Origin of the sequence: Acuticoccus sediminis, assembly GCF_003258595.1 — a bacterium.
GTDB classification, from domain to species: domain Bacteria; phylum Pseudomonadota; class Alphaproteobacteria; order Rhizobiales; family Amorphaceae; genus Acuticoccus; species Acuticoccus sediminis.
Window position 1 is genome coordinate 393,949 of the sequence record NZ_QHHQ01000003.1, and the last position, 230,686, is coordinate 624,634.

The 230,686-nt window shown below is 69.5% G+C and carries 185 protein-coding genes, 3 tRNA genes and 1 pseudogene (2 of these 189 running past the window's edge); 58 read left to right on the top strand and 131 right to left on the bottom strand.

Annotation, left to right across the window (positions count from 1 at the left end; genetic code table 11):
* On the top strand, window positions 1-727 hold the 3' portion of the coding sequence (locus tag DLJ53_RS16115) for a phage terminase large subunit family protein (protein WP_244935085.1). It extends 143 nt beyond the left edge of the window; the window shows 727 of its 870 coding nt (coding positions 144-870); its start codon lies off the left edge, out of view; it ends in the stop codon at window positions 725-727.
* A 112-nt stretch (window positions 728-839) separates the two neighbouring features.
* On the opposite strand, the gene DLJ53_RS35220 is transcribed toward DLJ53_RS16115, so the two are convergent.
* The 3 genes from DLJ53_RS35220 to DLJ53_RS16130 all read right to left on the bottom strand — a co-directional run bounded on the left by DLJ53_RS35220 (window position 840) and on the right by DLJ53_RS16130 (window position 4,078).
* Window positions 840-1,163 (bottom strand): hypothetical protein, encoded by a 324-nt coding sequence (locus DLJ53_RS35220; RefSeq protein ID WP_162409265.1) that lies wholly within the window; start codon window positions 1,161-1,163, stop codon window positions 840-842.
* Window positions 1,164-1,409: 246 nt separating this feature from the next.
* Window positions 1,410-1,485, bottom strand: a tRNA-Lys gene (locus DLJ53_RS16125).
* Between the two features lie 292 nt (window positions 1,486-1,777).
* Complete coding sequence (locus tag DLJ53_RS16130) at window positions 1,778-4,078, bottom strand: NADP-dependent malic enzyme (protein WP_111347153.1); 2,301 nt, start codon at window positions 4,076-4,078, stop codon at window positions 1,778-1,780.
* 74 nt (window positions 4,079-4,152) lie between these two features.
* On the opposite strand from DLJ53_RS16130, the gene moaB reads away from it, so the two are divergent.
* Both moaB and DLJ53_RS16140 read left to right on the top strand, forming a co-directional pair.
* On the top strand, window positions 4,153-4,683 hold the full coding sequence (moaB, locus tag DLJ53_RS16135) for a molybdenum cofactor biosynthesis protein B (protein WP_111347155.1): 531 nt from the start codon (window positions 4,153-4,155) through the stop codon (window positions 4,681-4,683).
* 82 nt (window positions 4,684-4,765) lie between these two features.
* A complete protein-coding gene (locus DLJ53_RS16140; RefSeq protein ID WP_111347156.1) occupies window positions 4,766-5,875 on the top strand; it encodes a PA0069 family radical SAM protein in 1,110 nt (369 codons plus the stop codon).
* A 40-nt stretch (window positions 5,876-5,915) separates the two neighbouring features.
* On the opposite strand, the gene DLJ53_RS16145 is transcribed toward DLJ53_RS16140, so the two are convergent.
* The 7 genes from DLJ53_RS16145 to DLJ53_RS16175 form a co-directional block, all read right to left on the bottom strand.
* The gene (locus DLJ53_RS16145; protein WP_111347158.1) at window positions 5,916-6,527 is read right to left on the bottom strand and encodes a nicotinate-nucleotide adenylyltransferase; all 612 of its coding nucleotides are present in this window, start codon (window positions 6,525-6,527) and stop codon (window positions 5,916-5,918) included.
* A gap of 29 nt (window positions 6,528-6,556) precedes the next feature.
* Window positions 6,557-7,825, bottom strand: coding sequence for a glutamate-5-semialdehyde dehydrogenase (locus DLJ53_RS16150; protein ID WP_280525511.1), 1,269 nt, complete (start codon window positions 7,823-7,825; stop codon window positions 6,557-6,559).
* Between the two features lie 5 nt (window positions 7,826-7,830).
* Window positions 7,831-8,991, bottom strand: coding sequence for a glutamate 5-kinase (gene proB / locus DLJ53_RS16155; protein WP_111347159.1), 1,161 nt, complete (start codon window positions 8,989-8,991; stop codon window positions 7,831-7,833).
* Entirely contained in the window at window positions 8,979-10,001 is a 1,023-nt protein-coding gene (gene obgE, locus DLJ53_RS16160; protein WP_111347161.1) for a GTPase ObgE, read from the bottom strand. The genes proB and obgE overlap by 13 nt, the downstream gene beginning before the upstream one ends.
* Window positions 10,002-10,257: 256 nt before the next feature.
* The gene (gene rpmA, locus DLJ53_RS16165) at window positions 10,258-10,542 is read right to left on the bottom strand and encodes a 50S ribosomal protein L27 (RefSeq protein WP_111347163.1); all 285 of its coding nucleotides are present in this window, start codon (window positions 10,540-10,542) and stop codon (window positions 10,258-10,260) included.
* Window positions 10,543-10,618: 76 nt separating this feature from the next.
* Window positions 10,619-10,936: a 50S ribosomal protein L21 gene (gene rplU, locus DLJ53_RS16170; protein WP_111347164.1), complete on the bottom strand. Its 318-nt coding sequence runs from the start codon at window positions 10,934-10,936 to the stop codon at window positions 10,619-10,621.
* 191 nt (window positions 10,937-11,127) lie between these two features.
* Window positions 11,128-11,892, bottom strand: a complete 765-nt coding sequence (locus tag DLJ53_RS16175) for an aspartate dehydrogenase (protein WP_111347166.1) — start codon at window positions 11,890-11,892, stop codon at window positions 11,128-11,130.
* Between the two features lie 84 nt (window positions 11,893-11,976).
* Between DLJ53_RS16175 and DLJ53_RS16180 the strand changes: the two genes are divergently transcribed.
* Window positions 11,977-12,744 (top strand): ABC transporter substrate-binding protein, encoded by a 768-nt coding sequence (locus DLJ53_RS16180; RefSeq protein ID WP_111347168.1) that lies wholly within the window; start codon window positions 11,977-11,979, stop codon window positions 12,742-12,744.
* A gap of 21 nt (window positions 12,745-12,765) precedes the next feature.
* On the opposite strand, the gene DLJ53_RS16185 is transcribed toward DLJ53_RS16180, so the two are convergent.
* The 5 genes from DLJ53_RS16185 to DLJ53_RS16205 all read right to left on the bottom strand — a co-directional run bounded on the left by DLJ53_RS16185 (window position 12,766) and on the right by DLJ53_RS16205 (window position 17,352).
* On the bottom strand, window positions 12,766-14,067 hold the full coding sequence (locus DLJ53_RS16185; protein WP_111347169.1) for an AmpG family muropeptide MFS transporter: 1,302 nt from the start codon (window positions 14,065-14,067) through the stop codon (window positions 12,766-12,768).
* A 79-nt stretch (window positions 14,068-14,146) separates the two neighbouring features.
* Window positions 14,147-15,391, bottom strand: a complete 1,245-nt coding sequence (locus DLJ53_RS16190) for a molybdopterin-binding protein (RefSeq protein WP_111347171.1) — start codon at window positions 15,389-15,391, stop codon at window positions 14,147-14,149.
* A complete protein-coding gene (gene mobB, locus DLJ53_RS16195) occupies window positions 15,388-15,888 on the bottom strand; it encodes a molybdopterin-guanine dinucleotide biosynthesis protein B (protein ID WP_111347172.1) in 501 nt (166 codons plus the stop codon). Before mobB ends, DLJ53_RS16190 begins: the two co-directional genes overlap by 4 nt.
* Window positions 15,885-16,457: a molybdenum cofactor guanylyltransferase MobA gene (gene mobA, locus DLJ53_RS16200; protein ID WP_244935086.1), complete on the bottom strand. Its 573-nt coding sequence runs from the start codon at window positions 16,455-16,457 to the stop codon at window positions 15,885-15,887. Before mobA ends, mobB begins: the two co-directional genes overlap by 4 nt.
* A gap of 10 nt (window positions 16,458-16,467) precedes the next feature.
* Window positions 16,468-17,352, bottom strand: a complete 885-nt coding sequence (locus DLJ53_RS16205; RefSeq protein WP_244935087.1) for a formate dehydrogenase accessory sulfurtransferase FdhD — start codon at window positions 17,350-17,352, stop codon at window positions 16,468-16,470.
* A gap of 152 nt (window positions 17,353-17,504) precedes the next feature.
* Here DLJ53_RS16205 and DLJ53_RS16210 point away from each other — a divergent pair, with 152 nt between their 5' ends.
* Complete coding sequence (locus tag DLJ53_RS16210) at window positions 17,505-17,744, top strand: sulfurtransferase TusA family protein (RefSeq protein WP_111347177.1); 240 nt, start codon at window positions 17,505-17,507, stop codon at window positions 17,742-17,744.
* Between the two features lie 8 nt (window positions 17,745-17,752).
* On the opposite strand, the gene DLJ53_RS16215 is transcribed toward DLJ53_RS16210, so the two are convergent.
* From DLJ53_RS16215 to pcaD, 11 genes are all read right to left on the bottom strand, one after another.
* The gene (locus DLJ53_RS16215) at window positions 17,753-18,613 is read right to left on the bottom strand and encodes an EamA family transporter (RefSeq protein WP_111347178.1); all 861 of its coding nucleotides are present in this window, start codon (window positions 18,611-18,613) and stop codon (window positions 17,753-17,755) included.
* A gap of 1 nt (window position 18,614) precedes the next feature.
* On the bottom strand, window positions 18,615-19,361 hold the full coding sequence (locus DLJ53_RS16220) for a sulfite exporter TauE/SafE family protein (RefSeq protein ID WP_111347180.1): 747 nt from the start codon (window positions 19,359-19,361) through the stop codon (window positions 18,615-18,617).
* 240 nt (window positions 19,362-19,601) lie between these two features.
* Complete coding sequence (locus DLJ53_RS16225; protein WP_111347181.1) at window positions 19,602-20,723, bottom strand: 5-methyltetrahydropteroyltriglutamate--homocysteine S-methyltransferase; 1,122 nt, start codon at window positions 20,721-20,723, stop codon at window positions 19,602-19,604.
* An 11-nt stretch (window positions 20,724-20,734) separates the two neighbouring features.
* On the bottom strand, window positions 20,735-22,072 hold the full coding sequence (locus tag DLJ53_RS16230) for a TRAP transporter large permease (RefSeq protein ID WP_111347183.1): 1,338 nt from the start codon (window positions 22,070-22,072) through the stop codon (window positions 20,735-20,737).
* Window positions 22,072-22,650, bottom strand: coding sequence for a TRAP transporter small permease (locus tag DLJ53_RS16235; RefSeq protein ID WP_244935088.1), 579 nt, complete (start codon window positions 22,648-22,650; stop codon window positions 22,072-22,074). Before DLJ53_RS16235 ends, DLJ53_RS16230 begins: the two co-directional genes overlap by 1 nt.
* A gap of 7 nt (window positions 22,651-22,657) precedes the next feature.
* On the bottom strand, window positions 22,658-23,683 hold the full coding sequence (locus tag DLJ53_RS16240) for a TRAP transporter substrate-binding protein (RefSeq protein ID WP_111347185.1): 1,026 nt from the start codon (window positions 23,681-23,683) through the stop codon (window positions 22,658-22,660).
* Window positions 23,684-23,731: 48 nt separating this feature from the next.
* Window positions 23,732-24,817, bottom strand: a complete 1,086-nt coding sequence (locus DLJ53_RS16245) for a 3-carboxy-cis,cis-muconate cycloisomerase (RefSeq protein WP_111347186.1) — start codon at window positions 24,815-24,817, stop codon at window positions 23,732-23,734.
* On the bottom strand, window positions 24,818-25,423 hold the full coding sequence (gene pcaG, locus DLJ53_RS16250) for a protocatechuate 3,4-dioxygenase subunit alpha (RefSeq protein ID WP_111347188.1): 606 nt from the start codon (window positions 25,421-25,423) through the stop codon (window positions 24,818-24,820).
* On the bottom strand, window positions 25,423-26,163 hold the full coding sequence (gene pcaH, locus DLJ53_RS16255) for a protocatechuate 3,4-dioxygenase subunit beta (protein ID WP_111347189.1): 741 nt from the start codon (window positions 26,161-26,163) through the stop codon (window positions 25,423-25,425). The genes pcaG and pcaH overlap by 1 nt, the downstream gene beginning before the upstream one ends.
* Window positions 26,163-26,549 (bottom strand): 4-carboxymuconolactone decarboxylase, encoded by a 387-nt coding sequence (pcaC, locus tag DLJ53_RS16260; RefSeq protein WP_404801195.1) that lies wholly within the window; start codon window positions 26,547-26,549, stop codon window positions 26,163-26,165. Before pcaC ends, pcaH begins: the two co-directional genes overlap by 1 nt.
* Entirely contained in the window at window positions 26,536-27,336 is an 801-nt protein-coding gene (pcaD, locus tag DLJ53_RS16265; RefSeq protein ID WP_111347191.1) for a 3-oxoadipate enol-lactonase, read from the bottom strand. Before pcaD ends, pcaC begins: the two co-directional genes overlap by 14 nt.
* A gap of 86 nt (window positions 27,337-27,422) precedes the next feature.
* Between pcaD and pcaQ the strand changes: the two genes are divergently transcribed.
* The 7 genes from pcaQ (at window position 27,423) to DLJ53_RS16300 (ending at window position 32,702) form a co-directional block, all read left to right on the top strand.
* Window positions 27,423-28,358, top strand: a complete 936-nt coding sequence (pcaQ, locus tag DLJ53_RS16270; protein WP_111347192.1) for a pca operon transcription factor PcaQ — start codon at window positions 27,423-27,425, stop codon at window positions 28,356-28,358.
* A gap of 110 nt (window positions 28,359-28,468) precedes the next feature.
* A complete protein-coding gene (locus tag DLJ53_RS16275; RefSeq protein ID WP_111347194.1) occupies window positions 28,469-28,825 on the top strand; it encodes a BufA1 family periplasmic bufferin-type metallophore in 357 nt (118 codons plus the stop codon).
* Window positions 28,826-29,001: 176 nt separating this feature from the next.
* Window positions 29,002-29,865, top strand: coding sequence for an MNIO family bufferin maturase (gene bufB, locus DLJ53_RS16280; protein ID WP_111347195.1), 864 nt, complete (start codon window positions 29,002-29,004; stop codon window positions 29,863-29,865).
* The gene (locus tag DLJ53_RS16285) at window positions 29,855-30,628 is read left to right on the top strand and encodes an HvfC/BufC N-terminal domain-containing protein (RefSeq protein ID WP_111347197.1); all 774 of its coding nucleotides are present in this window, start codon (window positions 29,855-29,857) and stop codon (window positions 30,626-30,628) included. The genes bufB and DLJ53_RS16285 overlap by 11 nt, the downstream gene beginning before the upstream one ends.
* An 82-nt stretch (window positions 30,629-30,710) precedes the next feature.
* Entirely contained in the window at window positions 30,711-31,259 is a 549-nt protein-coding gene (locus DLJ53_RS16290) for a DoxX family protein (protein ID WP_111347198.1), read from the top strand.
* On the top strand, window positions 31,244-32,314 hold the full coding sequence (locus tag DLJ53_RS16295; protein ID WP_280525509.1) for a threonine aldolase family protein: 1,071 nt from the start codon (window positions 31,244-31,246) through the stop codon (window positions 32,312-32,314). The genes DLJ53_RS16290 and DLJ53_RS16295 overlap by 16 nt, the downstream gene beginning before the upstream one ends.
* Window positions 32,315-32,375: 61 nt before the next feature.
* The gene (locus DLJ53_RS16300; RefSeq protein WP_111347201.1) at window positions 32,376-32,702 is read left to right on the top strand and encodes an antibiotic biosynthesis monooxygenase family protein; all 327 of its coding nucleotides are present in this window, start codon (window positions 32,376-32,378) and stop codon (window positions 32,700-32,702) included.
* 79 nt (window positions 32,703-32,781) lie between these two features.
* Here DLJ53_RS16300 and DLJ53_RS16305 read toward each other — a convergent pair whose 3' ends face one another.
* On the bottom strand, window positions 32,782-33,240 hold the full coding sequence (locus DLJ53_RS16305) for an Hsp20 family protein (RefSeq protein ID WP_111347203.1): 459 nt from the start codon (window positions 33,238-33,240) through the stop codon (window positions 32,782-32,784).
* A gap of 197 nt (window positions 33,241-33,437) precedes the next feature.
* On the opposite strand from DLJ53_RS16305, the gene DLJ53_RS16310 reads away from it, so the two are divergent.
* The 4 genes from DLJ53_RS16310 to DLJ53_RS16325 all read left to right on the top strand — a co-directional run bounded on the left by DLJ53_RS16310 (window position 33,438) and on the right by DLJ53_RS16325 (window position 38,443).
* Window positions 33,438-36,770, top strand: a complete 3,333-nt coding sequence (locus DLJ53_RS16310; RefSeq protein WP_146619978.1) for an alpha/beta fold hydrolase — start codon at window positions 33,438-33,440, stop codon at window positions 36,768-36,770.
* A gap of 1 nt (window position 36,771) precedes the next feature.
* On the top strand, window positions 36,772-37,458 hold the full coding sequence (locus tag DLJ53_RS16315) for a J domain-containing protein (protein ID WP_111347206.1): 687 nt from the start codon (window positions 36,772-36,774) through the stop codon (window positions 37,456-37,458).
* Between the two features lie 5 nt (window positions 37,459-37,463).
* The gene (locus tag DLJ53_RS16320; protein WP_111347208.1) at window positions 37,464-38,276 is read left to right on the top strand and encodes an N-acetylmuramoyl-L-alanine amidase; all 813 of its coding nucleotides are present in this window, start codon (window positions 37,464-37,466) and stop codon (window positions 38,274-38,276) included.
* Between the two features lie 92 nt (window positions 38,277-38,368).
* Window positions 38,369-38,443, top strand: a tRNA-Glu gene (locus tag DLJ53_RS16325).
* A gap of 131 nt (window positions 38,444-38,574) precedes the next feature.
* Here the strand turns inward: DLJ53_RS16325 and DLJ53_RS16330 are convergent.
* From DLJ53_RS16330 to DLJ53_RS16355, 6 genes are all read right to left on the bottom strand, one after another.
* Entirely contained in the window at window positions 38,575-39,105 is a 531-nt protein-coding gene (locus DLJ53_RS16330; protein WP_146619979.1) for a hypothetical protein, read from the bottom strand.
* Window positions 39,106-39,617: 512 nt separating this feature from the next.
* Window positions 39,618-41,279 carry a N,N-dimethylformamidase beta subunit family domain-containing protein gene (locus DLJ53_RS16335; protein WP_111347211.1) on the bottom strand — a complete coding sequence of 554 codons (1,662 nt, stop codon included), beginning with the start codon at window positions 41,277-41,279 and terminating at the stop codon, window positions 39,618-39,620.
* Window positions 41,280-41,284: 5 nt separating this feature from the next.
* Window positions 41,285-42,316, bottom strand: coding sequence for a transketolase family protein (locus DLJ53_RS16340; RefSeq protein WP_111347213.1), 1,032 nt, complete (start codon window positions 42,314-42,316; stop codon window positions 41,285-41,287).
* Entirely contained in the window at window positions 42,313-43,206 is an 894-nt protein-coding gene (locus DLJ53_RS16345) for a transketolase (RefSeq protein WP_111347214.1), read from the bottom strand. Before DLJ53_RS16345 ends, DLJ53_RS16340 begins: the two co-directional genes overlap by 4 nt.
* Window positions 43,203-43,913, bottom strand: a complete 711-nt coding sequence (locus DLJ53_RS16350; RefSeq protein ID WP_202913191.1) for a GntR family transcriptional regulator — start codon at window positions 43,911-43,913, stop codon at window positions 43,203-43,205. The genes DLJ53_RS16345 and DLJ53_RS16350 overlap by 4 nt, the downstream gene beginning before the upstream one ends.
* Entirely contained in the window at window positions 43,906-45,159 is a 1,254-nt protein-coding gene (locus DLJ53_RS16355; RefSeq protein ID WP_111347216.1) for an aminotransferase class III-fold pyridoxal phosphate-dependent enzyme, read from the bottom strand. Before DLJ53_RS16355 ends, DLJ53_RS16350 begins: the two co-directional genes overlap by 8 nt.
* 404 nt (window positions 45,160-45,563) lie before the next feature.
* Between DLJ53_RS16355 and DLJ53_RS16360 the strand changes: the two genes are divergently transcribed.
* From DLJ53_RS16360 to DLJ53_RS16375, 4 genes are all read left to right on the top strand, one after another.
* Window positions 45,564-46,655 (top strand): ABC transporter ATP-binding protein, encoded by a 1,092-nt coding sequence (locus DLJ53_RS16360; protein ID WP_111347218.1) that lies wholly within the window; start codon window positions 45,564-45,566, stop codon window positions 46,653-46,655.
* Between the two features lie 110 nt (window positions 46,656-46,765).
* Window positions 46,766-47,569, top strand: a complete 804-nt coding sequence (locus DLJ53_RS16365; RefSeq protein ID WP_244935097.1) for an ABC transporter permease — start codon at window positions 46,766-46,768, stop codon at window positions 47,567-47,569.
* Window positions 47,566-48,366: an ABC transporter permease gene (locus DLJ53_RS16370; RefSeq protein ID WP_111347221.1), complete on the top strand. Its 801-nt coding sequence runs from the start codon at window positions 47,566-47,568 to the stop codon at window positions 48,364-48,366. The genes DLJ53_RS16365 and DLJ53_RS16370 overlap by 4 nt, the downstream gene beginning before the upstream one ends.
* Before the next feature lie 40 nt (window positions 48,367-48,406).
* Window positions 48,407-49,459 carry an extracellular solute-binding protein gene (locus tag DLJ53_RS16375; RefSeq protein ID WP_111347222.1) on the top strand — a complete coding sequence of 351 codons (1,053 nt, stop codon included), beginning with the start codon at window positions 48,407-48,409 and terminating at the stop codon, window positions 49,457-49,459.
* A 201-nt stretch (window positions 49,460-49,660) separates the two neighbouring features.
* On the opposite strand, the gene DLJ53_RS16380 is transcribed toward DLJ53_RS16375, so the two are convergent.
* The 4 genes from DLJ53_RS16380 to DLJ53_RS16395 all read right to left on the bottom strand — a co-directional run bounded on the left by DLJ53_RS16380 (window position 49,661) and on the right by DLJ53_RS16395 (window position 54,152).
* Window positions 49,661-50,308 (bottom strand): class II aldolase/adducin family protein, encoded by a 648-nt coding sequence (locus tag DLJ53_RS16380; RefSeq protein ID WP_111347224.1) that lies wholly within the window; start codon window positions 50,306-50,308, stop codon window positions 49,661-49,663.
* On the bottom strand, window positions 50,298-51,626 hold the full coding sequence (gene otnK / locus DLJ53_RS16385; protein ID WP_111347225.1) for a 3-oxo-tetronate kinase: 1,329 nt from the start codon (window positions 51,624-51,626) through the stop codon (window positions 50,298-50,300). The genes DLJ53_RS16380 and otnK overlap by 11 nt, the downstream gene beginning before the upstream one ends.
* Window positions 51,627-51,749: 123 nt before the next feature.
* Entirely contained in the window at window positions 51,750-52,415 is a 666-nt protein-coding gene (locus DLJ53_RS16390) for a TetR/AcrR family transcriptional regulator (protein ID WP_162409267.1), read from the bottom strand.
* A gap of 138 nt (window positions 52,416-52,553) precedes the next feature.
* Window positions 52,554-54,152, bottom strand: coding sequence for an FAD-binding oxidoreductase (locus DLJ53_RS16395; protein ID WP_111347228.1), 1,599 nt, complete (start codon window positions 54,150-54,152; stop codon window positions 52,554-52,556).
* Window positions 54,153-54,358: 206 nt separating this feature from the next.
* Here DLJ53_RS16395 and DLJ53_RS16400 point away from each other — a divergent pair, with 206 nt between their 5' ends.
* The 6 genes from DLJ53_RS16400 to DLJ53_RS16425 all read left to right on the top strand — a co-directional run bounded on the left by DLJ53_RS16400 (window position 54,359) and on the right by DLJ53_RS16425 (window position 59,850).
* Window positions 54,359-55,141: an IclR family transcriptional regulator gene (locus tag DLJ53_RS16400; protein ID WP_111347230.1), complete on the top strand. Its 783-nt coding sequence runs from the start codon at window positions 54,359-54,361 to the stop codon at window positions 55,139-55,141.
* A gap of 252 nt (window positions 55,142-55,393) precedes the next feature.
* Window positions 55,394-56,551, top strand: coding sequence for an ABC transporter substrate-binding protein (locus DLJ53_RS16405; protein ID WP_162409269.1), 1,158 nt, complete (start codon window positions 55,394-55,396; stop codon window positions 56,549-56,551).
* Window positions 56,552-57,439 carry a branched-chain amino acid ABC transporter permease gene (locus DLJ53_RS16410; RefSeq protein ID WP_111347233.1) on the top strand — a complete coding sequence of 296 codons (888 nt, stop codon included), beginning with the start codon at window positions 56,552-56,554 and terminating at the stop codon, window positions 57,437-57,439.
* Between the two features lie 3 nt (window positions 57,440-57,442).
* On the top strand, window positions 57,443-58,345 hold the full coding sequence (locus DLJ53_RS16415) for a branched-chain amino acid ABC transporter permease (RefSeq protein WP_111347235.1): 903 nt from the start codon (window positions 57,443-57,445) through the stop codon (window positions 58,343-58,345).
* A gap of 52 nt (window positions 58,346-58,397) precedes the next feature.
* Window positions 58,398-59,183 (top strand): ABC transporter ATP-binding protein, encoded by a 786-nt coding sequence (locus DLJ53_RS16420; RefSeq protein ID WP_111347834.1) that lies wholly within the window; start codon window positions 58,398-58,400, stop codon window positions 59,181-59,183.
* Entirely contained in the window at window positions 59,155-59,850 is a 696-nt protein-coding gene (locus tag DLJ53_RS16425) for an ABC transporter ATP-binding protein (protein WP_111347237.1), read from the top strand. The genes DLJ53_RS16420 and DLJ53_RS16425 overlap by 29 nt, the downstream gene beginning before the upstream one ends.
* 62 nt (window positions 59,851-59,912) lie before the next feature.
* Here DLJ53_RS16425 and DLJ53_RS16430 read toward each other — a convergent pair whose 3' ends face one another.
* From DLJ53_RS16430 to DLJ53_RS16470, 9 genes are all read right to left on the bottom strand, one after another.
* On the bottom strand, window positions 59,913-61,472 hold the full coding sequence (locus DLJ53_RS16430; protein WP_111347238.1) for an alpha/beta fold hydrolase: 1,560 nt from the start codon (window positions 61,470-61,472) through the stop codon (window positions 59,913-59,915).
* A gap of 4 nt (window positions 61,473-61,476) precedes the next feature.
* Window positions 61,477-62,370 (bottom strand): isocitrate lyase/PEP mutase family protein, encoded by an 894-nt coding sequence (locus DLJ53_RS16435; protein ID WP_111347240.1) that lies wholly within the window; start codon window positions 62,368-62,370, stop codon window positions 61,477-61,479.
* Between the two features lie 149 nt (window positions 62,371-62,519).
* Window positions 62,520-63,029 (bottom strand): 3-isopropylmalate dehydratase small subunit, encoded by a 510-nt coding sequence (locus DLJ53_RS16440; RefSeq protein WP_111347241.1) that lies wholly within the window; start codon window positions 63,027-63,029, stop codon window positions 62,520-62,522.
* A 9-nt stretch (window positions 63,030-63,038) separates the two neighbouring features.
* Window positions 63,039-64,295 carry a 3-isopropylmalate dehydratase large subunit gene (locus DLJ53_RS16445; RefSeq protein WP_111347243.1) on the bottom strand — a complete coding sequence of 419 codons (1,257 nt, stop codon included), beginning with the start codon at window positions 64,293-64,295 and terminating at the stop codon, window positions 63,039-63,041.
* 31 nt (window positions 64,296-64,326) lie between these two features.
* Window positions 64,327-65,220 carry an MBL fold metallo-hydrolase gene (locus DLJ53_RS16450; RefSeq protein WP_111347244.1) on the bottom strand — a complete coding sequence of 298 codons (894 nt, stop codon included), beginning with the start codon at window positions 65,218-65,220 and terminating at the stop codon, window positions 64,327-64,329.
* Between the two features lie 167 nt (window positions 65,221-65,387).
* A complete protein-coding gene (locus tag DLJ53_RS16455; RefSeq protein WP_244935089.1) occupies window positions 65,388-66,032 on the bottom strand; it encodes a nucleoside/nucleotide kinase family protein in 645 nt (214 codons plus the stop codon).
* 10 nt (window positions 66,033-66,042) lie between these two features.
* The gene (locus DLJ53_RS16460; RefSeq protein WP_111347246.1) at window positions 66,043-67,332 is read right to left on the bottom strand and encodes a TRAP transporter large permease; all 1,290 of its coding nucleotides are present in this window, start codon (window positions 67,330-67,332) and stop codon (window positions 66,043-66,045) included.
* A 4-nt stretch (window positions 67,333-67,336) separates the two neighbouring features.
* Entirely contained in the window at window positions 67,337-67,843 is a 507-nt protein-coding gene (locus DLJ53_RS16465; protein WP_111347247.1) for a TRAP transporter small permease, read from the bottom strand.
* A 28-nt stretch (window positions 67,844-67,871) separates the two neighbouring features.
* A complete protein-coding gene (locus DLJ53_RS16470) occupies window positions 67,872-68,849 on the bottom strand; it encodes a TRAP transporter substrate-binding protein (RefSeq protein ID WP_162409271.1) in 978 nt (325 codons plus the stop codon).
* A 102-nt stretch (window positions 68,850-68,951) separates the two neighbouring features.
* On the opposite strand from DLJ53_RS16470, the gene DLJ53_RS16475 reads away from it, so the two are divergent.
* Window positions 68,952-69,956: a Gfo/Idh/MocA family protein gene (locus tag DLJ53_RS16475; RefSeq protein WP_111347838.1), complete on the top strand. Its 1,005-nt coding sequence runs from the start codon at window positions 68,952-68,954 to the stop codon at window positions 69,954-69,956.
* Between the two features lie 12 nt (window positions 69,957-69,968).
* Here DLJ53_RS16475 and DLJ53_RS16480 read toward each other — a convergent pair whose 3' ends face one another.
* The 10 genes from DLJ53_RS16480 to DLJ53_RS16525 form a co-directional block, all read right to left on the bottom strand.
* Window positions 69,969-70,658, bottom strand: a complete 690-nt coding sequence (locus DLJ53_RS16480; RefSeq protein WP_111347251.1) for an HAD-IA family hydrolase — start codon at window positions 70,656-70,658, stop codon at window positions 69,969-69,971.
* The gene (locus DLJ53_RS16485; protein ID WP_111347252.1) at window positions 70,655-71,365 is read right to left on the bottom strand and encodes an HAD-IA family hydrolase; all 711 of its coding nucleotides are present in this window, start codon (window positions 71,363-71,365) and stop codon (window positions 70,655-70,657) included. The genes DLJ53_RS16480 and DLJ53_RS16485 overlap by 4 nt, the downstream gene beginning before the upstream one ends.
* Window positions 71,355-72,059 (bottom strand): ribulose-phosphate 3-epimerase, encoded by a 705-nt coding sequence (gene rpe, locus DLJ53_RS16490; RefSeq protein WP_111347254.1) that lies wholly within the window; start codon window positions 72,057-72,059, stop codon window positions 71,355-71,357. The genes DLJ53_RS16485 and rpe overlap by 11 nt, the downstream gene beginning before the upstream one ends.
* Window positions 72,056-72,967: a CbbX protein gene (cbbX, locus tag DLJ53_RS16495; RefSeq protein ID WP_111347256.1), complete on the bottom strand. Its 912-nt coding sequence runs from the start codon at window positions 72,965-72,967 to the stop codon at window positions 72,056-72,058. The genes rpe and cbbX overlap by 4 nt, the downstream gene beginning before the upstream one ends.
* Window positions 72,968-73,194: 227 nt before the next feature.
* Window positions 73,195-73,626: a ribulose bisphosphate carboxylase small subunit gene (locus DLJ53_RS16500; protein WP_111347258.1), complete on the bottom strand. Its 432-nt coding sequence runs from the start codon at window positions 73,624-73,626 to the stop codon at window positions 73,195-73,197.
* 11 nt (window positions 73,627-73,637) lie between these two features.
* Window positions 73,638-75,098 carry a form I ribulose bisphosphate carboxylase large subunit gene (locus DLJ53_RS16505; protein WP_111347259.1) on the bottom strand — a complete coding sequence of 487 codons (1,461 nt, stop codon included), beginning with the start codon at window positions 75,096-75,098 and terminating at the stop codon, window positions 73,638-73,640.
* A 163-nt stretch (window positions 75,099-75,261) separates the two neighbouring features.
* Window positions 75,262-76,338: a class II fructose-bisphosphate aldolase gene (gene fba / locus DLJ53_RS16510; RefSeq protein ID WP_111347261.1), complete on the bottom strand. Its 1,077-nt coding sequence runs from the start codon at window positions 76,336-76,338 to the stop codon at window positions 75,262-75,264.
* Window positions 76,338-78,332: a transketolase gene (gene tkt / locus DLJ53_RS16515; protein WP_111347263.1), complete on the bottom strand. Its 1,995-nt coding sequence runs from the start codon at window positions 78,330-78,332 to the stop codon at window positions 76,338-76,340. The genes fba and tkt overlap by 1 nt, the downstream gene beginning before the upstream one ends.
* A 3-nt stretch (window positions 78,333-78,335) precedes the next feature.
* Window positions 78,336-79,208, bottom strand: a complete 873-nt coding sequence (locus tag DLJ53_RS16520) for a phosphoribulokinase (protein ID WP_111347264.1) — start codon at window positions 79,206-79,208, stop codon at window positions 78,336-78,338.
* A complete protein-coding gene (locus DLJ53_RS16525) occupies window positions 79,205-80,224 on the bottom strand; it encodes a class 1 fructose-bisphosphatase (RefSeq protein WP_111347266.1) in 1,020 nt (339 codons plus the stop codon). The genes DLJ53_RS16520 and DLJ53_RS16525 overlap by 4 nt, the downstream gene beginning before the upstream one ends.
* 111 nt (window positions 80,225-80,335) lie before the next feature.
* Here DLJ53_RS16525 and DLJ53_RS16530 point away from each other — a divergent pair, with 111 nt between their 5' ends.
* Window positions 80,336-81,256 carry a LysR family transcriptional regulator gene (locus DLJ53_RS16530; RefSeq protein ID WP_202913193.1) on the top strand — a complete coding sequence of 307 codons (921 nt, stop codon included), beginning with the start codon at window positions 80,336-80,338 and terminating at the stop codon, window positions 81,254-81,256.
* A gap of 23 nt (window positions 81,257-81,279) precedes the next feature.
* Here DLJ53_RS16530 and DLJ53_RS16535 read toward each other — a convergent pair whose 3' ends face one another.
* The 15 genes from DLJ53_RS16535 to DLJ53_RS16605 all read right to left on the bottom strand — a co-directional run bounded on the left by DLJ53_RS16535 (window position 81,280) and on the right by DLJ53_RS16605 (window position 95,489).
* On the bottom strand, window positions 81,280-82,068 hold the full coding sequence (locus DLJ53_RS16535; RefSeq protein WP_111347267.1) for an HpcH/HpaI aldolase/citrate lyase family protein: 789 nt from the start codon (window positions 82,066-82,068) through the stop codon (window positions 81,280-81,282).
* Window positions 82,069-82,073: 5 nt separating this feature from the next.
* A complete protein-coding gene (locus DLJ53_RS16540) occupies window positions 82,074-82,931 on the bottom strand; it encodes an HTD2 family dehydratase (protein WP_111347269.1) in 858 nt (285 codons plus the stop codon).
* A 13-nt stretch (window positions 82,932-82,944) separates the two neighbouring features.
* Complete coding sequence (locus DLJ53_RS16545) at window positions 82,945-84,138, bottom strand: CaiB/BaiF CoA transferase family protein (RefSeq protein WP_111347271.1); 1,194 nt, start codon at window positions 84,136-84,138, stop codon at window positions 82,945-82,947.
* Window positions 84,135-85,307: a CaiB/BaiF CoA transferase family protein gene (locus DLJ53_RS16550; RefSeq protein WP_111347273.1), complete on the bottom strand. Its 1,173-nt coding sequence runs from the start codon at window positions 85,305-85,307 to the stop codon at window positions 84,135-84,137. The genes DLJ53_RS16545 and DLJ53_RS16550 overlap by 4 nt, the downstream gene beginning before the upstream one ends.
* A 14-nt stretch (window positions 85,308-85,321) precedes the next feature.
* Window positions 85,322-86,542 carry an FAS1-like dehydratase domain-containing protein gene (locus tag DLJ53_RS16555; protein WP_202913194.1) on the bottom strand — a complete coding sequence of 407 codons (1,221 nt, stop codon included), beginning with the start codon at window positions 86,540-86,542 and terminating at the stop codon, window positions 85,322-85,324.
* Between the two features lie 421 nt (window positions 86,543-86,963).
* Window positions 86,964-87,542, bottom strand: coding sequence for a cysteine hydrolase family protein (locus DLJ53_RS16560; RefSeq protein WP_111347275.1), 579 nt, complete (start codon window positions 87,540-87,542; stop codon window positions 86,964-86,966).
* Window positions 87,543-87,621: 79 nt separating this feature from the next.
* A complete protein-coding gene (locus DLJ53_RS16565; protein ID WP_202913195.1) occupies window positions 87,622-88,254 on the bottom strand; it encodes a GntR family transcriptional regulator in 633 nt (210 codons plus the stop codon).
* Between the two features lie 69 nt (window positions 88,255-88,323).
* Complete coding sequence (locus DLJ53_RS16570; protein WP_111347844.1) at window positions 88,324-89,148, bottom strand: N-acyl homoserine lactonase family protein; 825 nt, start codon at window positions 89,146-89,148, stop codon at window positions 88,324-88,326.
* 14 nt (window positions 89,149-89,162) lie between these two features.
* Window positions 89,163-89,897, bottom strand: coding sequence for an ABC transporter ATP-binding protein (locus DLJ53_RS16575; protein WP_111347279.1), 735 nt, complete (start codon window positions 89,895-89,897; stop codon window positions 89,163-89,165).
* Window positions 89,890-90,666 carry an ABC transporter ATP-binding protein gene (locus tag DLJ53_RS16580; protein ID WP_111347281.1) on the bottom strand — a complete coding sequence of 259 codons (777 nt, stop codon included), beginning with the start codon at window positions 90,664-90,666 and terminating at the stop codon, window positions 89,890-89,892. Before DLJ53_RS16580 ends, DLJ53_RS16575 begins: the two co-directional genes overlap by 8 nt.
* Window positions 90,666-91,649, bottom strand: coding sequence for a branched-chain amino acid ABC transporter permease (locus DLJ53_RS16585; RefSeq protein ID WP_202913196.1), 984 nt, complete (start codon window positions 91,647-91,649; stop codon window positions 90,666-90,668). The genes DLJ53_RS16580 and DLJ53_RS16585 overlap by 1 nt, the downstream gene beginning before the upstream one ends.
* Window positions 91,642-92,544, bottom strand: a complete 903-nt coding sequence (locus DLJ53_RS16590; RefSeq protein WP_111347284.1) for a branched-chain amino acid ABC transporter permease — start codon at window positions 92,542-92,544, stop codon at window positions 91,642-91,644. The genes DLJ53_RS16585 and DLJ53_RS16590 overlap by 8 nt, the downstream gene beginning before the upstream one ends.
* Window positions 92,541-93,470 (bottom strand): NAD(P)-dependent oxidoreductase, encoded by a 930-nt coding sequence (locus DLJ53_RS16595; protein WP_111347285.1) that lies wholly within the window; start codon window positions 93,468-93,470, stop codon window positions 92,541-92,543. The genes DLJ53_RS16590 and DLJ53_RS16595 overlap by 4 nt, the downstream gene beginning before the upstream one ends.
* 4 nt (window positions 93,471-93,474) lie before the next feature.
* Window positions 93,475-94,224, bottom strand: coding sequence for an SDR family NAD(P)-dependent oxidoreductase (locus tag DLJ53_RS16600; protein WP_111347287.1), 750 nt, complete (start codon window positions 94,222-94,224; stop codon window positions 93,475-93,477).
* 50 nt (window positions 94,225-94,274) lie between these two features.
* A complete protein-coding gene (locus tag DLJ53_RS16605) occupies window positions 94,275-95,489 on the bottom strand; it encodes an ABC transporter substrate-binding protein (protein WP_111347289.1) in 1,215 nt (404 codons plus the stop codon).
* A 318-nt stretch (window positions 95,490-95,807) separates the two neighbouring features.
* On the opposite strand from DLJ53_RS16605, the gene DLJ53_RS16610 reads away from it, so the two are divergent.
* The 3 genes from DLJ53_RS16610 (at window position 95,808) to DLJ53_RS16620 (ending at window position 100,020) form a co-directional block, all read left to right on the top strand.
* Entirely contained in the window at window positions 95,808-97,034 is a 1,227-nt protein-coding gene (locus DLJ53_RS16610) for a CaiB/BaiF CoA transferase family protein (RefSeq protein WP_111347290.1), read from the top strand.
* A 147-nt stretch (window positions 97,035-97,181) separates the two neighbouring features.
* Window positions 97,182-98,156: a TAXI family TRAP transporter solute-binding subunit gene (locus DLJ53_RS16615; RefSeq protein ID WP_111347292.1), complete on the top strand. Its 975-nt coding sequence runs from the start codon at window positions 97,182-97,184 to the stop codon at window positions 98,154-98,156.
* Window positions 98,157-98,160: 4 nt separating this feature from the next.
* On the top strand, window positions 98,161-100,020 hold the full coding sequence (locus tag DLJ53_RS16620; RefSeq protein ID WP_111347294.1) for a TRAP transporter permease: 1,860 nt from the start codon (window positions 98,161-98,163) through the stop codon (window positions 100,018-100,020).
* 39 nt (window positions 100,021-100,059) lie between these two features.
* Here the strand turns inward: DLJ53_RS16620 and DLJ53_RS16625 are convergent, their stop codons facing one another.
* The 7 genes from DLJ53_RS16625 to DLJ53_RS16655 all read right to left on the bottom strand — a co-directional run bounded on the left by DLJ53_RS16625 (window position 100,060) and on the right by DLJ53_RS16655 (window position 109,378).
* Window positions 100,060-102,057 carry an alpha/beta hydrolase domain-containing protein gene (locus DLJ53_RS16625; RefSeq protein WP_111347295.1) on the bottom strand — a complete coding sequence of 666 codons (1,998 nt, stop codon included), beginning with the start codon at window positions 102,055-102,057 and terminating at the stop codon, window positions 100,060-100,062.
* Window position 102,058: 1 nt separating this feature from the next.
* On the bottom strand, window positions 102,059-103,036 hold the full coding sequence (locus tag DLJ53_RS16630; protein ID WP_111347297.1) for an oligopeptide/dipeptide ABC transporter ATP-binding protein: 978 nt from the start codon (window positions 103,034-103,036) through the stop codon (window positions 102,059-102,061).
* Complete coding sequence (locus DLJ53_RS16635; RefSeq protein ID WP_202913197.1) at window positions 103,033-104,064, bottom strand: ABC transporter ATP-binding protein; 1,032 nt, start codon at window positions 104,062-104,064, stop codon at window positions 103,033-103,035. Before DLJ53_RS16635 ends, DLJ53_RS16630 begins: the two co-directional genes overlap by 4 nt.
* Window positions 104,061-104,957, bottom strand: coding sequence for an ABC transporter permease (locus DLJ53_RS16640; RefSeq protein ID WP_111347298.1), 897 nt, complete (start codon window positions 104,955-104,957; stop codon window positions 104,061-104,063). Before DLJ53_RS16640 ends, DLJ53_RS16635 begins: the two co-directional genes overlap by 4 nt.
* 5 nt (window positions 104,958-104,962) lie before the next feature.
* Window positions 104,963-105,880, bottom strand: a complete 918-nt coding sequence (locus DLJ53_RS16645; RefSeq protein WP_111347300.1) for an ABC transporter permease — start codon at window positions 105,878-105,880, stop codon at window positions 104,963-104,965.
* A 106-nt stretch (window positions 105,881-105,986) separates the two neighbouring features.
* Window positions 105,987-107,531 carry an ABC transporter substrate-binding protein gene (locus tag DLJ53_RS16650; RefSeq protein WP_111347302.1) on the bottom strand — a complete coding sequence of 515 codons (1,545 nt, stop codon included), beginning with the start codon at window positions 107,529-107,531 and terminating at the stop codon, window positions 105,987-105,989.
* A complete protein-coding gene (locus DLJ53_RS16655) occupies window positions 107,528-109,378 on the bottom strand; it encodes a CocE/NonD family hydrolase (RefSeq protein ID WP_111347848.1) in 1,851 nt (616 codons plus the stop codon). The genes DLJ53_RS16650 and DLJ53_RS16655 overlap by 4 nt, the downstream gene beginning before the upstream one ends.
* 106 nt (window positions 109,379-109,484) lie before the next feature.
* Here DLJ53_RS16655 and DLJ53_RS16660 point away from each other — a divergent pair, with 106 nt between their 5' ends.
* The 4 genes from DLJ53_RS16660 (at window position 109,485) to DLJ53_RS16675 (ending at window position 113,683) form a co-directional block, all read left to right on the top strand.
* Window positions 109,485-110,384 (top strand): LysR family transcriptional regulator, encoded by a 900-nt coding sequence (locus DLJ53_RS16660; protein WP_202913198.1) that lies wholly within the window; start codon window positions 109,485-109,487, stop codon window positions 110,382-110,384.
* 136 nt (window positions 110,385-110,520) lie between these two features.
* The gene (locus tag DLJ53_RS16665; RefSeq protein WP_111347304.1) at window positions 110,521-111,906 is read left to right on the top strand and encodes a M20 family metallopeptidase; all 1,386 of its coding nucleotides are present in this window, start codon (window positions 110,521-110,523) and stop codon (window positions 111,904-111,906) included.
* A gap of 155 nt (window positions 111,907-112,061) precedes the next feature.
* Window positions 112,062-113,072, top strand: a complete 1,011-nt coding sequence (gene dctP / locus DLJ53_RS16670; protein WP_111347305.1) for a TRAP transporter substrate-binding protein DctP — start codon at window positions 112,062-112,064, stop codon at window positions 113,070-113,072.
* 227 nt (window positions 113,073-113,299) lie between these two features.
* Entirely contained in the window at window positions 113,300-113,683 is a 384-nt protein-coding gene (locus DLJ53_RS16675; protein WP_226581392.1) for a DUF1622 domain-containing protein, read from the top strand.
* A 16-nt stretch (window positions 113,684-113,699) separates the two neighbouring features.
* Here the strand turns inward: DLJ53_RS16675 and DLJ53_RS16680 are convergent, their stop codons facing one another.
* The gene (locus tag DLJ53_RS16680; protein ID WP_111347308.1) at window positions 113,700-115,277 is read right to left on the bottom strand and encodes an amidohydrolase; all 1,578 of its coding nucleotides are present in this window, start codon (window positions 115,275-115,277) and stop codon (window positions 113,700-113,702) included.
* Window positions 115,278-115,779: 502 nt separating this feature from the next.
* On the opposite strand from DLJ53_RS16680, the gene DLJ53_RS16685 reads away from it, so the two are divergent.
* On the top strand, window positions 115,780-116,619 hold the full coding sequence (locus DLJ53_RS16685; RefSeq protein WP_111347310.1) for a glycosyltransferase family 2 protein: 840 nt from the start codon (window positions 115,780-115,782) through the stop codon (window positions 116,617-116,619).
* Window positions 116,620-116,715: 96 nt separating this feature from the next.
* Here the strand turns inward: DLJ53_RS16685 and DLJ53_RS16690 are convergent, their stop codons facing one another.
* Window positions 116,716-117,666 (bottom strand): SphA family protein, encoded by a 951-nt coding sequence (locus DLJ53_RS16690; RefSeq protein WP_111347311.1) that lies wholly within the window; start codon window positions 117,664-117,666, stop codon window positions 116,716-116,718.
* 164 nt (window positions 117,667-117,830) lie between these two features.
* On the bottom strand, window positions 117,831-118,526 hold the full coding sequence (locus DLJ53_RS16695) for a Crp/Fnr family transcriptional regulator (protein WP_162409273.1): 696 nt from the start codon (window positions 118,524-118,526) through the stop codon (window positions 117,831-117,833).
* Window positions 118,527-118,795: 269 nt separating this feature from the next.
* On the opposite strand from DLJ53_RS16695, the gene DLJ53_RS16700 reads away from it, so the two are divergent.
* Window positions 118,796-120,325: an arylsulfatase gene (locus DLJ53_RS16700; RefSeq protein WP_111347314.1), complete on the top strand. Its 1,530-nt coding sequence runs from the start codon at window positions 118,796-118,798 to the stop codon at window positions 120,323-120,325.
* A gap of 104 nt (window positions 120,326-120,429) precedes the next feature.
* Window positions 120,430-120,756 (top strand): glycine zipper family protein, encoded by a 327-nt coding sequence (locus DLJ53_RS16705; protein WP_146619982.1) that lies wholly within the window; start codon window positions 120,430-120,432, stop codon window positions 120,754-120,756.
* Between the two features lie 332 nt (window positions 120,757-121,088).
* On the opposite strand, the gene DLJ53_RS16710 is transcribed toward DLJ53_RS16705, so the two are convergent.
* The gene (locus DLJ53_RS16710) at window positions 121,089-123,437 is read right to left on the bottom strand and encodes an arylsulfatase (protein ID WP_111347316.1); all 2,349 of its coding nucleotides are present in this window, start codon (window positions 123,435-123,437) and stop codon (window positions 121,089-121,091) included.
* A 229-nt stretch (window positions 123,438-123,666) separates the two neighbouring features.
* A complete protein-coding gene (locus DLJ53_RS16715; RefSeq protein ID WP_111347317.1) occupies window positions 123,667-124,272 on the bottom strand; it encodes a TetR/AcrR family transcriptional regulator in 606 nt (201 codons plus the stop codon).
* A gap of 161 nt (window positions 124,273-124,433) precedes the next feature.
* Here DLJ53_RS16715 and DLJ53_RS16720 point away from each other — a divergent pair, with 161 nt between their 5' ends.
* Window positions 124,434-125,189, top strand: coding sequence for an SDR family oxidoreductase (locus DLJ53_RS16720; RefSeq protein WP_111347319.1), 756 nt, complete (start codon window positions 124,434-124,436; stop codon window positions 125,187-125,189).
* Between the two features lie 632 nt (window positions 125,190-125,821).
* The gene (locus DLJ53_RS16730) at window positions 125,822-126,748 is read left to right on the top strand and encodes a Hint domain-containing protein (RefSeq protein ID WP_162409275.1); all 927 of its coding nucleotides are present in this window, start codon (window positions 125,822-125,824) and stop codon (window positions 126,746-126,748) included.
* A 63-nt stretch (window positions 126,749-126,811) separates the two neighbouring features.
* Here DLJ53_RS16730 and DLJ53_RS16735 read toward each other — a convergent pair whose 3' ends face one another.
* Both DLJ53_RS16735 and DLJ53_RS36675 read right to left on the bottom strand, forming a co-directional pair.
* Window positions 126,812-128,701, bottom strand: coding sequence for a glycosyltransferase (locus tag DLJ53_RS16735; RefSeq protein ID WP_146619983.1), 1,890 nt, complete (start codon window positions 128,699-128,701; stop codon window positions 126,812-126,814).
* Between the two features lie 126 nt (window positions 128,702-128,827).
* Window positions 128,828-128,986, bottom strand: a pseudogene (locus tag DLJ53_RS36675) (hypothetical protein); the annotation flags it as partial.
* Between the two features lie 845 nt (window positions 128,987-129,831).
* Here DLJ53_RS36675 and DLJ53_RS34750 point away from each other — a divergent pair.
* Window positions 129,832-130,065 (top strand): hypothetical protein, encoded by a 234-nt coding sequence (locus DLJ53_RS34750; RefSeq protein ID WP_146619985.1) that lies wholly within the window; start codon window positions 129,832-129,834, stop codon window positions 130,063-130,065.
* A gap of 291 nt (window positions 130,066-130,356) precedes the next feature.
* Here DLJ53_RS34750 and DLJ53_RS16740 read toward each other — a convergent pair.
* Both DLJ53_RS16740 and DLJ53_RS16745 read right to left on the bottom strand, forming a co-directional pair.
* Window positions 130,357-130,433 (bottom strand) — tRNA-Pro (locus tag DLJ53_RS16740).
* Window positions 130,434-130,469: 36 nt separating this feature from the next.
* Window positions 130,470-130,889, bottom strand: coding sequence for a DUF3830 family protein (locus tag DLJ53_RS16745; protein ID WP_111347854.1), 420 nt, complete (start codon window positions 130,887-130,889; stop codon window positions 130,470-130,472).
* Window positions 130,890-131,537: 648 nt separating this feature from the next.
* Here DLJ53_RS16745 and DLJ53_RS16750 point away from each other — a divergent pair.
* Window positions 131,538-135,269 (top strand): vitamin B12-dependent ribonucleotide reductase, encoded by a 3,732-nt coding sequence (locus DLJ53_RS16750; protein ID WP_111347326.1) that lies wholly within the window; start codon window positions 131,538-131,540, stop codon window positions 135,267-135,269.
* Between the two features lie 164 nt (window positions 135,270-135,433).
* On the opposite strand, the gene DLJ53_RS16755 is transcribed toward DLJ53_RS16750, so the two are convergent.
* From DLJ53_RS16755 to aspS, 3 genes are all read right to left on the bottom strand, one after another.
* Window positions 135,434-136,258, bottom strand: coding sequence for a coiled-coil domain-containing protein (locus DLJ53_RS16755; protein ID WP_111347327.1), 825 nt, complete (start codon window positions 136,256-136,258; stop codon window positions 135,434-135,436).
* A 75-nt stretch (window positions 136,259-136,333) separates the two neighbouring features.
* A complete protein-coding gene (locus tag DLJ53_RS16760) occupies window positions 136,334-137,629 on the bottom strand; it encodes a cation:proton antiporter (RefSeq protein WP_162409277.1) in 1,296 nt (431 codons plus the stop codon).
* Between the two features lie 178 nt (window positions 137,630-137,807).
* Window positions 137,808-139,613: an aspartate--tRNA ligase gene (aspS, locus tag DLJ53_RS16765; RefSeq protein ID WP_111347330.1), complete on the bottom strand. Its 1,806-nt coding sequence runs from the start codon at window positions 139,611-139,613 to the stop codon at window positions 137,808-137,810.
* Between the two features lie 338 nt (window positions 139,614-139,951).
* Between aspS and DLJ53_RS16770 the strand changes: the two genes are divergently transcribed.
* The gene (locus DLJ53_RS16770) at window positions 139,952-140,467 is read left to right on the top strand and encodes a 2'-5' RNA ligase family protein (protein ID WP_111347332.1); all 516 of its coding nucleotides are present in this window, start codon (window positions 139,952-139,954) and stop codon (window positions 140,465-140,467) included.
* Between the two features lie 9 nt (window positions 140,468-140,476).
* On the opposite strand, the gene DLJ53_RS16775 is transcribed toward DLJ53_RS16770, so the two are convergent.
* Entirely contained in the window at window positions 140,477-140,977 is a 501-nt protein-coding gene (locus DLJ53_RS16775; RefSeq protein ID WP_111347333.1) for a DUF302 domain-containing protein, read from the bottom strand.
* 206 nt (window positions 140,978-141,183) lie between these two features.
* Between DLJ53_RS16775 and DLJ53_RS16780 the strand changes: the two genes are divergently transcribed.
* Window positions 141,184-141,885 carry a glutathione S-transferase N-terminal domain-containing protein gene (locus DLJ53_RS16780; RefSeq protein ID WP_111347335.1) on the top strand — a complete coding sequence of 234 codons (702 nt, stop codon included), beginning with the start codon at window positions 141,184-141,186 and terminating at the stop codon, window positions 141,883-141,885.
* 124 nt (window positions 141,886-142,009) lie between these two features.
* On the opposite strand, the gene DLJ53_RS16785 is transcribed toward DLJ53_RS16780, so the two are convergent.
* From DLJ53_RS16785 to DLJ53_RS16875, 19 genes are all read right to left on the bottom strand, one after another.
* On the bottom strand, window positions 142,010-142,468 hold the full coding sequence (locus DLJ53_RS16785) for a MaoC family dehydratase (protein WP_111347336.1): 459 nt from the start codon (window positions 142,466-142,468) through the stop codon (window positions 142,010-142,012).
* A 69-nt stretch (window positions 142,469-142,537) separates the two neighbouring features.
* Complete coding sequence (locus tag DLJ53_RS16790; protein WP_146619987.1) at window positions 142,538-144,526, bottom strand: D-apionate lactonase family protein; 1,989 nt, start codon at window positions 144,524-144,526, stop codon at window positions 142,538-142,540.
* A 76-nt stretch (window positions 144,527-144,602) separates the two neighbouring features.
* Entirely contained in the window at window positions 144,603-145,652 is a 1,050-nt protein-coding gene (locus DLJ53_RS16795) for an NAD(P)-dependent oxidoreductase (protein ID WP_111347340.1), read from the bottom strand.
* Window positions 145,652-146,428, bottom strand: coding sequence for an HpcH/HpaI aldolase family protein (locus DLJ53_RS16800; protein WP_111347341.1), 777 nt, complete (start codon window positions 146,426-146,428; stop codon window positions 145,652-145,654). Before DLJ53_RS16800 ends, DLJ53_RS16795 begins: the two co-directional genes overlap by 1 nt.
* A 110-nt stretch (window positions 146,429-146,538) precedes the next feature.
* A complete protein-coding gene (gene nanR, locus DLJ53_RS16805; RefSeq protein WP_226578089.1) occupies window positions 146,539-147,264 on the bottom strand; it encodes a transcriptional regulator NanR in 726 nt (241 codons plus the stop codon).
* Between the two features lie 38 nt (window positions 147,265-147,302).
* Window positions 147,303-148,685, bottom strand: a complete 1,383-nt coding sequence (locus DLJ53_RS16810) for a four-carbon acid sugar kinase family protein (RefSeq protein WP_111347345.1) — start codon at window positions 148,683-148,685, stop codon at window positions 147,303-147,305.
* Window positions 148,686-148,689: 4 nt separating this feature from the next.
* Window positions 148,690-149,871, bottom strand: coding sequence for a ribulose-bisphosphate carboxylase large subunit family protein (locus DLJ53_RS16815; RefSeq protein WP_111347856.1), 1,182 nt, complete (start codon window positions 149,869-149,871; stop codon window positions 148,690-148,692).
* A gap of 81 nt (window positions 149,872-149,952) precedes the next feature.
* The gene (locus DLJ53_RS16820; protein WP_111347346.1) at window positions 149,953-150,975 is read right to left on the bottom strand and encodes a Gfo/Idh/MocA family protein; all 1,023 of its coding nucleotides are present in this window, start codon (window positions 150,973-150,975) and stop codon (window positions 149,953-149,955) included.
* Window positions 150,975-152,039 carry an ABC transporter permease gene (locus DLJ53_RS16825; RefSeq protein WP_162409279.1) on the bottom strand — a complete coding sequence of 355 codons (1,065 nt, stop codon included), beginning with the start codon at window positions 152,037-152,039 and terminating at the stop codon, window positions 150,975-150,977. Before DLJ53_RS16825 ends, DLJ53_RS16820 begins: the two co-directional genes overlap by 1 nt.
* Window positions 152,036-153,586, bottom strand: a complete 1,551-nt coding sequence (locus DLJ53_RS16830) for a sugar ABC transporter ATP-binding protein (RefSeq protein WP_111347348.1) — start codon at window positions 153,584-153,586, stop codon at window positions 152,036-152,038. Before DLJ53_RS16830 ends, DLJ53_RS16825 begins: the two co-directional genes overlap by 4 nt.
* A complete protein-coding gene (locus tag DLJ53_RS16835) occupies window positions 153,583-154,221 on the bottom strand; it encodes a DUF2291 family protein (protein WP_162409281.1) in 639 nt (212 codons plus the stop codon). Before DLJ53_RS16835 ends, DLJ53_RS16830 begins: the two co-directional genes overlap by 4 nt.
* A gap of 101 nt (window positions 154,222-154,322) precedes the next feature.
* Complete coding sequence (locus DLJ53_RS16840) at window positions 154,323-155,264, bottom strand: D-ribose ABC transporter substrate-binding protein (protein ID WP_111347351.1); 942 nt, start codon at window positions 155,262-155,264, stop codon at window positions 154,323-154,325.
* 80 nt (window positions 155,265-155,344) lie between these two features.
* Window positions 155,345-156,169, bottom strand: coding sequence for a phosphogluconate dehydrogenase C-terminal domain-containing protein (locus DLJ53_RS16845; RefSeq protein ID WP_111347353.1), 825 nt, complete (start codon window positions 156,167-156,169; stop codon window positions 155,345-155,347).
* Between the two features lie 144 nt (window positions 156,170-156,313).
* The gene (locus tag DLJ53_RS16850; RefSeq protein ID WP_162409283.1) at window positions 156,314-157,123 is read right to left on the bottom strand and encodes an efflux RND transporter periplasmic adaptor subunit; all 810 of its coding nucleotides are present in this window, start codon (window positions 157,121-157,123) and stop codon (window positions 156,314-156,316) included.
* A gap of 14 nt (window positions 157,124-157,137) precedes the next feature.
* Window positions 157,138-159,108, bottom strand: a complete 1,971-nt coding sequence (locus DLJ53_RS16855) for a preprotein translocase subunit SecA (RefSeq protein ID WP_111347356.1) — start codon at window positions 159,106-159,108, stop codon at window positions 157,138-157,140.
* Window positions 159,101-159,865 (bottom strand): SapC family protein, encoded by a 765-nt coding sequence (locus DLJ53_RS16860; RefSeq protein ID WP_111347358.1) that lies wholly within the window; start codon window positions 159,863-159,865, stop codon window positions 159,101-159,103. Before DLJ53_RS16860 ends, DLJ53_RS16855 begins: the two co-directional genes overlap by 8 nt.
* 70 nt (window positions 159,866-159,935) lie before the next feature.
* Window positions 159,936-162,092 (bottom strand): PqqD family peptide modification chaperone, encoded by a 2,157-nt coding sequence (locus DLJ53_RS16865; RefSeq protein WP_111347359.1) that lies wholly within the window; start codon window positions 162,090-162,092, stop codon window positions 159,936-159,938.
* Between the two features lie 16 nt (window positions 162,093-162,108).
* Entirely contained in the window at window positions 162,109-163,971 is a 1,863-nt protein-coding gene (locus DLJ53_RS16870) for an efflux RND transporter periplasmic adaptor subunit (RefSeq protein ID WP_162409285.1), read from the bottom strand.
* Between the two features lie 54 nt (window positions 163,972-164,025).
* On the bottom strand, window positions 164,026-190,065 hold the full coding sequence (locus tag DLJ53_RS16875; RefSeq protein ID WP_111347363.1) for an LEPR-XLL domain-containing protein: 26,040 nt from the start codon (window positions 190,063-190,065) through the stop codon (window positions 164,026-164,028).
* Between the two features lie 633 nt (window positions 190,066-190,698).
* On the opposite strand from DLJ53_RS16875, the gene DLJ53_RS16880 reads away from it, so the two are divergent.
* The gene (locus DLJ53_RS16880; protein ID WP_162409287.1) at window positions 190,699-193,455 is read left to right on the top strand and encodes a cellulase family glycosylhydrolase; all 2,757 of its coding nucleotides are present in this window, start codon (window positions 190,699-190,701) and stop codon (window positions 193,453-193,455) included.
* A 59-nt stretch (window positions 193,456-193,514) separates the two neighbouring features.
* On the opposite strand, the gene xylA is transcribed toward DLJ53_RS16880, so the two are convergent.
* From xylA to xylF, 4 genes are all read right to left on the bottom strand, one after another.
* Entirely contained in the window at window positions 193,515-194,807 is a 1,293-nt protein-coding gene (xylA, locus tag DLJ53_RS16885) for a xylose isomerase (RefSeq protein WP_111347367.1), read from the bottom strand.
* 96 nt (window positions 194,808-194,903) lie between these two features.
* Entirely contained in the window at window positions 194,904-195,680 is a 777-nt protein-coding gene (locus DLJ53_RS16890; RefSeq protein WP_111347368.1) for an ATP-binding cassette domain-containing protein, read from the bottom strand.
* Window positions 195,680-196,978 (bottom strand): sugar ABC transporter permease, encoded by a 1,299-nt coding sequence (locus DLJ53_RS16895; protein WP_111347370.1) that lies wholly within the window; start codon window positions 196,976-196,978, stop codon window positions 195,680-195,682. Before DLJ53_RS16895 ends, DLJ53_RS16890 begins: the two co-directional genes overlap by 1 nt.
* Before the next feature lie 64 nt (window positions 196,979-197,042).
* Window positions 197,043-198,026 carry a D-xylose ABC transporter substrate-binding protein gene (gene xylF / locus DLJ53_RS16900; RefSeq protein WP_111347371.1) on the bottom strand — a complete coding sequence of 328 codons (984 nt, stop codon included), beginning with the start codon at window positions 198,024-198,026 and terminating at the stop codon, window positions 197,043-197,045.
* Between the two features lie 273 nt (window positions 198,027-198,299).
* Here xylF and DLJ53_RS16905 point away from each other — a divergent pair, with 273 nt between their 5' ends.
* Both DLJ53_RS16905 and DLJ53_RS16910 read left to right on the top strand, forming a co-directional pair.
* On the top strand, window positions 198,300-199,523 hold the full coding sequence (locus tag DLJ53_RS16905; protein ID WP_162409289.1) for an ROK family protein: 1,224 nt from the start codon (window positions 198,300-198,302) through the stop codon (window positions 199,521-199,523).
* A 395-nt stretch (window positions 199,524-199,918) separates the two neighbouring features.
* Entirely contained in the window at window positions 199,919-200,629 is a 711-nt protein-coding gene (locus DLJ53_RS16910; protein ID WP_211100609.1) for a GntR family transcriptional regulator, read from the top strand.
* A 22-nt stretch (window positions 200,630-200,651) separates the two neighbouring features.
* On the opposite strand, the gene DLJ53_RS16915 is transcribed toward DLJ53_RS16910, so the two are convergent.
* A complete protein-coding gene (locus tag DLJ53_RS16915; RefSeq protein ID WP_111347376.1) occupies window positions 200,652-201,203 on the bottom strand; it encodes a TetR/AcrR family transcriptional regulator in 552 nt (183 codons plus the stop codon).
* A gap of 258 nt (window positions 201,204-201,461) precedes the next feature.
* On the opposite strand from DLJ53_RS16915, the gene DLJ53_RS16920 reads away from it, so the two are divergent.
* From DLJ53_RS16920 to DLJ53_RS16935, 4 genes are read left to right on the top strand one after another with little or no spacing between them, the layout of a single operon-like run.
* On the top strand, window positions 201,462-202,640 hold the full coding sequence (locus DLJ53_RS16920; RefSeq protein WP_162409291.1) for an efflux RND transporter periplasmic adaptor subunit: 1,179 nt from the start codon (window positions 201,462-201,464) through the stop codon (window positions 202,638-202,640).
* Entirely contained in the window at window positions 202,637-203,707 is a 1,071-nt protein-coding gene (locus DLJ53_RS16925) for an efflux RND transporter periplasmic adaptor subunit (RefSeq protein ID WP_111347379.1), read from the top strand. The genes DLJ53_RS16920 and DLJ53_RS16925 overlap by 4 nt, the downstream gene beginning before the upstream one ends.
* Entirely contained in the window at window positions 203,704-206,883 is a 3,180-nt protein-coding gene (locus DLJ53_RS16930; RefSeq protein ID WP_111347381.1) for an efflux RND transporter permease subunit, read from the top strand. Before DLJ53_RS16925 ends, DLJ53_RS16930 begins: the two co-directional genes overlap by 4 nt.
* The gene (locus tag DLJ53_RS16935; RefSeq protein ID WP_111347382.1) at window positions 206,883-207,671 is read left to right on the top strand and encodes an SDR family NAD(P)-dependent oxidoreductase; all 789 of its coding nucleotides are present in this window, start codon (window positions 206,883-206,885) and stop codon (window positions 207,669-207,671) included. The genes DLJ53_RS16930 and DLJ53_RS16935 overlap by 1 nt, the downstream gene beginning before the upstream one ends.
* Here DLJ53_RS16935 and DLJ53_RS16940 read toward each other — a convergent pair.
* Window positions 207,668-209,377, bottom strand: a complete 1,710-nt coding sequence (locus tag DLJ53_RS16940; protein ID WP_111347384.1) for a thiamine pyrophosphate-requiring protein — start codon at window positions 209,375-209,377, stop codon at window positions 207,668-207,670. The genes DLJ53_RS16935 and DLJ53_RS16940 overlap by 4 nt on opposite strands.
* A gap of 280 nt (window positions 209,378-209,657) precedes the next feature.
* On the opposite strand from DLJ53_RS16940, the gene DLJ53_RS16945 reads away from it, so the two are divergent.
* Window positions 209,658-212,084 (top strand): hypothetical protein, encoded by a 2,427-nt coding sequence (locus DLJ53_RS16945; protein ID WP_146619988.1) that lies wholly within the window; start codon window positions 209,658-209,660, stop codon window positions 212,082-212,084.
* 77 nt (window positions 212,085-212,161) lie between these two features.
* On the opposite strand, the gene DLJ53_RS16950 is transcribed toward DLJ53_RS16945, so the two are convergent.
* From DLJ53_RS16950 to DLJ53_RS17005, 11 genes are all read right to left on the bottom strand, one after another.
* Window positions 212,162-212,578 (bottom strand): SufE family protein, encoded by a 417-nt coding sequence (locus DLJ53_RS16950; protein WP_111347387.1) that lies wholly within the window; start codon window positions 212,576-212,578, stop codon window positions 212,162-212,164.
* A gap of 58 nt (window positions 212,579-212,636) precedes the next feature.
* Window positions 212,637-213,407, bottom strand: a complete 771-nt coding sequence (locus tag DLJ53_RS16955; protein ID WP_202913201.1) for a DUF6456 domain-containing protein — start codon at window positions 213,405-213,407, stop codon at window positions 212,637-212,639.
* Entirely contained in the window at window positions 213,404-213,724 is a 321-nt protein-coding gene (locus DLJ53_RS16960) for a helix-turn-helix domain-containing protein (protein ID WP_202913202.1), read from the bottom strand. The genes DLJ53_RS16955 and DLJ53_RS16960 overlap by 4 nt, the downstream gene beginning before the upstream one ends.
* An 896-nt stretch (window positions 213,725-214,620) precedes the next feature.
* Window positions 214,621-215,064: a Ros/MucR family transcriptional regulator gene (locus DLJ53_RS16970; protein ID WP_111347392.1), complete on the bottom strand. Its 444-nt coding sequence runs from the start codon at window positions 215,062-215,064 to the stop codon at window positions 214,621-214,623.
* Window positions 215,065-215,309: 245 nt separating this feature from the next.
* Window positions 215,310-215,663, bottom strand: coding sequence for a monovalent cation/H(+) antiporter subunit G (gene mnhG, locus DLJ53_RS16975; protein WP_111347394.1), 354 nt, complete (start codon window positions 215,661-215,663; stop codon window positions 215,310-215,312).
* A complete protein-coding gene (locus DLJ53_RS16980; RefSeq protein ID WP_111347396.1) occupies window positions 215,663-215,983 on the bottom strand; it encodes a cation:proton antiporter in 321 nt (106 codons plus the stop codon). The genes mnhG and DLJ53_RS16980 overlap by 1 nt, the downstream gene beginning before the upstream one ends.
* A complete protein-coding gene (locus DLJ53_RS16985; RefSeq protein ID WP_111347397.1) occupies window positions 215,980-216,456 on the bottom strand; it encodes a Na+/H+ antiporter subunit E in 477 nt (158 codons plus the stop codon). Before DLJ53_RS16985 ends, DLJ53_RS16980 begins: the two co-directional genes overlap by 4 nt.
* Window position 216,457: 1 nt before the next feature.
* A complete protein-coding gene (locus tag DLJ53_RS16990) occupies window positions 216,458-218,065 on the bottom strand; it encodes a proton-conducting transporter transmembrane domain-containing protein (protein ID WP_162409293.1) in 1,608 nt (535 codons plus the stop codon).
* A 4-nt stretch (window positions 218,066-218,069) separates the two neighbouring features.
* On the bottom strand, window positions 218,070-218,636 hold the full coding sequence (locus tag DLJ53_RS16995) for an NADH-quinone oxidoreductase subunit K (protein ID WP_111347400.1): 567 nt from the start codon (window positions 218,634-218,636) through the stop codon (window positions 218,070-218,072).
* Window positions 218,636-219,049, bottom strand: a complete 414-nt coding sequence (locus DLJ53_RS17000; RefSeq protein WP_111347402.1) for a Na+/H+ antiporter subunit B — start codon at window positions 219,047-219,049, stop codon at window positions 218,636-218,638. Before DLJ53_RS17000 ends, DLJ53_RS16995 begins: the two co-directional genes overlap by 1 nt.
* Window positions 219,046-221,400, bottom strand: a complete 2,355-nt coding sequence (locus tag DLJ53_RS17005; RefSeq protein WP_111347403.1) for a putative monovalent cation/H+ antiporter subunit A — start codon at window positions 221,398-221,400, stop codon at window positions 219,046-219,048. The genes DLJ53_RS17000 and DLJ53_RS17005 overlap by 4 nt, the downstream gene beginning before the upstream one ends.
* A 141-nt stretch (window positions 221,401-221,541) precedes the next feature.
* Between DLJ53_RS17005 and msrB the strand changes: the two genes are divergently transcribed.
* From msrB to DLJ53_RS17025, 4 genes are all read left to right on the top strand, one after another.
* On the top strand, window positions 221,542-221,958 hold the full coding sequence (msrB, locus tag DLJ53_RS17010; RefSeq protein ID WP_111347405.1) for a peptide-methionine (R)-S-oxide reductase MsrB: 417 nt from the start codon (window positions 221,542-221,544) through the stop codon (window positions 221,956-221,958).
* A complete protein-coding gene (locus DLJ53_RS17015) occupies window positions 221,958-224,063 on the top strand; it encodes a S9 family peptidase (RefSeq protein WP_111347407.1) in 2,106 nt (701 codons plus the stop codon). Before msrB ends, DLJ53_RS17015 begins: the two co-directional genes overlap by 1 nt.
* 52 nt (window positions 224,064-224,115) lie before the next feature.
* Window positions 224,116-224,451 carry a hypothetical protein gene (locus DLJ53_RS17020; RefSeq protein ID WP_111347409.1) on the top strand — a complete coding sequence of 112 codons (336 nt, stop codon included), beginning with the start codon at window positions 224,116-224,118 and terminating at the stop codon, window positions 224,449-224,451.
* A gap of 175 nt (window positions 224,452-224,626) precedes the next feature.
* Complete coding sequence (locus tag DLJ53_RS17025) at window positions 224,627-224,911, top strand: hypothetical protein (protein ID WP_146619989.1); 285 nt, start codon at window positions 224,627-224,629, stop codon at window positions 224,909-224,911.
* Window positions 224,912-225,052: 141 nt separating this feature from the next.
* On the opposite strand, the gene DLJ53_RS17030 is transcribed toward DLJ53_RS17025, so the two are convergent.
* The 3 genes from DLJ53_RS17030 to DLJ53_RS17040 all read right to left on the bottom strand — a co-directional run bounded on the left by DLJ53_RS17030 (window position 225,053) and on the right by DLJ53_RS17040 (window position 227,278).
* Window positions 225,053-225,649 (bottom strand): superoxide dismutase, encoded by a 597-nt coding sequence (locus DLJ53_RS17030; RefSeq protein WP_111347412.1) that lies wholly within the window; start codon window positions 225,647-225,649, stop codon window positions 225,053-225,055.
* Window positions 225,650-225,961: 312 nt separating this feature from the next.
* Entirely contained in the window at window positions 225,962-226,291 is a 330-nt protein-coding gene (locus DLJ53_RS17035; protein ID WP_111347414.1) for a TM2 domain-containing protein, read from the bottom strand.
* 132 nt (window positions 226,292-226,423) lie between these two features.
* The gene (locus DLJ53_RS17040; RefSeq protein ID WP_111347416.1) at window positions 226,424-227,278 is read right to left on the bottom strand and encodes a branched-chain amino acid aminotransferase; all 855 of its coding nucleotides are present in this window, start codon (window positions 227,276-227,278) and stop codon (window positions 226,424-226,426) included.
* 262 nt (window positions 227,279-227,540) lie between these two features.
* Here DLJ53_RS17040 and DLJ53_RS17045 point away from each other — a divergent pair, with 262 nt between their 5' ends.
* On the top strand, window positions 227,541-228,200 hold the full coding sequence (locus tag DLJ53_RS17045) for a haloacid dehalogenase type II (RefSeq protein ID WP_111347418.1): 660 nt from the start codon (window positions 227,541-227,543) through the stop codon (window positions 228,198-228,200).
* On the opposite strand, the gene DLJ53_RS17050 is transcribed toward DLJ53_RS17045, so the two are convergent.
* Window positions 228,201-228,845 carry an HdeD family acid-resistance protein gene (locus tag DLJ53_RS17050; RefSeq protein ID WP_111347420.1) on the bottom strand — a complete coding sequence of 215 codons (645 nt, stop codon included), beginning with the start codon at window positions 228,843-228,845 and terminating at the stop codon, window positions 228,201-228,203. It lies immediately after the preceding gene.
* Window positions 228,846-229,043: 198 nt separating this feature from the next.
* Between DLJ53_RS17050 and DLJ53_RS17055 the strand changes: the two genes are divergently transcribed.
* On the top strand, window positions 229,044-230,686 hold the 5' portion of the coding sequence (locus DLJ53_RS17055; protein WP_111347422.1) for a hypothetical protein. Its footprint extends 382 nt past the window's final position; the window shows 1,643 of its 2,025 coding nt (coding positions 1-1,643); its start codon is at window positions 229,044-229,046; the stop codon falls past the right edge of the window.

The window sequence follows — 230,686 nt, forward strand, 5'->3', positions numbered from 1 at the left end:
CCGGACCCGCCTGCACATGGCGGCGAACGTCATCGCACCGCCGCCGCCGATCGACTATGAGGCATGGGCGATCGAGAACCTGACGTCCTCAGACCGCGAATCGCCCTTCGTCGGCCGGTACAATCCCGAGCTCTTCCCGTTCTTTGCCGGCATCTTCGAGGCGCTCTCCCCGGAGGACCCGTGCCGCACGGTGACCTGGGTGAAGAGCGCCCAGCTCGGCGGGACGGTGGTCGGGACGATTTTCACGCTCGACTCGATGGACATGGACCCGTGCGACTTCCTGTTCGTCCACCCGACCGAGGACAACGGCAAGCGCTGGTCGCGCCTGAAGCTGGCGCCGATGATGCGCTCGACCCCGGCGATTGATGCGGCGTTTCTACGGAACCGCCGAGGATGGCAGCCCGCGCACGCCCGCGGAAGCGTGCGGCCTGGCGATGCTCGGCGTCATCAATGGCTGGAAGGCGAGCGCTCTTCTGGAGGAGCGGGCCGAGGCCGAAGCGGCGACGCGTGCCACCGTGAACGACATCACCGTGACGGAGATCGGCACCGCCGAAGCGCGTGTTCCCTGACGACAATCCGTTGGCAGACCGGGCCGTCTTGTGATCCAAAGTATGAAACCGGATTATTCGTCGGGCATGTCCTCACCGTGTCGGTATTCCTCAGGATAATAACTGTCGGGAACGCCGATAGAAATCCAGTACACCGGGTTGTTCTCCAGCGGGGGTAGTAACTTGGATAGGCTGGCGAATGAGGCGCCATCTATATATCCCCACTCGAAAAGTGATGCGATATAGCCAGACCAAGCGATATTCACATGATCCTTATTCAGATTTTGGTCCTCAGCGTATTGCAGGTGCGCCTGAATACGCACGAGCAGCTCCTCTATGTTTTCCTGATTCATCATCGCTCTGAATAACCCTCATTAAAGGCGTGAAATCGATGGGCTCAGCGGGCACATCATTGGTCGCAAAAGGCAAGGAGATCTCGTGGAACAACTCCAGAAGATCATCAACGATCGCATCGCGTTCATGCTCGGGCAGCAGGCACTGCGCTCGATCATGCTCCAGTCCGAGAACGAGGCTCTCCGCGCCGAGGCGGACGCTCTGCGGGCCGAGGTTGAGCGACTGAGGCGGCCCGCAGAAGACCAGAAGGGGAGCCTCCATGGCCTCCGGAAGGCCGGGGCCCGGCAGTGGGCCGAGAGCGGGGCGACGGAGAACGAAGTAGCGTCTTTCCTTGCCCATCGCGGAACCAGAACCGCATCGACCTACACTCGAGAGGCGGACCGCCAACGGCTGTCCGATAGTGGGTGGGAGAAGGTCAAAGCGGCAACAAACCTTGCCCAACCATCCAAAAAGGTTGGGCGCACAGGCGGAGAAACACCTTAAATTTCAATTGCATGGAAGTTTGGATGGTACGCCCGCCGGGACTCGAACCCGGGACCTGCCGATTAAAAGTCGGATGCTCTACCAGCTGAGCTACAGGCGCGATGTGGTCGGGTTAATGGTTTCGGCCATGCGGTGCAAGCGGGAACCCGCCCGTGCGCCGCAATTCAACCAGCCGTCCACGCCCCATGGAACGGCCGGCCCGCCGCCGGGATCAGCGTCGCAACCCGTCCGTCGCCACCGCAATGATATCGGTCCGCGCAACCCGTATGTCCAGTGTGGGCGATGGCGACCGTCGTCCGGTTCCCACTCCGCCCGGATTTCGCGGGCACCTCGCCGCCGATCTCCGAGGGAAGAGAACCGGCGGCGAGATTCGTGCTTCGCGCTTCCGTGACTCAGGCGTCGCCCGGCTTGCCGACCCGGCCGCGGCTCTGCGCGTCGACGACCGCGACGGCCGTCATGTTGAGCACACCGCGCGCCGTCGCCGACTGGGTGACGATATGCGCCGGCAGCGCCGTCCCCAGCATCATCGGCCCGACATGGAGGGCGTTCGTGACCTCCTTCAGCAGCGTCATCGAGATGTGGGCGGAATCGATGTTCGGAAAGACCAGCAGGTTCGCCTCGCCATCCAGCGTGCTGTTCGGCATCGCGCGCTGGCGCACGACCTCGTTGAGCGCGTCCTCGCCGGTCATCTCGCCGTCCACCATCAGGCCGGGAGCGATCGAGTTCAGCCGGTGCAGGGCGCTGCGCATCCGCCGCGCGGACTCGGTGTCGCGCGAGCCGAAGCGCGAGGCCGACAGCAGCGCGACGCGGGGCGTGATGCCGAATGCCGAGATCTGGTCGGCCGCAAGGACGGTCATCTCGGCGATCTGGTCCGGCGACGGTTCGACACATACCTGCGTGTCGAGAAGGAAGAGCGTCGACCGGTCCCCCAGCAGCAGCGACATCGCGGCGAGCTCGCTGACCCCCTCCGCAGTGCCGATCACGTCCCGTACCGCCTTGACGTGCGTCGCGAACGGGCTCTCAACGCCGCAGAGCATGGCGTCCGCCTCCCCGCGCCTGACCGCCAGCGCGGCGATCACGGTCGCGTTGGTGCGCACCACCGTCCGCGCCGCCTCCGGCGAGATGCCGCGGCGGCCGACCAGCCCGAAATAGGTGTCGACGTATTCACGGTAGCGGGGATCGTCCTCCGGATCGATCACCTCCACCGCGTCGGGGACCCGCTTGAGTCCCGCCCGCTTCGCGCGATGCTCCACCACGCGGCGCCGGCCGATGAGGATGGGCGAGCACAACCCCTCCTCCAGCGCGATCTCGGCGGCACGCAGCACGCGCTCGTCCTCGCCCTCCGCGTAGACGACGCGGCACTGCGAACCGGCGGCCTTCGCGAAGATCGGCTTCATGATCGAGCCGGACCGGAACACGAAGCGGTTCAGCTGGTCGACGTACGCCTCCATGTCCGCGATGGGGCGCCGCGCCAGCCCGGCCTTCTCCGCGGCGCGTGCCACAGCAGGTGCGATCCGCAGGATCAGCCGCGGATCGAACGGCGCCGGGATCAGATAGTCCGGGCCGAACGTCTTGACCGTGCCGCCGTAGGCGCGGGCGACCTCCTCGCTGGGCCGCTCGCGCGCGAGGCCGGCGATCGCCTCCACCGCGGCCTTCTTCATCGACTCGTCGATCCCTGTCGCGCCGGCGTCGAGGGCGCCGCGGAAGAGGTACGGGAAGCAGAGGACGTTGTTGACCTGGTTCGGATAGTCGGAGCGCCCGGTGCACATAAGCGCGTCGGGCCGCACCTCGGCGACGACCTCCGGCATGATCTCCGGATTGGGGTTGGCGAGCGCCAGCACCATCGGGTTCGGCGCCATCTTCGACACCATCTGCGGCTTGAGGACCCCTGCGGCCGAGAGGCCGAGGAAGATGTCCGCACCGTCGATCGCATCGTCGAGCGTGCGCATCGTGGTGGCGCGCGCGAACTTCGCCTTCCACGGGTCCATCCCCGTGTCGCGCCCCTCGTAGACGACGCCGTCGATGTCGGTCACGATGATGTTCTCGAGTCTCGCGCCGAGCTCGAGGAGAAGATTGAGGCATGAGAGCGCCGCAGCGCCCGCCCCGGCCGTCACGATCTTCACATCCGAGAGGGACTTCTCCTGGATGAGGAGGCCGTTGCGGATGGCGGCCGAGACGATGATCGCCGTCCCGTGCTGGTCGTCGTGGAAGACGGGGATGCCCATCCGGGCCTTCAGCTTCTCCTCGATCTCGAAGCAGTCCGGGCCCCGAATGTCCTCGAGGTTGATCCCGCCGAAGGTCGGCTCCAGCGCCGCCACGACCTCGACGAACTTGTCGATGTTGGTCTCGTCGACCTCGATGTCGATGCCGTCGATGTTGGCGAACTTCTTGAAGAGGACGGCCTTGCCCTCCATGACCGGCTTCGAGGCGAGTGCGCCGATCGCCCCGAGTCCGAGGACCGCCGTGCCGTTGGTGACCACGGCGACGACGTTGCCGCGGGCCGTATAGTCGAATGCCGTCAGCGGGTCCTTGGCGATCCGCAGGCACGGCACCGCGACGCCGGGCGAATAGGCAAGCGACAGATCGCGCTGCGTCGACAGCGGTTTCGTCGCGCGGATCTCGAGCTTTCCAGGGGGATTGAGCTTGTGGTAGGCGAGTGCTGCGTCTTCGCCGGCAGTCGGTTCGTCGGTCATGGGCCCTCCGTCGCCCTTGGATTAAGCCCAGTGGATGACGCCAGCAACACACGAACGACCTTCCGGAACCATTCATGCCGAAGATCGACGATAGCATCCCCTTCGAGCCGGCGGGCTTTGCGGTCATCATCGTGTCCGACACGCGCGACGCGTCGACCGACAAATCCGGCGATCTGCTCGCGAGCCGCATCGGCGAGGCCGGCCACCGCCTCGTCACCCGGACCATCGTCAAGGACGACCGCTCGGCCATTCGCGCAGCCGTCGAGGCTGCCGTTGCGAACTCCGAGGTCGACGCCGTCATCACCTCGGGTGGCACCGGGTTCACGGGACGGGACGTGACACCGGAGGCCATCGAGCCTCTGTTCGACAAGAGGATGGACGGCTTCTCCGCCGTATTCCACCGCCTCTCGTATGACGTCATCGGCACGTCGACCGTCCAGTCCCGTTGCACTGCGGGCCTGATCGGGACGACATTCGTCTTCGTTCTCCCAGGGTCGCCGGGTGCCTGCCGGGACGCGTGGGACAAGATCCTCAAAGACCAGTTCGACATCCGCTTCCGCCCCTGCAATTTCGTCGAGATCATGCCGCGGCTGTCGGAACGCTAGTCGAACAACAAGACCGTATCAAGAACAAATTGCGATTGATGAGGTTCCGGGAACGCGCTACCTTCTGTTCCGCAGAAGGGCGATGTTCATGTCTGAGACGCTTTATGTTCCACGAAAGCAGGCCGACGGGCAACGCATGCCCAAGCGAAGCCGTGGAACGGCGATCAATCCGCATCCCCGCTTCGAGGCCGAGGTTCGCGAAGCCGTCGACGACGGGTGGGAACAGGGCGAGGCCGCACGTCCCCGCACGACGGTAACCGACGAAACCGCGAAGACGATCATCACGCGGAACGCCTCGCCCGACATCGGGTTCGACCGATCGATCAATGCCTACCGCGGGTGCGAGCACGGCTGTGTCTACTGTTTCGCGCGCCCGACCCACGCCTACCTGGGCCTCTCCCCCGGGCTGGATTTCGAGACACGGCTGTACGCGAAGCCCGGCGCGGCCGCCTTGCTTCGCAAGGAGCTGTCGTCACCCTCCTATCGCTGCCGGTCGATCGCGATCGGCACGAACACCGACCCCTATCAGCCGATCGAGCGGACGCGCCGGATCACCCGTGAAATCCTGGAGGTTCTGTCGGAGACGCGGCACCCGGTCGGGATCGTGACGAAGTCCGACCTCGTCGTACGGGATATCGACATTCTGTCCGAGATGGCCGCGCACAACCTCACGAAGGTCGGCCTGTCGGTGACGACGCTCAATCCGGAGCTCGCGCGGACGATGGAGCCACGCGCGGCCCATCCGCAAAAGAGGCTCGCCGCAATCGAGGCCCTCGCTAAGGCGGGGGTGCCGGTCGCCGCGCTCGTCGCGCCGATCGTCCCGTCGATCAACGATCACGAAATCGAGGCGATCATAGAGGAGGTTGCGAAACGCGGGGCGACGCACGTGAACTTCGTGCTCCTGCGTCTCCCCAACGAGGTGAAGGAGGTCGTCCGTGACTGGCTCGCCCGCTATTTCCCGGATCGGGCCAGGCGGGTGATGTCCATCATGCAGGCCATGCGTGGCGGAAAGGACTACGACGCGACCTGGGGGCTGCGCCAGCGCGGCGAGGGTCCGTTCGCGAAGGCGATCGCCGAGCGGTTCGCGCTGGCGGCGAAGCGGCACGGCATGGCCATCGGGACGATCCGGCTTCGGACAGATCTTTTCCGATCACCCGGCGCGCACTCGCCGCAACTCGACCTGTTCGGATAGTCCCGTGAGGCCGCGGAGCAGCGCACGGCTCGACAGCTGGTCAGCGACCGAGGGCCCTCAGCGCAGTGGAGGATGCGGAATTGAGCGGGGCATGCAGGAACACCCACGCCGGGGGCGTCGCGCGGGCGAGCGCGCCGGCCTGGGATTCGGGGCGCCGGGCCGACGCGAACGCTCTCGCCGCGGTGGACGATATTGCGGCCAGGGAGGCGCCCGGCCGGTCGACGACGGCCACCGGGACGGAACGCATGATGAGCTTCCATTCCTGCCAGCGGTGAAGCGTGGCGAGGTTGTCCGCCCCCATGAGCCAGATGAAGCGAACGGCCGGAAAGCGCCGTTTCAGATAAAGGATCGCGTCGGCGGAGTAGCGGATCCCGGCGGCCGCCTCGAACGCCGTGACCGTCATGCGGGGGTGATCGGCGATCGCCTCGGTCAGCCGGATGCGCTCCGCGAGCGGCAGCAGCTCCTTGGTGGACTTCAGCGGGTTGCCGGGCGTCACCATCCACCAGACCCGATCGACGCCGAGGCGGCGCAGCGCGGCGTCGGCCACGGCGCGGTGCCCCCCGTGCGGAGGATTGAATGACCCACCGAAGAGCGCGATGCGCTGGGCGAAGCCCACCCTCGGAGGGCGCAGGTAGAATGGCGCGACGGACATGTCCGCCGGCCTTATCGACGGAGGGCAATTCACGGGCGGGTCTGGCCGGCTCCGCGGACCTGGTACTTGAACGTCGTCAGCTGCTCCACCCCCACAGGGCCGCGCGCGTGCATCCGCCCTGTGGCGATGCCGATCTCGGCGCCCATGCCGAATTCGCCTCCATCGGCGAACTGGGTCGAGGCATTGACCATGACGATCGCCGAGTCGACCTCGGCGAGGAAGCGCTCGGCCACGGAGGCGTCCTCGGTGACGATCGCATCTGTGTGGTGGGAGGAGTAGCGCGCGATGTGAGCGAGCGCGCCCTCCAGCCCGTCGACGACGGCGATGGAGATCACCGGAGCGAGATATTCGGTGGCGAAGTCCTCCTCCGTGGCGGCCGCCATCGGTGCGATCGCCTGCGCGCGGGCGTCGCCGCGAAGCTCGCAGCCGGCGTCGTCGAGGGCCGCGGCAAGGACCGGGAGGTGTGTCGCCGCACAGGCAGAGTCGACCAGCAGCGTTTCCGCCGCGCCGCAGATGCCGGTTCGACGCATCTTCGCGTTGACGACGATGTCCCTCGCCATCTGAAGGTTCGCCGCGGCGTGGATGAAGACGTGGCAGAGCCCCTCAAGGTGGGCGAAAACCGGCACGCGCGCCTCGGACTGGACGCGCTCCACGAGGGAACGCCCACCGCGCGGGACGATCACGTCGATGCCGCCGTGCGCGCCTGCCAGCATTGCCCCGACGGCGGAGCGATCCTTCGTCGGGATCAGTTGAACCGCATCCTGCGGCAGACCCGCGGCTGCCAGTCCACGGCGCAGGCAGTCGGCGACCGCGGTCGCCGAGCGGAGCGTCTCGGAACCGGACCGCAGGATCACGGCGTTGCCTGCCATCACGCACAGGGACGCGGCGTCCGCGGTGACGTTCGGGCGGCTCTCGTAGATGACGCCGACGACGCCGAGCGGGGTCGCGACGCGGTCGATCCGGAGGCCGTTGGGCCGCTCCCACGACGCGAGCACCCGGCCGACAGGGTCCGGCAGGTCCGCGACCGCCTCGATGGCGGCGGCCATGGCCTCGATCCTGTCGGCGCTCAGCATGGCGCGGTCGCGGAACGCGCTCGCCGCGTCCATGTCGATAAGGTCCGCGGCGTTCGCCTGAAGGATCGCCTCCACCGAGCGTCGCACCTCCGTCGCCATCGCCGCCAGCGCGGCGCGCTTGGACCCGGACGGCGTCACGGCGAGCGTGGACTGCGCCGCCCTTGCCTTTCGTCCCATCTCGGCGACGAGAGCGTCGGTGTCGAGCGTGTCGCGCGTAAGAGGAATGACGGTCACAATGCCTCCGGTGGCGCCGCGTCCAGCGCCATGTCGTCCCGATGAACCATGGTTCGGCGCATGCGTGGACCCACGCGCTCGGCGATAGTTCGCGTTTTCTGCCCTGCGATCAAGCGCGCATCCTGGGCGTCGTACGCCACCAGGCCGCGGCCGAACTCGCGGCCGCTGGCGTCGAGGAGCCGCACCGCGTCCCCCCGCGCGAAGTCCCCTTCGACGGCGATTACGCCGGCTGGAAGGAGACTGCGCCCGGCCCGCACCGCGGCGACCGCGCCCTCGTCGAGTTGCAGGGACCCGGTCGTCTGGAGCGACCCGGCGATCCAGACCTTGCGGGCCGTCCTGGGGTCGGATCGCGGCCGGAACCATGTCGCGCGGCCGCCGTCGTCGACGCTCGCGAGGGGGTGGTTCACCCGGCCGGAGGCGATGACCATCGTCACGCCGGCCTCGGTCGCGATCCGCGCGGCGTCGATCTTGGTCTTCATGCCGCCGCGCGACAGCGCCGAGCCGGCATCGCCCGCCATCGCCCAGATCTCGTCCGTGAGGTGCGGCACCTCGGGGATGAAGCTCGCCGCCGGGTCCGTCGCGGGCGGCGCGGTGTAGAGACCGTCCACGTCGGACAGGAGGACGAGACAGTCGGCGGAGATCATCGTCGCGACGCGCGCCGCGAGGCGGTCGTTGTCGCCATAGCGGATCTCGCTGGTCGCGATGGTGTCGTTCTCGTTGATCACCGGCACGACGCGGGCGCGGATGAGCTCGGCAATCGTCGAGCGGGCGTTGAGGTAGGAGCGCCGCTCCTCTGTGTCGCGCAGGGTCAGAAGGACCTGGGCCGCGCGCATGCCCTCTGCGGCCAGCGCCGCCGACCATTCCGCCGCCAGTGCGATCTGTCCGACGGCGGCGGCGGCCTGGTTTTCCTCGAGGCGGAGCGGGCGAAGGCCATAGCCGATCGGTCCGCGGCCCAGCGCGATCGCGCCGGAGGAGACGACGACGACCTCGGAATGGGCGTGCAGCTTGGCAAGGTCCGCAGCGAGCGTCGCCAGCCAATCGCGGCGCACGCCGTTCTCGCCGACGATGAGCGCCGAGCCCAGCTTGACGACGATGCGTCGTGCCGACGACAGGCGGCCCCGGTTGACCGCCTCGGCGGGAGCGCTCAGGGCTGCCATGTCGGCTCCTCGGGCGTGTCGTCCGTCCGCTCGTTGCGGATGACGCGGGCGAGAGCGCGCAGGACGTCGGTCACCCCCTGCCCCGTCGCGGCGGAGATCAGCATCACCTCGTGGCCGCACGCCTCGGCGAGCGCGGCGCGCTTGTCCTCGGCGTCCAACGTCGCATCCGCCTTGGAAAGAGCGACCACGCGCGGCTTGTCGACGAGGTCGGCCCCGTAGAGCTCCAGCTCGCGGTCGACGGTCTGGAAGTCGCCGACGACGTCGTCCGACGTGCCGTCGACGAGGTGCAGGAGGACCGCGCAGCGCTCGATGTGGCCGAGGAAGCGGTCGCCGATGCCGATCCCCTCGCTCGCCCCCTCGATGAGGCCCGGGATGTCGGCGATCACGATGCGGCGCGTGTCGACGGTCGCGATGCCGAGGTGGGGATGCAGCGTCGTGAACGGATAGTCCGCGACTTTGGGCTTCGCGGCCGAAACGGCCGAAAGGAAGGTCGACTTGCCGGCGTTGGGAAGGCCGACCAGACCGGCGTCGGCGATCAGCTTGAGGCGCAGCCAGATGGCCAGCTCCTCGCCCTGGAGGCCAGGGTTGGCGTGCCGGGGGGCCTGATTGGTCGACGACTTGAAGCGCTGGTTGCCGAAGCCGCCGTTGCCGCCCTTCAGAAGGCGCACGCGCTGGCCCGCCGCGGTCATGTCGGCGAGCACGCGCTCCTTGTCCTCGGACAGGACGACGGTACCGACCGGCACACGCAGCACCGCGTCCTTGCCGTCGGCACCCGTGCGGTTGCGGCCGGAGCCGCCGTCGCCGGCGCCGGCCCGGAAATGCTGCTGGTAGCGGAAGTCGATGAGGGTGTTCAGGCCTTCGACGGCCTCGACCCACACGTCGCCGCCCCGCCCGCCGTCGCCGCCGTCGGGACCGCCGTGCTCGATGAACTTCTCCCGCCGGAACGACACAGCGCCGTTGCCGCCGTTCCCGGAGCGCACGTAGATTTTGGCTTGATCGAGAAATTTCATAGTCGTCGACCCGCTTGCCGCGCCAACGACTTCTCGCGCAGACGTTGCCCTCTGGAAAGGGGGCAGCCGTCGTCCGCGTTGAACTGCAGGGGCCGGATCACCCGCGCTGCATGTCCAGTGCGGCCGTTGTGGCCGGCCTGAGTTACGGTCCGATCAGCGGGACACCGGAGTGCCCCGACGCCGGACCAGGGGCGACGCGCGGCCCGATGGACACGCCGCGCCGACCTGGTTGTGATGTGGTTTGGTCCGTCGACGCTTACTCGGCCGCAGCCGGGACGTCGCCGGTCGCGCGCTGCGTGGTCACGGACACGAAGGTCCGGCCGAGGCGCTTGCGGAACGCGACGTAGCCTTCGGTCAGGGCGAACAGGGTGTGATCCTTGCCCATTCCGACGTTATCGCCAGCGTGCCAGCGCGTGCCACGCTGACGAACAATGATGTTGCCGGGTTCAACGGCTTCACCGCCGAACTTCTTGAACCCGAGGCGTCGGCCCGCTGTATCACGACCGTTGCGTGAGGAGCCGCCAGCCTTCTTATGAGCCATGTCGATCTCTTGAACTAATTCGGGGCATCCGCCCCAGGACAACGAACGGAGCTCAAAACTCCGAACAATTTACGACTCAGGCGCTCGCCTGGATGTCGGTGATACGCACCAGCGTCAGAGGCTGCCGATGGCCGTTGCGACGGCGCGAATTCTGCCGGCGGCGCTTCTTGAAGATGATGATCTTGCGGGCGCGCACATGGTCGACGATCTCCGCCTTCACCGACGCGCCCGAGACATGCGGTGCGCCGACGGAAAGACTGTCGCCGTCACCGACCATGAGGACGTCGTCGAACGAGATCGAGTCACCGGCCGAACCATCGACGGTTTCGACCTTCAGCTCGTCCCCAGGCGACACTTTGTACTGCTTGCCGCCGGTCTTGATTACCGCGAACATATTCCCTCTCGTTCGGCCCACGCCACGCGCAATTGCCCGCCCTGCTCTGCGTCGATTCTCGAGGCGCAGCGCATGCGGGAACTGGACTTAGGACGCGTGCATGTACGGCCTCGTCGCCCTTGCGTCAAGCGGCGTGGGCTTATGATGGAGAAGTTTTGAAACCTCTCTATTCACTTTGTGTGACATTGCGATCAAACGATGCGAACGCACGCGACCTCGCTCTCGAGCGCACGCAGAAGGCTCATCGCCGCGAGGCCGGACGAGCGGGGATTGCCGGGGAGCGGCGCTGCCTCGAACGTCGCCGAGAAGCGGCCGAACGCCCCTTCCGCCTCGAGAGTGTGGGTGTTGGCGGCGACGCCGGGGTCGGCGATCAGGCGCACCGTCGTCGCCTCGAAGCCGATTCCGGCGAGGGCCACTGTCGCCGCCACGTTGGCGTTCTTGGGGTAGGCGAGCGCCGCGTCCCGGGCGTTGCCCTCGAAATGGACGAGCGGCTCGGTGAGCGACTTGAGGCCGAATCGCTCCGCCGGCGTTCCCGCCCAACCTGCCGGAGGCTTGCGGCCGGTGTAGCGGACGGCGGTCAGCCCACCGACCTTCGCGGCCGACAGGGTGTCGATGGCGCCGATCGCGCCGGCGGCGAGGATGATTCGCCCCCCGCCCCGCTCGGCCGCCGCGACGAGCGATTCGGCGAGCGCGGCGTCGGCGAAGGCCGCGGCCGACAGCGTGAACACCCGGTGGCCGGCCTCGAGCAGCGCGGGGCCGTGGGCGCGCAGGCCGTCCATCCCGGCGCAGTCGGCGACGACGTCGGCGTCGACGTCGCGCGCGTCGCTCACCGCCGGGACATCGAGGGGGGCTTCCGCGCCGGGGCGCAGCAGCATCTGCGCCAGCGCGAGCGGCGGTTTCAGGTGTTCGGCGATATACTGCGCGATGGGCCCGCGGCCGATGATCGCCACCCTCACGACACGGCCCTCCGGGGGTTGTCATGCAGCTTGCATGAAACCGTCCAACCGCCATGATGCGGCATAAGTTGGAGGAGAGAACGCATGAAACGTATCCTTATCGCGATGACGGCCCTGGTGCTCGCGGGTCCCGTCGCCGCGCAGGACAAGATGCAGTTGAAGATCGGTACGGAAGGCGCCTACCCCCCGTTTAACTACTACGATTCAGACCGCAACCTCATCGGCTTCGACGTCGATATCGCCAAGGCCCTCTGCGAGGAGATGAACGCCGAGTGCACGTTCGTCGCCCAGGACTGGGACGGCATCATTCCGGCCCTGCGCGCCGGCAAGTTCGACGCGATCATCGCCTCCATGTCGATCACGCCGGAGCGTGACGAGGTCGTCGACTTCACCAACAAGTACTACAACACGCCGCCGGCGATCGCCGTGCCGAAGGACTCGGACCTGACCGAGGCGACCCCCGAGGCGCTCGCCGACGTCATCATGGGTGCCCAGTCCTCCACCACCCACGCGAACTACGCCGCGAAGTACTTCCCCGACACGGAGCTCCGCCGCTACGGCACGCCCGAGGAGTACAAGCTCGACCTCGCCTCCGGCCGCATCGACGCCGCCATCGACGACGTGGTCGTCCTCTCCGACTGGCTGAAGAGCGAGGACGGCGACTGCTGCAAGATCCTCGCGACCCTGACGCCGGATCCGGAGATCAACGGTCAGGGCGCCGGCATCGCCGTGCGCGAGGGCGAGACCGAGCTCGTCGACAAGTTCAACAAGGCGATCACCGCCATCCGGGAGAACGGCAAGTACGCCGAGATCCAGGCGAAGTACTTCGACTTCGACGTCTACGGCGACTGATGCCGCCCGCGTCCGCCGCGCTCAGCCGGCGGGCGCCTCCTTCGGGACCGGCGGGGCGTAGATCCGCGACAGGAACCACAGCAGCACCAGCGCCGGGATCGCGAACAGCGCCGTCGCGGTGAAGAAGCCCGACCAGCCGAGCGATTCGGCCAGCCAGCCCGACGAGGCGGCGAGCATCGTCCGCCCGAACGCCATCAGCGACGTCAGCAGCGCGTACTGCGTCGCCGTGAAGGCGAGGTTGCAGAGCGAGGAGAGGTACGCGACGAACGCGGCCGATCCCAACCCCCCGGTGAAATTATCTGCCCCGACCGCGACGGCGAGCGCCGTCATGTCGTGGCCGCGCGTCGCGAGCCAGGCGAAGGTGAGGTTCGTCGCAGCCTGCAGGACGCCGCCGACGGCAAGCGCCGGGAGGATCCCGATGCGCGCCACCAGCGCCCCGCCGACGAAGACGCCGACCATCGTCATGACGACGCCGAACACCTTGGTGACGCTGGCGATCTCCACCCCGCTGAAGCCGAGGTCCACGTAGAACGGGTTCGCCATCGCGCCAGCGACCGAGTCGCCGTACTTGTAGAGCAGCACGAAGGCGAGGATCAGCACCCAGCCCTTGCGCGTCGCGAAGTCCTTCAGCGGGTCGAGCGTGGCGTGGCGCAGGAAGGCGAGCGGCTTGTCGGGCGGCGGCGGACGGCGGTTCAGCGGCTCGTCGGCGATCAGCGTGCCGGCGATGCCGACGAGGATCAGCCCCGCCATGATGGCGTAGACCCCGTCCCAGGTCATGAAGTCGGCGAGCGCCAGCGCGCCCGCGCCGGAGGCGAGCATGCCGACGCGGTAGCCAGCCTGTGTCATCGCCGCGCCGGCGCCCTGCTCGCTCTCGTCGAGGATCTCGATGCGGTAGGCGTCGACGACGATGTCCTGTGTCGCGGAAAGGAAGGCCATCACCAGCGCCGCCATGGCGAGGAAGCCAAGGCCCTCGGGCGGCGCGGCCTGCCCCACCACCACGATGGAGACCATCAGGAGAAGCTGCACCACCAGGAGCCACCCGCGCCGCAGGCCCAGCCAGCCGGTCACGTACGGCAGGCGTACATGGTCGAGGAGCGGCGCCCACAGGAACTTGAGGCTGTAGGGCGTGGCGACCGTCAGCAGCCCGCCGATGGCCGCGAGGCTGACGTCCGCCTCCCGCAGCCAGAAGGAGAGCGTCGAGAAGCCGAGCAGCAGCGGCAGCCCGCTGGAGAAGCCCATCAGGAAGATGACGAGCTGGCGGCGGCTCGTATAGACGGCGAGCGCGCTCCTCCAGCCGTCGCGGTGTGTCTCAGCGTCGGTCATGCTCGCATGCTTCTACGTCCCGGGTTCCGGCCGCCAGCCGTCAGGCGCGCTCGTCCACCGTCCGCTGACCGGTCCGGTCTCAGGGGGCGAACGCGGTGTAGGGGATGAAGCGGACCGGCGTGCCGGGGGTGATCGAGACGCCGTCGTCCGGCAGCTCGACGAGCCCGTCTGACCAGGTGAGCCCGGTGACGAGGCCCGAACCCTCCGAGCGGAAAACCTCCGCCGCGCCGTCCGCGTCGATGCGGGCGCGCAGGTACTCCCGCCGCCCGCGCTTCTTGTTCTTGGCGAAGGCCGCCGGGACCATCCACCCGGCGGGAAGCCGCCAGTCGCCGCCCGCGAGGCGCCGGAACGCGGGCGCGGCGAAGACCAGAGTGCAGACGAAGGCCGCCACGGGATTGCCCGGCAGTCCGAACACCGGGACGCCGCGCCACATCGCCATCGCCAGCGGACGGCCCGGTTTCACCGCGATCCGCCATTCCGCGAAGCTGCCCTCGCGCGTCAGTAGCGCGGACACGTGGTCCTCGTCCCCCGTCGAGGCGCCGCCGGAGGTGAGTATGACGTCCGCCTCCGCCGCGCCGGCGTCGAGCCGGGCGCGAACCTCGTCCGGATCGTCGGCGGCGTGGCCGAGGTCGACCGGCACGAAACCCCACGCGGCGATCTGGGCGAGCAGCATCGGCCGGTTGGCGTCGTAGACCTGATGCGGCTCGGCGGGCGCGCCGGGCGGCAGGATCTCGTCCCCGGTGGACAGCACGGCCACCCGCAGCCGCTCGCGCACCGCCACCTCGCCGTGGCCGGCGGCGGCGAGGAGGGCGACGTCCTGCGGCCGGAGGCGGTGTCCGGCGGAGAGGATCGTCTGACCCGGCGTCATGTCCTCCCCGGCCCGGCGCGTATTGGCGCCCGCCTTCGGGAGGGCGACGAGTGTGACCGTCCCCTCACCCACCGTTGCGTCCTCCTGCATCACGACCGTGTCCACCCCCTCCGGGAGCGCGGCACCGGTCAGGATGCGCACCGCGGCGCCCGGCGGAACCACCCCGGCGAAGGGCTCGCCCGCGGCGGCGCGTCCGGCGAGGAGCCGCATCGTGCCGCTCGCCCCTTCTCGCGCGAAGCCGTAGCCGTCCACGGCGGAGTTGCTGGCGGCCGGGTTGGCGCGGCGCGCGGCGACGTCCTCGGCCAGAAAGCGCCCCGCTGCCGACGCGAGGTCCACCCGCTCGACGCCCGTCACCGGGGCGAGCCGTTCGCCCAGACGCGCCAAAGCCTCGTCCACCGGCGTCCAGTCGACACCGGGCGGCAGCGCGAAGCAGTCGTTGGGGAGGCGGCCGGTCAACGTCCGAGCCCCGTCTCGGCGAGGATGAGGTCGGCGATCCCCGCGACGTCGTCGAGCGACAGGACCGGGCGGCCCAGGTCGGGCAGCGCCGTGTCGGTGGCGATGGCACGCACGGTGGCGTCCTCGCGGGCGAGCAGCGTCCCGCCGCTCTCGGCGCGGTGCACCTCGAGCTTGTCGTGCCGGCTCCGCTTGAACCCCTCGACGATGACGAGGTCCACCGGCGTCATCCTTGCGAGGAGGCCGTCGAGCGGCGGCTCCTCCTCGTCCCCGAGCTCGTGCATCAGCGCCCAGCGGGTGGAGGACGCGAGCATCACTTCCCTGGCGCCCGCCGCGCGGTGACGCCAGGAATCGGTGCCCTCCTGGTCGACATCGACCCGGTGGTGGGCCCGCTTGATGGTCGAGACCGTCAGGCCGCGCGCGGTGATCTCCGTGACCAGGCGCTCGACCAGGGTCGTCTTGCCGGAGTTCTTCCAGCCCACAACGCCGAACACCTTCACGCGACCATCGCCTCCGCCCTCGCCAGGTCCTCCGGGGTGTTGAGATTGAAGAACGGATCGCCGTCGAACATGGCGCTGACGGCGCCGTGCGCGTCGGTCCACAGGACGATCTTGCGCGTCCCGGCGGCAAGCGCCTCCCCGAGGTCCGCGGCGAGCGCCACCGACCAGAGGCCGAACGTCGGGTGACGCCGTCCGTCCTCGCGGGTGGCGGCGAGGACGATGGGCGCACCCGTCGCATCCGCCTCGGCCGCGAGCCGGACGACAAGGTCCTCCGGGAAGAAGGGCGTATCCGCCGCGACGGTGACGACGTGGGAGGCGCCCTGCCCCGCCGCCCACTCCATCGCGGCGAGGATCCCGGCCAGCGGTCCCGGCCGGTCCGGCACGGTGTCGGCGATGACGGGGAGGTCCGTCGCGACACCGTCCGGGATGTCGTTCGCGTTGAGCGCCATGGCGCTGACCTGCGGGGCGAGACGCTCGACCACGTGGGACAGCACCGGGCGACCGCCGAGCGGCAGCAGCCACTTGTTGCCCCCGCCCATGCGGCGCGACAGCCCGCCGGCAAGGATCACTCCTGGGACGTTAATCGCGGCCCCCCTTGCGGCGGTGCCGCGGATCTTCGGTCGCCACCTGGCGGATGTCGGCGTCCCGCGTCAGGCGATGCTCGCCGGAGACGCACATGAACCGCTCGCCCCGCATCCGGCCGATCAGCGTCAGCCCGACGTCCCGCGCGATCTCGACACCCCAGGCGGTGAAGCCGGAGCGAGAGGCGAGCACCGGGATCCCCATCAGCGCCGTCTTGATGACCATCTCCGAGGTGAGGCGGCCGGTGGTGTAGAGGATCTTGTCCGCCGCGCCCTCGCTCTTCGCCAGCATGTAGCCGGCGATCTTGTCCACCGCGTTGTGGCGGCCGACATCCTCCATGTAGACGAGCGGCACGTCCTGCCGGCACAGCACCGTGCCGTGGATGGCGCCCGCCTCGAGGTAAAGGCTCGGCATCGTGTTGATGGTCCTGGCGAGCGCGTAGAGCCAGGAGGTGCGCACCTCGGTGTCCGGCAGGGTGAGGTTCTCCAGCCCCTCCATCATGTCGCCGAACACCGTGCCGACGGCGCAGCCGGACGTGCGCGTCTTCTTCGCCAGCTTGTCCTCGTAGTCGGTCGGCGAATCGGTGCGCACGACGACGGTCTCGAGCTCCTCGTCGAAATCGACGCCCGTCACCGTCTCGCCGGCGCGCAGCATCCCCTGGTTCCTGAGGAAGCCGAGGGCGAGGTACTCGGGATAGTCTCCGATCGTCATCGTGGTGACGATCTCGCGGCTGTTGAGGAAGATGGTGAGCGGCCGCTCCTCTACGACGCGGATCTCCTGCCGCGCGCCGGTCTGGTCCGTCGCCTCGATGGTGCGGGTCAGGCGCGTGTCGGCGGGGTCCGGCGCGATGACGAGGCCGGGCGCGGCGATCGTCTCGCTCACCGGTCCACCCGGTCCGGCCTCGCCCACGGGCGAAGGCGTGCATCCAAAGCCATGACGTGCTCCCTTCCGGATTGAGATATGAAGCGAACGCCCCCCGGGTGGCAACCGCCCCCACCGCCGCCGGGAGCGATGGTCGCAGGGAGATTGACGCGATGGCCGAAACGCCCGCATTCGACGAGGACTGCGACACGCGCGGCCAACGCTGCCCGCTGCCGGTGCTGAAGGCCCGAAAGCGGCTGAAGCCGATGGCGTCCGGCACCGTCCTGCGTCTCGTCAGCGACGACCCGCTCGCGCGGATCGACGTTCCCAACTTCTGCCGGGAGGACGGGCATACCCTGATCGCCACCTCCGAGGCCGAAGGCACCCTCACCTTCTTCATCGCCAAGCCCTGACGGGCCGCCTAGGTGGCGAGGACGACGATAATCCCGCAGACGGAGATCGCGACGCCGGCGGCGGTCATCACCGTCACCCGCCGCGAGCGGTGGATGATCCGGTCGAGCGCGAGGGTGAAGATCGGATAGGTCGCGACGATTGGCGCGACGACGGTGACCGGCCCCCGCGACAGGGCGTTGTAGAGGAGGAGGACCGCGACGCCGTTGGCGACGCCGACGACCATGTACCACCCCGCCGCCCGACCGAGCGTCACTCGCCGCGGCGCGAAGGCGAGGCGCACCGTGAGGAGCACCAGCGCCGAGACGCAGTAGCCGATGGTGACCGCCGCCATCGGGTCGGGCCAGCTCTCCATGCCGAACTTGATCGCCGGCTGGGTCGCCCCGCGCACCATCGCCGAGAGGATCGGCAGCGCCATGAAGATCAGCGCGGCGCGCGGCACGTTGCGCCACCGCTCCACCGCCAGCAGCGACAGCCCGCCGAAGATCGCGCAGACACCCACCATCTGCGACAGGCGCGGCACGTCGCCGAACACGATCGCGGCGATCAGGATGGCGAAGAGTGGCGTCAGGTTCCCGAGCGCGCCGGTGAGGTTCGGGCCGTTGTGCCGGTTGCTGGCGAACGACAGCAGCGTCACCGCCGCCGGGAACAGCGCGCCCGTCGCGGCGAATACGGCCGCCCCCGGCATCGCCCAGGCGGACCAGTCCACCGTCAGCGGCGAGATGAGGAGGAAGAGCGCGGCGGACGTCGGCACGCTGATCGCCCCGCCGACCAGCGGTCCCGCGCCCCGCAGCGCGTAGGGGGCGAGCACCAGCGCGAGCGCGAACGAGAACGCCGCCGCGACGGCGAGGAGCGCCAGAACCGGTTCCACCCTACGCGAGCCCCTTCAGGATGAGCGCGGCCCCGGCCACCGTCAGCACCACGAGGATGCCCCGGCGGAAGGTGCGTTCCGGCAGCCGGTGGCGCACCCTCGCGCCGAGCCGGACCCCGCCGACCGACAGCGCCACGCCCGCGAGCGACACCACCGCCGCCGGCACGGTCATCAGGCCGATGCGGGTGAGCGCCGTCGCCATCGCCGCGCTGGAGATCGTGAAGGAGAGGTTCATCACCTGGATCAGCATCGCCGGCGTCAGCTCCAGCGCCATCACGAACGGCGCGAGCGGCATGACCTGACTGCCGGTGAGCCCGTTCACCAGGCCCGTCGACAATCCGACTCCGGGGGCTAGCGGCCGCTCAAGGTGGGGCGGCAGACGCCAGTCGAGGCGGCGGAACGAGAAGGCGCACCAGGCGATCAGCGCGACGCCGAGCGCCGCCCCCGCCGTCGCCCCGTCCACCGACCCCAGCAGCGCCGCGCCGAGGAAGACGCCGACGGGCGCCAGGACGAGCATCAGCCAGAAGCGACGGATGGTCGGCAGGATCGGCCCGGTGCTGACGAGGAGCGTGAAGTTCGACGCCACCGATGGCGCGAGCACCAGCGGCAGCGCCGACTTGATGCCGATGACGAGCGCCAGCATCGGAATGCAGGAGGTGGCGTAGCCCAGTCCCGTCGCACCCTTGATGATGCCCGAGACGAAGAACGCGAGGCCGACGTAGGCGAGCGTCGGCGCATCGTAGTCCATACCGGCCCTTTCTGGTGTCCCGTCGCGGCCGGGGGCGCGTGTCCCTGAGGGGTGCCGCGATGGCTTCGGGCCGTGGTCGAGCCCCGACACGCAGCTGCGCGTCGGGAGCCATTGGCGCCGCCGGGCCCGGCGCCGTCAAGGCCGGCGCGGCCTCTCGTGCGACATGATCGCGCGGAGTCGCGCCCAGCGAGACGATCGCGCCGCCGGACGGCGCGCCGGGCCCCCCGGAGGGGTCGCGGCTCAGGCCGTGACGCCGCCCCAGACCGCGTCGGCGGTCTTCACCACCAGCTCCAGCTTGGCGCGCTGCTCGGCCTCGGTGATGTTGTTGCCCTCCTCCGTGGAGGAGAAGCCGCACTGCGGGGCGATGCCGAGCTGGTCGATGTCGGCGTACTTCGAGGCTTCCTCGAACTTGGCCTTCAGCCAGTCGAGATCCTCCAGCTTGCCGGTCTTGGTGGTGATGAAGCCCGGCATCACGCGCTGCTTGCCCTTCGGCAGGAGGCGCAGCGGCGCGAGCCCGCCGGCCCGCTCGGTGTCGTATTCCATGAAGAAGATGTCGACGCCGGTCTTGTTGAAGATCGCGTCCGCGGCCGGGTCGTAGCCGCCCTCGGCGACGTGGGTGGATTTGAAGTTGCCGCGGCACATGTGCATGCCGATGACGAGGTCCGCCGGGCGGTCCTTGATCGCCTCGTGCATCATCCACGCGTACTTCTCGATCAGCATGTCCGGGTCCTGGCCCATGTCGGCGCGGACCTGTCGCTGCTTCGGATCGCACAGGTAGGCGAAGAAGATGTCGTCCATCTGCAGGTAGCGGCAACCGGCCTTGTAGAAGGCGTCGACGGCCTTCCTGTAGGTCTTCGCGATGTCCGCGCAGAAGGCGTCGACATCCTGATACTGCGCCGGCCCGATGTCCTTCGGGTTGGTCCGGAAATGGACGCAGGACGGGCCGGGGATCGAGATCTTCGGGGTCACCGAGGTGTTCGCCGCGACGAACTTGAAGTGCTCGAGGTGCGGGTGATCCTCGGGAAAGTCGAGCGTTCCGGTGATCGTCGGCCGCACGGCCTTGGTCTGCACCCCGGCGAACTGGATCCCCTCGTCGGAGGAGACCATGTCGAGCCCGGTCAGCTCGCCCATGAAGTCGAAGTGCCAGAAGGAGCGGCGGCACTCGCCGTCGGTGACGGCCTTGAGGCCGACCTCCTCCTGCATCCCGATGAGGTCCTTGATGGCGACGTCCTCGGCCGCGCGGAGGTCGGCCTTGGCCTCGGTGCTGCCGGGGTTCTCGGCGACCCGCTTGCGGGCATCCTGGACCGCCTTCGGGCGGAGGAGACTGCCGACGTGGTCGGCGCGATAGGGAGGCGTGGTCATAGCACTCTCTGCTAGTTCGATAGGAGATGCGGCAGGAGCAGCGTGATCGCCGGGAACGCGACCAGCAGCACCACCCGCACGATCTCCATGGCGAAGAAGGGCATGACGCCGGCGAAGGTCTGCCGCATCGGCACATCCTTCGCCAACTGGTTGATGATAAAGACGTTTAGTCCGACAGGCGGTGTGATCAACCCCAGCTCGACGACGATCAGGATGACGATGCCGAACCAGATCTTGGTGTCGTAGGGCGTGAGGCCGAAGTCGAGGCCGGCGATCACCGGCCAGAAGAACGGGATCGCCAGGATCACCATCGACAGCGAGTCCATCAGGCAGCCGAAGATCAGGAAGGCGATGATCACCAGCGCGAGGATCTCGTACGCGCCGAGGCCGCTCGACATCAGGTAGTTGGCCGCCGCCTGCGGCACGCCCGCCCGCGCCATGAAGATCTTCAAGAGCTCGGCCCCGAACAGGATCAGGTAGATCATGCCCGTGGTGCGTGCCGTCTCCAGCAGCGCGTCGATGAACGCGCGCCAGGTGAGGCCGGCATGGACGACGCCGTAGAGCGCCACCAGCACGACGCCGATCGCCGCCGCCGGCGTCGGATTGTAGATGCCGGCGTAGATGCCGCCGATGACGATGCCGAAGATCACCGCCACCGGGATGACGCCGAGGGTGGCTGCGACGACCTCGTGGCGCGGCACGCGCTCCCCTTCCGGGCCCGAGCCCGGCACGAGGCGCACGTAGATCGCGACCGTCACCATGAAGAGGAAGAGCGCGAGGATGCCCGGAATGAGCGCCGCGGCGAACATCGTGACGATGTTGGCCTCCACGATGATCGCGTAGACGATGAGGACCACCGACGGCGGGATCAGGATGCCGAGGGTCCCGCCCGCGGCGACGGTGCCGGTGGCGAGCGAGTTGGAGAACTTGTAGCGCTTCAGCTCCGGCAGGGCGACCTGGCCCATGGTCGAGGCGGTCGCCGTCGACGAGCCGCACAGCGCGCCGAACCCCGCGCAGCCGACGAGGGCCGCCATCGCGACGCCGCCGCGCATCCGCCCCAGCCACGCGTTCGCCGCCCGGAAGAGCGCGCGCGACAGCCCAGTGCGCGAGGCGAGCCCGCCCATGAGGATGAACATCGGCAGGACGGAGAGGTCGTAGTTGGAGAACTGCGCGTAGCCGAGGTCCTTGAGCTGGTTGAAGACGATCCGCAGGCCGAGCTCGGTCTTCGGCATCGCCATCACCGTGCCGGGAAGGCCGACGACGATCATCGAGTAGGCGATCGGCACGCGGATCGCGATGAGGAGGAAGAGGACGCCGAGACCGCCGAAGCCAAGGGCGAGATTGTCCATCAGGCCCCCTCCTCCTCGGCCGCCGCCGGGCCGAACCAGGATGGGCGGCCGCGCATGGCGCGGATGGCGTCGGCGAAGGTGAGGCAGGCGGCGATGAACAGCAGCGCCAGCGAGACCAGGATCGGCGGGAACGCGGTCCACAGCGGCAGCTTCAGCACCGGCGTGATCTCGACGTACTGGCGGTAGTCGATGAGCCCGAGATACATCTGCCGCAGGAGCAGGAGCGAGAAGGCGATGGCGAGGAGGGACGCGAAGGCCGCCATCAGAGCCTTCGCCGTGTCGCCCATCCCCTCGGTGAAGATGTCGACGGTCACGTTGGCGCCGGCGAGCTGGCAGTACGGCAGGAACATGAAGATGACGATGGCGACGAAGTGCTTGATCAGCTCGTGATCGGCCGCGAACGGCGCGGAGAACAGAAGGTTCGAGACCGCGCTCGCCGCCGTCATGAGCGCGAGCGCGGTCGCGGTGAGGCCGCCGAGGATCGCCCAGAAGCGCACCACCGAGGCGGCCACGCGGGCGAAGCGCCCGGCCCCGCTGGTCGGGCGACGCTCGCCCGACCCTGAAAAGTTGATCCGCAAGGGACGCCTACGAGCCCGAGGCGTGCTTGGCGATGGCGGCGCGGGCCGCGTCGACGAGACCCTTGGCGTCGAAGTCCGGATGCGCGTCGACCCACTTCTGGACGACCGGCTCCATCACGGTGTTGAACTTGTCCATCTCCTCCGCCGTGAGGACGATGTGCTCGTTGCCGCTCTCGACCGCGACGTCGATGGCGCGCTTGTCCGCCGCGATCCAGACGTCGGCGACCTCGCCGAGCCACTCCGGACCGGTGTTGTCGTTGATGATCTGCTTCAGGTCGTCAGGGAGCGAGTCCCAGCGGTCCTTGTTCATCGAGACCTGGAAGACGGTGGTGCCGAAGCGCTCCATCTCCGGGCCCTCGATCTGGTACTTGGTGACGTCCTGCAGGTGTAGCGGCAGGATGATCTCCCACGGAATCAGCGCCCCGTCGACCGCGCCGGTCGCGAGCGCCTGCGGCAGGTCCGGCACGGGCATGTTGACCGGCGTGGCGCCCAGCGCCTCCACCACGTTGGTCCCCGTCGGTCCCGGCACGCGCAGCTTCAGGCCCGCGGTGTCGTCCGGCGAGCGGACCAGCTTGTCGCGCATCTGCAGCGCCTGGCCGGCGTGGACGTGGTTCCAGAGGACGTGGATGCCCTCGTAGTCCTGCGACAGCCACTCGTCGAAGAGGTCGCGCATGGCAAGGTTGGTCGCCTTCACGTTGTTGGTGAAGACGGTCGGCAGCTCGAACACCTCCGAGCGCGGGAAGAGGCCCGGGGTGTAGCCGTTGACGGTCCAGATGATGTCGACCACGCCGTCACGCACCTGGCGGATGAGCTGGGGCGGCGTGCCGCCGAGACTCATGGCCGGGTAGATCTCGATCTTGATCCGCCCGCTCGAGGCCTTCTCGATCCGCTCCGCCCAGGGGACGAGCATGTCGGTGTGCGCCGGCGCCTTGGGGCCGAGGAGGTGGTGCAGCGTGAGCGTCACCTCCTGCGCGGCCGCGGGCGTGGCGAGGGCCACGCCGACCAGGGCGGCCATCAGGTGTTTCAGTTTCATGTGTCTCCTCCCTCTTTTCTCGTTATCCGGTCCGAGTGTTGTCTGGTCTCAGGTGGCGCCGTCGAGCGCCGTCCCCTCCGGCGCGCCCATCTGCTCGATCGCCGACAGCAGCCTGACGCCGGTCAGCAGAGACGCTCCGGTTGCCGCGCACATCTGCGGCAGGATCATCCACTCCAGCGCCCAGGAGACACCCGAGCGCTCCTGCTCGTGCATCAGGGACTGCGCGAAGCCGCCGAGCTGGGCGGCGTTGAAGCGGGCGAGCGTCACGAGGAGCTCGCCGTCGATGGGGTTCTTCTTGTGCGCCATCGCCGAGGACGAGCCGCCGCCGGCGAGGCGGATCTCGCCGATTCCCTGCTGCGCCATCAGGAACACGTCCTCGCCGATCTTGCCGAGGGCGGCCGAGATCTGCGTCAGCCAGCCGACGTAGACGCCGAGCCCGTCGCGCGCCGTATGCCATGCGGCGCCCGGGTCGGAGAGGCCGAGGGAGCCGGCCATGTGCGTCGCAATCTCGTTGCCATGGCCGTTCCAGCCACGCCGCGTGCCCACGGGTCCGCCGAACTGGACGAGCTCGATCCGCGGGCGCAGCCGCACGAGGCGCTCGCGCTGCCGCTCGAGCGGCAGCGACCACTCGCGCAGCCGGTCCGCGACGGTGATCGACAGCGCCGCCTGCATGCGCGTGCGGCCCATCATCGAGCGCTGCCCGTGGGCCTGGCCGAGCGCGCTCAGCTTGGCCAGGATCTCGACGAGCCGCTGGTCGAAGGCGTTGTTGATCTCCATCAGCGTCAGCGCTAGCGCGGTGTCCATGATGTCCTGGCTGGTAGAGCCGAGGTGGACGTAGCGCGCATTGTCGCCGGCGGCGGCCTTGATCTGTGCGGCGTAGCGCGGCAGCGGGATCCCGTCCCTGACGGTCCCTGCGGCAAGGTCCGCCATGTCCGGCACGAAGCGGTCCAGCATCTGCGCGATCGCGTCGGCGGCGGCGGTCGGGACGAGGCCGACGGCTTCGGCGCCGCGCGTCAGGGCGATCTCGACCTGGTTGTAGCGCTGGATGGTTCGCTCGGCGTCGAACGCGTCGGCGACCAGCGGGTCGCCGAACAGGCCCTTCAGCAGCGGATCCTGGAAGACGCTGATCGACATCTAGACGTCCAGGAACACGGTTTCGTCATTCCCCTGAAGGTGAATGTCGAAGAGGTAGACGCCGTTCTTCTCCTCGGCGAGCAGCGTCTCGCGGCGCACCTTCTGCTCGATGCGGCTCAGCAGGGGGTCGTTGGCGTTCGCGTCCAGCTCCTCGGGAAAGTACATCCGGGTGTGGAGGCCGATATTGATGCCTCGCGCGACGATCCAGAGCGCGATGTGCGGCGCCTGCATCCGCCCGTCGTGCCACGGGACGCGGCCGGGCTTGATGGTCTCGAAGGTGAAGACGCCGTCCGTCCCCATGGTGGCGGAGCGGCCCCAGCCCCTGAACTTCGGGTCCGACGGCCCGCGCGGCTCGAGCGGTGAGTTGTAGATCCCGTCCGCGTCCGCCTGCCACGCCTCCACGACGCCGTCGAGGAGCGGCGTGCCGGACCCGTCGAAGATGTGCCCCTTGATGGTGATCCTCTCGCCCTTCACCCCCTCCTCGTACATCGGGCCGGAGCCGAGGTCCTCGGGGTAGACGCCCTTGAGGCCGGCGAAGGTCGGGACCGCGCCGATGTGGACGTAGGGGCCCGCCGTCTGCGACGGCGTCTCGCGGAGCCGGCCCATCAGTTGCCCTCCAGCTTGTTCTCGAACGGGGTCGAGCGGCGGCCGCGCAGGACGATGTCGAACCGGTAGGCGCGGGCGTCGAAGGGGATGGTGTTGTCCATGTCGAGCCTGGCGGTCAGCAGGTCGGCCGCCTCGGGATCGGGAAGAGTTCCGACGATGGGGCACAGCCCGATCATCGGGTCGCCCTCGAAGTAGAGCTGGGAGATCAGCCGCTGCGCGAAGCCCGAGCCGAAGACGGAGAAGTGGATGTGTGCCGGGCGCCAGTCGTTGGCCCGGTTCGGCCACGGGTAGGCGCCGGGGCGAACGGTGCGGTACCAGTAGTAGCCGTTCTCGTCGGTGATGACGCGCCCGCAGCCGCCGAAGTTGGGGTCGAGCGGCGCGAGGTAGCCGTCGCGGATGTGCCGGTAGCGCCCGCCGGAGTTGGCCTGCCACACCTCGAGCAGCGCGCCGGGCACCCCCTTGCCGTGCGCGTCGGTGACATAGCCGTGCACGATGATGCGCTCGCCGATCGCGCTCTCGCCGGGCTCGGCGTAGTTCACCGTGAGGTCGTGGTCGTTGGGGCCGAGCAGGTCGTGGCCGAACACCGGACCCGTCGCCTCGGTCAGCGAATTGGTGAAGGAGACGAGCGACAGGCGCGGCGAGCGCAGCACGCTCGTCTTGTAGCCCGGCGCATAGGAGGGCGGGTGAAGGTCGAGATCGCGCGGGATGAACGGATGGACGTCGTTGTAGTTTCTCATCATCACGCCTCGCTGTTCGCGGCCAAGGTCGCCTTGGCGAGCTTGATCGCGTGATTGGCCGCCGGAACGCCGGCGTAAACGGCAACGTGCATCAGAACTTCGGCGATGTCCTTCTCGCTCGCCCCGGTGTTGCGGGTGGCGCGAAGGTGCATCTGGAACTCCTCCCAGTGTCCGAGCGCGGCGAGCAGCGCCAGCGTGATCATCGATCGCTCGCGCAGCGTCAGCGCGTCCGACGACCAGGTCCGGCCCCACGCCGCCTCGGTGATCATCCGCTGGAAGGTGGCGTCGAACTCGGTGATCCCCTGCGAGGCACGGTCGACGTGCGCCTCGCCCAGCACCTTGCGGCGGGTCGCCATGCCGACGTCGTAGATGTCCTCAGCCACGGCCAATGCCTCTGTCTTTCAGGAAGTGGGCGATGGTGCCGCCGACCTTCGCCGGATCCTCGACGCACGGGATGTGGGCGAGCCCCTCGAACACCACGCTGGTCCCGTTCCGCACGGCGGCTGCGGTCTCCTTCAGGAGGTCGGGCGGCGTCGCCTGGTCGAGACCGCCGGCGATCGCGAGCGTCGGCACCTCGATGGCGGAAATGTCGCCCGTGAGGTCGGTGTCGCGCAGGAGCGCGCACAGGGCGGCGTAGCCGGCGGCCGACTGGCGCTCCAGCATGGTGCGCATGCCGTCGATCACCTCCGGCGCGTCGGAACGGAACTTCGGCGAGAACCAGCGCTCCATCGTCGCCTCGGCCAGCACCCCGACGCCCTGCGAGCGTACGGTCGCGATGCGGGCCTCCCAGTCGTGGCGGCTGCCGATCCTGGCGCCGGTGCAGCACAGGACGAGCGCGGCGACGCGGTCCGGGTAGTCGAGCGTCGCCTTGAGCGCGATCAGCCCGCCGATGGACAGGCCGCACGGCACGATCTTCCCGACGCCGAACGCGTCGGCGAGGCCGATCATGTCGGCGGCGTTCGCGCCGACGGATTCGGAGGGCGCCAGCGGCGACAGGCCCTGGCCGCGGGTGTCGTAGCGCAACACGCCCCATCCGGCGGGCAGTTGGTCGACCACACCGTCCCAGATGCGGAAGTCCGTCCCGAGCGAGTTCGAGAAGGCGATCGTCGGCGCGCCGGCCTGTGCGGGCCGGTGGTCGACGTGTAGCGTTGCGCCGTTGGTTTTTATGAAGCGCATGTTTCCTCCCAACGCGTTGGCGACATTGCCACGACAATCCGCAGATATGAAATGACAATCTGGGGCAGATCCATAACAATTATGGTATGAATTCCACGAGCCGGCTTCGCCTTCGCCATCTGGAAGTGTTCGTCGAGACCGCGCGCCTCGGCAGCGTCAGCCGTGCCGCGGAGTGGCTCAATCTCACCCAGCCCGCGGTCAGCCGCACCCTGCGCGAGCTCGAGGCGTCGTGCGGGGCGACGCTGGTCGAGCGGCACGGGCGCGGAATCCGGCTCACCGCCGGCGGCGAGGTCTTCCTGCGGCACGCCATCGCCGGGCTCGACGCCATGCGCGGCGGCGTCGCGGCGATCGCCGGCGAGGCCGACGCCGCGCCGGTGCGGGTCGGCGCCCTGCCGACCGTCGCCACCGCGCTGATGCCTGACGCGGCCGCCCACTACCTGCGCCTCCAGCCCAAGGGGCGGCTCGCGGTCGCGTCGGGAGAGCAGGACATGCTGATCGACCGCCTCCGCCGCGGCGGTCTCGACCTCGTCGTCGGCCGCCTGCCGGCGCCGGAGGAGATGGTCAGCCTCGCCTTCGAGCCGCTCGCGCACGACTCGGTGGTCTTCGTCGTGGCCGCGCGCCACGCCGACGCGGTGACCGCCGCCCCGCGCGAGGCGCTCGCCAACGTCACCACCCTGCTGCCTCCGGCCAACAGCATCATCCGCCCGATCGTCGACCGCCTCTTCGTGGAACTCGGCCTGCCACGGCCTCTTCACGTGATCGAGACCGTTTCGGACTCGTTCGGGCGAGCATTCGTGCGACGCTTTCCGGCAGTATGGGTCATCTCCAGCAACGTCGTGGCGCCGGAGCTTGCCGCCGGAGAATTCACCACCCTGCCCTTCGACACCGCGTCGACGCTGGGCCCCATCGGCCTGACCACCCGCGCCGGGGACACGCTTTCGCCCGACGCCGCCGCGTTCGCCGAGAGCCTTCGCCATACGGCAAGGCTGCAAAAGGGCAATTCCGCGGATGACGCGCGATAGCGAAGTCATCGCATGTTGTTTATTGTCGCGTGAGCGGTTTGATTTTTATCTGTCCGGGACGGCGCCCCGGAACAGCACACGACACGCGCCGATGCTAGGAGAGAGATCGCATGAGCAGATCATTGCCCCTTGCTGCCCTGGCCGGTGCCGTCGCCGCGGCTGCGTCGATGGCCGCCCTCCCCGCCCACGCCCAGGCCAAGGAGAAGTGCTACGGCGTCTCCCTGGCGGGCGACAACGATTGCGCGGCCGGCCCCGGCACGACCTGCGCCGGCACCTCGACGGTGGACTACCAGGGCAACGCCTGGACCCTCGTCCCGGCCGGCACCTGCGCGACCATGGACCTTCCCGGCGGCCGCGAGGGCGCCACGGCAGACATGCTCAAGGCGGAAGGCTATGACGGCCTCGACCGCGACCTTCCGCAGGGCGCCGACACGTCCAAGCTGAAGCCGGTCGAAAAGCCGGCCTGACCGGCGCCGCCGCAACGCGCCGACCTCCGGCGCGCCGCGCGACGCGGCCGCCGGCGACCGCCAGTGGCGGACATGAGGCGTTGCCAGCAGGCGCGCCGCGCGTCCGGCGCCGGCGAACGCGGACAGTTTGGACAATGGAAGGAGCGGCGCTCCCGCGAGACGTCGAGGTTGCGAGCATGTACACGACACCTGCCCCGATCCCCGCCCGCTCCGGCGTCGGCTTCAAGCTCGCGCACGCCGATGCCATCCTCGAGGACCCGGCGCGGATCGGCTTCGTCGAGATCCATGCCGAGAACTTCATGGGCGACGGTGGCCTGCCCCACCGCGCCCTCTCGGCGGTCCGCGAGCGGATGCCGGTCTCGCTCCACGGCGTCGGCCTGTCGATCGGCGGCGAGGGACCGCTCGACCGGGCGCATCTGGCGCGTCTCGCCGCCGTCGCCCGGCGCTACGAGCCGGGCCTCGTCTCCGAACATCTCGCCTGGTCCACCCACGAAGGCGCCTACTTCAACGACCTGCTGCCAGTGCCCTATACCGAGGCGACGCTCGCCCGCGTGGTCGCGCATATCGACGAGGTGCAGAGCGCGCTCGGCCGCACCATGCTGCTGGAAAACCCGTCGAGCTACGCCGCGTTCGAGGCCTCGACGATGGACGAGGAGACCTTCATCCGCCGCATCGTCGCCGCGACCGGCTGCGGCCTCATCCTCGACGTCAACAACGTCGTCGTGTCGGCGACGAACCTCGGGGCGAGCCCCCTCGCCTATATCGACGCCTTCCCGCTGGAGGCCGTCGGCGAGATCCACCTCGCCGGCCATGCCGAGGACGCGGACGCTGCCGGCGCACCGCTTCTGATCGACGCGCACGACCGGGCGGTCCCCCCGTCCGTCTGGTCGCTCTACAAGACGGTGATCGCGCGCATCGGCCGGCCGGTCCCGACCCTCATCGAGTGGGACAACGACGTGCCGGACTTCGCGACCCTCGCCGCCGAAGCCGAGAAGGCGGACGCCGCGATGGCCGCTGCGCTCTCCGCCCGTGCCGCCTGAGGAGGAGGCCCCCTCGGCCCCGGCGGCCCCGGCGTCAGGCGGTGCCGAGGCCCGGCGTCCCCGCGACGCGGCGCTGGCGGCGGGCTTCGCCGAGGCGCTGAACCGGCGCGGCACCCCGGTCGAAGGGCTGACGGACGGGCGGGGCCGCGACGCCGCCGACCGCTTCCGCGTCTACCGCAACACCGTCGTCCACTCCCTGTCGGAGGCTCTCGCGACCACGTTTCCGGCGACGCGCCGCCTGATGGGCGCGGACGACTTCAAGGGCGCCGCCGTCGCCTATGCGGAGGCAGTGAAGCCGGCGAGCCCCGTCCTCTTCCGCTACGGCGAGACCTTCCCCGAATTCCTTATGGCACCCGGCCACCTGCCCCGGCACGTGGGCGAGTGCGCGCGGATCGAGTACGGACGCGTCCAGGCCTTCCATGCCGCGGACCGGGCGCCCCTCGCGCCGGACCGGCTCACGCTTCCACCGCCGCGGCTCGCCCGCGCAAGGTTCGTCGCCCATCCTGCGACACGCTTTCTCGCGACGCCGCACGGCGGCTACGGCGCGTGGCACGACGGCGTGCCGTGCTCGACGGCGGCGGTCGCCGTCACCCGGCCGGAGTTCGACGTCCTCGTCCTCCCGCTCGCCGCGCCGGCGGCCGAGTTCGCCGCGCGCCTCGCGGACGGCACGCCGCTCGGCGAGGCGGCGTCCGTCGAGGGGCTCGACCTAACCGCGGCGCTGGCCGCGCTCCTCTCGGCAGGTGCGTTCGCGGACCTGTCATGACGACACGCCTAGCAACCGTCCGCCTCACCTTTCCGCGGCGGCCGGTGCCGCCCTCAACCGCTCGACCCCCGGGGATTGCGCCATGCTGGTCAGACTGCACAACTTCGTCTTCCACTCCGTCCAGCGCCTGCTGGGCACCTGGTTCCTCGGTACGCTCGGCCGCGTCATCTTCGCGGGCGTCTTCCTGGTCTATTTCCTCAACAGCGCGGCGACGAAGCTCGGCAGCGGCGTCATGGGCCTCTTCACGCTCAGCGACGGCGCCTTCGTGCAGATCCTGCCGAAGACCTTCGAGGCGGCCGGCTACGACCGGTCGGGCCTCTCCGCCCTCGACGTGGTCATCGTCTACGCCGGCACCTACGCCGAGATCGTCCTGCCGATCCTCATCGTGGCCGGGCTCTTCACCCGTCTCGCCGCGCTGGGGATGATCGGCTTCGTCGCGGTGATGACGTACGTCGACATCGTCGGGCACGGCGTCGATGCGGCCACGATCGGCTCATGGTTCGACAATGTCGCGAACTCTGCTATCGCTGACCAGCGTTCCCTCTGGGCCTACCTGCTGGTCACGCTGGTGCTGACCGGACCCGGCCCGATCTCCCTCGACTATCTCTTCGGACGGTGGTTCCAGCGTTGATATCATTCGGTTCTGACAATTGGGCTGGCGCCTCCGACAAGGTGATGGCCCTCCTCGGCGAGGCCAATGTCGGCCCCGCTCCGGCCTACGGCAACGACGTCTGGACGGACCGCGCGAAGGCGGCGCTCAACGCGCTGTTCGAGCGTGAGGTCACGGTCTTCTTCGTCGCGACCGGGAGCGGCGCCAACTCGCTGGCGATCGCCGCGTACAGCCGCCCGGGCGGCATCACCCTCTGCCACCGCGATTCGCACATCGCGCGGGACGAGGCCGGTGCGCCGCTCCAGTTCGCGCCCCAGCTCATCGACGGGCTGGACGGTGCCGCCGGGCGCATCGACCCGGCGATCCTGGAGGAGCGGCTGGCGAGCTACCGTCGCGGCAACCTCAACGACGGGCGGCCGACCGTGGTCTCCCTCACCAACGTCAACGAATTCGGCCAGTGCTATTCGGCCGCGCAGGTGGCCGAGCTCGCCCGGCTGGCGAAGACGCGGGACTGTACCGTCCACATGGACGGGGCGCGGTTCTTCAATGCGCTCGCCTATCTCGGCGCCTCCGCGGCAGACCTCACCTGGCGCGCAGGCGTCGACGTCCTGTCGCTGGGACTGACCAAGGTCGGCGGCTGGTGCGCGGAAATGGTCGTCCAGTTCGACGGCGCGCTGGCGGAGGACACCGCCTACCGCCACAAGCAGGCGGCGATGCTCCTCTCGAAGAACCGCTTCGCTTCGGCGCAGGTCTGCGCGCTTCTTGAGGAGGGACACGCGATGGACCTCGCCCTTCACGCCAACCGGATGGCCGAGCGCCTCGGCGAGACGCTGGCGGCCGCGGGCGCGCCGCCTGCCCTCGCGCCGCAGTCGAACGAGGTCTTCGCGTGGCTGACGCCGGACCGGGTCGCCCGCCTCAAGGCGGCGAGCGTGACGTTCGCGCCGTGGCTCGACATGCGCTCCGACTTCGGACCGACGCCGCCGGCAGGCCTCGCCGACGCCGTTCTCCACCGCTTCGTCGCGAGCTTCCGCACGACGGACGAGGACATCGAGGCGGTCGCCGCGGCGCTCGCCTGAGGTTGTCGTCGCCTGAACCATTGCGGGGCATCGCCGTTCGTTTCCCTAAAGGAGACGTACGATGCATGTTACGCCGACGATCGCCCGCATCTGGCGCGGGCGAACCCGTCCCGAGCACGCCGACATCTACGAGGCGTACAATTACGAGATCGGCATCAGGCCGCTGATCGCGAAGTCGCTCGGGGTACGCACGTTTCGCGAGGACCGGCCGGACGAGACCTGGTTCGTCACCATGTCCTGGTGGGCCGACATGGAATCGATGGCCGCCTTCACCGGCTCGGACCCGACGGCGGTGCACCATCTGCCACGCGACGGAGAGTTCCTGATCGAGCTGCCGGAGCGGATCGAGGTGCTTCACCTGCGCCACAGCTACGGGACCAGCGGATGACGGGAGGATGCCGGCGCCGGACGCAAAAAAGCGCCCCGGAAACTCCGGGGCGCCCCAACTTCGACAATCGTTCCGCCTGTTAGACGGCCTGAGCGTCGATCGCCTTCGGCTGCTTGCCGTTCTCGATCGCGATGGTGCGGGGCTTCTTGGCCTCCGGGACCTCGCGCTTCAGGGAGACGTGGAGCAGGCCGTGATCCATCGACGCGCCCGTCACGTGGACGTGATCGGCGAGCTGGAAACGGCGCTCGAACGCACGCGCAGCGATACCGCGGTACAGGAACTTGTCGTTGTCGCTCTCGGCCTCGGTCTTCTGGCCGGTGACCGTGAGGGAGTTCTCCTTCACCTCGACGGTAAGCTCGTCCTCGGTGAACCCGGCGACGGCCATGGTGATCCGGTACTCGTCATCGGCGGTGCGCTCGATGTTGTACGGCGGATAGGTCTGGGTCTGGTTCCCGCTCGCGGCGTTGTCGAGCATCGAGAACAGACGGTCGAAACCGACGGTGGAGCGATAGAGGGGGGTGAGATCGAATTGACGCATTGTGTCCTCCGTGAGAAGCAACGTTTGCGACACTGCCGACTGGCCAGTGTCAGGGTCTTCGGCGCGGCCCCGCATTCGGCGACCGCAACGCAGATCTGGGGACCCTCTGGGACCTCTTCAAGTGGTTTTCGTGCGGAGTGACCGTGGCAGCATCAGGGACATGGGGATCCGTCGATCTCGGCGGCACCATTGGAACTTTGCACGCTCGTGCACGGCTTCGACTCGCCTACTGGAAGGGTGCCGAAAAGGCGCCCGGAACCGTCATCCTCGTTCAGGGGCGCGGCGAGTATCTTGAAGTCTATGGCGAAACCGTCGCCGATTTTTGCCAGCGCGGCTTTGCCGTCATGGCGTACGACCATCGCGACCAGGGCGGATCCCAGCGCCGCCTCCGCCGCGGCGGACATGTAGGCAGCTACAAGTCCTACGCGGAGGACCTCGTCAGCGTGGTCCGCTTCGCCGGCCAGCTCGACCTGCCGCGCCCGTTCTACATCGTCGCACATTCGATGGGCGGGCTCGTCGCGCTGACCGCCGCGCCGCAGCTCGTCGACGACGTGGCGCGGATGGTGCTGCTGGCCCCTGCGCTGGGGCTCGAGCGCCTGCCCATGCCGTCCGGTCTGGTGGAGGCGCTGACCTCGCTCTCCGGCGTCCTCGGCCTCGACCGGACGCGGGTCGGCAAGCCGGTGGTGCCGGCGACACCGTTCGCCGACAACCGCATCAGCAGCGATCCCGCCCGCTACAGGACGCTGACCGGCCTTGCCGCAGCGAACCCGGACCTCACCGTCGGGGCGCCGACGCTCGGCTGGGTGCGCGCGACGCTGACGGCGGCCCGCCGGGTGCGGCGCGACATCGGACTGCCGCTGGCGATCCCCTCGCTGTTCATCGCCTCCGGGCGGGACGAGATCGTGTCGACGCCGGTGATCGACCGTTTCGCCCGCTCGGCGCCGGGCGGCGGGGCCGTCCTGATCCCCGGCGCGCGGCATCAGGTCCTGCTGGAACGGGACGAGCTGCGCGACCTCGCCTTCGCCGCGCTCGACGCGTTCATCTTCGACACCGAGGCGGCACAGCCTGCGCCGCGCCGTCAGGGCGCGGCACGCCGTGCGCTGCGTTTCGACGCCTCGCCGACGTCCACCGGCAGGCCGCCGCACATCATGCCGCGCGCCCGAATGCCGAAGCCCCGGCACAAGGTCGAACCGGTTGCCGCGGTCGAGACAGCGCGCGTCGCCGCGAGGCCCGCGCCGAAGGTGGAGCCGAAGCCCGTCCCGGCGGCGGCGAGGATCGAGCCCGGGATCACGCCGAGGGTGGCGCCGGCGCCGCAGGCGGGCGAGGTCGCCCCCGCGACGGCCGAGCCGACGCCGGCGGTCACGCCGAAGGTCGCAAAGGCAGCGCCCGCCGCCGCGACGTCCGCTCCGGCGACGTCCGAGCCCGGCACCGCCCCGGCCACCCGGCCAGCGGAGCCTGTGACGAAGGTCGTTGAGCCCGTGGCGAAGGTGGATACCAGCCCCACCGCGACGCCCGCAGAACCGGTCACTGCGACCGCCGATGCGGCAGCAGCGCCCGCCAACTCGGCCGCGCCGTCGGAACAGCCGGCCGATGCGACCCCCGCGTCGGTCGGCGAGGATGCCAGCCTGGGCGAGACCGTTCAGGCCGGGTCGCAACGGCTTCGCCGTCGTATCCTCGCGCGCCGCGGCATTCGAACCGGCACGCCGGCCACGCCCGCGGAGGAGCCTCCTCCCACAGAAAATTCGGTCGGCAAGACCGGGGAGCCGGCGCCCGAGAAGACGCACGAGCCGGCCCCCTCGCCCGAGGCGATCGTAACCGCCGCGCAGCGAGCCGTCGCCGAGACCGCGAAGGAAGCCGCCACCCCCGTCCACACGCCATCGCCCGCTGCGGCGGCAGAGCCAGCCGGCACGGCAGCCGCACCCGCGCCGAAGGCCGAACCTCGTCCAACGCGGGCACCTCAGACGGGTGCCGTCCGAACGGCAGCGCCGGGGGCACCCTCCGCTCCGGAGTCCGGGCCGGACGGCGAGGCGGAACCGAAACCCGTCCCGCCGCGCACCCGGGTCTGGGCCCGCGCCCCACGTCCGGCGCCCCGCGCCGCGTCGCCGCGCTCCGCCCCGGTGGGTGGGACGCAGGGCGAAGCGCATGCGGCGAAGGTCGTGCCGGCGGAACAGCCTGCGCCGGCGCGGAGCCAGCCGCTGCCGCCCCCTGCGACCGGCGTGCCCTATACCCCGCATGCGCCGCGCCCGCATCACGACCGTCTCAGCACCCCGCCGGAGCCGCCCGCCCCGCCTGCGGTGGAGCCCGAGGTGGAAGTCCGGCGGAACTGGCGCACCGAGCCGCCGGTGGAACCAACACGCCCGTCAGACAGTGCCTCGCCGCACGACCCGTCGACGGTGATCCCGCCTGCCGGGACGGCCCCGCATGCCGCCGCCGGCGGCCCGGAGGACCCCGCCATGGAGCGGCGCCGCGCGATCGCGCGGGCCCGCCGCCGCCTCGCAACCGGTGGTCGGGACGCCGGCAACGGCAAGGACGGCACCGCGGCCTCACCCTCCGCCGCCCCGGTCGCCCACAAGACCGCCCCGGTCGCCCACAAGGCGCCTGCCGCCGGTGGCGACAAGCCCACCTCACCCGGCACCCCTGCGTCCCCCGGACGCCCTGCGCCCGCGGCCGCACCCGGGCCGAAGGCCCCCGCGACGACTCCCGCGAGCGCCCGCGCTGCGGTCGGTCCCGCACGGACCGCGCCGTCCGCTCCGAAGGCCCCGGCGTCCGCGCCGGCTGCGAAAGGCCCCGCCAAAGGCACCGCTCCGTCGGCGCCCGCGAGCGCGCCGACGCGCGCTCCCGCCGCGAAACCGGAGGGGCCGGCGGCCGGACCCGCGCGGACGCAGCCTGCCGCCGCAAAGCCGTCCGCGCCCGAGCCCGCGCGGGCCGCCGCCCGGCCGCAAGGAGCGCTGGACAAGCCGGTGGCGAACCGGCCCGCCAGACCGGCGACGCCGGCGGCCGATCCGGCCGTCACCTCGGTCGAGGGGACGGTCGACGCGGGCCGCGTCCGGGCTCCCGGCGAGGCCGCGGGCGCGCCCGCCGCACACGCCTCGACCGCCAACGCACCCCTCGGCGACGCGACCGTGGGCACCGCGGCGGAAGGTGCCGTGCCCCTCGCCGGGGGTGAGATCGCGTCCGACCGGCTGCCCATCGAGATCGGCGACGTGTCCGGCGAGCACGGCCTCTTCGCGACCGACTGGCTGAACACGCAGCGGCAGGCCGCCGCCGGGACCGAGCCGGTGAACGGAGCGTCCACCATGTGGGTGCCGGTCCCGCCGCGCACCGAGGCCGAGGAGATCGAATGGGCCGCCCAGCATCCGGGCGCCAACGTCTTCTCGCCCGACGACAGCCCCTCACCGCTCGGCGACGATGGGGCGGATGACGACGGCCCGCCGCCCGACGACGACCCCGCCCCGCCCGCGGGACGCGGCCCGATCCGTCCCGGGCGCCGCCTGATGCCCGCCCGCCAGCGTCTGATGCGGCGGCGCTGACGTGGCGGTCTGGGACGTGCTCGGTCAGGCGGTCCAGTCGGTCGGCGCCGTTGGGGCCGACGTGTTCGACCGTCTGCGCGGGCTCACCGGGTCGGGCACGCAGGGCCGCCAGGCCGCCTTCTCCATGGCCGTCGTCGCCCTCGCCGCGAAGATGGCCAAGGCCGACGGCGTCGTCACCATGAGCGAGCAGACCAGCTTCTGGAACCGCTTCGACGTGCCCGAGTCGGCCCAGCGGCCGATCCGCCGCCTGTTCGACTTCGCCCAGCAGGACGTCGCCGGCTTCGAAGCCTATGCGCGCAAGATCGCCCGCATGTTCCCCGGCGACGAGGAGGTGCAGGAGGACATCCTCGACATCCTCTTCACCATCGCCGCCGCCGACGGCGTCATCCACGAGAACGAGCTCGACTTCCTCGACAGGGTGGCCGAGATCTTCGACCTCGACGCAGTGAAGTGGAGCCGCATCAAGGCGCGGCACATGCAGCCGGACAGCGATCCGTTCGTGGTTCTCGGCCTGCAGCGCGGCGCGACGCGGACCGAGATCACCAAGCGCTACCGCGAGCTGGTGCGCGAGCATCACCCGGACCGCCTGATCGCGCGTGGCGTGCCTGAGGAGTTCGTGCGCATCGCGACCGACCGTCTTGCCGCGATCAACAGCGCCTACGCCACGGCGCTGGCCCGCACATCGTGAGCGGCATGGCGGAGCGCATGCTCAGCGACGGCACGCCGGTGCGCTGGGTCCCCTCGCCCAATCACGACCCGCGCGAGGGCGTGGCCGGCGGGCCGGACATGGTGGTGATCCACTACACCGACATGCTGAGCGCGGATGGCGCGGTCGCGCGGCTGTGCGACCCGGTGGCGCGCGTCTCGGCGCATTACCTGATCACCGCCGGCGGCGACGTCGTGCAGATGGTGGAGGAGGACCGCCGCGCCTGGCACGCCGGCATCAGCGCGTGGTTCGGCGTGCGCGACAACAACGCCCGCTCGATCGGGATCGAGCTCGACAGTCCCGGTCACCGTCCGGACGCTCCGGAATTTCCCGGCGTGCAGATCGACGCCCTCCTGGTGCTCCTCGGCGACATCCGGTCGCGCTGGGCGGTCCCGCCCTGGAACGTCGTCGCCCACTCCGACATCGCCCCTTTCCGCAAGATCGACCCGGGCGAGCGGTTCCCCTGGGGCCGCCTCGCCGCCGCCGGTCACGTCCTCTCCGTCGCCCCGCCGCCGGTCCAGCCCGCTCCGGGCGACGTCCTGCCGGCCGTGCGGGTGGCGCTGGCGGAGTGCGGCTACGTGTTTGATCCGGACACCGATCCGGTCCCGGTGATCGACGCCTTCCACCGCCGCCACCTCCCCGACCGTGTCGGCGCCCCCGCCGACGCCCGGACGCTCGCGGCCGCGCTGGCCCTCGCCGAGGCCGTCCGCAACGCGATGGCGGCCACCCGCCGCGAAGCTGTGGACAAGCTGGCGAGCAACGACGCGGCGCCCCCCGTGGCGGCCGGGAAAACGGGCTGATCGCGGCCTATTTTTGTCGGCGGGTCAGCCGCCGTCCCCTTGCGTCACCCGCGCCGGATCCCTATAAGGCCCGAACCGGCCAGTCCGGTGCTGCGCCCTTCGTCTATCGGTTAGGACGCCAGATTTTCATTCTGGAAAGAGGGGTTCGACTCCCCTAGGGCGTGCCAGCAAAATCAAACGCTTAAGTCCGCACCCGCAGCAATCTCCCGCATGACCCTGGCGCCGCGTCAGGTGTCGCTCCGTTCCGGCAGAGTTCAACTGCGTCGGACTTGTCGGGGCGCGACGGTCGTGTCCCCGGTTACCCCTCCTGGTCAGAGATGATCATGTGCGCCATGCGCTGCACGTCAGCGACGATTGTGCCGGCGGTAACCGAGGCCTCCTCCAGCACGCTGAGATGCAGGCCGTCGGGCAAAGGCAACCCGCAGCAATCTCGCTCCGGCCTGAATCGCGTGTAGACGATGAGGGGATCCGGACCGTCGTAGCAATCAATCGGTACGCCGTGCGCGAGGATGTTCCGCAACTTGTTCAACTGCGCTGCGCCCCCGCAGACGTACGCGATCGCGTCACGGTACGGGACGAGCCGCTTAAGCTTCTTCGCAGCCTTCTTCAGATCGCGCAGCTTGTCATTGAAACGACCCGGGTGCCGCTCGCAGATACCCGCGGCGATGGCTTCGTCCAGAATCGAGCAGATGGCAAAGTCCAGCGCCTGCTCCGCGAAGGCGTGGTGCAGGATGATGTCGCCCACTGGCGTGCGCATCCGCTCGAAAACGTGCTCCGGTATCACGCGCTCTTCTTCCGCTCTCAACGGCGGCTGCACATGTCGTGTCATCGTTCCGTCCCACTGGTTTCGATCAACCAGAGCGTTTGCGCGATCGCACGCGCAGTAAACCTTACGGTGTCCAGCCATCCACCGACGCGTTCGGGATTCGTAGATTTTCCACGACCGATGCGCTTCCGTGGAGACGCCGAGTGCGGGCGTTCGCCGGCTACCCGAGTCTCTACCCCGCCCCCGCCGACTCCAGCGCCCGCGGCAAAAACCGATCGGTTGCGCGCTTGGCGGTTGGTTCGCGGTCGCAGATCGGGCCCCCGGCGCATGTGGCGAGACGCAAACTCGCCGGTCGAGCTACGTCTAGGGCCGAATTATAAGCGGAATATCATAGATTTACGCACTTTACGGGCGGTGGGTGCGGCGGCGTCCGCAATGCGCTCTCGCCCGGCCGGCACGTCCTGCGGCGAGCGTTCTTCACCGCGTGATGCCGGCTGGTCCACCCGGCAGTCGGCGTCCCGGCCTGCACCGGGCGGTGGGCCGGCAAACCCGTCGGGGTTTGCCGGCCGTTCGCGCTACTCCGCGGTGAAGCGGTCCAGGACGTTGCGGGTGATCGTCTCGGTGAAGATGTCGTGGCGCGTCAGACCCATCACCCACTCGCATGAGCCGGCGGTGATCACCTCGCCCCGGCCGCGCTTCATGCCGACGACCATGCCGGAGCCGTGCTGGTAGCGCTTGCGGGCCTCGTCGCCCTCCTCCGGCGCGAGCCCCATCAGGCCGACGAGGTCGCTGTCGTAGAGGTAGTAGCGCAGGCCCGGACCCTGGTGCTCGTACTCGTAGAGCATCGCCGGGCTCATCGCGAGGATCTCGATGTTGTCCGGCACGCCCGGCTCGGCCACCGCATAGGGCAGGCCCTGGTGGAAGGTGTAGTTGAGGCCGTCCACCTCGTAGCCGAAGATCTGCGCCTCATGGCCGAAGATGTCGGCATAGCGCAGGTTCGTGCCCCCGAAGATCCAGTGCTCGGGCCGGTAGACGGTGAAGCCGCGGGTGCCACGCGGGCTGAAGCCGCCCCAGCTGGCGTACATGCCGTGGCAGCCGTTGACGCCCACGGTCGACGCGCCCGGCCATGCCACCTCCCTGGACTCCCAGCTCGCGGTCAGCTTGTGCTTCTCCGGGCCGTCCCGGTACGGGTCCTGGGTGGGCGCCTTGAACTTCCAGCAGACCTGGCTCGACCCCTCTTCCTCCAGGCGGATCTGCCAGAGGTAGTTGCCGCCGAAGCGGGCGAAGCCGCCGCCTTTCTCGACGAAATCCTCGACGGTCTTGCGCATCTCCCACGACCAGTACTCGTCGTGGCCGGAGGTGGCGAGGCAGGTGTAGCGGTCGAGAATCTCGGGGCGGTAGTGGAGGTCCGTCTGGGTGATGATGTCGACCTTGAAACCCTGCGCCTCGGCCCAGACGACGAAGTGCCGGTCGAACTGGGCCCAGCCGGCGGCCGCGTAGTACTGACCCCAGCCGCCCGAGTAGCCCCACTCCTTGGAGGGGTAGCGCGGGGCGTCGCCCATGTCCGGCCAGCGGTCGACGGTGATGCGCGCCGCGCCCTTCGGCAGCCACAGCATGCCGCGCGTCCAGGGCCGCTTCAGCGACAGGATGGGCGAGCCGTCGTTCTTCTCCGGCCCCCAGGTGCCGAAATAGTGGTTGGCGCCGCCCCAGTCGTTGTACGCGGTCCAGGTGCCGGTCGCGAGCATCACGAGGAGCCGGCCCTGCTGCGTCTCGGCGGTCGGGCGCACCACGAAGAAGTGGTGCTGCACGAACCGCTCGCCGTCCTTGCGCAGGCACGTCGACACGACGCGGTAGAAGCCGGAGCGCGTACCCTCGGGGATCGTCCAGCGCGTCAGCACCGGCCAGTCGCAGCCGTCCATGTAGGCGGTGCTGGACGTCGCGGTGAACTCGCCGGGGAGGCCCGTCGCCTCGTGCATCATCTCCGGCGCGGCGCCGTCCCGGTAGATCGAGATGGTCCAGCTCTGCGCGTTGCACGAGCCATGGAACTCGACCGTCTCGCCGGGGTCGTAGGACATTTTCTCGGTGTAGACGAAGACCTCGGCGAACTCGGGGTCCTCGCGCGGCGCCTGGAAGCGGTAGTCGCTGAGGAAATGCTCGTCTGCGTATCCGGGGCGCACGCGGCGCGGCTGGATCGCGTGCGGACCCGTCTCGGGGAATTGGAACGGCTTTTTCGTCATCTCGCTCAGCCTTTGCGCGCCAGAAGCTCGCGGGCGACGCCGGCGATGCCCGGCGCGTCCAGTTGGTAGTGGGCGTAGAGCGCCGCGGGCGGACCGACCTCGACGAACCGGTCGGGAACGCCATGGCGCTTGAAGGGAATGCGGGGCAGGTCGACGAGGACCTCGGCCACCGCGCTGCCGAGCCCGCCGGTGAGGTTGTGCTCCTCGACCGTGAGGATCGCGCCGGTCTCGCCGGCGGCCGCCTCGATGGCGGCGACATCCAGCGGGGCGATGGTCCACATGTCGACGACACGGACCGTGACGCCGTCCGCCGCCAGCGCCTCCGCCGCGTCGAGGCTCGCGCGCACGGTGGAGCCGGTGGCGAGGATCGTCAGGTCGCGCCCCTCGCGCAGCGTGACGGCGCGGCCGAAGGCGAGGTCCGGCACGGCGTCGTAGACCTTCGGGTCCCGGCCCCGGCCGAGGCGGATGTACATGGCGCCCGGCTGGTCGACGGCGATCCTGAGGAGGCCGCGCAGGTGGTCGGCGTCGGTCGCGCAGGCGACGGTCAGGTCGGCGACCGCACGCATCATGCCGAGGTCCTCGAGGCTGTGGTGGGAGGAGCCGTAGAAGCCCATGGACATGCCGGAGTGCGTGCCGACCACGCGAACCTTCTGGCGCGGGTAGGCACAGTCGGTCTTGATCTGCTCGGCGCCCAGGATCGCGGCGAAGCTGGCGAACGTCGCGACGAACGGGACGAGGCCGGACGACGCCATCCCGGCGGCCGCGGTGATCATGTTGCGCTCGGCGATGCCGAAGTTGAAGAAGCGGTCCGGATGGCGCGCGCGGAAGTCGTTGGTTCGGTTGGCGCTCGCGAGGTCGGCGGTCGCGACCACGATGCGGGGGTCCGTGTCGGCGAGCGCGGCGAGCTCCTCGCCGAGGACGAAGGCCGGCATGCCGGTCTTCGGCGTGCCGCGGACCGAGCGGCGGTCCTTGAGCCGCGTCTCGCCGAGCGTGGTGCCGCGGAAGATCTCCGCCTCGTTCTGCATTTCGGTGGTCATTGCGCCGGCTCCGGCTCGTAGGGAACGTAGGGCTGGAGGCCGGCTTCGAGCTCCGCCATCACGTCGTCGTAGTCCTCGCCGACGAGGTTGCCGACGTGCCAGTCGAGGCTCATCTCCATGCGCCGCACGCCGCGCCCCTTGATGGTGTCGGCGATGATCGCCTGCGGACGGCCCTTGCCGGGTGGCGGCAGCGCCTCGAGCGTCTCGATCAGGGCCGGGATGTCGTGGCCGTCGATGCGCGTCACGTCCCATCCGAAGGCGGCGAAGCGCTCGTGGACGGGTTCGATCGCCATTACGTCCTCGGTGTGACCGTCGATGCAGAGCCCGTTGCGGTCGACGATCGCGACGAGGCCCTGCAGGCCGAAGTGTGCCGCCGCCGAGGCCGCCTCCCAGACCTGCCCCTCCGAGAGCTCGCCGTCGCCCAGCAGCACGTAGGTGCGGTGGGTGAGCGCCTTCACGCGGGCGGCGAGGGCGATGCCGATGGCGACCGACAGGCCGTGGCCGAGCGAGCCGGCGGAGAAGTCGAGCCCCCTCACCTTCTTCATGTCGGGATGGTCGCCGTAGCGGGAGCCGAGGCGGGTGTAGGTCTCGAGCTCGGCCGGATCGAAGTAGCCGAGGTCGGCGAGCACCGGGTAGAGGCCGATGGCCGCGTGCCCCTTCGACATGACGAACCGGTCGCGGCCCTCCCAGTCGGGGTCCGACGGGTCGATGGCGAGGATCCGGTAGTAGAGCGCCGCCAGGATCTCGGCGCAGGAGAAGGTGGAGGAGTAGTGCCCCGCGCCGGCGATGCGGGTCAGGCGTAGCGTCTCGGTGCGGATGAACTTCGCCCGGTCGGCGATGGTCTCCGCGCCGGTGTTGGCGCGCGGGTCGGGATGGAGTCGCTCGGTCATCGGGGCGGTCGGGTCTCCAGTTGCGCAAGGTGCTGACGCAGGCGCGCGCCGCCTTCCAGCAGGTCCATGCGGATGGCGTCGCGCAGCGTGTAGGCCTCCCGCCGCCGCAGCGCGTCGAGCACGTTGAGGTGCTGGTGGCGCACGGCGTAGGTGGGCTTGGCGTCGGGGTAGAGTTCGGACAGGAGCGGGCCGACGCGGATCCACAGCCCCTCCAGAACCTCGATGATCACCGGCCGGCGGCTGCGGTAGTAGAGGCCGAAGTGAAAGTCGAAGTTGGCCTGAAGCGCGGTGGCCCAGTCGCCCGATGCCTCCGCCGCGACGAGGCGCTCGTGCACGGCGGCGAGTTCGTCGATGTCGGCGTTCGTGAGGAGCGGCAGCGCACGCTCGGCCGCCATCGGCTCGAGGGTCATGCGGATGTCGCGGATCTCGTCGTACTCGGCCAGGCTGAGCCGGCGCACGCGGATGTAGTAGCGCGGCTTGATCTCCATCGCCCCTTCCCGCGAAAGCTGGAACAGCGCCTCGCGCACCGGCGTCTCGGAGGTCCCCATGCGCTGGGCGAGCTCGCGGACCTTGAAGCGCTGGTGCGGCACCATCTCGCCGCGCATCAGGGCATTGCGCAGCCGGGCGAGGACGGCGCCGGAGAGGCTCTCGCCGCCGTCGTCCCCCTTCGGATCGGATGCAGCGGGGGCGCGGCCGGTGTCAGCCACGGCGCGTCCGGGCGGCCACCGCGGCGAACGCGCCGTCCGTCGCCTCGAGGGCGCGGTCGATCTCCGCGTCGGTATGCGCGCAGCTCAGGAACATGTTGTGGCGGTGGTGCATGTAGACGCCGCGGGCGAGCGCTTCCCGGCAGAAGGCCTCGCCGGTCGCGGCCTCCGGCGTGTCGCCCACGAACTGGACGAGCGGCATCGCGGGCGGGCCGGACTGGACGATCTCGATGCCGTGCCGTTCGGCCTGCCAGGCGAGGCCGGCGCGCAGGCGGAGCCCCGCGGCCTCGATCCGCGCCGGTCCGTCGATGCGGGAAAGCTCGGTGATGGTGGTGACGGCGGCGGCCATCGCGGCACCGCCGGTCCAGAACGATCCGGTGAAGAAGGCGCGCGAGGCCGCGTCGCGGAAGCGCTCCGTACCCGTCACCGCGGCGAGGGCGTGGCCGTTGGCGATGGCCTTCGAGTAGGCGGCGAGGTCCGGCCGCACGCCCACTGTCTCCCAGCTCCCGCCGAGATCGAGGCGAAACCCGGCGCGCACGTCGTCGAGGATGAGGGCCGCGCCGGTCGCGTCACAGATCTCGCGCGCCGCCCGGGCGAAGGCGGGATCCGGCAACTCCTGGCGCTTGCCGAGGTCGTGTTTCAGCGCCGAGACGATGATGGCGGCGATGTCGCCCCCGGCCTCCTCCGCCGCGGCCCGGAGGCTCTCGGCATCGTTGTAGGCGTAGGTTCGGATATGCGCTCGGTCCTCCGCCGTGACGCCCACGAGCGAGGGCGAGCACCACGGCACGGCGCCATGATAGGCGCCCTGGGCGACCAGGATCCTGCGCCGCCCCGTCCCGGCGCGGGCGATGGTGACGCAGGCGGTGGTAGCGTCGGTGCCGTTCTTCTGGAACAGCGCCCATTCGGCATGGGGGATTGTCTCCACGAGCAGCTCGGCGAGGATGACGGCATGCTCGGTCGGCCCGTCGAGGCAATCGCCGAGGTCCCACTGCGCGCGTGCCGCAGCATCCACCGCGGGGTGGCGGTGGCCGAGGATGATCGGCCCCCAGCTGCACATGAAGTCGATGTACGTGTTGCCGTCGACATCGGTGACGCGCGCGCCCTCGCCGGCACGGAAGAACTGCGGGTAACCGGCGGGAACCGCCGCCGCGCGCTGATGGCCCCACATCCCGCCCGGAATCACCGTGGCGGCGCGCTGGCGCAAGCTGCGGTCGCGCGTCGATTCGGTGGGTCGGGCAAGATGATCCATTCGGGGGGTCCTCGAAGCGTCGATGGCGGTCATCGGACGGCCATTTGATATATCATGTCTGCGCCCGACACCGGAGGCTGTCAACGATCGCCCGACGAAATCGGCATCTTTATTGATGATAAATTTTGCCGCAATTGGAGCGAGTCTCGGCACATCGCTCGGGCAATCGATGGAAAACGCTAGAGATACCCAGAATTCGGCGCAACGATACGCTCCAGGCCATGCTCAAAACCCATGCAACCTGATCCCGCAAGCTATCACAAAACCAAATTTTTTTCGATTAAGCTCAAAAGGCTCTTTCGCGATTTTGATATAGCAAATACGCTCTCCGGACGCCGGGACGCGACCGCCCTCAACACCCCGGCGACCGACGAAAGAGGCCTATGCACGGACCGGGAGTGCCGATGACCGACAGGACGACCACCGGAGCTGCAATCTCCATCCAGAGCTTGCGAAAGGTGTTCGACTCCACCGTGGCCGTGGACGACGTTTCGCTCGACATCGAGGCGGGCGAGTTCGTCGCCCTCCTCGGCCCCTCCGGCTCCGGCAAGTCGACCGTCTTGACGAGCATTGCCGGCTTCGAGTTCCCCTCCGCCGGCCGCATCGACATCGGCGGCGTCGACTGCACCCGCGTGCCGCCCTTCCGGCGCAACATCGGCATGGTGTTCCAGCACTACACGCTGTTCCCGCACCTCTCGGTGATCGACAACGTCGCCTTCCCGCTGAAGATGCGCCGCGTGCCCCTCAGGGAACGCCGCCGCCGCGCCGCCGAGGCCCTCGCCACGGTACGGCTCGACGGCTACGGGGAGCGCATGCCGGGCCAGCTCTCCGGCGGGCAGCAGCAGCGCGTCGCCCTCGCCCGCGCCATCGTCTACCAGCCCCGCGTCCTCCTGATGGACGAGCCGCTCTCCGCGCTCGACAAGAACCTGCGCGAGGAGATGCAGCTCGAGATCAAGCGGCTGCACCACCAGCTCGGCATGACCGTCGTCTTCGTCACCCACGACCAGGGCGAGGCGCTCACGATGGCCGACCGCGTCGCCATCCTGCGCGACGGACGGGTGCAGCAGGTCGCCCCCGCGCGCGAGCTCTACGAGCGGCCCGCCAACCTCTTCGCCGCCGGCTTCATCGGCGAGATGAACTTCATCCCGGTCACCTACGAGGCCGGGGCCGTCTCGCTTCCCGGCGGCGCCCGCTGGGCGCTCCCCGCCGACGCGTGCGTGGCACCCGTCGCGCCGGGCCCGGCGACGCTCGCCATCCGCCCGGAACGCCTCTCGCCCACCGCCGTCGAAGGCGGCGAGCGCACGCTGGAGGCACGCGTCGAGGAGGTCGTCTACGCCGGCGCCGGGACCCTCGTCATCGCCCGCCTGCCGGACGGCACCGAGGTGCGAGCCCGCATGGCGAGCGCCACCATCGGCGCCATCGAGGAGGGCCAGCCGATCACGCTTCACGCCCCCGAGAACGCGCTCCTCGTCTATCCGCGGGACGACGCGGAATGAGCGCCACCGCGGACACGGCGACGGCCGTCCCCGCCGAGGGCGGGGGCTACCTCTCCGGCCTCTTCCGCGCGGAGGGGCGGCACCTCTCCAGAGGGGGCGTGCTGCTCCTCATGGCGCCGTTCTTCGTCCTGCTGGTGGCCGCCTTCCTCTGGCCGCTGGTCAACCTCCTCTCGATCTCCTTCCTGGAGCCGCACCCGACGCTCGAGCACTACGAGCGCGTCGTCTCCAACCCGGTCTATGCCCGCGTTCTTTGGCGCACCTTCGCCATCGCGCTCACCGTGACCGCGCTGTGCCTCGCGCTCGCCTTTCCCGTCGCGCTGCTGATGGCGCGGTCCAGGGGGCCGATGGCGATCTTCATCACCGCCTGCGTCGTGCTGCCGTTCTGGTCCTCGGTGCTGGTGCGCACGGCCGCCTGGGCGGTTCTGCTGCAGCGTCACGGCCTCATCAACGAGGGCCTGCAGGCGGTCGGGGTCACCAGCGAGCCGATCCAGCTCCTCTATACGCGTGGCGCCGTCGTCGTCGCGATGGCGCACGTCCTCCTTCCGTTCATGGTGCTGCCGATCTACGGCGCCCTCCGGAACATCCCGCAGGACCTCTCGCGCGCCGCCGCCATCCTCGGCGCGGGGCCGCTGAAGACCTTCCGCGAGGTGATCCTGCCGCTCGCCCTGCCCGGCGTCATCTCCGGCACGCTCCTCGTGTTCCTGACGGCGCTCGGCTACTTCATCACCCCGGCCCTCCTCGGCTCGCCGCAGGAGATGATGATCGCGACCCTCATCTCCCAGCAGATCCGCGAGATGCTGGACTGGCCCTTCGCGGCCGCGCTCGTCGGCGTCCTCACGCTCTTCGTCACCGCCATCACGCTCATCTTCTCCCGCGTGATGCGCTTCGACCGGCTGATGGGGGGCGGGGCATGAACGCGCGCTCGCTGATGCTCAACGCCTACGTCTACGCGGTGCTCGCCTTCATCATCGTGCCGATCCTCGTGATCCTGCCGATGGCCTTCTCCGAGCCCGCCTACCTCACCTTCCCGCCGGAGGGCTTCACCCTGAACTGGTTCGCCGAGTTCTTCGGCAACCGGCGCTGGATGCGCGCGGCGCAGTTCTCCCTCACCATCGCGCTCTTCGTCTCGCTGACGACGTCGGTCATAGGCACCATGGCGACCTACGCGCTGGTGCGCGGCGCGGGCGGCATAGGCGCGCTGTTCCAGGCGCTGCTGATCGGGCCGATCGTCGTGCCGCACATCGCGCTCGCCGTGGCGCTCTACCTGTTCTTCGGCCAGGTCGGTCTCTCGGGGACCACCATCGGCTACGTGATGGCCCATTCGGTTATCGCGATGCCCTTCACCGTCTTCACCGTCGCCGCCGCGCTGACGCGAGTGGACCCGGCGCTCGAGGACGCGGCGATGAGCTGCGGCGCGACACGCTTCACCGCCTTCCGCCTCGTCACGCTGCCGATGATCCTGCCGAACGTGCTGTCGGGCGCCCTCTTCGCCTTCATCATCTCGTTCGACGAGCCGGTGATCTCGTTCTTCCTTGCCGGCATCCGCGACAAGACGCTGCCGCGCATGATGTTCGACAACATCGAGCAGAACCTCACCCCCGTCATTCCTGCCATCGCCGTGCTGCTGACGCTCCTGTCGGTCGCCGTGCTGCTCCTCGCCGCCTTGCTGCGGCGCTGGTCGGCCCACGCGGCGGCAGCGCGTGCCGAGTAACGACCCCCGAAAACACCTTCTCAACGAGGAGAGCCGATCGATGGATCTGAACGCGACGAAACGGGCCGGCGTCATCGCCGCGGCCCTCATCATGGGCGGCGTTGGGACCGCCTCGGCGCAGGAGCTGGTGATCGCCACCACCGGCGGCCTGATGCGCAACATGATGGAAGAGCACATGTACGAGCCCTTCTATGACGATACGGGCATCGAAGTGATCCCCTTCGACATCGAGGTGCCCGACCAATGGGCCCGCGCCGAAGGCATGATGCGCACCGGCAACGTCGAGTTCGACATCGTCACCGCGACGGGACCGGACCTCATCGACAAGCGCGACATGCTCGAGAAGATCCCGTGCGACGAGATGGAGAACATCGTCGAGTACGCGCTCCCCGGCGCGTGCGAGGAGTACGGCGTCGCCCGCACCACCGGCGGCATGCTGCTCGCCTACGACAAGGAGGTCTACGGCGACAAGGCGCCCGAGAGCTGGGCCGACTTCTGGGACGTCGAGGCCTTCCCCGGGCCGCGTGGGCTGCCCGACACCGGCGACCGCGACTGGTGGGTGCCGCTGGTGGCCCTCCTCGCCGACGGCGTGAAGCCGGAGGAGCTCTTCCCGTTCGACATGGACCGCGCCTACGCCAAGCTCGACGAGATCAAGCCGCACATCAATGTCTGGTGGAAGACCGGCAACCAGGTGCAGCAGATCATGCGCGACAAGGAAGTCGCGATGACGATGGCCTACTCCGGCCGCGCCCTCGCCACCATCAAGGAAGGCGCGCCCTGGGGGATGGTCTGGAACGGAGCCCCGCGCGACACCGGCTACTTCGCGGTCCTGAAGAACGCGCCCGACACCGACGCCGCCTTCAAGTTCATCGACTTCTTCTACGGCAACGCCAAGGGCCATCCCGAGTTCATGCGTGCCGTGAACTACGCCACCTCCTCCACCGCCGGCCTCGCCCAGCTCCCGGAGGACGAGCAGAAGCTCTTTGCCACCTACCCGGCGAACTACGAGCTGCTGGTGAAGCCGGACTTCGAGTGGATCGGCAAGAACCGCGACATGCTGCGCGAACGCTGGAACGCCTGGATCACGCAGTAAGTCCCCTGCGGACCCGCGTATCCCGAAGGGCCGCTCGCGGCCCTTTTTCGTTGCCGCGGGTCGCGGCGGGGCCGTTCCCCTCGCGCTCCGCCGTAACCTTGGACATCGGTCTACCGGATCGCGGGACACCCCCGTCCGGCGATGGCGGCAGGCCGTGTCCGGACGACCCCGGGAGCGTCCGGCGATGGCGGGAGGCGTCTCCTACCGCGGCATCGCGGCGACGCCGTAGACCTTGTACCGCTCGGCAACCTCCGCCATGTCGTCGGCCGACAGGACGACCGGCGCCCCGCCCTGGCAGCTCAGCAGGTACTGCCGCGCCAGCGTCTCGAGCTTCACCGTCAAGGACAACGCGTGACTGAGGTCGCGGCCGAAGGCGATCATGCCGTGGTTGGCGAGGAGGCAGGCGTAACGCCCCTCCAGCGCCCTCAGCGCCGCCGCCGCCAACGCATCCGAACCGAACACGCGGTAGTCGGCGCAACGCACGTCCGTCCCGCCGAAGCTCGCCACCATGTAGTGGAAGGCCGGCAGCGGGCGCCGCAGGCACGAGAGCGCCACGCACGCGTCCGCGTGAGTATGGACGACGGCCCCGGCCTCGGGCCGATGGCGCAGGATCTCGGTGTGGAAGCGCCACTCGCTGGAGGGGATGCCGGCACCGATCACGCCGCCGTCGAGATCGACGTGCACCACCTCCTCGGGCGTCAGCGAGGCGCCGGCACCCGTCGGCGTGATGAGGGCCCCGTCCTGCCACCGGACGCTGACGTTGCCGGAGCTGCCGTGGTTGAGGCCTGTCGCCTCCAGGCGCTGGACGGCGGCGACGATGGCGGCGCGGGCCTCGGCCTCAGTGCGCATCGGTCAGGGCCTCCCGCGTGGTGCCGGATGTCGCCGTGCCGTCGCCGCCCATCGCGTCGAGCGCCTCGACGAACATGCCGACGTCGCCGAGCTTGCCCGACTTGAGGACCAGCGAGAGCGCCGGTTCGGTCGAAACCGCACGCCCCATGCCCGGCACCGTGAAGGCGCCGACGGCGAGGCGTTTCAGCCCCAGCGTCTCCACCACGACGCCGGAGCTCTCCCCACCGGCGACGAGGATGCGGCGGACGCCGCCCGCGGCGACACGGCGCGCGATGCCCGACAGGATCGTCTCGGCGAGCTGCGACGCGCCTTCGCGCCCGAGCGCCGACTGGAGCCGCGCCACCTCGTCCGGGCCCGCGGACGTCGCGACGGCGGACGGGACCGGCTGCGCGAGGACCCAGCGCGCGGCCCGCTCGGCGACGGTGTCCGCGTTGTCGGCGGGCGACAGCGCGAGGCGCAGCACCGGGTGCCCGGCGGCCTCGAACGCGGCGAGCTGCTCGATCGTGCGTTCCGCGCAGCTTCCGGCGAGGACGACGCCGGGACCGTCGATTGCCGGCAGGGCATCGCCGGCCGCCCCCTCGGCGAGCCAGCCGCGCCGGCGCCATGCCGCCGGCAGGTATTCCGCGACGGAGGAGTTGCCCGTCAGGAAGGGCATGTCGGCGGCCGCCTCGGCGATCACGGCGAGGTCCTCCGGGAGGATCGCGTCGACAACGAGATGCCGCGCGCCCTCGGCCACCGCCCGCGCCGTCGCCGAGCGGATCGCGTCGGCGCCCTGGCGCACGGCAGGATAGTGCACGGCACCCACCGGGCGCGCGGACTGGCGGGCGAGGACGCGGGCGATGTCCGGGTCGGTCATCGGCGTCAGCGGGTCGTAGCGCTTGGGCGACTCGGAGAGGAGCTGGGTGCCGACGAAGAGATGGTTGAGGTAGACCGTCCGGCCGACCTCCGGGAAGGACGGCACGAAGTAGACCGCTTCCGCGCCGGTCATCTCCGCCAGCCGGTCGGCGACGGGGCCGATGTTGCCGCGGTCGGTGGAGTCGAACGTGGCGCAGTACTTGTAGAAGAGCTGCCGGCAGCCGAGGGCCATCAGGGCGCCGGCGGCGGTCACCGCGTCGGCGATGGCCCGCTCCGCCGGGACGACGCGGATCTTGAGGGCGACGACGACGGCGTCGAGCGCGTCCGCCTCCGCCGCCAGGGCGGCGACCTCGCCCGGGGCTGTCACGAACGCGACACGCGCTCCCTGCCCGACCAGCATGCCCGCAAGCTCTAGCCCGCCCGTCAGGTCGTCAGCGATCGCGCCAAAAATCGGCCCCGCCATTCCCGTGTACTCCCGTCATCCGTCCGCACGATAGCCATGGAAGATTTGGCATACAATCGCGATTTCATCATGATTGGCACCGATATCCCGCCGCGAAGCCGAATATTTTGATGGAATTTTCGACTAACGGGTGTCCTGCGGGTGCCGCGCCAGGACTTCGGGCAGGTAGGTCCTGAGGTAGGCCACCGCCGCCGCGCCGCTCTCGGCGAGGCATTCGTCCGTCACGCGGCGATGCTCGGCCCAGGAGATTGCCCAGATCCCGTCGGTGAGGCCGATGGTGATCGCCATCCAATCGTCGAGCCGCGGCAGGGCGCTGCAGTCGAACCAACGGCGGAACTCGTCGGCGCGCACCCTGGCGAGGGAGGCGTTGCCCCTAAGGTCGAGGGTGCGCACGTCGACGCTGACGCCCGCGCCCATGAAGAGCCGCAGCGCCGCCGGATGACCGTTCAGCCAGTCCGCCCCGATCCGCTGGCGGCGCAGGATGATGTCCTGCCACCGCTGCGGCGGCGGATCGAGCGGCCGGTGCGCGTTCTCGCCGAGCCGCTCGATGAAGCGCTCGGCAAGCGCGACGAGGAGCGCGTTGCGGTTCGGGAAGAAGTGGTAGAGCGACGGCAGCGGCACATCCGCCTCCTCCGCCACCATGGCGAGCGAAACGTCGCGATCCTCCGGCACCGCGAGCAGACGCTCGGCCGCGTCGAGGAGCTGCTCGAACCGCGCCTGGCCGCGCCGGCGCTGGGGGCGCCGACCCTTGGCGGCGGCGCCAGCGTCGTCTTCCTCACCGTGCGACACGGCGCTCCTTCCTCTCCCATGGGAGCGGCCGGATCGCCCCCGATGGGCGGCTATCGCCCGAAGGATCGCCATCTTGCAAGGCCGGCGGCTCGCATGACCGCCAACCGCCGACCTTGACCGGACTTCGGCGCGCCGGCGTCAGGACGCCGCGAGGCCGAGCGAGCCGGGGTTCATCCGCCCGTCCGGGTCGACCGCGCGCTTGATGTCGCTCAGCAGCGACCACGTCTCCGGCGTGAGGACCTCACGGAACGGGTAGTCGCGCGCCACCTGCCAGCTCACACCGCCGAGGCTCGCATAGAGCTCCTGGGTGCCGCGGCGCAGGCGCACCACCGCCTCACGCGCGGCCGGGTTCGCCGGCCGGTCGCGCCAGGGCTTCACCGTCTCCGCGCCGACGCTCTTCTCGTGCAGCGGGGTGATCTCGTCGGGCCAGTAGAAGGCCGGCTCCAGGAAGAACTCGTTGCCGACCGTCATCGACATCACCGAGTAGGTGATCCGGTGCTCCTCCATCATCGGGCGCTGGCTCTCGAAGTAGTCCGCGTTGGCCCGCACCACCTCGGCCGCGCTCGACAGCGGGAAGACCGCGTGGATCGGCACCCAGCGCTCGCCGTTGAGGCCCAGCATGCCGCGCACCGGGCCGAACGGCTTGGCCCGCATCACCCGCGGCACGGAGTTGTCGATTTCCACCCCGTGGTGGTTGCCGATCGCGCGTACGGTGGCGAGCGAGGCGTCGAGCGCGGCGCGCGTGTCCGCCTCCAGGACCAGGTGGAGCGTGAAGTTGTGCGCCTTGATGAACGAGGTGCCGGCGGTCGCGACCTTCGCGGCGTCCTTCAGGCCGCCCAGCAGCGTCTTGCCCGAGGCGGCGACGTTGCCGAGCGAGCGAAGCCCGTCGGAGATGCGGTTCACGCTGGCCGAGTGCTCGGCCTTGTTGCGGTCGATCCCGAAGCCTTCGCATACCGCACCGGTGCGGGCGATCTCCACCTGCGCGGCCGCCATCGCGTCCATGGTCTTGAAGCCGAACGACAGGAAGTCGACCTCCGCCGGCCGAGGGAAGAGCGCGAGTGTCGCCGCGAGCTTCACGCCGAACGCGCCATTGTCGCCCATGAAGAGGCCCGTGAGGTCCGGTCCGCCGTAGCGTGTGAACGGCCTGGTGCCGACGCGTCCGCCCGAGCCTGTGGTGACGACCCGCCCGTCCGCCAGCGCCACGGTGACGCCGAGCACGCTGTCGGCGACGGTCCCGTGCCGCGCGGAGCCGAAGAAGGCGCTGTTCTGGGAGAGCGCGCCGCCGACCGTGGCGTTGACGCCCGACAGCGGTCCCCAGTACCGCGTCCGCAGGCCCGTCCCTTCCAGCGCGGCGTTCACCTGCTCCCAGGTGCAGCCCGATTCCACAGTGATGTAGCGGTCGTCGACGTTCACCTCGACGACCTGCTTCAACCCCCGGCAGTCGATCACGACGCTCCCCGGAGCGGACGGCAGGTAGCCTTTGGTGTAGCTCATCCCGCCGCCGCGCGGGACGATGTCGAGCCCTGCCTCCGCCGCCGCGCGCACGGCCGCGACGGCCTCCTCGCGCGTGGTCGGGAGGATGACCGCGGTCGGCTCGATCCCGGGCTGCCAGAAGACGTCGTTGGCGTAGTAGGCGCGCGTCGGCGCATCCGAGAGGACCTTGTCGGCGCCGATGGTGCCGGCGAGGGCGTCGAGCGCGGGCGGTCGCGCCTCGGTTGTCGGTTGCGCAAGCGCCATGGTTTCCTCCCGAGTTTTATGGTTTTCGAGGCCGTCCTGTCGCCCGCGCTGGGCAAACGGCCGGGTTGCGGCTCAGCCGATATTGACTGATCGCCGCGCGCATCGGATCATTCCGTGACAGGCGCGTCAATAGACGACACGCTGTATCGCCTACCACTCGGTGTCTTTGCTATGCGAAAAGGGCGGCGCCGCTCACAGGTCCAGGTATGACGGAACCGTCGAAACAGAACATTCGTGCCGTATCGCGCGCCCTCGCCGTGCTGAACTCCTTCACCCAGAAGCGCAGCCAGACGCTCGCTGACGTCACCAATGCGACGGGGCTCGACAAGGGTACCACGCGGCGTCTTCTCATCACGCTGATGGACAACGGCTACGTCGCGCAGGATCCGACCACGCAGCAGTACCGGATCGGCCGGGCCCTGCGCCTGCTGGCGGCCGACGTGCCGGACGGGTTCGACCTGCGCGCCGTGGCGAGCCCCGTCCTCACCCAGCTCGCGTCGGAGTTTCCCGTCACCGCCTTCGTGTCGGTGTACGACGACGGGGACGTCGTGTGCCTCGACCGCATCCACGACATGAAGGGCATCGAGGTGCACTGGTGGGCGGTCGGCGGGACACTGCCCTACAACTGCGGCGGCGCGCCCAAGCTGCTCCTGGCCTTCCAGCCGGTCGAGGAGATCGAGCGTGTCCTGACGCGCGAGCCGACGGCGATGACCCGCGCCTCGATCACCGATCGCGGCGCCCTGCGCGATCGCTTCGCCCAGATCCGCCAGCAGGACTACGAGTTCGCGGTCGACGACGTGACGCTCGGGCTGACCGCGCTCGCCGTCCCGGTCCGCACGCCGGACGGGTCCATCGCCGGCGCCATCAGCATCGCCGGCCTCACCCCGCAGCTCTGCAACGAGGACGGTCCCGACCCGCTCCACCTCGGCCAGCTGCGCGAGGCGGCGCGCCAGATCGAGCGGCGGATCCAGATGGCGGGCGCGGCCTGACCCACGCAGGAGCGCCCGCTTCATAAGCTCGCGCTGCGTTCGTGTCATAGTATGACACTCGTTTTGCTAGTTGACCTGCTGCGGCGGATCAATTAGCCTTGGTCAAAATAAGAACGAGTTGTCCGGGACGAACGCCCGCACCTTTCCGGTGCCCTCGCGCATGCCAGGCCGGCAGCGCGTCTCCCGACAATTCTGAAGTACGCGCCCTCGCGGGACGATGTCGCGCGCAATGAAGAACAGGGAGGACGAGACGTGAACCACGTGACCATCCGCAGCCTTGCTGCGGCGGGATTGCTTGCCGGTGCCATCGCCGCACCGACGCTGGCTGCGGCCCAGTCGCTCGACAAGGGCGTCTACGAGGTCGGCTTCATCACCGAAAAGACCGGGCCGCTGGCCGCCGCCGGCATCTCCTACTGGCACGGCGCCGAGCTCGCCCTGGAGGAGATCAACTCCGCCTCGCTCCTCGGCGACGGCATCGCGCTGGAGCTGGTCGAGAAGGAGTCCGGCTCCGACGCCGCGCGCGCCGTCCAGGCACTGACGCAGTTCGCCGCCGACCGCGACATCAAGGTCGCCACCTGCTGCATCCTCTCGCCGGTCGCCGGCGCGCTGAAGCCGGTCGCCAAGTCGATGGGCATCCCGCTCATCATCTACGGCGCGACGCGGCCGGGGCTGCCCGAGCTTCCCTACGTGTCGTCGGTCGTCGCCCTCCCCGGCCCGGCCGAAGTGAAGATGACGCAGACCCTCGCCGACACGCTGAAGCCGAAGAAGGTGACCTACTTCGTCAACGCCGACAACGACGCCTTCCAGGCCCGCTTCAAGGCCGCGCAGAAGGTGATGGAGGACAACGGCATCGAGACCGGCGAAGTGATCTCGATCCTCGCCAACGACACCGACTTCACCGGACCGGCCACCCAGGCGATGGCGACCAACCCGGACCTCATCATGGTCTGGACCACACAGACGCCGGCCGTCGGCATCGTCTCCGCCCTGCGTCAGCGCGGCTACGAGGGCGACATCTCCTCGTCCGACGTGATCTCGCCCGTCGCCGTCTTCGAGAAGGCCGGCCAGGCGATCGAGGGCGTGCCGTTCCCGATCCTGTTCTCGCCCTCGCTCTCCAAGGACCCGCGCGCGCAGGCCTTCATCGACGCCTACAACAAGAAGTACGGCCAGCAGCCCGACACCTACTCCGCCCAGGGCTACACGGTGATGTACTACCTCGCCCAGGCCCTCGGCACCCTGAGCGGCAACCCGAGCCGCGAGGAGATCGCCGAGGCGCTCGCCGCGGTGAAGGAGATCAAGGACAACATCTACGGCGGGCTGCCGATGATCGATGGACAGGCCACGGTCGAGAACTCGCTCATCGTCAACTGGAGCGGCGACGGCACACTCGTTCCGTGGGAAGCGAAGTAAGTGCAGCTGTTCTTTGAACAACTGGTCAATGGCTGGGCGTTGGGGTCACTCTACGCCCTCTTCGGGATCGGCTTCGGGCTCGTCTTCGCGACGCTCGGCATCCTGAACGCGGCCCACGGCGCTTACGCCAGCTGGGCCGCCATCATCGGCTACTATGCCGTGACCTCGCTCGGCCTTCCCCTGCCGCTCGCGCTTCTCGCGGGCGTCCTGGGCGGCGGGGCGATCGCCATCATCGTCGATCAGGTGGCCTTCCAGCCGCTGCGGGCGGTGGGCGCGGGCATGCTCGGCGCCCTCATCACCTCGATCGCCTTCTGGATCATCCTCGACAGCCTCGCGGGCTTCGCCACAAAGCAGCAGAGCCTCGCCTTCCCGCCGTCGAGCTACCCCTACAACATGGTCGACTTCGGCGTGATCCGCGTCCCGGCGATGCAGATCATCACGATCATCACGCTGATCCTGGTCACCACCGGCATGTGGATCCTGATCGCCAGGACGCGCGTCGGCGCGGCGATGCGGGCGGTCGGCTGGAACGCGACGGCGGCCGGCCTCGGCGGCGTCAATGCGCGCATGGTCATCCTGCTGACGGCCTTCCTCGCGGGCGCAACCTCGGGCCTCGCGGGCGTCCTCGGCGGCATCGCCACCAACAACGTCTCCTACACGCTCGGCGAGGCGCTGCTCCTCAAGGGGTTCGCGGCGGTGGTCGTCGGCGGCTACGACGACGTGCGCGGGACGGCGATCGCCGGCATCTGCCTGGGCATCATCGAGGTCTTCGTGGCGCAGTACATCTCCACCAGCTTCCGCGACGGCTTCACCTACATCCTGCTGCTCACCTTCCTGGTGGCCCGTCCGCGCGGCCTCTTCGGATCGATCAGCGTACAGAGGGCCTGACCGATGGACATGCTCCTCGACTTCTGGGCGGGCTACGGCTCCACCGTCGTGTTCGCGATGGTCAACTCCTTCTTCGCGCTGTCGTGCTACGCGGTGCTGTCGGCGGGCGTGCTGTCGTTCACGACGGTGGTCTTCGCGGCCATCGGCGGCTTCCTGGCCGCCCAGCTCGTCGCCAAGTTCGGCGTCTCCTACTATCTGACGCTGCCGGTGGCCGCCGTTGCCGGCGGGCTGGGGGCGGCGGTCGTCGCCGCGCTCTTCCTGCGCCTGCAGAGCCACTGGATGGCTCTCGCCTCGCTCGCCCTCGTCCTCATCACGCGCATCGTCGCGCTCAACGCGCCGGGGCTGACGGGCGGGGTCAACGGGCTCTTCGTGCCGGCGCGGATCGCCTGGTGGGAGCTCGCCATCATGCTGGCGCTCGTCACCTTCGTCTTCTACCGCCTCTACCACTCGTGGTTCGGCCTCGCCTCGCTCGCGGTGCGCGAGGACCCGGCCGTGGCGGCGACGATGGGCATCAAGCCGCGGCGCATCCAGTTCATCGCCTTCATCATCTCCGGGCTCGTCGGCGGCCTGGGCGGCGCGGCGCTCGCGTTCACCCTGCAATTCATCTCGCCCGAGACGTACTTCATCGGCATCGCCTTCACGATGATCGCGTCGACGGTGCTGGGCGGATCGTTCCACTGGATCGGCCCGGTGGTCGGCGCGGCCGTCTTCACCGCGCTGCCGGTGACGATGCAGGCCGTGGCGCCGGCCATCGAGGATGTGGCCAAGGGCGTCGTCCTCCTCCTCATCATGATCTTCCTGCCGCGCGGCCTCGTCGATCCGCGGGCGATCCGTCTGCGCCGCGCGAGACGCTCGCGCCGGTCGGCCGACGACAGCGCCTCGGAGGCTGCCCATGTCCGCGCATAGTGGGACGTCCGGACCCGAGGCGACGACAAGGGCCACAGGGCCCGAGGGCGACATGCTTCTCTCGCTGGAGGGGCTCGAGAAGCGCTTCGGCGGGGTGACGGCGGTCTCCGACCTCTCGATGCATGTCAGGCGCGGGTCGATCCACGGACTGATCGGCCCGAACGGGGCGGGCAAGACGACGATCATCAACCTCCTGACCGGCCTCTACACCGCCGACGGCGGCGCGATCACCTTCGACGGCACTTCGCTGGTGGGCCTCGCCCCGCCGGACATCGCCGCCCTCGGGATCGCGCGGACGTACCAGAACGTGCGCCTCTTCAAGGGCATGACCGCGCTGGAGCAGGTCGTGACCGGCTGCTGGCTGCGTCGCGGGGTGAGCCTCTGGGCTTCCTTCATCGGTCTTGCCGAGGCACGGCGGGCGAAGAAGGCGACCGAGGCGCACGCCATGGCGCTTCTGGAACGCGTCGGGATGGCCGGGCGCGCGCACGAGCTCGCCGAGACCCTCTCCTACGGCGAACAACGGCGCATCGAGCTCGCCCGGGCGCTGGGCTCCGACCCCAAGCTCCTGCTGCTCGACGAGCCGACGGCGGGCATGAACGCCTCCGAGGCGTCGGCGATCGGCCATCTGATCCGCGAGCTGCGGGGCCAGGGCCTCACCGTCCTGCTGGTGGAGCACAACATGGGCCTCGTCACCGAGTTCTGCGACACGTGCACCGTCATCAACTTCGGCCGTCTGCTGGCCGAGGGCGATCCCCACACATGCCTCTCCGCGCCGGACGTGCAGGAGGCCTACTTCGGACGACGCCACGATGCTGACCGTATCCAATCTCTGCGCTAGCTACGGCGCCATCCGCGCCGTCCGCGACGTCTCGCTTCAGGTGGGCGCCGGCTCGCTATCGGTCGTCCTCGGTGCCAACGGGGCGGGAAAGTCGACCACGCTGCGCGCCATCGCGGGGCTGCACCGCCCCGTCACCGGCGAGATCCTGCTGGAGGAGCGGCCGATCCAGCGGATGCCGCTCCACTCGGTGGTCCGCAACGGGCTCGCCTTCGTTCCGGAGGGCCGCATGGTGGTGGCGCCGCTGACGGTGGAGGAGAACCTCAGCCTCTCCCGCTTCGCCGGCGCGCCCAACGCCAGCGAGATCGAGGACCGCGTCTACGCGCTGTTCCCGCGCCTCGCCGAGCGGCGCAAGCAGCCGGCGGGGCTGATGTCCGGCGGCGAGCAGCAGATGCTGGCCATCGGCCGCGCGCTGATGACGGCACCGAAGGTGCTGGTCCTGGACGAGCCGTCGATGGGCCTCGCGCCTGCGATCGTCGACCTCGTGTTCGAGGCGATCGTCGCGCTCCACAAGGACGGCCAGTCGATCCTGCTGGTGGAGCAGAACGCGGCCATCGCGCTGTCGGTCGCGGACTACGGGTACGTCATGCGGCGCGGACAGATCGTCATCGAGGGCGATCCGGCCTCGCTGAAGGAGAACCCCGAGGTGCTGGAGGCCTACCTCTCCTAGGCCCGCCGTCGCAGCGGATCGTCGATGTGCCCGGCTGGGTCCCCCAGCCGGGCGCTTTCGTGTCAGTCCCTGCCGTCGAGGAAGGCGATATAGAGGGCCATCGTCCCGGCCGCCGCCTCCGGCTCCGGGTCGGGCCACCAGACCGTGGTGGGCGTGGTGCGCACCGTCACGCCCGGGACGGCGAGCTTCTCGGTTTCGGCGAGACCTTCGATGAGCATGTCGTTGGGGCCGGCGCAGACCAGCGCGGGCCGGGTCAGCTTCGGCATGCGGCCGCGAGTGTCGTAGCGGAAGGCGGTGCGGTAGGCCGCGTCGTAGGTGGTGCCGCTCTCCATGATGCCGATGGCGTAGAGGTGCAGGTCCTCCGCCGACGGCAGGCCGATGGCGCGGGCGGCCCCGCGCTCCACCCTGTACCAGGGCCAGAAGAAGAAGGCGTCCCGCCGCCAGTTCCAGATCAGCGCCAGGTGGCGCCCCCACGCGTCGGGCGTGAAGTCGGGGAAATAGTGCGCCAGCAGGTCGTCCTGGAAGTCGGCGGAGATGAAGACCGGCCCCTCCATGACGAGCCGCCTTACCCGCTCCGGCGCGAGGACCGCCATCTCCAGCGCGACGAGTGACCCGGTATGCGAGCCCCAGACGTCGACGCTCCCGTGGCCGAGGGCGTCGAGGAGCGCCAGCATGTCGGCGGCCAGCGTCTCGGTCGCAACCGGGCCCCGGGGCGCGTCCGAGAGGCCGTTGCCGAAGTAGTCGACGGCGAACGCCGCCCGCCCCGCCGCCGCGAGGCCGAGGACGACGGGCGCGAACTGGGCCGATGAGCCGCCCCCCGTGGGGATCACCAACGTCGGAGGCCCCGAGGCGCCGGCGCACCTGAGGTGGAGCCTGCCGCGCGCCGTCTCGACATAGCGGTGCCAGATGCCCTCCCGTGGGGCGGTCGGCGGCAGAGGCGCCGTCGCCGACGGGCCGTCGGCAGCGCCGAGCGTGCCGGCGAGGTCGGCGAAGGTCGCCGCGGACGGCATGTCCGGAAGCGCCGCGGTGGTCAGGGTCGCCCAGAGCGTGGCGAACCTCTCCGGCTCGACGGCGGCGGCGGTGATCGTCCGGTCGAGCGCCTCGGCCGTAGGCAGCGGATCGCCGGTACGGGCGGGCTGCGTGGCATCGTCGGGACCGAGGATGTGGCGGTCGCGGATGAACGACCACAGCGCCGTGAGGTGGGTCCCGTCCTGGCGGGGGGCAATGTCCGGCAGGCGCTGCGCGGTGCCGGCCCAGCCGGCGACACGGTCGAGCCCGACGGCGACCGCGCGCCGCCCTATGCCCGCGGCATGTGCGAGGACGGCTCCGTGCTCGATGCCGAGGACCGCCGCACCATCGAGCCCGCAGGCGCCGGCGAGGGCCCGCACCGCTTCGGCGAGTGTCGCAAGGTCCGGCGCCGGGTACGCCGAGGAGCCACCGACGCCGGGGAGCTCCACGGCCGTGACGCGCCAGCCGGGGGCGTGGCGCGCAACGAGGGCGGCCTCGTCCTCCGCCGCCCGCGTGAGCCCGGCGAGGACGAGGAGATCCGGCCCCTCCCCGCATCGCCAGACCCGGATCTGCCCACCGGGCAGCGTGACGTAGTGCGGGACGGGGTCGCTCACGCGGTTACTCGGCCGCCATGCCGGTCGGTTGCGGGTCGGGCAGGTACTTCAGCTGCAGCCGCTCCACCTCGGCGAACCCGATCTTCTCCACGAAGGGGTCGTGCTGGGCGACCGGGCGCGGCAGGTTCCTGGACGACTTCGCGGCGACGAGCGCGGCGAGGTTCTCCTCCAGCGCCTTCGCCACCGTCATCAGCGGCACCAGCGCGAAGGTCGCCATGCCGGCAACGCTCTCGATCTCCTGGGGCGAGAGGTCCCGCTCCAGCCAGCCGAGCACCTGGAGCGACAGCGGCACACCGGCCGCCTGACGCATCGCCTTCAGCCCCTCGATCGACTTGAACGTCTTCGAGATCGGCTGGATGATGTCGGCGCCGGCGGCGACATAGCGCCTGGCGCGGGCCATCGCCTCGTCCTCGGTGGCGGCGTCCGTGCGCGCGATGATCACCATGTTCGGGTTCTGCCGCGCCTCGACGGCGGCGGCGATCTTGCCCTCCGCCTCCTCGACGGAGATCGTCTCGACGCCGCCGACGCAGATCGGGCACCGCTTCGGCGCGACCTGGTCCTCGATGATGACCGCGGCGACCCCGGCCCGCTCGAACTCGCGGACCGTGCGCATCACGTTGATGGCGTTGCCGTAGGCGGTGTCGATGTCGGCGATGATGGGGAGCGAGGTCGCCATCACGACGTTGCGCACCACGTTGAGGTTTTCCGTCATCGTGTAGAGCTCGGCGTCGGGCATGCCGAGGTGGGAGGCCGATACGCCGAAGCCCGACGTCATGCAGGCGTCGAAGCCGGCCGCCTCGATGTAGCGGGCGGAGAGCGCGTCGTAGGCGCCGGCGGACCAGATGGTCTTGCCGCCGGTGATGCGCGCGTGGAACTCCTCGAACTTGTCGTAGGGCATGGGGGCACCTCATCGTTGGCCGCCTGGGCGGCATGTCTTGGCGCGGCGCTCCGGCCGCGAAGGATCGGGCGGCGGCCCGGCGGGTCGCGCGCTGAGGCGGCTGGACGCCGCGCAGGATCGGGTCGCGGGCGCCGCCGGAGCGGCGCGGGTCAGGCGGCGGTGGGCCGCTTCAGGTAGCCGACGAGGCCGCCCGCCTCGAGCATCGAACGGTCCGCGAAGGAGAGCGGCTCCATGGGCAGGGAGCCGCCCCTGGTGAGGTTGCGCACCTCGGCCGCGTCCCAGTCGACCTCGATCTCGTCCCACCGTTCCACCAGGCCGAGGATCCCGGGGCAGCTCGCCTGCGGGAAGCCCATGGAGATCTCGCCGCGCCAGTAGCCGGGCGAGAAGCTCTCGGCGACGACGCCGGCGATGCCGAGATGGCGCATCGCCTTCATCGGCGGATAGTGCGGGTGGCCGTAGCCGAAGTTGCCGGCACCGACGAGGATGTCGCCGGGCCGCACCTTGTCACGGAAGGCCGGGTCGTAGGCCTGCATCGCAGCGGCCGCGAGCTCGTCGATGTCCTGGATCTTGATGTTCTTCACGCCGACGATCTGGTCGACGTCGAAGTCGACCTCCTCGAAGATGAAGGCGACGCGTCCCTTGAGGTTTTCGAGCGCCATGGCCTCCTCCTACAGGTAGGGCCGCGGGTCGGCGATCTTGCCTTCCACGGCGGTCGCGGCGACGGTTGCGGCGTTGCAGAGGTAGATCTCGGAGTCCGGGCTCCCCATCCGCCCGCGCACGTTGAGCGTGCCGGTGGAGACGGCGCGCTGACCGGCCGTCATCGTCCCCATACGGCCGAAGCAGTAGTCGCAGGAGGGGGAGCTGACGAAGGCACCGGCCTCGGCGAGGGTCGAGAGGTAGCCGGCCCGGCCGGCGGCGGCCATGATCTCCTGGCTCGTCGGCACGACGTTGAGCTGGAAGCCCGGCGCGACCTGTCGGCCCTTGAGGATCTCGGCCGCGACCTTGATGTCCTCCAGCCGCCCGGAGGCGCAGGAGCCGAGGTACCCGGTGTTGATCTCGATGCCGATATAGTCCGACAGGTTGCGGCTGTTGGCCGGCGTCGGCGGAATGACGACGATGGGTTCGAGGTCGGTGAGGTCGATCTCGTGGACGGCGGCATATTCGGCGTCGTCGTCGCTCCAGACCGGCTCGATGTCCTTCTTGGCGCGCGCCTGGGCGTACTCCAGCCGCGCCTTGTCCGGGTTGACGATGGCGGTGACGGCACCGGTGAACATCGCGAGGCCGGTGATCGTCTGCAGCCCTTCGGTGGAGATCTGCTCGATCGCCGGGCCGCCGACCTCCAGCACCTGGAAGCGGCAGGAGGCGGGGCCGAGCGTCCTCACCAGATGGTGGAACACGTCGCGGGCATAGACGCCCTTCTGCAGCGTGCCCGTGAGGTTCACGCGCACCGTCGCCGGCACCTTGATGGAGACGCGCTCGCGCACGAACGCCTCCAGCAGGTTGCGGCGGATACCCATGGCGAGGGTGCCGAAGGTGCCGAGCTGGCTGATGTGCCCGTCGAAGTGGACCACGAAGGCGCCCGGCACCGCGTAGCCGACCTCGGCCGCGACCTGGTGGCCGATGCCGCGGCGCTCGTAGAGCGCGACGCCGTTCTCGCGGCACCAGTCGCGGGTGATGATGTGGAGCTCTTCCTCCTTCGGCGTCGCGGCCGGGACCATATGGTCGATGAAGATGGCGTACCGATCCGGGTCCGGCACCTTGTCGATGCCGAAGTCTTCCTTCATCTGCCGGAAGATCACGTCCGTATAGCCTGGGAAGTCATAGGCGATGACGAAGTCCGGCTTGGCCATGACCTCGTCGCCCGCCTTGACGGCGTCCTTGTTCGAGACGCGGGCCAGGATCTTTTCGGCGATTGTGTAGCCCAAAGGTCTCTTCCTTTCTTGGATCGGGGTCCGCTCAGCGCGGATCGACGGGCTTGAAGGCGTAACCGTCGCCGCTGCGCACGACGTATCCGGCGTGCGGCGGGCCGAAGTGCATGGGAAGCAGCAACGCGCCGGTGTCGGCGCAGTGCGCGAGGAGGCGATGGCGCGTCTCCACGGCGCGCTCCGGCGCCTCGCAGAAGCAGGAGGACAGCTCCGGCGCGTACACCTGGATCGGCTGGTGAAGGCAGTCCGCCGAGCAGACGAAGCCGTTCCCCGCGCCGTCGTCGTAGCGCAGGATCAGCTGCGTGATCGTATGGCCCGGCGCGGCCTCGACGGTGAGGCCCGGCGCGATCTCGTCGCCCGGCTCCACGAGGTCGACGCGGCCCGCCTCGAGGACCGGGAGCACGCTGTCCTCGATGACGGCGACGTTCTCCGGGAAGACGCGAGGCCCCTCGCCCGTCGTCCAGTGCGCGAGTTCGGCCTTGCCGAAGACGTACTTGGCGTTCGGGAAGGTGGGCACCCAGCGGTCCCCCTCGGCGCGCGTGTTCCAGCCGACGTGGTCGATGTGGAGGTGGGTGCAGAAGACGATGTCGACGTCCTCCGGCGCCACGCCGGCGGCGGCGAGATTGTCGAGGTAGGGAAAGTCCAGCATGTGGAAACGCTGGAAGAGCGGGAGCGCCCGCGCCTTGCCGTTGCCCGAGCAGGTGTCGACGAGGATCGTCAGCCCGTCGAGCCGGATCAGCCAGGAGTGGATGCTGGAGCGAACCCGTCCGGTCTCGGCGTCGAGAAAGTTCGGCGAGGTGAGGATGGTGTCGCGGGAGAGCACCTCCTCCTCGAAGCCGGGCAGCAGGAAGGACGGCGCAAAGCCGACCTCGAGCACCTCCTCGATACGCGTGACGGATGCTGACCCGACCTTGAAGGTCTTCACGGGCGTCCTCCAGCATTTTTCTAAGTTGTTATTTGCCTACCCTTAGCACGCGACTCGCGCCCCTGCCAAACAGTAAAACGAATGTCATCCAGTGACACGTTCGGGCAGGACGTTGAGATGGTTGACGGTGCGGCGCTCCACAGCGCGGCGGAGTGCGGCGAACGGGCCTACCGTTCGCCGGGTTCGGGCGTGACGGTGAAGTCGACGGGGCGGCTTCGGTGCAGCACGAGCCGCATGTTGGGAAAGTCGTTGCCTTCCAGCTTCTCGGTCAGCGCGTCGCCGGAGAGGCTCGCCCAGCGCTCGGCGAGGCGGCGGCGCAGGGTGGCCTCCGCCACGGCGATCATCACGGTGAAGTCGAACATCGGCGCGAGCGGCCGCCACGCGGGATCGTCGAGCAGCAGGTAGTTGCCCTCGAGGAGGACGAGGCGGACGCCGGGCTCGATGATCGCGGCACCCGCGCGGGCGATCTCGATGCCGCGGTCGAAGACGGGGACGGCGACGGGGCGACCGTCATCGGCGGCGATGCGGGCGAGCATCGCCGCGAGACCGTCGACGTCGAAGGTGTGCGGGGCGCCCTTGCGGGGGCGGTCGCCGCGCGCCAGGAGCACACGGTCGTCGAAGTGGAAGCCGTCCATCCCCATGACGGCGACGCGGCCGCGGTGCGCCGCGTCGATGCGGGCGGCGAGCCAGTCGGCGAGGGTCGACTTGCCCGCGCCCGGCGGGCCGGCGATGGCGACGATGCGGCGCGGGCCGTCCGCGGCGATCTCCCCCGCCAGACGGTCCGCGAGCGCGTTCGCGGAGAGGGCCGTCACCGGCCCTCCCCTACGGCACGAAACCGAACAGGCGGGGCGCCCACATGAAGGTCTCGGGGAAGTAGGTGACGATGCCGAGCGCCACCAGCATGATCGCGAGCATCGGGATGAGGGGCGGGATCAGCTCCACCATCGAGATCTTCGCGATGCGGCAGCCGACGAAGAGCGCCGTTCCCACCGGCGGCGTGATCAGCCCGAAGGTCAGGTTCACCACCATGATGACGCCGAGGTGGATGAGGTCGAGCCCCATCGCCTGGGCGAGTGGCAGCAGGATCGGCACCAGCATGATGAGCGCCGGCGTGAGGTCGATGAACAGCCCCGTCACCAACAGCAGGATGTTGATGATGAGAAGCAGCAGGACCTTGTCGTCCGTCAGGCTGAGGATGTTCTGCGAGATCCACTGCGGCACGTTCTCATAGGTGAGGATGAACGTGAAGATGGACGTGGTCGCGATCAGGAACAGCACGACTGCGGTGGTGACGATGCTCTCCCACATCAGCGCCGGGAGCTGGCGGACCTTCACCTCGCGGTAGATCACCATCGTCAGGAAGAGCGCGTAGACCGAGGCGATGGCGCCCGCCTCCGTCGCCGTGAAGACGCCCGACGTGATCCCGCCCAGGATGATGACGAGGGTCATCATGCCGAGCCCGCCATCGACCACGCGGGCGAGCTTCTCGCGCCCGGTCAGCTTCGGCGTGCGGGTGTTGTGGTAGAGCCGACCGTGGATCCACGCGACGAGCAGCAGGCCGCCGCCGATCAGCAGGCCCGGTGTCAGCCCTGCGAGGAGCAGCCCGCCGACGGAGACCGAGCCGGCAATGTAGGCGTAGAGGATCATCGAGATCGACGGGGGAATGATCGGCCCCATGGTGGCCGACGCCAGCGTCAGCGCGGTGGCGAAGCGCTTGGTGTAGCCGTCCTTCTCCATCGCCTCGATCATCATGCGGCCGATCGACGAGACGTCTGCCACCGCCGAGCCCGAGACGCCGCCGAAGAGCATCGACGACATCACGTTGATCTGCGCCAGCCCGCCCGGCAGGCGCCCGACGATGACCTCGGCGAGGCGCACCAGCCGGCCCGCGACGCCCCCGTTCGCCATCACCACCCCGGTGAAGACGAAGAAGATGACGGCGAGCAGCGGGAACGAGTTGATCCCGAAGATCATGCGCCGGACGATCGTCATGTTGGTCATGACGTCCATCGACATCGCCGCGATCGCCGAGGAGATGCCGATGGCGAAGGCGATCGGCATGCCCACGAGGAGAAGGACCACGAAGGTCACGAAGAGGATCAGAACCGTCATGGCGTCACTCGTAGAGCGGCGTGTCGGCGGGCCCGCGCTCGATGCCGGCCCAGGCGTTCAGTTCGTTGCGCACGGCAAAGAGGATCATCAGCGCGCCCGAGACGGGGGCGGCGGAGTAGAACCACACATTGGTGTAGGGAAGCGACGTCATGTAGTCGCCGCCGAACCGCTCGGTGAGCTCGATCCCGTAGACGAGGAGCACCACGCCGAAGGCGATGATGCCGACATCCAGGAAGGTCGACAGAATGCGGTGCGGCAGGCCCTTCAGGCTGTCCTGCAGGAGGGTGAAGGCGACGTGGTCCTTGGCGTCCACGCCGGCCGCGGCGCCGAGGAAGCCCACCCAGATCATCAGGTAGCGCGGCACCTCCTCCGACCAGGAGAAGACGTTGTTGAAGACGTAGCGCATCACCACCGTGACGATGACGATGAGGAAGAGCGCCGTCGCCTGGCACAGTGCGACCACGCGCACCAGCCAGACGACGGCGTCCACCAGCTTGTTGAAAAGCGCCATCACGAGGCGGCGTCCCGAAGGGCGCGGGTCAGAACTTCGACCCGCTTTCCAGGAGGTAGTTGACCTCGTCCGCGACGCCGAGCGCCTCGCCCTGCTCTTTCAGGAGCGGCGTCACCGCGTCGATGAACGGCTGCTTCTCCGGCTCGATGATCTCGGTGAAGAGCGGGCGGAGCTGCTCCAGCGACATCTGCTCGGAGGCGGCCCAGGCGCCGCGCATGTAGGCCTCGGCCTCGTCGGCAGCCTTCTCGACGGCGGCCTGCTCCTCCTCGGTGAGGCTGTCGTAGACGTCCTGGGACATGATCAGCATGTCCGGGATGCGGGCGTGCTCGTCGAGGGTGTAGTAGTCGGACACCTCGTAGAACTTCATCGTGAAGACGGAGGGGTGGTTGTTCTCCGCCCCGTCGACGACGCCCGTCTGCAGCGCGTTGTAGAGGTCGCCCCAGGCGATCGGCACGCCGGTGCCGCCCATCGCCTCGACCATCTTGATCTGCACCGGGGACGCCATCACGCGGATCTTCTGCCCGGCGAGGTCGGCGGGGGTGCGGATCGGCTTGTCGGCGAAGAAGTTGCGCGCCCCCGAATCGATGAAGGCGAGCACGTGGATGCCGCGGTCCTCGAGCGGCTTGACGAACTCAGCCGCCCGGTCGGACGTCAAGTATGTCCAATAGTGGTCAGCGCTTTTGAACAGGAAGGGCAATGAAAACATGTCCATCCGCCTGTCGATCTGCGACAGGTTCGAGGCGGACACGGTGACGAAGCCGAGCGTGCCGTCCCGCAGGCTTTCCACCGATTCCACGGCGTCCCCGAGGGCGCGCGCATGGTTGACGTCAATCTTGACCGACCCGTTGGTCAGCTGTTCCACCCGGTCCGCAAAGAATTCGTGGGTCATCGACACGGGGTGAGACGGCGGTTGAACGCCGTTCAGCTTCAATGTCTTCTCGGCATGGGCGCTGGATACGGACGCGAGCAGCAATGCGGCCAACGCGGCCGTGCGCATGATTTGCATGCAATATTCCTCCCAATGTGTTGTAGCCTCGCTCTTCGGCGCGGTCTGGTGAGACACACCATCAGATTTCGAGGGCCTCGCCAAGAATGAAATGAGGGATCTATGTTTCGATTCAGCGTGGTTGGTCTGGGCATGGCCGTCACACCCCATGCCAGCGCTTTGGCTGATCTTGCCCATCGCGTTGAAATCATTCAGGCCGCCACCCGCGCACCGGACCGCGCGGCAGCGTTTACCGCCGCCACCGGCGTTCCCGCCGACACCGACGTCCACGCCGCGCTGACCCATCCGGACGCCGACGCCGTCCTCCTCCTGACGCCGCCCGACACGCACTTCGCGTTGGGGCAGGTCGCGCTCGACGCCGGCAAGCACCTCCTCGTCGAGAAGCCGCTCGACCGCACGCTGGCAAGCGCCGAGGCGCTGGTGGCCCACGCGGCGGAGCGCGGGCGCACGCTGGGCGTCGTCCTGCAGCACCGCTTCCGTGACGCGGCGCTGCGGCTGGCGGGAATCGTCGCGGATGGCGGGCTCGGGCAGCTCACCATGGCAAGCGTCAGCGTCCCCTGGTGGCGCCCGCAGAGCTACTACGACCAGCCGGGCCGGGGCACCCTCGCCCGCGACGGCGGCGGCGTCCTGCTGACCCAGGCGATCCACGTGGTGGACCTCTTCCGCGCCCTCACCGGCCCCGTCGAAGTGGTCGCCGCCGAGGCCACCACGACGCCGACCCACGACATGGAGACCGAGGACTACGCCTCGGCGCTGCTGCGCCTCGACGGTGGTGCGCCGGGGGTCCTGATGACGACAACCGCCTGCTACCCCGGCCTCCCGGAGCGGATCGAGATCGCCGGCACCAAGGGGAGCGCGACGCTGGTGGGCGACGCGCTCGAGGTGCGGTGGCTCACGGGCGAGACGGAGAGCCTCGCGGCGGGCGACTCGGGCGGCACCGGTGCGGACCCGATGGCCTTCTCCAGCGAGCCCCACCGGCGTCTCATCGCCGACTTCGTCGACGCGGTGGAGACCGGCCGCGCGCCACGGGCCTCCGGCGACGAGGCGCTCGCGACCCACCGGCTGATCAACGAGATCCTCGGCCTCACCGAGGTTCCCGTCGCCTGACGGCGTGGGCCGTCAGCCCGTCGCGGCCAACGCGTGGCGGCGGGCGAACGCGGCGAAGTCCGACCAGTCGTTGAAGCGGGTGACGGGGCGGATCCCGTCCCTCTCGCGGGCGTAGCCGGCCTCGTGGAACGCGAAGTCGACGCCGGCCGCGACCGCCGTGCGCGCGTCGACCTCGCTGTCGCCCACGAAGAGCGCCTCCCCCGTCGCGCCGCCGAGTTCGGCGATGGCGTGGAGAAGCGGTCCCGGATGCGGCTTCGTCTCCGGCAATGTGTCGCCGGTGACGACGGCACCGAAGATCGGGGCGAGGCCGAGCGCGTCGAGGACAATGCGCGTCGGCCGCTCCGGCTTGTTGGTGCAGAGCGCCATGGCGATGCCGGCCTCCGCCAGCGTGGCCAGCGCTTCCCCGGCATTCGGGAACAGGCGGTTGTCGTGGGGCGAGCCGGCGGCGTAGTCGCCCTGAAAGGCCGCATAGCGCTGCTCGAAGTCGTCGGCGGCGTCGAGGTCGCGCGCGGCCAGCATGCGCCGGAAGAAGACGCGCGACCCGTCGCCGATGAACGCCTTCGTCTGCTCCAGCGACAGCGGCTCGCGGTCGTGCCGGGCGAGGAACGTTGCGGCGATCGCCTGCAGGGCGGGTGCGGAGTCGATGATCGTCCCGTCGAGATCGAAGACGAACGCGCGGTAGCTCTGCCCGGCCGCCCTCACGCGTGCACCGCCGTGCCGTGTGCGGACGCGGCGAGCGCCATGACGTCGGACGGACCGAGCCCCTCGAGGCTCTCGATAACCGCAGCGCCGGTGAAGTCGTCGCCGGTGGTGTAGACGCCGGGCGTCGCGACACAGGCGATCCCGGCGGCCCGGGCGGCACGCACTCCGTTCGCCGAGTCCTCCAGTGCCGCCGTCGCGCCCGCCGGCACGCCGAGCCGCTCGAGCGCGAGGCGGTACACCGCCGGGTCGGGCTTCTTCAGCGGCACCTCGTCGCCGGCGGCGATGACCTCGAAGACCGCCGTACTCGGTTCGCCGAAGGCCGCCTCGATCAGCGCGTCGACGTTGGGCCGGCTCGTCGTGGTGGCGATCGCGAGGCGGACCCCCTCGGCGCGGGCCGTCTCGACGAGCGTCCGCACGCCGGGACGCAGCGCGACCGCGCCGCCTGCCACGAGCCGGCTGTAGCGCACCGTCTTGTCGGCGTGGAGCGCGCGGATCACCGGATCGTCCACCTCCACGCCGATGCTGCGGCACCAGTGGGCGATGCGCTCCTTGCCGCCGGTCACGGCGAGGAGCGCGGTGTAGCGCGCGCGTCCCCAGTGCCAGTCGAGCCCGGCGGCGGCGAATGCCGCGTTGAAGGCGACGCGATGCGCCTCCTCGGTCTCCGCGAGGGTCCCGTCCACGTCGAAGATAAGCGCCTCAGGCTGCATGGGAGCGACACGCGGCCGTCGCCGCCTCCCGGATGGCGCGGATGTTGGCGCCGTAGGGCCCGGGCCGGCCGACCGACCCGCCCTTGAAGACGGCCGAACCGGCGACGAGCACGTCCGCCCCCGCAGCGACGACGAGCGGCGCGGTCTCCGGCGTCACGCCGCCATCGATCTCGATGTGGATCGGCCGGTCGCCGATCATCTCGCGCAGGCGAGCGACCTTCGGGACCATCGCCGGAATGAAGCTCTGCCCGCCGAAGCCGGGGTTCACCGTCATCACGCACACGAGGTCGATACGGTCCATGACGTGGGCGATCGCTTCCGCCGGGGTCGCGGGGTTGAGCGCGACGCCCGCCTTGCAGCCCGCGGCCCGGATCGCCTGGAGGGTCCGGTCGAGGTGCGGGCCGGCCTCGGCGTGAGCGGTGATGACGTCGGCGCCCGCGTCGGCGAAGGCGCCGATGTAGGGGTCGACCGGCGCGATCATCAGGTGGACATCCATGACCGTCCTGATGTGGCGGCGGATCGCCCTCACCAGCGGCGGGCCGAAGGTGATGTTGGGCACGAAGTGACCGTCCATCACGTCCACATGGACCCAGTCGGCGCCCTCGGCCTCGATCGCCTCGCACTCGCGCCCGAAGTCGGCGAACTCCGCGGAGAGGATCGACGGGGCGATCTTCGGCAAGCGGTCGAACGTCATGTCGTGTCCCTTTGTGCGTCGAGCCCGCCGGAGAAGACGCGGCTGGCACGGATGTCCTCCGCCTCGATCGTGGAGAGCTCGGCGGCGCCGAGCGGGCCGGCGGCGGCGTCGAACAGGCGGTTCGCCTGGCGCAGGCGCGCCCGGTCGAGCGCGTTGCGGATCGAGCGTGCGTTGGCGAAGTGGCGCTGGCCGCGGCGCAGCGGAATGTACTCGGCCATCGCCTGCCGGGCGCCTTCGCTGAGCGTGTAGTTCTGCGCCGCCAGCATCTGCTCGGCGATGTGGAGGAGCTCGTCGTTCTCGTAGTCGGGGAACTCGATGTGGTGGGCGATGCGCGAGCGGAAACCGGGGTTGGAGCTGAAGAACCTCTCCATCCGGTCCGCGTAGCCGGCTAGGATCACGACGAGGTCGTCGCGGTTGTTCTCCATCACCTGGAGCAGGATCTCGATCGCCTCCTGCCCGTAGTCGCGCTCGTTCTCGGGGCGGTAGAGGTAGTACGCCTCGTCGATGAAGAGGACGCCGCCCATCGCCTTCTTCAGCACCTCCTTCGTCTTCGGCGCCGTGTGGCCGATGTACTGGCCGACGAGGTCGTCGCGGGTGACCGAGACGAGGTGGCCCTTGCGCACGTAGCCGAGGCGGTGCAGCAGGTCGGCCATCTTGAGCGCGACCGTCGTCTTCCCGGTGCCGGGGTTGCCTGTGAAGCTCATGTGCAGCGTCGGCGTCTCCTGGGCGAGGCCGAGCCGCTTGCGCGCCCGGTCGACCAGCAGGAGCGCGGCCGTCTCGCGGATGCGCTGCTTGACGGGCGCGAGGCCGATCAGCTCGCGGTCGAGGTCGTCGAGCACGGCACGGACGCCGGAGGTCTCGAAGTCGGCGCGAAGGTCCACCGGCTCGGTGTCTCCGCCCTGCTCCATGTCCTGCGTTGCCGTTGCCTCCGGTTCGCTCGGCGGCGCCGGGGGTTCGGCGGACGGGGCGGGTTGCGCCGGCTCGTCGGCCGGCTCGCCGGGGAGTCGGAAGCGCCGTCGTGTGTCGGGTGCGGACGCGTCGGCCATGGTCGTCAGTCCTCGGGTTCGGCGAAAAAGAAGGCGCGGGCGGCGGAAGGACCGCCCGCGAGTTGGGGGCCCGCAAGCCCCGGGGAGGATCAGGTCGCGGCGGAGTAGCGCTCGCCTTCAGGCGCGCGCACCGTCACGTAGGATTCGATCGTGTAGTGGATCTTCCGCCCCTCGCCCTCCTGCCGCACGAGGCGGAAACCGGGCTCCTTCGCGGGACGGTTGACGATGAAGGCGAGCCGCACCGACTCCCAGCCGGGCGAGGAGTCGAAGGCGACGACGCGGATGTAGTCCCCGCCGTGGGCCTTGCGGCACTCGTTGACCTCGAAGACCACGGCCGCCGCGTCCGGATTGTCGAACATCGGGTGGCCCCACATCTCCCAGTAGACGTTGCGGGGGTGCGGGTCGTCGGTCCACTCGACCGAGACGGCCCAGCCATTGTCGATGCAGTATTGCGCCTGGGTGTGAATGTCCTCGTCCGTCAGGTCGGGGAGGAACGAGAAAGCGCCTTGGGTGACACGCATGGGAAGCCTCCTTACGCGGTGACGGATTCGAGCGGGGTGAAGTCGGGCGCGTCGGTCGACTGGTAGTTGAACGTCACGTCCTTCCAGGTATCGAGCGCCTGGCGCAGCGGCGTGCAGGTCCGGGCGGCGCGGGCGAGGATCTCCGGCCCGTCCTTGACGTAGTCGGCGCCGGCGTTGCGGGCGAAGATCATCGCCTCCAGCGCCACGCGGTTGGCCTGCGCGCCCGCCGCGATGCCGTCCGGGTGGCCGATCGTGCCGCCGCCGAACTGGAGCACCACGTCCTCGCCCAGGTGCTGGATGAGCTGGTGCATCTGCCCGGCGTGGATGCCGCCCGAGGCGACCGGCATCAGCCGGTTCAGCGAGGCCCAGTCCTGGTCGAAGAACACGCCGTGCTCGAGGCACTTCTGGTTATATTCCTCGCGGCAGATGTCGTAGTAGCCGCGTGTCGTCGCCGGATCGCCTTCCAGCTTGCCGACGACCGTGCCGGCATGGATGTGGTCGACGCCCGCGAGGCGCATCCACTTGGCGATCACGCGGAACGACACGCCGTGCGACCTCTGCCGCGTGTAGGTGGAGTGGCCCGCCCGGTGGAGATGCAGGATCATGTTGTTCCGGCGCGCCCACTTGGCCATCGACTGGATCGCCGTGTAGCCGATGACGAGGTCGATCATCACGATGACGGACCCGAGCTCCTTGGCGAACTCGGCGCGCTCGTACATGTCCTCCATCGTCGCCGCGGTGACGTTGAGGTAGGTGCCCTTCACCTCCCCGGTCGCGGCGGACGCGCGGGCGACGGCCTCCATGCAGTAGAGGAAGCGGTCCCTCCAGTGCATGAAGGGCTGCGAGTTGATGTTCTCGTCGTCCTTGGTGAAGTCGAGCCCGCCCTTCAGCGCCTCGTAGACGACGCGCCCGTAGTTGCGCCCGGAGAGGCCGAGCTTCGGCTTCACGGTCGCGCCGAGCAGCGGACGGCCCCAGCACTGCAGCCGCTCGCGCTCCACGACGATGCCGGTCGCCGGCCCCTGGAAGGTCTTCACGTAGGCCGTCGGCAGGCGCATGTCCTCGAGGCGCAGGGCCTTCAGCGGCTTGAAGCCGAAGACGTTGCCGATGATCGAGGCCGTCAGGTTCGCGATCGAGCCCTCTTCGAAGAGATCGAGCTCGTAGGCGATGTAGGCGAACCAGACGCCGGGCTGGTTGGGCACCGGATCGACGCGGTACGCCTTGGCGCGGTACTTCTCGCAGTTGGTCAGGCGGTCGGTCCACACCACCGTCCACGTGGCGGTGGAGCTTTCGCCGGCGACCGCGGCGGCCGCCTCCTCGGGGTCGACGCCGTCCTGCGGCGTGATGCGGAAGAGCGCGATGACGTCTGTGTCCTTCGGCTCGTAGTCGGGCTGCCAGTAGCCCATCTGGGCGTACTTCATGACGCCCGCCGCGTAGCGCTTCGCCGCCGTGAGGGGCTGGGCTCTCTCGTTCATGTTCCTCTCCTTGTGTCTCGGGCGTCCGGCGCCCCGCGAGGCGGGTCCGCCGTTCGGCGATCGGGAGGCGGTGGGCCAGCCGCCATCGTTTACGGGCGCGGGCGCGTCCGAAGGGCCGTGCGTGTCGTGTCAGGGCGGCGCGCCGTCGGGGGGCGCGCCGGGGTCAGGCGGCTCGGGCCATGGGGACTGGGCCGAGCGCGCCGGTGGCGTATCGTTCCGCCATTTCGGACATCGGGATCACCTTGATCCGGGAGGCCTGTCCGGCCGTGCCGAAGGCCTCGAAGCGCTCGCGGCACACCTCCGTCATCGCCTCGGTGGCGGACTTCAGGAACTTGCGCGGGTCGAACTGCGCGGTGTCCGTGGCGGCGACCCGGCGGATCGCGGCGGTGGCCGCGAGGCGCAGGTCCGTGTCGATGTTCACCTTGCGCACGCCATGCCGGATGCCGCGCACGATCTCGTCGACGGGGACGCCGTAGGTCTCGCGCATCTCGCCGCCGTAGGCGTTGAAGATGTCCTGCCACTTCTGCGGCACGGACGAGGAGCCGTGCATCACGATGTGCGTGTTCGGCAGCCGGGCGTGGATCTTCTCGATCACGTCCATGGCGAGAACGTCGCCGGTCGGCTTCCTGCTGAACTTGTAGGCGCCGTGGGAGGTGCCGATGGCGACCGCCAGAGCGTCGACCCCGGTCTCGGCAACGAACGCCGCGGCCTCGTCCGGATCGGTGAGGAGCTGCTCGCGCGAGAGCGTGCCGACGGCGCCGTGGCCGTCCTCCTGGTCGCCCTCCCCGGTCTCCAGCGAGCCGAGGCAGCCCAGCTCGCCTTCGACCGACGCGCCCACCATGTGGGCGAGCTCGGCCACCCAACGGGTGATCGACACGTTGTACTCGTAGTCCGCCGGGGTCTTGCCGTCGGCCTTCAGCGAGCCGTCCATCATGACCGAGGTGAAGCCGTTCTGGATCGCCGACAGGCAGGTCCTGACGCTCTCGCCGTGGTCCTGGTGCAGGCAGATCGGCAGGCCCGGATAGGACGCGGCCAGCGCCTCGATCATCGCCCGCAGCATGTTGTCGCCGGCATAGGACCTCGCGCCACGGCTGGCCTGGATGATGACGGGGGAGTCGGTGGCCTTCGCCGCCTCCATGATGGCGATGCCCTGCTCCATGTTGTTGATGTTGAAGGCCGGCACGCCGTAGCCGTGCTCGGCGGCATGGTCGAGGAGCTGGCGCAGTGTGATGAGGCCCATCAGTTCGTCCCCTTGATGACGGCCCGCGCGGCCTCGGCGACGGCGGCGGGCGTGATTCCGAAGTGTTCGTAGAGGTCCGCTGCGGGGCCGGAGGCGCCGAAGCCGCTCATGCCGACGAAGGCGCCGGCGTCGCCGGTCCAGCGCTCCCATCCGAGTTCAACCGCCGCCTCGACGGCGACGCGCGGGGCCTCGCCGAGCACCGCGGCCCGGTAGTCGCCGTCCTGCCGGCGGAAGAGCTCCAGGCACGGCGCCGAGACGACGGCGGCCCCGATCCCCTCCTCCGCGAGGCGGTCGGCCGCGGCGAGCGCGATCTCCACCTCCGACCCGGTTGCGATCAGCGTGACGTCACGGCGGTCCGGCGAACGCAGGACATAGGCGCCGCGGGCCGTGCGGTTGTCGTCGGTGTGCCGGGTGCGCACCGTCGGCAGTCCCTGCCGGGACAGCGCGATGACGCTCGGCGTGCGCGGCGACAGGACGGCGATCTCCCAGGCCTCGGCGGTCTCCACCGCATCGGCGGGCCGGAAGACCATCAGGTTCGGGATGGCCCGAAGCGCCGCGAGGTGCTCCACCGGCTGGTGCGTCGGCCCATCCTCGCCGAGGCCGATGGAGTCGTGCGTCATCACGTGGACGACCGGCAGACCCATGAGCGCCGACAGGCGGATGGCGGGCCGCGAGTAGTCGGCGAAGCACAGGAAGGTGCCGCCGTAGGGGACGAAGCCGCCATGGAGGGCGATCCCGTTCATCATCGCCGCCATCGCGTGCTCGCGGATGCCGTAGTGGACGTAGTCGCCGGAGGCATCCCCGGGGGCGACCGATGTCATCCCGGTCGTCCTGGTGTTGTTGGAACCCGTCAGGTCGGCCGAGCCGCCGAGCATGTTCGGGAGCGTCCGGTTCACCACCTCGAGCGCCTTCTGGGAGGCGACGCGGGTCGCAAGCTTCGGCGCGTCGGCGGACAGGGTGCGTTTGTACCCGGCGATCGCGGTGCGCAGTCTCGCCGCGTCCGGGGCGGCCCGTGCCGTCCGGAAGGTGCCGGCACGGGAGCTCGCGGCGAGGCGGGCCTCCCAGGCCGCGCGCGCCGTCCGGCCGCGCTCGGCGACGGCGAGCCAGGGGCGGCGCGCTTCCTGCGGCACCTCGAACGGGCCGGCCGTCCACCCCAGAGCCGCGCGGGTCGCCGCGATCTCCTCCGCGCCCAGCGGCGCCCCGTGGACCTTGTGGGATCCCGCCATCGTCGGCGCGCCGAAGCCGATCACCGTGCGGCATGCGATCATCGACGGCCGCTCGTCCTCCCGCGCCGCCTCGATGGCCGCGGCGACCGCCTCGCGGTCGTGGCCGTCGACATTGGCGACATGCCAGCCCGACGCCTCGAAGCGCGCGCACTGGTCGGTCGAGGTGGAGAGGCTCGTCGGCCCGTCGATGGTGATCCGGTTGTCGTCCCACAGGACGATGAGCTTGCCGAGCTTCAAATGGCCGGCGATGTCGATCGCCTCGTGGCTGATCCCCTCCATCAGGCACCCGTCGCCGCAGACGACGTAGGTGAAGTGGTCGACGAGATCGGGGAAGCGCGCCGCCTCGAGCCGCTCGGCGAGTGCCATGCCGACGGCGTTGGCAATCCCCTGCCCAAGCGGCCCGGTCGTCGTCTCGATCCCGTCGGCGTGGCCGTACTCGGGGTGGCCGGCGGTGCGGCTGCCGAGCTGGCGGAAGTTCTCGAGCTCGGCCCGCGTCATGTCCTCGAACCCGAGGAGATGATGGATCGCGTAGACCAGCATGGAGCCGTGCCCGGCCGAGTAGACCACGCGGTCCCGGTCCGGCCAGCCAGGCATCGACGGGTCGACGGAGACGAACCGCTCGTAGAGGACGGAGACGGCGTCGGCCATCCCCATCGGCAGGCCCGGATGGCCCGAGTTGGCCTTCTCGACCGCGTCCATCGTCAGGACGCGGATGGCGTTGGCCATGGGCGTGGTGTGCGCCGCGGACGGCTGGACGAATTGCTGCATCTGTCAGGCTTTCTTGCTCTGCTCGACGAGGCGCAGGATCATCGGCGTCAGGATCAACTGCATGGCCAGGTCGAGCTTGGGGCCCGGGATCACGATCGAGTTGGCCCGGGTCATCCAGGAATCGTGGAGCATCGAGACGAGGTACGAGAAGTCGATCCCGCGCGGGTTGGCGAAGCGGATCACGACGAGGCTCTCGTCCGGCGTCGGGATCCAGCGCGCGATGAACGGGTCGGACGTGTCGACCACCGGCACGCGCTGGAAGTTGATGTCCGTCTGGATGAACTGCGGACAGATCGTGTGCACGTAGGCGTGCATGCGGCGCAGGATGACGTCGGTGACGGCCTCCGTGGTGTAGCCGCGGGTCGCCTTGTCGCGATGGATCTTCTGGATCCATTCGAGGTTGATGACGGGCACGACGCCGATCTTGAGGTCCGCGTGGCCGGCGATGTCGATCGTGTCGGTCTTCACCGCGCCGTGCAGGCCCTCGTAGAAGAGGACGTCGGAGCCCGGCGAGAATTCGCGCCAGTCCGTGAAGTGGCCGGGGGGCACGCCGTAGCGCTCGGCCTCCTCGTCGTCGTGGACGTAGTGGCGCGTCTTGCCGCCGCCGGTCTCGCCGTAGGTGCGGAAGACGTTCTCCAGCTCGTCGAGGACGTTGGCCTCCACCGAGAAGTGGGAGAACGTCGCGTCCCCCTCGTCGAGCCGCTTCTGCAGCTCGGCCTTCATGTCGGCGCGGTTGAAGCGGTGGAACGCGTCTCCCTCGATGGTGACGGCGGAGATCTTCTCGCGGCGGAAGATCTGGTCGAACGTGTGCTTGATCGTCGTCGTGCCGGCGCCGGACGATCCGGTGACGGAGATGACGGGGTGCTTGCGGCTCATGACGCGGCTCCCTTGAACAGTCCGCGCTGGCCGAACAGCGGCGCGATCTCGGCCGCGGGCAGCGAGTGATAGGCGGCGACGCGGGCGACCTTGTCGCGCGAGCCGAAGACGAAGGGCGTGCGGGCGTGCAGCGACCTCGGCGTCATGTCGAGCATGCGCGTCTCGCCGTCGGTGGCCGCCCCGCCGGCCTGTTCGACGAGGAACGCCAGCGGCGCGCACTCGTAGACGAGGCGCAGGCGCCCCTCCTCGTATCCGGGGCGTGCGTCGGCCGGGTAGAGGAAGATGCCGCCACGCGAGAGGATCCGGTGCGTCTCCGCCACCAGCGAGGCGATCCAGCGCATGTTGAAGTTGCGCCCGGCGGGACCGTCGGTCCCGGCCAGACAGTCGTCGATGTAGGCCTTGATGGGCGGGGCCCAGTGGCGGTAGTTCGAAGCGTTGATGGCGAACTCGGTCGCCTCCGCCGGGATGGTGTAGAGCTGGCCGGCGCGCAGGAACTCGCCATGCGCCCGGTCGAGCACGAACATCGAGACGCCCGCCCCCGTCGTCAGCATCATCGCCGTCTGCGGGCCGTAGATCACGTAGAGCGCGGCGGCCTGTTCGCGGCCGGGGCGCAGGAAGCTCTCGTCCCCGTCCGGCAGCGCGTCGTAGATCGAGACGATGGTGCCGATGGAGACGTTGGCGTCGATGTTGGAGGAGCCGTCCAGCGGGTCGATCGCGACCGCGAGGCTTCCCTCCCAGTTGAGCATGGCGACGGTCTCGCGCTCCTCCGAGAGGTACCAGAGGACCGGTCCGTCCTGCAGCGCGCCGGCGAAGGCCTCGTCGGCGAGGACGTCGAGCCTCGTCTGCCGGTCGCCGTCCGTGTTGCGGCCGACGGCCTGCGACATGGACCCCCGCAACGGGCCGAGAGATATCGCGGCGGACAGTTGAGCGGCCACCTCGGCGACCGCGATCACGACCTTGGCGATGTCCTCGCGCTGCCCGTCCAGATGGCGGGCAAGTGTGGGGGGCTCGTTCATCGGACGTTTCCTTGTTGCGTTCTTTGAGCGACGCTTTTGGGAAGATTGCCTCAGCACCGCGTTCGTGAGAATTTAAAAGTTATTCGGTGACGTTCAGGAATCTTGAATGCCGTGCAGACCGACGCCCTGACCCTCAAGCAGCTCCGCGCGCTCGTCGCGGTCTCCGAATGCGCCGGCGTGACGGCCGCGGCCGACAAGTTGCGCCTGACGGCGCCGGCCGTGTCGATGCAACTTAAGTCGCTGGAGACCCTTCTCGGGGTGGAGCTGTTCGACCGTCCGGCGTGGGCGCCGAACGCGTTCGGGCGCGAGCTGATCGCCGCCGCGCGCCGGGTGGACTGGGAGCTGCAGGGGGCGTGCGCGCGCATCGCCGCGCTCCAGTCGGGCAAGGCCGGACGGGTGGTATTCGGTGTCACCAGCACTGGGAAGTATTTCACACCCGGCTTGATGGCGCGGGTGAATTCCGCGATGCCCGAGCTCGACCTGTCGCTCGTCGTGGGCAACCGCGAGGCGATCATGGCCGGGCTCGCGGAGGGGCGGATCGACTTCGCGATCTGCGGCCGGCCGCCCCGAGTGCCGATCGTCGACGCCGCCGTGCTAGGAGATCATCCGCACGTGTGGATCACGCCGCCGTCCCATCCCCTGGCGCGACTTAAGACCATCGTACCGGCCCAGCTCATGGACGAGGTGTTCCTGATCCGCGAGCCGGGCTCGGGGACGCGCATGCTGATGGAGCGTCTTCTCGCACGGGCCGGGGACACCCTTCCCGCCCGGACCATCGAGTTCGATTCGAACGAGACGATCAAGCAGGCGGTCATCGCGGGGCTCGGGATCGCGTTCCTGTCCGCGCACACGATTACCGCCGAGCTGGACGCGCGGCGGCTGACGGTGCTGCCGGTGGCCGGCACGCCGGTCGTGCGCCAGTGGTTCCTGATCCGCCCCGTCGACCGGCCACCGTCCGGCGCGCTTGCCCGGGTGATCGAGTTCGTGGTCGGACTGAACGGCGCCTTCCTGCCGGCCTACCCACGCGAGTGACGACGTCGGTCCGGCGCGGCGCCTCAGGCCATGTCGAGGATCGAGCGTGCGCGGGCGAGGACCGGTGCGTCGACCATCTTCCCGTCGACCTCGGCGACGCCCTCCGACTCGGAGACTGCGGCGAGGACGCGCCGCGCCCACTCGATCTCCTCGGCGCGGGGTGACAGGCCGACGTTCACGACCGCCACCTGCTTCGGATGGATGCACAGCTTCGCGGTGAAGCCGAGCGCGCGCGTGCGGGCGACGTCGGCCTCCAGCCTGGCCATGTCGCCGATCTCCGGGGTCACGCCGTCGATGGGAGGGGCGAGGTTCGCGTGGCGGGAGGCGATCACGATGGCGAAGCGGGCCGGGTCCAGCACGCTCCCCTCGCCGGGGATGCGCGCGTCGACGCCGAAGTCGAGGTTGCCGAACGCCAGTCGCACGACCCCTGCCGAGCCGGCGACCTCATGCGCCGCAACCAGCCCCGCCACCGTTTCGACCAGCGCGATCAGCGGGCGGCCCTGGAGCCGGCCGGCGACCTCGGCCAGCCCCGCGGGGTTCGCCTTGGGGACCATGACGGTGGCACCCGGCGCTTCGGCGAGCATGGCGAGGTCGGCGTCGGCGAACTCGGTGTCGAGGCCGTTGATGCGCACGACGCCACGCCCGCCCCCCGCGAACCAGGCGGCGACGTTGCGCCGCGCACCGGCCTTGGCCGTCGCGGCGACGGCGTCCTCGAGGTCGATGATGATCTCGTCCGCTCCGGACGCGGCTGCCTTGGCGAACCGCTCCGGCCGGTCGCCGGGAACGAAAAGATAGCTGCGCGGCTCGCCCATTCGTCTCAGTCCCGGAAGGTTGCGTCGGCCTGCATGGCGAGACCGCCCTGCGGTCCGCGGGCCCAGAGTGCCATGACCTCGCCGTCGAGTCGCGCCTCGATGTGGAAGCGCGCGCCGCAGAAGAGCGGCGACATGCCCCGGAAGGCGAACGTCGCCAGCGTGCGCGACGGCTGGCTGCGGACGGCGAGTCCCTGCAGGAGCGTGGCCGTCAGCGGGCCGTGAACGACGAGCCCGGGATAGCCCTCCTCCTCGATGGCGTAGGGCCGGTCGTAGTGGATCCGGTGCCCGTTCGCCGTGAGCGCCGAGTAGCGGAACAGGAGGACCGTGTCGGGATCGACCGGCTCCGACCATGCGGCGTCGTCCGGAGCGGGCTTCGCAGGCGGCGGGGTGGACGGGCCGGACTGGGCCTCGCGGTAGACGATGTCCTGCTGTTCCTCGATGCACAGCACGCCGGCATGCGAGATCCGGTGCGCCACGGTGACGAACACCAGACGCCCGCTTCGGCCGTTCTTCTCGGAGACGTCGAGGATGGTGCTCTCGCGCACCGCGTCAGCGCCGACGGGGAGCGGTGCATGGTAGGTCAGTCGACCGCCGGCCCACATCCGGCGCGGCAGTCCGACGTCCGGCAGGAAGCCGCCACGCTTCGGGTGGCCGTCGACGCCGAGTTCGCTGCGGCGCACGAAGGGATTGAAGAACATCCAGTGCCAGCCCGGCGGCAGCGCCCCGCCAAGCGACGGCTCCGGGGAGAGGTCGAGGGTCGCGGCGAGCGCCTCGACGGCCTCCGGCGCGATCCGTGCGGTGCGCTGCTCGGCGCGGCCGATGGCGGAGGCATGGTCCTCGCCGGCGAGGGTGGTGTCGGTCATGTCGGCGGTCCGTTCAGTGGATGACGTTGCGATCGATGAGGTCGTCGATCGCGGCGCGGCCGAGGCCGAGGAGCTCGCCGAACACGTACTCCTCGTGCTCGCCGAGCCGGGGCGTGCCGCGCTCGAACGCCGGCTCGTCGCAGGCCGAGAAGCGCGCCGGGCGGCCGATGGCGGCACGCACCGCCCCGCCGGACTCGGTCACGTCGACGATGGCGCCGCGCCCGCGAAGGTGCGCGTCCGCGGCGATATCCTCCGTGCTCCAGGAGATGTGCGCGGGCACGCCGGCCTCCTGAAGACGACGCACGGCCGTATCGGCGTCCTGGTGCGCGGACCAGGCGGCGACGATCCTGGCGAGCGCCTCGCGGTTGGCATGGCGGTCGGCCTCGGTCTCGAACTGCGGCGCGGCTGCGAGGTCGCGGCGGTCCATCACGGTGAGCAGCCCCCGCCACTGCGCCTGCGAGCCGACCGACAGGCTGAGCCAGCGGTCCTCGACGTCGGTCGGGAACAGGCCGTGCGGGGCGCGGCGATGGTCGTCGTTGCCGATCCGCTCGACGTAGCCGCCCGCGGCGGCCACCATCATCGTGTCGCCGACGATCGACGAGGCGACCTCGCGCGCGGCGACGTCGACGTGCGCGCCGCGCCCGGTACGGCGGCGCTGATGCAGCGCGGCGACGGTCGCGGCGGCCGCATTCATCCCGACCGAGTGGTCCATGACGTGGCGCATCTCCACCGGCGGCCCGTCCGGGTAGCCCGTCAGGTAGCCGAGGCCGCCCCATGCGCCGAAGAGCGGCGCGTAGCCCGCGAAGTGGGAGTCCGGCCCGGTCTGGCCCGAGGACGAGATCGAGACCATCACGATGTCGGGTTTCACCCCCGCGAGCACGTCGTAGCCGAGGCCGAGGCGGGCCATGACGCCGGCGCGGAAGCTCTCCGCGGCGACGTCGGAGACCGCGACGAGGCGCTTGGCGAGCTCACGGCCCTCGGCGTCCTTGAGGTTGAGGCGGATGGAGAGCTTGTTGGACGCCACCTGGTCGAACGTGGCGGCGCCCGCGCGGCCGTAGACGGTGTGCGGCTTGCGGAAGATGTCCGGCCGCAACGCGGTCTCGATCTTGATGCATTCCGCGCCCATCAGCGAGAGCATGTGGGTGCAGAACGGCCCGGCCGCGTGGACGGTGAAGTCGGCGATCCGGATGCCTTCGAGGGGTCTCATGCGTTCACCTTGCGCGCCTCGCGGGGGCGCGAGCGCTCGAGGATCGCCTGGTCGGCGCCGAGCGCCGGAGGGGCGCGCCTCACCGCGAGGGGATCGGCGCCGAAGCGGAACGGCGCGGTCTGGATCGGCACCGGCCCGACGCCGGCAATGTCCACCTCGCCGAACAGGCGGCGCGCCTCCTCGTGCGGGTCGGAGAGGACGTCGGCCGGCGTGTTGTACGGGGCCATCGGCACGCCGAGGCGCTGGGCGCGCGCGACCAGCTCGGCGACCGGGTGCTCGCGTGCCCATGCCCGGATCCGCGCGTTGATGTCGGGTCCCCGGGCGCTGCGCGCCGCGGGATCGTCCATCCCGGGGCCACAGGCCCATTCGGGGCTGTCCATCAGCTCGACGAGGCCCTGCCACTGCCGCTCCTCGAGGGTGAGCAGCTCGACGAACCCGTCGCGGCACTCGATGACGCCGCCGTAGCGGAAGTTGCGCTCGTGGCGATGCTCGACCGACCCGTCGCCGAGGCGCTGGATGGCGAAGGCGCCGATGGCGACGTTCGCGTCCTGCACCGAGACGTCGACCGTCTGCCCCTCCCCCGACCAGAGCGCGGCGAGCGTCGCGAACAGCGCCGTCACGCCGCCCTGCATCTCGGCGAAGCGGCCGGCGATCTTGAGCGGCGGGCGGTCCGGGAAGAGGTCGACGGAGAGCCCGTTGGGAAGGAGATAGCCCTCCCCGCTGGCATGGATGAGGTTGATCTCCTCCCCCTGCCAGCCGGCCTTGGGGCCGAACGCCCCGAACGGCAGCACCGACGCGACGACGAGGTGCGGGTGCCCGCGGCGGAGCGCAGCCTCGTCGAGACCCAGCGCCGGGCGGGCGTCGACGGGCGTGTCGAACAGGAAGATGTCGGCGTCCGTGAGGAGCGCGGCGAGGTCGCGGCGGCCTTCGGGAGTGGCAAGGTCGAGGACGACGCTGCGCTTGTCCGCGCCGAGGTAGGAGAACAGCGCGCTCTGCAGCCCGTCGCCGTCGAGGTATGGGGGCTCGCGCCGGAGCGCGCACCCCTCGGGCGGTTCGATCATGGCGACCTCGGCGCCCATCGTGGCAAGGAGGCGTCCGGCATAGCCGGCGGCCACGCCCTGGGCGCACTCCACCACCTTGATCCCGGCCAGCGGCCCGTCGGTCGACATGAAAGGGTCCTCCGTCAGCGCACGACGGGCAGTTCGAGATCGAGGCCGGCGCCGTCGAAGTGAACCGGGATGTTGGGATCGCGCGAGGGCAGGACGACCGTCGCAAGGCCCGGCGTCGTGATCTCGCCGCGCTGGTTCTCGCCCCAGATCTCGATGTCGACGAGGGCGTGGCGGTCCTTCATGTACTTCCGGGCGACCTTACCCTTGCACCAGGTGGAGTCGCCCATGGTGTTGAAGCGGCGCATCTCCGTGCGGACGCGCTTCAGGAAGGCGGCATCGCCCATCCAGTTGGTGACGAGCGAAGCCATCCAGGCCGAGCGCTGCGGGCCGTAGTCGTAGACGCCCGGGACGCCGACTTCCTTGGCGGTCGATTCGCGGTGGTGTCCGATGCCGGTGTACTCGATACCGCCGCCCGCCTCCGGGTTCCGGAAGAAATGGCCCGGGTGCTTCATCGCCGCCTTGAACACGACGCCGTGGGTATGGCCGCGGCCGCAGCCGACGAGGAAGCCCATCGTGTCCATCAGCGACAGCGGCCCGCGCACGATCGGCTCGAGCTCCTCGCCCTCGGTGACGTCCTCGAAGTACCGCACGTTGGCGCCGCGGATGTTGGCGTCCTCGCGCATGATCGCGTCGTCGAGCTTCTCGTACTCCTCCGGCGTGTACTCGTGGGTCTTGATGTCTTTGTACTTGCCGGCGTCGCGGGCGGCCTTGCGCTCGTGGCGGGTGCAGGTGCCGAGGGCGCGGGCGACGAGCTCGCCGCGCTGGTTGGTGTAGGTCGCCTCGACGTACTGGAGCACCAGGCGGCCGGAGAACTTCGACTGCTTCTCCTCGACGCCGACGACGCGCTCGATCGCGCTGATGCGGTCACCGGGGCGGATGTGGCGGAACAGCTCCCAGTCGTTGCCGGCGTAGAAGCCGTGCACGCCCGGCAAGCCCCAGCGCGTCCGGCCGACCCAGCCGAAGGCCATGGGGAACATCGGGTGCGCGACCTGACCGCCGTAGCGGGTCTGGCGGCCGTATTCGAGCTCGCGGTACAGCGGATTGAGGTCGCCGATCCCGTTGCACCAGTTGCGCAGCGTGTCGGTGGTGGCGTCCTGCAGGTAGGGGCCTTCCGGGCGGAGCTGCAGGCCGATCATGTCGCGCGCCTTGGCGATGGCCTCGTCGGTGATCTTGCCTTCGGCGGGGGCCGAGCCGACGTCGTGCTTGGGCTTTTCGGCCATGTCGAGCGTGGTCAAGGCGCTGTCCTCTTCATTCGGATGCTGATTGTTGCGGTGGGGGTCGTCGGGCGCGCTCGGCTCACCGGCGCCGCGGCCGATCGTGGCCCCTCGATGATTATAGAATGCATTATGCATCAGACGTGTCAATGCATTATTTTCGAAAGCCTGCCGCTTCCTCGCCATCAGACTTATGGAATTCTGCGGAGATCCACGGACTCCACACACCGACACCAAAAGAAAGAATGCATTCTTTTTGGGGATGTGAGCCCAGCATGGTGATGCTGGCCGACTCATCGGTGGTGGAAGGTGGCGAATGCCCCGCCGGTGACGCCATTCGGGCCCGGGCGGGACCCCTTTCCGGCCGCCCGCTCCACCCGGACGGGACGCCGCCGGCCGGTGGGCCGTACCGGCAGGACGCCCCCGCCGGCACCGCCCGGGATCAGGTCTCGAAGTCGGCGGAGGTGGTGATCGCCGCGTAGCGCCTGAGGCCCGCGAGCGCGAACTCGTGCTCCTCGGTCGTCGCGCCGGCGCAGCAGTCCTCGAGGACCACGCAGGCATAGTCCCGGTCGTGCCCCTCGCGTACCGCCGCCGAGACGACGCCGTTGGTCGACACGCCCGTCAGGATCAGCCGCCCGATCCCCTGAGCCCGCAAAAGCGGCTCCAGCTTGGTGGCGTAGAAGGGACTGACACGGTGCTTGACGATGTCCGGGTCACCGTCCTTCGGGGCGAAGTCCTGGAAGACCTCCGTGCCCCAGGTGCCGAGCGTGAACACCTTGTTGTCGCGCGCCTTGGAGAATACCGGCGACTTCGGCGGGCACTCCGCGTAGCTCGGCGAGAAGCCGACGCGCACGTAGCCCACCATCATCCCCGCGGCCCTCGCCCGGTCGATCGCCCGCACGGTGTTGGCGTAGACGCCCCGCTCCCGGCACTGCACCACGTAGGTCGAGGCGCCCATCCCGTCCGGGTGGACGAGGTCGTTCATCATGTCCATGACGAGCAGGATCGCGTTCGTCGTCATCGAAGGCTCCAATGTTCGCGGAAAGTCGGCCGGCCCGCAGGCCGGAGTGCGCGCAGGGAGCCTTGCAGCGGGCCCGCCCCTAGGGGGCGTAGCTCGACTTGAACTCCTCCCAGCCCGCACGGATGTGCGTGCGAAGGGCCGCGATCATCGCGGCCTCGTCGCGCGAGATGATCGCGCTCAGCATCTCCCGGTGCTCGTCCGACGCGCGGTCGATCCGGTTCTCCACCTTGTTGATCAGGTCGAACGGGTAGCGCGCCCAGAGCGTGCGCACGAACCGCAGCGTCAGCGGCAGGTCCGCCGCCATGTAGATGAGCTCGTGGAAGCGGTAGTTGATGAGGCGCACCGCGTCCCGGTCGCCCCGTTCCGTCGCCGCCTCGATGTCCTTCTGCAGCGAGACCAGCTCGTCGATGTGGCTCTGCTCCAGCTTGCCGAGCGCCTTCAGCGCCAACTTGCACTCGAGCGTCACGCGCAGGTCGACGATCTCCTCGGTCGAGTTGATGTCGAACTCGGCCACCACCGCGCCCTTGTGCGAGGAGGCGTGGACGAAGCCCTCCGCGTCGAGCAGCTTGATCGCCTCGCGTACCGGCGTGATGCTGGTCCCCAGGGTCGCTGCGATCTCGGCCTGCTTCAGCTTCGAGCCGCGCGGCAGGCGACCGGAGATGATGCCTTCGCGCAGATAGTCCGCGACCCATTCCTCCTTCGTACGATGCATCGTGCGTTCGTTTCCCTCGTGACGAACGCTCCTCATAACCCGAACTCCGCTCCAAGGTGCAGTCCATCGTCATGCACGTCCCCCTCCGCCTTGCGTGACGGGGGCGAGGTCGACGCGCACGACCTTCCCCTGAAGGTCGGGCCGGGACGCCGGATAGCGGGTGACGACGAGGGGGTCGTGCGCCGGCACGACGTGGTCGTCGCTCGGCGCCAGCGCGCGGATCGTGTCGTGCGAGGCGATCATGTCGGTCGAGTTGAAGACGACCGAGAACGGCACCCCGCGTTCGTACTCCTCGTAGTAATGCAGTGCATCGGAGGCGAGGACGACTGTGCCGCGCGCGGTCCGGACGCAGACGATCTCCTGCCCCGCCGCATGTCCGCCCACCCAGTGGACGGTCACGCCGTCGGCGATGGTCCGCTCGCGGCCGTGGAGCGTGAGGCGCCCCGCATGGAGGAGCTGTACCAGGGCGACGATCTCGTCCACCTCGTAGGCGCGGCGGAACCAGCGCTTTTCCATGTACGGCCCGGTGATCGCGGCCATCTCCTCGGCCTGCATGTGGAAGTGCGCATTGGCAAACGCGGCGAGGTGGCCGAGGTGGTCGTAGTGGGCGTGGGTGAGCACGACCGTCTCCACCCGCTCCGGGTCGACGCCGAGCCCGCGCAGCGCCTCCACCGGATCGAGCAGCATCGTGTGGCCGTGATGGCGGGCCTTCTCGGGGTTCATGCCGGTGTCGACGACGATCGGCCCATCCGGCCCGATCAGGACCCAGCAGTAGAAGTCCATCGGCAGGATGTCGGTGGGACGGGCCTCCAGGATGAAGCTCTGCCCGCGCGTGCGCGTCTCGTTGACGGCGTAGCGGATGGCGTGGATCTCGTAGGTGGCGGGGGCGGTCATCGGTTCGGTATCCGTCATTCGGCGGCCGCGGCGCCGAGGTAGGCGTCGACGGCGTCCTGGCGCGCGGTCTCGTCCTTGAGGTCCTCGGCCCGCTTGTGGCCGATCAGGCGGCCGCCGCGCAGGAAGTGGATCTCGTCGGCGAGGCGCATGGTCATGCGAAGGTTCTGCTCGACGAGGAGGATCGCGAGCTCGCTCTCGCCGCGGATCGTGCCGAGGCGGTCGAACACGCGCCGGACGAGGAGCGGCGCGAGGCCCAGCGAGGGCTCGTCGAGGAGGAGGAGCCGGGGACCGGCCATCAGCCCGCGCCCGATCGCCAGCATCTGCTGCTCGCCGCCCGACAGGCGCCAGGCGCCGCCGTTCGCCTTGCCGGCGATCTCGGGGAAGAGCTCCAGCACCATCTCGAGCCGGGTGCGGCGCGTGGCGGCGGGGACGTTGTAGCCGCCGAGGACGAGGTTCTCGCGCACCGTGAGGTCGCCGACGATCTCGCGCCCCTCCGGCACGTAGACGATGCCTCTGGCGACCCGCTCGCGGGCCGGAAGTCCGTCGATCCGCTCGCCGTCGAAGGTGAGCGCACCGGTCCCGCGCACGAGGCCGGCGACGGCCTTCATGATCGAGGACTTGCCCGCTCCGTTGGCGCCCAGGAGCGCCACCACCGAGCCGGACGGTACCGCGAAGGACACCCCCTCCACCGCCTGCTGGTTGGCGCCGTAGAAGACCGAGAGGGAGGCGACGGAGAGAAGCTCAGTCATCGTCGGTCCCCAGGTAGATGCGCTGGACATCCGGATCCTGTCGGATGACATCCGGAGGACCGCACGCGACGAACTCGCCGAAGTTGAGGACGTAGATCCGGTCGCAGATGGACATGACGAGGTCCATGTCGTGCTCGACCACGACCATCACGAGGTTCGGCGCCGCAAGGCTCCTGAGGGCCCGCGTAAGGTCGCGCGTCTCGGCGTTGTTGAGCCCCGCGGCGGGCTCGTCGAGGAGGAGGACGGACGGCTTGCCGGCGATGGCACGGGCGATCTCGACCAGGCGCTGGGTGCCGGGCGGAACCTCCGTGGGATAGCGCTCGGCGACGCCGTCGAGGCCGAGCTCGGCGAGCGCTGCCATCGCCCTGAGGCGCATGTCGGCGCACTCCCGCCGACCGCGGGGCAGCGGCAGGAAGGCCGAGAGCCAGCCGGCGTGATAGTCGCGGGCGAGGCCCAGCATGACGTTCTCGACCACCGTGAGGTCGGGACAGAGGGCGACCGTCTGGAACGAGCGCACGACGCCCTTCTCAGCCCGCCGCGCGGGCGGCAGCCCGTCGAGCGGATCGCCGGCGTAGCGGATCGAGCCCTGTGTCGGCCGGTAGGCCCCGGTGAGACAGTTGAAGAGGCTCGTCTTGCCGGCGCCGTTGGGCCCGATCAGGCCGGTGATCTCACCGGGCCGGAACTCGACGTCGAGGCCCTTCAAGACCTTGATGCCGCCGAAGGAGAGCGACACGCCCTCCCCGACCAGCGCATGGTTCGTCGCGTCCATCAGACGCCTCCCGGACGGCGCCGCACCAGCGCGCCGAGGCGCGGCGCGAAGTGAGCGGCGAGAATGACGGCGAGCAGCGCCACCCCGTACATCACCGGGATCCACGCTCCGGACGCTGAGAGGAGCTGCGGCACGATGGTGAGGAAGGCGCCGCCGATGAGAGCGCGCGGCAGGGTGAGTCCGTAGACGCTCACCACCGAGCCGACGAGCAGGAAGATCGACGTCCACAAGGTGTAGCCGCTCGGCGAGACGGTGGAGCTGGCGAAGGCGAGGACGGATCCCGCGAGCGCCGCGATACCGCAGCTCACCCCCATGACGGCGATCCGGGCCCAGACGCGTCGCGTTCCGAAGGCGTCGGCCGCCGCGGGGTGCGTGCGGGCGAGCAGCATCGCCATCCCCTGCCGCGACCGGCGCAGCTGGGACAGCGCGTAGGCGACCGCCACCAGCGCCACCAGCGGCACGTAGTAGCGCTGCAGTCCCATGTCGGCGCCGGGGATCACCGGCTTGGCGACGTAGAGCCCCTGGTAGCCGCCGGTGAAGTCGGACGCGTTGTTGATCAGCTCCGGCAGCGCCAGCGCCAGCGCCATCGTCGAGACGGCGAGGTAGATGCCGGAGATGTTGCGCGAGGGAAAGGCGAAGGCGATCCCGAGGAGCACCCCGAGCGCGACGCCCACGGGCAGCGACAGGACGACCGAGACGCCGAGCCGCTGTTCGAGAATCGCGACCGAATAGGCGCCGACCGCGGCGAAGAAGCCGTGCCCGATCGAGACCTCGCCGCCGTAGCGCACCAGGACGCTGACCGAGAGCACCGCGATGGAATTCGCGAAGGTGACGCCGAGCGCGTAGGTCCACGAGCCCTTCAGTACGAACGGGACAGCCGCGAGCGCGAGGACGAGGACCACCGTCCCCGCCCGCATCGCGAGCGCACCCGCGGGCATCGGCAGCGGGCTCCCGGCGGAGGTGGGGGCGAGCGCGTCAGACACGGGACCCGCTCACGGTCGCGAGGATCCCGTTCGGGAAGACGTTCAGCGCCGCGAGGATGACGACGAGCAGGAAGGTGCTCGAGTATTCCGGCGAGACGTAGAAGGTGAAGAGGTTCATGAGGATCCCGATCATGATGCCGCCGATGAGGCTGCCGGGGAGACTCGCGAAGCCGCCCACCACGGCCGCCGCGAAGGCCTGCAGCATGAAGGCGGCGACGGTTGTGGCGCTGAGGAAGGTCGTCGGCACGATGAGAAGCGCGCCCACCACGCCGAGCCCTGCCGCGACGACCCACGCGAAGACGTGGACCCGGCGCAGGTTCAGCCCGCACACCTCCGCCGCGAACGGGTTGGAGGAGATCGCCCTGAAGGCGATGCCGAGCTTGGTGTGGTCGATCACGAAGAACAGCGTGCCGATGGTGACGACCGCGACCGACAGCACGGTAAGGTCGTAGCCGGTGATCCTGAGGCCGAGGAGCGAGGTGGAGAAGCGCGGGACCGGGAGGTCGAGGCTGACGATGTCCGCGCCGAAGACGAGCAGCGTGGCGCCCTGGATGATGAGGCCGACGCCGAGTGTCGCGATGGTGGCCGTGAGGTCGGATTCGGCGATCAGCGGCGAGATCAGCGCGTAGGTGAGGAAGGCGATCGCCACGACGCAGACGACCGCGAGCAGCACCGCCGTCCCCCACGAGAGCGACATCAGCGCCCCCGACGAGAAGCCGTAGACCAGGAAGGCGGCGAACCCGGCGACGTTGCCGTGCGAGAAGTTCACGACGCGCGAGCACTTGAAGATCATCACGAGCCCCAGAGCGCCGAGCGCGTAGAGGCATCCGGTGACGATCCCCGACCAGACCAGCGGGAAGAGGTCGTAGGCGAGGCTGTCGAGGAAGCCGCTCACTCCGCCGCCTCCGACGCGCCCGTCCCGGCGCCCTCCTCGTCCGCGAACGCGCCCTCCTCCACAAGGCGGATGACGCCCGGGAAGTAGCGGCCGGACAGATCGGTGCCGACCGCGCGCTCGTAGTACTTGCGGACGGTCTCGGCCGCGCGGATCGGCACACCCGTCTCGCGCGCCAGCTCGAAGACGTAGTCCATGTCCTTGAGGACGTACTCGGGCGGGAAGGACCTGTCCGGGAACTGGCGCGGCAACATCGCCTTGCGGCCGTGGTTGCGCAGCACGAAGCTGTCGCCGGAGCCCTTGGAGACGGCCTCGAGCATCGTCTCGCCGGAGACGCCCGCCCGCTCGGCGAGCACCATCATCTCGGCGAGCGTCACGACGTTCTCGAACACGAGCATGTTGTTGACGAGCTTCAGGACCTGGCCCGCGCCGACGTCGCCGCCATGAGTGATGTCCGTCGCCATGTAGGCGAGCAGCGGCTCGATGCGGGCGAAGACGTCCGGCGCCGCGCCCACCATGATGGAGAGCGCCCCTTTCTGTGCCGCCTCGCGGGTGCGGGCGACCGGCGCGTCGGCAAAGCCGATGGCCTTCTCGCCGAGCGCGGCACCCACCTTGCGGGCGACCGCAACGGGGGTGGTGGAGAGGTCGACCACCGTCGTGCCGGCGCGGGCGGCGCCCGCGACTGGGCCGAGCGCCACCGCCTCCACCTGCGGCCCGCCCGGCAGCGACATGAAGACGACGTCGGCCCGGGCGGCGAGGTCCTCGACGCTGCCGACCGGCTCGGCCTTGGTGTCCGATAGGGCGGCGACGGCCTCGGCGGAGAGGTCGAAGGCGAGGACATCGCCGGCATGCTTCGTCGCGACGTTGCGGCACATGGGGCCGCCCATGACGCCGAGGCCGATGAAACCGATGGTGGGGTTGGCGCTCATCGTGTCAGTCCATCAACATTCCGCCGTTCACATCGAGAACGGTGCCGGTGATCCAGTTGGATTGGGGCGAGCAGAGGAAGAGGATCGCCTGGGCGATGTCTTCCGGCTGGCCGTAGCGGCCGAGGGGGACGCTGCCGTTGGGTGACGGGGCGGCGCGCTGCGTCACCGTCTGCCACATCGGGGTCTCCACCGGGCCGGGCGCGACGATGCTGGCGTAGACGCCCCTGGCCGCGCCCGCCTTCGCCACCCACTTCATCAGCCCGTGGACGGCCGACTTCGCGGCGACGTAGGACGGGCCGGACGCGACGCCGCCGATCTTGGCCGCGATCGAGCCGAGGGCGACGATCTTGCCGTAGCCCTGCTCGCACATCACTGGAAACAGCGCGCGGACCGGGTGGACGACACCCATCAGGTTGACGTCGAGGATCGCCTTCCACTCCTCGTCCGTGCTCTCGGCGAGCGGACGGTGGCTGATCGTCCCGGCGCACAGGATGAGGACGTCGATCCTGCCGTGTTCCTCGGCGATCCCTTTGACCAACGCATCGGTCTCGGCGATCGAGGTCACGTCGTAGCGGCGGTAGTGGACGCCGCTGTGCCCGAAGTCGACGGCGTCGGTGATGTCGGTCCCGATCACCGTGGCGCCGGCTTCGGCGAGCGCGAGGCAGGTGGCCTTGCCGATCCCTCCGGCTGCGCCCGTGACGAGGGCGATCTGTCCATCGAGGCGCGGCGGCGCGCTCAGGGGGTGGAGCGTCATGGAGTTCTCCGGTTGAGGCGGCGTCCCGGGCGGGGGACGCCGCCGACGTGTCAGTTGGCTGGGAGTTCGAAGACGACGTCCGGGTAGGGCCGGAATTCCTTGACGAGGACGAACTTGCCGTCCTGCGCCTGGATGATGCCCTCCTGGCGCGTGCCCCGGTGGTCGCCCGGCTTGAACGTCACGCTCTGGGCCCCGCCCACGGTGGCGCCGTCGAGCGTCTCGAGCGCGGCGAGGAGATTCTCGCGGGTGAGCTCGTTGCCGCTGTCGAGAAGGGCCTTGAAGCCGGCCGCGAAGACCGCCGCGTTGCTCCAGCCGTTGAGGCCGAAGACGCCGACCGGGTCGTCCGGGTAGTATTCCTGGATCGCGTCGCGGTAGTCGGCGACGCCGGGCTCGTCGGCCGACACCGGAAGCAGCCAGGACGAGAAGTAGACGCCGTTGAGGAGGTCGCCCGCGAGCTTGAAGGTCGACGGGTCGGCCGCGAAGAACGGCGCGAACCACTTGACGTCGAGGCCCTGGAGATCGGCTGCCTTCAGCGCCGCGGCGAGGTTGGCGTTGGAGCCGAAGAGGATCACCGCCTCCGCGCCGGAGTTGGCGATGCGGCGGATGTGCGGGGAGAAGTTGGTCGTCTTGACGTCGAAGGAGACCGACTCGGCGGGCTCAAGCTTCAGCTCTTCCATGTAGCGGTCGAAGCCGCGCTTGGCGGAGCGGCCGAGCTCGTCGTTCTCCCACAGGAGGGCGACCTTGGAGAGGCCGAGGTCGTGGACCGCGTAGTCCACGTTGGAGGCCGCCGACCAGCCGTATTCGGGCAGCAGCGGAAAGATGTTCGGCTCGACGAAGAAGGCGCTGGCGCCGCCGATGGGGCTGACCATCGGCAGGCCCACTTCCTTCGCGTACGGGATCACGGCGACGTTGGTGGCGGTGCCGACGGCGGCGGACAGGGCGAAGATGCCGTCGTCGTCGACCATCTGGCGGGTGACGGCGACGCTGCGCGCCGGGTCGTAGCCGTCGTCGGCGGTGACGTATTTCACCGTCCAGCCGTCGATGCCGCCGGCTTCGTTCAGGTGCCGGTAGTAGGCGTCGGCGGCGTGGGTCAGGATGGCGTAGAACGGTACCGGGCCGGTGATCGGCGTGAAGGCGCCGATGGTGACCGTCTTGCTCGCCTCGTCGATGCCGGGGTCCTGTGCGGTGGCGATGGTGACGCCGGCGAGGAGCGCGGCGACGGTCGCGGCCGGCAAGGCCCACTGCTTGGCTGTACGAAGTCGCACCCCAAGTCCTCCCAATGTTTTGTTATCTGCCGGGAGGGTATGGGCAGGCGGTTTTCTCCGTCAAGAGAATAATGCATTATGCATTGAGTTAGCGACCGCCGGATTCAGCCGCAGCGCCCGGAAGAGCGCGAAAAACCGCCTGATCGGTCGGTAGTTCGGCCTACAATGCATTTCATGAGCGGCACATACGGCGGATATCTGCGGATATTCGCCAACATCACCTGCAATGAAGTGAAATGGCATTCGCCTGTTGAGCTTGAAAATGGATTGTGCATTTTATGAGGACGAACGCACATGCCATCATTGAAGGACTGACACATGGTGCCTGGGATCCTCGCCGGCCGCACCGTGCTCGAGCTCGGCAGTATGATTGCCGCCCCGTTCGCGGCCCATATCCTCAGCCAGCTCGGCGCGGAGGTGATCAAGATCGAGCCGCCGTCCGGTGACACCACGCGCAAGCTCGTCCGCGGCGGTCCCAGCGGCACCTACATCGCCTACAGCCGCGGCAAGAAGAGCATCTGCCTCGACCTGCGCTCGCCAGAGGGCCAGACGATCCTCGACACCCTCATCGCCGGTGCCGACATCGTCGTCCACAACCTCTCGCCCGGTGCCGCCCGCCGGCTCGGCATGACCTACGAGCGCTGCGCCGCCCAAACACCCGGCATCGTCTACTGCCACATCAAGGGCTACGGCCCGGGGCCGCTCGCCGAGGAGGTCGCCTCCAATCCCATCGCAGAGGCCGCGACCGGGGTCATGTACTCCAACCGGGTGGACGGTCGTCCGTCCCGCCTCGGCCCCTCCTACCACGACCAGTTCGCCGGCTCGTATGCGGTGATCGCCATCCTTGGCGCGCTCCTTGCGGGCGAGGACCAGCCCGAGCGCCGCAACCTTGAGCTCGGCCTCTACGAGACCGGGCTGCACGTCGCCGCCCGCGATCTCGTCGGGGTCCAGCTGAAGTCCCAGCTCCTCGGCCGGCCCGAGCAGGAGCCCTCCCCCGAGTTCTCCATTCCCGGCTACGGCGCCTACGAGACGGCGGACGGGCGCTGGATCTACCTCGTCATGCTGACGGACGAGCACTGGAACCGCTTCTGCCGCGCCGCCGGTCTCCCGTCGGACCCGGCGCTGGCGACGCTGCGCCAGCGCCGCCGCGAGCGCGACGCCGTTGAGGCGAGCGTGCGCGAGGCGGTCGGCGCCGTCACCTACGACGATCTCGCCGCCCGGCTGAGCGCGGCAGGCGTCGGCCACACCGAGGTCCTCTCCGCGGACCGCGTCCTCGACGCGCCCCAGGCGAAGGACCCGAAGAAGTACGCCGAGTTCGCCTTCGCCGGATACCACTTCGCCTCGCCCGATCTGCCGCTCCCGGCGTCCACGGGCGAGGCCGAGCCGCTCCTCCCGCCGCCGCTCCTGGGCGAGCACACCGAGGAGCTGCTGGCCCGGCGCGGCTACGGCGCGGCCGAGATCGCCGCCCTCGTCGCCTCCGGCGCCGCCCACGTGAGCGACCCGGCCGACGAACTCTGGGCTCGCCCCGCCAAGGCCGCGGAGTGAACCCCGCGACCGCCCACGACCGCCCGCGACCCAAACGGACGTATGAAATCAGCTTTCTAGGCGAAGAAATGATGCAGTCGCCCTAGCAGCCGCACCGCAAGAGGCTGCATCATCACCCCAAAACAAGAACACTGGGAGGACCACACCATGAAGACCCTCATCGCGACCGTCGCCGCGACGGCGATCGCCGCCGGCATCGGAACCGCAGGCGTCGCGCACGCCGACACCGATCTCCTGTTCGGCTCCACCTCCGCCTCGTCGAGCCACTACGGCTACATCGTCGCCGTCGGCCAGATCCTGAACGAGAAGGTCGACGGGGTCCGCGCCAACGTCGTCGAGACCGGCGCCGCGCTCGACAACATCCGCCGCATGGAACGCGGCCAGATGGACCTCGGCATCATCACCACCAACGTCGCCCAGCACGCCGTCGCGGGGACGGACGAGTTCGAGGGCCGGCCGCAGGACCTGCGCCTCCTATGGGTCTACACCGGCGCGCCGCAGAATGTCGTCGTGCGCAAGGATTCCGGCATCACCTCGCTGGAGGACCTCAAGGGCGCGCGTTTCAACCCGGGCATCCGCGGCTCGGCGACCGAATCGACCACCGAGGCGGTCTTCGACACGCTCGGCCTCACCGCTGACTACGTGCGCGGCTCGACCACGGACATGGCCGACGCCATCAAGGACAACCGAGTCGCCGGCTACGTGAAGTCCGGCAACGGCAACAAGATCGACGCGTCCACCATGGACATCGCCACCTTCACCGACATCGCCATCCTCGGCCTCGACGCGGCCCAGGCCGAAAAGCTGCGCGCCGAGATGCCGGACGTGTCGATCATCGACGTGCCCGCGGGCGCGGCGGACGGCGTACCGGCCTACACGACCTGGAGCTTCGGCGTCGGCGTCGGCACCACGGCGGGGATGTCGGACGAGGTCGCCTACCAGATCGTCAAGGCGGTGATGGAGAACAAGGACGCCCAGGCGAACGCCATGGCCTCCATCAAGGAGAGCGACCTCGCCGAGCTGACGATGCAATACGGCACGATCCCGCTCCACCCGGGCGCCGCGCGCTACTTCAAGGAGAAGGGCGTCGCCATCCCTGAAAAGCTCCTGCCGACCGAGTAGACCGATGACGCTCGAGCGCCTTCAAAGCGCCGTCGCCCTCGTCCTCGGCGGTTTCGTCTTCGCCACGGCGGCGTTCGGCTCCTACGAGGGCATGGTCCAGCGCGCCCTCTTCCTCGCCCTCGTGATCTCGCTCGGCGCCACGCTCTATCCGCTCTGGCGCGGGACGCGGTGGCGCCCGGCGGGGATCGCGATCGACCTCGCCCTCGTCGGCGTGACGCTGGCGGCGTGCGGCTACATCGTCTGGAACTACGAGGACATCATGGCCGCCCTCCCCTGGGCGACCACGGTGGACAAGGTCCTGACCCTCGGCCTCGTCGTCGCCATCCTGGAGTTCGGGCGGCGCACGGTCGGGGTCATCTTCCCGGCCATGGTCCTCGTCGGCCTCGCCTATGCGCTGTTCGGCCACCTCCTGCCGGGCGGGCTCAGCCATCGCGGGTTCGACACCGCGTTCGTGACGGAGACGCTCTTCCTCGGCGACCTCGGCGTCTGGGGGATGCTGACCGGCGTCGCGGCGACGGTGGTGGCGACGTTCGTGCTGTTCGGGGCCCTCCTCCTTCACAGCGGCGGCGGGCAGACCTTCATGGACCTCGCGATGCGCCTCGGCGGCCGGCAGGTCGGCGGGGCGGCGAAGATCGCCACCATCGCCAGCGGTCTCTTCGGCATGATCTCGGGCTCGGCCGTCGCCAACGTCGCGACGACGGGCAATTTCACCATCCCGATGATGATCCGCCTCGGCTATCCGCGCCCGTTCGCCGCGGCGGTCGAGGCGGTCGCCTCCACCGGCGGGCAGATCGCCCCGCCGATCATGGGCGCCGCCGCCTTCGTCATGGCCGAGATCCTGGGGGTCTCGTACGTCACGATCATCCTCGCCGCCGCGCTCCCGGCGCTCCTCTTCTACCTCTCGGTGTTCGTGACGGTGCACGTCGTCTCGCTGCGGCGGGGCCTCGCTCTCGTCCCGGCGGAGGAGCTTCCGCCCTGGGCCGACATCGTCGCGCCCCGCCGGGTGCTCCCCATCGTCGCCGCGCTGGGAGGACTGTGCGCGGGGATCCTGATGGGCCGCTCGATCACCACGGCGGCGTTCTACGGCATCGCCGGTCTGCTCGTCGCCTACGTCGCGACCCAGGCCGGGCGGCTGCCGCCGCGCGAACTCTTCGGTCGGATCGTCGCCGGGTTCGAGGACGCCGGAAAGGGCCTCGTCATCATCGGCGTCCTGCTCGCCGGCGCGCAGATCCTGGTCTCGATGATCAACCTCACCGGCATCGGCGTCACGCTGTCGTCGATGATCGTCTCGCTCGCGGGCGATTCGGCGGCGCTGGTCGCCGTCATCGTCGCGCTGGTGTGCCTGGTGATGGGGATGGGGCTGCCGACGACCGCGGCCTACGTCCTCGTCGCTGCGGTGCTGGCACCGGCGATGATCGGCGTCGGGATCGACCCGCTCGCGGCGCACCTCTTCGTCTTCTATTTCGCGACGATCTCGGTGATCACGCCGCCGGTGTGCGTCGCGGTGTTCGTCGGCGCGGGGATCGCCCGGACGAACTGGCTGCCCGCCGCGTTCGAGGCGGTACGGCTCGGCGCCGTGACCTACGTCGTCCCCTTCATGCTGCTCCTCTACCCCGGCATGACGATGCGCGGCGGACCGCTCGCCATCATGGAAGCGGCGGTCTCGGGCGTCGTCCTGGTGCTGGCCATTCCGGGGCTTCTGTCGGGCGCGCGGCTCACCGGGGCGAAGATCGCCGACGGCGGCGTCTTCCTGGTCGCGATCGCGCTTGCGATCTGGCCGCACGACGTGGCGCCGTTCGCGGCCCTGGCGCTCCTCGTCGGGGCGCGGGTCCTCGGCACCCGCCGGGGCGAGGTGCTGGCCTGATCGTCCGGCGGAGCCTCGCGGCTCCGCCGGACCGTTCCGTCACATGCGGATGTCGTGACGGGGGCTGTTCCAGTCCGACGCCGCGGCGACCGTGCGCTCCACGTCCTCCTCCAGCATCAGCCGCTCGGCGACCAGCACTTCGGCGGCCGCGCGGATCGCCGCGACGTAGCCGTCGGGCGAGCCGTAGCGGGAGAGGATCGACGGGCGCGGGTCGCGGGTCTGCGTCCGCACGTCCTCGTCCTCGGGGAACTGGAAGGTCGAGCCGGTGATCCCCAGCATCGCGCCGTAGCCCGCACCGCGGTGCCGCACGGACCAGCCGGTGTAGGTGGCGAGCGGGGCGACGACCATCGGCGCCCGGACGCCCGGCACCTCGTTCCCGTCCTCGTCGACCGACGGGATGCGGACCGGATAGGCCTCGCCCTCGATGATGACCGGCGGCTCGTTGGCGATGATGCCGCGGTCGATGTCCGGCCCGAAGTCGAGCCGCTCCAGCGTCGACGGCCCGCGCGGGGTCATCGCGCCGGGGATCGCCGGGAACGCCGCGCGCCACTCCTCGACATCGACGAGAGTTCCGGCGGCGCGGGTCGGGTAGCGGCTCGCCGGCGGCGGGGTCCCGTCCGACACCCACGCGTCGAGCGCCTCGAGGACGGCGCGGAAGAAGGCGGACGTCGCCACCACGTTGATGACCTCGACGGCGAGGCCCTTCGCCGGCGTCACCGCGGGCGCCGCGAAGTGCTGCGAGGAAGCCCACAGGTAGACGCGCACGTTCTCCGGCGGCGGCAGGTCGTTGCCCTGCGAATCCGTCACCACCAGCGAGGCGCGGCGGTGCCAGTACTCCGACGAGGTGTCGGTGTGCATCACCTTCGGGTCGGTGTCGGGCCGCTTGCAGATGCCGTCGCTGACGCCGGTGAAGTGGTCGGTGGAGACCGCGTAGTTGAACGGGAAGCGGTCGGCCGGGGTGAAGTGGTTCTCGTGCTCCTGGCCCGGAAGCAGGACGACGTTGGCGAAGCGGTGGTTCATCCACATCTTGCCCGCCCCGGCGACGTGCGGCATCACGCCGTCGAAGACGCGCGCGCCGCCCTTGTCGTTGAAGCCCAGGTGCAGGAAGTCGCGGATGCAGCGGCCCGTCTGCGAACGGCCCCAGGCATAGGCGGTACCGACCTTCACCGGGTTCGGGTTACCGGCGGCGTCCGCCTCGCCGCTCTTCAGGTAGCTGACGAAGTCGCGCACGGCGACATGGGCGAGGCCCAGCAGGCGCGGATCCTTCGCCTCGTAGACAAGCTCGTAGATCCACCCCGGCTCGAAGCCCTCCGGCAGGTAGATGTGGCTGTCGGACGGGATGACCGCGTTCTCCATCCCCTGGTTGTCGACGCCGCCGCCCCGGTCGAGCCGTGCGAAGAACCACCGGTCCGGGCCGATCTCCTGCCGCGCGCTCGCGGCGTACCGGCGGCGGGTCAGGCGCGCTTTGGAGGTGTCGAGCGAGGCGGCCGCGTTGGATCGGGTCGAGACCAGCGTCGACAGCGGGAACACCTTCGTGTCCGGAGCGACGGCGATGTACTCGGCCCGGGCGATGCCGGTGAGTGTCTTTCCACCGTCGGTCGCCACCGGCACGTCGAGCAGCATCCGCCCATCGCCCGGCAGCAGGTCGCCCTGCCAGCCGAGCCATGCGACCGTGTAGCCCCTGCGCATCAGGAAGCCGTTGCCGGCGTCCTTCAGCGTGTGCGGGTCGTTCGACGGCGGCGCGTCGTTGAAGAACTGCAGCGCGCGCTTGTTGCCGCGGTTGCCGTAGTCGAAGAACAGCTTGCCGCTGCCCTTTTCGGGATCGACCGGCCGCAGGATCGAGAAGTCGGCCCAGAAGGCGACGAGCCCGTCCGCGCCCGTCGGCGCGAAGGCGATGTCGGTGACGGCGGCCTGCTCTGGCGCCTTCGGATCGACACGGAAGTCGACCCGGCCGGTGATGCGCTCGTAGGCGCCGGCATCGGCGAAGGGCGTCCCGTCCGCGAACGGGACCTTATCGGTAATGGTGATCGTCAGCATGTCAGTCTGCGGCTTCGGCCGCTTTGGCGGGGGCATGGTCGGGGTTGTGGCAGCGGTAGGTGTGACCGGTGCCGGACCGCTCCGGGCTGATGCGGGTGCAAATGTCCGTCGCGTTGGCGCAGCGCGGGTGGAAGGCGCAGCCCGAGGGCGGGTTGACCGGGCTCGGGAACTCCGCCTCCAGCGCGAGGTCCGGCAGGCGTGAGCCGGGCCGCGGCGGCAGCACCGCCTTGAGGAGAACGCTGGTGTACGGGTGGTGCGCGCGGGCGAAGATGGCGTCCGCGGGGCCGCGCTCGACGATCTGGCCGAGGTACATCACCGCCACATCGTCGGCGAGGTGGTGCACCACCGCCAGATTGTGGCTGATGAGGATCATGGTGAGGTTCAGCTCCGCCTTCAGCCGGTGGAGAAGGTTGAGGATCTGACTTTGCACCGACACGTCGAGCGCGGAGGTCGGCTCGTCGCAGATGAGGATCTCCGGCTCGCCGATCAGCGCCCGCGCGATCGCGACGCGCTGGCGCTGCCCGCCCGAGAGCTGGCTCGGATAGGCGTCCACAAGGTGGCGCGGCAGGCCCACCTCCGCGGCGAGCTCGTCGACGCGGCGGCGGCGGGACGCACCATTGCCGATCCCCCTCACCTCCAGCGGCGCGGCGATGATCGACGACACGGTCTGGCGCGGGTTGAGCGAGGAATAGGGATCCTGGAACACCGGCTGGACGAGCTGTGCGCGCTCGAGGCGGCCGTACTCGTCGACGGACTTGCCGCCGACCAGAACCTCGCCCGACGTCGCCGGCTCGACGCCGAGCAGAACCTTGGCGAGAGTGGACTTGCCGCAGCCCGACTCGCCGACGAGGCCGAGCGTCGTCCCCTTGGCGACCGTGAGGTCGATGCCGCGCAGCGCCCGGAGCGTCTTCTTGCGGCTGAAGGGGCCGCCGACGGCGTAGTCGCGCGTCACGCCCTTCATTACGAGTGCGTCGGTCATGAGGCCTCCGTGGCGCGGACCCAGGCGGACGGGTCGCGGCCCGACCCGTCGAGGGGCAGGACGCAGCGCATCTGGCGCCCTTCGGCCTCGCGCATGGCGACCGGGCCGGTGGCGCAGGCGGCGTGGGCGTAGGGACAGCGGCCGTAGAAGCCGCACTGTGTGAGGTCGCCCACCTGCCGCGGCACGACGCCCGGGATGAAGCCGAGCGTCTCGCCCCGCCGGGTCTCCCCCGGCACCGGGATCGAGCGGATGAGACCTTCGGTGTAGGGGTGGAGCGGCTTGGCGAGAATGTCGTCGCAGACCCCCGTCTCCACGACTTCGCCGCCGTACATGACGACGATGCGGTCGGCCATGCCGGCCACCACGCCGAGGTCGTGGGTGATGAGGACGAGACCGATGCCGGTGTCGCGCTGGATGTCGCGCAGGAGACGCAGGATCTGCGCCTGAATGGTAACGTCGAGCGCGGTCGTCGGCTCGTCCGCGATGATGAGCTCCGGCTCGCACAGGAGCGCCATCGCGATCATCACGCGCTGCCTGAGCCCGCCGGAGAGCTGATGCGGGTACTGCGTCAGCCGGTCCTCGGGGGACGGGATGCCGACCTTGCGCAGCAGCTCCAGCGATCGTTCGCGCGCCTCCCCGTTCGACACCTTGCGGTGCGTCTGCAGGATCTCGCGCATCTGGTCGCCGATCCGGTAGCACGGGTCGAGCGCGGTCATCGGATCCTGGAAGATCATCGCGATCCGGTCGCCCCGGAGCGCGCGCCAGCGCCGGCGGGAGGCGGTCGTGAGATCCTCCCCGGCAAGCTCGATCCGTTCGGACGTCGGCCTGGCGCGGCGCGGCAGGAGGTTCATGATGGCGAGCGCGGTGAGGCTCTTGCCGCAGCCGGATTCGCCGACCACCGCGACGGTCTCGCCGCGGCCGACCGTGAGGTCCACCCGGCGCACCGGACGAAGGGTCGCGCCGGTCACCGGGATCTCGACCCGAAGGCCCTTCACGTCGAGGACCGGGGTGTCGGGAGCGATGCTCATGCCTTGCCCTCCGGCGTGGTGACGTCGCGGATGGCGTCACCCACGAGGTTGATGGCGAAGATCAGCAGCACCAGCGCGACGCCCGGCACGGCGATCATCCAGGGCCGGAAGAGGAGCTGGTTCTTCGCCTCCGCCACCATGAGGCCCCACGACACGCTCGGCGGCTGCACGCCGAGGCCGAGGAAGGAGAGCGCGGCCTCCAGCAGGATCGCGTGCGCCAGCTCGATCGAGGCGACCACGATGAGCGGTCCCGTGATGTTGGGCAGGATCTCCTTGACCAGGATGCGCCAGGTGGACGAGCCGATCGTCTGCGCGCTGGTGATGTACTCGCGCTGGGCGAGCTGCTGCGTCGCCGAGCGCACGACGATGGCGAACCGGTCCCACAGGAGGAGCCCGATCACCACGATGAGGAGCCACAGCGAGGAGCCGATCAGCGCCACGACGACGAGCGCGACGAGGACGACCGGCATGGTCAGGCGGATGGTGATGACGAAGTTGACGATGAGGTCGACGGTCCCGCCGAAGTAGCCGGCGGCGACGCCCATCACGGTGCCGATCGTGCCGGAGATGATCACCGTCAGGAAGCCGAGCATCAGCGAAATGCGCGCGCCGTAGAGGAGCCGGGCGAGCACGTCGCGGCCGAGGCCGTCGGTGCCGAGGAGGTGCTCGGTGGAGCCCTTCGCATCCCAGAACGGCGGCACGTAGCGCGCCGAGAGGTCCTGCGCGCCGGGATCGTAGGACGTCAGCAGCGGCGCGAAGATCGCCGCCAGCACGATCGCCAGGATGATGAGGCCGCCGACCCAGAACGAGCCGTGGCGCAGCGCGCGGTGAAGGGTGACGCGGCCCGGGGAACGGGCGACCTCGGTGGGGACGTTTTGCGAAACTGTACTCATGGCGCTCAGGAGATCCGGATGCGCGGGTCGAGCGCGGCGTTGAGGAGGTCGGCGAGGAGCGTCAGCAGCGCATACACGGTGGCGATGACGAGGAGGATCGCCTGGATCACCTCGATGTCGGCGCGCTGGATCGACTCCCATGCCAGGTAGCCGATCCCCTTCAGCGAGAAGATCGACTCGATGACGATGGAGCCGCCGAGCATGAAACCGAGCTGCACCGCCGCGAGCGACACCACCGGGATGATCGCATGGCGCAGCCCGTGGCGGACCACGACGCGCCAGGGCGACAGGCCGTACGCCCGCGCGGTGCGCACGTGGTCGGACTGCAGCACGTCCATCATGCCGGAGCGCGTCAGGCGCATGATCGCGGGCGTCGCGTAGTAGCCGAGGGCGACGGCGGGCATGATGTAGTGCGCCCAGGTCGACCCGCCGGAGATCGGCAGGATCCGGAAATAGACGCCGAAGAGGTAGATGAGCCCCAGCGCGAACAGGAAGGACGGCAGTGCCTGTCCAGCCACCGCGAGCCACAGGGCGAAGCGGTCGATCAGCGTGTTGGGCCGCAGGGCCGCCGCGACGCCGAGGGGGATCGACAGGAGGAGCGCGAAGGCGAGCGCCGCGACGCCGAGGCGCGCGGTCACCGGCATGTACTGGGCGAGGACGTCGGACACGTCCATTCGCAGGTAGTACGAGCGGCCGAAGTCGCCGGACATGATGCGTCCGATCCAGTCGAAATACTGCAGCGGCAGCGGTCGGTTGAAGCCGAACGTCTCGGCGACGGCGGCGACGTCTTCGGGGCTCGCCCCTTCGCCGGCCATGGCCGCGGCGGGATCGCCGGACAGGTGCACGAGCATGAACGCGACGATGGATGTCACCACGATCACGAGCGCCGTCACGGCGAGACGCTTCAGGATGTAGAGGGCCATCGGATCTCCGGTTGGGGCCTCAAGCAGTGATGCCGCGTCCCGTCAGGGCGCGGCACCGATGACGCCCGACCGCGAGGGTCGGGCGCGGCGATGATCGTGGTCGAGCTTACTTCCACTTGCCGAGATAGAAGTGCGCCATCTCGTCGTCCGTGATCGGGTACTCGAACTCGGAGTTGAAGGCGTACGTGCGGCCGTAGACGAAGAGCGGGATGTAGTAGGCCTCGTCCGCGATCTTCTTCAGCGCCTTGGAGTAGAGCTCGTTGCGCTTGGCGGTGTCGGTCTCGGTCTCGGCGGCCTTCAGCCACTCCATCACCTCGGCGTCGCGCGCGTAGTCGTCGGACGAGCCCTGGAAGTAGTAGCCGGTGGAGGCAGAGGCATCGAGCATGCCGTTCGAGCCGAAGGTGAGGTGCGCGATCGGCGTCTTGTCGTCGACGATCAGCGGGCGGAGCGCACGCCACTGCAGGAAGTTGAGGTCGCCCTTGATGCCGACGTCACGCAGGTAGTTGAGGACGGCCTCGGAGTACGGGCGGTCGCGGTAGGCGAAGAACGGGGTCTCGAAGCCGTCCGGGTAGCCCGCCTCGGCGAGGAGTTCGCGCGCCTTGTCCGGGTCGAAGTCGTACTGCGTCACGTCGGTGGTGCAGCCGGCCTGGACCGGAACGCACATCGACTCCTGCACCGCGGCGCCCGGGCCGACGAGGCTCTCGGCGATCGCCTGCCGGTCGATGGCGTGGGCGACGGCCTGACGCACGCGCTTGTCGGTGAAGGGGTTGCCCTCGCCGGTGCGGCCGGCCGCGTCGAGCGACAGGAACGACATGCGCATCGTCGCCGCGCTCTCCACCGTGATGTTGTCCATCGTGGACAGCATGTCGGCATTCTCGGGCGGCACGCCCCAGATCCAGTCGACGCCGCCGGTGACAAGTTCGGCCATCTGCGTCTCGGGGTCCTTGATCGTGCGGTACACGAGCTTGCCGACGCTCGGCTTACCCTTCGGGCTGCCCTCGAAGTAGTCGTCGTTCTTCTCGAGCGTCAGCGACTGGCCGGGCTGGTAGTCGGTGAGCTTGTAGGGGCCGGTGCAGACCGGCAGGACCGCGCCCCAGTCGCGCCGCGTGGTGCCGTCCGCGCCCGGCACTTCCGGCGCGTCGTCGTAGTGGCCCGAGGGGAAGATCGGCGACGTGCCGGTGAGGTACTCGAAGGCGGCCGGCGTCGGCGCCTTGGCGTGGATCCTGACCGTGTGGGGGTCGACCACCTCGACGTTGTCGATCCAGTCGACGATGACGCGGATCTTCATGTCCGAGTCGGGCGCGGCGACGTGGTTCAGCGTGTAGGCCACGTCCTCGGCGTCGAAGTCGGTGCCGTCGTGGAACTTCACGCCCTCACGCAGCTTCATCTCCAGCGTGGTCGGGTCCGTCCACTCCCACGAGGTGGCCAGCAGCGGCTGGTACTCGTTGGTTTCCGGGTTGCGGTAGATGAGGCTGTCGCACTGCGCGTAGGTGTTGATCAGGGCTTCGCGCTGGTTGCCGTAGTAGATGTCCGGCGTGTCCATCTCGCTGGAGGTGGTCCAGGTGAAGGTGTCGTCCGCCTTGCCGGCGAGCGCCGGCGTTGCGGCGAGCACGGCGAGGCTCGCGGCCGATAGGAGGGTCTTGAGGGTCATCGTGCTTCCTTTTCGTGGGCAGCGTCGGGCGAGGTGGTGGCGCTGACGGGCAGTTCGAGCCGAGAACCGGCCTCGGTGCCATAGTGGACGGTGATTTTCGGCGGACGTCCATGCGGCAGCTGGACGTAGTGGTCCATATCCGCGCCTGCGAACGACAGGCGGATGCGGCTGCCGGCCGAGAAGACCCAGGACGTCGGAAGAAGCGCGAAGCGCAGCGTGGCGGGCTCGCCTGGCCTCAGCGGCTCGGCGTTGGCGGCGGAGTAGTCGCGGAACGGCCACGACCAGACCTGACGCGGGTCGGGATCGGCCATCTTGCGGTGAAGCGCACGCAGGTGCCCCTCGGTGACGTAGCGCACCGACCCGTCCGCCTCGATCTCCGAGAGGTAGGCGAAGAGCACCGCATCGCCCTGGTCGGCGGTGAGCTGCACCTCGACGACCGGATGGCCGCTCACCTCGAGCGGCGCGTCGAGCGGCGCGGTCGTGTACGACGCGAGCCCGTCGATCCGGTCCTGCCAGTCGGCGTAGTAGGTGGTGGTGTTGATCGCCGCGAGGCGCTCGTGGCGCGTGTTGAGGCCGGTGCCGCGATTGAAGTCGGCCTTCCAGGTATCGCTGCCGCTGCCGTTCGGCGCGCCGAGGGCGCCGTCCGCCGCGAGATGCAGCGTCTGCGCGCCCGTGACCGGCGGCCATGCCCCGGCCGCACGCCACTCTTCCCCGTGCAGCGAGAAATAGTGCACCGGCGCCTCGTCCTCGAGGCCGGTGTCGAGGCCCATCAGGTAGGTGTCGAAGAAGCGCAGGATCTCGGCGTAGAGCGGGAAGTCAGACAGCTGGCCCTTGCGCCACGGCGAGACGTTGGTGCGCGCGCCGTGGTCCCACGGGCCGAGCAGCAGGTGCTGCGGGTTGGGCAGCGACAGGTGCCGCGCGATGGCGCCGTTGGCGAACCCCGCCCCGTCCATCCAGCCGGAGATGTTGTAGATCGCGCAGTCCGGCCTGAACCCTTCCGCGTAGTGGTACGGGCTGAAGGAGAAGGCACCGAACGTCTCGTCGTACGGAAGGCGCGAGTCGGCGAACGGAAATTCGCCGATGAAGTCCGGCATGTGGAAGTTGTTGCGGTGCTCGGCGACCGCCTCGGCGACCAGCGTGCCGTCGTCCCCGTCGACCGGAGCCGGGCCGCGGTAGTCCGGATGGCCGAAGTAGGCCGTCTCGGCGAGGATGTCCCGGCGGTCGTGGTCGAGGCCGATCATCAGCCGGTCGTAGCTCGCCGGCAGCGTGTTCATGCGAACGCCGCCCGGGTACTGGTGATCGACCCAGGTGTTCCACACCGCGAACAGCGGCGCGATCGCCTTCACCGCCGGATGCCCGGTCGAGGCGAGGAAGCAGGACGCGGCGCCGAGATAGGAGATGCCGGTCGAGCCGAGGACGCCGTTGCACCACGGCTCGTTGGCGACGAACTCGGCGATCTCGAAGAAGTCGTCGCGCTCGGTGGGCGAGCGGAAGCTGTCGCGGGTGCCGAAGCTCGCGCCGCTGCCGCGCACGTCGACCACGACGAGCGCGTAGCCGTACGGCACGAACTCGTCGCGGTAGCGCGCCGCGTTGGGCGTCGGCTCGGCGCTCGACCCCTCCGCCGTGGCGAAGCGGCGGTAGTACGGGGTGAGGATCAGGATCGCGGGGACACCGTCGGCGGGGCGCTCGCCCTCCGGCAGGTAGACGTCGAGCGCGATGCGGCAGCCGTCCCGCATCGTGATGTAGCGCGAGGTCGGCGGCGCGATGGTGTAGGTGGCGGTGCGGTTGGCAAGGTAGCGTCTCGGAGAGACGGACCAAGCGGTCGCGGCGGCGTCGCTGTCAGACATCGTGCCCATGTTGAGATTTTGGTCATGGCACGATAAGCGGCACTTCGCATGCGTCAATTTCCAAATTCGCAGCAGTTCATGCATGTTTCGCATGAAAGGAAATGCCGTGAATCTGAAGGGTCTCGAAGCTCTGCGCGCCTTCATGGAAGGCGGTTCGCTACAGGAGGCGGCCGGGCGCCTCCACCGAACGCAACCGCAGGTAAGCCGGCTGCTCGCAGGGCTCGAGGCCGAGGTCGGCTTCCCGCTCTTCAACCGCGAGAAGCGCCGCCTGATCCCCACCGAGGAGGCGCGCGCCTTCTATTCCCGCGTGCAACATGCACTTTATAGTCTAGATGAGGCGCGTGACGAGGCCCGTCGGCTGCGCGACCGCCAGCACAACCACGTGAAGATCCTCACCGCGCCCCACGTGCTCGACGCCCTGCTCGCCGATCCGCTGTCGATCCTCGGCCGCGAAGTGCCCGATTTCACCGCCACGATCGACAGCCGCTCGCGTCTCGACATCGAGCTCTGGCTCGGCAAGGAGGCGTTCGACGTCGGCATCAGCGTCCTGCCGATCGAGAACCCGGCCATGGTGATCGAGCCGCTCGTCTCCGTGAACGCCGTCGCGGTGATGCGCGACGACCACCCCCTCGCCTCACGCGACGTGGTCCACATCACCGACCTCGTCGGCATACCGCTGATCGCCAACAGTCCGCGCACCGTGATGCGCCAGACCCTGGAGGCGGCCTTCCGCCGCATCCGCGCCGAGCCCAACATCCGCTTCGAGACGCCGAACGGGCTGATCGCGTGCGAGCTCGCAGGCCGTGGGCCGGGGCTCGCGGTCGCGGACTGGTTCGTCGCCCGGTCCAGCATCAGGCCCGGCACGGTGGTCCGGCCGTTCGAGCCGACCATCGAGCTCGGCTACGTCCTCATGTTCCCCAAGTTCCAGAAGCGCACGCCGACGGTGGACCGTCTCGCCGCCCTGATCCGCGAATCCGCCCAGAGCAAGGCGAACCCGTTCGGCTGACGTTGCGTGATGCGCAAGCGTTCATGCGCGTTACGAAATTGACGGGCCGGCCCGGAGTGAGGATGCTTCGCCCCCCGCGCCGCCAGGGCGCCGCATTCCCGCGCGCCGCGCGCGATCCCCCGACAGGAGCCCACTCGTGAGCCGCGAAGCCGCCGTCAGACGCGCCACAGACCATTTCGACCAGGGAACGTTCCGCGAGGTCCTCGCCCGTCGCGTCGCTATGCCGACCGAGAGCCAGAACCCCGATCGCGCGGACAGCCTCGGCGCCTACCTCGAAGAGGAGATGGTGCCGGAGCTGACCGCCCTCGGCTTCACCACCGAGATCATGACGCACGAGAAGGCGAACGGCCCCTTCCTCGTCGCCGAGCGGATCGAGGACCCGGCGCTGCCGACGATCCTCGGCTACGGCCACGGCGACGTCATCCGCGGCCTCGACGACATGTGGGACGAGGGTCTCTCCCCCTGGCGCCTGACCGAGAAGGACGGGCTCTGGTACGGGCGCGGCGTCGTCGACAACAAGGGCCAGCACTCGATCAACCTCGCCGCGCTGAAGGCGGTGCTCGACGAGCGCGGCTCGCTCGGCTTCAACGCCAAATACCTCATCGAGATGGGTGAGGAGGTCGGCTCCCCCGGCCTTCGCGAATTCTGCCGCGACCACGCCGAGCGGCTGAAGGCGGACGCGCTGATCGGCTCGGACGGTCCGCGCCTCTCGGCCGGGCGCCCCACCCTCTTCCTCGGCTCGCGCGGCGGCGTGAACTTCGACATGTGGATCGACGCGCGCGAGGGCGGCCGCCATTCCGGCAACTGGGGCGGGCTGCTCTCCAATCCGGCCATCCAGCTCGCGCATGCGATTTCCATCCTCGTCGGCCCGACCGGGCAGATCCGCGTCCCCGAGATGGTGCCGCCCGAGCTCCCCGCCTCGGTGCGCCGCGTCCTCAAGGACGCCGACATCATGGAGGGCCCGGAGGGCGAGGAGATCGAGACCTGGTGGGGCGAGCCGGGCCTGACGCCGAGCGAGCGCGTCTTCGGCTGGTCATCGCTGGAGGTGCTGGCCTACGAGGCGGGCACGCCCAAGACCCCGGTCAACGCGATCCCGCCGCGGGCCTGGGCCCGGCTGCAGCTGCGCTTCGTGGTCGACGTCGACCCGTTCGCGGTGCTGCCGGCCATCCGCCGTCACCTCGACCGGCACGGCCTCACCAACGTCAGGCTGGAGTTGACGCGCGAGGCGATCTTCCAGGCGACACGTCTCGACCCGGACGACCCGTGGGTCGGCTACACGTCCGCCTCGATGGCGAAGACGACCGGCAAGCCGACGGCGATCCTGCCGAACCTCGGCGGCTCTCTCCCCAACGACGCGTTCTCCGAGATCCTGGGGATGCGCACGATCTGGGTGCCGCATTCCTACCCCGGCTGCTCGCAGCACGCGCCGAACGAGCACCTGCCGCCGGCGATCGCGCGCGAGGGGCTCGCCCTCATGGCCGGGCTCTACTACGACCTCGGCGAGAACCCGCCGGCCCGCTGACCGAAGGATGCCGGCGCGACGCGCGTCGGCGTCCCCCTCCCGAGAGGAACCATCGTCGGCTGTGCCGGCGAGTTGATGCTATCCTAAGGCGTGTGACAGACTGTCCCGCGGACGCACAGAACGATCCAAAAACCGCGTCCGTACGGGAGGATATTTTGCGACACGCATTGACGATTGCGGCGGCGCTCGCCTTGTCGACGACGCTCGCCCACGCGCAGGATTTCACGCTGCGCCTGCAGACGTTCCACTCCGCCGACTCGCCGGTCGGCGAAGGCGCCGCCGCCTTCATCGACGACGTTGAGACGATGTCGGACGGCCGCATCAAGATCGAGCCGTTCTTTTCGTCCGCCGTGGTCAAGTCGGTCGAGACGTTCGACGCGGCGGTCAACGGCATCCTCGACGTCGACATGACGGCGGGCAGCTACCAGGTCGGAAAGGACAGCGCGTTCCAGTTCGTCGGCGACCCGATGGGCGGCTACGACGACCCGTGGCAGCTCTACGCCTTCGTCTACAACGGCGGCGGCCTGGAGGCGGCGCGCGAGCTCTACGCATCCTACGGGATGTACCTGGTCGGCTTCCACATCCAGGCGCCGGAGTCGCTCGCCTCCTCCAAGCCGCTGCGGACCGTGGCGGACCTCAAGAACTTCAAGTTCCGCTCCCCGCCGGGCATGGAGACGATGATCTTCGCCAACCTCGGCGCGACACCGGTCGTGATGGACTTCACCGAGGTGTTCACCGCCCTGGAATCGGGAGTGATCGACGGTGCGGACGCGGCGAACCTCGCCGTCAACAAGTCCCTCGGCCTCTATGACGTGGTCAAGCACGCCACCTACCCCGGCTTCCACTCGACGCCCGCCAACCACCTCGCCGTCCGCAAGGACATGTGGGACTCGATGCCGGCGGACCTGCAGCGGATCTTCGAGGTGGCATACGAGAAGTTCGCCTTCCGCCTGACGCTCGCCTCGGCGGTGGAGACGCGCCGCGCGGCCTCCGAACTGGCCGCGCAGGGCGTCGAGATGCACGACTGGTCGATGGAGGACCGGAAGCTCTTCCGCGACGCCGCGCTGAGCGCCTGGGACGAGTTCGCGGACACCGAACGCGCCAAGCAGATCGTCAAACTCCACAAGGACTTCCAGAGCCTGATCGGCCTGCGCGAAGCGGACTGACCCCACCGACGCCTGGCGGGCCGGATTGCGCCCGCCAGACGCACCATCGGGCCCGGAACGCGCCGTTCCGGGCTCGCCCCGACCACTGCTCGTCCGTTATGGTCCGGTCGTTGCAGGAGGCTGCGGCGCTCCGTCGGCGGCCGCCTGTCCCGGTGACGCATCGGGGAACATCGAGCGGGTTGTCGCGTCCCTCGCGGCATCGACCGGGCGCGGATCGGGAGACGCCATTGCTGCGAGAGATTTTCCACCTGATCGGCTCGGTGATCGAGCTTCTCGGCGTACTGGCGATCATCGTCGGGGTGGTCTCGGGGGCGTGGATCTTCACCCGCCGCGATCCCGCGTCCGGCGGATGGTCCGGGGCGATCCAGCGCTACAGGGTCAGCCTCGGCCGCGCCATCCTGCTCGGTCTCGAGCTGCTGGTGGCGGCCGACATCATCGGCACGGTGCTGATCGAGCCGACGCTGACGAACCTGATGGTCCTCGGCATCATCGTCCTGATCCGCACCTTCCTCAGCTTCGCCCTCCAGATCGAGCTCGAGGGTCGCCTGCCCTGGCGAGGTCCGTCCAGCGCCAGGGAGCGCGCCGCGCCGTCCGACGGGGACGCGGCGTAGCGCGACCGGGGGCCGGTCAGGTCACGACGTCGGCGAAGAGCTCGTCCGTGCCGGTCTTGATGAAGCGCGGGTCGAGGCCGAGCGGCTGCCTGCGATCGGGTGGCAGCGGCGAGACGAACGGGGCGCCGCCGCGACGCTCCCGGAAGTCCTCGGCGGCCGCCTCGCGCAGCGCCGCGTCGGTCATCAGGTCGTAACCGCAGGCCGCCAGGATCCTCGCGGTGTTGAGGGAGCCCTTGTCGCCGATCGACATTCCCCCGCACGCGGTCACCGGCCACGTATGGAGTCCGATGTGCAGCGGGAAGGTCGGCCATGCGAAGACCCCGGTCGGCACCTGGTGGCTGACGTCGCCGACGTCGGTCGACGCGCCCGCAGAGATATCGACGAGGAACGGCAGTGCTGTCGTCGCGAGCCCGTGCTCCGGCACGCCCATCTCGCGCTGGCAGCCGCGGGCGAACTCCTGTTCGGCCTCGGTGAATTCGATCGGCACTGCGAGGATGTGGCGGTAGAGCTGGCGGGCGAGCGGCTCGTTCGGCAGGAGGTCGTGGGAGCCGAAGAAGTGGATGAAGTCGGCGCGGGTCTGGGTCGCGATGGCGGCGCCTTCGGCCACCTCGGAGAGCCACGCGGTCAGGCCGGTGAGGCTCCCCCGGTCGGCCTCCCGCGCGATCACCCAGACCTGTGCGAAGTCGGGGATGACGTTCGGCGCCTCGCCGGCGGCCTGGTAGGTGTAGTGGATCCGCGAGCTGGGCGGCAGGTGCTCGCGCATCATCTGCACGCCGATGCCGAACATCTCCGCGGCCTTCAGCGCGCTTCGCCCCTCCCACGGGGCGCTCCCGGCGTGAGCCGTGCGGCCGTGGAACTCCACCCGGATCTGGTCGAAGGCATTGAGGCGGACGAGGCCCGCACCGGCGAACGGCGCGGAATGCCACGCGAGCGCTGCGTCGAGATCGGCAAAGAGGTTGTCGCGCGCCATGTAGACCTTGGCGCCCTCCGTCTCCTCGGCCGCGCAGCCGTAGACGCGGACCGTGCCGGCGGTCCCGCTCTCCTCCATCATGCGCTTGAGCGCGATTGCGCCCCCGGTGCAGCCGGCGCCCAGCATGTTGTGGCCGCAGCCGTGCCCGACCTCGGCGCCTGTCGGGCCCGGCGTGCGGGTCGGCTCGGCGGCGTTGCCCAGTCCGGGCAGCGCGTCATATTCCGGAAGGTAGCCGATCACCGGCCCGCCGGTCCCCTGCGACCACTCTGAGACGAACGCGGTCGGGATGCCGGACGTGCCGCGACTGACGGTGGCAAACCCCGCGGCCTCCAGTTCGCGGAGGTGGATCTCGTGGGACTTGAACTCCGACAGCGAGAGCTCCGGCGTCGCCCAGACCTCCCGCGAAATTCGGAGGATGGCATCACGGACCGCGTCGGTGTGACGGGCGGCGAGCGCGGACGATTGCGGCGGCCCCTGGTTGGTCTCCGTTGACGGCGAAGGCGCGGCCGTTCCCGACTGTGCGAACAGGCGGGACGGCGCGCCGGTCGCGGCGACCGTGCCCCCGACGCCGACGCCCTGCAGGAAGCGGCGGCGGTCCACTCCCGCCGATTTCGGGTTGCTCATGCGTATCCTCCCGGTGCGAACCGCGCGTTTCTCGGCTTGTTATGTCCGCTCGAACGGCCGGCAATGGCGGCGGTCACGCCGCACAGTGCCAGGACGAACGACGTCGCGCCGGCCATGATGAGAGGGTCCACCCGGCCCATCAGCCGGGGGAGCAGTCCACCGGGAATACGGAGCAGGAACCGGACCCCACCGCGGCAGAGTAGTCTCGCAACGGCGACGGCCGCAACCGCGAGGTCGTGGACGGATGTCGCGGCGCTCGGGACGCCGTGGCGCGTGTCGCCGCGAAGCGGGCCGCGTCGCGACGGAGTTTACAATCGCGCGGCCGGCGTGGAGAAGTGGATTGGATCGCCCGGCCGATTCCCACATGGACCGGCTGCGGTGCGCAGCCCTGCGGAGAAGGAGCGTTTGGTGACGTCGGGACGTGGTGCCGCTCCTGAGGTCGAACCGCTGAACGAGCCGAGGCCAGCACCACCCCCATTCCAAGCTCGAACGAAGGTATACGATGCGGATCTGCGTCTGGACGATGGTCTACAATGAAAGCTTCAACCTGCCGATCTGGCTGCGCTATTACGGGCGCCAGTTCGGTGAGGAGAACCTCTTCGTTGTCGATCATGGAAGCGATGACGGCTCGACCGACAATATCGGCGCCGCCAATCGCATTCGCCTGCCCAGGTCCGAGGTCACGGTCGCTCGAACGCAGCATTTCATGACCGAAATGTGCACCCAGATGCTGAAGTTCTACGACTACTTCATCTACACGGACTGCGACGAGCTGCTGGTCGTCGATCCGAAGACGCACGGGTCGCTCCGTGACTATATCAACATGTCGCGGATCGGTTACCTGACCGGGATCGGCCTCAACGTGGTGCAGAATATCAAGACCGAGCAGGAGATCGACCCCGAGAAGCCGATCCTGCAGCAGCGGCAGTACGCGCAGTTCGTGGAACCCATGTGCAAGACGCTGGTGACGCGGGTTCCGATCTCCTGGGACGGCGGCTACCACTTCTGCGACAAGACCCCGGTCTTCGGCGCGGTGTACAACCTTCACATCAAGCGCGTGGACGTCGGCGTCACCCTCCGGCGCGCGGCGTTGATCCGCACGGTGCCGCGCAGCGACGGCGGCGGCGTGCACCAGCGCCTGCCCGACGAAGAGCTGAAGGCGGGGTTCGAGCATTTCTCGAAGCGGGAACTGAGCGAGTCCTTCGACTTCTCCAACGAGACCAGGCAGTTCTCCGCGAAGCTCGGCCCGGTCGGCCGGTATATCGGCTATCGGCAGGACCAGAAGCGGCAGGACGGCAAGGCGATGCACCGCATCCCCGAGTCCTTCAGGGACCTCTTCTGACACCATAGGCTGACCGGGCGGACACCGACGTCGCGCCCTGCCCCTTGCGGGCCGCAATGCCGGCTCGCAGCGGCCTCCCACTTGCGGCCGGCGGGCTCAGAATTGCCAGACGCCCTTGACCCAGAAATAGTCGCCCTCGAGCCGGTTGCGTGTGTCGAACTCGTGGAGCCAGCGGGCCTCGATCGATGCGGTCGAGCCCTTGACGGGCAGGACGTAGTCGATGACCGGACCCAGGCCGACCGAACGGCCCCGCAGCGGGCCGACGTTGGCGCCGGGGCCGCTGTCGTCCGTGATCTGCTCGTAGAGGAAGGCGTTGGCGCCGAGGCCGAGGAACCCGGGACCAACCGGCAGAAGCTGCTGGACGCTCCCCTCCAGGTGAAGGACGGATCCGCTCTGGTAGTCCGTCGCCTGGTTCTCGGTGTTGAAGGTGATGCCCCCGAAGACGGCCGCGTTGAAACCGTTCGTCGCGCCATTGTAGGTCAGCGCGAGAGTCGGATCGATCGTCCAGTAGTTGAGGCCGGGGTTGGCGAGGTGGCCGACCTTGAACGAGCCCGTGGGCGCGAACACCGGCGTCGCCACGCTGACCTGAAAGTCGCCGATCTCCCACGCCATCATGGCCGGGATCAGGGTGACGTCGCCGACGCCGGTGACCCGGTCCGTCAGCGAAACCGATCGTCCGTCGGGCGCGGTGACGGTGGCGGTGACGTCCTTGTCGATGACCGGAAGGTAGGCGCCGAAGGAGTAGTAGGCGCCGAGGATCTTCTGCTCGAACGTGTAGAGCCCGCCGACCGTGACGGCGTTCACCGTCGCGTCGAGACCGGCCGTCAGCCGTCCGGCGACCGGAAGCTCGGCGGACGCCCTGACGCTGCCGGTATAGCCAAGATAAAGGAGCTGCAGCAGCAGGCCGGGATCGGTGGGGGGATTGTCCATGAGCGTCGCGAAGGCGCCCGGGATGTAGTGTCCTGAGCCCCCCTCCTCCGCATGGGCGGGGTGGGCCGCCACGGCACACAGGGCAAGGATCGCCCCAACGGAAACGCGCTTCCTCATGAGAACTCTCGTCTTTGTTAAGACGTACAACCCCCTCGGGGCCATCGCCGAAGGTTTCAACCGGAAGTAAAACAGAAAAATCGCGATAAATATGCTCGAAATCGGACAATCCGTCGGCAGAGTTGCCCGCTGTTGCTCGACGGACACAGGCTCCGCTCGCGCCGCTACTCGCCCAGCCTGGCGAGAAGCGCCGCGGCGTCGCGGATCGCGATCCCCCGGTAGGAACAGGTGATGAAGCCCTCGCCTTCGAGGTCGCGCAGGATCGTCGACAGATGGGAGCGGGACAGGTTGGCGATCTGGCCGAGCTCGTCCTGCGTGAGGGCCACGCTGCTCGCCTTGAAGCCCGGCTCGGCGCACCGGTAGCCCGCCAGACGCAACAGGAGCGCGATCGTCCGGCGGCGGGAGGAGCGGATCATCATGTCGTCGATGACGCCGAGCGAGATGCTGAGGCTCCAGAGCAGGCATTGCGCGGCCCAGCGCCAGGCGAACGGATCGGCCGCCGCGAGGGCCGCGTAGTCGTGCTGCGAGATATGCAGGACGGTCGCCTGGCCCGAGGCCTTGATCCCGGCGAGGCGCGCCGTGTTGGCCACGACCGGTCCGAAACCGCCCCAGAAGCCCGCACCGGCGAAGTGGATCACGGACGGTCCGCGCTCATTGGTCGCCACTTCGATCCGGACCCCGCCGGACGCCACGCCGTAGATGCCGCCGGTCGGCTCCTCGATCCGGTAGATCGGCTCGTCGTGATGGACGTGCTTGACGCTGCTGCGTGCCAGCAGCGCCTGACGAAAATCCTCCGGTGCGCCCGCGAGCCAGCCGACGGTGGACACGACGTCGATGGCGTCGGCATGTGTCAAATGCACGAAATTTCCAATTTCAGACAATCGACGCTTTCAAACAATGTAAGATTATCTATGCTTTCAAGCGCCGTATAGAGAGGGGCGCAGGACCAAGTGTGCACATAGACGGCCCGACCTGAATGACATGAACGAAATAAAGCTCAGTGTTTTATTTCGAATGAATGCCATCGAGCCGACGCCGGTGCACCAGCGAGGCGCTTTTCGACGTACCGGATCCGTGTCTGGCCGGGTCACGAATTCTGACATCGGCCCCCTGAGATAACGAGAGGACTATGGTCAGAAGGCTCCCTGTCGCCGCGGCGATCCTTTTTGCGGCAACGTGCCCGGGCTGGGCGCAGGACGCTCCGCGCCCCAACATCCTCATCTTCTGGGGCGATGACGTCGGGATGTGGAACATCAGCGCGTATCACCGCGGGATGATGTGCTGCGAGACACCGAACATCGACCGGATCGCCGATACCGGCATGCTGTTCATGGACCACTACGCGCAGGCGTCCTGTACCGCCGGGCGCGCCGCGTTCATCACCGGCCAGTATCCGCTGCGCGTCGGTCTCAGCACCGTCGGCCTGCCCGGCTCGCCGATCGGCCTGCAGAAGGAGGACCCGACCCTCGCCGAGATGTTGAAGCCGCTCGGCTACCGGACCGGGCAGTTCGGCAAGAACCACCTCGGCGACCGCGACGAGCACCTGCCGACCGCGCACGGCTTCGACGAGTTCTTCGGCATCCTCTACCACCTCAACGCCGGAGAGTACCCCGAGCAGGTCGACTATCCCACCGAGGCCGTGGAGGCGGCGGGCCTGCAGCAGCGCGGTATCATCTATTCCCACGCAACCGGGGGCGGCGGTCAGGAGATCGAGGACCTCGGCGGCTTCGGCGCGGAACGGCAGAGGAACCTCGACCAGGAGGTCCTCGAGGAGTCTATGCGCTTCATCCGGGACGCGGTGGAGGCAGGCGAGCCGTTCTTCGTCTGGCATAACACGACGCGGATGCACTACCGCACCAACCTCAACGACCACTACGACGGCATCACCGGCACCGGGAACGTCTACGCCGACGGCATGACCGAGATGGACGACGACGTCGGCGCGATGCTCGACCTCATCGACGAGCTCGGCATCGCCGACAATACGCTGGTGATGTTCTCGACCGACAACGGTGCCGCCTCCAACAGCTGGCCCGACGGCGGCAACCAGCCGTTCCGCGGCGAGAAAGGGGTCGGCGGCTACGAGGGCGGCTTCAAGGTGCCGATGGCGGTCCGCTGGCCGGGTGTCATTCCCCCCGGCACCACGACCGGCGAGCTGATGTCGATGGAGGACTGGATCCCGACCATCATGTCCCAGCTCGGTCAGCCGGAGCTCAAGGAGCAGCTCCTCGAGGGGCATGAGATCGGCGACACCACGTACCGCGTCCACCTCGACGGCTACGACCAGTCGCCGATGCTGACCCAGACGGGCCCCAGCAACCGCAAGGAATTCTTCTTCTTCACCGAGACGACCTTCCATGGGGTCCGATTCGGCGAGTGGAAGTTCCTCTTCACCAAGCAGGACAAGTGGTTCAACGGCGTGCAGGAGGAGCTGACGTCGCCGCTGATCACGCGGCTCGACCTCGACCCGTTCGAGCGCTTCGAGGAGGCGCGCGGGTTCGACGAGTGGCAGGAAAACCGGTCCTGGTCGATCTCGCCGGCCCTGTCGGTGGTGCAGAAGTTCATCGCCTCGTTCGAGGACTACCCGGCGCGTCAGGCGAGCTTCTCGCCGAGCACGTCCGGCATGGTCGAAAAGATGATGTCGCCGAACGCGCGGTAGCATCGACCGGCGGCCCGGGCGGGACCCGGACCGCCTCCCCGGCCTCGGGGCGGATCCGCACCCGAAGGCTCAATAACGGACAGTCCAACGGAGGAAACAGTTCGATGAAGGTGATCACGTCATTGCATGTGGCGGCTTTCGCTGCCTCGGTTTGTCTTGCCGCAACCCTGGCCACGCCCTCGGTTGCCGAGGACGGCAAGGCGGTGAAGGGCGCGGCCACAGGCGCCGCGATCGGCGCCGTCACGGGCGTCGGCGCCGGCAAGGGCGCGGCTGTCGGCGCGGTCGTCGGCGGCACGAAGAACGAGGACGCCGAGAGCAGCGCCGCGAAGGGCGCGGTAAAGGGCGCGGCGATCGGCGCCGTCACCGGCGTCGGTGCCGGAACGGGCGCCGCAGTCGGCGCGACCGCGGGCGCCATCAAGAAGAACAACTGACGGCCTTCCCCGCACACACGAGACCGGCAGCCCCAACGGGCCGCCGGTCCCTTTGTCGTGCGCGCGCCACGGCGCCAGGACGACCGCGACAGGAGACAGTGCCCCGCTCCCTCAGCCGGCGGATGCGGCTCGGCGGGGCATCCTCCCGCGCCGGAGGCGGCGCCGAGACGGCGAATGCGCCCGGGCCTTTCGGGTTACCGGCAGGCCGAGGTCGGTGAAGCCGCACATTCGAACGGTCGATCTGTCCGCCGGTCCCGAGACGGTCAACATCACCGTGCCCGGCGGGCGGCGGCTCGCCAACTCTGGCGGCGGGCCGCCGATGGGCACCGCCCTCACTCGAGGTCGACGACGACCTCGTCGATCTTGCCCGTGAAACGGTAGGGCGGCAGGTACTCGGTGGACACCGGCGCACCGCTGTCCTCGCCGACGCCGAACGTGTCAATGCCGAAGCGGGCAGCCACCGTGCGGTCGATCTCGACCGACCCGACGGGCTCGTCGTCGATGAAGAGCGTCGCGGTGCCTCCCTTCCCCAATTCTCCCTCAGCGCCGGCGTAGACGAACTCCATCCGCACGTCGGACGGGCCGGCCGGCAGCGGCTTCGAGGACACGACCTGCGGCCGGTACTCGTCGAACCAGTTGTAGTGATAGACGAGCCTGCCGTCCTTCACGTAGAGCGCGAACCCCGCCGAGCTGCCGCCCGCGGCCAGGATCACGCCCTCGCCGCCGCTCTCCGGCATCTCGATCCGCGCCGAGATCGTATGGGACTTGTTCTTGGTGTTCGGTGCCGCCGTCTCAGGCAGGCGCGTCGCGCCCGGGTAGAACACGAAGTGCCTGCGCGCGGGGTCCGAAGGGGTCGGCTTCGGAACGGCGAGACGCCCGGTGCCGCGGTCGTCCAGCGGGTAGACGTGGTTCTTCTCCGCCTCATCGTCGAAGATCGCCTTCATTGCGGCGAGCTTGTCCGGCATCTCGGATGCGAGGTCGCGGGCCTCCGAATAGTCCTCGGACAGGTGGTAGAGCTCCCAGCGGTCGTTCTCCCAGTTGCCGGGCGCGAGATCCTGCCGCCACGGCAGGGTATGCTGTGCGTTCGCCTTCCACCCGTCGGCGTAGATCGAGCGGTTGGAGAACACCTCGAAATATTGCCGCGTGCGGACCTCCGGCGCTGCGGAGTCGTCGAAGACGCCGAGGAAGGACGTGCCGTCCATCGGCTTCTGCGCGATCCCGTCGACGGTGGTCGGCGCGGGGATGTTCGCCGCCTCGAGGATCGTCGGCAGGACGTCGATGAGGTGGGTGAACTGGGTCCGCACACCGCCCTTCTCGTGGATGCGTGCCGGCCAGGTGATCACCATCGGATTGCGCGCTCCGCCGAGGTGCGAGGCGACCTGCTTGACCCACTGGAACGGCGCGTTGCCGGCCCAGGCCCACTCGACCGGATAGTGCGGCTCGGTGTCGGGTCCGCCCAGATCGTCAAGCCGCGCCTCCACCTCGTCGAGGTCAGTGGGGAACCCGCTGAGGCTCTTCACCTCGTTGATGGTGCCGTCGAAGCCTCCTTCGGAGCTCGCCCCGTTGTCGCCGACGATATAGATCACCATCGTGTTCTCGGCGTCGGGAAGCGCGCGGATCGCGTCGAGCAGCCGGCCGATCTCGTGGTCGGTGAAGGCGAGGTAGCCGGCGAAATTCTCCATCAGCTTGGAGTAGACGTGGCGCTGCTGGTCATCGAGGCTCGCCCAGTTGCGCGCCCACTCGGGCCGGGCCGTCAGCTCGGCGTCGGCCGGGATGACGCCGATCTCCTTCTGCCGCGCGAAGGTGTGCTCGCGGATCGCGTCCCACCCGTCGTCGAAGGTGCCCGCGAAGCGGTCGCGCCATTCCTTCGGCGGCTGATGCGGCGCGTGGGCGGCGCCCGGCGCGAAGTACATCAGGAACGGCTTCTGCGGCGCGACGGACTTGGTGTAGCGCATCCAGTCGATGGCCTTGTCCGTCATGTCGGTCATGAAGTGATACCCCTCGGCCGGGCTCTGGCCGGGCTCCACCGGCGACGTGTTTTCGAACAGGACCGGGTAGTACTGGTGCGTCTCGCCGCCGATGAAGCCATAGAAATAATCGAACCCCATCCCGGTCGGCCACCGGTCGAAGGGGCCGGCGACGCTGCTTTCCCAATCTGGGGTGTTGTGGTTCTTGCCGAACCAGGAGGTGGCGTAGCCGTTGTACTTGAGGATAGCCCCCATCGTCGCCGTGCTGCGCGGGATCATGTTGTCGTAGCTCGGGAAGCCCGTCGCCCACTCCGCGAGGAAGCCCGAGCCTGCGTTGTGGTGGTTCCGCCCGGTGATCAGCGCGGCGCGCGACGGGCCGCAAATGGCCGTGGTGTGGAAGCGGGTGAACCGCAGTCCCTCGTCGGCGAGCGCGTCGAGGGCCGGCGTCGGCACCGGGCCGCCGAAGGTCGACGTCTGCCCGTAGCCGACATCGTCGAGGAGGATCACGACCACGTTCGGTGCGCCGTCCGGCGGCGTCGGCAGCTTGGGCCAGTCCTCGACCGACTCCTTGTAGGTTCGGCCGATCACGCCCTCGAATGGTGGAAACGGCATCGGCAGGACGGTCCTGTCGGGCTCGACCGCCGTCTGTGCGGAGGCCGGCGCGACGGTCGCGAAGGTCAGCGCGACCATCGTCAGGTGACGAACATACCGCATCGATTCCCCCCGGCTGTCTTGCGGAGGCTCCATGCGCCTCCGCAACCTATTTTCCTCAGTGTAACACGGGAGGCTGGACCTCCGGCGCAAGAGATCCGCGCATTTTCCGGGCGCTTTCGAGGAATTCTCGCCTCGGAGAGATTTGCGTTGCCTGCGCGCCGTGGGCGAATACCGGCGTGGTACGGAATTTCCCGCGCGCCGGGCCATACGCCTCCCGGTCGCGTCGCGACTACCCCCGAGCGGTGTCGGACCGGCCCGTGGGCCATGTGGAGAGGGCCTGCCCGACGACCGCCTCGAGCTTCGCGCGGCTGAAGCCGGCCTTGGCCTGCACCGCCATCCCGTGGAGGACCGCCATGACGAAGGCCGCGAGGGCTTCGGGACTGGCCGTCTCCGGCAGATCGCCCTCCGCCTTCGCGCGCTCGAAGCGGTCACGGATCCGCGCCTCCCCGTCCGCACGCGCATCGATCAGCGCCCGGCGCACCGGCTCCGCACCGTCGGAGGCCGCCAGCGCCCCGTTGATGGCGAGGCACCCGGTATGGTCCGGATAGCGTGTGTTGAGGTCGACGGCGCTGTACAGGATGTGCGCCGCAACCTCGCGGGCCGTGGGGCGCTCAAGCGCTTCGGGGATGTAGCCCAGGTACCGCTCCTCGTAGCGCTCAAGGGCCCGGCGGAAGAGCGCTTCCTTGTTGCCGAAGGCCGAGTAGAGAGCCGGCCGCTCGACACCGGCCGCGGCCGTCAGGTCGGCGTAGGACGCGCCCTCGTAGCCCTTGCGCCAGAAGACACACAGCACGGCGTCCAGCGCCTTCTCCACGTCAAACTCGCGATGGCGCCCCATCAGCCACCCCGGCCGTTTTCCATACCGGTCGTTACTAAACCGCTTGACATGGCCTGTCCACTTTTCATACCGATCATTACTGTAACACTCGTTACGAAACATCAGTGACGCTTCGTCCCAGGACGGCGGCGGCACCGGATCGCGGACAGAAAGGGTTCTCGATGTCGATGGAATTCAAGGGCAAGGTGGCGCTGGTCACGGGCGGATCCCGGGGTCTCGGCGCCACGACGGCCGCCGCGCTGGCCGCACGGGGCGCGGATATCGCGATCAGCTACGTCGCCTCGGCCGACAAGGCGGAAGCCGTCGTGCGGACGCTGGAGGAGACGGGCGTGCGTGCCATCGCGATCCGGAGCGACCAGGCCGACCCGTCGGCGGCCCGGCCCCTCGTCGATGCCGTCGTCTCGCACTTCGGCAGGCTGGACATTCTCGTCAACAACGCAGCGATCGCCGTCCAGGGCCAGACCGTCGACGATCCGGCCCTCCGCGACGAGGAGCTCGACCGGCAGTGGCGCATCAACGTGCTCGGGGCCGTCGCGACCACACGCGCGGCGGCCCGGGCGCTCTCGGACGGCGGACGCATCGTCTTCGTCGGATCGGGATTGGGCAGCCGGATCCCCTTCCCCGGGGTCGCGGACTACGCCGGCACCAAGGCGGCGATCGTCGGCTACGCGAAGGGCGTCGCGCGGGATCTCGGCCCCCGCAACATCACGGTGAACGTCGTGCAGCCCGGCATCATGCCGACCGACATGGCGGCGGCCGTCGCCGATAACCTCCCCGAGGCGGTCATGGACCTCCACGCGATCCGCCGCATCGCCACGCTCGACGAGGTCGCGGCGGCGGTGTGCTTCCTCGCAGGTCCCACCGCCGACTACATCACCGGCGGCGTTCTCGACGTGGCCGGCGGGTTCCAGATCTGAGCGACCCCAACCCGGTCGACGCCGACGGATGAGCACGGCACCGGCGATCGTGGCGGGGTCGCCGAGCCATGGGAACGGCATGACCCGCCTCCGTCCACTCCAGTCCAAAGTGCACCCGGACCGGCCGGCGAAATGAGCTTCGGCGTGACCTCCGTGGCCACGCCGAAAGCGTCGATGGAAGGCTCGGCATGCTCCCCATGGACGTCAGGCTCGGGTCGACGGTGGCGGGCGCGGGCGCGTCCCGGGGGGGCTCCACCCGAGACCTCCGCAGACCGCCGGCATCATCCGCAGTCGATTGTTTCGACCTCTCGTCCCGGCGAGGGACCAGTCAGGACTCCTCCGAGCGGTTTCGAATTCTCGGCACGCTGAGTCAAACAGATCAGCCACGTCAGTCAAACGTGAGCCCCAAAACATTGAACACGGCATGCCCCTTGATAAGCCGACAATCAACGCTTGAATGCCATCGCGGAATTGCTTCTTGGCAAATCGCGCCCCAACAATAACAACGAAGCTTGGACACTATTCAGACACAATAAATATATATGAACGACCTAGTACAGTTAATGAAATAATCTCGCTAGATGCGCCCGCAGCTGTTTTGCGTCCAGGGCATTACCGCAACGGAGAGCACAGTGGCAGATTGGGCCTATCAGTCGTATATCCTGTATTCCGAAGCTGGAAACAGCATCAATTACACCTCTGGTGATGGTGTCGACGAACCCGGGACTCTGACCGATAACACCGGGGATACCGAATTCGATATCGGCGAAGAGTTGTTCGTCGGCGAGACCAGCGTCGGAACCTACTACGGATCCTATACAGACGGCGATTCGAATGTTTACCTGATTGTTGCAACCGGGGAAAACGTGGGAATCATCTACAGTACGCTCGACGCCACAACGACCGAAAGCGAACTCCCCAACAACATCTCAACGGACGACGTCAACGATACAGATCCAATCCCGGTCTGCTTCCTCCCGGGCACGCTGATCGCGACGCCCGACGGTGATGTCAGGATCGAAACGCTGCAGATCGGCGACGTGATCAACAGTCATCAGGGGCCGCCGATCCCCATTCGATGGATCGGCCGGCAGACGGTTCAGATGACCCTCGGCCCTGCGGAGCGTATGCTCCCCGTGCGTGTGCGAGCCGGTGCGCTGGACCGCTGCGTGCCCCACACGGACCTCGACCTCACGCCCGACCATGGCCTGATGCTGGACGGGCTGCTGTGCAACGCCGGCGCGCTGGTGAACGGCACGACGATCCATCCGATCCCGAAAGCCGAGCTCGGCGAACGCTACGTCGTCTACCACATCGAGGTCGAGGACCATCAGCTGATCATCGCCAACGGCGTCCCTGCCGAAACCTTCCTCGACAACGCCACGCGCCGGACCTTCGACAACTATTGCGAATACGTCGAGCGGTTCGGGGAGACCGAAGGCATGCAGATGCTGGCCGCGCCCCGGGTCCTCAGCCGGCAGCGACTCCCGGCCCGGCTGAGGGACCGGCTCGACCAGCGCGCCCTCGCCCTTGCGGCTCCTGCCGACGCCGCGGCGTAGGCGCTCGGCTTCCTCCACCACAATGCGATGGCGGACGCCCTTGCCGCCATCGCGCCGTCCGTCCTACTCCGCCGCCTGCATCCGGTAGTCGCCGTCGCGTCTGGCGCGACTGCTCAGGAGCCGTTGCAGCTCGGGAAAATGTGGCGCCCGCGCGTGAGCCATCGGCCGGCCGATCGCAAGGTGCCGCATGACGCAGTGCCTCGCCCAGATCCGCGTCTCGACGCTGCACGACGACGCCGGCTGCCGGGCGAGATGCTGCGCGACGGTGCGTGCCAGACGGCCCGGGCCGATCAGGAGCCACGGGAACTCGGCGCTCCCCGTGCAGATCTCTGCGGCCGCCTCGTCGAGGCACTGCCGGATGATCGGATGGTCCGGCGCGCACGCGATGAACGCGTTGCCGACCGCCCCGGACTCGTCCTGAAAGGCAACGAAGGACGAGGTGCCGTGAACGAGCGGCGCCATTGACCCGCGCCCCCAGCAGTCGACGTCGACGAAGACCCCACCGAATTGCGCCAGCAGCGCCAGCCGCACGAGATCCGTGCGCACAGACGGACTGCGCGCCGCGGCGAAGGCGCGACCGACAACGGGATCGAACGTCTCGCGTAGCAGCGCCTTGACCTCCCGCCGCCTCCAGAGGCGATGGTCGCAATCGGGGTGCAAATCCGACAGACGGGCCGTGAACGCTTCGACATCGCCCGGCAGGACCGCCTCCCCCCAGTATTGGTGGACGACCTTCGGAATGCGGGGGGACCAGTCCGATGCCGATGACGGTATGGCGTCGCGGAATCGCCCGTCGCGCCGCAGAGCCGTCAGCATGGCGATGGCGATGCCGGTCGCCCCGCCGGTCTCCCGAACGATTTCAGTCAGCGCTTCGACCGCATCTGCGGGACGGCTGGACAGCGCGTCGGCCGCCCGCGCGCATTCGGCGCGGCCGATCATCATGTCGTTGACCAGCCCTCCGACGAAGGAGAAGAGCGCCCGCTGGGGCACATGCGACGTCGCCTCGGGATCCTGTGACGGATCGGCGGACCGGATCAGGCTCTCCCGCGCCTCCTCCGGACGGCACAGTCCGGTCAGACATCGCTGCTCAAGGTCGCGGATGGACGGGCTGTCCGGCGCCGCCGCCAGACCCAGACGGCAGTGCCCCAGCGCGCCGGCGAGGTCGAAGCCGGCTAGATCGAGCAGGGCCGAGGCTTCATGCCGCGCGGCTGGACCAGCGGCGCCGCCCCCGGTCCAATGGCCGATGACCGTCCTGGCCGCCGCGAACCGCCCCGTCGCCACCAGGAACCGGACCAGCGCCAGATTGTGCGCGGCCGGCCGGGTCGCCGAGCCGTCCGGCGGACCGAGAACTCCGATCGCCGCTTCGAACTCGCCGAGATCCCACCAGGCGGTTGCCGTGGCGAGGCGGATGTCGGCCGCCGCCGACCTTGGCGGCCCCAGCGTGGCGAGCGCCGCTCGTGCGTCGTCGAGCCGCCCCACGTCGAAGAGTGCTCTCGACCTGCGAAGCACGGCATAGGGGCTGTCCGGCACCCGCTCGAGCAGGGCCTCGGCGGTCTCGAGCGCCTCCGCGGCCAGCCCCGCCATGACCTGAAGCACATAGAGCTGCTTGAGGCACGGAGCGGTCGCCGGCAACGTCCGGAGGCGTGCAATGCCCGTCGCGGCGGCACCGGGTACAGCGAGGCGAACCTCGCACCTGGCGAGCGCGCCAATCGTGTCCGGATCGGACGGATCCGCCTCATGAAGCCGCTGGCAGGCCCTCCGTGCGCCCGGCCAGTCCCCTCTCGCCACCAGGTCGGCGGCCTCACGCGTGTCGGCGAGCCGCGCCCCGTCGGTTTCGGCCGGGACACGCGCTGCGAGCGCCTTGCGGATCTCGCCCCGCAGTCCGGGCAGGACGTCCTGCGCGCCGAGCTGGTCGAGCGCGGCATGGACGGCATCATGCGGCCCGTCGTTCACCAACGCTCGGAGCGAGAGGCTCAGCGGGTAGGCGTAGCGTGCGAGATGGACCGGATCGGCGAGGAGGGTCCGCACCGCGTCGTCCGGCCGACCATCGCGATACAGGCACAAGGCGAGGCACCGGCGGACCATGACCGGTTCCGGATGGCTCGACACGACGTGCGTATAGAGGGCCGCCGCATCGCCGAACCGCCCGTCGAGTTCGGCGATATGCGCCCGGATACGCCACGTCTCCGGCCGCGCCGGGTCGATTGCCTCCATCCGCGCCAGGGCCTCCGCAGCCATGGCGAGATCATGCTGCTCCAGCCAGAACCGGGCGCGAAGGCCTGGAACGAATAGTTCCGGTCCAGCGCGACCGGCGCCTCGCGGATGGCGGCCTTGGCGCCGGCGAGGTCGTCCGGCTTCAGCAGCCGCACGAATTCGATCCGAGCAGCAAGATCTTGCGGGTCGGCCTCCATCCGCGCTCTCGCGATGTCGAGGTCAGACCTCGTCATTCGACATCACCGCATCACACTCGAGAATTCAGCCCCCAAGTTTCAACATCATAGTATAAGTAAAACGACTGCAATACTCGCAAGTTGCAATGGCCTACTGATCGCGCCCCGCCTTGCCGCCCGATCGAGCCTGACGCGATGCCGCCTTTTTCAGGTTCGAGCGGTTCAGCGTGAACAGTGGCGCCCGGCATAGACTTGCCGACATGCTGACGGACTGAGCGCGTTCGAAAAGTCCGGACCCGAACTCCCGTTGCGCCGGCCGGGTGCGACGGCCGATGCGTCATGGCGGCAAAATGGCCCCACCGCCTCGACCGGCATCAGGCCCCCACCGGGCTTGTTCGGGCATCGGCCGGGCCTGTTCACGCCCGCCCGGAGCGGCATCGACGCCTCGTTTGCCGCGATCGAGAACGGGATGGGGCAATCGCGGAGATTGTTGGAACGCTAATGGTTGAGAGAGTGTCGAGCGCTCGATCAGGCGGCGATCAAAGTCGCAGTGAGAGGATTGGGTTTTCGAAAGTAGGGTATCCGCCCCTATAATACGTAAGACGTTATGGGGATGGGTGACGCTGGCGGTTGGATGACATGATGACGGCGCGAACGAACGTCGATCGGCAACGCTGACCTGAGGAGCAATCCGTGAATCGAAATACCCTGCTCCCGGCAGACACACCGCTGCGCCGCGCCGACGACGATAGCCTCGGAGAGCGTGGCCTGATGGCGGACGGCCCTCCCGCGGTCGCGGACACGATGCACGTCGGTATGGCCAAGCCCGGCGTGTTCCGGACGTGGGTGAGGTACCTGAGCCTGTTTGCAGCAGGAACCGCGATGTGGGCGGTCCTGATCGCCGGCGCCCTGTGGGTGTTCGGATAGGCAACGGCTGAGCGCCTGCGTCCGACATCCCCGGCGGCCAATTGAAGGCGCCCGCTCGACACATGGGAGCCTACGCGCCGCGCCAATGAAGGAGCAGACGCGCGGCGGCGTCGGACGCTGCCGGTTCCCCGTGATGACCGAGGAAACGCTGGAAACCATCTGCCGACATCGCCACGGCGAATTGCAGGAGCCGGTCCGCCACGCACTCGGGCGCAGGGCCCGCGCAGGCTGAAACCGTCCCCGAAGCCGTACCCCGGTGTCGTATTCCGCCAGCTATGTCATGGAGAATGCTGGTCGGAGTGGCAGGATTTGAACCTGCGACCCCCTCGTCCCGAACGAGGTGCGCTACCAGGCTGCGCTACACTCCGTAAGCCAACGCCACATAGCGGTGATTGGCGTTCAGCTCAAGCCTCGGCGAGCGTTATTTTCAACGCTTGTGCACCGTGCCAGAGGCACTGTGTTCCGAGCTCGTGGAGCTTCTCTAGCTGAGAAGTGATCGTAAGGAAATGGTTGCCGGCCAATTGTCCCATTTTTGAAGCAAAATGGACGCCGCCGTACGCGAGGAGGATCTCCGTCTCCGAGATTCCGCCCGGGTACAGGATCATCTGGCCGGGCGCCGGGTAGCTCGTGTGGTTCTCGTAGGTCACGCCGAAGTCCCGCTCGCCGAGCGGCACCCACACTCCCTCGCCGCTCCAGCGCACGTGCACGAAGTGGCTCTCGAACGGCAGCGCCGCCTTGATGGCCGCGCACGTCCGGGGGGCCTTCGCCTCCTCCAGAACCGCGTCGAACACGAACGGACCCGCCTCGACCTTCACCTTCGTCATCTCGACCTCGCATGCCTCGTGCGCCGGCGCCGGACGCGCCGCCGGCCTCTCCGCGTCACCGGGCGCCCCGCCGGCGCCCGTCCCGACGCACCCCGCATTCAATCCGTCGAAAAGGTCAATGGCCATAGCGCCCTCGCGGCGGACCTGTTGATGGCTGGCGGAGCGGGCCGAGCCTTCGAGGCGTGTCGAATCGCGGTCCACCCCCGTTCCTGCGGGCCGAGGCAAGCGGCGAAGCGCTCGTTTGTTGATAACTCGCAGAAGAGTTCGGAACGGGTGTGCATCGGGACGCATTTTTGCCGACCTTAAGAGGGCGCGCCGCGGCACCTTCCGGCCCTCCGGGGATGTCTCGCCGCCCTCCACAGCGCCATCGGCACGCCCCATCCACAGGGGCCGCAAAGCCCCCGGCGACTGCACCTTTGTTTACGGCCTGTTCCGCTGGTGCTAATTTACTTTTCAGCAAGGAGTCACCCGCCATTTAGTTGTCAGTCAGGGGCTCGCACACCATATGTGGTGTGTGGGGATGGTTCTGGAAGCCGGGGATAACCGCGTTCGTCCACAGGTGAGGACGCCGCCGCCTCTAGCCTCCGTTCCACCCTCCGGAGCACCTTCCAAGCCCGACAGCGGGCCCAGTTTGGTGAAGGACGAACGATGCGGATTGATCGACGCTACACGACGGACGGAAAGTCCCCTTACGACGGTATCGAGTTCAGGACCGCGGTCTCGGAAATCCGCAATCCGGACGGCTCGACTGTCTTCCGCCTCGACAACGTGATGGTGCCCGCCTCCTGGTCCCAGGTGGCGACGGACATCATCGCGCAGAAATATTTCCGCAAGGCCGGCGTGCCCGCCAGGCTCGCCCCGATGACCGAGGACGGCGTGCCCGAGTGGCTGAGCCGCAGGGTGCCCGACGAGACCGCCCTCGCCGGCCTCGCGAACGACGAGCAGACCGTCGGCGAGACGGACTCGCGCGCGGTCTTCGACCGCCTCGCCGGTGCCTGGACCTACTGGGGCTGGAAGTACAAGTACTTCGACACCGAGGGCGACGCCCGCGCCTTCTACGACGAGATCCGCTACATGCTGGCCACCCAGAAGGTGGCGCCGAACTCGCCGCAGTGGTTCAACACGGGCCTGCACTGGGCCTACGGCATCGACGGCCCCTCGCAGGGCCACTTCTACGTCGACCCGGCGACCGAGACGCTGGTCCGTTCGAACTCGGCCTACGAGCACCCGCAGCCGCACGCCTGCTTCATCCAGTCCGTGGCCGACGACCTCGTCAACGAGGGCGGCATCATGGACCTTTGGGTGCGTGAGGCGCGGCTCTTCAAGTACGGCTCCGGCACGGGCTCGAACTTCTCCTCCATCCGCGGCGAGGGCGAGAAGCTGGCCGGCGGCGGCAAGTCCTCCGGCCTCATGAGCTTCCTCAAGATCGGCGACCGTGCGGCGGGGGCCATCAAGTCCGGCGGCACCACGCGCCGGGCGGCGAAGATGTGCGTCGTCGACGTCGACCACCCGGACATCGAGGCCTACGTCGAGTGGAAGGTGAACGAGGAGCAGAAGGTCGCCGCGCTCGTCACCGGGTCGAAGATCGTCAAGAAGCACCTGACCGCCGTCATGAAGGCGTGCGTCAACTGCGAGGGCTCCGGTGACGATTGCTTCGCGCCGGAGAAGAACCCGGCCCTGAAGCGCGAGATCCGCGCCGCCAAGGCCGCGATGGTGCCGGAGAACTACATCCGCCGCGTCATCCAGTTCGCCAGGCAGGGCTACACGAAGATCGAGTTCCCGACCTTCGACACCGACTGGGACTCGGAGGCCTACCTCACCGTTTCCGGCCAGAACTCCAACAACTCCGTGCGCGTCACGGACGACTTCCTGCACGCGGTGAAGTCGGACCGCGACTGGGACCTCACCTGGCGCACCAACGGCAAGGTCGCCAAGACGCTGCCGGCGCGCGAGTTGTGGGAGAAGATCGGCTACGCGGCGTGGGCCTCGGCCGACCCCGGCATCCAGTTCCACACGACCATCAACGACTGGCACACGTGCCCGGCCGGCGGTGAGATCCGTGCGTCGAACCCGTGCTCGGAGTACATGTTCCTCGACGACACGGCCTGCAATCTCGCCTCCATCAACCTGCTGCAGTTCAAGGCGGACGACGGCGCCTTCGACACCGAGCTCTTCGAGCACGCGGTGAAGCTGTGGACCATGGTGCTGGAAATCTCGGTGACGATGGCACAGTTCCCGTCCGCCGAGATCGCGCAGCGCTCCTACGACTACCGCACGCTGGGCCTGGGTTTTGCCAACATCGGCGGCCTGCTGATGGTGTCGGGCATTCCCTACGACTCCTCCAAGGGCCGCGCGATCTGCGGTGCCATCACCGCCATCATGACGGGCGTCGCCTACGCGACCTCGGCGGAGATGGCGCGCGACCTCGGGCCGTTCCCGAAGTACGCGGCGAACCAGGACGCGATGCTGCGCGTCATCCGCAACCATCGCCGCGCCGCGCACGGCGAGGTCGGCGGCTACGAGAAGCTCGCCACCCGCCCGGTGCCGCTCGACAAGGCCGCATGCCCGGACGGCGCCCTCGTGGAGCGCGCCGAGGCCGCCTGGGACCGCGCCCTCGGCCTCGGCCAGAAGTACGGCTACCGCAACGCCCAGGCGACCGTCATCGCGCCCACCGGCACGATCGGCCTCGTGATGGACTGCGACACCACCGGGATCGAGCCCGACTTCGCGCTGGTGAAGTTCAAGAAGCTCGCCGGCGGCGGCTACTTCAAGATCATCAACCGCGCCGTGCCGCAGGCGCTCGAGGTGCTCGGCTACAACAAGGAGCAGCGTGACGAGATCGTCGCCTATGCGGTCGGCCACGGCACGCTTTCCGGCGCCCCGCACATCAACCCGGAGACGCTCGCCGAGCGCGGCTTCCCGGCCGAGGCGATCGCGGCCGTCGAGGACTCGCTGAAGTCCGCCTTCGACATCCGATTCGCCTTCAACAAGTGGACCATCGGCGAGAAGGTCCTGCGCGAGGTGCTCGGCAACGACGCCGACATCGACGACCCGTCCTTCGACGCGCTGGCCGCCCTCGGCTGGTCGAAGAAGGAGATCGACGCGGCGAACATCTACGTCGCCGGCGCGATGACGCTGGAAGGCGCGCCGTACCTCAAGGACCAGCACCTGCCGGTGTTCGACTGCGCCAACCCCTGCGGCCGTCTCGGCAAGCGCTACCTGTCGGTGGAGAGCCACATCCGCATGATGGCGGCCGCCCAGCCGTTCATCTCGGGCGCCATCTCCAAGACGATCAACATGCCGAACGACGCCTCGGTGTCGGACTGCATGGCGGCGTACGAGCTGTCCTGGCAACTCGCCATCAAGGCGAACGCTCTCTACCGTGACGGCTCGAAGCTCTCCCAGCCGCTGTCCGCGCAGCTCATCTCGGACGACGAGGACGAGATCGAGGAGATCCTCGAGGCGCCGGTCGCGGTCCGCGCCACGAAGGTCGCCGAGAAGCTGGTGGAGCGCGTCATCGAGCGCGAGGTGATCACCCGCAAGCGCGAGTCGATGCCCGACCGACGCAAGGGCTACACCCAGAAGGCCATCATCGGCGGCCACAAGGTGTACCTGCGCACCGGCGAGTTCGACGACGGGCGCCTCGGCGAGATCTTCATCGACATGCACAAGGAAGGCGCCGCCTTCCGTGCGATGATGAACAACTTCGCCATCGCCATCTCGCTCGGCCTCCAGTACGGCGTGCCGCTCGAGGAGTTCGTCGACGCCTTCACCTTCACCCGGTTCGAGCCCGCGGGCTTCGTCCAGGGCAACGAGGCGATCAAGAACGCCACCTCGATCCTCGACTACATCTTCCGCGAGCTGGCCATCTCCTACCTCGGCCGCAATGACCTGGCGCACGTCACGCCCGAGGACATCGGCGGTGCGACCGCCCTCGGCAACGGCGTCGCGGGCGACAAGCCGCAGCAGATGGTGAGCCGCGGCCTGGTGCGCGGTCAGCAGTTCCGCCTCATCCGCGCCGACGCGCCGGAGGCGAAGGCGGTGGACGTGATCGCCCACGCCCTGCACCGCGCCTCGCACCGTGGCGGCGCGCAGGCGGCGACGGCCCTGTCCCCGGTGGAGAGCCCCGCCTCCGAGAGCGAGCGCTCGCCCATCGACGAGATCCGCGCCGAGGTGGCCGCGCTTCTCGGTTCGGAGCCTGCCGAGACGGCCGTCGCCCCGGCCAGGCCGGCGGCCCCGTCCAGCAGCGAGCAGGCGATGATCGCCCGCCTCAAGGGCTTCGAGGGCGATCCGTGCGGCGAGTGCGGGAACTTCACCCTGGTGCGCAACGGCACCTGCCTGAAGTGCGACACCTGCGGCTCCACCTCGGGCTGCAGCTGAGCCGGAACCGGCAATCCCCGGCGGACCCTTCAAAGGTCCGCACCTTCCGCGAACGCAAAAATGCCCGGCGGCCTCCTCGGCCGCCGGGCATTTTCATTGCCGGCCCCTCCGGAGCCAACCCGATCCGCCTGACCGGGCCGGCTCCACGGGTCGAGCGCCCGCGATCAGCGCTCGGGGAAGACCGGGCGGCGCTCGGTCCGCGCCAGGGCCGCCTGTAACGCCTCGATATCGCGCTCCCGCGCATCGAGCCGCGCCTGCAGCCGCTCCACGCGGTCGCGCATCGGGCCACCGTCCTCGCGGCGGTCGCGGATCCGCTGCATGATCGCCTCGAACCGCGCGATCTCGGATTCCCGCTGGGTCAGCGTCTCGCGCGTTTCGGCGAGCATGCCCTCCAGCGTGCCGACCCGATCGTTGCGGGCGGAGATGCGGCTCTGCAGCTCATGGAGCTGATCGGCCCGCTCCCGCGCCAGGTTTCGTGCATCGTCCCGCTCGGCGGTGCGCTCCGCCAGGGTCGCGGCGAGACCATCGCTGCGATCGCGCAGCGTCTTCGCCTCCTGCTGCAGGACACCGACGCGGTCACGCAGACGCTCCGCCGCCTGACGGTCCGCGTCGGCCTGATGAAGCGCACGCCCGCGCTCGGCCTCCGCCGCCGACAACGCGGCCTCGAGGCGCTCGATATGCTCGCGCTGGGTGCGGAACCGGTCGCGCACCTCGGGCCGGCCGGGACGGTTGTCCAGCCGCGCTTCGAGGCGGCGGATCTCGGTCGCCTGCGCCTGACGCTCGGCGCGAAGCTGCTCGTTCTGCCGCTTCAGCCGGTCGAGCTCACGCTCCATCTCCTGCCACCGGCCGCCCCAGGATGGACCGCCGTTCTGGGCGATCTGGATCGGCCGCGCCTCGGCCCCTGACCAGTTCCGCGTATCGGCCTGGGCGGCGGTGATCGGCATGGCGATCAGCGCGGCAACTGCTGCATAGGTCCATCGGCGCATCATGTTTCTCCCCGTTTGTGGCTCCCACTATCAACGGGTGCGACTGAATGGCGTTCGAATGGTCCCTTTAGCTGACGTTCATGCAATGGGTTCGCCGTCCCCCCGCCGTTCCCGGTGGCGCAGCCGCGTCGGAAACGGCGCGACCGTCACCTGTTCGGCGTCCGCGCCCTCCATGGCGCCGATCCGCCGCCCGTACCGGCGCGCCAGCGGCGAGGCGCTGACACCGTGGGCGAGGATGCTCATGAGCACCGTGAGGTAGGCCACCGTGACGATATCGCCCAGTCCCGGCAGCGCCGGATACCCCTCGCTGATGATCAGCACATAGAGGATCGACGCGAGGCCGCGCGGCCCGAACCACCCGATGAAGAGCACCGTGACGGGCACCAGCCTCGTCCCGATGAGGCTGATCGCCACCGGCACCATCCGGATCACGGTCAGCGACAGCGCGGCGTAGAGGACGTGCGCGGCGGTGAGATGGCCGAGCGCCGTCGGCAGCAGGACCGCGCCGAAAATGAGGAAGACCACGAGGTTGAGGAGCTGACCCTCCGTCTCGCCGAAGTCCTCCACCGCGTCGAGCAGCGTGCGCGAGCGCGTACCGACCACCATGCCGGCGACGAACGCGGCGATGAAGCCGTTGCCGCCGATCACCTCGGCCGTCCCGAACGCGAGCACCGCGAGACAGAGCACGGAGATCTGCACGAAGACGCGGTTCATGTCGCCGCGCCGCACCGCCCACTCCACGCATGCCGAGCCGACGGCGCCGATCACCACGCCCGCGAGCGGCCCGAGGGCGATCTGAGCGGCCACGAAGAATGCCCACGAGGCCACACCGCGCGTCGCCTCCTCCTCGGCGGCGAGCGACAGGACGATGAGGAGGATCGGGAAGGCGAGCCCGTCGTTCAGTCCGCTCTCGACATTGAGCGCCTGGCGCACGCGCACGGGGATGACGGGGTTGCTGACCACCGCCTGCCCGAGCGCCGCATCCGTCGGTGACAGGATCACCCCGAGGATCGCCGCCGGCCAGATCCCGAGGTCCGGAAACAGCACCATCGCGGCGGCGGTGCCTGCCACCATCGTCAGCGGCAGGCCGATCCCCAGCAGCCGCAGCGGCACGTCGTGCTGGGCGCCAAGGCGCGAGACGTCGATCCGCGCCGCGTCCGTGAAGAGGACGAGGACCAGCGTGATCTCCGCCAGGCCGTGCATGAAGCCGCCCTGGACGGAGAGGCGCACCACGTCGAGCATCGCCGCGCCGGTGACGAGGCCGAAGGCGGTGAACACCATCGGTCCCGTCAGGCTCCCCCGCTCGCCCCATTGCGAGAAGAGGCCGTAGAGGAACACCCCGAGGGCGACGATCAGGAGGTCGGGGATTTCCAAAACCCGCGTCCGCATCTTGGCCCGGACCGGCCGGGCGAGGTTCGCCCTTACGCTAGCGGCCCGCCCGCCAGGTGGACAAGGCCGACAAGCCGCCCGGCGCCCGGGAGACGCCCACGAAAAAGGGCGGCCGGAGCCGCCCCTCGATCGTCCCGTGCCGCGCGCCCGGGGCGCCCGCCGGTCAGTTCGGCAGGTTGAGGCGGATGTGCAGCTCGCGGAGCTGCGCCGGCGTCACCTCGGACGGGGCGCCCATCATCAGGTCCTCGGCCCGCTGGTTCATCGGGAACAGCGTCACGTCGCGCAGGTTCTCACGGCCGCACAGCAGCATGACGATGCGGTCGATGCCCGGCGCGATGCCGCCGTGCGGAGGCGCGCCGTACTGCAGCGCCGAGAGCATGCCGCCGAACTTGTCGTGCAGCACCTGCTCGTCGTAGCCGGCGATGGCGAACGCCTTCTTCATGATCTCCGGCTTGTGGTTCCGGATCGCACCCGACGACAGCTCGATGCCGTTGCACACGATGTCGTACTGGAACGCGTCGATCGTGAGCGGGTCCTTGGTCTCCAGCGCCTCGAGGCCGCCCTGCGGCATCGAGAACGGGTTGTGGGAGAAGTCGACCTTCTTGTTGTCCTCGTCCCACTCGAACATCGGGAAGTCGACGATCCAGCAGAACGCGAACTGGTCCTCGTTCATGAACGTGCCGCCCGAGAGCTCCTGCAGGTCGCGGCCGACCTTGAGGCGCGCCTGACCGGCGAACTGGACGAACTGGTCCGGCTTGCCGGCGACGAAGAACACCGCGTCGCCTTCCTTCAGGCCGAGCTGCTTGCGCATCGACTCGGTGCGCTCCGGCCCGATGTTCTTCGCGATGGGGCCGGCGGCCTCCGTCTCGCCGCCGCCCTCGGGGATACGCCAGAAGATGTAGCCGAGGCCCTTCTGCCCCTCCGACTGCGCCCAGGAGTTCATCCGGTCGCAGAAGGAGCGCGAGCCGCCACCCGGCGCGGGGATCGCCCACACCCGCACCTTCGGGTCCGACGCGATCATGCCGGCGAAGACCTTGAAGCCCGAGCCGTCGAAGTGCTCGGTGACGTCGGCCATCTCGATCGGGTTGCGGAGGTCCGGCTTGTCCGAGCCGTACTTCGCCATCGAGTCCTTGTACTTGATGCGCGGGAAGGTCGGCGTGACCGGCTTGCCCTCGGCGAACTCCTCGAACAGGCCGCGCAGCACCGGCTCCACCGCCTGGAACACGTCCTCCTGCTCGACGAAGCTCATCTCCACGTCGAGCTGGTAGAACTCGCCCGGCGAGCGGTCGGCGCGCGCGTCCTCGTCACGGAAGCACGGCGCGATCTGGAAGTACCGGTCGAAGCCGGCGATCATGCAGAGCTGCTTGAACTGCTGCGGTGCCTGCGGCAGCGCGTAGAACTTGCCCGGGTGCAGGCGCGACGGCACGAGAAAGTCGCGCGCCCCTTCCGGCGAGGAAGCCGTCAGGATCGGCGTCTGGAACTCGGTGAAGCCCTGCTCCACCATCCGCCGGCGGATCGACGAGATGATCCTGGAACGCTTCACGATATCGTTGTGGATCGTCTCGCGGCGCAGGTCCAGGAAGCGGTACTTGAGGCGGATCTCCTCCGGATAGTCCGGCTCGCCGAAGATCGGCAGCGGCAGCTCGGGCGCGGTCGAGAGAACCTCGATGTCGCGCGCGAACACCTCGACCTCGCCGGTCGGCAGCTTCGCGTTCACGAGGTCGGCGGCGCGCTGCTTCACCTCGCCGTCGATCTTGATCACCCACTCGGCGCGAACGGTCTCGCCGGTCTTGAAGGCGGACGAATCCGGGTCGATCACCACCTGGGTGATGCCGTAGTGGTCGCGCAGGTCGATGAAGATGATGCCGCCGTGGTCGCGCACACGGTGCACCCAACCGGACAGGCGCACATTCGAGCCGGCATCACCGGCGCGAAGGTCGGCGCACGTGTGGGAGCGATAGCGGTGCATGATGGGGCCTTTTGCAGGATCTGTATGGCCCGGCATTTCCGGGGTTGCAGCCCGCCTGTCAACCCGCCGGATCGAGACGCACCCCCTCGCACCCGCCTCTTGCAAGGCTCGCCGGGTCCTCGCGGCGTTGCCGCCCGGGCGTCCGCGCTCCTGTCGAGCGCACGCGGAACCGGTCGCGCGCGGGAGCCTGGGAACGGAGCGCCCGCGCGGCCTCTCCCGATCGGCCGTGATAGTCCCCGGCCACTCGCCGCCGCGGCCGGCGTCCGCGCGCCGCCCCCTGCACGTTCGCGCCCGACGCGATAGTCTCAAGCGGCGGGAATCGGTGCGAGGAGTGTCAGATGGAAACCGATAGGGCGCCGATCATCGTCACCCTGCAGTTCGACGAGCCCGCCGCCACCTTCTTCGAGACGCAGCGCCGCACGTACTTTCCCGCCGCGATCAACCGCGTCCCGGCGCACCTCACCCTGTTCCACGCCCTCCCCGGCGCCGAGGAGGACCCGGTGATGCGCGCCATCGGCACGGTCGCGGCGCGTCCCCGCTTCCCCGTCGCGGTCGAAGGGCTCCTGTCGCTCGGGCGCGGCGTCGCCTACCGCCTCTCCTCCGCGCCGCTCGTCGCGCTCCGGAGCGATCTCGCGAAGCGCTTCGACCCGTGGCTGACCCGGCAGGACCGCGAGGCCTTCCGCCCCCATGTCACGGTGCAGAACAAGGTGACCCCCGAGACGGCCCGCGCGACGCGTGCCGAGCTGGAACGCACCTTCACGCCCTTCACGGCGACCGCAGAGGGTCTGCAGCTCTGGCACTATCGCGGCGGTCCGTGGGCGCCGCTCGCCGCCGTCGCCTTCGGGCGGCGCTGAGTTATCCTGTCAGTCGTCGCGCGACGCGTCGGCCACGATGTCGGCGAAGATTTCGTCGAGGCTCGCGGCCAGTTCCTCGAGCTCGCCGCCGCCGTCGGCCATGTACGGCGCGAACACCGTCGTCGGGGTGGCGTAGGCGAGCGTCGCCGTTCCGTCCGGCTCCTCCATCACCATGATGCGGATCGGCGCCTCGATCATCGCCGCCGGCACGAGTTCGATGATCGACACCGCATAGTCGTTCCGGAACACGCCCACGACGCGGTTGCCCGGGATCGTCGCGCCCCGCTGGGCCGCCACCTCCGTCGGCCCCGCCTCCGTGACGACCGCCATCTTGTTGGCCTTCACGGCCTCCTTGAGGTCGTTGAGAAGCGTCGCGTAGTCCTTGTCGGTCTCGACCACGTACCACCCGTCGGGCGAGCCGAGCACGCTGTCCGCCGTCGCCGGCGCCGTCAGCGGCGCCAACGCCGCGATACCCAGACATCCCGCCAATACAATGGTTTGGAACTTCATCGCCAACCTCCTGCGGAACGAGGACCCCGGTCCTCGGTGGCCCGGATTGTGGCCCGGCGCGGCGACCGGCCGAAATGCACAGTTGCGCGAGGGCGGAGAATGGTCTGAATAGTTGACATGGCACGCATTGCCGCTGGACCCCCAACGCACCATGTCGCGGGGAACCACCGCCGCTGCAGACCGGACGGCGGCGCGAAGAGGGACACATGACCAAACCCATCGATCTATACTACTGGCCGACCCCGAACGGCTACAAAGTCTCGATCTACCTCGAAGAGGTCGGCGCCCCCTACAACACCATCTACGTCAACATCGGCGCCGGCGACCAGTTCAAGCCGGACTTCCTCGCCATCTCGCCGAACAACCGGATGCCCGCGATCGTCGACCACGACGGCCCCGGCGGCAAGGAGATCTCGGTCTTCGAGTCCGGTGCGATCCTTCTCTACCTTGGGCGCAAGTTCGGCCAGTTCTATCCCACCGACGACGAGCGCAAGCGCGTCGAGGTCGAGGAGTGGCTCATGTGGCAGATGGGCGGGTTCGGCCCGATGCTCGGCCAGAACCACCACTTCAACGTCTACGCCCCCGAAGACCTGCCCTACGCCAAGAAGCGCTATACGGACGAGACGCACCGCCTCTACGGCGTGCTCAACAAGCGTCTCCAGGGCCGCGAGTTCATCGCCGGCGACTACTCCATCGCCGACATGGCCTGCGTCGGCTGGGCCAACGGCTGGGAGCGCCAGCAGATGGACATCGAGGAGTTCCCGAACGTGAAGCGCTGGCTCGCCGCCGTGAAGGCCCGCCCGGCCGTGCAGCGAGGGATGGCACTCGGCCAGGAGGCCCGCGCCAACTGGAATCTCGCCAGCGACAAGAACGCCCAGTCGGTCCTGTTCGGCCAGCGCGCACAGTAGGCGCCACCGGGAGGCCGGCGGAGGCCGCTCCCTCGGCCGCGAGGGGGACGCTCCCCCTCGCGCTCGATCCGTCACACGGCCCGACGTCCGGAAGCAGTTCGCGAAACGACGGTCGGCGCGCCGCTCAGCCCTGCGGGCGCTTCAGCTGAAGACCGGAGCGCTTGCAGGAGGCGACAAGCTCGCCCTTCTGGTTGTACGCCCGGTGCAGGAACGTCACGATGCCCTGGTTCGGACGCGACTTGCTCTCCCGCAGCTCGATGACCTCCGTCTCCACGCGGATCGTGTCGCCATGGAACAGCGGCTTGGGGAAACGCACCTCGTCCCAGCCGAGGTTGGCGACAGCGGTGCCGAGGGTCGTGTCGCCCACCGAGATCCCCACCATCAGCCCCAGCGTGAAGCACGAATTGACGATGCGCTGTCCGAACTCGGTCTCCGTCCGGCAGTATTCCTCGTCCAGATGCAGCAGCGCCGGATTGTGCGTCAGCGCGGTGAAGAAGACGTTGTCCGCCTCCGTGATGGTGCGCTTCAGCGGGTGGTGGAACACCTGCCCCACGGTGAGCTCATCGAAATAGACGCCAGCCATATGGTTCCTCCTGTCGGCCGACGTCGTACCTGAGCCGTCGCCCGGAGCAAGCACTCCCGCGTCATAACCCTATCCCTTCGGGACCCGCAGCCGCGCGAGCGCATAGGGCTTCAGGACGAGCGGCGTCGCGACCGGCGCCTCGGCCAGCGGCTCGGCACGACGGCACGCCGTGGCGAAACTCGCTTCGTCCAGCACGAAGCCGGACAGCGGCGCCGCGACCTCCGGCAGCGCGACGGTGACGGTCTCGCCCGTGAGGTTGACGAGGACCAGCCCGATGGCGTTCCCCTCGTCCACGGCGAGCGCCTTGACCGCGGACGGACGGTCGCTCCGCGCCTTCAGCACCGGACGGCCGGCGAGGGACGCGCCGAGGGCCGCGACGTGCCAGCTCGGCATCACCGCCGCGTCCGCCTCGTCGAAATAGGGCCGCGCGCCCTCGCTCGGCACGTTGACGATCCCCGAGGGGCCCGCCACCGCCGCCAGCGTCACCGCGTCCACGCCGCCCCTCGCCGCCTCCGCGAGGTATCCCGCATACCAGGCGGCGCCGAGGAGGGAGCGGTCGCGCGGGTCGACGCGGTTCATCGCCTGCCGCACATTGCGCGGGTTTTCCACCGGGACGTCGCCATAGGGGTTCATCCGCATCGACACCGCGACGGGGTAGATCCAGTAGGGCGTCTCCCCCTTGAAGGCGCGAACGCTGGCGAAGACCGACGGCAGCGTCTCGAGCGTCTCCATCAGGCTCTCGTCGTCCCCGGCGTGGACGATCGGCGCCCCGGAGTGGCCGACGAAGTCGAAGAGCCCGCGTGGCGGCCGCTTGCGGTTGAGCTCCGTGAAGTAGGCGAACATGCCGCCGCCGACCGGCACGCCCGGAAAGGCCTTCCTCGCCGCCTCCGCGAGCCGCTCCCAGCCGGGTGCCGGCGGGTAGACCGCTCCGGGCGTCGTCGACTTCAGGTCGCACGACGGCGTGACGGCGACGCGCTCGAAGGTGTAGCCCTTCGCCGCCGCGGCGATGGTGCTCATGTCGCGCTCCAGCACGGCGGGATCGTCCATCGGGCGACCGGTCCGGTCGAGGCACGGCACCACCGCCTCCAGTACGAGAGGCGCGCCGACGGCGCGGCCGAGCGCGGCATACTCGGCGACGGTCGCCCGATCGTGCCCGGCGCGCGGGTCGAAGTGACAGACCAGGAAGCCCGGCGCGGCCCGGGCGAGCAGATGCGCGCGCACCCGGGCCGCCCCCACCCACTGCGCCGGGACCGCCAGACCGAGGCGCGGCATCCGCGACCCGGACGGGCCGCCGATCGACGCCGTGACCGGCCCGCCCCCTGCCGCCGCTGCCGGACCGGGACGGCCGTCCACCGTGAGCGTGACGCTCTGCGCGAAGGGTTCGCCCCGCGCCATCGTGTACGGCCACGGCTTGGCGAGGGGGCGGATATAGGTCTTGAAGGAGGCGTCCAGCCAGTTCCGGTGGTCCTCCATCTCGTACGCGTCCCCCTCCATCCGGCACGTCACCGAGACACCCGGCAGAACCTCGTGCCTCACCGAGCGGATATCCTGGAACGGACAGGCCGGATCGATCTCCACCGGGAAGCGGCTCTCCGTCACGCTACCGTCCGTGTGCTCGATCGTGACCGGCTCGCCGACCACGCCGTTCAACGGGTGGAGCACCACGAAGCCAGTACGCGCCGTGACGAAGTCGGTCTCGGGCTCCCCATCGGCGGTGAAGGACAGGCTGCCATCCGCCCGCCCCTCGATCCTTGCGCGATAGGCCAGCGACTGCGCCGCATCCCCGATCCGCGCCCTGTAGGTGACGGTGAAGCCGTCCGGCCGCTCGTCCACGGCTAGGTCCTCGACGGCCGCGTCGAAGGTGCCCCAGCTCCGGTCGCGCGACAGGAACGCCACCGCACGGATCGCCTCGACACCGCCGATGCGGATGCCGCGCAGGTTCCCTCCGTCGAGCCGCGCCTCCAGGACACCAGCCCTGAGGGTCCGCATGGGCGCGACGGGCTCGTCGGTGCCGAACCGCGCGATGGCGGGGGACACCTCCACGGTGGCGTCGATCATCAGGGGCTCCATTGTCGACGGATCTTCGTGGGGATTGGGCGCCGCCGGTGTGGCGACGCGGTGCGCGGCGGGACCGTCAGGGCCGGGCGCCCCCGGCGAAGGCGGCGAGGCGCTCGCGGAATGACGGACTGTCGAGCACCGGCCGGTTGACCACGCCCTCAGGCGCCTTCCCGGCGGCGAGCGCCTTCATCGCCGCGACGTCGGCCGCACCGTTCCCGGCGAAGCACTCGTCCGTCCAGCAGAGCGCGTGGGGGGCCGTGATCACGTTGTCCAGCCGGAACAGCGGCTCGTCCGCCGGCGCCGGCTCGATCTCGAAGACGTCGAGGCCCGCGCCTGCGATGACCCCGCCCTCCAGCGCCTCGTAAAGCGCGCGCTGGTCGACGATCGGGCCACGGGCGGTGTTGATCAGGAACGCGCCCGGTTTCATCAGCGCCAACCGCTCGGCGTTGACGAGATGCCGCGTCGCCTCCGACAGCGGGATCGAGACGGAAAGGACGTCGGACCGGCGGAAGACGTCCTCCAGGCCGACCAGCTCGACGCCCAGTCGACTGGCCTCCTCGGGATCCGCATAGGGGTCGTGGGCAATGAACCTCATGTCGAACGGGGCCGCGAGGCGGAATACCTCCGCGCCGATGTTGCCGAGCCCGAGCTGGCCCAGCGTCTTGCCCACGAGGCCCGTCCCCATATGGTCGACCCGCGCGGCCCAGCCCTCGGGCCCGCCCCGCGCAAGGCGATCCTTGATGAGAAGCTTCTGAGTGAGCGCCAGCATGAAGGTGATCACCGACACCGCCACCGGCCGCCGCACTCCTGACGGCGTGATGACGACGGCGATCCCCGCCTCGGTGCAGGCCGAGACGTCCACGTTGTCGTAGCCGACGCCGAACCGGGCGACCGCCATCAGCGAACCGGACGATGGGATCGACCGCGCCAGGAAGCGCGGCGCGAGGAGGATCAGCCCGTGGCAGCCCTCGAGCGCCGCCGCTGGCATCACCCCGTCCACCGGCTCGACCCAGACCATCTCGATGCCGGGGTCGGTCAGCAGCGGGGTCAGGTCGAAGTCGGGGAAGGTCGGCGAGCCGTCCGGATTGCGGAAGTCGCCGGACAGCGCGACCCGCAGCCGGGGCATCAGCGCCCGCTCCCCGAGCGTATGGCGTTCACCGCAGCGCTCAACGCCTGGGTGAACATCCACACGTCGCCGGAATAGCAGATCATGTCGAAGCCCGCCTTGTGCAGCGCGACCGCCTCCTCCACCGACGGGACCAGCCGGCCCGTCGCCTTGCCGTACGTGCGCGCGGCGCGGGTGGTGCGGGCGATGGCGGCCTTGAAGGTCTCGTGCTCGAACTCGCCGGGAATGCCGAGGGAGGCGGACAGGTCGAAGTGCCCAACCCAGAGGCAGTCCACCCCCGGCGTCGCGGCGATGTCCTCGACGTTCTCGATCCCCTCAGCCGTCTCGATCTGCGCGAAGACGGTGGTGCGCACGTTGGCGGCGACCAGCTTCTCCAGCACCGCGCCCCCGCGGTACCCGTCATGCGCGATGCCGAGGGCGACGCCGCGCCGCCCGTCGGGCGCGTACTTCACCGCGTCGACGATCGCGGCCGCCTCGGCGCCGGAATTCACCATCGGGATCATGATACCCTCCGCGCCCATGTCGAGCACGCGGGCGATGTGGTGGGTGTCCTTCGACGGCGAGCGCACGATCATCGGCAGGCGCGCCGCCTCCATGTACCGCACGGCGCTCTTCACAGTCTCGAGCGAGAAGCCCGAGTGCTCCATGTCGAAAAGCACGAAGTCACATCCGGCATTCTTCATGAGATGCCCGATGCCCGGCGTGGCGAATTCGACGATAAAGTGCCCGACCGCGAGACCGCCGCGGGTCATTTCCTTGAGCGAGCGTTCCCTCAACGCTGCCCTCCCTCTGTTTCCGGCTCTTGTTTATTGTGTGACCGGTGATATTCCGAAGATATTATACCAGTATACCAATCCTCACAAGCGCAGCACTGCGGGCGCAGGGTTCAGCTTCGGTGGACGTAGAGCGCGTCGGAACGGTCGAGGTGGGCGCGCATCGCCTCCACGGCACCGTCGGCGTCCCCCGCCTCGATGAGATCGACGATCCGGGCGTGCTCGGCGAGCGTGACGTCCTCGTTGCCGGACCAGTGCAGCAGCGAATGGTGGTACTCGAAGAGCCAGCGCAGCATGGCATCGCTCACCGTGACGATGATCGGATTCCCGGTGAGCGCGGCGATGCGCACGTGGAAGCGCATGTCGACCGCCACGAACGCCGGCGCGTCCCCGAGGTGGCTCGCCTGCTCGCCGACGAGGCTGCGCAGGTCGGCGACGTCCTCGGCCGTCGCATTGCGCGCGGCGATGCCGACGACGCCGGTCTCGAACAGCCGGCGCGCCTCCTTGAGGTAGTCGAGGTTGGACGGCTCGGTGGAGAGCAGCAGCCGCGCCACCTCGTTCATCTGCTCGACCGCAAGGTCGGTGGAGAGGACGTTGACGCGGCTCCGCTCGCCATGGGCGATGGTGATGAGGCCCTTGTTCTGGAGCGACTGCAGCGCCTCGCGGATCGCCGGACGGCCGACGCCGAAGCGCTCCATCAGGTCGCGCTCGGAGGGGAGCACGTCGCCGGGCTTCAGCTCGCTGCCGATCATCGCGTGCAACCGCTCGAAGACCTGATCGGACAGCTTTCGACGGACGATGCGATCCGAGGCCGGCTCATCTCCCAAGCGTCGGTTCACCGGCTTACTCCCTTGATGTGCCTCGGCCCGGCATCGGCCTATCCGACGCGCCCCGCCGCTCGCGTCATACGACCCGTGCTCGCGACGAAGAAGTCTTTTGCACCCATCTGTCCCCCCTTGAGCGCGAGTTCGAGCCCGTCGAACTCCGGCGCATCGGCGTAGGTGCGGCAGAGCGGAGCCCCCGGCGCGAGCGGCGCGAGGGCGGAGAGCGCCGTGACGCCCAGCTCCGACGTCGCGTAGCCCGAGGTGTCGCCGCCGCTGATGACGGCACGCGTGAGGCCATGCGCGGCGACGAGCTCGCGCACGATCCGCCCCAGCCCGCGCCCGATTCGCGCCGACGCCTCCGCGCGGTCTGTCCCGGTCTCGGCGAGAGCCGCGTTGAAGCGCGCCACGGCGGGGTCGTCCGGCCCCCGCGCGGTGACGACGAGGGGGATGCGTCCGGCGCCGATCGCCGCCGACGCGGCATCGCACGCCGCGTCGAGCGCGCATTCCCAGCGCGCGGGGTCGACGGTCGCGGCGACGTCGAGCGGCTCGATATGGAACCCGTTCGCCTCGGCGTGGGCGATCTGGCCCGCGGTCGTCGGCGACACCGAGCCCGACACCGCGATCATCCGCTCTACCGGTGCGACGGGGGCGGTCGCCCCGGCCGGCGGCAGCAGGCCGGCCGCTCGCCAGTGGGCGATCAGCGCATATTCGACGCCCTGGCTGCCGGCCGCGAAGAGGCCGTGCGCCCTCGCCTCCTGCCACATCGCCTCCCCGACCGCCGCCAGCGTCTCCTCGTCGACGACGTCGAGCGAGACGATCCGCGATCCGGCCTCCCGCGCCGCCTCGAGCGCGGCCCCGCCCCGGCCCGCCTTGAGCGAGACGAGGTCGACGAGGCCGACGGGCCAGTCCGTCTGTGCGGCGAGGTGGCGGGCGAGGTCCGCCTCGTGCATCGGCGTCGCGGGATGGCGCGACATCACCGGATGCCGGTCGAGGCGGAAGATGCCGTCGCCGAACGCGGCGAAGAGGTTGCCGAACGCCTGCCAGCGCCCGATCGCCGGCGCGGCCGTCACGAGCGGCACGACCCGCGGGCCGAACGCCGCGGCGCCCAGCTCGATGGCACGGCCGATAGAGCCGGTCCCGGCGGCGGAGTCGAACGTGGAGCAGACCTTGTAGTGGTTCACCGGCGCGCCGAGCGCCTTCAGCGCGGCAAACGCCTCCGGGAGGTTCGCGTCCATCCACGCCGGCCCCATCGACCGCGCGGTGCTCGCAACGCCGATGCCGCGATAGTCGGCGAACCGTTCGAGGTGGGCCGGGTCCGGCGGTTTCAGGAACATGACGGTGGGCAGACCCGCGAAGGTCATCACCTCCATCACCGCGGACGAGCCTGTGAAGTCGTCGCCGTAGAAGGTCAGGACGCGGTGCGGGAGGTTCGCCATCGCGTCACGCCTTCAGGGTCATCGCGCCGGCGAGCGCGGGATCGGTGGCGGCCGCATCGGCGAGGGGACGACCGGCAATCGCCGCCTCCCACGCGTGCCGCAGCGCCTGGACGCCGGCCGCCGGCCCGTCCGGATGCGCCAGGATCCCGCCGCCGGAGCAGTGGATGAGGTCCGCCGTCCCCAGCGCCTCGTAGGTGCCCGCCGCCTGCCACACCGTCTGACCGGAGGAGAACACCGGCATCACCGTCATCGGCGCGCCGTCGACGAGCGGCTCGGCGCACGACCGGGCCGCCGCGATGACACTCCCGTCCTCCTCGGCGAATTTGTTGGCGAGGCCGTTGACGTGCATGTGGTCCGCCCCGGCGAGCCGCCAGAGCGCCGACCACGCGGGGAACGACCAGCCGAGCGAGGGATGGCGTGACAGGTACCCCCACCCGTTGCGGTGCGCATGGATCGGCAGCGCGGAGTGGCGCCGCAACTCCACCATGCCGACGATCCCGACCGAGTTGAGGCTCGCCATCACGCACGTCCCGCCCGCGGCGAGGACGTGGTCGTGCCGGCGGCGCATCTCGTCGAGGTCGCCGGTGAGGTTGAAGGCGACCATCACCTTCCGGCCGGTCCTGTCGGCATGGGCGTCGACGGCCCGCATGACGGCGTCGACGCGCGCCTCGAACGGGCAGGTCGGGCCGGCGGACTGCAGCTCGTCGTCCTTCACGAAGTCGATCCCCGCGGCGCAGAGCGTGTCCACGAGGTCCGCCGTCTGGGCGGGATCGAAGCCGATGGAGGGCTTGATGATGGTGCCGATCAGCGGTCCGGCCTCCACCCCCGCGAGCCGCCGCGTCCCGCCGACCCCGAAGGCGGGGCCGGGATAGGCCTCGGCGAAGGCGGGCGGCAGCCGCAGCGCCTCGAGGCGGAGCCCCGCCACCTGCCGCAGCTCGAAGAGATTGCCCGCGACCGTCGCGACGAGGTTCGGCAGCGACGGGCCGATGTTGTCGAGCGGCCAGGACAGCGTGACACGGGCGCGCGAGGCCCGGCGCGCAGGGTCGACGCCCGCGCTGGGAACCGACTGCGGCAGGTCCGTCGCCATCACCTCGCAGGAGACGACACGGGCCGCCGAGCGGGCCTTCAGCTCGGCGCTCTCGCCGGGGACGGAGACGAACGTGCCGCTCGACTGCTCGCCCGCCATTGTCTCGGCGACCCTGGCCGGGTCGGCGGTGGTCTCCAGAATATAGTCGGCCTCGAAGCGGTCTTCGGGAGTGGTCACGGTCTATGGCTCCACGCGCGTCATCGGTCCTTCGGCGGAACGGTACACCGCCTGGACCAGCGCGAACGTCTTGAGGTTGTCGGTCCCCGAAGTCTCGGGCAGGCGCCCTTCGGCGAGGCACCGGGCGGCATCCCGCTGGAAGGCGAGGACGCTCTCCTGGATGAGGTGCGCCGGTGCCGCCGCCCAGTCGAGGGGACGGGGCGCAACGTCCCGCACCGTCGTCCCGCCGTCCCTGCGGTGGACCGTCAGGCGATAGTCGGCGTCGAGGCGCAGCGTGCCCTCGCTGCCGTCCACCTCCACCAGCGTCTGCGGGAAACGCTCGTGCGGCAGCGCGGTGGCGTAGGAGCAGTCGACGACGGAGGTGACGCCGTTCGCGTGCCCCATCAGGACGGTGGCGACGTCCTCGGCGCGGATCGCCGGGTTCACCCGCTTCGTCGTCGCCGACAGATGAGCCACCTCGCCGAACAGGAACCGCGCGATGTCGAGGATATGGATGCCGAGGTCCTCGACGATGAAGCGCTCGTCCGTCGCGAGGTAGGGCTGGCGGGCATAGACGTCGAAGGCCGAGCGGAAGGAGCAGCGGCCGAAGAAAGGTGTGCCGACCGCCCCCTCCTGCATCGCCGCCTTCACCGCGCGGATGGGCGTCTGCCAGCGGAAGTTCTCGTGGATGGCGAAAGGAACGCCCGCGGCCGCGCAGGCCGCCACCATCGCCTCGGCGTCCGCCATCGTCCGGGCGATGGGCTTCTGGCAGATGATCGCGATGCCGCCGTGGGACGCCACCGCCTCCACCAATGCGCGGTGCGTGCGTGGCCCGGTGGCGATGTCGACGAAATCGAGCGCCTCCGCCGCCAGCATCGCCTCCAGCGAGGTGTAGGTCCGGCCAATGCTGAACGTCTGCGATGCGGCGGCGAGCCGTGCCGGGTCGGTGTCGCACAGGGCGACGATCGCCGCGTCCGGCACCTGTCGCCAGGCGTGGAGGTGGTTCTCGGCGAAGTAGCCGCAGCCGATGAGCGCGCCCTTCAGCATCAGCCGAGCGCCGCCTGGCGCTGCAGGGCGGCGCGCTGCTGCAGGCGCTGCTGGAACTGGTCGACGACCACGGCCGCGATGATGACGACGCCCTTGATCACCGTCTGCCAGAACGACGAGACGCCCATCATCACGAGCCCGTCCGAGAGGATGCCGATGACGAAGGCGCCGACGATGGTCCCGGCAATCCGCCCGCGCCCGCCCGACATCGACGTGCCGCCGAGGACCGCGGCCGCGATGGCGTTGAGCTCGAACGTCTCGCCCGTCGCAGGGTGCGCGGCAACGAGCTGGGACGAGATGACGATGCCGACGATCGCCGCGCAGAAGCCCGAGAACATGTAGACGAAGAGCTTGACTCGATCGACCTTCACGCCCGACAGCGCGGCGGCCCGCTCGTTGCCGCCGACCGCGTAGATGTGCCGCCCGAGGGGCGTGCGCTGGGCGATGTACGCCGCGAGGCAGCCGACGACGATGAGCATCCAGATGGAGAACGGGATCCCCAGGATGTTGCCCGAGCCGATCCACGGATAGGACGCGGTCCCGTACGCCTCCTTGCCCGAGAGGTTCGGGAAGGTGCCGCCGTCCGACGACAGCAGTGCCAGCCCCCGCGCCACGTAGAGCGTGCCGAGCGTCGCGATGAACGGCGCCACGTTGAGCTTGGTGATCAGCAGCCCGTTGACGAGACCGACGAGGATGCCGACGCCGAGCGTGATGAGGACGATCTCGTAGGTGTTGAAGAACACCGTGTAGCCGACCGGGCCGAGGTCGATCCCGTTCAGCACGAGGTAGCCCGCCACCATCCCGCAGAGCCCCACGATGGAGCCGACCGAAAGGTCGATGCCGCCGGTGATGATGACGAACGTCATGCCGATGGCGAGGAACGCGTTCAGCGCCACATGCTCGGACATGATGACGAGGTTGGCCGGCGACAGGAAGTTCGGCGCGGCGAACGAGAAGAAGACGATGACCGCGATCAGCGCGATGAACGTCCGCCCCTTGAGGAGCAGCATGCCGATGCTGACGTTCCGGCCGGCGCCCGCCGCCTCCATGGTCCCGGTCGTCATGCGGCGTTCTCCTCGATCGGTGCGTGGTGGGGACCGTGGCCGACGGAGGACAGGCGCACGATGGTCGGCTCGTCGGCCTCGGCGATGGACAGCTCGCCGGTGATCCTGCCGTTGGACATGACGATGATGCGGTCGGACAGCTCCATCACCTCCTGCAGGTCGGAGGTGACGAAGAGGATGCCGAGCCCCTCCGCCGCAAGCTCGCGCATCACGCGGAAGACCTCGGCCTTGGCGCCGATGTCGATGCCGCGCGACGGCTCGTCCATGAGGAGGACCTTCGGCCCCGTCATCAGCGCCTTGCCGATGACGACCTTCTGCTGGTTCCCGCCCGACAGCGACGATACCGGGTTGGCGACGTCCGCCACCTTCACCGCGAGCCGGCGCACGTAGTCGGCGATGGTGCGCTTCTCCGCCCCGACGTCGAGGTGGAAGAGGCGCACGAAGCGGTTGAGACTCGACAGGCTCATGTTCTCCGAGACGGGGAGGATCTGGACGAGCCCCTCCGCCTTGCGGTCCTCGGGGATGAGCGCGATACCCGCCTCGATCCGGCCGTGGATGGAGCGTCCCGAGATGTCCTTTCCGGCGAGAACGACCTTCCCGGTGGCCGCATGCTCGCGGCCCATGATGCAGTCGAAGAGCTCGGACCGGCCGGCGCCCATGAGGCCGTAGATCCCGACGATCTCGCCCGCCCTGAGCGTCAGCGAGACGTGGTCGACCTTGTAGCCTCCGCCCCGGCGCGGCAGGGTCATGCCGTCGACGTCGAGGACGGTGCCGCCGAACGCGTGCTGGACCGTCTTGGCGAAGTCCTTGGAGCGGGCGCCGATCATGGCGCGCACGATCCAGTCGACGTCGACCTCGGCCATCGGCCGGCTGCCGGTGACCTTGCCGTCGCGCAGCACCGTGATCCAGTCGCCGACCCGCACCAGCTCCTCGAGGCGGTGCGAGATGTAGACGATGGCCGTCCCCGCGGCCTTCAGCTCGCCGATGACGCGGAAAAGGATCTCCACCTCCGCAGCCGACAGCGCCGACGTCGGCTCGTCCATGATGATGACGCGCGCGTCCTGGGAAAGCACCTTGGCGATCTCGACGATCTGCTGCTCGCCGATGCGCAGGTCCGCGACCGGCATGTCGGGCGGGTTGTCGTGCTCGAGCCTCGCCATCAGTGCGGCCGCCATCTCCCGCTGGCGGCGGGCGTCGATGTCGATTCCCGCACGCGTCTTCTCGCGGCCGATGAAGATGTTCTCGGCGATCGAGAGGTTCGGGAAGAGGTTCAGCTCCTGGAAGACGATGCCGATGCCGTGCCGGGCGGCGTCCGCCGGGCTGTCGAACTGGACCGGAGTGCCGTCGACCAGCACCTCGCCCTCGGTCGGCTTCTCCACCCCGGCGATGATCTTCATCAGGGTCGACTTGCCCGCCCCGTTCTCGCCGACCAGCACATTGACCATGCCGCGGCGCACGTCGAAGTCCACGTGGTCCAGCGCCCGTGTGCCCGGATAGACCTTGCTCGCCCCGCGCACCGAGACGACGATGTCCCCCGCCTCGCTCACGACGCCGCCTCGATGCCGATCTCGACCGGCGTCACGAGCAGCGTCTCCCCGGCCTTGCGCACGGTGACGGCGCCGATGGCGTGCACGGTGCTGCCGACGAGCGCGTCGCGTGGCAGGTCGGCCAGCACGGTATCGTAGGCTTCGGTGTTGAGGGCCTTGGCGACCTGGGCGAATTCGATCTGGTTCTCGAAGTCGGTGAAGGAGATGAACGGCAGGACGTCGCGGATCGCGGTGCCGCGGATCACCGGGCCGAGCTGCAGCGTGACGTCCGCCGCCCCGTCGCCGTCGGTGTCGACGCCGGCGGTCGCGGCGCGCGACTCGGTGTTGGCCTCGACGATCTTGCCGTCGACGACCACCGCGTAGCTGAAGGGCGTACCCTCCCCGCCCTCGCGGTAGCCGTACTGCGCGCCGGCGTCCTCGAGGCCCCTGGCGAGCGCCGCGGCGACGGTGGCGACGGGGACCGCCTTATCACGCATGTGCGGCAGGACCTTGCCGGACCAGTCGTCGAGCGACGCCGTCTTCGCCTGGCGCGCGGTCGCGGCGGCCTCGGCGGCGGCGGTCAGCTCGGCCGTCTCCACGAACTTGCAGCCGGTGAGCCCCAGCGCCAGCAGCAGCGCAAGGCCTGTTCGTCGCACGCTCCGATCCATGGCGTCCGTCCCTCTCGACATTCGGGCTTGGGGTATCGCGTCGCTGGCCCGCCGGCCGGATCGTCGGGACCCGGCCGGCGGGCGCAGGCTCAGTCGCCGAGCGCGAAGGTCTCGAGCTTGTCCGCGTTCTCCTCGTTGATGAGGACGAGATCCATGAGCTGCTTCTCGGGCTGGCCGGTCTCGCCGTCGGCGAGGTACTTGTGCGCCTGCTCCACGGCCATCTCGGCCTGACGGTAGGCCGGCTGCAGCACCGTCGCCTTGATGCCGCCCGCGAGGATGGAGTCGCGCACGTCGTTGGAGCCGTCGAAGCCCACCACGATCACGTCGTCCCGGCCCGCCTGCTGGAGCGCGGCCCAGGCGCCCATCGCCATCGTGTCGTTGCCGGAAATGACGCCCTTGATGTCCGGGTGGGCCTGCAGGATCGTCTGCATCTTCTGGAACGCTTCCGGCTGGCTCCAGTTGGCCGACTCCTGCGCGACCATCTCGAGGTCCGGATACTGGTCGATGATGTCGTGGTAGCCCGCCGAGCGGATGCCCGCGTTGGTGTCGGACTCCTTGCCGACGAGTTCGGCGAACTTGCCCGCCTCGCCCATCAGCCGCACGAACTCCTCGCCGCCGAGCTGCGCGCCCTGGTAGTTGTTGGAGACGATCTGCGAGACCGCGATACCGCTCTCGTTGATCTCGCGGTCGATCAGGAACGACGGGATCCCCGCCTCCTTCGCCTTCTTCACCGGCGCCACGGACGCATCCGCGCCGGCATTGTCGAGGACGATCGCGACCGCGCCACGGGCGATCGCCGTGTCGAAGAGCTGGTTCTGCTTGTTCGGGTCGTCATCGTGGACGAGGACGAGCGGCTCGTAGCCGAGCTCCTCGGCCTTGGAGGCGGCCCCCTCCGCCTCGGCCTTGAAGAACGGGTTGTCGTGGCTGGGCGTGATGATCGCGATGATGCCCTCGGCCGAGGCCGTGGCGGGGATGGCGAAGGCTGCCGCCGCGGCGAATGCCGCCGACAGAAGCGTGGTGCTGAAACGCATGGTTCCTCCCTGTGGTGTTCGTTCATCGCCGTCGGCTTGTCGAGCGCCGCCGGTCGTGCCGCGTCAGCTTGTGGTGGGCGTCAGGTGATCCGGCGGATGCTCTCCATGATCTCGTCCGGCTCGAAGACCTTCTTCCAGTCGGGCTGCATCAGGACGGGCATCGCGTTCTCGATCGCCTTGTTGCAGGCGTCGGAGAACACGCCCTCGACCTCCTCGAAGATCACCGCTCCGAGGACGTTCATGTGGCCGAGCAGGAAGTCCCGCGCGGCCTCCTTGTCGACGCCGCGGGCGACGACCTCGTCCATCGCCTGCCGCATCGCCAGCAGCAGCGTGGCGGCGACGGTCTCCGAGAGGCCCGGTTCCAGCAGCGCCATCTGCTCCACCGTCACGCGGTGGGAGCGCAGGATGGGCTTCCAGATCGTCTTCGCGATGGCCTCGCCGACGGCGTAATGCTCCTCCGGCCCCTGCATCAGCGCGTTGACGATCGACTGCTTCGCCGCGATGCCGCCGAAATGGTCCCGCAGCGCGTCGATGTCCGGCTCGTCGCCGAAGATCGGCGGATGGCACGGGTGCGTGACGAAATAGGAAATGTCCGCCCGCTCGGGAAGGTGGCCGGCGTGCGGGGCCGCGGCGTCGAGGCAGATGACGACGGTGCCCGGGTCGAGCTTCGGCACGAGCGGCCCGGCGACCTTGCCGATCAGAGTGTCCGGCACGGCGAGGACGACGGCGCCGGCGCCTTTGACGGCGGTATCGAGGTCGACGCAGTCGGCGCCGATGGCGTCCTTGAGGCGCTTCCGGCCGACGTCCGACACCTCGACGTACGCGACGTCATAACCGGAGCCGACGAGGTTGTTGGCGAGCCTCACGCCCATTTTTCCGCCGGCGCCGAGGAGAGCAAGCTTCATTCGTTTCCTCCCAGATCTGACGGACCCTCGCGCCGGGACATCATCTTGTCAACTGGTATGATGAGATGATCAATAACGTCCCGGACGTGCGAACGCGCCGCGCCTCCGCACCGGGACGGAGCTGCCGGCCGGGAGGGTGCGGGGTCAGCTGTCGGGGGCGAAGTCCGCCGTGCAGCGCAGGCCCGACGGGATCTTCTCGCCGGGGTTCGGCAACGTGATGCGCACGCCGAAGGTGCCGCTCGCCGGGTCGAACACCTGGTCGACCACGTCGACCTTGCCGACGTAGCTGCCGCCGACCGGCTCGATCGGATGGATCGTCACCGGGTCGCCGACCTTGACCGACGCGAAGAGGCGGATCGGCGCGAAGACCTCGATCCGCAGCGGGTCGATCCGCGCGATCCTGGCGATGTTGGCCTGCTCGTGCGCGTATTCGCCCGCCTGCAGCAGCCGTTCCAGCACGACGCCGGCGATCGGGCTCTTCACCGCCCGGCGCTCCAGCACCGTCTCCGCCCGCTTCAGCTCCACCTGCGCCATGGCGAGCTGCCGCTCGGTCGAGGAATGCTCGATCTCGCGCACCTCCCGCAGCATCTGCGCCTCCTCGAGGGTCGCCTGGGGGACGGTGCGTCGCTCGAACAGGGTCTGGGTGCGCTCGAGCGTGCGCGTCTGGTTGAGGAGGCGCGATGCCGACGCGCGCACCGAGCTGTCGTCCTCCGCCTTCTCCTTCGCCATCTCGACGGCGATGCGCTCGAGCTGGGAGTCGAGCCTGGCCACCACGTCGCCAGCGTCCACCCGGTCGCCGCGGTCGACGACCATCTCGTCGATCACCCCTTCCACCGGGGTCGCGAGCTCGATGACGAGGTCGGGCTCGATGAGGCACTCCAGCGTCTCCGCCCGTGCGCCGGAGGCGATCAGGCAGATCACCGCCACGGTCAAACAGCGCTGCAACATGGCCATCCCTTTCGCCTCTCTCATTCCGGAGGACCGCCGAAGGCCAGCATCGTGTCGGTGCGCCGGTCATGACGGATGAGGGCGCGCCGGGCCGCGTAGTGCATCCGCTCCGCCTGCCGCTGCGCGATGCGCACGAGGCAGCGCCGCGCCACCATGGCAAGGAACCCCCGCCCGCGAGCGATAGGCGCGAGGAGCGGCGTCCGGGCGGTGACGACGAGCGGATCGTCCAGCGCCAGGATCGCCTCGGTGGAGCCGGGCTCGCCCTGCCGCGCGGTGCGGCCCTCGAGCTGCCGGTCGATGCGCCCTGCGCTGTGCCGCTCCGTCAGGATGACGTGGAGCCCGCCGCGCGCCGCCACCCCCTCGCCGAGCGCGATATGGACCCCGCGCCCCGCCATGTTGGTCGCGACGGTCACCTGCCCCGCCTCGCCGGCCCGGGCGACGATCGCCGCCTCCTCGCGGTCGTTGACGGCATTGAGGACCGTATGGGGAATGCCGGCCTCGCCGAGGGCGCGGCTCGCGCGCTCGCTCGCGGCGACGGAGCGGGTGCCGATGAGCACCGGCCGCCCCTCCGCGCGCAGCACGCCCGTGCGTGCCGCGACGGCGGCCCACTTCTCCTCCGCACCGGTGTGAACCCTTGCCCGGTGGCGCCGCATCCCCGACGGGCGGTCCGGCGCGACGCGGATGGTGACGAGGCCGTAGGTCCTGGCGATCTCGTCCCGCACCTCCCGCGCGGTCCCCGTCAGCCCGGCGAGGCGCATGTAGCGGGAAAAGAATCGCTGGTAGGAGGTGCGGGCGAGCGTCGTCTTGCGGCCGGTGAGCCTCACGTCCTCCTTCGCCTCGACGTACTGCTGCAGGCCTTCGCTCCATGAGCGCTCGGGCATCAGCCGCCCGGTATACTCGTCGACGATCACCACCTTGCCGTCCTTGACGACGTACTGCTCGCCCCGCTGCATCAGGTGGCGGGCGACGAGGGCGCTGCGGACCGCGTCCTCGCGCCGGAGCCGGTTGGCGAACGGGCCGTGGGTGACGCGCTCGGCCAGCAGCGCGCGGCCGTCCTCGGTGAGCGACACCCGCCGCTCGGCCGGCACCACCATGTAGTGAATATCGGCGGTGAGGAGGTCCGCGAGCGCGAACGCCTCGCGGGCCTCCGCGGCATCGGCGCCCCCCTCGACCTCGCGCGAGAGGATGAGTGGGATGCGCGCCTCGTCGATGAGCACGCTGTCGGCCTCGTCGACGATGGCGAACGGCAACCCCCGCAGCACCGGCTGGCGCCGCCCGGGTCCGCCCCGGCCGGTCAACGCCGACACCTTCAGCGAGACGTCGTCGAGTTGGCCGCCGGTCCCCACGCGGTCGCGCAGGTGGTCGAAGGCGAGCGCCTTGTTGGACACGGTGACGATATCCGCCCGGTAGGTCCCGCGCCGGGCGCTCTCGTCGTCCCCTTCGGCGATGGCGCCGACGGTGAGGCCGAGCCGGCGGTACAGCGGCGCAAACACCTCGGCGTCGCGGACGGCAAGGTAGTCGTTCACAGTCACGATGTGGACCGGCGTACCGGAGAGGGCCGCAACGGCGGCTGCGAGTGCCGCGACGAGGCTCTTGCCCTCGCCGGTCTGCATCTCCACCAGCCGCCCCCCCAGAAGCGCCAGCGCGCCGAGCGTCTGGCCCGGGTGCGGATCGAGCCCGACGGTGCGCCGCGCGACCTCCCCGACGATCGCGAGCGCCGCCGCGTGGTCCGCCGGACCTGCACGCAGCTCGTCCCGCAGCCGGCGCGCCGCGCCGATTAGGTCGCCGTCGGTCGCGTCGCGGATACCGGCCCGCATCGCGTCGCAGCGTGCGGCCTCCCGACGGCAGCGGCGGTGGATGAGGAAGGCCGTCCGGGTGGCGAGGACGGCCTTCATGCCGTCCGCCGCGTCGTCCCAGCCCGTCCGCCGCTCCAGCGGCCGCTGCGGATAGAGGTTGAGGTGGAGGCCGCCGGCGACCGCCGCGTCAGGCATCCGCCCCGGCAGGCTCGACAGGAGCCTCGGCCGCCTCCGACGCGCCGGACCGCTCGGCGACCGATGCGAAGTGCCGGAGCGAGGCTAGGTGCAGGTAGACGCACTCCAGCTCGTCCGTCTTCAGCATCGTCATGAGGACGCTCTCGTCGAGCGCCTTCAGCCGGTCCCGGTCCACGGTCTTGAACCCGTTGAGCTGGCGTCGCTCGCCGTTGGGCAGGGTGAACTTGGCCTCCATGTCGCGCAGGAGGTCGTGCTCCATGAGGCGCTGGCAGAAGATGCGGGTCCGGTTGAACTGCCGCTGGTAGTCCTGGAGGAAGCGCAGCACCTGCTTCAGGTAGTGGGTCTGGTTGCCCTCGCCGTCGAACAGCCGCTCGCCCCGGTCCTCGGTGTTGCAGCCCTCGAACTCCTCGTCGATGTGGAGGACGAGCTGCCCGTCGCTGGTCTCGTGGCTGAAGACGAACGGGTAGCGCCGTACGAAGGCCGGCACGTAGCGCCCGCCCCACTTGCCCTCGCCCGAGACGAAAGCGTTCTGCGAGCCGGTCGCGCCGAGGATCGCCGTCGGCACGATATTGTCCCCCGCGCCGGCGAAGACGATGGGCATCTCGGCCCCCGCGTCGGCAAATTCCGAAGCGACGAGGGGCACGGAATTGACGTTGCGGGCAAACGCGAAGCTATCGCCCGCCTTCACCGACGTCATCTTGTGACGCTGTGCATTCACGGGAACGGCGTTTCTATAGAACAACAGTTGCGTCGCCACGGGTCGTCTCCCTTGTGATCGTCTGTGCCATGTCGTGATTGTTCATCTTCGGTCGGGACATGGCCAATCATTAAACCGAGAATGTGGACAAGAAGATTTGACGGGCGCGGCGATAGACGCGCACCGCGATCGGCGTCGGCGCGTGGACGAACCGCAGCATGACCCGCGCGCCGATCGCCTCGAACGGCTGCCCGGCCGGCGGCTGGACTTCGAGGGCGAGGAAATTCTGCAGCGCGCGCGCCTCTTCGACCGGGCGTGCCGGGTCGAGAACGATGCGGCCGCCGCCGACGGTCGCGAGCGCCAGGCTCGGGAGGGTCGCCGTCAGCCCCGGCACCTCGCGCGTCACCGTCCCGTCGTGGACGGTGGCCGGATTGGTGACGAAGCGCATCTCCACCCGTCGTGTCGCGGTGCGCACCAGGTCGGCGTCCGCCTCGGGGATCAGGGTCGCAACGACCGGATCGACGAAGGGGCTGACGAAGCCGACGACGTCGCCCTTGCGCACCGCACGCCCGACGAGGTCCGTATGCCCCGGCAGCGCCACCCGCCCGCCGGTGCGTGCGCGCACCATGAGGCCCGACATGCGGACCTTGGCGAGGGCCAGGTCCTCCCGCGCATGGGCGAGCTCGGCGGCGGTGACGCGCGCGCGGCCCGGGTCGATGGCGCGCACGGCGTCATAGCGGGCCTGACGCTCCACCACCGTCGCCTCGAGCAGCGCCACGCGGGCCGCGAGCAGCGGGTCGGCGAGGCGCAGCACCGGCGCCCCGGAGGCAACCTCCGCGCCCTGCGCCACCAGCACCTCGGCGACGGTCCCGTCCACCTCGGCGACGAGCCGCCCCTCGCTCGGCGTCGTCACCACGCCTTCCGCCATGGTGGCGAACGGCAGCGGGATCGCGAGCAGCACGAACGCCACAACGGCGACGACCGCGCCGAGCCGGGCGAGCGCCCTGCCGCGCGTGCGGTTGAGCACCGGCGAGGTGAACAGGAAGCCGAGCCATTTGACGACCGGCACGACGAACATCAGCGTCAGCGCCCAGAGCGCCATGACCACGCCGACGACGAAGAATTTCGTCGCGACGAACAGGATCACCGCCGAGAAGATCATCAGACGGTAGAGGAACGCCGCGACGGCATAGAAGACGAACCACCCCGCCTCCCCCGGCGCGGTCGCGGGGTTGCGCACGTCCTTGGCCCCGAGGATCCGCGTCTGCACCCAGTAGCCGATGTAGAGGTTGGCGCGGCGGGCGAGGTTCGGAATCTCGACGAGGTCGGAGAGGACGAAGTAGCCGTCGAAGCGCAGCAGCGGGTTGCCGTTGAAGAAGACCGTCGAGACGCCGCCGATGAGCATGACGTTGAACGCGAACGCGCGCACGACGCCCGCCTCGGCCCCGGTCCAGACGATCATCGCCACCGCCGCCATCGCCATTTCGGCGAGGATTCCGGCCGCCGCCACCAGCGCGCGCTTCCATTTCTGCGGGAAGGACAGGCTGTCGGAGGCGTCCACGTAGGGGACCGGCAGGAAGACGAGGAGCATGACGCCGATCTCGTGCACCTCGCCTCCAAAGCGCTTGATCATGTAGGCGTGACCCAGCTCGTGGATCGCCTTGATCGCCGGATAGGCCACCAGGATCAGCGCGATGTTCTGCAGCGAGAGCACGCGGTCGAGCACATTGTGGGTGAGCTCACCCCAGTGGACGGCCGCCAGCGCGATTCCCGTCAGCACGAGGAGAGCCCACGCCACGAGCCCCGCGACGGAGAGGATCGGCCGCACGAGCGGCAGTGTGAGCCGCAGAAAGCCGTCCGGATCGAGCACCGGGATCCGGATCGCGAGCGGGTTGATGACGCGCATCAGCCGTGCCCGCGAGCGACCCTTGCGGCCGCGCTCGGCCAGCTCCTCGATGTCCGGCGGGACGTCGCCCACCAGGACGTCGGCGTGGTGGAGGGTCGCCAGCAGGCGGATGACGTCGTCCTGGGCCAGCGCCTCCGCGGCCAGCGCCTCGCAGGCGATGTCCCAGGCCTCGCTGGTGGTCCGCGTCCCGTCGAGCAGCGAAATGAAGAAGTACGCCGCCGGGGTGAAGCGGTGGAAGCGCCCCGAGGTGCGATCCTGCAGGACGTACCAGAGCGTCCCGCGATAGTGTGTCCGGTGCAGCCGCACGTGGTTGCGAAGGCGCAGCTTCAGCTCGGCGACGCGGAACCAGTTGGGGCTGTGCAGGCGCTTCTCGGCGGCCATCACCCTCCCCCCGGCGTCACGGCGCGTACTGCCACAGGGTGAGGCGCGCCCAGTTGACGAGCCGGCGCGTCCAGATGACGACCAGAAGGCGCTCGTCCACGTCCGTGCGCGCCGCGCCTTCCATGCCGGGACGGAGCCAGTCGGCATCGTCCCGCAGCGAGGCCTCGACGCGGTAGGCGTTGCGCCCGTCGTGGCTCTCGGCAACCGGGGTCACCATGTCGACGGTATAGCCGAGCGCCTCGCCCGGGCGGGCGGCGAGGACGAGGTGGCCGGTCTGTCCCGGCTCCACTTCGGCGACGTCCCCCTCGTCGACCTCGATGACGACGCGGTAGGCGTCGAGCGGGGCGATCCTGAACAGCTCCTCGCCCCGCTCGACGGCCGCACCGACGGACTGGCTGAGGTCGCCGGAGACGACGATCCCGTCGAACGGCGCGGTGATCCGGGTTCGGGCGATCTGTTCCTCGATGAGGGCGAGCTGCGCCTCGGCCTGGGCGATCTGGCTCTTGATGATCGCCGCCTGGGCACGGTTCCGCTCGGCGAGTGCGCGATCGTACTCCACCTCGCGCTGGCCGCGCGCGGTCGTCCAGCGGAGCCGCTCGAGGTTGAGGTCCTGATCGTCGAGGGTCGCGATCAGCTCCCCCTCGCGGACGGTTTCGCCCGCCCGCACGGTCTGCGTCGCGACGTAGCCGGCGAACGGCGCCGTGACGGTGCGCTGCACCGCGCCCTCCACCCGGGCCGGACCGCCGACGGTGAATTCGCCGGTCACCGTCAGCGCCAGATAGGCGAGGATCGCCACCGCGACAGTCGCGAGCTTGGCCCCCAGATGGCGCGGTCCGAACAGCCGCGCGAGGAGCCCGCCGACCGCCTCCGCGACCTTGAGGACGATCGGCCGGTCGTTGCGCCGCATCTCGGCCAGCACCGGGCCGACCATGCTGGCGACGGCGTCCACGAGCTCCACGGTCTCGTCATCGAAGGGGGCGCTCGCCGGCCGTTCCAGCGTCATCGCGCCGATCACCGCGCCCTTGGCCTGGATCGGCACGGTCAGCACCGAGCCGGCCTGGTGCGCGAGCGCCAGCTCCTCGTGCATCCGGGTGATGCGGTAGTCCCAGTGCGCGGGCGGCGGATAAAGGACGATGTCCTCCTGGTCGACCGCCTCGTCCATCGCCCGGCCGAGGCCCTGCATGAGATTCATGCGGCTGGCGAAGCTCGAGGCGTGGCTGACCGCCGCGACATGCACACGACGCCGCCGCCTGATGCCGAGGCTGACGGGGTCGCAGGCGAGCTCGCGCGCCAGCTCCGTGACGAGCGCCATCGCCGCATCGTCGAAGCGCCGTGCGGTCAGGACCGTGGCGAGGAAGGTGAGCGCCTGCTGCGTGCGGTCGCGCACGGCGGCATCGCGGGCCCCCTGCTCGCGGCGCAGCAGCGCCTCCAGCCAGCCGGCGCCCCAGCGCAGGCGGCGCATCGCCTCCCCCTCGGCGACGGCCCCGCGGGAAACGGCGAGCGCCACCGTGCCGTAGAGCGATCCGTCGACGACGACCGGGTGCGCGATGACGGTATCCGCTGGCGGCGCCGGCATGAGAACGCCGCGCCGGTCCGCCATCGCCGCCTCGGCCGCGCGCATCAGCGCCCGCCCCGGCGCATCGCCGGAGGGGATCGTGGCGACCGACTCGAACGGGCCCGTGTCCGGCGCGCCGAGGACCGCCACGGCATGGTGCGCGCCCGGGATCTGCCGGCATTGCAGGCCGAGCCAGGCGGCAACGAACGCCTCGGGGCTCTCCGCGCCGGAGAAGTTCGCCCACAGCGACTGGTCGATCAGCGAGAAGCTGACCCGCTCACCCTGGAGCGGATCCGCCTCGCCTTGGCTGGATTGGACGTCCACGTTCACCGAAACCTGCCGCCCCTCAGCACGAGCACTGCCACAAGCCCCACCGCCTCAATCGAAGAACCGCGAGAGCCACCCCAGCGGGGCACCCCGGCCCTGCCACGAGATGAGCCCGGACGACGGCGCGTCACCGGTATCCCCGTCCAGCACCGCCGGCTCGTCCGACGGGCCGGCGCCGAGCGTGGCGACGTGCGGCGCGGCACTGGTGTCAACGAACTCGTGCAGGGACTCGTCGAACACCAGCGTGCCCTCCTGGATCGGCGCCATCATGTCGGCGACCTCGGCGATCGTGTCGTAGTTGCCGGAGGCGAACGCCGCCTGCAGCAGCGACTGCGTCTGCTGGAGGGCCGACATCGAGGCCGCCAGCTGATCGGCCGCCGCCGGCGCGATGCTCACGCCCCGGGCGACGTTCGGAAGCTGCAGGTGCCGCGCGCCGCCGAACAGGATGTCGCCGGCCGGCGCGCTCGCCTGCGGGACCGACCCGGCCGCCGCCGCACCGTCCGTGCGAGACCGAATCGCCTGCATCAGGTTGTCGAACAGGCCGGAGCTCTGCGCGATGGTGATGATCACCGGCTCCTGGTCGTTCACCGTCACCGTCCCGTTCGGCGCGAACAGCCCGCCGGGGTTGATGATGCGCGGGTGATCGATGTCCTGGTTCGGCGGCGAGACGTTCGACTCGGCGAAGAAGGCCGTGCCGGCGTTCACGACGACCACGTCGGTCGCGAACGGATTGTCGTCGCCCGCCGTCAGCACGATGTCGCCGTTGAAGGAGTTGGCGAGCACTACGCGCAGGATGCCGTTGGTCTCCGTGACGACGATGTCGCCCGGCGCCTCGAACGCCACGTCGTCGCCGCCGGCCAGCGAACCGGACGGACCGGTCGAGCCGATCCGCGTGTCCACCTCCAGGGCGTTGTTGAGCGTGCCGATGGAGGAGCCGGCACCGTGGACGTCGATGTCCAGCTCGCGGGCGAAGATATCCGTCGCCGCATCGTTCTGGATGTCGACCACGGAGCCGCTCCGGGTGCGCAGCGACACGTCCTGAAGCGAGTTGATGGTCGCGACATTCATGTTGCCGACCAGCTCGTCGAGGTAGATGCCGCCCGTCCGCACACCCGCGAACGACACCGCGTTGAGGACGCCCGGCCCGTGCGCCGCCGAATCGATCTCCAGGAAGTCGCCGAGGATGCCGACGCCGGTCGCGAACGGCGCGGGGTTCTCGTCCGTCGGCAGGCCGGAGATCAGGAAGACCCCGTTGCCGGACACGTCGAGTGTCGGGGACGACTGGACCGACGTGAAGGCGTCGATCAGGCGACCCGGCGCCGCGATGGTGACGTTGCCGGCGGTCGACTCGATGAGCGAGATCCGAAGGTCGCTCGTGCGCTCCTGCACGACGATGTTGCCGTTGGTCACGACCGTCGCGGCGCCGAGGACGTTCTGGTTGCCGCCGGCCCAGTTCACGTCGGTGGAGATGGCGAAGTTGACGGTCGTGTCCGGCACGTCGTCGACCACGACGGAGCCGTAGTTCGCCTCGCCGCCGCCGATGCTGGTGGTCCGCGTCGAGGCCGCCGTATCGCCCACGTAGTCGAACGTCGTCGACACGTGGCCGATGTCGAGGAACCCGCCGGACCTCGCCTCCGCGAACAGGTAGGTGGAGTCGATCTCGACGAAGTCGGTCCCCAGCGCGCGCAGGATGTTGTCGATCCCCGGCGAGGAGATGTCCGGCCGGAAGTGCAGGTTGTAGATGCCGCTGCCGGGCTCGAGCGGGCCGACGGGGTTCTCCGGATCGATCCCCGGCGGATCGTAGAGGTTCACCGTGACGGTGCCCGCGTCGATCCCGTTGAAGCCCTCGCGGGTGTCGTTGACGACGACCTCGAGGTTGTCGCCGGCGGTGATGCGCTCGATCGCAACCGTCTCCGAGAAGTCGCCGGTGCTGTCCGAGTTCGGCCCGTCGGCGCGGTCCATGGCGGTGATGTCGACGTCGACGTCGCCGAGGGCGTCGATGGTCGCCTGCCAGTCCTGCACGACGCCGTCCATGTCGCGGTAGCGCACCAGCTCGATCGCGATCGGCACGCGGATGTCGAAGTCGCCGCCCTGGAAGGACGCGACGCCGCCGATGTCGCCCACCGCGTCGAGGTCGATGACGTTGGTGCGGATCAGCTCCACATGGCCGAGCGACCCGCCGGTCGGGCTCGGCACGACGTCGCTCTGGTCGGAGCGGATGTCGCCGCGCTGGTTAAGGATGCGCGTGGTGCCGAGCGGGTTCTCGATCCGGTCCGCCAGGATGACGTCGGAGACGCCCGGGACGGAGTTGTCGAGGATGTTCAGGATGTTGATGAGGGTCGGAGCGTAGTTCGGCGTCAGGTCGAACTCGAAGGTGAAGCGGGTCGCAGGCGCCGCGTCCGGATCGAGCGGCGTGTTGTTCGCCGGCACGCCCGGCTCGTTGTCCGGTATTTCGTCGACGATGACGTTGATGATTGCCCCGTCGTCGTTCTGCACACCGGAGCGGATATCGATGAAGTTGCCGACGTCGATGAGGTTCGTCACCAGATCGAGCGGCGACTCGTTGATGATGGTGACCGAGCCGAACGTCTTGTCCACGATGAACTCGGCCGCATTGCCCCAGATCTCGCCGGGGTCGACGTCGTCAAAGCCCTCGATCGCGTTGGCGTAGAACGTCGCGGTGCCGACCTCGTCGAACACGATCGGCGCGACGACGATGTCCGCCGTCGGGACCGGATCGCCGACGTCGAGGTCGAGGATCGTGCCGCCGGCGCCGAGGAGATCGACGTTCTGCTTCACCTGGATGACGCCGTTCTCGTCGACGACGAGGACCGGATCCTCCTCCGCGAGGAGCCTCACCCGGCTCTCGAAGAAGATGTTGCGGTCGGCCTCGGTCGAGGCGCTGGCCTCCGCGTCGCCGAAGTCGACGACCGCGCCGTTCTTGGTCGCCCGCGCACCGTTCGACAGACCCGACTGGATTGCGTTCACGTCGAGGTCGTGGGTCGCGATGTCCGAGCCGAACCGGCCCTCAACCTTCGCTTCGGAGTCGACGTAGCCGACCGCCGTGGCGTCGGAATCGCCGCCCGCGCCGCCGAGCCGCGAGTGCGCCCGGCCGTAGTTGTTGATGTTGCTGGTGCGGGCGGTGATCGTCACCTCGTCGGAGCCCGTCGTGTCGGAGCCGGCGTCGAGGATCACCTCGGTGTGGGCCGCGGCCCGCGCGCTGGCACCGGAGTCGACGTCGGCCCCGAAGGCCCTCGCGTCGCTGTTCGCGTCCGCCAGGCCGCGCATGCTCGCGACCCGGGCCTCGATGTCCACGACCCGCGCGTCGAGCGTGCCGCCGATGACGGCGAGCGTCTCGGCAAGGTTCGGATCGGGATTGTCGTTGATGTCGTTGTCGCCGATGCGCGAGCGGGCTTCCGTCGTGCTGGCGCCGGCGAAGCCGCTGGTGCGAACGCGCGACACCGCCTCGACGTCGCTTCGACTGGTGCTGTCGACCGCGATCACGTCCTGGGCGCGCAGCGAGCCGTCGACCGTCGCGGTGATGCTATAGGTCGAGAGCGACTCGGTGCGGGCCACCGCGTCGTTGCCGAACGCGGCCTGGTTTGTGGACGCGTAGGTGCTGACGGTGGTGGAGCCGGAGGCATCGATGTCGATGTCGTCGCGCGCGACGAGCTCGGCCCCGCCCGCGATGTCGAGGGCGTTGACGTTGTCGCCGTCGGCCACCGCCGTCGTGGTGCCGAGGGTGATGCCGCCGCCCTGCGCCGCGTCCGTCGTCGTCGCGACGCTGAGGACCGAGTCGGAGGCGATGACGATGTCGTTCGCCGAGATCGCCGCGTCGCCGACGTTCAGCTCCACGTTGACGTCCTGCGCCGCCACGGCCGTCACCGACTCCGCGGACACCACGCCGCCGGAGACGCCGGTCGTCGACGCGGTGACGATGCCGTTGCCCGATGGCGCGGCGTTGAGACCGCCGGCTCCGCCGACACCGCTGAAGCTGCCGATGACGTCACCGGTCAGGTCGAGGATGAGGGCGTGCTCGCCCGCGCCGCCGGACGCGGTGAGGTCCACGCCGTCCACGCTGAAGGTGTGCGTGCCGCCCGTCAGCCCCCCGGCGTCGATGGCGATGGGGGCGCCGCCGGACGTGTTCGCGAGCTGGAAGGAGCCGGCCGCCCGGTTGACGACGAAGTAGGACTGGCCCTCGACGAGACCGTCGATCGGTGCGTCCTCCACCGTGCGCAACCCGTAGATCGTCGGATCGTCGGCGTCGCGGACGATGTCGATGATCTCGGGCGGGACGAAGTTCATGTCGTCGTCGACGAAGCCGGTCGCCTCATCGGCGGTGCGCGCGAGGCGGATGTAGTCGGCGTCCGCCGCGAAGCCCGGCACGTTGCCGAGCGCTGCCCCGCCACCGGCGACGAAGTAGGTCTCGCCGTCGGCGAGGTCGGCTCCGCCCGCGACCTCGATCGTGTTCGGCCCGTCGGCGGTGAAGACCACCTCGTCACCGATATCGAAGGTGTGGCCGGGCACGTAGATGCGGTTCGAGCCGTCCGCCACCACCGGGTTCATCGCCCCCGGGTTCACGTCGGCGTCGACGACGCCCGCGGTGAACTCGGAGAGAGGCCCGGCGTGGTAGGTCACGACGTCGCCGTTCTCGAAGGTGTTGGCGCCCTGGATCGTGTTGGCCGACACGTCCCCGCGGTCGACGACGACGTCGGTCTCGGCGAGGGCCGGGTCGAAGAGCTTGATCGTGTTCTCGTCGATCACCGTCACCAGGTAGCGCTGGCCGTTGTTGAGCCCGCCCACCGGCGCGGCACCGTTGGAGTGGTAGTAGACCGCGTCGCCATCCTCGAAGGTGTGTCCCTCGATGGTGATGGTGTCGTTCGCCGTGTTGACCCCGCCGCCGAACGTGCCACCCAGATAGGTCGACGTGTCGTCCCGGACGACGGCGGTGTAGGTCCGGCCCTGGATGAGCCCGCCGCTGTCCTCCCCGACGAAGCCGATCAGGTCCCCGGTGTCGAGCCCGTGCGGCTGGCCGAAGTCCACGAAGTTGTTCGTGCCCGGGGCCGATTCGCCGATCGAGGGGTTGGTGGCATCGGTGGTCTGGACCGAGCCGTCGGCGAGCTGCACGATCGCGGTGCCGTGCTCGGCGCGCAGCACGACGTCGCCGGCCGCCTCGATCTGCGGCGCTGCGCCGACCGTGAGGCCGACGTCCGCTGTCGCCGTCGCGATCGATCCCATGCTGCCGATGCTGAGGCCGCCGAAGGACGAGGCGACGGACTTCGCGTCCGCGTCGGTGTTGAAGATCGCCACTACGTTGATGTCGCGGGTCGTCTGGATCTGCGAGCTGGAGGAGCCGAACTCGACGTTCAGCGCGCTGTCCGTATTGGCGCTGATGTTGCCGGAGTCGGAGATCGAGACCGTCGCGCCCTGCCGCCCCGCGAAGGCCGCGTTGGCGGCGCTGAAGCCGCGAGCGTCGATGTTGAGGTCCCGCGCGCCGGCGACGCCTCCACCCGACACGTCGCCGTCGAAGACGACCAGCGTCGACCCGAAGGTGTTCACCGAGAGGTCGCTGCTGCTGACCGCGATGCCGATCGACGCCGCGAACGAGTCCGCCGAGCCGAAGGCGTTGTTGGAGTTGCGCGCGACGATGCCGACGTCGCCGGTGTCCGCCCTGAGGTTGGCGTTCGTGCCGATGTCGATGCCGACGTCCGCGTCCGAGAGGGACGAGAGCGTCGACCCGTTGGCGGCGAGCCCCAGTCCGACCGAGGTCTGCCGGCCGTCGACGATGGCGCCGAAGCCGAGGTCCGCGCCGGGCTGCGAGGTGTCCACGAGGAAGCCGAGCGCATTGTCGAAGTTGAGCCGCGCGGCGATCGACAGTGGGCTCGCGCCGCCGGCGAAGACGTTCGTCGCGTCGCCGACGTCCACCGACACGTTGGGCGTGAACTCGGCATTGCCGTTGATCGCGCTGAGCGTCCCGCCCAGGGCGGCCGAGAAGCTCGTCGCCGTGGCGTAGGCGACGCCGCGCATGTCGGCGATGAGCTCGACCGGTCCGGCGTCGGAGGAGATCGCCGCGTCCGGCCCGAAGCCGGCCCCGACGGTCGCATCGTTGATGGCGTTGCTGGTGACGGCCCCGCCCGACCCCAGGAGGCCGATGGTGGCAAGGTTCGGCTGTGCCGTCACGCGCCCGTCGAGTTGCGCCGAGACTGTAATGCCGGCGGCGCCCGTCGTCGCGACGGAGGTCTGCGCCGCGCCACCGACCGCGTTGCCGATCTCGGCCCGCACGCTGCCCGTGTCGGTCGCGTTGGCGACCAGCGATCCGATCGCGATGAGGAGCGAGCCGCCGATGGCGTCGACCGAGGCGTCGGCGTCGTGCTCGGCGTTCGCCAGCACGTCGACGCTATCGGCGGAGATGCGCCCGTCGTTGCCGATCCCGGCGAAGGTCTCGCTCTCGATGAGCGTCGTCACCGTGCTCGCGGTGAACGAGACGGCGAGCGAGGCGGAGACGTTCGTGACGGAAGGCGTCGCCGTCGAGACCGCGTCGGCGGTCACGTCGAGGTCGCCCGTCAGCATCATCAGGACGTCATCGCCGACCGAGGCGCGCGTCTCGTGGTCGACCGAACCCGTCACGACCAGCGAGGACACCTGGACGGCGCCGCCGATCCGCAGCGGGTTGGCGTTGGTCGCCTCGGCGTTGACCACCGCATCGGCGTCCACGGTCACGTTGTTGGCGTCGATCAGCACGCCGTCGCCGATGCTCGAGCGCGTCGCCGAGCGGGGGCTGTCGGTGAGGCCGTCGTCGAGGATGCCGACCCGCGCGATCACGTCGACCGCGTTGACGTCCACCGCACCCGAGACGCCGGCGCTGTCGATCCGGGCGACCGCGAGCGGGTCGCCGGTGTCGGTCACCGCCGTCAGGCTGAGATTGCCGTCGCCGAGGTTCAGCTCCGAGTTGTCGCCGACGAAGGTCTCCGTCGTACGTGAGGCGATGGCCTCGGCGTGCAGGACGCTGACATTGGCGACACCGGCGCCGCCGAAGGACGACATCGTCGCGTTCGCCTGCGCCGTCGTCTCGCTGGCATCGACGTCGACGTCGTCCGCACTGAGCACGGTCTCCTCGCCGACGTAGGCCCGTGTGGCACCGGCGATGATCGATGTCGAGCGGATCTGGGTGATGTTCGCGGCGAACGAGCCCGAGATCGAGGTGACGAGCGTGTCCGCTGCGGTGTCGGCCGTCGCGCTGACGGTGACGTCGCCGGGATTACCGCCGCCGTTGGCGATGGAGATCTCCGCCTGCCCGTCGGCGCCGACGTTGCGGGTCGAGCCGAGCGCTTCGCCGACGAAGGCTTCCACGTCGTGGCTGGCGAAGGCGATCGGGTTGATCCCCTGGACCGTCACGGCACCGGCGAAGCTGATCGCGAAGGTGTCCGCGTCGGCGTCCGCGTTGCCGTCGGCGATGATGCCGAGCGACGCGGACTCGATGTCGAGGCCGTCGCCCGCGTAGGCGCGGGTCAGGCCGCCCGCGGTCGCCCGCGGCTCGAAGAGGGTCACGTTGACGCCGGCCGACCCGCCCCCGCCGTCGGCGTTCGCGTCGGCGATGATGTCGGAGAGCGCGGTGACGTCGACGTCGCCCGACACGTCGAGCTGCGCCCCGGCCATGCCGCCGCGCACACGGCCGGCGGCCGCGCCGATGAAGGCCTCCGCCGTGCCCTCTGTCGTCGCCACGGCCGTGCCGATGCCGACACCCAGACCGAGGGTGACGTTGGCGAGCACCGTGGTCGCCACGGCGTTGAAGACGACGCGGTCGTCGCCGATCTCGCCGGCACTGACGTCCAGCGCGCCCGCCGCCATGTCGACACCGTCGCGCACGAAGGCGCTGACGTTGCCGCTGACGATCGCCGTCGGCTCGAAGATGTCGAACGCGAGGCCGGAGACGGAGAGGCCGGCGGTGCTCGAGACGGCATTCATCGTGCTGTCCGCCACCACCGTGACCTCGCCGCCGCCGACGTCGATGGCGGTCATCACGTTGGCCGCGTCGCGCGCCCGGCTGGCGCCGATGAACGCCTCGACGGACGCCGAGACGGTGGCGGTCGTGCTGACGACCGTGGCCGCGCCGACGCCCGAGATCCCGACCGAGACCATGTCCGCGGTCGCATCCATCGCGCCAGTATCGGCGAGGATTGAGAGGGAGTCTGCCGTCACGTCGACACCCTCGCCGACGTAGGCGAGCACCTCGCCGCTGACGACGGCCTCCAGCGTGTAGCCGCCGATGGTGATGCCGCCGGAGATGCCGACGCCGGTCGCGACCGGCGAGGCGACCATCGTCGCGAAGGCGTTGACCGTGAGGTCGCCGTCGAGGACAAGCGTCGCGAGGTTGGTGCTGGGGTTCGTGCCGGCCGGCGCGCCCACGTGGGCGTCGACGAGGCCGCTGACCACGGCCCGCGAGGACTGGATGGCACCGCTCGCGACACCGCTGATGCCCACGAGCCGGGTCGTCGCCAGCGCCTCGTAGGCGCCGTCCGCGTCGATGTCGAGCCCGTCCGCGACCACACGCGTCGCCTGGCCGACGTAGGCCCGCGTCACGCCGGAGACCTCGGCGTCGGTCTGGACGAGGGCGATGGTCGCGCCGAAGCTCGCCGTGCCGTTGAAGACGTCGGACACGGCGTTCATGTCCGACCAGGCCTGAACGTCGATCGGTTCGTCGACGGTGATCACCTGGGTGAAGACGGCGTTGAGCGGCGTGCCGATGGGCCGGCCGATGAAGGCCTCCACCGTGCCGTCGACCACCGTCTCGATATCGATCGTGTCCACCGAACCCGCCGCCGAGAAGCCGGCGGTGAAGATCGACGCGGTGGCGTCGAGGTTGATCCGGTCGTCGCTGTTGCCGGCCTCGACATGCAGCTCCTCGGCCATGATGTCGACGCCCTCGCGGACGAACGCGCGCACCTCGGCGCTCGCCTCCGCCCGCGGGCGCAGGACGCTGACGTCGAAGCCGAGCGAGCCCTCGCCGCAGACGATCTCGGAGTTGGCGAGCACGACGGCGTCGGCGTCGACGATCACGTCGCCGTTCCCGTTGCCCGAGCCGTTGATGGCGATCGCCGGGGTGGCCGTGCTCGTCGCCGCGGTCCCCGTCTCGTTGCCGATGAAGGCCTCGACGACCGCCGTCACCCGCGCCTCGGGGATGATCACCGACACGCCGCCGAGGAGCGCGATGCCGATGGTGTTGCTCGCGGCCTGCGCCTCCATCTGCGGTGCGTCCGCGGTGATGGCGAGGTTCTCGGCGGTGAGATCGGTGTTCTCGCCGACGTAGGCGCGCACCGAGCCGCCGGTATCGGCCGTCGCTTCATACTCGCTGACGCGGATGCCGGCGCCGGAGCCGCCCGAGATCGTCGCCTCGGAGTAGCGCTCGGACGTGGCCGCCAGCGTCGCGCGGCCGTCGCGCCCGCCGCCCGGAGCGAGCGTCACCGTCGTCGTCGATGCCGGACGCGGCGTCTCGCCGGCGCGCGTTCCGATGTAGACGGCCGTGTCGCTCGTGATCGTCGCGGTCGCGTGGCTGACGTCGACGGTATGGCCCAGCGAGACCGCAACGGTGACGTTGTTGGCGAACGCCTCCTCGTCGCTGTCGGCGGTCATGTCGAGCTCGCCCGCAGTAAGCGTGACGTTCTCGCCGATGAAGGACTCGGTGCGGCCGGCGATGGTCGCCTCCGTCATGGTGACGGCGACGCCGTTGGCGATGCTGAAGGCGAGGTTCGCCGGGGCGGCGTCGGCCTCGAGGGTGGCGCCGGCGTCGAGGGTGAGGCGCGCGTTGCCCATGTCGATGGCGACCGGCAGCAGCAGTGCATCGTCGAGCGGGTCCACCTGTGTGCCGCCGACGAAGGCCAGCGTGTCGCGCGCGACGGTCGCGCTCATCAGCACGACGGCCCCGGCGTTGGCGCCGACCGCCACGTTGAGCCCGTTCGGCAGCGCCCGGGCGACCGAGTCGGCCGTCACGAACACGTCGTCGTCGACGTCGATCGTCATGTCGCCGTCGAGGTAGGCGCGCGTGGCGCCGCTCACGTTGGCGACGCTCTCCATCGCCGACACAGCGAAGTCGAGCGCGCCGGCGATGCCGATGGTCTCCGTCCGGGCGATGAGGTCGGCGTCCGCGTCGACATAGAGATCGCCGTCCGCGGTGATGTCGCTCGACACCGCATGGGCGTCGACATCGCGGTTGAGGTTCGTCGTCGCCCGCGATCCGGTCCCGGCGCCGCCACCGCCGAGGGTCACGGCGGCGATGCTGGCGCTCGACAGGACGTCGAGGTTCGCCGACGACAGGACAAGGACGTCCCCGTTCTGCGAGACCGCGGTCGAGTCCTCGAGCCGCGCGACGACGTCGCCTGCGATATCGTTCGTCGCCTCGCCGACGCCGAGCGCCGCCCCGAACCCGAGCGACAGCGAGAGCGCGAGCACGCATGCGTCGTAGTCGGAGGTGTCCGTCGCCTCGACCGTCAGGTCGTTGAGGCTGAAGACGTCGGACCCGTCCTCCACCGCCGCTTCGACGAGACGGTTCGAGCTGTTGGACGCGACGGCGCCGGCGGCGCTGAAGGCGCCCGGCACGAACGAGACGGAGATCGCGAGCGCGATCGCATCCGCCTGCGCGTCGACGAGGCTTGTGGAGGAGGCGAGCACCTCGGCGACGTCCCCGTTACCGGCGACGGCGCTGTCCGAGACGATCGCCCGGGTCATCCCGTCGAACGTGTTGGTGGCACGCGCCGCCGCGATCGCGAAGGAGAAACTCGCCCCGAGCGAGATGCTGGCAGACACGGCCGCGGCGAGCGCGCTCGCGTCGACGTCCATGTCGTCCTCGGCGTTGACCGTGACGGAGTCGTCGGCCGACGACACGTCGGACCCGTCGTCGATGGACGCAATGACGTCCTGCCCGACCACGTTGACGATACTGGCGCCGGTCCCCGCCCCGCTGATCGTGAGGCCCGCACTGACGCTGATCGAGACGGAAACGCCCGTCCCCTCGGCGTCGATCGAGGCATTCCCCTGCGCATCGACGAGGACGGTATCCTGCGCGTCAACGGTCGAGCCGCTGATCGCGGCAATGACGTCGCCGCCCCAGGTGGTCCGCGCCTCGGCAAAGGAGATCGACAGCGTCGCCGACACGCCGGCCGAACCGGCGACGGAGACCGCGACACCGACGACGTCGAGTTCGACCTCGCTGTTGTCGCGCGCCGTCACGTCGACGCCGGCGTCCGTCGTCAGGACCGAGTCGATCACTTCGGCCGCCGTGCGGTTCGTCGCCGACACGACCGCGCGCGCGCCCGCCACGCTCCCGCTGATCGACACGCCCCCCGCCCCGCCGAGCGAGATGCCGATGCCGACCGCGTCGACCGCGACGGTCCCGAACGAGCGGGCGGTGACGTCGATGTCATCGCCCGCCGTAATCGTCGATCCCTCGACGACGGCGTCGACCGTGGTGTTGTAGTCGACGCGCGCCAGCGAGAGCGCCACCGTCAGCGCGATGGCCGCGCCTCCCGAGGCCGCGATCCCGGCCGAAACCGCCGTCAGCGTTGCATCGATGTCCGAGAGGTCGCGCGCACGGACGAGGACGCCCTCGTCCGTGGTGATTGTCGAGCCGTCGCGCACCGAGGCTTCGACGGCGTTGTTCATGATGTTGCGCGCCACGACGCCGGTCCCGGCGCCGCCGATGCTGCCGCCGCCTGCCGCCGAGATCGCCACCGCTGTCGCAATGCCGTCCGCCTCGATCGAATTGGAGAGGCGCGCATCGACCGTGACCCCGTCGGGCGCGGTGACGGTCGAACCGTCGATGGTCGCGAGGGTCGTGCCGCTCATCGAGTTGAGCGCCGTCGTCGCCGCGATCGCGATGTTCACCGCCGCGGCGCCCGAACCGGTGACCGACACCGACACCGAGAGGAGGAGCGCGTCCACCGTGGACTGGTCCGTCGCCGTCACGGAGACCTCGCCGGCCGCGTCGATGACGCTGTCGTAGACGCTCGCCTCGACCAGGCTCGTGATCGTGTTACGGGCGACCGCGCCGGTGCCCGCGCCGCCGACCGACACGCCACCGCTGCCGCCGACGCTGAGCGCCATCGAGACCGCGGTCGCCTGAATTTCGTTGACGTTGTCCGCATCGACGATCACGTCGCCGTCGAGCGAGGTCACGTCCGAGCCGTCGATGGTCGCGATGGTGGACGCACCGAGGGTATTGAGCGCGCGCGTCACGGCGATGGAGACGGAGACGGCCGCACCGCCGGAGCCGCTGACGTTGACCGTCGCCGCGATGAGCTGGGTCAGGAAGCTCGAGGTGTCGATGGCGTCCACCGTCACGTCGCCGTCCGCCTCGACGACCGAGCCGTTGGTGATGCTGGCCTGCGTGACGTTGTTGGTGGTGTTGCGCGCATCCGCGCCGGTTCCCGCCCCGCCGAGGGCGACGCCGGAGGCGGCCTGAAGGCTCATCGTCGCCGCGGTCGAGATCGCCGTCGTGTCGTTGTCCGACACCGCCGTCACCGCGACGCTGTCGCCCTCGCTCGCGACGTCGGACCCGTCGATGCTCGCGAGCACGGTCCCGTTGTTGGTGTTGGTCGCCCGGGTCGCCGCGACGTTGAAGCCGATCGACGCACCGGAGCTCGCCGTGATCGACAGTGTCGACGCGAACACGCGTGCGTCCACCGGCGACAGGTTCTCGGCCGAAACCGTGATCTCGTCGGGTGCACGCACGACGCTGCCGCCATCGATGGCGGCGGTGACCGTGTTGCTCATCGTGTTGGTGGCGACCGCACCGGATCCGGAGACCGTGACCGCGACCGCGCCGGAGGCCGTCACGTTCATGGCGATGGCGCGGGTCGCGGACTCGATCTGATTGTTGGCGCTCGCCGCCACCGTGACCTCGCCGTCGGTGGTGTCGACGGTGGAGTTGCTGACGTGGGCGTCGACAGAACCGTTCAGCGTGTTGGTCGCCGTCGCGACGACGATGTTGATCGACACCGCGCCGGAGCTGCCGACCGCGAGCGACGCCCCGAAGGAGCCGACGGAGGCGTCGATGCTCGACACGTCGCTCGCCGCCACGCTGACCGGACCGTCCGCGTCGAGGTCCGAGTTCTCGACGATCGCCGACACGTTGCGGCTCATGGTGTTGTTGGCGGTCGCCCCGGCCCCCGTGCCGGCGAGCGAGAAGCCGCCGGACGCAGTGAGGCTCGCCGAGACGGCGACCGTCGTCGCCGTGATGGACCCCGCCCCGTTCGCCTCGACGGTGATACCGTCGCCCGTCGATTCGGCGACCGAATCCGTGATCCCGGCCGTGACGACGCCGGACAGAGCGTTCTCCGCCAGCGACACGGACACGCTGATCGACACGCCGATCGTCGGGCCGACGCTGCCGGAGATCGACGCTGCCACCGTGTCGGCATCGACCGCCGCGGTCTCGTCCGCGGTGACGGTGATCTCGTCCTCCGCGGTCACGACGCTGCCGGTGCCGATCACCGCCTCGGTGACACCCGAGAGCGTGTTGGTGGACCGCGCGCCGGCGCCGCCGAAGGCGCCGGAGAAGGTCCCGAGGCCGGCCGCGACCGTCAGCGTGACGGCGACCGTCGTCGCATCGACGGTGACGTCGTTTGAGGCGGTCACCGACACTTCGTCGCCGCTGTCGACGACGGAGTTGTCGATCCGCGCCCGCACCTCGGTCGTCACCACGTTCTCGGCGACGGCGGCGGACGCGGCTGCGCCGAAGGTCACTGCGCCCGAGCCCAGCGTCACGGCGACGGCGGTGGAATCGTTGACCGCGTCGATGCTGCTCTCGTCGGCGGCGGTCACGAGGACCCCGTCGCCCGCCGCGATATGGCGGTCGAGGGCCGGATTGATGTCGGCGTCGGCGTCGGAGACAAGCGCCTCGACGGAGCCGCCGATGATGTTGGTCGCGAGCGCCACCGTCACCGAGACGCCGAAGTTGACCGTGCCGGAGCCGGCCGTGATTGAGATCGCCGCGGACGAGCCGCTGACGTCGACCTCCCGGTCGCCGAGCGCGGTCACGGCGACGTTGCCATCCGCGTCCAGCGTGGCGTCGTCCACCACGGCCTGGACCGTGTTCATCACCGTGTTCTCGGCGATCGACACCGCGATCGCGAGGGTGAAGTTCACCGTCGTGCCGCCGACGGCGACGGAGACCGACGCCGCCACGACGTCCGCCTGGATGGTGCTCTCGTCCGTGGCGGTGACGAAGATGTCCGCTCCGTTGCCGAGCACGTCGAGCACGGAGCCGTCCTCGACGGAGGCGCGCACCGTGCTGGCGATCGTGTTGCGTGCCGCCGCGCCCGTCCCCGTCCCGGCGACGTTGACCGCACCGCTCGACCCGCCGATCGCCACGCCGACCGAGGCGCCGACGCCGACGACGTCGATCATGGCCGTCGAGCTCGCGCTGACGGTGATGAGATCCTCCGCCTCGATCCCCGAGGCGACGACCTCGGCCACCGTTGTCGTGCCGACGACGTTCTCCGCGACGGCCGCCGCGACGTTGACGGTGCCGCCGCCTTCGCCGGAGAGCCCCGCGCTCACGGAGACCGCCACGATGTTCGCGACGATCTCGCTGTCGTCGTTCGCGATCACCGAGACCGGCCCGCCGGCGGAGACGTCCGCGTCGCGAACGGCCGCCGTCGCGGTCGTGCCGATGGTGTTGCTGGCGCGCGAGACACCCACGCTGACCGAGATCTGCGCGCTGTCCGACCCCGTGAAGGCCACCGTCACCGACACCGCGTCGACGTCGATCGCCGTCTCGCTGTCCGCGGTCACGGAGACGTCGTCGCCGGAGGTGACGTCGACGTCCTCGACGAGCGCCTCGACGGTGTTGTTGACCACGTTGTCGGCGACCGCGACGGCGGCCGATCCGTTGCCGGACGTATCGCCGCCGATGGCGATCGTCGCGATCCCCGCGACGGCGCTGGCGCCGACCGTGCCGGTATCGGCGGCGCTGACGGTCACCGCGTCGCCCGCGTCGACGGTCTCGGGGCTCGCCGGCGAACTGTCGACGATGGCCGCCCGCGTCACGTTGGCGATGTCGTTGAGAATGACCGCGCCGGTGGCGTTGACCGCGACCGCGGTGCCGTCTCCGGCCGCGACCGTGAGGCCGATGCCGAAGGCGCTGCCGCTGATGTCGCTGTCGCCGAGGGCGTCGACGACGACGTTGTCGGGGGTCGCGATGTCGCTGCCGTTCGCCTGGGCGATGGCGCTGTTGGTGATCTCGTTGTCGACCACCGCGATGCCGAGGCCGACGCCCACATTGTCCCCGTCGCCGACCGCGAAGGAGATGTCGACCGCGCCGGCCTGCCCCTCGATGGTCGAGGTGTCCGCCGCCTCCAGCGTCACGTCATCGCTGTTCGCCGTCACGGACGAACCGTTGAGCCGCGCCGCGGCGCTGCTGGCGATCGTGTTGCCGACGCCCGACCCCGCGCCGGCGAGGCCCAGGACACTGTCGTCGCCCGCCTCCAGCGCCCCGGCGATGCCAAGAGCGAAGCCGGTGACGGCCTGGTCCGACAGCGCGCTGATCGTCAGCGCATCGCCCTCGAGCGTGGCGACGTTGATCACGGCCGCGGTGGTGTTGCTGGTGATCCTGTTGATCGCGACGGCGGCATCCACGGCGATCGCGCCGAGGTCGCCGCCGTTGGTGGCGACGGCGACCGCCGCCGAGCCCGCGTCAGCGTCCGCACTCATCGTATCCGCCGCCGACACATCGACGTCGCCGTCGGTCAGCAGCGTGCCGCCGGTGACGAGCGCGCGGGTGGCCCCCTCCGCCCTGTTGACGGCGGCGGAGCCCGCTCCGCCGAACGCGTCGGAGTCGTTGCTGCCGGCGATCGCGCCGGCGATGGAGAGCGCCTCCAGTTCGGCGGCGTTGAGGGCGGAGACCGTCACCGCGTCGTCCGCCTCGATCTCCGCGTTCCGGATCGAGGCCATGACGTCGTAGTTGAATTCGTTGTAGGCGACCGATGCGCCGATGGCACCCTGCGTCGCCCCGCTGTCGGCGGCGATCGTGGCCGCGGCGCCGCCGGCGTCGGTGTCGATCACGGAGTGGTCCTCCGCGGTGATCTCCAGCGCGCCGGGTGTTTCGACCGTGGCGGGCGAGCGGACCTGCGCAAGCGTCTCGCCGTCCACAAGCGTGACCGCGACGCTGCCCGCGCCGGCGAAGTCGAAGTTCTCCTCGCCCTCGCTGTCGCCGGACTGCACGGTGCCCGCGACGCCCACCGTGGTGGTGTCGATGTTGTTCGCGCTGGTCGCGGTCAGGCTGATGCCGTTCGCGGCGCGCAGCACGTTGTCGCCGAACGCCCGCGCCCAGACCGCGCGGTCGACGTCGTTCACCGAGACGGCGCCGCCCACCGTGGCGTCGCCGCCGTACGCGAAGGTGCCGCTGCCGGCGTCGTTGTCGATGTTCACCTCGTCCGCCGCGCGCAGGACGATGCGCTGGTTCGGGGAGCGGCCCGCGTCGTTCTCGTTGATGCGGGCGCCCTCGCCCACCGTGGCCTTGGTCTGCCCGCGCAGGACCGCGACGGCGGTGGAGAGCGCGATGCCGACCGCCGTTCCGCCGTCGGTCTCGGAGTTGTCCTCGCCGCTGTTGTCCTGCCCGAGCGAGCCGGACGCACCGATCGCGAGGTCCGTGAGGTCGGTGTAGCCGGTCGCGACGACCGCCACGCCGCGGACGGATTCCGCCCCTTGCTGGCCGTCGGAGCCGAATTCGCTGGTCGGCGCGTCCACCGTTTCGGTTCCGAGCGCGTCGACCACGGCGCCGCCGCCGATCCCCGCGCGCGTCACGTCGCGGTCCACCACGACGGAGACCGAAATGCCCGCCGCCGAACCCGACAGGGATGCGCCGAGCGTCCCGGCGTAGACGTCCATCAGCGTTGTGCTGTCGGCGGCGACGAGGACGCTGCCGTCCGCCGCGACGACGATGGAGCCGTCGACCGGGTCCCCCGGGTCCGGAGCGTCGGGATCGTCCGCCGGGACGTTGCCGAGGAGCGCCATGGTCTCGGACGTCACCACGAGGACGTTCGCGGCGCCCGCCGCCGACGTGCTCTCGCCCGCGCCGAGGTTCGCGGAGAGGATGAAGATGTCCTCCTCGCTGGTCGCCTCGACGATGACGTTGCCGCCGGCCTCGATGCTCGTCGCGTTCGCCGCCGACGTGCCGCCCTCGATCTGCGCGACGGTCGACTTCGTCAGCACCGTCACGTCGAGCCCGACGCCGACTCCCACGCCCTCGAGGCTCGTCGCGAGCGCACCGGCGAAGTCGGTGATCGGCGTCGTATCCTCGGCGCTCACCGTGACGTCGCCACCGGCGACGATCCCGGTCCCGGCGCCGATGCGCGCGAGCGTATCGACGGCGAAGACGTTGATGATCGCCGAGCCCGCCCCCGCATCCGCGCCCGAGCCGATCCCGGCGCCCACCGCGAGCGCGGTGAACTCCTGTCCCGTCTGCGTCAGTCCGAGCACCGAGAGCTCCAGGACCGCGATGTCCGTGGAGGCATCGACGACGAGGTCGTCGTCGACGTCGATCAGACCGTCGGTGCCGATCGTGGCGGACGCGTCGGTGTCGACCCGGTTGAACGTCACGCCGGCGCCGACGCTGGTCCCCTCGTCGCCGATCGCCAGCGCACCGGCCCCCGCGATCGCCTGCACGCCGAAGTCATGGCGACCGCGCACGACGAGGTCGCCGGTCTCGGCGGTGATCGTCGCATCGTCGCCGATCCCGGCCGTACGGCCGCCACTGTAGATGTTGATCGCCGCGGCGCCGGCACCTCCGGCGCTGGAATCCTCCCCCTCGCCCATCTGCGTCGCGCCGCCGCCGGCGAGCGCCACGGCGCGGATCTCGTTGCGCTCGCCATTCGACGTCGCGCCCAGCACGGTGACGGTGCTGCCGGTGATCTCCGCGCCGTTGCCGATGCGCGCCGCTGCGTCGCCGCTCACCACGTTCGAGGCGACCGCCGCGCCGACGGCGGTCCCGCCCTCGGTCGTCAGCGCGGTGCCGAAGGCGATGGTCGTCGCGTCGGCGTCGTTGAGGGCCCGCACGCGCACGTCGTCGTCCGCATCGACGACGCGGTCGTCGCCGATGGTCGCGAGCGCGTCGCCCGCCCCCACGGTGACGGCGATCGCCGCCGCGACCTCGACGCTTCCGCCCTGCGTCTCGGAGGTCGCGTCCTCGCCGGTGCCGCCTTCGCCGCCCGGGTTGCTCGTCTGGTCGGCGGCGGTCGCGTTGGCGTCGTCGATATCCGCCCCCGGCTGGGGCGTCTCGAGCGGCGAATCGGAACGCGAGTCGGCGAAGTTCGAGTTGTTGCCGATCTGCTGGTCGGCGGTCAGCGGGCCGTCCGCCCCCGCCGCGCTGCCGTTGGCGACGGTCGCCGCGGAGCTCGTCCGCCGAGCGTCCACCATGACCTCGTTCGCGGTCGCGGCGCCGGTGGAGATGTCGCGGTCCAGCATCGCGACGGCGTCGGACTCGTCCCAGCCCAGCGCCAGCGCGATCCCCACGCCCGCGCCTTCCGCGCCGTCGACGTCCGCGTCGGCGTTGGTGCCCATGGCGACGAGGCTCTGCGCCTCGACGGTGACGTCGCCGGAGAGGTCGATGGCCTCCGTCCCGCCGAGGAGGATCGCCTCGGTCACCGGCTCGACCACGCTGAGCGCGATCGCGCCGCTCCCGCCGTCCTCGCCTTCGGTTCCGGCATTGGCCTCGGTGACGACGAAGTGTGTGCTGGCCGCGACGACCGAGACGTCCTCGGCCCCCTCCACCGTCGCCGACTCGGCGATGCCGGCGTGGGTGTCGACCCCCTCGCGCGAGAACGCGAAGGAGAGGCCGACGCCGACCGACTCGCCCGCGCTCTCCGGCTTCGCTGCGGTGAGGGTGAGGACGGGCGTCTCGGCCCGCACCAGCACCGCCGGGTCCCCGCCCGTCAGCGTCAGGGCGACGTTCTCGCCGATGTCGGCCGACGTGATCCCGTCCGCTCCGGTGAAGGCCGCCGCGGCGGCGACGCCGATGTCCCCGCCCGACGCGCCGGAGATCGCCGTCGCGCCGTGGCTGAGGAGGAAGCCCGTCAGCGAATGCTCGCCCGTGCCGGGACCGGTGATGGTGATCGCGTTGCCCGCGAGGGCGTCGGCCTGGCTCGCCGCGAGGCGCAGGCGCCCGTTCTCGACGATGGCGTAATACTCGTTCCCGTCCGTCAGTCCGCCGATGGCGTTTCCGGTGGTCTGGTAGGTGACGGGATCACCCGTCATCAGTCCCATCTCGTTGGGGAGCGGGATGAACGTCCCGTCGGCGCCGGGGTCGAAGGTGACGTCAGCCGGGGCGTTGGCCTCCGGATCGCCGGCATCGACGGCCCCGCGGACCAGGACGTGCTCGCTGCCCGTCCCGACGCTCGTCAGGTCGATCGTCTCGCCGTCGGCCGCAGCATTCGCGTCCTGCGCCAGGCCGATCCGCCCGTCGCCCTCGAGGACCACGAAATAGGTTTCGCCGTCCGTCAGTCCGCCGATGGCCGAGCCGGCGCCGGCGTCGTAGGTGACCTCTTCGCCGGTGGTGAACGGCGTGGACGGGAAACCGACGAAGATCGTGTCGTCGCCGAGGTCCACGACGGGACCGCTCGTGGGCGAGATCGACACGGTGCGTGCCGGCGCACGGGCGCTCACGGTCACGTCGTCCGCCGTGACGTCTGCCTCCTCGATGAGGGCGACGTTGTTCAGCGTCGAGTCGCTGACCGCGACCGCGGCCGCGATGGTGGTGCCGTCGGTCTCGTCGGCCGCGCTGGCGTCGGCGACGGCGGCGGCGTCCGCGTGCTGAAGGCCGCGCACGTCCACCGCTCCATCCGCCTCGACGCTCGCCGGCGTGCCGGAGACACCGCGGATCGCCGCGAGCGCGGAGGACTGGAAGAGCGTGATGCCGACCGCCGCGGCGACGGTGACCGCACCGTCGGAGGTGGAGGTGTCCGGGGAGGACGCGCTGGTGCCGCCCTCCGCATTCGCGTTCGTCACCTGGCCGTCGACCTGGGACTGGACGTCCGCTCCGCCGCCGCCCTCTTCGGGCGCACCCGTCGCGCTGGCGACGGCCCGGCTCCGCGCCGACGTCACCATGTTCGTCTGGACGAGGACGTCGCCCCCGCTCACCACGCCGCCTTCGATCAGCGCGCTGCCGCTGTCCTCAACGATGGCGAGGCCGAGGACGGTGCCGATGGCGGCGTCTTCGGCGTCCGCGCTCCCCTCGGCGTCGGCCTTCGTGTCGGCGGTGAGCACGGTGCGCACGGTCACGTCGCCGTCGCTCTCGAGGCTCGCCGTCTGCGCGATGGCGGCGGCCGCGGTATTGACCACGCTGGTCACCGCAACGACCGGGGTGATGGCGGTGCCGCCCTCGACCCCGCCGCGCGCCTGCGCGAGTGCCTGATGACCCGCGAACGCGTCGACACGCGCGACCTCGGCCCCCGTCACCGTGACGTCGTCGCCGACGGTCGCGGTCGTTGCCGTGTTGGAAGCGTCGATCGCGAACGAGGCGCCGAGGCCGAAGGTGTCGCCGCCGGACTGCGCCGCGTCGGCGATCGCGGAGGTCGAGACATCCGGCTGCGCGCGCACCACGAACGGGTCGGGGCCGGACAGGGTGACGCTGGTTCCGTCGGTGATCCCGGCCGCCGTCGTCACCGTGGGACGGACGAGGGCGAACGAGCCGGCGACGCCCACGTCGCCGTCGCTGGCGCCGGAGGTCGCCTCGGCAGTGAAGGTGTGCGTGTCGTCCCCGCTCGCGGGGAAGGTTGCCGCGCGCACCACGAGCCCCGATGCCATGACGCTCCCGCCGGAGACGCGCGCCGTGCTCGTCACCGGGCCGGAGACGATGGCGACCGCCGCGCCGACCGTCGCGGAGCCGCCGTCGCTGACGGCCTCGCCCGACGCATCGGCCGCGCCGTCCACGTTGCTGCGCGAGAGGACGCGCACGGGCGCGTCGGCGACGATGTCGGCGTCCACCGACTCGGCCGTCAGCGCCACCGTCCCGAGGTCGAGCGCGATTGCCGCCGCCACGCTGACCGGTCCGTCCGCCGTCTCCGCGTCGGGGACGGATGTGGTGGACGAGCCCGTTCCCGAAGTGCGCCGCGAGGCGGCGTCGCCGTTGGCCGCGCCGAGCGCGCCTTCGCCGCGCTGGTCGACGGTGTCGGGCGCGTCGCCCTCCTGCTCCGAGCCGCCGGCGGACGCCTCCGCGCCGGTGTCGGCGTCGATGGCGCCGAGGACGTGGACCGTCACGGCGTCTGCGGTGGTGTCGCTGGCAAGCCGCGCGTTGGCGATGTCGTCGCGCGACGTCAGCGCGAGGGAGACGCCGACGGCCGCGTCGTCGCCCGTGCTCTCGCCGACGGCGTCGGTGTCGACCGAGGTCGTGTGGTTGGCGCGCACGAGGACGTTCCCGCTGGCGCTGATCGGATCCGTCGCGTCGACGAGCGCATCGGTCTGGGCGCGCAGGATCGCGATCGCCGCAACGGGGGTGAGCGCGGTGCCGCCCTCCGCCCCGCCGTTAGCGCGGGTGAGCGCATCGTAGACGCCGCTCGCGCGCACAGTGACGTCGGTGGGACTGCCACCGAGCGCACCGCTGCCGGTGATCTCGGCGACCGTGAGGTGATCGGTGATGGTCGTCGCGACGGACGCGCCGGCGCCGACGGAGGTGTCGTCGGTCTCGTCCTGCGCGGCATCGGCTAGGGCGCGGGCGTCGCTGCGGCCCGTGGCTTCCACGACCACCGCACCGGACGCGTCCGCCTCGCCCGCGAGCCGGGCGAGGTGCCCGCTCTCGCCGAGGTCGATGGCGACGGCACCGGCGAGGCCGAGATTGCCGCCGCTCGCTCCCGACGTCGCCCCCGCGACCGAGCGATGCATCCTGTCGGCGAGGCGGTTGCCGTTGCCGCCACCGGCGGACGTGAGCGTCACCGCCTCGCCCGCCAACGCGCCCTCGAGGCTCCCCGCGAGGCTGATCGCGCCGTCGTCGTCGACGATGGCGAAATAGGTCTCGCCGTTCGTCAGGCCGCCGATGGGATCGCCGCCGGCCTCGCGATAGACCAGCGCATCGCCCGTCCTCAGCGCGTCTCCGCCGTTGATGATCAGGCGCAATGCGTCGCTGGCGGGGTCGAAGTCGAAGTCCTCCATCCCGGTATCGGTGAGCGTATGGCCGGTGCCTGCGCCGGTGGAGGTGAGGTCGATCTCCTCGCCGTCGCCAGCGTCCATCTCGCTCGATGCGAGCTGGAAGAGGCCGCCGCCGAGCGCGATCGCGTAGTAGGTCGCCCCGTCGGACAGGCCGCCGATCGCGGTCCCGCCGCCGTCGCCGTAGACGAGCGCGTCGCCGGTCGCGATCCCGGTGCCGGGGCCGAGGAAGACGGTGTTCGCGGCAATGTCCACGACCGGCACGTCGGTGGCCGAGACGCGCAGGTTCCGCTGCGCCATCTCCGCCTCGACGCTCACGTCGGTGGCGGAGACGCTGGCGCCTTCTCCCACCAGCGCCTCGTTGTGGACCTTGCCCTCGTTGATCGCGACAGCGACGCCGACCGAGCCGGCTCCGCCGTTCGCCGCGCTGGCGTCGGCATCGGCGGCGCTGTCCTTGTTGGAGATCGCGCGGACGGTGACGGCACCCGCCGAGACGACGGCCACGCCGTCGCCGATCTCGGCCACGGTCGCACTGTCGACGAGGTCGATCGCCACCGCCGCGGCGAGCGCGAGCTGGCCCTCGCTGGTGGAGGCGTCCGGCGTCTGGGTCTGCGAGGAGGACGACCCGCCGCGCGCGTCGGCCTGATCGTTGGCGAAATCCTGCTGGTCCTGGTTGGCGGCGTTGACGTCGCCGGACGAGCCGCTGTCGCTGTCGCCGGCCGCGCTGGCGCTCGACAGGGCACGGCTGCGCACCAGCCCGGTCGAGACGATGGAGAGCGCGCCCGTCGCCGTCGCATCGCGCATCAGCGAGGCGGAGTTGCCCTCGTCGTTGAGCACCATCGCGAGCGAGGCGCCGATCGCCGCGTCCGCCCCTTCCGCATCGCCCGTCGCGCGGGACAGCGTGTCGCCGTCCTGGCGCGACATGACGCTGATCTCGCCGCCGGACAGCGGGTCGCCGGTGCCGATCAGCGCCGTCGTCGTGTTCGTGTTGATGGTGATCGCCGCCACCGGCGTCGCGACCACGTCCCCGCCTTCAGCAGGTCCCGACGCCGTCGTCGTCGCGTCGTGTATTGACTCGGCGTTCAGCGTAACGTCGCCTGCGCCGGTGACGCCCGCGCCGTCGGCGATCTCGGCGATCGTGAGCGTGTCGAGGATCGTCAGCGCCACCGAGGCGCCGATCCCGAAGGCCGTGCCGCTCTCGGCGTCCTCGCGCGGGACCGCGGCGGTCGAGACGTCGGTCTCCGCCTCGGCGTTCAGCGTCAGGTCCGCACCGCCGAGGTCTACCCCGCCGCCACCCCCGTCGGAGACGCGCGCCGCAACGACACTCGACACCGAATGGATCGACAACGCGCCGGCGATGCTGGTGCTCGCGTCGTCGCCGGTGCCGGACGTCGCCGTCAGCGAGAAGGAGTTGCCGGCGTCCATCGCCGCGTCGAGCGAGACGCCGCCGCCGGCCGCGATGGTGCCGCCGTCGAAGAGGTCTATGGTCACGCTGGACGCGATGGTCTGGAGCCCCACGGCGATGCCGACGCCGGTGCCCGCCTCCGTCGTGCTGCCGTCGGCCGTCGTCGCCACCGCGTCGCTCGACATCGCGGTCATTTCGAGCGCGCCGTCGGTCGCGACCGCCCCGTCCGTGTCGAGGACGACGGACGTTGTCGGGCGGTAGTCGGAGATCGCGACCGCGGCGGCGAAGCCGACGTTGCCGTCCGCCGTCTGCGCGCGGTCGCCGACGTCGCCGTCCTGGTTCGGATCCTCGAGCCGCTGGTTGCTCTGGCTCGCCCCGCCGGCATCGTCCGCTCCGCCCTGCGTGGAGAGCGACGTGGTCGAGACGTCCGACGTCAGGGTCGCGCTCAGGGTGATGGAGTCGGGGCCGTCTCCGCCATTGGCGCCGATCGAGGTGCTGCCGGCGAGGGCGACGCGCGTGTCGGTGCTGACTTCGGTCACCGCGAGCGTCGCGCCGACCGCGCTCGCCTCCGCGCTGCCGTCCGCCCGCGTTTCGACCTCGATGTCGCTCGTCGCAGTCAGCGCCACCGCGCCCGACGCGGAGATGGTCGTCGCGCCCGCCGCCGTGACCTCCGCTCCGCCGCCCACGACGACGACGGTCGCCGCCGCGTCGGCCGAGGCGTCGGACGTGTCGTCCCCGTCCGCCGCGTCCGCGAAGGAGGCGTCGATGGTGACGCCGGCATCCATCGTCACGTCCGCGCCGCTGATGCTCGCCCCGTCGAGGGCGATCTCGGCGGTCGGCAGCAGGGTCAGCAGCGAGGCGTCCAGCGATGCGCCGAGATCGCTCGGCGTCACGGTCGGTGCGGTCGTCGCCGACGCGTTCAGATCGACGACGCCGGTGGAGGTCAGCACGCCGCTGACCTCGATGCGCGCCGTCGGCAGGGCCACGAAGAGCCCCTGCAGGACCGGGTCGGGGATGAGCCCCATCGTGTCGATCGCGCCGTCGTCCTCCGCCACGGCGTTGAGGGTGATGGCGGACGCGGTGATCGACCCGGAGACCTCGATTTCCTCTGAATTGACGGTGACCGTGCTGGTCGTGACGAGGTTGCCCTCGACGATCACCACGTCGTCGCCGTCCTCGCCGTTGACGATGAGCGATGCGCTCCCGAGGTTCACGTCCTCGATCGTCAGCCGGTCGCGCGACAGGAACGGAATGCCCTCGTCCTCGCCGAGGTTGATCGTGAGGCTCGACGAGGGCACCGCGAACTCGACGCTCTCGAACGTGATGATCTCGAACGGATCGGTCGAGGCGATCGTCAGCGTGCCGCCGTCCTGGGACAGCGTCGCGGTATCGCTCATCCCCGACAGGTCGATGACGCGGTCGGTGGTGTTCGTGTTGTCCGTGATGGGTTCCAGGCCGTCGTAGACGAGGACCACCCCGTCCCGGTTGACGGTGCCGGAGGTCGGGCCCGTCGCGGTGTAGACGACGCTGTCGAAGGTCCCGCCGTCGAAGACCATAACGTCGTAGCCGCCATCGCCCCCGTCCAGCCCACCGGTCAGCGATCCGGTTGCGCCGACGACGAAGACGTCCTCGTTGTCCGCCGCGCCGACGAGCGACTCGACCCCGACGAACGCGCTGCCCGCGACCGTGCCGGTGTCGGCCCCGTCCACCGTCCAGGTCGTATCGACGGGCGGTCCCGTCAGCACATCGTGCCCCGCGCCGCCCGAGATGGTCACGCGCGCCGCGGTCACCTCGTCGAGGGCGCCGAGGGCGATCGTGTCCGCGCCCGCGCCGGCCTCGAGCGTGAGGTCGCCGCCGGGTCCGGACGCGTCGAAGTCGATCAGGCCGGGCGCGCGGACGCCGACGCCGTCCTCGATCCCCATCAGTGACAGGGCGTGACCCGCGACGCTGGTGTCGGCGAAGATGCGGCTGCCGGCGGTGGTCTGATCGTCGACACGCTCCACTCCGCCCAGCGTGACGGCGAGCGCGTCGCCGCCTCCGGCCAGGTCGAGCGTCCCGTGCCCGGTGCTGTCGGTCGCGAGGCGCACGCCGTCCAGCCTCCCGTCGACGGTCAGCACATCCTCCCCCGCACCACCGGAGAACGTGACCGGCGTGACGAAGCCGTCCGAGAAGTCGATCTCGAGCGTGTCGTCGTCGGACGTGCCGAGCACGGAGACGACGCCGACCCGCTCCATCGACTGGGCCGCCACCTCGATACCGGAGGTGCGGTCGGTGACGTGCAGGAACTGTGTGAGGTTGTCGTAGTGGAGGGAGAGGTTGTTGCCGAGGTCGCCCATGTCGAGGTTGAGCGGGGCGATATCGGCGGAGAGCAGGTAGCGCGGTTCGAGGGCTTCGATGTCGAAGCCGGTCGGCGGGGCGGTGGCACTCTCCCTCGACCGAAGCCGTCGTGCCTTCAGGAAATGAGGGTGGACCGGCCTGTCTCCCCGCCCTTTGCCCTTGCGCCACCTAAGCTTTTTGGGGCCAGCGTCGCAGAATACGGAGCCGAACGGAGTAGACATGGCATTCCCTCAACTAATTCACCGCCGTGACCGGAAGCCGCCATTCGACGACTCCCCGCCCCACGGCGGTGCTGCGCTCTAATAACTGTGGCGCCTTTGTACTTATGTATACGTTGTTTAGACCTAGCTTCCGGCAGGATTGTGTCTGAAGGCCATCAACTCATCGCTAGCTCGATCACGTCTGCACTCGAGAGGAAGTTGCTAAATTTACTGCCGCTTTCCGCAAAACGTGTGCACTCGCGTCACGGCTTCGTGATGTTCATTGCCATGTTTCAATAATCACATTCTTGAAATCTGGCGTCTTAGAGGCGATTAGAAGGCAGGTCTGGCGCACCCGCCACATCCGGCCCGAGCGAGGCGCACCACGGCGCGGTCGCCGACACCGGGACGGGCGCCGAAGGCTACGTCGAAGCTGCAATTTTCGCCTTAGGCGGGACCTGGAGCGAATCAGCCGCGAATCCGCCGAGCGCGTCGCACAGGCGCGGGGGTTCGCATCATGTGTGAGGATTCCGGCAAAACAGGCGCCTCTAAATTGCTCGCGGCCCGAACACATTTCTGCCAATATTCTACCATTACGCGTACCCACACACCTGACAGGGGTACTGCGCAACCTCGTTCTCAGTGGAGCCCCTTGTGACCGACGTCGACTACCAGCTCACGAACTCGTGGAGCACAGGCTTCCAGGGCCTGATCCGGGTGACCAACGACGGCACCGAAGCCATCACTGGCTGGCAGGTGACCTTCACCTCCACCGCGCGGATCTCGGACATCTGGGGCGCGACCATCCTCTCGCACAGCGGCGACACCTACGTCGTGCAGAGCATGCCCTGGAACGCCACCATCAATCCGGGCGGCACCGTGGATATCGGCTTCATCGTGCGCCATGGCGGCGTCGGTGGCACCATCGGCGACATCGAGTTCGTCACCGAGGGCGACGACCCGCCCGCCCCCGTCGTTCCGGACGTGTCGATCGGCGACGTCGTGGTCGACGAGGACAGCGGCACCGCCACGCTCCACGTCACCCTGAGCGAGGCGACGACCGAGGCGACCAGCGTCGCCTTCGCGACCGCCGCCGGCACCGCCGACGCCAGCGACTTCCTGCCCGCCTCCGGCACCCTCACCTTCGCCGCCGGCGAGACCGAGGCCACCGTCACGGTCCAGATCGTCGACGACGCCGTCGAGGAAGGTGACGAGTCCTTCTCCGTCGTCCTCTCCGACGCGGACGGCCTCACCATCGCCGACGGCACCGGCACGGTCACGATCCGCGCCAACGACGCGCCGCCGACCCTGCCGGAGATCGCCATCGAGACGGCGATCAGCGTCGACGAGGGCAACCCGTCCTCGGGTCCGGCGGCCGACGGCTGGTTCTCCACCAGCGGCTCGGACATCATCGACTCCGACGGCAACGTCGTGCGCATCACCGGCGTGAACTGGTTTGGCGGCGAGACCACGCGCAAGGCCCCCGACGGCCTCCACGTGCGCAGCTACCAGGACATGATGGACCAGATGAAGGAGGTCGGGTTCAACGCGATCCGCCTGCCCTTCTCCAACGACATGCTGCGCGACGGCGCGACGCCGACGAACATCAACTATTCGGTGAACCCGGACCTCGCCGGCCTCAGCTCCATCGAAGTGTTCGACAAGATCATCGACTATGCCGGCGAGATCGGCATCCGCATCATTCTCGACAATCACCGCAACGCCGCCGGCGACGGCCCCTCCTCCAATGGCCTGTGGTACGGCGAAGGCTACACGCACGAGGAGTGGGTCGCCGACTGGGAGACGCTCACCGCGCGCTACCAGGACAACCCGACCGTCGTCGGCTTCGACCTCTCGGGCGAGCCGTTCGCGGCGACCTGGGGCTCGGGTGATCCGGCGACCGACTGGCGCCTCGGCGCCGAGGACGCCATCGACGCGATCCACGAGATCAACCCGGAGGTCCTCGTTCTGGTCGAGGGCATCGCCGAGGGCTTCTGGTGGGGCGGCGACCTGCGCGGCGTCGAAAGCGCGCCGATCCGCCTCGACGAGACGGACAAGCTCGTCTACTCGCCGCACGTCTACCCGAACTCGATCTACGCCCAGCCCTGGTTCAACGACCCGAACTATCCCGAGAACCTGACCGACGTCTGGGACTACTACTTCGGCTACATCGCGCAGGACGACACCGCCCCGATCCTCGTCGGCGAGTTCGGCTCCCGCTTCGAGGACCCGAAGGACCTTCTCTGGATGGAGAAGTTCATCCCCTACCTGACCGAGAACGGCCTCAGCTACACCTACTGGTCCTGGAACCCCAACTCGGGCGACACCGGCGGCATCCTCGAGAACGACTGGACCACCGTGATCGACGAGAAGGTCACCGCGCTCGAGCCGTCCCTCGGCGACGAGCTCTCCGGCGGTGACGGCACGGTCTCCACCACCACCGAGGTCACAGTCAGCGTCAGCCTGTCCGAGCCCTCATCCGGCACCGTCCTCGTCGACTGGATGACGGCCGACGGCACCGCCATCGCGGGCGAGGACTACGTGGCGGCGAACGGCACCCTCGTCTTCGCGCCGGGCGAGACCTCGGCCTCGCTGACGGTCGAGGTCGTCGCCGACACGGTCGCGGAGGACGACGAGACGTTCTCCATCCTCCTCGCCAACGCCGACGGCGGCATCCTGACGAACGGCGAGGCGATCATCACGATCCGCGACAACGACGCGACCGGCGGCGGAGGCGGCGGGAATCCGGTGGAGGAGAACCCCGACACCAACGGCGACGGGATCTTCGCCGACATCGGCGTTCGCGAGACCTGGGCGGGCGGCTTCATCGCCGACGGCCACGTCAACAACGACAGCAACGGCCAGATCGACGGGTGGACGGTCGAGGTCAACACGAGCGCGACCATCACCGACATCTGGAACTCCAAGATCCTGTCGCACACAGGCGACACCTACGTGATCGGCAACATCTCGACGAGCGGGACGGTCAACCCGGGCGCCGACATGGGCTGGGGCTTCGTCGCCGACGGCATCGCCGCCGGTCTCGACGTCAGCGACGTGACGGTGATCACCGACCCGGACGAGGGCAACGACAATCCCGCCGACACCAACGGCGACGGCGTCTACTCCGATCTCGTCGTGCGCCAGACCTGGACCGGCGGCTTCGTGGCCGACGGCGAGGTGATCAACGACAGCTCGCAGCGGGTCGACGGCTGGTCCGTCGAGGTGACGACCCTCGCCACGATCCGGGACATCTGGAACGCCGAGATCGCCTCGCACGAGGGCGACACCTACGTGATCACCAACAACTCGTCGACAAGCCAGGTCGACCCGGACACGGTCCGGACCTGGGGCTTCGTCGCCGACGGCCTGATCGACAACCTCGCGGTGAGCGACGTCATCCTGGCCTGACGCCCGGCCGCCCGCAGCTATCGCGCCGCGTCCCTCCCCGAGGGGTGCGGCGCGTCCGGTCACACGAATCGATTCACGTAGTTCTCCAGAATCTCCTGCCGGCCGGACCGCGGCTGCGGCTCGATCCCGCGGTCCACCACGCGCGCGGCGATGTCCTCGAGACTGCCCGACACGAGGTCGCCGGCCGCGTCCCAACCGGCGTAGCGGTCCGCCCGGGCCGCTTCGAGCCCGCCGTCCTCCAGCATCGCCGCGGCCGCCTTCAGGCCGCGCGCGCACACGTCCATCGCGCCGACGTGCGCCGCGACGAGATCCTTCGCGTCCAGCGACTGGCGGCGCAGCTTGGCGTCGAAGTTCGTGCCGCCCGTCGTGAAGCCGCCGCCCTTCAGCACCTCGTAGTAGGCGAGCGCCACCTCCGGCACCGAGTTCGGGAACTGGTCGGTGTCCCAGCCGGACTGGTAGTCGTTGCGGTTCATGTCGATGGAGCCGAGGACGCCGAGCGTGCGCGCCATCGCCAGCTCGTGCTCGAACGAGTGCCCGGCGAGGATCGCGTGGCCCTGCTCGATGTTGAGCTTCACCTCGTCCTCGAGGCCGTATTTCTTCAGGAAGCCGTAGCAGGTGGCGACATCGTAGTCGTACTGGTGCTTGGTCGGCTCCTGCGGCTTCGGCTCGACGAGGATCGTGCCCTTGAAGCCGATCTTGTGCTTGTAGTCGACGACGAGGGACAGCATCCGCGCCATGTTGTCGAGCTCGCGGCCGAGGTCGGTGTTGAGCAGCGTCTCGTAACCCTCGCGCCCGCCCCACAGGACGTAGTTCTGGCCGCCGAGCTGGTGGGTCGCGTCCATGCAGGCCTTGATCGTCGCGGCGGCGTAGGCGAACACCTCCGGGTCCGGGTTGGTCGCCGCGCCGGACATGAAGCGGCGGCTGGAGAAGAGGTTCGCCGTCCCCCACAGGAGGCGGACCTTCGACCCCTCCATCTTACGGGCGAAGAGGTCGACGATCTCGTCGAAATTGCGCTTCGACTCGGCGAAGCTCGCCCCCTCCGGCCGGACGTCCGCGTCATGGAAGCAGAAGTACGGGACGCCCAGGATCTCGAAGAGGTCGAAGGCCGCGTCGGCCTTCGCCCGGGCGTGCTCCATCGTGTCGCCGAACCAGGGCCGGTCGAAGGTCTGGCCGCCGAACGGATCGCCGCCCGGCCAGGCGAAGGAGTGCCAGTAGGCGACGGCGAAGCGCAGGTGCTCCTCCAGCGTCTTTCCGGCGACCACCTCGCTGGGGTCGTAGTGACGGAAGGCGAGATCGCCGTCCCCCTCGGGACCGGCGTAACGGACGGGCGCAATGCCCTCAAAATACGACATGTTCGCTCTCGAGCGTCTTTGCGGCAGGCGCCGCGGGGCGTGTTCGCCGGCTCCGGGGAGCCGATGGGAGGGTGCCGGGCGCGGGCCGGCGCAGGCTCACGCGGCCTCGGGCGAGGTCTCGCGCGGGTTCTTGCCGAGGATGATCATCGACAGGATGTCGTCCTCGGTGACGTCCTCGACGCGTTCCGTGCCGACGACCTTGCCGTTCTTCATGACGGACACGCGGTCGCACAGGCTCATCATCTCGCGGGTGTCGTGGCTGATGAGGATGATGCCGAGGCCCTGCCGCTTCAGCTCCTGGATGAGCTCGGCGACCATCTGCGTCTCGTGGACCCCGAGCGCGGCGGTCGGCTCGTCCATGATGAGGATTTTGGCGTTGAAGTAGACCGCGCGGGCGATCGCCACCGACTGCCGCTGCCCGCCCGACAGGGCCGCCACCGGCTCCGACAGCCGGCGGAAATTCGGGTTGAGCCGCGCCATGATCTTGCGCGTCTCCGCCTCCATCCTCGCATCGTCGATGAAGCCGAGCGGCGTGATCAGTTCGCGCCCGAGGAAGAGGTTTGCGGTGGCGTCGAGGTTATCGGCGAGCGCCAGCGTCTGGTAGATCGTCTCGATGTTTTGGCGGCGGGCGTCGCGCGGGCTCTCGATGCGGGCGTCCTGGCCGTTGATCCGGATCGCGCCGGAGTCCATCCGGTAGGCGCCGGAGAGGATCTTGATCAGCGTCGACTTGCCGGCGCCGTTGTGTCCGAGAAGGCCGAGCACCTCGCCCGGGTACAGCTTGAGGGACACGTGGTCGACGGCGTGGACGCCGCCGAACGCCAGGCAGATGTTGTCCATCTCCACCAGCGGGGTGTCGGTGCGGGGACTGTCCATCACTTCATTCCCATCCGGCGGCGGTAGATGATGTCGATCAGGACGGCGACGACGAGGACGGTGCCGACGACGATGTTCTGGAACGGGGCGTCCACGCCCACCATCGCCATGCCCGACTGCAGCGACTGCATGATGAGCGCGCCGAGAATGGCGCCGTAGATCGTCCCCACTCCGCCCGACAGCGCCGTGCCGCCGATTACCGCCGCCGCGATGACGCGAAGCTCGTCCAGCGTGCCGATGTCGTTGGAGTGGAATGACAGCCGGGCCGACGCGACCACGGCCGAGATGGCGCAGAGCGCGCCCATCAGGGCGAACACCTTCACCGTGAGGAGGCGCGTGTTGATGCCCGACAGCTCCGCCGCGTCCGGATTGCCGCCGGTGGCGAAGATGTAGCGGCCGAGCCGGGTGCGGCGCGCGACGACCGTCATCGCGATGGCAATGCCGATCAGGAGCAGCACCGAGATCGGCAGCCCGTAGCCGGCGGTGAACCCGTCCGGCACCTCCTCGCCGCGTGCGCGGAACATGCGGCGCACCGCGGCGGCCGGGATCTCATAGGCGTTGAGCACCGCCACGAAGCCGAAGATCGCCCCGATCGCCACCAGCGCCATGAAGAGCTCGGCCCAGATCGGCTTCACCGGGAAGCCGTGGGCGATCTTGGCGCGCCGGCCCATCAACAGGATCGCCACCGCCGCGACCGAGGCCACCGCCGCCATCGCCCACGAGGCGTCCACGCCGATGGTGCCGGTGATGCCGCCGAACATGCGGAAGACGTCGTCCAGCGGGCCGATCGTCTGCCCGTCGGTGATGTACCAGGCGACGTTGCGCCAGACGAGCAGCCCGCCGAGCGTCACGATGAACGCCGGTATGGCGAGATAGCCGACCAGCCACCCCTGGAACGCGCCGATCGCCGTGCCGCAGACGAGGCCGACGACGATGGTGACGATCCAGGTCATCGGATTGCCGAACCCGAAGCCCAGCAGGTCCGGCAGCACCCAGGTCTGCGTCACCGCCATGATCGCCGAGCAGGTTGCCAGCAGCGATCCGACCGACAGGTCGATGTTGCGCGTGACGATCACGAACACCATCCCGGTCGCCATGATGGCGACCGACACCGTCTGGATCGTCAGGTTGAAGATGTTGCGCGGGGTGAGGAAGCGCCCGTCCGTGAACACGTCGAACACGACGCAAAGGACGACGAAGGCGCCGATCATGCCGAGGAGGCGCAGGTCCACCTCGAGGGATTGAACGAGGCTCCGTCGAGGCGGAGCGATCGGCGCGCTTTCAGCGGTGTCGGTCATGCTTCACGTCCGGCCAGGGGAGCGGATCGATGCGCCGCCGCGCCGTGCGGCGGCGCGAGTGCCGTCAGTTGCAGGGCGCCGGGCCGTTCGACACGCCCTGGCAGAGCTCGTCCTTGGTGATCCACCCCGCGTCGACCACGGCCTCGAGGTTCTTCTCCGTGATGGGGAGCGGCTCGAGGAACTTCGCCCACAGCGTGTTGCCGCCGGGGGACTCCCACTGCACCGCGCCCTCGATCGCGCTCATCTCGGTTCCGTTGGCGAGTTCGAGGGCGATCTGGGCCGCCTCGCGGCCGAGATCGCGCGAGTCCTTCCAGACCGAGACCGTCTGGATGCCCTGCGCGATGCGGTTCAGCGCGGCATGGTCGGCGTCCTGGCCGGAGACGGGGATGCCGTCCATGCCCTGTGCGGTCAGCGCCGCGACCGCGCCGCCCGCGGTGCCGTCATTGGACGCGACCACCGCGTCGACGTTGTTGTCCTGCGCGGTGAGGAGCTGCTCCATGTTGCGCTGCGCGTTCGCGGGGAGCCAGCCGTCGGTGTAGGCTTCGCCGACGATCTTGATCTTGCCGGCGTCGATCGCGTCCTGCAGCACCTCCTGCTGGCCGCCGCGGAGGAAGTCCGCATTCGGGTCGGTCGGCGATCCCTTGATCATCACGTAGTTGCCTTCCGGCACCTCCTCGAACACGGCGCGAGCCTGCATGCGGCCGACCTCGACGTTGTCGAAGGTGAGGTAGAAGGCGCGCGGATCGTCGATCAGGCGGTCGTAGCCGACGACGGGAAGACCCGCGTCAGCCGCGGCCTGGACAGCCGGGCGGATGGCCTGCGCGTCCTGCGCCAGGATGATCAGCGCATCGACGCCCTGCGCGATGAGGCTCTCCACGTCCGATAGCTGCTTGGCGGAGGAGGACTGCGCATCGGTCGAGACGTAGGCGGCGCCGGCCTCGTCGAGCGCCGCCTTGATCGCCGACTCGTCGGTCTTCCAGCGCTCTTCCTGAAAGTTGGACCAGCTCACGCCGACGGTGAGGTCCTGCGCCAACGCGGAGCTGCACATGCCCGCAGCCAGAGCCGCGGCCAGAATGATCTTTCTCGTCACCGTTTCCTCCCTCCGCCGGGCTGTTCTCGCCCGGGCGAATCCGCATTCGGTTTAATCGCATGTTCGCATAATTAATTCAGTCCGCAAATTAAAAATTCATGTGCGATTGCGAAATGCACTTCGCGGTCGCACAAAATGCGTTAGTGCTGGCATAACTCGCGCATAAGGGCATGATAGGGCACCTTCTTTGCTTTATCCGCTGAATGTATGCTGAGCGACGAAACAACCGAAATGCTCCGGTCCGGGTGCGGCCCCCTGCTGCCGACGGTGACCGAGACGCGGCCGCTCAGACAACGGCTCTTCGAGTGCCTGCGCGCCGCCGGGGCGTCGAGCCGCGCCGACCTCGCGCGCTGGCTCGACTGCTCGCCCGCGTCGGTCACCTCCGTCTCTGCCGAGCTGATCGAGGCCGGGCTCGTGCGCGAGATCGACGCCCCGCGCGAGGCCGCACGCGGCCGCCCCCCGGTCTCCCTGGCGGTCTCGCCCGACATTCACAAGGTCGCCGGCATCAAGCTCACCGACGATACCCACACCGCCGTCATCATCGACTTCGCGGGCGCCATCATCGCCGAGGCGACGATGCCGTCTGCGGCGCACCGCCAGCCCCTCGCCGCGACGCTCGACGAGGCGGAAACGCTGCTGCACCGGGCGCTGACGGAAGCCGGAATGGTACCCGGCGATCTCGCCTGGGTCGGGCTCGGACTGCCGGGGGTCGTCGATCATGCGGCGGGCGTGGCGCTCTGGTCGCCGCTCCTGACCGAGCGCAACGCTCCGCTGCGCGAGGCGCTCGAGACGCGTCTCGGCCTCCCCGTCGCGGTCGACAACGACGCCAACCTCCTCGCCCTCGCCGAATTGTGGTTCGGCGCCGGGCGCTCGCGCACCGACTTCGCGGTCGTCACGATCGAGAACGGGGTCGGGATGGGGCTGGTGCTCGGCAACCGCGTCTTCCGTGGCGGCACCGGCCTCGGCATGGAGCTCGGCCACACCAAGGTGCAGCTCGACGGGGCCCTTTGCCGCTGCGGCAGCCGGGGCTGCCTCGAGGCCTACGTCGCCGACTACGCGCTCGTGCGCGAGGCGCAGACGGCGCTTCACTGGAACCGCGACACCGCGGGCAGCGCCCGCGCCCTCCTCGAGACGCTCTACGCCGAGGCGAAGGCCGGCCACAGCGCCGCCATGTCGATCTTCAACCGGGCGGGGCGGTACCTGGCGGTCGGGCTGGCCAACGTGACCGAGCTCTTCGACCCTCACCTCATCATCCTGTCGGGAGGGGAAATGCGGTTCGACTTCCTCTACGCCGACGCCGTGCTGGCCGAGGTCCAGTCGCTGACGAGCCGGACGGGCCGGATGCCGCCGAAGATCGAGATCAACGCCTGGGGCGACATGGTCTGGGCCCGTGGCGCCGCCGCCCTCGCCCTCGCCTCCCTCACCGAGCGCCTCCTCGGCGAGTCCCGGCCGTGACGAGGCGGCCCGCCACTCACGTTCAGACGCCGCGCCCTCCCGACTCGCTCTCGCGCCTCAGCCTCGCTGCCGCGGCGGTCGGCTACCCACAAGTGCAGCACAACCTCCGGCGGCGGAACGCGCTCCGCACCGTGGCCCGATCCGGCCAGACTCGCGGCAAGGGCGAGAATGGCGGGGGTCGGAGTGTATCGCGGTCGCATTTCAAGGTGAAGATGTACCAGAGGAGTGGTGATAGTTGACTTCCGAAGTCGCTTAACCGCTGGCATTCCGTCGCCCCCATAATCTAAAGTTTGCCTGCAATGAGTTTTTGATAAGTCCCAGACCGGGCGTATCCGCTACCATGCCGCGCATGCTGCAACCGCGCGGATCGCAACCTAACGGAGGCCGCGTTGTCCATGTCCGAAGCCGCCGAAGCCACTGTCGCCCCTCTCGCCCACGCTACCCCGGCGATGGACGGAATGCCCGCCGCGCAGCGGGTTCTGAACGAACTGCGCAACATGATCATCAAGGGCGACCTCGCGCCCGGGTCGCGCATCGTCGAGCGCACTTTGTGCGCGCGGCTGAACGTCTCCCGGACCCCGATGCGCGAGGCGCTCAAGCTCCTTGAGATCGACGGGCTGATCGAGATCTCGCAGAACCGCGGCGCACGCGTCCTCGCCTTCACCCCGGACGAGGCGCGCGAGCTCTTCGAGGTGCTGGCGAGCCTCGAAGGGCTGGCGGCCGAGCTCGCGGCGACGCGCATGACCGAGGACGACGCGGCCCACATCGCCCGCCTCCACGAGGCGATGAGCGCCCACTATGCCAACCGGAACCGCGACGAGTATTTCGACTGCAACAGCATGATCCACGAGGCGGTGATCGCGGCGGCGCGCAACCGGACGCTGGAGATCACATGGGCCGGCCTGCTGCGCCGGGCCCAGCGCGGGCGCTACATGGCGATCGTCTCGCAGGACCGCTGGCACCAGGCGATGGACGAGCACGAGCAGCTGATGGCCGCGTTCGAGGCGCGGGACGGCGTCCGGGCGGGCGAGGTCTGGCGCCAGCACCTGCGCCACACGGGCGTGACCATCGCCGAGGTGATGGCGAAGGTGGCCTCCGCCGCCTGAGGCAGCGCCCGTACCGCCCGCGCTAGGGCGTCTCGAGAAGCTCGACCACCTGGCGGAACAGCTTCTCGGCGGCGCCGTCGTCGTTGGCGAGCCCGTCGACCTGCAGGACGTTCCGCAGGATCACCGACCCGAGCATGAGGCTCATGAGCACCGCCGCCCGTTCGCGCTGCGGCGGCGGCAGGCGGGACGCCAGCTCGTCCAGCATGTTGCACTTCAGGCGATCCCTGATGATCTGCTTCGCCGTCGGGTGCGAGAACGAGCGCAGCACGATGTTCAGCCGGTCGAGGCTCGGCGCCGCCTTGTCGTTCCGCTCGAACAGGGTGTCGGCGAGAATGTCCTTCAGGTCGCCCGGCCCACGGACCTGTGCGTGCGAATCCCCGAACGCATGCTCCATGACGTCGACGAAGAGCCCCTCCTTGGAGCCGAAGGTGCGGTGGACGAGGGCCACGTCGATCCCGACGTCCCGCGCGATTTGTCGCAGCGAGACGGCATCGTAGGGCCGCGTTGCGAACGCCTGCTGCGCAACGTCGAGGATCCTGGCTCGCGTCGCTTCCGACGCTCCGCGGCTCTGCACTCGCTGTCCCTTCCTCGCTGGCGCAACCGGTGATCCGGGATTGCATACAAGCGAGCGGAGAAATCACAAGTCAACAGCCGTTGACCTTACCGGCCGGCAATCCTAGATGCGGGCTCGAACGATACCTTATCGCAATCGCACTGTCCGGTGACCGCAACCCTGACCCCCGGGGGTCGGGCGCGGCCCGGCCGTTCCAGTCCGTTGCGCCGGCACGCGGTCGACCGCGCGCGGCGGCGCACCCGTCGGTGAGCAATGAGCTTGAGCCAGGTTTTCCCGATACCGACCCGCGCGGGCGCCCCCGCCGGGCGGTCCCGTCTGCGGCAACGTTTCGCCCCTGCGCCAGCGCTTCGCGGCCGCGCGGCCGTCAGGCGCGGCGCCGGCGCGCTGCTGCGGGCGGGCGTCGCCGCGGCGCTCCTCGCCCTGCCTCTGGCGCCGGCGCTGGCGGAGACGCCGCTCGCCGTCGAGTTCATCACCGTTCAGTCGACCGACCAGTCCACCCGCTACGAGGCGACAGGCGAGGTCGCCCCCCGCGAGACGATCAGTGCCGCCTTCCGGGAGGGCGGACGCGTGGTGGAGGTGAACTTCGACGAGGGGGACCGCGTCGAGGCCGGCACCGTCCTCGCCAGAATCGACGACACGCAGCAGCGCGAGAGCCTCAACGCCGCGAAGGCGTCCCTCGCCGCTCAGGAGGCGACCCTGTCGGAGGCGACCGCCGACGAGACGCGGCAGGCCCGCCTCCTCGAGCGCGGCTTCACCACCCGCGCCACCCGCGACGACGCGCGCCAGACGCTGCTCGCCGCCCAGAGCGCCGTCGAGCAGGCGCGCGCGGAGGTCTCGCAGGCCCAGACCGACCTCGACGACACCGTCCTGAAGGCCCCCGTCGACGCCATCATCACGCAGCGCACCGCGGAGGTCGGACAGGTGATCAGCGCCGCCGAGGCCGCCTACTCGCTCGCCCCGCAAGGCCAGCTCGACGCGGTCTTCAACGTTCCGGATTCGCTCTTCATCGACCCCAAGGAAGCGTTCGACGTCGACCTCCAGCTCATCGACCGGCCCAACGTCGTGATGACGGGCTCGGTCCGGGAGGTGTCCCCCCTCGTCAACGAGGAGACCGGCGCGGTGGAGGTGAAGGTCGCCATCGAGACACCCTCGCCCGCGGTGCAGATCGGCGCCCCCATCCGCGGCACCATCACGCTCCCCCCGCGACAGGTGATGCAGCTCCCGTGGACGGCGCTGACGGCGACGTCGCACGGCCTCGCCGTCTGGGTCGTCACCGGGGAGCAGCGCGTCGCCCTGCGCGACATCGAGGTGGATCACTACGGCAGCGGCAGCTTCACCGTGATCTCGGGACTCGACGTGGGTGAGACGGTGGTCGGCCGTGGCGCCAGCCTCCTCTATCCCGACCGGCCGGTCGTCGCGGCGGAGGTCGGCCGATGAGAGCCGCTCCCCTCGCCGCACTGGCGGCCCTCGCGCTGGCGCTCACCGCCTGCCAGGAGGAGGAGGCCGCAGCGCCCGCGCCGCCGCGCCCCGTCGTCTCCGAGATCATCAGCCTCGCCCCGGTCTCGACCATCTCATGGGTCGGCACGGTCGAGCCCAAGGTCGAGACGGACCTCGCCTTCGAGGTGACCGGCCATGTGGTCGACCGCCTCGTGGACGTCGGCGACGTCGTCGACAAGGGCGACGTCATCGCCCACCTCGATCCCCAGGAGCTTCAGGCCGCCGCGCGGTCGGCCGAGGCGAGCCTTGCCCAGGCCGAGGCGCAGTTCGTCTCCGCCCGCGACAATGCCGAGCGGACCAGAAAGCTCGTCGAGCGGGACGTCGAATCCCAGGCCAACCTCGACAACGCCAACCAGCAGGTCGCCGTCGCGCAGTCCGAGGTCGACCGCGCCAAGGCCCAGCTCGCCCAGGCGCGCGACCGGCTCGACAAGGCAACGCTGAAGGCGAGCGCCCACGGCGTGATCACCGCGGCACCGGTCTCCCCCGGCGCCACCGTGTCGGCAGGCGAGGCGGTCGTGCGCGTCGCGAGCACCAAGGAGCTCGAGGCCGTGGTCGATCTCTCCGAGCCGGACCTTGCCACCATCGACGCCGACGCGCAGTTCACCGTCGCGCTCGAGGCGGCGCGCACCGTCACCACCGGCGGCCGCCTCGCCTACATCGAGCCCGTCGCGGAGGACACCACCCGCACCCGCCGCGTCCACATCGCGCTCGACGATCCGCCGCCGGCCTTCCGCCTCGGCTCGCTCATCTCGGCGCGTCTGCGCACGCAGGCCGATGCCGTCCTGTCGGTCCCGACATCGGCGCTCTTCGAGCGGGACGGCGCGGCGATGGTGTGGCGCGTCGAGCGGCCGAGCGGCAGCGTCGGGGCGGTGCCGGTCGAGCTCGGCGACGCCTTCGGGCCGCGCACGCAGCTCGCCGGCGGTCTGGCGGAAGGCGACGAAATCGTGACACGCGGCGTCCACAGCCTGGAGGATGGCGAGGTCGTCGGCGAGAGGACGGCACTGTGAAGGGTTTCAATCTCTCGGACTGGGCGCTGCATCACCGCTCGCTCGTCTGGTATTTCATGATCGCCTCGCTGATCGCGGGCGCGATGGCGTACATGTCCCTCGGCCGCGCCGAGGACCCGAACTTCACCATCAAGACGATGGTGATCGGCGCCGCCCTGCCCGGCGCCAGCGTCCAGGAGACGCTGAACCAGGTCACCGACCGCATCGAACGCGAGCTCGAGGACCTCGACGAGCTCGACGTGACGCGCTCCATCACCATGCCCGGCCAGGCGGTCGTCTACGTCGACCTGCTGCCGACCACGCGCGCCTCCGAGATCCCGCGGATCTGGCAGCGCGTGCGCAACATGATGAACGACATCCGCGGCGAATTCCCGGAGGAGTTCTCCGGCTTCCAATTCAACGACACCTTCGGCGACGTCTTCGGCAACCTCTACGCCTTCACCGCGGACGGCTTCTCCCACCGTGAGCTGCGCGACTATGTCGAGGACGTGCGCATCCGCCTGCAGGGCCTGAAGGACGCCGGCAAGATCGAGATGTTCGGCGAGCGGGACGAGCGGATCTTCCTCGAATTCTCGCCGCGCCGGCTCGCCGCCTTCGGTCTCGACCAGCAGGAGGTGATCGACACGCTCTCGGCCCAGAACGCCATCGTCCAGTCGGGCGTCATCAACGCCGGGCCGGAGCGCGTGCTGGTGCGCGTCGGCGGGCAGTTCTCCAGCGAGGACAGCCTCGAGGCGGTCAACCTGCGCGTCGACGGGCGCTTCTTCCGCCTGACCGACATCGCCGAGGTGCGCCGCGGCTACGTCGACCCGCCCGATTCGATCTTCCGCTTCAACGGCGAGGAGGCGATCGGCCTCGCGGTCGGCATGCGCGACGGCGCCAACATCCTCGACTTCGGCGAGGCGCTGCAGGGGGAGATCGACGCCGCCATCGCCGAGCTCCCCGTCGGCATCCACGTCTCCCAGGTCGCCGACCAGCCGCACGTGGTGGAGGAAGCCGTCGGCCACTTCGTCCAGGCTCTGGTCGAGGCGGTGGTCATCGTCCTCATCGTCAGCTTCATCAGCCTCGGTGTGCGCGCCGGCCTGGTGGTGACGCTGACCATCCCGCTCGTCCTCGCGATCACCTTCGTGGTGATGCAGCAGTACGGCATCGTGCTGCAGCGCATCTCGCTCGGCGCGCTCATCATCGCCCTCGGCCTTCTGGTGGACGACGCGATGATCGCCATCGAGACGATGATCTCGCGGCTGGAGGTCGGCGAGAGCCTCGAGAAGGCCGCCTCCTACGCGTGGACGTCCATCGCATTTCCCATGCTGTCGGGGACGCTCGTCACCGTGGCGGGCTTCATCCCGATCGGCCTCAACAACTCGAACGCGGGTGAGTTCACCTTCTCGCTGTTCGTGGTGATCGCCGTCTCGCTCCTCGTCTCGTGGATCGTCGCGGTGCTGTTCGCACCTCTGATCGGCGTCACGATGCTGCCCAAGAAGCTGAAGCACGCGCACCAGCCTCCCGGCCGCGTCCGCCGCACGTTCCAGCGCACCCTGCTTCTCGCGATGCGCTTCCGGTGGATCACGATCCTCACCACGGTCGCCCTCTTCGCCGCGGCGGTCGTGGGGATGACGCAGGTGCAGCAGCAGTTCTTCCCGACCTCGGACCGGCCCGAGGTGATCATCGACATCACCATGGCGCGCAACAGCTCCATCGCCGGTACGGACGAGGCCATCAGCCAGCTGGAGGACTTCATCTCGCAGCAGGAGGAGGCGGAGTTCTTCACCTCCTACATCGGCGAGAGCGCCCCGCGCTTCATCCTCGCCTACGACGTCCTGACCTCGGGCCCCTACATGGGCCAGATCGTGGTGCAGACGGCCTCGGTCGAGGCCCGCGACAGCCTCAAGGCGAAGGTGGACAGGTTCGGTGCCGAGAAGCTGCCGGGCGCCGACGTCTTCGTGAAGAACCTCGAGGTCGGTCCGCCGGTCGGACGGCCGGTGCAGTACCGCGTCTCCGGACCGGACGCGAACGTCGTGCGCGAGCAGGCCCGCAAGCTCGCCACGATCGTCGGCGCCGACCCGCACCTCAAGGACGTGATCCTCGACTGGGACGAGCCCGCGCGCGTCATCCGCGTCGAGATCGTCCAGGACAAGGCGCGGCAGCTCGGCGTCTCCCCCACCGAGATCGCCCAGTCCCTCCAGGCCATCTACGAGGGCGTGACGGTCACGGAGCTGCGGGACGACATCTACCTCGTCGACATCGTTGGCCGCGGCCAGAAGGACGAGCGGACGTCCGTCGATTCGCTCTACAACATGCAGATCCTGCGGGCGGACGCCGACTCGATCCCGCTGTCGAGCCTCGCGACCTTCCGCTTCGACAGCGAGCCGCCGATCATCCACCAGCGCAACCGCCGCCCGACGGTGACGGTGAAGGCGTCCGTCGCGACGGCGGACCAGCCGGCGGCGATCGTGAAGATCCTCGGCGAGCGGATCGACGAGTTCGCCGCCGGCCTGCCCGCGGGCTACAAGGTCGAGGTCGGCGGCGCGGTCGAGGAAAGCGCCGAGTCGCAGGGCCCGATCGCCCAGGTGGTGCCGCTGATGGTCGTCATCATGCTGACGCTCATCATGGTGCAGATGCAGGGCTTCCGCCTCTCCTTCATCGTCATCTGCGCCGCGCCGCTGGGGCTGATCGGCGTCGTCGCGGCGCTGCTGCCCTCGAACACGCCGCTCGGCTTCGTCGCGATCCTCGGCGTGCTGGCGCTGGTGGGCATCCTCATCCGCAACTCGCTCATCCTCATCCACGAGGTGGAGGTGCTGCACAAGGAAGGTGCCAGCCGGTGGGAGGCCGTCTTCCGAGCCTCCGACTCGCGCGCCCGGCCGATCGCGCTGACCGCGGCTGCGGCCAGCCTCGCGCTGATCCCCATCGCCCGGCAGATCTTCTGGGGGCCGATGGCGGTGGCGATGATGGGCGGCATCATCGCCGGCACGGCGATCACGCTGCTCTTCATCCCGGCCCTCTACCTCGCTGTCTACCGCGTGCCGCGCGAGGACGGCCGGGCGACCATCGCCCACGCCGACGATCCCGAAGCGCCGCACGGCGACACGGGCGGCGAGGACAACCCATCCGGGTCCGATTCGAAGGGCGAGCAATGGCACCTTCCCGGCCCCGGAGCGACACCGGCGACGGAGACGTGATGGAGACCGGGACGACACCTCCCGCGCCGCTCGCGGTGGTGACAGGCGGAGCCGGCGGGATCGGCCGTCATCTGGTCGGCGCCCTCGCCGCCGCCGGCTATCGCGTCGCCTTCACCCACCTCGCTCCCGACGACGCGGCCGGACCCGCCGTCGCCGAGGAGCGGGCGAAGGGTCACGACGTCACCGCCTACCCCTGTGACGCGGGGGACGAGGCCGCCGTCGCGGCCTTCTACGCGGCGCTGACGGAGGAGATGGACGCGGCGCCGTCCCTCCTCGTCAACAACGCCGGCGTCCAGACCCTCGCGCCGCTGCTGGACCTCGCCGTCGACGACTGGGACCGCGTGGTGCGCACACACCTCCGCGGCACCTTCCTCAACACCCAGGCCGCCGCGCGGCTGATGGTGGCGCGCGGGGTGAAGGGGGCGATCGTCAACATCGGCTCGGGCTGCAACAAGATCGCCTTCCCCCGTCTCGTCAGCTACACGGCCGCAAAGGGCGGGATCGAGCAGTTCACGAAGGTCGCCGCCGTCGAGCTCGGCCCCCACGGCATCCGCGTCAACTGCGTGGCGCCGGGCGCCATCGAGGTGGACCGGACCGCCGGCGGCACGGACGACTACGCCGGCAGATGGGGCGCGGAGACCCCGCTGCGCCGCGTCGGCACGCCGGCCGACATCGCCGGCCCCGTCCTCTTCTTCGCCTCCCCCGCCGCCGCGTTCGTGACGGGGCAGACGCTGTGGGTCGACGGCGGCGTCTTCTCGCGCCCCGTCTGGCCCGAAGGCGAGGTCTAGTCCGGGAGGACCGACACGTCGATGAGCGCCTGCCGGCCCGTGTCGGCGACCTTGAGCGCCTCGGCGATCGCACCGGGGAGCTCGGCCGGGTCGGTGACGCGGCGGGCGAAGGCTCGGCTCGCCTCGGCGGTCTTGCAGAAATCCGGCGTCGGCTTCAGCGCCGTCAACGGCATGATGTTCGACTTCGCGGCCACCCCTTCCGGGTAGAGCCCCGCGACCGAGGCGCGTACCGCGCCCCACTCCTCGTTGTTGAGGATGATCACCACGACCCCGAGCCCCAGCGCCTCGGCGACCTGGTGGCACGCGGTGGGGTTGGCGAACATGTACGAACCGTCGCCCATGGTCGCCACGCAGGTCCGCTCCGGATCGGCGAGCTTGGCACCCATCGCCGCCGGGAAGCTCCACCCGAGCCCGCCCGAGTGCGGCTCCTGGAACCAGGAGCGCGGCTCGCGCCGTGTCAGGAAGCCGAGCTTTGTGCCGAGCTCCGAGAACACCGACGACGTGCGCCCCTCCAGCGCCTCGCCGAGGCAATGGCTGACATACGCCTTGGTGATGCCGCGCTCGGTGTCCGCCGTCGCCACCTCGACGAGGCGCTCGCGGCCGGTGGCCGTCGTCTCGGACAGCTTCTGGCGTCGCGCTGCGACGGTCGGTCCGCGCGGCATGTCCTGCATCTCGGCGACGAGCGCGGGGATCGTGTCGGCGCTCTCCCCGCGCAGCGCGATGTCCGAACGGAAGCCGCGCACGGGGAAGCGGGAGAAGATCGGGTCCGGGCCGATGTTGATGACGGTCTTCACGTTCGGCGTCGGATGCAGGTCCGGCCACCACGGCGCCAGCGCGTCGAGGACCACGATGACGTCCGCCTCCTTCAGCCACGGCCCCGGGTCGGCTCCCACATGGCAGGGATGGTCGGTCGGAATCGCGAGGTGCGTCGCCCACCAGGAGGAGACAGCGATGCCCCACTCCTCCGCCCAGGCGCCGAACTCGGCAAAGCTCGCCTCGTCGCCTGCCCCACGCTGGGCGATCACCAGCGGCTTCTCCGCGGCCGCGAGCGCGGCGGCCGCGGCCTTCACCGCCGATGGATCCGGCCCCGTGCGTACGGGCTGGATGGAGGGCGGCGCGTCCAGCCCCGCCGCATCCACCGCCTCGCAGAGCACTTCGCGCGGCAGAGACAGGTACACCGGCCCCTTCGGGGTCGACTGGGCGATGGCGTAGGCACGGTCGAGCAGCGGGGCGATCTGCTCGGGGAATCGCAGCTCGTAGTCCCACTTGGCCGCCTCGCGGATGAGCGCGGTCTGGTCGCGCATCTCCTGCCCCCAGGCGATCGGCACGGTGCGGGCGCCGAACCGCTCCGCCTCCGTCACCGGGGTGCGGCCGGACATGACGATCATTGGCACGTGCTCGCAGGCCGCATTGATCGCCCCCGTCGCGCCGTTGGAGAGGCCGACGTTGGTGTGGAGCATCACCGCCTGCGGCTCGCCGGTGACGAGGTAGTAGCCGTGCGCCATCCCCATCGCGGCGTGCTCGTGGGGGATTACGAGGGCGAGCGGCAGGTCGGCGTCCTGCGCCGCGGCCTCCGCCAGCCCCTCGATCACGGGCGGAAAGTCGGTGCCCGAATTGGCGAACACGACGTCGATGCCCAGCGCCTTTAGGCGGGCAAAGATCGTACCGCCCGCGGTCATTCGCCCCAGTTTCTGCTGCGCCGCCATCGATTCTCCTCCCACGGACGTTCTGTGATTTGGAGCCGACGCCTGCATTTCCGGCAGCTTCAGCTCGCGGTGAATTGGGCATATTCGGCGGGTCGAACCAAGCCCCTTGCCGCCGGTCAAGTTTCGCTTGCGCGAGGCCCATGGGCTACGCCAAGTATCCCGGCAAAGCGGGACCAGGACCGGTGCGCCGCATCGCTGGCCCTGCCGCACGTCGCCCCCGGGGCGACAGCCTCAACGACCGCAGCACGATCTGCGCGACGACCCGTATGGAGCCCATCGGATGAAGCCTGCCCGTTTTTTGCCGTTCTCGCGCCGCGGGTCCTCGAAGGGCTCGCGCGACGCGGCCGATCGGGATCTGGTGGCGACCGCGTTCGATGCCGAGTACTACCTCGCCAACAATCCCGACGTTGCCGCCACCGGCGCCGATCCCCTGCGCCATTTCATGAGTCACGGCTGGAGGGAGGGGCGCGACCCCGCGCCCGACTTTTCCGTGAACGATTACATGGAGATGAACCCGGACGTCGCGACGTCCGGCGCCAACCCCTACGTCCACTACCTGCGCCACGGCCGGGACGAGGGCCGCCCCGGGCGCAATACGTCGGCGCCGTCGCGCGAGCTGCGCGCCCTCATCGACCGCCACTTCGACACCGAGTTCTACCTGTCGCGCAACAAGGACGTGGCAAGCCTCGGCCTCGATCCGGTCGAGCACTTCCTGCATGAAGGCTGGCGCGAACGGCGGGACCCGTCGCCGACCTTCTCCGTCGCGACCTACCTCGCCCAGCGGCCCGACGTCGCCGCCGCGGGGGTCAACCCGTTCGTCCACTTCCTGAACGACGAGCTCGTCAAGGAGCGGGCCAGGGCGCGCGCGCTCGAGCTGGCGCAGATGGACGAGGAGACGCGCTACAAGCTCATCGAGCCGGAATTCGACGTCGCCTTCTACCGCGAGCAGAACCCGGACGTGCCGGAGAGTTCGGACGCCGCGCTGCACTACCTGCGCAACGGCTGGAAGGAAGGGCGCGACCCCGCCCCCTGGTTCTCCAGCAGCCGCTACATCAAGGACAACACCGACGTCGCGGAAGCCGCCATCGAGCCGTTCTCCCACTTCCTCTCCGTCGGCCGCAACGAGGGGCGGCGGACCTTCAAGACCGTCTTCGCCGACGTCAAGGCGCTCGGCGAGGCGCACGAGGCGATCGTCGAAGCCTTCGACGCCGCCTTCTACCAGGGCATCAACCGCGACATCGGCGGGGACATCGACCCGATCGACCACTACCTGCGCCACGGCTGGCAGGAGGGGCGCGACCCGGCGCCCTGGTTCTCCACCCGCGGCTACCTCGAACTGAACGAGGACGTCGCCGCGGCGGAGCTGAACCCGTTCGTCCACTACATCACCTCCGGGCGCGACGAGGGGCGGACGATCCGCCAGCCCTTCCGCCGCTGGGAGGCGACCAGCGCCCGGCCTGACAGCCTACCCCCGCTCCCCGTCTACACGCAGTCGCCCACCCTCCTGACACCGGCGATCATCACCCGGCGGATCATCGAGTCGGTCGGCGTCGACGGCACGCTCCTGGTGTCGGTGAGCGATGTCGACCCGGCGGACGCGACCGGCAGCGCGGGTGTTGCGCTGGCCTCGGAGGCGGCGACGGTGGCGGGCATCCGCCTGCCCTACCTCAACCTCCATCCCGAGGCGCCGCGGCCCGGTTTCGCCGCCCGCGCCGAGGACCCGGTGCTGCGCCTCCTGCTGGGCGGCACGCTGATCGGCTCCGCCAAGACGTCGTCGGTCATCGAGGCGCTGATGGCCGTACGCTACACGATGGTGGTCGACATGGTGTTCCACGGCCTCGCCGGGCATCATCCGGAGCGGCTCGCGGCGTACGCGGGCCTCTCCGGCGGCCGGCGGATGATGTGGCTGCACGACTATTGGCTCGCCTGCCCCTGCCGGCGCCTCCTCAACCCGGACGGCCGCACCAGCAACCCGATCACCGGCGAACCGGCCCATAGCTGCCGGTTCGACAAGGGGCGGCCGGAACAGACCCGCCGCGTCGGCGCGTTCCTGTCCGAGACGAAGTTCACCTACCTCGCGCCCTCGCTGGCGGCCAAGCGCAACGCCAGGCGCCTGCCGGTCGCCGACCCGCAGCTCATCGTCGTCGCCCCGCAGCTCAGCGTGGGGCCCGCTGCCGACGGCGCGGTGCGGAACGCCGCCTCGGGGCCGATCCGCGTGGCGTTCGCCGCGGACCCGCTGGACGATTGCGCCTGGCCTTTGTTCCAGGAGATCGCCCGCCGCCACGCCTTCGACGGCAACCACACGTTCGTGACGTTCATGCCGCGGCCCGACCTGCCGCACTTCATCTCCTACATTCCGGTGGAGACGCAGGCGTCGGCGGAATCGATCGCGGAGGCGATGATGAACGAGGCGATCGACGTCGTGCTCGTCGCGCCGAGCTGGCCGGTCCCCGTGTCGCGGGCGGCCCACGCGGCGCTCGCCGCCGGCTGCGCGATCATCTCCACGGAAGGGTCCGGAAACGCGGTGGATCTCGCAGCGCAGGCGCCCCACCATCTCGTCCTGCCGACGGACGAGGCCGTTCTCGAGGCATTCGCCGGGGGCGCCGTGGCGGACCTCGTCGCCCAGCTTCGCGCCGCCCCGATCGAGCTGCAGGCGTTGTCGGTCAACCCCGCGCCGCTCGCCCCGTCCGCCCCGGGGATGCGCTGACGCCGGCTCCGTCCGGCCGCACCGCCATCGCGGCCGGGCCGGTCATTCCGGCGCGGTCTGCCCGTTCGGGGTGAAGGTCAGGCGGCTTCCGCGGCGAGGCGCACGGCATCGCTGCGGATGCGCTTCACCATCGAGTTCAGTCCGTTGGAGCGCTGCGGCGTCAGGTGCTCGGCCAGCTGCAGCCGGCGCAGGAACCCCTCGACGTCGAGGGTCGGGATGTCCGCGACGCGGCGCCCGCTGTAGAACGCGATCAGGATCGCGACCAGTCCGCGGACGATCATCGCGTCGCTGTCGCCCATCAGGGTCAGCGTGCCGTCGTCGAGGCGGGTCACCAGCCACACCTGCGAGACGCAGCCCTCGACCTTCGTGGTGTTCGTCTTCAGCGCGTCCGGGAACTCGGGCAACTCGCGGCCGAGCTCGATGACGTACCGGTAGCGTTCCTCCCAGTCGTCGATCAGCTCGAAAGCCTCTGCGATGTCGTCTGCGTTCGTCATAACGGCCCTCCGATGTGGGCAACATGGTACCAAGCGCCGCGAATGTCAGGACCAAAGTTCAAGCCGTGGGCCGATAATCGGCACTTCCCCAGTGAACGAGGCCGGCCCGCGCCGCGCCGGAGACGGACGGAGCCATCCCATAATGCTGCGCCAGCCGGTCGAGCGCGAGCCGCAGGATCACCTTGCCGCACCGCTGGGGCCAGCCGTGCTGCTTCTCCACCGTCTCGAGCCCCCGCTCCTCGCAGCATACCGCGTAGAGGACCGAGGATAGTTCCGGCCCCACCGCGTCGAGCGCATTGCGCACGCGGCGCCGCGCGTCCTGTGCGGCCTCGCCCACGGTGAGGCGGTCCTGCGGGCTCTCGCCCCGCACGCCCGACACGTCCCAGGACTGCGTCACACGATCGCGCTGCATCCCCCGCTCATGGTCGGCCGAGAGGCGCTGCCCGGCGTCGAGCTGGGTGCGCGAGATCATCGGCTGTCCGCTCCGGTCCCGCCGCGTCGCGAGCCAGGCCAGCGGGCTTTCCGCGGCGTTGCGCGCCAGCGGCGTCTCGCGGCCGGCGACGGCGTCGGTGACGATCTCGCGATGCTGTGCGGCGAACCTGTCGTCCGGGACCGCAGCGAGCGCGCGCCGCAGGAACATGTCCCCGGCGGGCGTGCGGCGGACCCGCCCCCGCTCGACGGCGATCAGGTCGTCCGACAGGAGCCGATCCACCTCGCCCGCGCCGACCTCGGTCACCGCACCGTCCGGCGAGGATAGCCGAAGTCCGCCGTCCGCCTGCAAGGCCACATACTGCCGGCCGAGGCGACGCAGAATGCTCGTCGCGTTCATTCGAGGTTCGCCTCCACGGTCTTGCGGCAGAATTCCATGGCGGTCAGCCACGAATGAAGCTGCTCCTCGACCGTGGACACGATCGCGTCGATGTGCGGGCAGTCCCGCCTGTCTTCGACAACACGGCATGCGTGCGCTGCGGTTGTGCGGTCGCGGCAGAATACCGCGCCCGCCTCCGTCAGCGACCAGCCGAAGGTGACGTGCGCGCAGTACATGGAGATCTGTCGTGCGAAGGCGACCGGTGCTGTCCGCCGCGTCTTTGCACCCAGTTCATCAACCGGCAAATTCAGCGCGGCGGCGACGGTGACTTCGATCATACTACGGACCGTCCGCCGATCTATGGATCTGCGCCTGTACCCCAAAGGTTGGGTCTCGATAACCGCCAACTCGTGTGTTTGCATTCGCTTCGGCCTTTCGCCTTTCCCCTCGAAGGCGGACTGCTGCCCTGCCGTCAACGCAATCTAAAGTTGGACAAGAATGCGGGGATAACATGAAGCGACCGAGAAATGACTTTGGGGTTTTGAGCTTAACTGCGCCTGCCACGCGGGCTCCGGATGGCGCCCGTCCTATCCCCGCCGCCTTTTTGACCCATAATCTGCGCATTCCTTACTACAACGAGGAATTGCAATGCGGAACTTGGGAGACGCGCCGCACGGTCCGGAGCGGCAAGATCCGAACCGCGACAAGACCCTGCATGGCGCGGCGGAGGCGACCTCCTCCGCAGAGGCGCAATTCGGGACGGACCGGGCGCTGTCCTGGCTGCGTCGGGAGCTACGGAGAGAGCGTGCCCGCGGGCGCAGCGGACACTGGACCTATAACCTGTCCCGGCACCTCGCCCTGCTCCGGGACGTGCGCCGCGCCGAAGGGGAAGCCCTGACGGCGCGCCCCGCCCCCCTCCCGGGGACAAGGCGGGCGGCGCCTGCCCCACGGCTCAGCCTCGACCCCGTGTGAAGGCGGCTCCCCATAAGAAAACGGCCCGCGCTGCGGGTGCAGCGCGGGCCGTTTTAGATGTCGATACCGATGTCTGGCGGAGCGCCCTCGCTCCGGGCCTGGGCCCCTTCGTGGCGCAGCGATCGACGCTGCGGCCCTCGCGGGGTGATTCGGCCCGATCGTGGCGGGCGTCAGTCCGGTACCGCGCTAGTGCGGATTGCGACGCTGGGTCACAGCGGCGAGGACGTCTCCGTCCCCCCACCGCTGCGCCGCAGGATCGGTCTTACGACGCGGCGGACTTGCGACCGCGCGGCGCGGGCTTCTTGCGCTGCTGGCCGAGACCCATGCGCTTGGCCAGCTCGGAGCGGGCGGCGGCATAGTTCGGCGCAACCATCGGATAGTCGGCCGGAAGATTCCAACGCTCGCGGTATTCTTCCGGGGACAAGTTGTAGTGCGTGCGCAGGTGACGCTTCAGCGATTTGAATTTCTTCCCGTCCTCGAGACACACCAGATAGTCGGGCGTGATCGATTTCTTCACGGGAACGGCAGGCTTCAGAGGCTCCGGCTCGGGCTCAGGCTCGCCGCCATTGGTCTTCTGCAGCGCGGCGTAGACATCGCCGATAAGGTTCGGAAGGTCGTGTGAGGCAACGGAATTATTGCTCACGTATGCGGATACAATCTCTGCCGCCAGATCGATAAGATTCGAGTCTTGGACCGGTTCTGACATTTGTCACTCGTTCGTGTAAAGGAGCGTCTAGACCGTCAGACTGGATAGAGGGACGGCGACTGCGTTTGACGCCGTGATATTTATTCCACATGAAACCGGGCTGCAAGATCACCCGACCAAGATTTCCAAAATTCATTGCGTGTATACCCGAAGTGAACTGAAACCCGACTTGCAAGACAAGGATCCCCGCAGAATTGGTGGACCTTGCTTTAGTCCTCGGTTGGTTCCCTCCGGGGGCTACCGCTTCAGGTTGGGTGATATTCGCGCCCTTCCCGCTCCGACAATGCATCATGCTTGGTCAGCGGCGAGGGCTTGTACCCCACCGTGTAAGCAGCCTTCGCCAACAAATGAGCAGAAACCGGGGCAGTTAACAAAAAGAATACAAAACCCGCCAATGCCCGAAGCGCGACATCCGCTTCGCCAAAGAAAATGGCGAGGCCCGCCAGCAGTCCGCCGACCCCGACCGTCCCCGCCTTACTGGCCGCATGCATGCGCATGTAGAGATCGTCTAGGCGCACCAGTCCGATCGCCGCCACCATGATGAAGAACGAGCCGATCACGCACAGAATGCCCGTGATATAGGGCGTCAGCGTCGCCATCATGCCTCTCCGTCCGTCGTCGCCACCGTCCGCTCGACCGAAATGTCGCCGCGGCGGTGGATGAAACGCGCCAGCGCCACCGTGGACAGGAAGCCCACCAGGCCCAGCGCGATCGCGATATCAACGTAAATCGAGAACCCGGTGCGGATGCCGAACGCGACGATAAATCCCACCGCAGCATTCACCAGGAGATCGAGCGCCAGAACACGGTCGGGCAGACTCGGTCCGATCACGATCCTGCAAATAATCAGAATGAACGACGCCGACAACATCGCAAACGTGAGGATGTAACAGATCTGCAGAAATGCCGTACCACTCATGATGCGAAGACCCTCTGGATGCGCCGTTCAAAGCTCGCCTTGGTGTCCCGGACAACGGCCTCGGGATCCGGCGCGTCAATGGCATGAATGTACAAGGTGGATCGATCGTCCGAGACGTCGACCGACAACGTTCCCGGCGTCAGCGTGATCATGTTGGCCAGCATCGTAATCTCTGCCGGTGTCTTCACATCGAGCGGAAATGCGATGATCGCGGGCTGCAATTCACGAGAAGGTGATAGCACGATCGTCGCCACGTTCACCGACGACTTGATCAGCTCGTAAACGAAGATCAGCGCCAGTTGTATGATCATGGCGGCCTGACGGAAGTGCGAGACGGACCCCGCCTCCTCCCGGATCATCGCCAGCGCCAGTCCACCGATGACGAACCCGAAGAGGAGGTTCAGGAACCCGAAGTGGCCCGTCATCGCGGCCCAGGCGGCCGCGAGCAGCATGTTGATCAGGATCGTGGCCATCTCAGTGCGTCTCCACCAGAACCCGCGTCACGTAGGCGCTCGGATCGAGGAGGCCCGCGACGCCCTCGCGCGCCGGCTCGATCACCAGTTGCGGCACGATGCCGAGAAGCACCACCAGCGCGGCGAGGATCAGAATTCCCGCCCGCGCCGAGCGGGTCCCCGGCTGGAGCGACGGTCCCTCGATCTCGCCGTCGTCGGTCGGCTTCAGGAACGTGAGCGCCCAGGCCTTGCCGGCCGTGATCGTCGTCAGGAAGCCCGACAGTATGATGCCGATGACCCCGGCGATTCCGAGCGCCCCGGCCGTTTCGAGCGAGGCCTGCACCAGCATAAGCTTCGGCCAGAAGCCTGAGAACGGCGGCAGACCGGCCGCTGCGAAAGCAAACACCAGGAAGAGACCGGCAATGAGGCCGGAGCGGGCATAGATGTTGGCGCCCGCGATCGTCAGCCCCCCGCCGAGACGCTCCGCCGCGCCGACGGCGAGGAAGATGCCCGTCATCGCCAGGATCGAGTGGATCGCATAGACGACGGCGCCGGTGAGGCCCGCCGCGGTGCCGAGGCCGAAGCCGATCAGCATCACGCCGATGCCGGAGACGACCAGGAATGCCGCCATCCGCCTCAGGTTCGTCTGCGCCAGCGCGCCGAGACCGCCCAGGATGGCCGTCGCCACGCCCATCCAGCCGAGAATCGGCAGGTAGACCGCGCCCTTCTCGCCGAAGATCATGATCATCACGCGCAGCAGCGAGTAGATGCCCACCTTGGTGAGGAGACCGGCGAAGACCGCCGCCACGACGATCCGCGGCGTGTGGTACGAGGCCGGAAGCCAGAAGTGGAGCGGGAACGCCGCCGCCTTCATGGCGAACGCCATGACGAAGAGCGCCGCCACCGTGGCGAGCGGGCCGGAATCCATCGCCGCGATCACGCCGCGGATGTCCGCCATGTTGAGCGTGCCGGTGAAGCCGTAGAGGACGCCGACCGCGATCAGGAAGATCGTCGTCGCGATGAGGTTGAGGACGCCGTACTTCACCGCGCCGTCAAGCTGGATCCGCTCGCCGCCGAGGATGAGCAGGCCGAACGACGACACGAGGAAGACCTCGAACCAGACGTAGAGGTTGAAGATATCCCCGGTCGAGAACGTGCCGCAGACGCCCGCGATCAGCAGGCAGTAGAACGTGTAGAAGCCGAACGCGGTCCGCTCCTCGTCGATGTCGCGGCGGGCATAGAAGAAGCCCGCGAGCCCCACGACACAGGTGGCGAGCACGAAGAGCGCCCCCAGCCGGTCCACGGTCAGAACGATGCCGAACGGCGGCAGCCAGTTGCCGGCCGACATCACCAGCGGCCCGTTCGCCGCGACGACGCCGTTGAGCAGCAGGGCGAAGAGCGTCGCCAGCAGCAGCGCCACCATCGCGATCGGCGCCTGCCAGGTCACCCGGTGCCGCAGCATCAGGCAGAGGCCGGAGCCGATCATCGGCACCAGGATCGGCAGGATCGCGAGCCACGTGGTCACCGAGGTATCGCCGGCGAGCATCGCCGCGGCCCGTGCATCCGCCGAGGCGGCGAACGCGACCGACGGGGCGAGAAGGCCCGCCACAAGAAGACAAATCAGCCGCATACCGTCAGTACCCAAGCGGAGGACGCACCGGCTCACCTTCGGCAACGCGCATATCGTCGACATTGTCGGTCTCCATCGCCTGATAGGCGCGGAAGGTGAGGACCAGAAGGAAGGCGAAGATCGAGAACGAGATCACGATCGCGGTCAGGATGAGCGCCTGCGGCAACGGGTTCGCAGTATTGCCCAGCGCATCGACCGCAGCACCCGCCGCGGACGCCAGCGAATCGGCCGTCTGGCCGCTGTGCGCCGCGGGCGCGATCGTGTCGAGGGACGCGGCTGCCGAGGTCGCGGCGCCGTGGGCGTCGCCGGCGGCCGTCGCCGCGGACGCCGCCGTCTGCGCCGCCTCGCCGGAGAGGAGCGCCTCGGCCGAGTGGACCGGCGTGTGGCTGTCCGCGGCGTCGAGCACCGGCGGGGCCGGCCCCGCCAGACGGCCGGCCGTGAAGATGAGGAGGTTCACCGCGTTGCCGAAGATCGACACGCCGAGAAGGATGCGCACCAGATGCGAGGACAGCATCAGGTAGATCGAGGCCGCGAAGAACAGCCCGACGACGAGGCAGAAGATCGCTTCCATCAGTCGCCCTCCTCCAAGGTCAGCGCAATCGAGGCGAGCGAACCGAGGACAACAAAGTAGACTCCAACGTCAAACATCAGGACGGTCGACAGCGGGATCTCGATCCCGTCGATGGTGGGGAGCCACCAGAGGCCGGTGAGGATCGGCCGTGCCGCCGGCAGCGAGGCGAGACCGGACAGCGCCGACATGAAGAGGCCGGCGCCGGCGATGGCGTTCGGATGCACCACGATCGCCCGGCGCACCGTGTCGACCCCCGAGCCGATGCCGTAGATCGCCAGCGCCGAGGCCGCGATCAGGCCGCCGATGAACCCGCCGCCCGGCTCGTTGTGGCCCCGCAACAGGACGAAGACCGAGAACAGCATCATGAGCGCCGCGAGGAACGGCGAGATGGTGCGCAGAATCAGCGAGTTCATGCGGAAACCTCAGAGGCGTTCGACGGTCTGGAGCCCCCTCCCGGCGGTGCCGGCTCGCGATTGGCGAGCGGACCCAGCCGCAGCAGCGCCAGGATGGCCAGACCCGCCGACATCACCACGGCGATCTCGCCCAGCGTATCCAGCGCACGGAAGTCGACGAGGATGACGTTCACGACGTTGCGGCCGTGGGCGACGTCGTAGGCATATTTCAGGTAGAAGTCGGACAGGCGCATGTCGAGCGGCTGCTGCACCACCCCGTAGAGCAGGACGGCGAAGCCGAGACCGCAGGCGATCGAGATCACCGCGTCCTTCGTCTTGTGGCCGATCGTGCGGTGGTCCGTCGCCTCGAGGTCGAGCCGTGTCATGACCAGCGCGAGGATGATGACCGACAGCGTCTCCACCATGAACTGGGTGAAGGAGAGGTCCGGCGCGCCGTAGAGCATGAAGATCAGCGCCACCATCACGCCCTGCACGCCGAGGGAGACGATCGCGACCAGCCGCTTCTTGGCGATGATCACGATCCACAGCCCCGCCACCGCCGAGCCGAGCACCACGAAGTAATGCGGCTCGGAGAGGTTCGTCGGCCAGGTGAAGGCCGGCAGACCGTCGATCAGGAGCGGCGCCAGCAGGACCACGGCGAGGATCACGAACGTCGCCGTCACGTAGCGCTGCATGACGCCGGGCTGGATGAGTAGCGTCACCGAATAGGCGCAGCGGACCAGAGCGCCGAGGAGCTGGTCGAAGCCCCGGTCCGGGCCCCAGCCGATGACGTCCAGCAGGCCGGCCACCGCGGCGCGCAGCACCTTGTAGAGAAGGAGCAGCACGAGGCCGGAGCCGATCGTGACCAGGGTCAGGATGACCGGCGGGTAGAGCCCGGTCGGCCACAGGTGCAGGTGAAGCTCCGCCGCATGGCCCGACACCGCGCTCGTCATCGGCGCGACGAAGTACTCGACCGCGCCGTCCAGCGCGAGCGCCGCCGCGAGCGCCGTCAGGCCCAGGACCATCGGCCCGAGCCAGAGCGAGGCCGGCCCCTCGTGCGGCTTCTTGGGCATCGCGCCCGCGCGCTTGAAGAACGGCAGCAGCACCATGCCGGCGATGCAGAACATCAGCGCGTTGCCGGCGACGGCGACGATCGTCGCGATGGAGACGCCGCCGAGCTCCCAGAGCCCGTCGTACATCACCTCCTTGGCGACGAAGCCGATCAGCGGCGGCAGGCCGGCCATGGAGAGGCAGCCGAGGAGCGCGGCGACGAAGGTCAGCGGCATCTTGCCCGCGAGGCCGCCCAGGATGTCGATGTCCCGCGTGCCGGTCTCGTGGTCGATGCAGCCGGCGACCATGAAGAGGCCGCCCTTGAAGAGCGCGTGCGCAATCAGGTAGGCGACCGCGCCGGCGATGGCGTGCTCGCTGCCCATCCCGGTGAGCATCACCAGGAGGCCGAGCGAGGCGACCGTCGTATAGGCGAGGATCTGCTTCAGGTCCGTCTGCCGTACGCCGAGGATGACGCCGGTGAGGAACGTCGCCCCGCCGAAGATCGGCAGCACCGTTCCCCACAGCGCCGTGTCGCCCAGAACCGGGGCGAAGCGCATCAGGACGAAGACGCCCGCCTTCACCATGGTCGCGGAGTGCAGGTACGCCGACACCGGGGTCGGCGCCTCCATCGCGTTGGGCAGCCAGGAGTGGAACGGGACCTGAGCCGACTTCGTGAAGGCGCCGAGGCAGACCAGGACGAAGATCGCGGTGTAGGCCGGCGCCTCCCGCAGGACGTCGGGCGTGGCGAGTAGCCCCGAGACCGAGGTCTCGCCGGTGACGAGGCGGATGAGGACGAGACCGGCGAGGAGCGCCAGACCGCCGCCGCCCGTCACCACCAGCGCCTGCACGGCCGCGCGGCGCGCGGGTTCGCGCGTGTGGTCGAAGCCGATCAGCAGGAAGGAGGTGATCGAGGTCAGCTCGTAGAAGACGAACAGCGAGATGAGATCGTCTGCGACCACAAGCCCCAGCATCGATCCCATGAAAAGTAACATGAAGGCGAGGAAGCGCCCCTGGTGATGGTGACCGGCGAGATAGCCGCCGGCGTAGATCACGATGAAGGTTCCGATTCCTGTCACCAGCAGCGCGAAGGTGAGCGACAGCCCGTCGATCATCTGCGCGTAGCGGATCCCGAGGGACGGGGCCCAGTCGACGCCCGCCCTGAGCGTCTCCCCGTGGGCCACGAGCGGGACCATGGAGGCATAACCGAGGAACAGGGCGGCGGGCACGACGGCGAGGATCCAGCCGGCTTTTGCGCCCAATTTATGGACGAGCGGCGGCGCAAGGGCGGCGGCTGCAAAAGGGGCAAGCGCCAGCCACAGCATCAAGTCGGCAGGGACAGTCAACAACCAGGCTCCGTCGGTGGGGCTACCAATTCGACCACGTAAAGATCACACGCGACGCTCGGGCACTACAAGAACACGTCGAGCGGCGCATATGCAGGACGAACGTGATGGAGCACAAGTATGTCCACGCCAACCGATTCAACGAAAGTCCAAAAATCAGACGCAGATTGGCGCAGTCAGCTGACCCCTGAGCAATACCGTGTCACCCGCCGCCACGGAACAGAGCGTGCTTATACAAGCCCTCTCAACGCGGAGAAGCGCTCCGGAACCTATACGTGTGTTTGCTGCGGAGCGCCTTTGTTCCGTTCCGAAACGAAATTCGACTCCGGAACCGGGTGGCCGAGCTTCTATCAACCTGTGTCCGGCGGCGCGGTGGAGGACCACGAGGATCGCTCTTTGTTCATGCGCCGGACCGAGAACCGGTGCGCCCGGTGCGATGCCCATCTCGGCCATGTCTTTCCCGATGGGCCTCGACCGACGGGCCTTCGCTATTGCATGAACGGAACGGCCCTCAACTTCGAACCCGACGAGTCCTAATGCTCGACAAGCGCGCAGCCGCCCCGCCCACCGCGGAACGGCGTCCCGTCACGGTCACCCAGCACGGCGTGACGCTCGAAGACCCCTACGCGTGGTTGCGCGCGGACAACTGGCGGGAGGTCATGGCCGACCCGTCCGTCCTCGCACCGGATATCCACGGATATCTCACCGCAGAAAATACTTATACCGAGGCCGTGCTCGCCCCGGTCGAGCCCCTGCGCGAACGCCTCGTGAAGGAGCTGAGGGGCCGGATCGCCGAGGACGACTGGTCCGTCCCGACGCCCGACGGCCAGTACGCCTACGGCATGACCTACGCCGAGGGTGACGAGCATCCGCGCCTCATCCGAATGCCCCGACAGGCCGGGGACGCGGCGACGGCCGATTCGCCCCCGACCGACACCGAAGTCCTCCTCGACGCCAACCGCGAGGCGGCGGATTCCGGCTACTTCCGTCTCGGCTCGGCCGACCACTCACCGTCCCAGACCCTCCTCGCGTGGACGTCCGACCGCTCCGGCGGCGAGCTCTTCACCCTCGCCCTGCGCGACCTTGCCACCGGCAAGGACACCGTTCTCCACGAGCGCGTGACCCCGTCCGTCACCATCGCCGGCGACAACGCCACGGTGCTCGCCATCGAGGTGGACGACAACCACCGCCCGGCCAGGGTGCTGGCCCTCGCCGAAGGCGCCGAGCCGCGCATCGTCTACGAGGAGGAGGATCCCGGGTTCTTCGTCTCCGTGGAGCGGACCCTGTCCGGCCGCTTCATCGTCATCGACAGCCACGACCACCAGACGTCCGAGATCCGTCTCGTCGACGCGCACGACCCGCAGTCGGCCCCGGTCGTCGTCGCCCCGCGCCTCGTCGAGGAAGAGTACACCGTCGCCCACATCGACGAGCAGCTCTTCATCCGCACCAACCGCGACGCGCGGGACTTCCGCATCGTGCGGGCCCCGCTCGACGATCCCCGCCGCGAGAACTGGGAGGACATCGTTCCTCACCGTCCGGGCGTCCTCATCGTCGACATGATCGTCTTCCAGGACTACCTCGTCTGGCTGGAGCGGGAGAACGCGCTCCCCCGCATCGTCATCCGCCGCCTCGCGGACGGCGACGAGCACCAGATCGCCTTCGACGAGGAAGCCTATTCCCTCGGCATCTCCGAAGGCTACGAGTTCCAGACCAGCACGCTGCGCTTCACCTATTCGTCAATGACGACGCCGACCGAGGTGTGGGACTACGACATGGCGTCCCGCGAGCGGCGCCTGCGCAAGCAGCAGGTCATCCCCTCCGGCCACGACCCGGCCCAGTACGTGACGCGCCGCCTGATGGCACCGGCGCCGGACGGCGAACTCGTCCCCGTCAGCCTCTACCACCGGTCCGACACGCCGATCGACGGGACCGCGCCGCTCCTCCTCTACGGGTACGGCTCCTACGGGATCACGATCCCCGCGTCGTTCTCGGCCAACTCGCTGAGCCTCGTCGACCGCGGTTTCGTCTACGCCATCGCCCACGTGCGCGGCGGCATGGACAAGGGTTTCGACTGGTACGACCGCGGACGACGCACCCACAAGGAGAATACCTTCTCCGACTTCGTCGCCGCCGCCGATCACCTCATCGCCGAGGGGTACACCGCGAAGGGCAAAATCGCGGCGCAGGGCGGCTCGGCGGGCGGCATGCTGATGGGCGTCATCGCCAACCGCGCGCCGGACCGCTTCGGCGCCATCGTCGCCGAGGTGCCGTTCGTCGACGTGCTCACCACGATGCTCGACGACACGCTGCCCCTCACCCCGCCCGAGTGGCCGGAGTGGGGCGACCCGATCCGCGACGAGACCGCCTTCCGGCGCCTCCTCGGTTACTCGCCGGTGGATAACGTCAAGGCACAGGCCTACCCGGACATCCTGGTTCTGGCCGGCGTGTCCGACCCGCGGGTGACCTACTGGGAGCCGGCCAAGTGGGTCGCGCGTCTGCGGCATAGCGCCACCAACGACCCGCTCATCCTCCTGAAGACCAACATGGAGGCCGGGCATGGCGGCGCCTCGGGCCGGTTCAAACGGCTCGACGAGGTCGCGCTGGTTCAAGCGTTCGTGCTTTCGGTTGTCGGGGGCGTGTAGTGCGCCCACTTCTGCGACCAGCCGATTCGTCCAGGCCGAAAGGAACTTGTCCATGAAACGTGTCACCGCCTGCCTGGTGTTCGCCTTCGGCCTCGCCGTCACCGCGAGCACACCCGCCGCGGCCGACACGGCGGCGACGTGGATCACGCCCTGGCGCCTCGCGACGCCCCGCTGCGCCGACCACCCGAACGCGCCGGTGATCGGCCGCATCGCCGGCGAGGTCGGGTTCGACTCACACAAGTCGGTGTCCTTCGTCGGCTGCTTCCCCTCCTTCGAGGCCTGCTACGCCTGGAAGGGGCCGCTCAGCGGCCGCTTCGGCGGCCGCATCATCATCAACCGCTGCGACCCGCGCTTCGGTGACACCGGCGGCTTCCGCCGCGCGTTCTGAAGCCCGCACGATCACGTCGCCGTGGCCACCGGCCGGGCGGCGTGATGGTTGTCACGGTTTAGGCTATTCTCCCTTGGATTGTATTCCGGCGGTGCGTGAGTGAGGCCATATCCCGCCTCATCGCGCTGTTTGGGAGAATGGGAAGATGACACCGAACGCTAGACGATGCGGTGCGGTGGCGTTGATCGGAGTGGCGCTCGCCATGGGCGCCACCGCCGCGTCGGCACAGACGCGGTCCTCGGTCACGGGCAAGATCAAGCGCTATACGCCGTCATGCTCCTCCGCGCCGGACGCCCTGATCACAGGCCGTTTCGCCGGACTGATCGGCTTCGGCACGCCCGGCACCGTCTCGATCGAGGCCTGCTTCTACTCCGTACCGGCCTGCGAGGCCTGGCTGCGCCGCGCCTCGGGCGAGATCGGCGGCCGCATCTTCCTCGCGGTCTGCGAACGCCGCCGCTAGAGCGGTCCGCGCCTGCCTGAGCGGGCCGGTCCCCGCTGCGCCGCGGGATGCGCCGGTTCGCTTGGCGGGCGGCCCCGCGGGGCCGTCGGCGGAGCGAACGGGACAGTGCGGCCGAGGCACGACGCCCCGGCCGCCTGAGGATTACGCCTTGCCCATCAGCTCGGCGACGTATTCCCAGTTCACGAGGCTGTCGAACCAGGCCTCGAGGTACTTCGGCCGCGCGTTGCGGTAGTCGATGTAGTAGGAGTGCTCCCACACGTCGACACCCAGGATCGGCGTGGCGCCGTGGACGAGCGGGTTCTCGCCGTTCGGCGTCTTCATGATCTCGAGCTTGCCGTCCTTCACGGCGATCCAGGCCCAGCCCGAACCGAACTGGCCGGCACCGGCGGCGAGGAAGTCCGCGCGGGCCTTGTCGTAGCCGCCCAGATCGCTGTCGATCTTGGAGGCCACCTCGGAGGGCATCGTGCCCTTGCCGCCGTTCGGCGTCATCCACTTCCAGAAGTGGATGTGGTTGTAGTGCTGGCCGGCGTTGTTGAAGAGGCCGGCGTTGGTGCCGAAGCTCTTCTTCACGATGTCCTCGAGCGACTCGTTCTCGAGACCCGAGCCTTCGAGGAGCTTGGACCCGTTGGTGACGTACGCCTGATGGTGCTTGTCGTGGTGAAACTCGAGCGTCTCGGCGGACATGTAGGGCGCCAGGGCGTCGTACGCGTAGGGAAGATCGGGAAGTGTGAAGGCCAAGGTTCGTCCTCCGGCTGGTTGAGTTTCCAATCGTGGCACCGGCAAGCGGCGTCACGGGTTGTTTAACGCGACACGTAGTCCAACTGCGCGTTCAATCAACGCTGTGCGCAGATTTGAGGCGCCCGCTGGACGCTCAATCCCCTCTTTGTTCGTCACGCCCTGCGACGCGGCTCGGGGTCGATCGCGGCCTGTCGCCTCCAGGGTGGACCGATGCGGCGGACGCCGCGCCGGTCCAGTCCTTCAGCGACCGGTCTATTAACGCCATCTCCGGTGGGTGAGCCAGCCCGAACCGCCGCCAAACGCGCGAATGGCTCAGCCGTACTTCGCCGCGAACTCGGCGTCGGACTGGAAGAGGAGGATGATGAACTCGATGAAGGCGATCAGCCACGGGATCAGCGTCCAGCAGAACACCAGGTACATGAGGCCCCAGCCGATCTGCCCCAGATAGAACTTGTGGACCCCGAAGCCGCCGAGGACGAGGGCGAGGATCGCCGCCGCAATGCGGTTGCGCCTCGGGAAACCCGGCTGCGTCGCGCCGCATTGGGGACACGTCATCGCCGATTCGTGCAGCCGCTTCCCGCACCCGGGGCAGTACTTTCCGACGAAGTCGTGCTGCTCGAGCGATGGTGCCGCGCCGGCCATGAGTGACCTCCAGTTGCGAACGGAACGAACGGCCGCCGGGGTCACCGGGGTCGCCGCCCCCGTGCGGACCGTCGGCGCCGGGCGGCCGGGCCCGCGGTCCCGGCCGATCCCGCGCCCGCGCCGATGCGTCGGTCAGGCGTGGGCGTAGTCCCAGTAGAGCTGCCGGGCCGCGTGGAACGTCGGCCCCGGCTGCAGGACGCGGTCCTCGATCTGCGTGATCGGCAGGACCTTGCCCATGTTGCCGCTGGAAAAGGCCTCGTCCGCGTCCATGAAGTCGGCCACGGTGAGGGTGCTCGCCTCGACCCGGTAACCGGCCGCCGAGAGCAGCGCCATCACGCGCGAGCGCGTGATTCCGGCGAGGAAGGTGCGGTTCTCGCGCGGGGTCAGCACCACGCCGTCCTTCACCATGAACACGTTGGAGGAGCCGAGTTCGGCGACGTTGCCCAGCATGTCGAGGACGAGCGCGTTGTCGAACCCCTTCTCCTTCGCCCGCGCGATGGCCCGCGCGTTGTTCGGGTAGAGGCAGCCCGCCTTGGCGTTCGTCGGCATCGTCTCGATCGTCGGCCGGCGGAACGGGGACACGGTGATCGAGTAGCTCTTCACCTCCGGCATCGCCGCCTCGTAGAGGCACAGCAGGAAGCGCGTCGAATCCGGGTTCGGAACGACCGCCGAACCCGTGCCCTCCTCGGCCCAGTACATCGGGCGGATGTAGAGCGGGGTGCCGGACGGGAACTTCGCGATGCCCTCGGACACCAGCTCCGTCATCTGCCCGACGCTCATCGTCGGCTTCAGCATCATCGCCCGCGCCGAGGCGTTCACCCGCTCCAGGTGGAGATCGAGATCCGGCGTCACGCCCTCGAAGGCGCGCGCCCCGTCGAATACGGAGGAGCCCAGCCAGAAGGCATGCGAGCGCGGGCCGAGCACCGGGGGATTACCCTCATGCCATCCGCCGTCGAACCAAGTCCAAGTCTGCGACCAGTCTGCCATTTGAGCCCTCCAACGGGACTGGTTTAAGCGCAGTGCCGGGACATGGAAAGCGGCGAAGCCCATCCTTGCGGATCGCCTTGCACCACTGCAACGGTGGCCCGGACGGCCGCATTGCGCTAGAGCCCGGGAGGATCGGGGTCCGCGGCGGAGGGATCCGGCGTCGCACCCGCGACGATCCCGTGGCTCCGGCCGCCGCTACGCGCGCCGATCGCTCGAAGGACGCGCCGCGGCCGGACGACGACCGGCGGCGCCAGGAGGAACGCTGATGCACAAGGTTTACGTCTTCGACGCCTACGGCACGCTGTTCGACGTCCATGCCGCCGTGCGCAAATACAAGGACGACGTGGGACCGGACGCCGATCAGCTCTCCGCCGTCTGGCGCCAGAAGCAGCTCGAATATTCCTGGGTGCGCAGCCTCGCCGGCCGCTACCGGGACTTCTGGGCGCTGACCGAGGACGCGCTCGACACCGCCTTTCGCGTCGTCCCCACCGCCCCGCGCGGGATGCGGGAGCGCCTCCTCGACGCCTACCGCGAGCTCGACGCCTACCCGGAGGTGATCGACGTCCTCACCCAGCTTCGCGACGCGGGGGCGCAGGTCGCGATCCTCTCCAACGGCAACCAGGCGATGCTTGAGCTGGCGGTGAAGGCCGCGCGGATCGGCGGCCTCCTCGACGATATCCTCTCGGTCGATTCGCTGAAGACCTACAAGCCGCTGCCGGCGGTCTACGAACTCGTTACCACGCGCTTCCGCGTCTTCCCGGAGGCGGTGTCGTTCCAGTCCTCCAACCGGTGGGACGTCGCCGGGGCCACGGCCTTCGGCTTCCGCACCGTGTGGATCAACCGGGGCGGCGCGCCGGACGAGTATTCCGACATGCCGCCCGCGGTCACGCTGTCGTCCCTGAAGGGTCTGCCGACCGCCTGATCAGTTGCCCGAGGGGGGCGACATGATCTGCGACACCTTCCTGGCGGCGAGCGCCAGGCCGGCGAGCGCCGCCCCCTGGGCGATGAACTCGATCGCGATGAAGAGGCCGATGATCCAGCCCCAGTCACGGAACCAGGCCGTCGCCGTCTCCGGCGTCGCGAGCTGCTCGGCGCTCGGGAAGTCGACGATGCCGAAGATCATCACGCCGAGGATCAGCGACACCGCGCCGGTGATGCCGAGCCAGACCACGGCCGCGCCGCCGCCGCGGATCTGGAAGGCCATGATGATGCGCAGGATGCCGGTGACGATGAAGGTCGCGCCGATCAGCAGCGTCAGCCACCACGCCGACTGCACCGGCATCGCGATCAGCACGACGCCGGCCGCGAGGTAGAGCAGGCCGAGCAGCAGGTGCGCGCCGAAGCTCTTCCACCCCTTGTACTTGAAGGCGTCGAAGACCTGGGCGATGCCGCCGATGACCGCCAGCACGCCGAACCACACCACGCCGACGATCGTCAGCGCGTAGGTCATGCCCAGTCCGATGATGCCGAGGACGGCCATCAGGATGCCGAGCGCCAGCATCCATTTCCAGTTCAGGGTGAGATTGCCGTAGAGCGGATCGCGAACGACCGCGTCGGTGCTGCTCATGGTTAGCCCCATTTCGTAACGCTTGTGTTCTCAAAATGATGGGATGAATGTGCGGCGGCCACCAGCAAAATCCAGCATCCGATGGCGCGATGCCACCGCATCGGTCGGCCGCTATGGCGCGAATGCACCGTGCCTTTCCGATGTCGCGATGCTAGAGCGGGCGAGCGTCCCCCAGGGTCCGACGAACCGGCAGACCACTTGATCATCTTCACCAACACCCGACCGGCGACCGTGGACCTCGTGGCGGCCCACCTCGGCTGGCCGCGCGAGCGCACGGTGCGCAGTCTCGAGCGGATCGGCCCCGAGGCGGGCGAGGTCACCATCCTCGCCGCGTTCCTGGCACCCGGTTCGCTGACGGCGGTGCTGGACCGCTGTGCCGGGGCGATCCGTGAATGCGCCGCCGCCGCGGAGGTGTCGTTCGTCCTCGTCAACGACGGTGGCGGCTTCGTTCTCGACGCGGAGGCGTTCGAGGGGTTCTACGCCCGTCTCGACGCACTCGGCATCTCCGCGCGACGCACGACGATCATCACCGCGAACCTCGCCATCCTCCACCGCCACGACGGCGTCTACGGCGGACGCGAGGAGCGGGTCCGGTTCCACTTTCTGAGCCGCCTGCCCGGCGATCCGGCGGACGAGGCCGCGAATGCGCCGATCACATCCGACACGCCCGGGGCGCGCGTCTCGCTCCTCGGCGGAGAGGCGCGCGTCGAGCAGGCGATCCTCGCCGCGCAGCTCCTGCGCGACGGTCACGCCCCGGCGCGCGACTACGGCAGCAACGTCCCGGTCGTGGTGGACGACGCGAAGCGGGACTTCATCGACCGCCACAAGGCCAATCCGGCCAACAGGCTGACCGAGCTGGTCGCGCAGCTCGCGGACAAGCTCGCCCTGATGCAGCCGGGGCCGCAGGCGCCGGCTCGCCCACGCCAGATCGTCCTCGTCATCGACGAGGTGGTGCACTACGGCGGCCTCATCCAGATCCCGCGTCCGATCCGTCGGGCGGTGGCGGAGGGGCGCCCGTTCCTGGTGCTGGGCGGACCGCACGCGCTGCGGATGGTCCGCGCGCTCGGCTTCCGCACCTTCGCGCCACTGCTCGACGAAGCCTACGACGACGTGATGGACCCCAACGTGCGCATCGAGCTTCTGGTGCAGGAGGTGGGCCGTCTCCTCGGCATGGGCGAGGACGACTTCGGCGCCCTCGGGGACGCCCTGGCGGAAATCACGGCCCACAACCGCCGCCACCTCGCGAGGCTCGACGCCGAAGGCACGGTCCCGCTCGCCCTCCCCGGCCCGGCCGATACGCCGGCGGCGCGGGAGAGCGCCTCGCTCGACCTGTCACGCTCGCTGCGCGAGGCGGCGGTCGACTCGCGCTTCTCCGTCCCCGCGAGGTCGGTTCCGGAATACCGCCGGACAGCCCCCCTTCCGGTTCCGCGTCCGGCGCCGCCGCCGGCCGCGAAGCCGCGCGTCGCGATCGTCTCGCATCTCGCCAGCAGCGGCGGGACCGCGATCAGCAAGTGCCTGGGCACGATGGGCGGCGTCACGCTCCTCAGCGAGATCCACCCCATGGCGAGCCTCTCCATGGTCTCCTTCAACCCGCTCGACCAGTACCGCCGCTGGTTCGGCCTCTCGGACACGCTGAAGGGCGAGATCGACGCGCTCGCGAACTGCGGCGAGGCGACGGTCGTCGACATCCTCGAGTGCCTCGCCGTCGACGCCGCACGGCGCGGCACGATCCTCCTCCTGCGGGACTGGTCGCACGTCGACTACGTCGCGGGTGGCGGCCTGCCGCCCCGGCGCCGGCCGAGCCTCCTGGAACTCGTCGCCCCGCGCATGGCGACGAGCGT

Bases quoted from the DNA above. Each gene is read 5' to 3' on its own strand.
- DLJ53_RS35220 (WP_162409265.1), bottom strand. From the start codon at position 1,163: ATGGAGGCTCCCCTTCTGGTCTTCTGCGGGCCGCCTCAGTCGCTCAAC.
- DLJ53_RS16130 (WP_111347153.1), bottom strand. From the start codon at position 4,078: ATGACCGACGAACCGACTGCCGGCGAAGACGCAGCACTCGCCTACCAC.
- moaB (WP_111347155.1), top strand. From the start codon at position 4,153: ATGCCGAAGATCGACGATAGCATCCCCTTCGAGCCGGCGGGCTTTGCG.
- DLJ53_RS16140 (WP_111347156.1), top strand. From the start codon at position 4,766: ATGTTCATGTCTGAGACGCTTTATGTTCCACGAAAGCAGGCCGACGGG.
- DLJ53_RS16145 (WP_111347158.1), bottom strand. From the start codon at position 6,527: ATGTCCGTCGCGCCATTCTACCTGCGCCCTCCGAGGGTGGGCTTCGCC.
- proB (WP_111347159.1), bottom strand. From the start codon at position 8,991: ATGGCAGCCCTGAGCGCTCCCGCCGAGGCGGTCAACCGGGGCCGCCTG.
- obgE (WP_111347161.1), bottom strand. From the start codon at position 10,001: ATGAAATTTCTCGATCAAGCCAAAATCTACGTGCGCTCCGGGAACGGC.
- rpmA (WP_111347163.1), bottom strand. From the start codon at position 10,542: ATGGCTCATAAGAAGGCTGGCGGCTCCTCACGCAACGGTCGTGATACA.
- rplU (WP_111347164.1), bottom strand. From the start codon at position 10,936: ATGTTCGCGGTAATCAAGACCGGCGGCAAGCAGTACAAAGTGTCGCCT.
- DLJ53_RS16180 (WP_111347168.1), top strand. From the start codon at position 11,977: ATGAAACGTATCCTTATCGCGATGACGGCCCTGGTGCTCGCGGGTCCC.
- DLJ53_RS16185 (WP_111347169.1), bottom strand. From the start codon at position 14,067: ATGACCGACGCTGAGACACACCGCGACGGCTGGAGGAGCGCGCTCGCC.
- DLJ53_RS16210 (WP_111347177.1), top strand. From the start codon at position 17,505: ATGGCCGAAACGCCCGCATTCGACGAGGACTGCGACACGCGCGGCCAA.
- DLJ53_RS16220 (WP_111347180.1), bottom strand. From the start codon at position 19,361: ATGGACTACGATGCGCCGACGCTCGCCTACGTCGGCCTCGCGTTCTTC.
- DLJ53_RS16225 (WP_111347181.1), bottom strand. From the start codon at position 20,723: ATGACCACGCCTCCCTATCGCGCCGACCACGTCGGCAGTCTCCTCCGC.
- DLJ53_RS16230 (WP_111347183.1), bottom strand. From the start codon at position 22,072: ATGGACAATCTCGCCCTTGGCTTCGGCGGTCTCGGCGTCCTCTTCCTC.
- DLJ53_RS16240 (WP_111347185.1), bottom strand. From the start codon at position 23,683: ATGAAACTGAAACACCTGATGGCCGCCCTGGTCGGCGTGGCCCTCGCC.
- DLJ53_RS16245 (WP_111347186.1), bottom strand. From the start codon at position 24,817: ATGTCGATCAGCGTCTTCCAGGATCCGCTGCTGAAGGGCCTGTTCGGC.
- pcaG (WP_111347188.1), bottom strand. From the start codon at position 25,423: ATGGGCCGGCTCCGCGAGACGCCGTCGCAGACGGCGGGCCCCTACGTC.
- pcaH (WP_111347189.1), bottom strand. From the start codon at position 26,163: ATGATGAGAAACTACAACGACGTCCATCCGTTCATCCCGCGCGATCTC.
- pcaD (WP_111347191.1), bottom strand. From the start codon at position 27,336: ATGCGCTTCATAAAAACCAACGGCGCAACGCTACACGTCGACCACCGG.
- pcaQ (WP_111347192.1), top strand. From the start codon at position 27,423: ATGAATTCCACGAGCCGGCTTCGCCTTCGCCATCTGGAAGTGTTCGTC.
- DLJ53_RS16275 (WP_111347194.1), top strand. From the start codon at position 28,469: ATGAGCAGATCATTGCCCCTTGCTGCCCTGGCCGGTGCCGTCGCCGCG.
- bufB (WP_111347195.1), top strand. From the start codon at position 29,002: ATGTACACGACACCTGCCCCGATCCCCGCCCGCTCCGGCGTCGGCTTC.
- DLJ53_RS16290 (WP_111347198.1), top strand. From the start codon at position 30,711: ATGCTGGTCAGACTGCACAACTTCGTCTTCCACTCCGTCCAGCGCCTG.
- DLJ53_RS16300 (WP_111347201.1), top strand. From the start codon at position 32,376: ATGCATGTTACGCCGACGATCGCCCGCATCTGGCGCGGGCGAACCCGT.
- DLJ53_RS16305 (WP_111347203.1), bottom strand. From the start codon at position 33,240: ATGCGTCAATTCGATCTCACCCCCCTCTATCGCTCCACCGTCGGTTTC.
- DLJ53_RS16320 (WP_111347208.1), top strand. From the start codon at position 37,464: ATGGCGGAGCGCATGCTCAGCGACGGCACGCCGGTGCGCTGGGTCCCC.
- DLJ53_RS16330 (WP_146619979.1), bottom strand. From the start codon at position 39,105: ATGACACGACATGTGCAGCCGCCGTTGAGAGCGGAAGAAGAGCGCGTG.
- DLJ53_RS16335 (WP_111347211.1), bottom strand. From the start codon at position 41,279: ATGACGAAAAAGCCGTTCCAATTCCCCGAGACGGGTCCGCACGCGATC.
- DLJ53_RS16340 (WP_111347213.1), bottom strand. From the start codon at position 42,316: ATGACCACCGAAATGCAGAACGAGGCGGAGATCTTCCGCGGCACCACG.
- DLJ53_RS16345 (WP_111347214.1), bottom strand. From the start codon at position 43,206: ATGACCGAGCGACTCCATCCCGACCCGCGCGCCAACACCGGCGCGGAG.
- DLJ53_RS16355 (WP_111347216.1), bottom strand. From the start codon at position 45,159: ATGGATCATCTTGCCCGACCCACCGAATCGACGCGCGACCGCAGCTTG.
- DLJ53_RS16360 (WP_111347218.1), top strand. From the start codon at position 45,564: ATGACCGACAGGACGACCACCGGAGCTGCAATCTCCATCCAGAGCTTG.
- DLJ53_RS16365 (WP_244935097.1), top strand. From the start codon at position 46,766: ATGGCGCCGTTCTTCGTCCTGCTGGTGGCCGCCTTCCTCTGGCCGCTG.
- DLJ53_RS16370 (WP_111347221.1), top strand. From the start codon at position 47,566: ATGAACGCGCGCTCGCTGATGCTCAACGCCTACGTCTACGCGGTGCTC.
- DLJ53_RS16375 (WP_111347222.1), top strand. From the start codon at position 48,407: ATGGATCTGAACGCGACGAAACGGGCCGGCGTCATCGCCGCGGCCCTC.
- DLJ53_RS16380 (WP_111347224.1), bottom strand. From the start codon at position 50,308: ATGCGCACTGAGGCCGAGGCCCGCGCCGCCATCGTCGCCGCCGTCCAG.
- otnK (WP_111347225.1), bottom strand. From the start codon at position 51,626: ATGGCGGGGCCGATTTTTGGCGCGATCGCTGACGACCTGACGGGCGGG.
- DLJ53_RS16395 (WP_111347228.1), bottom strand. From the start codon at position 54,152: ATGGCGCTTGCGCAACCGACAACCGAGGCGCGACCGCCCGCGCTCGAC.
- DLJ53_RS16400 (WP_111347230.1), top strand. From the start codon at position 54,359: ATGACGGAACCGTCGAAACAGAACATTCGTGCCGTATCGCGCGCCCTC.
- DLJ53_RS16415 (WP_111347235.1), top strand. From the start codon at position 57,443: ATGGACATGCTCCTCGACTTCTGGGCGGGCTACGGCTCCACCGTCGTG.
- DLJ53_RS16420 (WP_111347834.1), top strand. From the start codon at position 58,398: ATGCTTCTCTCGCTGGAGGGGCTCGAGAAGCGCTTCGGCGGGGTGACG.
- DLJ53_RS16425 (WP_111347237.1), top strand. From the start codon at position 59,155: ATGCTGACCGTATCCAATCTCTGCGCTAGCTACGGCGCCATCCGCGCC.
- DLJ53_RS16435 (WP_111347240.1), bottom strand. From the start codon at position 62,370: ATGCCCTACGACAAGTTCGAGGAGTTCCACGCGCGCATCACCGGCGGC.
- DLJ53_RS16440 (WP_111347241.1), bottom strand. From the start codon at position 63,029: ATGGCGCTCGAAAACCTCAAGGGACGCGTCGCCTTCATCTTCGAGGAG.
- DLJ53_RS16460 (WP_111347246.1), bottom strand. From the start codon at position 67,332: ATGACGGTTCTGATCCTCTTCGTGACCTTCGTGGTCCTTCTCCTCGTG.
- DLJ53_RS16465 (WP_111347247.1), bottom strand. From the start codon at position 67,843: ATGGCGCTTTTCAACAAGCTGGTGGACGCCGTCGTCTGGCTGGTGCGC.
- DLJ53_RS16470 (WP_162409271.1), bottom strand. From the start codon at position 68,849: ATGCAAATCATGCGCACGGCCGCGTTGGCCGCATTGCTGCTCGCGTCC.
- DLJ53_RS16475 (WP_111347838.1), top strand. From the start codon at position 68,952: ATGTTTCGATTCAGCGTGGTTGGTCTGGGCATGGCCGTCACACCCCAT.
- DLJ53_RS16485 (WP_111347252.1), bottom strand. From the start codon at position 71,365: ATGCAGCCTGAGGCGCTTATCTTCGACGTGGACGGGACCCTCGCGGAG.
- rpe (WP_111347254.1), bottom strand. From the start codon at position 72,059: ATGACGTTCGACCGCTTGCCGAAGATCGCCCCGTCGATCCTCTCCGCG.
- cbbX (WP_111347256.1), bottom strand. From the start codon at position 72,967: ATGGAGCAGGGCGGAGACACCGAGCCGGTGGACCTTCGCGCCGACTTC.
- DLJ53_RS16500 (WP_111347258.1), bottom strand. From the start codon at position 73,626: ATGCGTGTCACCCAAGGCGCTTTCTCGTTCCTCCCCGACCTGACGGAC.
- DLJ53_RS16505 (WP_111347259.1), bottom strand. From the start codon at position 75,098: ATGAACGAGAGAGCCCAGCCCCTCACGGCGGCGAAGCGCTACGCGGCG.
- fba (WP_111347261.1), bottom strand. From the start codon at position 76,338: ATGGGCCTCATCACACTGCGCCAGCTCCTCGACCATGCCGCCGAGCAC.
- tkt (WP_111347263.1), bottom strand. From the start codon at position 78,332: ATGCAGCAATTCGTCCAGCCGTCCGCGGCGCACACCACGCCCATGGCC.
- DLJ53_RS16520 (WP_111347264.1), bottom strand. From the start codon at position 79,208: ATGAGCCGCAAGCACCCCGTCATCTCCGTCACCGGATCGTCCGGCGCC.
- DLJ53_RS16525 (WP_111347266.1), bottom strand. From the start codon at position 80,224: ATGAACGAGCCCCCCACACTTGCCCGCCATCTGGACGGGCAGCGCGAG.
- DLJ53_RS16535 (WP_111347267.1), bottom strand. From the start codon at position 82,068: ATGGGCGAGCCGCGCAGCTATCTTTTCGTTCCCGGCGACCGGCCGGAG.
- DLJ53_RS16540 (WP_111347269.1), bottom strand. From the start codon at position 82,931: ATGACCGACACCACCCTCGCCGGCGAGGACCATGCCTCCGCCATCGGC.
- DLJ53_RS16545 (WP_111347271.1), bottom strand. From the start codon at position 84,138: ATGAGACCCCTCGAAGGCATCCGGATCGCCGACTTCACCGTCCACGCG.
- DLJ53_RS16550 (WP_111347273.1), bottom strand. From the start codon at position 85,307: ATGTCGACCGACGGGCCGCTGGCCGGGATCAAGGTGGTGGAGTGCGCC.
- DLJ53_RS16560 (WP_111347275.1), bottom strand. From the start codon at position 87,542: ATGACGACGAACGCGATCCTGCTCGTCATGGACATGATGAACGACCTC.
- DLJ53_RS16565 (WP_202913195.1), bottom strand. From the start codon at position 88,254: ATGCATCGTACGAAGGAGGAATGGGTCGCGGACTATCTGCGCGAAGGC.
- DLJ53_RS16570 (WP_111347844.1), bottom strand. From the start codon at position 89,148: ATGACCGCCCCCGCCACCTACGAGATCCACGCCATCCGCTACGCCGTC.
- DLJ53_RS16575 (WP_111347279.1), bottom strand. From the start codon at position 89,897: ATGACTGAGCTTCTCTCCGTCGCCTCCCTCTCGGTCTTCTACGGCGCC.
- DLJ53_RS16580 (WP_111347281.1), bottom strand. From the start codon at position 90,666: ATGGACGCGACGAACCATGCGCTGGTCGGGGAGGGCGTGTCGCTCTCC.
- DLJ53_RS16595 (WP_111347285.1), bottom strand. From the start codon at position 93,470: ATGAGCGCCAACCCCACCATCGGTTTCATCGGCCTCGGCGTCATGGGC.
- DLJ53_RS16600 (WP_111347287.1), bottom strand. From the start codon at position 94,224: ATGACGCTCCACCCCCTGAGCGCGCCGCCGCGCCTCGATGGACAGATC.
- DLJ53_RS16610 (WP_111347290.1), top strand. From the start codon at position 95,808: ATGGTGCCTGGGATCCTCGCCGGCCGCACCGTGCTCGAGCTCGGCAGT.
- DLJ53_RS16615 (WP_111347292.1), top strand. From the start codon at position 97,182: ATGAAGACCCTCATCGCGACCGTCGCCGCGACGGCGATCGCCGCCGGC.
- DLJ53_RS16620 (WP_111347294.1), top strand. From the start codon at position 98,161: ATGACGCTCGAGCGCCTTCAAAGCGCCGTCGCCCTCGTCCTCGGCGGT.
- DLJ53_RS16625 (WP_111347295.1), bottom strand. From the start codon at position 102,057: ATGCTGACGATCACCATTACCGATAAGGTCCCGTTCGCGGACGGGACG.
- DLJ53_RS16630 (WP_111347297.1), bottom strand. From the start codon at position 103,036: ATGACCGACGCACTCGTAATGAAGGGCGTGACGCGCGACTACGCCGTC.
- DLJ53_RS16635 (WP_202913197.1), bottom strand. From the start codon at position 104,064: ATGAGCATCGCTCCCGACACCCCGGTCCTCGACGTGAAGGGCCTTCGG.
- DLJ53_RS16640 (WP_111347298.1), bottom strand. From the start codon at position 104,957: ATGAGTACAGTTTCGCAAAACGTCCCCACCGAGGTCGCCCGTTCCCCG.
- DLJ53_RS16645 (WP_111347300.1), bottom strand. From the start codon at position 105,880: ATGGCCCTCTACATCCTGAAGCGTCTCGCCGTGACGGCGCTCGTGATC.
- DLJ53_RS16650 (WP_111347302.1), bottom strand. From the start codon at position 107,531: ATGACCCTCAAGACCCTCCTATCGGCCGCGAGCCTCGCCGTGCTCGCC.
- DLJ53_RS16655 (WP_111347848.1), bottom strand. From the start codon at position 109,378: ATGTCTGACAGCGACGCCGCCGCGACCGCTTGGTCCGTCTCTCCGAGA.
- DLJ53_RS16680 (WP_111347308.1), bottom strand. From the start codon at position 115,277: ATGAGCAACCCGAAATCGGCGGGAGTGGACCGCCGCCGCTTCCTGCAG.
- DLJ53_RS16685 (WP_111347310.1), top strand. From the start codon at position 115,780: ATGCGGATCTGCGTCTGGACGATGGTCTACAATGAAAGCTTCAACCTG.
- DLJ53_RS16690 (WP_111347311.1), bottom strand. From the start codon at position 117,666: ATGAGGAAGCGCGTTTCCGTTGGGGCGATCCTTGCCCTGTGTGCCGTG.
- DLJ53_RS16700 (WP_111347314.1), top strand. From the start codon at position 118,796: ATGGTCAGAAGGCTCCCTGTCGCCGCGGCGATCCTTTTTGCGGCAACG.
- DLJ53_RS16705 (WP_146619982.1), top strand. From the start codon at position 120,430: ATGAAGGTGATCACGTCATTGCATGTGGCGGCTTTCGCTGCCTCGGTT.
- DLJ53_RS16710 (WP_111347316.1), bottom strand. From the start codon at position 123,437: ATGCGGTATGTTCGTCACCTGACGATGGTCGCGCTGACCTTCGCGACC.
- DLJ53_RS16715 (WP_111347317.1), bottom strand. From the start codon at position 124,272: ATGGGGCGCCATCGCGAGTTTGACGTGGAGAAGGCGCTGGACGCCGTG.
- DLJ53_RS16720 (WP_111347319.1), top strand. From the start codon at position 124,434: ATGTCGATGGAATTCAAGGGCAAGGTGGCGCTGGTCACGGGCGGATCC.
- DLJ53_RS16745 (WP_111347854.1), bottom strand. From the start codon at position 130,889: ATGACGAAGGTGAAGGTCGAGGCGGGTCCGTTCGTGTTCGACGCGGTT.
- DLJ53_RS16750 (WP_111347326.1), top strand. From the start codon at position 131,538: ATGCGGATTGATCGACGCTACACGACGGACGGAAAGTCCCCTTACGAC.
- DLJ53_RS16755 (WP_111347327.1), bottom strand. From the start codon at position 136,258: ATGATGCGCCGATGGACCTATGCAGCAGTTGCCGCGCTGATCGCCATG.
- aspS (WP_111347330.1), bottom strand. From the start codon at position 139,613: ATGCACCGCTATCGCTCCCACACGTGCGCCGACCTTCGCGCCGGTGAT.
- DLJ53_RS16770 (WP_111347332.1), top strand. From the start codon at position 139,952: ATGGAAACCGATAGGGCGCCGATCATCGTCACCCTGCAGTTCGACGAG.
- DLJ53_RS16775 (WP_111347333.1), bottom strand. From the start codon at position 140,977: ATGAAGTTCCAAACCATTGTATTGGCGGGATGTCTGGGTATCGCGGCG.
- DLJ53_RS16780 (WP_111347335.1), top strand. From the start codon at position 141,184: ATGACCAAACCCATCGATCTATACTACTGGCCGACCCCGAACGGCTAC.
- DLJ53_RS16785 (WP_111347336.1), bottom strand. From the start codon at position 142,468: ATGGCTGGCGTCTATTTCGATGAGCTCACCGTGGGGCAGGTGTTCCAC.
- DLJ53_RS16790 (WP_146619987.1), bottom strand. From the start codon at position 144,526: ATGATCGACGCCACCGTGGAGGTGTCCCCCGCCATCGCGCGGTTCGGC.
- DLJ53_RS16795 (WP_111347340.1), bottom strand. From the start codon at position 145,652: ATGCCCCGGCTGCGGGTCGCGCTGTCCGGCGACTTCCGCAATCCGGAC.
- DLJ53_RS16810 (WP_111347345.1), bottom strand. From the start codon at position 148,685: ATGGCGAACCTCCCGCACCGCGTCCTGACCTTCTACGGCGACGACTTC.
- DLJ53_RS16815 (WP_111347856.1), bottom strand. From the start codon at position 149,871: ATGGCGGGCGAGCAGTCGAGCGGCACGTTCGTCTCCGTCCCCGGCGAG.
- DLJ53_RS16820 (WP_111347346.1), bottom strand. From the start codon at position 150,975: ATGCTGAAGGGCGCGCTCATCGGCTGCGGCTACTTCGCCGAGAACCAC.
- DLJ53_RS16825 (WP_162409279.1), bottom strand. From the start codon at position 152,039: ATGACGACCGGGACCATGGAGGCGGCGGGCGCCGGCCGGAACGTCAGC.
- DLJ53_RS16840 (WP_111347351.1), bottom strand. From the start codon at position 155,264: ATGCGTTTCAGCACCACGCTTCTGTCGGCGGCATTCGCCGCGGCGGCA.
- DLJ53_RS16845 (WP_111347353.1), bottom strand. From the start codon at position 156,169: ATGAAGCTTGCTCTCCTCGGCGCCGGCGGAAAAATGGGCGTGAGGCTC.
- DLJ53_RS16850 (WP_162409283.1), bottom strand. From the start codon at position 157,123: ATGGCCATGTTGCAGCGCTGTTTGACCGTGGCGGTGATCTGCCTGATC.
- DLJ53_RS16855 (WP_111347356.1), bottom strand. From the start codon at position 159,108: ATGCCTGACGCGGCGGTCGCCGGCGGCCTCCACCTCAACCTCTATCCG.
- DLJ53_RS16865 (WP_111347359.1), bottom strand. From the start codon at position 162,092: ATGGCCGCCGAGAAGCGCCTGCACAGCCCCAACTGGTTCCGCGTCGCC.
- DLJ53_RS16875 (WP_111347363.1), bottom strand. From the start codon at position 190,065: ATGTCTACTCCGTTCGGCTCCGTATTCTGCGACGCTGGCCCCAAAAAG.
- xylA (WP_111347367.1), bottom strand. From the start codon at position 194,807: ATGTCGTATTTTGAGGGCATTGCGCCCGTCCGTTACGCCGGTCCCGAG.
- DLJ53_RS16890 (WP_111347368.1), bottom strand. From the start codon at position 195,680: ATGGACAGTCCCCGCACCGACACCCCGCTGGTGGAGATGGACAACATC.
- DLJ53_RS16895 (WP_111347370.1), bottom strand. From the start codon at position 196,978: ATGACCGACACCGCTGAAAGCGCGCCGATCGCTCCGCCTCGACGGAGC.
- xylF (WP_111347371.1), bottom strand. From the start codon at position 198,026: ATGTGCAGCTCCGCGTTGGCGCAGGACCTCACCGTCGGCGTGAGCTGG.
- DLJ53_RS16905 (WP_162409289.1), top strand. From the start codon at position 198,300: ATGCTCCGGTCCGGGTGCGGCCCCCTGCTGCCGACGGTGACCGAGACG.
- DLJ53_RS16910 (WP_211100609.1), top strand. From the start codon at position 199,919: ATGTCCGAAGCCGCCGAAGCCACTGTCGCCCCTCTCGCCCACGCTACC.
- DLJ53_RS16925 (WP_111347379.1), top strand. From the start codon at position 202,637: ATGAGAGCCGCTCCCCTCGCCGCACTGGCGGCCCTCGCGCTGGCGCTC.
- DLJ53_RS16935 (WP_111347382.1), top strand. From the start codon at position 206,883: ATGGAGACCGGGACGACACCTCCCGCGCCGCTCGCGGTGGTGACAGGC.
- DLJ53_RS16940 (WP_111347384.1), bottom strand. From the start codon at position 209,377: ATGGCGGCGCAGCAGAAACTGGGGCGAATGACCGCGGGCGGTACGATC.
- DLJ53_RS16945 (WP_146619988.1), top strand. From the start codon at position 209,658: ATGAAGCCTGCCCGTTTTTTGCCGTTCTCGCGCCGCGGGTCCTCGAAG.
- DLJ53_RS16950 (WP_111347387.1), bottom strand. From the start codon at position 212,578: ATGACGAACGCAGACGACATCGCAGAGGCTTTCGAGCTGATCGACGAC.
- DLJ53_RS16955 (WP_202913201.1), bottom strand. From the start codon at position 213,407: ATGAACGCGACGAGCATTCTGCGTCGCCTCGGCCGGCAGTATGTGGCC.
- DLJ53_RS16960 (WP_202913202.1), bottom strand. From the start codon at position 213,724: ATGATCGAAGTCACCGTCGCCGCCGCGCTGAATTTGCCGGTTGATGAA.
- DLJ53_RS16970 (WP_111347392.1), bottom strand. From the start codon at position 215,064: ATGTCAGAACCGGTCCAAGACTCGAATCTTATCGATCTGGCGGCAGAG.
- mnhG (WP_111347394.1), bottom strand. From the start codon at position 215,663: ATGGCGACGCTGACGCCCTATATCACGGGCATTCTGTGCGTGATCGGC.
- DLJ53_RS16980 (WP_111347396.1), bottom strand. From the start codon at position 215,983: ATGAGTGGTACGGCATTTCTGCAGATCTGTTACATCCTCACGTTTGCG.
- DLJ53_RS16985 (WP_111347397.1), bottom strand. From the start codon at position 216,456: ATGGCCACGATCCTGATCAACATGCTGCTCGCGGCCGCCTGGGCCGCG.
- DLJ53_RS16990 (WP_162409293.1), bottom strand. From the start codon at position 218,065: ATGCGGCTGATTTGTCTTCTTGTGGCGGGCCTTCTCGCCCCGTCGGTC.
- DLJ53_RS16995 (WP_111347400.1), bottom strand. From the start codon at position 218,636: ATGGAAGCGATCTTCTGCCTCGTCGTCGGGCTGTTCTTCGCGGCCTCG.
- DLJ53_RS17000 (WP_111347402.1), bottom strand. From the start codon at position 219,049: ATGAACTCGCTGATTCTGCGCACCATCTCGCCGTTCCTCGCGGCGCTC.
- DLJ53_RS17005 (WP_111347403.1), bottom strand. From the start codon at position 221,400: ATGCTGTGGCTGGCGCTTGCCCCTTTTGCAGCCGCCGCCCTTGCGCCG.
- msrB (WP_111347405.1), top strand. From the start codon at position 221,542: ATGTCCACGCCAACCGATTCAACGAAAGTCCAAAAATCAGACGCAGAT.
- DLJ53_RS17015 (WP_111347407.1), top strand. From the start codon at position 221,958: ATGCTCGACAAGCGCGCAGCCGCCCCGCCCACCGCGGAACGGCGTCCC.
- DLJ53_RS17020 (WP_111347409.1), top strand. From the start codon at position 224,116: ATGAAACGTGTCACCGCCTGCCTGGTGTTCGCCTTCGGCCTCGCCGTC.
- DLJ53_RS17035 (WP_111347414.1), bottom strand. From the start codon at position 226,291: ATGGCCGGCGCGGCACCATCGCTCGAGCAGCACGACTTCGTCGGAAAG.
- DLJ53_RS17040 (WP_111347416.1), bottom strand. From the start codon at position 227,278: ATGGCAGACTGGTCGCAGACTTGGACTTGGTTCGACGGCGGATGGCAT.
- DLJ53_RS17050 (WP_111347420.1), bottom strand. From the start codon at position 228,845: ATGAGCAGCACCGACGCGGTCGTTCGCGATCCGCTCTACGGCAATCTC.